This window comes from Bradyrhizobium sp. SZCCHNR1017, from assembly GCF_032381375.1.
GTDB lineage: Bacteria > Pseudomonadota > Alphaproteobacteria > Rhizobiales > Xanthobacteraceae > Bradyrhizobium.
Genome location: NZ_JAUHIR010000013.1, coordinates 1 through 217,338, shown reverse-complemented (window position 1 = coordinate 217,338; position 217,338 = coordinate 1). Strand labels below are relative to the sequence as shown.

The 217,338-nt window shown below is 65.0% G+C and carries 187 protein-coding genes, 1 tRNA gene and 2 pseudogenes; 94 read left to right on the top strand and 96 right to left on the bottom strand.

What is annotated here, in order from left to right; all coding sequences use genetic code 11:
• Nucleotides 1-552 precede the first annotated feature (552 nt).
• The 5 genes from arfB to QW863_RS27720 all read left to right on the top strand — a co-directional run bounded on the left by arfB (nucleotide 553) and on the right by QW863_RS27720 (nucleotide 4,111).
• A complete protein-coding gene (gene arfB, locus QW863_RS27740) occupies nucleotides 553-972 on the top strand; it encodes an alternative ribosome rescue aminoacyl-tRNA hydrolase ArfB (protein ID WP_315716703.1) in 420 nt (139 codons plus the stop codon).
• A gap of 221 nt (nucleotides 973-1,193) precedes the next feature.
• Entirely contained in the window at nucleotides 1,194-1,511 is a 318-nt protein-coding gene (locus QW863_RS27735; RefSeq protein WP_315716717.1) for a c-type cytochrome, read from the top strand.
• A gap of 1 nt (nucleotide 1,512) precedes the next feature.
• On the top strand, nucleotides 1,513-1,908 hold the full coding sequence (locus QW863_RS27730) for a VOC family protein (protein ID WP_315716702.1): 396 nt from the start codon (nucleotides 1,513-1,515) through the stop codon (nucleotides 1,906-1,908).
• Between the two features lie 49 nt (nucleotides 1,909-1,957).
• Nucleotides 1,958-2,506: a gluconate 2-dehydrogenase subunit 3 family protein gene (locus QW863_RS27725; RefSeq protein WP_315716701.1), complete on the top strand. Its 549-nt coding sequence runs from the start codon at nucleotides 1,958-1,960 to the stop codon at nucleotides 2,504-2,506.
• A gap of 36 nt (nucleotides 2,507-2,542) precedes the next feature.
• Nucleotides 2,543-4,111: a GMC family oxidoreductase gene (locus tag QW863_RS27720; RefSeq protein ID WP_315769343.1), complete on the top strand. Its 1,569-nt coding sequence runs from the start codon at nucleotides 2,543-2,545 to the stop codon at nucleotides 4,109-4,111.
• Nucleotides 4,112-4,302: 191 nt separating this feature from the next.
• Here QW863_RS27720 and QW863_RS27715 read toward each other — a convergent pair whose 3' ends face one another.
• Nucleotides 4,303-4,614, bottom strand: a complete 312-nt coding sequence (locus QW863_RS27715; RefSeq protein WP_315716699.1) for a ribbon-helix-helix domain-containing protein — start codon at nucleotides 4,612-4,614, stop codon at nucleotides 4,303-4,305.
• Between the two features lie 200 nt (nucleotides 4,615-4,814).
• Here QW863_RS27715 and mutL point away from each other — a divergent pair, with 200 nt between their 5' ends.
• Nucleotides 4,815-6,668: a DNA mismatch repair endonuclease MutL gene (gene mutL / locus QW863_RS27710; RefSeq protein ID WP_315716698.1), complete on the top strand. Its 1,854-nt coding sequence runs from the start codon at nucleotides 4,815-4,817 to the stop codon at nucleotides 6,666-6,668.
• Between the two features lie 35 nt (nucleotides 6,669-6,703).
• On the opposite strand, the gene rsmD is transcribed toward mutL, so the two are convergent.
• Nucleotides 6,704-7,258, bottom strand: a complete 555-nt coding sequence (gene rsmD, locus QW863_RS27705; RefSeq protein WP_315716697.1) for a 16S rRNA (guanine(966)-N(2))-methyltransferase RsmD — start codon at nucleotides 7,256-7,258, stop codon at nucleotides 6,704-6,706.
• A 9-nt stretch (nucleotides 7,259-7,267) separates the two neighbouring features.
• The gene (locus QW863_RS27700; protein ID WP_315716696.1) at nucleotides 7,268-9,343 is read right to left on the bottom strand and encodes a pseudouridine synthase; all 2,076 of its coding nucleotides are present in this window, start codon (nucleotides 9,341-9,343) and stop codon (nucleotides 7,268-7,270) included.
• A 131-nt stretch (nucleotides 9,344-9,474) separates the two neighbouring features.
• Here QW863_RS27700 and QW863_RS27695 point away from each other — a divergent pair, with 131 nt between their 5' ends.
• Nucleotides 9,475-9,921 carry a nucleoside deaminase gene (locus QW863_RS27695; protein ID WP_315716695.1) on the top strand — a complete coding sequence of 149 codons (447 nt, stop codon included), beginning with the start codon at nucleotides 9,475-9,477 and terminating at the stop codon, nucleotides 9,919-9,921.
• A gap of 21 nt (nucleotides 9,922-9,942) precedes the next feature.
• Here the strand turns inward: QW863_RS27695 and QW863_RS27690 are convergent, their stop codons facing one another.
• The 8 genes from QW863_RS27690 to QW863_RS27655 form a co-directional block, all read right to left on the bottom strand.
• Nucleotides 9,943-11,235, bottom strand: a complete 1,293-nt coding sequence (locus tag QW863_RS27690) for a cytochrome P450 (RefSeq protein ID WP_315716694.1) — start codon at nucleotides 11,233-11,235, stop codon at nucleotides 9,943-9,945.
• Nucleotides 11,235-11,951 (bottom strand): class I SAM-dependent methyltransferase, encoded by a 717-nt coding sequence (locus QW863_RS27685; RefSeq protein ID WP_315716693.1) that lies wholly within the window; start codon nucleotides 11,949-11,951, stop codon nucleotides 11,235-11,237. The genes QW863_RS27690 and QW863_RS27685 overlap by 1 nt, the downstream gene beginning before the upstream one ends.
• Entirely contained in the window at nucleotides 11,948-12,442 is a 495-nt protein-coding gene (locus QW863_RS27680; RefSeq protein WP_315716692.1) for a hypothetical protein, read from the bottom strand. Before QW863_RS27680 ends, QW863_RS27685 begins: the two co-directional genes overlap by 4 nt.
• A 50-nt stretch (nucleotides 12,443-12,492) precedes the next feature.
• The gene (locus QW863_RS27675; RefSeq protein WP_315716691.1) at nucleotides 12,493-15,723 is read right to left on the bottom strand and encodes an AAA family ATPase; all 3,231 of its coding nucleotides are present in this window, start codon (nucleotides 15,721-15,723) and stop codon (nucleotides 12,493-12,495) included.
• A 116-nt stretch (nucleotides 15,724-15,839) separates the two neighbouring features.
• Nucleotides 15,840-17,123: a phosphoribosylamine--glycine ligase gene (gene purD, locus QW863_RS27670; RefSeq protein ID WP_315716690.1), complete on the bottom strand. Its 1,284-nt coding sequence runs from the start codon at nucleotides 17,121-17,123 to the stop codon at nucleotides 15,840-15,842.
• A gap of 71 nt (nucleotides 17,124-17,194) precedes the next feature.
• Nucleotides 17,195-17,509 carry a transcriptional regulator gene (locus QW863_RS27665; RefSeq protein WP_315716689.1) on the bottom strand — a complete coding sequence of 105 codons (315 nt, stop codon included), beginning with the start codon at nucleotides 17,507-17,509 and terminating at the stop codon, nucleotides 17,195-17,197.
• Between the two features lie 4 nt (nucleotides 17,510-17,513).
• Nucleotides 17,514-18,062, bottom strand: a complete 549-nt coding sequence (locus QW863_RS27660; protein WP_315716688.1) for a hypothetical protein — start codon at nucleotides 18,060-18,062, stop codon at nucleotides 17,514-17,516.
• Between the two features lie 13 nt (nucleotides 18,063-18,075).
• Nucleotides 18,076-18,978, bottom strand: a complete 903-nt coding sequence (locus QW863_RS27655) for an alpha/beta hydrolase (protein WP_315716716.1) — start codon at nucleotides 18,976-18,978, stop codon at nucleotides 18,076-18,078.
• 218 nt (nucleotides 18,979-19,196) lie between these two features.
• Between QW863_RS27655 and xseA the strand changes: the two genes are divergently transcribed.
• A complete protein-coding gene (gene xseA / locus QW863_RS27650; protein ID WP_315716687.1) occupies nucleotides 19,197-20,813 on the top strand; it encodes an exodeoxyribonuclease VII large subunit in 1,617 nt (538 codons plus the stop codon).
• A 7-nt stretch (nucleotides 20,814-20,820) separates the two neighbouring features.
• On the opposite strand, the gene QW863_RS27645 is transcribed toward xseA, so the two are convergent.
• Nucleotides 20,821-21,651, bottom strand: coding sequence for a dienelactone hydrolase family protein (locus QW863_RS27645; protein ID WP_315716686.1), 831 nt, complete (start codon nucleotides 21,649-21,651; stop codon nucleotides 20,821-20,823).
• Between the two features lie 201 nt (nucleotides 21,652-21,852).
• Here QW863_RS27645 and QW863_RS27640 point away from each other — a divergent pair, with 201 nt between their 5' ends.
• Nucleotides 21,853-22,080, top strand: coding sequence for a DUF2093 domain-containing protein (locus QW863_RS27640; protein WP_315716685.1), 228 nt, complete (start codon nucleotides 21,853-21,855; stop codon nucleotides 22,078-22,080).
• On the opposite strand, the gene lpxK is transcribed toward QW863_RS27640, so the two are convergent.
• From lpxK to QW863_RS27610, 6 genes are read right to left on the bottom strand one after another with little or no spacing between them, the layout of a single operon-like run.
• Nucleotides 22,050-23,075 carry a tetraacyldisaccharide 4'-kinase gene (gene lpxK / locus QW863_RS27635; RefSeq protein WP_315716684.1) on the bottom strand — a complete coding sequence of 342 codons (1,026 nt, stop codon included), beginning with the start codon at nucleotides 23,073-23,075 and terminating at the stop codon, nucleotides 22,050-22,052. The genes QW863_RS27640 and lpxK overlap by 31 nt on opposite strands.
• Entirely contained in the window at nucleotides 23,068-24,375 is a 1,308-nt protein-coding gene (locus QW863_RS27630) for a 3-deoxy-D-manno-octulosonic acid transferase (RefSeq protein ID WP_315716683.1), read from the bottom strand. The genes lpxK and QW863_RS27630 overlap by 8 nt, the downstream gene beginning before the upstream one ends.
• A complete protein-coding gene (locus tag QW863_RS27625; protein WP_315716682.1) occupies nucleotides 24,368-25,108 on the bottom strand; it encodes a lysophospholipid acyltransferase family protein in 741 nt (246 codons plus the stop codon). Before QW863_RS27625 ends, QW863_RS27630 begins: the two co-directional genes overlap by 8 nt.
• Before the next feature lie 17 nt (nucleotides 25,109-25,125).
• Complete coding sequence (locus tag QW863_RS27620; protein ID WP_315769337.1) at nucleotides 25,126-25,365, bottom strand: DUF4170 domain-containing protein; 240 nt, start codon at nucleotides 25,363-25,365, stop codon at nucleotides 25,126-25,128.
• Nucleotides 25,366-25,423: 58 nt separating this feature from the next.
• Entirely contained in the window at nucleotides 25,424-26,227 is an 804-nt protein-coding gene (locus QW863_RS27615) for a 3'(2'),5'-bisphosphate nucleotidase CysQ (RefSeq protein WP_315716715.1), read from the bottom strand.
• A 1-nt stretch (nucleotide 26,228) separates the two neighbouring features.
• Nucleotides 26,229-27,617 (bottom strand): TldD/PmbA family protein, encoded by a 1,389-nt coding sequence (locus tag QW863_RS27610; protein ID WP_409977976.1) that lies wholly within the window; start codon nucleotides 27,615-27,617, stop codon nucleotides 26,229-26,231.
• A 284-nt stretch (nucleotides 27,618-27,901) separates the two neighbouring features.
• On the opposite strand from QW863_RS27610, the gene QW863_RS27605 reads away from it, so the two are divergent.
• On the top strand, nucleotides 27,902-28,426 hold the full coding sequence (locus QW863_RS27605) for a DUF6101 family protein (protein ID WP_315716679.1): 525 nt from the start codon (nucleotides 27,902-27,904) through the stop codon (nucleotides 28,424-28,426).
• Here QW863_RS27605 and ubiA read toward each other — a convergent pair whose 3' ends face one another.
• The 3 genes from ubiA to QW863_RS27590 all read right to left on the bottom strand — a co-directional run bounded on the left by ubiA (nucleotide 28,427) and on the right by QW863_RS27590 (nucleotide 30,734).
• The gene (gene ubiA, locus QW863_RS27600) at nucleotides 28,427-29,359 is read right to left on the bottom strand and encodes a 4-hydroxybenzoate octaprenyltransferase (protein WP_315716678.1); all 933 of its coding nucleotides are present in this window, start codon (nucleotides 29,357-29,359) and stop codon (nucleotides 28,427-28,429) included.
• Nucleotides 29,356-30,033 carry a hypothetical protein gene (locus QW863_RS27595; protein WP_409977977.1) on the bottom strand — a complete coding sequence of 226 codons (678 nt, stop codon included), beginning with the start codon at nucleotides 30,031-30,033 and terminating at the stop codon, nucleotides 29,356-29,358. Before QW863_RS27595 ends, ubiA begins: the two co-directional genes overlap by 4 nt.
• A 266-nt stretch (nucleotides 30,034-30,299) precedes the next feature.
• Nucleotides 30,300-30,734: a hypothetical protein gene (locus QW863_RS27590; protein WP_315716677.1), complete on the bottom strand. Its 435-nt coding sequence runs from the start codon at nucleotides 30,732-30,734 to the stop codon at nucleotides 30,300-30,302.
• Between the two features lie 208 nt (nucleotides 30,735-30,942).
• On the opposite strand from QW863_RS27590, the gene QW863_RS27585 reads away from it, so the two are divergent.
• The 6 genes from QW863_RS27585 to QW863_RS27560 all read left to right on the top strand — a co-directional run bounded on the left by QW863_RS27585 (nucleotide 30,943) and on the right by QW863_RS27560 (nucleotide 36,917).
• Nucleotides 30,943-31,695 (top strand): 16S rRNA (uracil(1498)-N(3))-methyltransferase, encoded by a 753-nt coding sequence (locus QW863_RS27585; RefSeq protein ID WP_315716676.1) that lies wholly within the window; start codon nucleotides 30,943-30,945, stop codon nucleotides 31,693-31,695.
• A 119-nt stretch (nucleotides 31,696-31,814) separates the two neighbouring features.
• Entirely contained in the window at nucleotides 31,815-32,975 is a 1,161-nt protein-coding gene (locus QW863_RS27580; protein ID WP_315716675.1) for an ATP phosphoribosyltransferase regulatory subunit, read from the top strand.
• Nucleotides 32,972-33,949, top strand: a complete 978-nt coding sequence (gene hisG / locus QW863_RS27575; RefSeq protein ID WP_315716674.1) for an ATP phosphoribosyltransferase — start codon at nucleotides 32,972-32,974, stop codon at nucleotides 33,947-33,949. The genes QW863_RS27580 and hisG overlap by 4 nt, the downstream gene beginning before the upstream one ends.
• Nucleotides 33,950-34,019: 70 nt before the next feature.
• Nucleotides 34,020-35,063 carry a glycosyltransferase family 2 protein gene (locus tag QW863_RS27570; protein ID WP_315716673.1) on the top strand — a complete coding sequence of 348 codons (1,044 nt, stop codon included), beginning with the start codon at nucleotides 34,020-34,022 and terminating at the stop codon, nucleotides 35,061-35,063.
• Nucleotides 35,060-35,902, top strand: coding sequence for a ChbG/HpnK family deacetylase (locus QW863_RS27565; RefSeq protein ID WP_315716672.1), 843 nt, complete (start codon nucleotides 35,060-35,062; stop codon nucleotides 35,900-35,902). Before QW863_RS27570 ends, QW863_RS27565 begins: the two co-directional genes overlap by 4 nt.
• 211 nt (nucleotides 35,903-36,113) lie before the next feature.
• A complete protein-coding gene (locus tag QW863_RS27560; protein WP_315716671.1) occupies nucleotides 36,114-36,917 on the top strand; it encodes a DUF2076 domain-containing protein in 804 nt (267 codons plus the stop codon).
• 89 nt (nucleotides 36,918-37,006) lie between these two features.
• On the opposite strand, the gene QW863_RS27555 is transcribed toward QW863_RS27560, so the two are convergent.
• Complete coding sequence (locus QW863_RS27555; protein WP_315716669.1) at nucleotides 37,007-37,798, bottom strand: L,D-transpeptidase; 792 nt, start codon at nucleotides 37,796-37,798, stop codon at nucleotides 37,007-37,009.
• Nucleotides 37,799-38,105: 307 nt separating this feature from the next.
• On the opposite strand from QW863_RS27555, the gene QW863_RS27550 reads away from it, so the two are divergent.
• Nucleotides 38,106-38,885 (top strand): protein phosphatase CheZ, encoded by a 780-nt coding sequence (locus tag QW863_RS27550; RefSeq protein ID WP_315716668.1) that lies wholly within the window; start codon nucleotides 38,106-38,108, stop codon nucleotides 38,883-38,885.
• A 115-nt stretch (nucleotides 38,886-39,000) separates the two neighbouring features.
• Here the strand turns inward: QW863_RS27550 and QW863_RS27545 are convergent, their stop codons facing one another.
• Nucleotides 39,001-39,510, bottom strand: a complete 510-nt coding sequence (locus QW863_RS27545; protein ID WP_315716667.1) for a hypothetical protein — start codon at nucleotides 39,508-39,510, stop codon at nucleotides 39,001-39,003.
• 330 nt (nucleotides 39,511-39,840) lie between these two features.
• On the opposite strand from QW863_RS27545, the gene groES reads away from it, so the two are divergent.
• The 3 genes from groES to QW863_RS27530 all read left to right on the top strand — a co-directional run bounded on the left by groES (nucleotide 39,841) and on the right by QW863_RS27530 (nucleotide 43,233).
• Entirely contained in the window at nucleotides 39,841-40,137 is a 297-nt protein-coding gene (gene groES / locus QW863_RS27540) for a co-chaperone GroES (protein WP_008961387.1), read from the top strand.
• Nucleotides 40,138-40,258: 121 nt separating this feature from the next.
• A complete protein-coding gene (gene groL, locus QW863_RS27535; protein WP_315716666.1) occupies nucleotides 40,259-41,902 on the top strand; it encodes a chaperonin GroEL in 1,644 nt (547 codons plus the stop codon).
• A 140-nt stretch (nucleotides 41,903-42,042) separates the two neighbouring features.
• Nucleotides 42,043-43,233 carry a hypothetical protein gene (locus QW863_RS27530; RefSeq protein WP_315716665.1) on the top strand — a complete coding sequence of 397 codons (1,191 nt, stop codon included), beginning with the start codon at nucleotides 42,043-42,045 and terminating at the stop codon, nucleotides 43,231-43,233.
• Nucleotides 43,234-43,484: 251 nt separating this feature from the next.
• Here QW863_RS27530 and QW863_RS27525 read toward each other — a convergent pair whose 3' ends face one another.
• Nucleotides 43,485-43,892: an META domain-containing protein gene (locus tag QW863_RS27525; RefSeq protein ID WP_409977975.1), complete on the bottom strand. Its 408-nt coding sequence runs from the start codon at nucleotides 43,890-43,892 to the stop codon at nucleotides 43,485-43,487.
• 150 nt (nucleotides 43,893-44,042) lie between these two features.
• Complete coding sequence (locus QW863_RS27520) at nucleotides 44,043-45,707, bottom strand: L-lactate permease (protein ID WP_315716663.1); 1,665 nt, start codon at nucleotides 45,705-45,707, stop codon at nucleotides 44,043-44,045.
• Between the two features lie 322 nt (nucleotides 45,708-46,029).
• Between QW863_RS27520 and QW863_RS27515 the strand changes: the two genes are divergently transcribed.
• On the top strand, nucleotides 46,030-47,790 hold the full coding sequence (locus QW863_RS27515) for an ABC transporter ATP-binding protein/permease (RefSeq protein ID WP_315716662.1): 1,761 nt from the start codon (nucleotides 46,030-46,032) through the stop codon (nucleotides 47,788-47,790).
• Between the two features lie 85 nt (nucleotides 47,791-47,875).
• Here QW863_RS27515 and QW863_RS27510 read toward each other — a convergent pair whose 3' ends face one another.
• From QW863_RS27510 to QW863_RS27495, 4 genes are all read right to left on the bottom strand, one after another.
• Nucleotides 47,876-48,871: a TorF family putative porin gene (locus tag QW863_RS27510; RefSeq protein ID WP_315716661.1), complete on the bottom strand. Its 996-nt coding sequence runs from the start codon at nucleotides 48,869-48,871 to the stop codon at nucleotides 47,876-47,878.
• A 487-nt stretch (nucleotides 48,872-49,358) separates the two neighbouring features.
• The gene (locus QW863_RS27505) at nucleotides 49,359-49,814 is read right to left on the bottom strand and encodes a hypothetical protein (protein WP_315716660.1); all 456 of its coding nucleotides are present in this window, start codon (nucleotides 49,812-49,814) and stop codon (nucleotides 49,359-49,361) included.
• Nucleotides 49,815-49,889: 75 nt separating this feature from the next.
• Nucleotides 49,890-51,212, bottom strand: coding sequence for a glycolate oxidase subunit GlcF (gene glcF, locus QW863_RS27500; protein ID WP_315716658.1), 1,323 nt, complete (start codon nucleotides 51,210-51,212; stop codon nucleotides 49,890-49,892).
• Complete coding sequence (locus tag QW863_RS27495; RefSeq protein ID WP_315716657.1) at nucleotides 51,209-52,447, bottom strand: FAD-binding protein; 1,239 nt, start codon at nucleotides 52,445-52,447, stop codon at nucleotides 51,209-51,211. Before QW863_RS27495 ends, glcF begins: the two co-directional genes overlap by 4 nt.
• 582 nt (nucleotides 52,448-53,029) lie before the next feature.
• Here QW863_RS27495 and QW863_RS27490 point away from each other — a divergent pair.
• From QW863_RS27490 to QW863_RS27460, 7 genes are all read left to right on the top strand, one after another.
• Complete coding sequence (locus QW863_RS27490) at nucleotides 53,030-53,368, top strand: putative quinol monooxygenase (protein ID WP_315716656.1); 339 nt, start codon at nucleotides 53,030-53,032, stop codon at nucleotides 53,366-53,368.
• Between the two features lie 308 nt (nucleotides 53,369-53,676).
• Nucleotides 53,677-53,874, top strand: coding sequence for a hypothetical protein (locus QW863_RS27485; RefSeq protein ID WP_315716655.1), 198 nt, complete (start codon nucleotides 53,677-53,679; stop codon nucleotides 53,872-53,874).
• 6 nt (nucleotides 53,875-53,880) lie between these two features.
• A complete protein-coding gene (locus tag QW863_RS27480) occupies nucleotides 53,881-54,246 on the top strand; it encodes a hypothetical protein (RefSeq protein WP_315716654.1) in 366 nt (121 codons plus the stop codon).
• Nucleotides 54,247-54,627: 381 nt separating this feature from the next.
• Complete coding sequence (locus QW863_RS27475) at nucleotides 54,628-55,470, top strand: pentapeptide repeat-containing protein (protein ID WP_315716653.1); 843 nt, start codon at nucleotides 54,628-54,630, stop codon at nucleotides 55,468-55,470.
• The gene (locus tag QW863_RS27470; protein WP_315716652.1) at nucleotides 55,386-56,105 is read left to right on the top strand and encodes a nucleotidyltransferase domain-containing protein; all 720 of its coding nucleotides are present in this window, start codon (nucleotides 55,386-55,388) and stop codon (nucleotides 56,103-56,105) included. Before QW863_RS27475 ends, QW863_RS27470 begins: the two co-directional genes overlap by 85 nt.
• 449 nt (nucleotides 56,106-56,554) lie before the next feature.
• Nucleotides 56,555-57,379: a nucleotide-binding protein gene (locus tag QW863_RS27465; RefSeq protein ID WP_315716651.1), complete on the top strand. Its 825-nt coding sequence runs from the start codon at nucleotides 56,555-56,557 to the stop codon at nucleotides 57,377-57,379.
• 41 nt (nucleotides 57,380-57,420) lie between these two features.
• Nucleotides 57,421-57,930: a hypothetical protein gene (locus QW863_RS27460; protein WP_315716650.1), complete on the top strand. Its 510-nt coding sequence runs from the start codon at nucleotides 57,421-57,423 to the stop codon at nucleotides 57,928-57,930.
• 942 nt (nucleotides 57,931-58,872) lie between these two features.
• Here the strand turns inward: QW863_RS27460 and QW863_RS27455 are convergent.
• Entirely contained in the window at nucleotides 58,873-60,366 is a 1,494-nt protein-coding gene (locus QW863_RS27455; protein WP_315716649.1) for an FAD-linked oxidase C-terminal domain-containing protein, read from the bottom strand.
• 208 nt (nucleotides 60,367-60,574) lie between these two features.
• On the opposite strand from QW863_RS27455, the gene cycA reads away from it, so the two are divergent.
• Nucleotides 60,575-60,970, top strand: a complete 396-nt coding sequence (gene cycA / locus QW863_RS27450) for a cytochrome c-550 CycA (protein WP_315716648.1) — start codon at nucleotides 60,575-60,577, stop codon at nucleotides 60,968-60,970.
• 65 nt (nucleotides 60,971-61,035) lie between these two features.
• Here the strand turns inward: cycA and QW863_RS27445 are convergent, their stop codons facing one another.
• Nucleotides 61,036-61,995 carry an alpha/beta hydrolase gene (locus tag QW863_RS27445; RefSeq protein ID WP_315716647.1) on the bottom strand — a complete coding sequence of 320 codons (960 nt, stop codon included), beginning with the start codon at nucleotides 61,993-61,995 and terminating at the stop codon, nucleotides 61,036-61,038.
• 251 nt (nucleotides 61,996-62,246) lie between these two features.
• Here QW863_RS27445 and QW863_RS27440 point away from each other — a divergent pair, with 251 nt between their 5' ends.
• Nucleotides 62,247-62,429, top strand: coding sequence for a hypothetical protein (locus QW863_RS27440; protein ID WP_315716646.1), 183 nt, complete (start codon nucleotides 62,247-62,249; stop codon nucleotides 62,427-62,429).
• A gap of 28 nt (nucleotides 62,430-62,457) precedes the next feature.
• Here QW863_RS27440 and QW863_RS27435 read toward each other — a convergent pair whose 3' ends face one another.
• The 3 genes from QW863_RS27435 to ykgO all read right to left on the bottom strand — a co-directional run bounded on the left by QW863_RS27435 (nucleotide 62,458) and on the right by ykgO (nucleotide 63,670).
• Nucleotides 62,458-62,715 carry a hypothetical protein gene (locus tag QW863_RS27435; RefSeq protein WP_315716645.1) on the bottom strand — a complete coding sequence of 86 codons (258 nt, stop codon included), beginning with the start codon at nucleotides 62,713-62,715 and terminating at the stop codon, nucleotides 62,458-62,460.
• Nucleotides 62,716-62,818: 103 nt separating this feature from the next.
• Complete coding sequence (locus QW863_RS27430) at nucleotides 62,819-63,448, bottom strand: tetratricopeptide repeat protein (RefSeq protein WP_315716644.1); 630 nt, start codon at nucleotides 63,446-63,448, stop codon at nucleotides 62,819-62,821.
• A 96-nt stretch (nucleotides 63,449-63,544) separates the two neighbouring features.
• Nucleotides 63,545-63,670: a type B 50S ribosomal protein L36 gene (gene ykgO, locus QW863_RS27425; RefSeq protein WP_006611362.1), complete on the bottom strand. Its 126-nt coding sequence runs from the start codon at nucleotides 63,668-63,670 to the stop codon at nucleotides 63,545-63,547.
• Between the two features lie 254 nt (nucleotides 63,671-63,924).
• Between ykgO and QW863_RS27420 the strand changes: the two genes are divergently transcribed.
• The 3 genes from QW863_RS27420 (at nucleotide 63,925) to QW863_RS27410 (ending at nucleotide 65,682) form a co-directional block, all read left to right on the top strand.
• Nucleotides 63,925-64,809: an amidohydrolase family protein gene (locus QW863_RS27420; RefSeq protein ID WP_315716643.1), complete on the top strand. Its 885-nt coding sequence runs from the start codon at nucleotides 63,925-63,927 to the stop codon at nucleotides 64,807-64,809.
• Between the two features lie 98 nt (nucleotides 64,810-64,907).
• The gene (locus QW863_RS27415; protein WP_315716642.1) at nucleotides 64,908-65,225 is read left to right on the top strand and encodes a hypothetical protein; all 318 of its coding nucleotides are present in this window, start codon (nucleotides 64,908-64,910) and stop codon (nucleotides 65,223-65,225) included.
• A complete protein-coding gene (locus tag QW863_RS27410) occupies nucleotides 65,215-65,682 on the top strand; it encodes a YbaK/EbsC family protein (protein ID WP_315716641.1) in 468 nt (155 codons plus the stop codon). Before QW863_RS27415 ends, QW863_RS27410 begins: the two co-directional genes overlap by 11 nt.
• A 23-nt stretch (nucleotides 65,683-65,705) precedes the next feature.
• On the opposite strand, the gene QW863_RS27405 is transcribed toward QW863_RS27410, so the two are convergent.
• Nucleotides 65,706-66,614 (bottom strand): LysR family transcriptional regulator, encoded by a 909-nt coding sequence (locus tag QW863_RS27405; protein WP_315716640.1) that lies wholly within the window; start codon nucleotides 66,612-66,614, stop codon nucleotides 65,706-65,708.
• Nucleotides 66,615-66,744: 130 nt separating this feature from the next.
• Here QW863_RS27405 and QW863_RS27400 point away from each other — a divergent pair, with 130 nt between their 5' ends.
• From QW863_RS27400 to QW863_RS27390, 3 genes are all read left to right on the top strand, one after another.
• Nucleotides 66,745-67,443: a pirin family protein gene (locus QW863_RS27400; protein ID WP_315716639.1), complete on the top strand. Its 699-nt coding sequence runs from the start codon at nucleotides 66,745-66,747 to the stop codon at nucleotides 67,441-67,443.
• 74 nt (nucleotides 67,444-67,517) lie between these two features.
• Nucleotides 67,518-68,117, top strand: coding sequence for an NAD(P)H:quinone oxidoreductase (wrbA, locus tag QW863_RS27395; RefSeq protein ID WP_315716638.1), 600 nt, complete (start codon nucleotides 67,518-67,520; stop codon nucleotides 68,115-68,117).
• 77 nt (nucleotides 68,118-68,194) lie between these two features.
• Nucleotides 68,195-68,344 carry a hypothetical protein gene (locus QW863_RS27390; protein ID WP_315716637.1) on the top strand — a complete coding sequence of 50 codons (150 nt, stop codon included), beginning with the start codon at nucleotides 68,195-68,197 and terminating at the stop codon, nucleotides 68,342-68,344.
• Here QW863_RS27390 and QW863_RS27385 read toward each other — a convergent pair.
• From QW863_RS27385 to QW863_RS27345, 9 genes are all read right to left on the bottom strand, one after another.
• A complete protein-coding gene (locus tag QW863_RS27385) occupies nucleotides 68,331-68,924 on the bottom strand; it encodes a DUF1080 domain-containing protein (protein WP_315716636.1) in 594 nt (197 codons plus the stop codon). The genes QW863_RS27390 and QW863_RS27385 overlap by 14 nt on opposite strands.
• Before the next feature lie 103 nt (nucleotides 68,925-69,027).
• Nucleotides 69,028-69,888, bottom strand: a complete 861-nt coding sequence (locus QW863_RS27380) for a D-amino-acid transaminase (RefSeq protein ID WP_315716635.1) — start codon at nucleotides 69,886-69,888, stop codon at nucleotides 69,028-69,030.
• A 151-nt stretch (nucleotides 69,889-70,039) separates the two neighbouring features.
• Complete coding sequence (locus QW863_RS27375; protein ID WP_315716634.1) at nucleotides 70,040-70,771, bottom strand: amino acid ABC transporter ATP-binding protein; 732 nt, start codon at nucleotides 70,769-70,771, stop codon at nucleotides 70,040-70,042.
• Nucleotides 70,772-70,780: 9 nt separating this feature from the next.
• A complete protein-coding gene (locus tag QW863_RS27370) occupies nucleotides 70,781-71,473 on the bottom strand; it encodes an amino acid ABC transporter permease (RefSeq protein ID WP_315716633.1) in 693 nt (230 codons plus the stop codon).
• A 1-nt stretch (nucleotide 71,474) separates the two neighbouring features.
• Nucleotides 71,475-72,206 carry an amino acid ABC transporter permease gene (locus QW863_RS27365; RefSeq protein WP_315716632.1) on the bottom strand — a complete coding sequence of 244 codons (732 nt, stop codon included), beginning with the start codon at nucleotides 72,204-72,206 and terminating at the stop codon, nucleotides 71,475-71,477.
• 204 nt (nucleotides 72,207-72,410) lie between these two features.
• Nucleotides 72,411-73,325: an amino acid ABC transporter substrate-binding protein gene (locus QW863_RS27360; RefSeq protein ID WP_315716631.1), complete on the bottom strand. Its 915-nt coding sequence runs from the start codon at nucleotides 73,323-73,325 to the stop codon at nucleotides 72,411-72,413.
• 421 nt (nucleotides 73,326-73,746) lie between these two features.
• On the bottom strand, nucleotides 73,747-75,129 hold the full coding sequence (locus QW863_RS27355; RefSeq protein ID WP_315716630.1) for a M20 family metallopeptidase: 1,383 nt from the start codon (nucleotides 75,127-75,129) through the stop codon (nucleotides 73,747-73,749).
• Nucleotides 75,130-75,462: 333 nt separating this feature from the next.
• A complete protein-coding gene (locus QW863_RS27350) occupies nucleotides 75,463-77,127 on the bottom strand; it encodes a thiamine pyrophosphate-binding protein (RefSeq protein WP_315716629.1) in 1,665 nt (554 codons plus the stop codon).
• A gap of 153 nt (nucleotides 77,128-77,280) precedes the next feature.
• Complete coding sequence (locus tag QW863_RS27345) at nucleotides 77,281-78,405, bottom strand: alkene reductase (RefSeq protein WP_315716628.1); 1,125 nt, start codon at nucleotides 78,403-78,405, stop codon at nucleotides 77,281-77,283.
• Nucleotides 78,406-78,505: 100 nt separating this feature from the next.
• Here QW863_RS27345 and QW863_RS27340 point away from each other — a divergent pair, with 100 nt between their 5' ends.
• The 3 genes from QW863_RS27340 to QW863_RS27330 all read left to right on the top strand — a co-directional run bounded on the left by QW863_RS27340 (nucleotide 78,506) and on the right by QW863_RS27330 (nucleotide 81,903).
• Nucleotides 78,506-78,895, top strand: coding sequence for a winged helix-turn-helix domain-containing protein (locus QW863_RS27340; protein ID WP_315716627.1), 390 nt, complete (start codon nucleotides 78,506-78,508; stop codon nucleotides 78,893-78,895).
• Nucleotides 78,896-79,046: 151 nt separating this feature from the next.
• A complete protein-coding gene (locus QW863_RS27335; protein WP_315716626.1) occupies nucleotides 79,047-79,898 on the top strand; it encodes an SDR family NAD(P)-dependent oxidoreductase in 852 nt (283 codons plus the stop codon).
• A gap of 409 nt (nucleotides 79,899-80,307) precedes the next feature.
• A complete protein-coding gene (locus QW863_RS27330; protein WP_315716625.1) occupies nucleotides 80,308-81,903 on the top strand; it encodes a hypothetical protein in 1,596 nt (531 codons plus the stop codon).
• Here the strand turns inward: QW863_RS27330 and QW863_RS27325 are convergent.
• The 4 genes from QW863_RS27325 to QW863_RS27310 all read right to left on the bottom strand — a co-directional run bounded on the left by QW863_RS27325 (nucleotide 81,830) and on the right by QW863_RS27310 (nucleotide 85,470).
• Complete coding sequence (locus QW863_RS27325) at nucleotides 81,830-83,104, bottom strand: hypothetical protein (RefSeq protein ID WP_315716624.1); 1,275 nt, start codon at nucleotides 83,102-83,104, stop codon at nucleotides 81,830-81,832. The genes QW863_RS27330 and QW863_RS27325 overlap by 74 nt on opposite strands.
• Nucleotides 83,101-84,105, bottom strand: coding sequence for a hypothetical protein (locus QW863_RS27320; RefSeq protein WP_315716623.1), 1,005 nt, complete (start codon nucleotides 84,103-84,105; stop codon nucleotides 83,101-83,103). The genes QW863_RS27325 and QW863_RS27320 overlap by 4 nt, the downstream gene beginning before the upstream one ends.
• Before the next feature lie 335 nt (nucleotides 84,106-84,440).
• Nucleotides 84,441-84,716 carry a YiaA/YiaB family inner membrane protein gene (locus tag QW863_RS27315; RefSeq protein ID WP_315716622.1) on the bottom strand — a complete coding sequence of 92 codons (276 nt, stop codon included), beginning with the start codon at nucleotides 84,714-84,716 and terminating at the stop codon, nucleotides 84,441-84,443.
• A gap of 55 nt (nucleotides 84,717-84,771) precedes the next feature.
• Nucleotides 84,772-85,470 carry a PspA/IM30 family protein gene (locus tag QW863_RS27310; RefSeq protein ID WP_315716621.1) on the bottom strand — a complete coding sequence of 233 codons (699 nt, stop codon included), beginning with the start codon at nucleotides 85,468-85,470 and terminating at the stop codon, nucleotides 84,772-84,774.
• 103 nt (nucleotides 85,471-85,573) lie between these two features.
• Between QW863_RS27310 and QW863_RS27305 the strand changes: the two genes are divergently transcribed.
• The 5 genes from QW863_RS27305 to QW863_RS27285 all read left to right on the top strand — a co-directional run bounded on the left by QW863_RS27305 (nucleotide 85,574) and on the right by QW863_RS27285 (nucleotide 90,460).
• Nucleotides 85,574-86,191, top strand: coding sequence for a TetR/AcrR family transcriptional regulator (locus QW863_RS27305; RefSeq protein ID WP_315716620.1), 618 nt, complete (start codon nucleotides 85,574-85,576; stop codon nucleotides 86,189-86,191).
• 388 nt (nucleotides 86,192-86,579) lie between these two features.
• Entirely contained in the window at nucleotides 86,580-88,214 is a 1,635-nt protein-coding gene (locus QW863_RS27300; protein WP_315716619.1) for an ABC transporter substrate-binding protein, read from the top strand.
• 5 nt (nucleotides 88,215-88,219) lie between these two features.
• Entirely contained in the window at nucleotides 88,220-88,354 is a 135-nt protein-coding gene (locus QW863_RS27295; RefSeq protein ID WP_315716618.1) for a hypothetical protein, read from the top strand.
• 124 nt (nucleotides 88,355-88,478) lie between these two features.
• Complete coding sequence (gene trpS, locus QW863_RS27290; RefSeq protein WP_315716617.1) at nucleotides 88,479-89,519, top strand: tryptophan--tRNA ligase; 1,041 nt, start codon at nucleotides 88,479-88,481, stop codon at nucleotides 89,517-89,519.
• A 191-nt stretch (nucleotides 89,520-89,710) separates the two neighbouring features.
• On the top strand, nucleotides 89,711-90,460 hold the full coding sequence (locus QW863_RS27285) for a Crp/Fnr family transcriptional regulator (RefSeq protein WP_315716616.1): 750 nt from the start codon (nucleotides 89,711-89,713) through the stop codon (nucleotides 90,458-90,460).
• Nucleotides 90,461-90,538: 78 nt separating this feature from the next.
• On the opposite strand, the gene QW863_RS27280 is transcribed toward QW863_RS27285, so the two are convergent.
• The gene (locus QW863_RS27280; RefSeq protein ID WP_315716615.1) at nucleotides 90,539-91,111 is read right to left on the bottom strand and encodes a Crp/Fnr family transcriptional regulator; all 573 of its coding nucleotides are present in this window, start codon (nucleotides 91,109-91,111) and stop codon (nucleotides 90,539-90,541) included.
• Nucleotides 91,112-91,132: 21 nt separating this feature from the next.
• On the opposite strand from QW863_RS27280, the gene QW863_RS27275 reads away from it, so the two are divergent.
• The 3 genes from QW863_RS27275 to QW863_RS27265 all read left to right on the top strand — a co-directional run bounded on the left by QW863_RS27275 (nucleotide 91,133) and on the right by QW863_RS27265 (nucleotide 93,919).
• Complete coding sequence (locus tag QW863_RS27275) at nucleotides 91,133-91,309, top strand: hypothetical protein (RefSeq protein ID WP_315716614.1); 177 nt, start codon at nucleotides 91,133-91,135, stop codon at nucleotides 91,307-91,309.
• An 857-nt stretch (nucleotides 91,310-92,166) separates the two neighbouring features.
• Nucleotides 92,167-93,435 (top strand): sensor histidine kinase, encoded by a 1,269-nt coding sequence (locus QW863_RS27270; protein WP_315716613.1) that lies wholly within the window; start codon nucleotides 92,167-92,169, stop codon nucleotides 93,433-93,435.
• A 211-nt stretch (nucleotides 93,436-93,646) separates the two neighbouring features.
• Complete coding sequence (locus tag QW863_RS27265) at nucleotides 93,647-93,919, top strand: hypothetical protein (protein ID WP_315716612.1); 273 nt, start codon at nucleotides 93,647-93,649, stop codon at nucleotides 93,917-93,919.
• Between the two features lie 37 nt (nucleotides 93,920-93,956).
• On the opposite strand, the gene galE is transcribed toward QW863_RS27265, so the two are convergent.
• Nucleotides 93,957-94,952: a UDP-glucose 4-epimerase GalE gene (galE, locus tag QW863_RS27260; protein WP_315716611.1), complete on the bottom strand. Its 996-nt coding sequence runs from the start codon at nucleotides 94,950-94,952 to the stop codon at nucleotides 93,957-93,959.
• A 602-nt stretch (nucleotides 94,953-95,554) separates the two neighbouring features.
• Between galE and QW863_RS27255 the strand changes: the two genes are divergently transcribed.
• Together QW863_RS27255 and QW863_RS27250 are read left to right on the top strand one after the other, a co-directional pair.
• The gene (locus tag QW863_RS27255; RefSeq protein WP_315716610.1) at nucleotides 95,555-96,679 is read left to right on the top strand and encodes an HlyD family secretion protein; all 1,125 of its coding nucleotides are present in this window, start codon (nucleotides 95,555-95,557) and stop codon (nucleotides 96,677-96,679) included.
• Complete coding sequence (locus QW863_RS27250) at nucleotides 96,666-98,291, top strand: MFS transporter (protein WP_315716609.1); 1,626 nt, start codon at nucleotides 96,666-96,668, stop codon at nucleotides 98,289-98,291. The genes QW863_RS27255 and QW863_RS27250 overlap by 14 nt, the downstream gene beginning before the upstream one ends.
• A gap of 258 nt (nucleotides 98,292-98,549) precedes the next feature.
• On the opposite strand, the gene QW863_RS27245 is transcribed toward QW863_RS27250, so the two are convergent.
• The gene (locus QW863_RS27245) at nucleotides 98,550-100,025 is read right to left on the bottom strand and encodes a M81 family metallopeptidase (protein ID WP_315716608.1); all 1,476 of its coding nucleotides are present in this window, start codon (nucleotides 100,023-100,025) and stop codon (nucleotides 98,550-98,552) included.
• Between the two features lie 118 nt (nucleotides 100,026-100,143).
• Nucleotides 100,144-100,761: a TetR/AcrR family transcriptional regulator gene (locus QW863_RS27240; RefSeq protein ID WP_315716607.1), complete on the bottom strand. Its 618-nt coding sequence runs from the start codon at nucleotides 100,759-100,761 to the stop codon at nucleotides 100,144-100,146.
• Nucleotides 100,762-100,951: 190 nt separating this feature from the next.
• On the opposite strand from QW863_RS27240, the gene QW863_RS27235 reads away from it, so the two are divergent.
• The 7 genes from QW863_RS27235 (at nucleotide 100,952) to QW863_RS27205 (ending at nucleotide 110,614) form a co-directional block, all read left to right on the top strand.
• On the top strand, nucleotides 100,952-102,190 hold the full coding sequence (locus QW863_RS27235; protein ID WP_315716606.1) for an efflux RND transporter periplasmic adaptor subunit: 1,239 nt from the start codon (nucleotides 100,952-100,954) through the stop codon (nucleotides 102,188-102,190).
• A gap of 323 nt (nucleotides 102,191-102,513) precedes the next feature.
• Nucleotides 102,514-105,696 carry a multidrug efflux RND transporter permease subunit gene (locus QW863_RS27230; protein WP_315716605.1) on the top strand — a complete coding sequence of 1,061 codons (3,183 nt, stop codon included), beginning with the start codon at nucleotides 102,514-102,516 and terminating at the stop codon, nucleotides 105,694-105,696.
• A gap of 252 nt (nucleotides 105,697-105,948) precedes the next feature.
• Entirely contained in the window at nucleotides 105,949-106,170 is a 222-nt protein-coding gene (locus QW863_RS27225) for a hypothetical protein (protein ID WP_315769322.1), read from the top strand.
• A gap of 318 nt (nucleotides 106,171-106,488) precedes the next feature.
• Complete coding sequence (locus QW863_RS27220) at nucleotides 106,489-107,490, top strand: ABC transporter substrate-binding protein (RefSeq protein WP_315716713.1); 1,002 nt, start codon at nucleotides 106,489-106,491, stop codon at nucleotides 107,488-107,490.
• 105 nt (nucleotides 107,491-107,595) lie between these two features.
• Nucleotides 107,596-108,690 (top strand): ABC transporter ATP-binding protein, encoded by a 1,095-nt coding sequence (locus tag QW863_RS27215; protein ID WP_315716603.1) that lies wholly within the window; start codon nucleotides 107,596-107,598, stop codon nucleotides 108,688-108,690.
• A gap of 35 nt (nucleotides 108,691-108,725) precedes the next feature.
• The gene (locus tag QW863_RS27210) at nucleotides 108,726-109,838 is read left to right on the top strand and encodes an ABC transporter permease (protein WP_315716712.1); all 1,113 of its coding nucleotides are present in this window, start codon (nucleotides 108,726-108,728) and stop codon (nucleotides 109,836-109,838) included.
• A complete protein-coding gene (locus QW863_RS27205) occupies nucleotides 109,835-110,614 on the top strand; it encodes an ABC transporter permease (RefSeq protein ID WP_315716602.1) in 780 nt (259 codons plus the stop codon). Before QW863_RS27210 ends, QW863_RS27205 begins: the two co-directional genes overlap by 4 nt.
• A 125-nt stretch (nucleotides 110,615-110,739) precedes the next feature.
• Here QW863_RS27205 and QW863_RS27200 read toward each other — a convergent pair whose 3' ends face one another.
• Both QW863_RS27200 and QW863_RS27195 read right to left on the bottom strand, forming a co-directional pair.
• Complete coding sequence (locus QW863_RS27200; RefSeq protein WP_315716601.1) at nucleotides 110,740-111,639, bottom strand: NAD(P)-dependent oxidoreductase; 900 nt, start codon at nucleotides 111,637-111,639, stop codon at nucleotides 110,740-110,742.
• A gap of 357 nt (nucleotides 111,640-111,996) precedes the next feature.
• Complete coding sequence (locus QW863_RS27195) at nucleotides 111,997-112,362, bottom strand: hypothetical protein (RefSeq protein ID WP_315716599.1); 366 nt, start codon at nucleotides 112,360-112,362, stop codon at nucleotides 111,997-111,999.
• Between the two features lie 31 nt (nucleotides 112,363-112,393).
• Between QW863_RS27195 and QW863_RS27190 the strand changes: the two genes are divergently transcribed.
• The 4 genes from QW863_RS27190 (at nucleotide 112,394) to QW863_RS27175 (ending at nucleotide 115,563) form a co-directional block, all read left to right on the top strand.
• Nucleotides 112,394-112,588 carry a hypothetical protein gene (locus QW863_RS27190; protein WP_315716598.1) on the top strand — a complete coding sequence of 65 codons (195 nt, stop codon included), beginning with the start codon at nucleotides 112,394-112,396 and terminating at the stop codon, nucleotides 112,586-112,588.
• A 225-nt stretch (nucleotides 112,589-112,813) separates the two neighbouring features.
• Complete coding sequence (locus tag QW863_RS27185; RefSeq protein ID WP_315716597.1) at nucleotides 112,814-113,332, top strand: GNAT family N-acetyltransferase; 519 nt, start codon at nucleotides 112,814-112,816, stop codon at nucleotides 113,330-113,332.
• A 376-nt stretch (nucleotides 113,333-113,708) separates the two neighbouring features.
• Entirely contained in the window at nucleotides 113,709-115,079 is a 1,371-nt protein-coding gene (locus QW863_RS27180) for a hypothetical protein (RefSeq protein ID WP_315716596.1), read from the top strand.
• A gap of 322 nt (nucleotides 115,080-115,401) precedes the next feature.
• Nucleotides 115,402-115,563 (top strand): hypothetical protein, encoded by a 162-nt coding sequence (locus tag QW863_RS27175; protein WP_315716595.1) that lies wholly within the window; start codon nucleotides 115,402-115,404, stop codon nucleotides 115,561-115,563.
• 86 nt (nucleotides 115,564-115,649) lie between these two features.
• Here the strand turns inward: QW863_RS27175 and QW863_RS27170 are convergent, their stop codons facing one another.
• Entirely contained in the window at nucleotides 115,650-116,111 is a 462-nt protein-coding gene (locus QW863_RS27170; RefSeq protein ID WP_315716594.1) for an SRPBCC family protein, read from the bottom strand.
• A gap of 159 nt (nucleotides 116,112-116,270) precedes the next feature.
• Here QW863_RS27170 and QW863_RS27165 point away from each other — a divergent pair, with 159 nt between their 5' ends.
• Together QW863_RS27165 and QW863_RS27160 are read left to right on the top strand one after the other, a co-directional pair.
• Nucleotides 116,271-117,464: a LanC-like protein gene (locus QW863_RS27165; RefSeq protein ID WP_315716593.1), complete on the top strand. Its 1,194-nt coding sequence runs from the start codon at nucleotides 116,271-116,273 to the stop codon at nucleotides 117,462-117,464.
• Nucleotides 117,465-117,527: 63 nt separating this feature from the next.
• Complete coding sequence (locus QW863_RS27160) at nucleotides 117,528-117,809, top strand: hypothetical protein (RefSeq protein WP_315769318.1); 282 nt, start codon at nucleotides 117,528-117,530, stop codon at nucleotides 117,807-117,809.
• A 1,713-nt stretch (nucleotides 117,810-119,522) separates the two neighbouring features.
• Here QW863_RS27160 and QW863_RS27155 read toward each other — a convergent pair.
• The 9 genes from QW863_RS27155 to QW863_RS27115 form a co-directional block, all read right to left on the bottom strand.
• Nucleotides 119,523-121,379 carry a hypothetical protein gene (locus QW863_RS27155; protein WP_315729359.1) on the bottom strand — a complete coding sequence of 619 codons (1,857 nt, stop codon included), beginning with the start codon at nucleotides 121,377-121,379 and terminating at the stop codon, nucleotides 119,523-119,525.
• Nucleotides 121,380-121,525: 146 nt separating this feature from the next.
• Nucleotides 121,526-122,524, bottom strand: a complete 999-nt coding sequence (locus QW863_RS27150) for a phosphatase PAP2 family protein (RefSeq protein WP_315769316.1) — start codon at nucleotides 122,522-122,524, stop codon at nucleotides 121,526-121,528.
• A gap of 576 nt (nucleotides 122,525-123,100) precedes the next feature.
• Complete coding sequence (locus tag QW863_RS27145; protein WP_315716589.1) at nucleotides 123,101-124,603, bottom strand: hypothetical protein; 1,503 nt, start codon at nucleotides 124,601-124,603, stop codon at nucleotides 123,101-123,103.
• A gap of 483 nt (nucleotides 124,604-125,086) precedes the next feature.
• Nucleotides 125,087-134,119 carry a calcium-binding protein gene (locus tag QW863_RS27140; protein ID WP_315716588.1) on the bottom strand — a complete coding sequence of 3,011 codons (9,033 nt, stop codon included), beginning with the start codon at nucleotides 134,117-134,119 and terminating at the stop codon, nucleotides 125,087-125,089.
• Nucleotides 134,120-134,350: 231 nt separating this feature from the next.
• Nucleotides 134,351-134,575 carry a hypothetical protein gene (locus QW863_RS27135; RefSeq protein ID WP_315716587.1) on the bottom strand — a complete coding sequence of 75 codons (225 nt, stop codon included), beginning with the start codon at nucleotides 134,573-134,575 and terminating at the stop codon, nucleotides 134,351-134,353.
• 244 nt (nucleotides 134,576-134,819) lie between these two features.
• Nucleotides 134,820-135,185, bottom strand: coding sequence for a hypothetical protein (locus tag QW863_RS27130; protein ID WP_315716586.1), 366 nt, complete (start codon nucleotides 135,183-135,185; stop codon nucleotides 134,820-134,822).
• Nucleotides 135,185-139,729, bottom strand: coding sequence for an RHS repeat-associated core domain-containing protein (locus QW863_RS27125; protein WP_315716585.1), 4,545 nt, complete (start codon nucleotides 139,727-139,729; stop codon nucleotides 135,185-135,187). Before QW863_RS27125 ends, QW863_RS27130 begins: the two co-directional genes overlap by 1 nt.
• A gap of 113 nt (nucleotides 139,730-139,842) precedes the next feature.
• Nucleotides 139,843-141,297: an HlyD family type I secretion periplasmic adaptor subunit gene (locus tag QW863_RS27120; RefSeq protein ID WP_315716584.1), complete on the bottom strand. Its 1,455-nt coding sequence runs from the start codon at nucleotides 141,295-141,297 to the stop codon at nucleotides 139,843-139,845.
• Nucleotides 141,284-143,410, bottom strand: a complete 2,127-nt coding sequence (locus tag QW863_RS27115; protein ID WP_315716583.1) for a type I secretion system permease/ATPase — start codon at nucleotides 143,408-143,410, stop codon at nucleotides 141,284-141,286. The genes QW863_RS27120 and QW863_RS27115 overlap by 14 nt, the downstream gene beginning before the upstream one ends.
• Before the next feature lie 694 nt (nucleotides 143,411-144,104).
• On the opposite strand from QW863_RS27115, the gene QW863_RS27110 reads away from it, so the two are divergent.
• The 3 genes from QW863_RS27110 to QW863_RS27100 all read left to right on the top strand — a co-directional run bounded on the left by QW863_RS27110 (nucleotide 144,105) and on the right by QW863_RS27100 (nucleotide 147,906).
• Nucleotides 144,105-145,289 carry a phosphatase PAP2 family protein gene (locus tag QW863_RS27110; RefSeq protein ID WP_315716582.1) on the top strand — a complete coding sequence of 395 codons (1,185 nt, stop codon included), beginning with the start codon at nucleotides 144,105-144,107 and terminating at the stop codon, nucleotides 145,287-145,289.
• Nucleotides 145,290-145,513: 224 nt separating this feature from the next.
• On the top strand, nucleotides 145,514-145,678 hold the full coding sequence (locus tag QW863_RS27105) for a Flp family type IVb pilin (RefSeq protein WP_315716581.1): 165 nt from the start codon (nucleotides 145,514-145,516) through the stop codon (nucleotides 145,676-145,678).
• A 1,094-nt stretch (nucleotides 145,679-146,772) separates the two neighbouring features.
• Nucleotides 146,773-147,906 carry an acyltransferase gene (locus tag QW863_RS27100; protein ID WP_315716580.1) on the top strand — a complete coding sequence of 378 codons (1,134 nt, stop codon included), beginning with the start codon at nucleotides 146,773-146,775 and terminating at the stop codon, nucleotides 147,904-147,906.
• Between the two features lie 180 nt (nucleotides 147,907-148,086).
• Here the strand turns inward: QW863_RS27100 and QW863_RS27095 are convergent.
• A pseudogene (locus QW863_RS27095) lies at nucleotides 148,087-148,360 on the bottom strand (conjugal transfer protein TraD).
• Between the two features lies 1 nt (nucleotide 148,361).
• Nucleotides 148,362-148,688: a conjugal transfer protein TraD gene (locus tag QW863_RS27090; protein ID WP_315716579.1), complete on the bottom strand. Its 327-nt coding sequence runs from the start codon at nucleotides 148,686-148,688 to the stop codon at nucleotides 148,362-148,364.
• A 171-nt stretch (nucleotides 148,689-148,859) separates the two neighbouring features.
• On the opposite strand from QW863_RS27090, the gene traA reads away from it, so the two are divergent.
• From traA to QW863_RS36030, 4 genes and pseudogenes are all read left to right on the top strand, one after another.
• Complete coding sequence (traA, locus tag QW863_RS27085) at nucleotides 148,860-151,871, top strand: Ti-type conjugative transfer relaxase TraA (protein WP_315769311.1); 3,012 nt, start codon at nucleotides 148,860-148,862, stop codon at nucleotides 151,869-151,871.
• Nucleotides 151,872-151,997: 126 nt separating this feature from the next.
• Nucleotides 151,998-152,213, top strand: a complete 216-nt coding sequence (locus QW863_RS27080) for an AlpA family transcriptional regulator (RefSeq protein ID WP_315716577.1) — start codon at nucleotides 151,998-152,000, stop codon at nucleotides 152,211-152,213.
• Between the two features lie 187 nt (nucleotides 152,214-152,400).
• Nucleotides 152,401-152,586, top strand: a complete 186-nt coding sequence (locus tag QW863_RS27075; RefSeq protein ID WP_315716576.1) for a hypothetical protein — start codon at nucleotides 152,401-152,403, stop codon at nucleotides 152,584-152,586.
• A gap of 8 nt (nucleotides 152,587-152,594) precedes the next feature.
• A pseudogene (locus tag QW863_RS36030) lies at nucleotides 152,595-153,599 on the top strand (tyrosine-type recombinase/integrase); the annotation flags it as partial.
• Nucleotides 153,600-153,808: 209 nt separating this feature from the next.
• Here the strand turns inward: QW863_RS36030 and QW863_RS27065 are convergent.
• A tRNA-Val gene (locus tag QW863_RS27065) sits at nucleotides 153,809-153,883 on the bottom strand.
• A 117-nt stretch (nucleotides 153,884-154,000) separates the two neighbouring features.
• Nucleotides 154,001-154,360 carry a cell cycle two-component system response regulator CpdR gene (cpdR, locus tag QW863_RS27060; protein WP_006610087.1) on the bottom strand — a complete coding sequence of 120 codons (360 nt, stop codon included), beginning with the start codon at nucleotides 154,358-154,360 and terminating at the stop codon, nucleotides 154,001-154,003.
• Nucleotides 154,361-154,704: 344 nt separating this feature from the next.
• Between cpdR and QW863_RS27055 the strand changes: the two genes are divergently transcribed.
• Both QW863_RS27055 and hisN read left to right on the top strand, forming a co-directional pair.
• Nucleotides 154,705-155,589: an N-formylglutamate amidohydrolase gene (locus QW863_RS27055; RefSeq protein WP_315716574.1), complete on the top strand. Its 885-nt coding sequence runs from the start codon at nucleotides 154,705-154,707 to the stop codon at nucleotides 155,587-155,589.
• Between the two features lie 483 nt (nucleotides 155,590-156,072).
• Nucleotides 156,073-156,858 (top strand): histidinol-phosphatase, encoded by a 786-nt coding sequence (gene hisN / locus QW863_RS27050; protein WP_315716573.1) that lies wholly within the window; start codon nucleotides 156,073-156,075, stop codon nucleotides 156,856-156,858.
• A gap of 70 nt (nucleotides 156,859-156,928) precedes the next feature.
• Here hisN and QW863_RS27045 read toward each other — a convergent pair whose 3' ends face one another.
• The gene (locus QW863_RS27045; RefSeq protein ID WP_315716711.1) at nucleotides 156,929-157,819 is read right to left on the bottom strand and encodes a LysR substrate-binding domain-containing protein; all 891 of its coding nucleotides are present in this window, start codon (nucleotides 157,817-157,819) and stop codon (nucleotides 156,929-156,931) included.
• A gap of 85 nt (nucleotides 157,820-157,904) precedes the next feature.
• Here QW863_RS27045 and QW863_RS27040 point away from each other — a divergent pair, with 85 nt between their 5' ends.
• Nucleotides 157,905-158,657, top strand: coding sequence for a sulfite exporter TauE/SafE family protein (locus QW863_RS27040; RefSeq protein WP_315716572.1), 753 nt, complete (start codon nucleotides 157,905-157,907; stop codon nucleotides 158,655-158,657).
• A gap of 1 nt (nucleotide 158,658) precedes the next feature.
• Here QW863_RS27040 and QW863_RS27035 read toward each other — a convergent pair whose 3' ends face one another.
• Nucleotides 158,659-159,300 carry a LysE family translocator gene (locus QW863_RS27035; protein ID WP_315716571.1) on the bottom strand — a complete coding sequence of 214 codons (642 nt, stop codon included), beginning with the start codon at nucleotides 159,298-159,300 and terminating at the stop codon, nucleotides 158,659-158,661.
• A 171-nt stretch (nucleotides 159,301-159,471) separates the two neighbouring features.
• Here QW863_RS27035 and QW863_RS27030 point away from each other — a divergent pair, with 171 nt between their 5' ends.
• The 3 genes from QW863_RS27030 to QW863_RS27020 all read left to right on the top strand — a co-directional run bounded on the left by QW863_RS27030 (nucleotide 159,472) and on the right by QW863_RS27020 (nucleotide 166,098).
• Nucleotides 159,472-161,217, top strand: a complete 1,746-nt coding sequence (locus QW863_RS27030) for an adenylate/guanylate cyclase domain-containing protein (RefSeq protein WP_315716570.1) — start codon at nucleotides 159,472-159,474, stop codon at nucleotides 161,215-161,217.
• Between the two features lie 114 nt (nucleotides 161,218-161,331).
• Entirely contained in the window at nucleotides 161,332-163,125 is a 1,794-nt protein-coding gene (locus tag QW863_RS27025) for an adenylate/guanylate cyclase domain-containing protein (protein ID WP_315716569.1), read from the top strand.
• A gap of 174 nt (nucleotides 163,126-163,299) precedes the next feature.
• Entirely contained in the window at nucleotides 163,300-166,098 is a 2,799-nt protein-coding gene (locus QW863_RS27020; protein ID WP_315769310.1) for a di-heme-cytochrome C peroxidase, read from the top strand.
• Nucleotides 166,099-166,145: 47 nt separating this feature from the next.
• Here QW863_RS27020 and QW863_RS27015 read toward each other — a convergent pair whose 3' ends face one another.
• Nucleotides 166,146-168,671 carry a DUF2309 domain-containing protein gene (locus QW863_RS27015; RefSeq protein WP_315769308.1) on the bottom strand — a complete coding sequence of 842 codons (2,526 nt, stop codon included), beginning with the start codon at nucleotides 168,669-168,671 and terminating at the stop codon, nucleotides 166,146-166,148.
• 13 nt (nucleotides 168,672-168,684) lie between these two features.
• A complete protein-coding gene (locus QW863_RS27010; RefSeq protein WP_315769306.1) occupies nucleotides 168,685-170,274 on the bottom strand; it encodes an NADH-quinone oxidoreductase subunit L in 1,590 nt (529 codons plus the stop codon).
• 116 nt (nucleotides 170,275-170,390) lie between these two features.
• Between QW863_RS27010 and QW863_RS27005 the strand changes: the two genes are divergently transcribed.
• Nucleotides 170,391-171,290, top strand: coding sequence for a LysR family transcriptional regulator (locus QW863_RS27005; RefSeq protein ID WP_315716565.1), 900 nt, complete (start codon nucleotides 170,391-170,393; stop codon nucleotides 171,288-171,290).
• 130 nt (nucleotides 171,291-171,420) lie between these two features.
• On the opposite strand, the gene QW863_RS27000 is transcribed toward QW863_RS27005, so the two are convergent.
• Nucleotides 171,421-171,570, bottom strand: coding sequence for a hypothetical protein (locus tag QW863_RS27000; protein WP_315769304.1), 150 nt, complete (start codon nucleotides 171,568-171,570; stop codon nucleotides 171,421-171,423).
• Nucleotides 171,571-172,041: 471 nt separating this feature from the next.
• Nucleotides 172,042-172,716 carry a GntR family transcriptional regulator gene (locus tag QW863_RS26995; RefSeq protein ID WP_315769302.1) on the bottom strand — a complete coding sequence of 225 codons (675 nt, stop codon included), beginning with the start codon at nucleotides 172,714-172,716 and terminating at the stop codon, nucleotides 172,042-172,044.
• Nucleotides 172,717-172,866: 150 nt separating this feature from the next.
• Here QW863_RS26995 and QW863_RS26990 point away from each other — a divergent pair, with 150 nt between their 5' ends.
• The 3 genes from QW863_RS26990 (at nucleotide 172,867) to QW863_RS26980 (ending at nucleotide 176,798) form a co-directional block, all read left to right on the top strand.
• A complete protein-coding gene (locus tag QW863_RS26990) occupies nucleotides 172,867-174,069 on the top strand; it encodes an ABC transporter substrate-binding protein (protein WP_315716563.1) in 1,203 nt (400 codons plus the stop codon).
• A 367-nt stretch (nucleotides 174,070-174,436) separates the two neighbouring features.
• The gene (locus QW863_RS26985) at nucleotides 174,437-175,999 is read left to right on the top strand and encodes a TadE/TadG family type IV pilus assembly protein (RefSeq protein ID WP_315716710.1); all 1,563 of its coding nucleotides are present in this window, start codon (nucleotides 174,437-174,439) and stop codon (nucleotides 175,997-175,999) included.
• Nucleotides 176,000-176,087: 88 nt separating this feature from the next.
• Nucleotides 176,088-176,798, top strand: coding sequence for a hypothetical protein (locus tag QW863_RS26980; RefSeq protein WP_315769300.1), 711 nt, complete (start codon nucleotides 176,088-176,090; stop codon nucleotides 176,796-176,798).
• Here QW863_RS26980 and QW863_RS26975 read toward each other — a convergent pair.
• Together QW863_RS26975 and QW863_RS26970 are read right to left on the bottom strand one after the other, a co-directional pair.
• The gene (locus QW863_RS26975) at nucleotides 176,788-177,636 is read right to left on the bottom strand and encodes a tetratricopeptide repeat protein (protein ID WP_315769298.1); all 849 of its coding nucleotides are present in this window, start codon (nucleotides 177,634-177,636) and stop codon (nucleotides 176,788-176,790) included. The genes QW863_RS26980 and QW863_RS26975 overlap by 11 nt on opposite strands.
• A 73-nt stretch (nucleotides 177,637-177,709) precedes the next feature.
• Nucleotides 177,710-178,657, bottom strand: a complete 948-nt coding sequence (locus QW863_RS26970; protein WP_315769296.1) for an alpha/beta hydrolase — start codon at nucleotides 178,655-178,657, stop codon at nucleotides 177,710-177,712.
• Between the two features lie 193 nt (nucleotides 178,658-178,850).
• Between QW863_RS26970 and QW863_RS26965 the strand changes: the two genes are divergently transcribed.
• Nucleotides 178,851-179,330, top strand: coding sequence for an Hsp20 family protein (locus QW863_RS26965; protein WP_315716558.1), 480 nt, complete (start codon nucleotides 178,851-178,853; stop codon nucleotides 179,328-179,330).
• Between the two features lie 159 nt (nucleotides 179,331-179,489).
• Nucleotides 179,490-180,254 carry an alpha/beta hydrolase gene (locus QW863_RS26960; protein WP_315769294.1) on the top strand — a complete coding sequence of 255 codons (765 nt, stop codon included), beginning with the start codon at nucleotides 179,490-179,492 and terminating at the stop codon, nucleotides 180,252-180,254.
• Nucleotides 180,255-180,440: 186 nt separating this feature from the next.
• On the opposite strand, the gene QW863_RS26955 is transcribed toward QW863_RS26960, so the two are convergent.
• The gene (locus tag QW863_RS26955) at nucleotides 180,441-181,409 is read right to left on the bottom strand and encodes a hypothetical protein (RefSeq protein ID WP_315769292.1); all 969 of its coding nucleotides are present in this window, start codon (nucleotides 181,407-181,409) and stop codon (nucleotides 180,441-180,443) included.
• 549 nt (nucleotides 181,410-181,958) lie between these two features.
• Between QW863_RS26955 and gltB the strand changes: the two genes are divergently transcribed.
• Together gltB and QW863_RS26945 are read left to right on the top strand one after the other, a co-directional pair.
• The gene (gene gltB / locus QW863_RS26950) at nucleotides 181,959-186,695 is read left to right on the top strand and encodes a glutamate synthase large subunit (protein WP_315769291.1); all 4,737 of its coding nucleotides are present in this window, start codon (nucleotides 181,959-181,961) and stop codon (nucleotides 186,693-186,695) included.
• Nucleotides 186,696-186,970: 275 nt separating this feature from the next.
• Nucleotides 186,971-188,419 carry a glutamate synthase subunit beta gene (locus QW863_RS26945; RefSeq protein ID WP_315716554.1) on the top strand — a complete coding sequence of 483 codons (1,449 nt, stop codon included), beginning with the start codon at nucleotides 186,971-186,973 and terminating at the stop codon, nucleotides 188,417-188,419.
• Between the two features lie 557 nt (nucleotides 188,420-188,976).
• On the opposite strand, the gene QW863_RS26940 is transcribed toward QW863_RS26945, so the two are convergent.
• From QW863_RS26940 to QW863_RS26930, 3 genes are all read right to left on the bottom strand, one after another.
• Nucleotides 188,977-189,792, bottom strand: coding sequence for an arylamine N-acetyltransferase (locus QW863_RS26940; RefSeq protein WP_315769289.1), 816 nt, complete (start codon nucleotides 189,790-189,792; stop codon nucleotides 188,977-188,979).
• Nucleotides 189,793-189,807: 15 nt separating this feature from the next.
• Entirely contained in the window at nucleotides 189,808-190,623 is an 816-nt protein-coding gene (locus QW863_RS26935) for an arylamine N-acetyltransferase (protein WP_315716552.1), read from the bottom strand.
• Nucleotides 190,624-190,710: 87 nt separating this feature from the next.
• On the bottom strand, nucleotides 190,711-190,980 hold the full coding sequence (locus QW863_RS26930; RefSeq protein ID WP_315716709.1) for a winged helix-turn-helix transcriptional regulator: 270 nt from the start codon (nucleotides 190,978-190,980) through the stop codon (nucleotides 190,711-190,713).
• Between the two features lie 142 nt (nucleotides 190,981-191,122).
• On the opposite strand from QW863_RS26930, the gene QW863_RS26925 reads away from it, so the two are divergent.
• Complete coding sequence (locus QW863_RS26925) at nucleotides 191,123-191,665, top strand: carboxymuconolactone decarboxylase family protein (protein WP_315769287.1); 543 nt, start codon at nucleotides 191,123-191,125, stop codon at nucleotides 191,663-191,665.
• Between the two features lie 51 nt (nucleotides 191,666-191,716).
• Here QW863_RS26925 and QW863_RS26920 read toward each other — a convergent pair whose 3' ends face one another.
• On the bottom strand, nucleotides 191,717-192,718 hold the full coding sequence (locus QW863_RS26920) for a KpsF/GutQ family sugar-phosphate isomerase (RefSeq protein ID WP_315716550.1): 1,002 nt from the start codon (nucleotides 192,716-192,718) through the stop codon (nucleotides 191,717-191,719).
• Nucleotides 192,719-192,888: 170 nt separating this feature from the next.
• Here QW863_RS26920 and QW863_RS26915 point away from each other — a divergent pair, with 170 nt between their 5' ends.
• Nucleotides 192,889-194,607: an outer membrane beta-barrel protein gene (locus QW863_RS26915; protein ID WP_315769285.1), complete on the top strand. Its 1,719-nt coding sequence runs from the start codon at nucleotides 192,889-192,891 to the stop codon at nucleotides 194,605-194,607.
• Nucleotides 194,608-194,745: 138 nt separating this feature from the next.
• Here the strand turns inward: QW863_RS26915 and QW863_RS26910 are convergent, their stop codons facing one another.
• The 3 genes from QW863_RS26910 to hemH all read right to left on the bottom strand — a co-directional run bounded on the left by QW863_RS26910 (nucleotide 194,746) and on the right by hemH (nucleotide 197,470).
• Nucleotides 194,746-195,192, bottom strand: coding sequence for an NfeD family protein (locus tag QW863_RS26910; protein WP_315716548.1), 447 nt, complete (start codon nucleotides 195,190-195,192; stop codon nucleotides 194,746-194,748).
• A 17-nt stretch (nucleotides 195,193-195,209) separates the two neighbouring features.
• Nucleotides 195,210-196,214 (bottom strand): SPFH domain-containing protein, encoded by a 1,005-nt coding sequence (locus tag QW863_RS26905; RefSeq protein ID WP_315716547.1) that lies wholly within the window; start codon nucleotides 196,212-196,214, stop codon nucleotides 195,210-195,212.
• Nucleotides 196,215-196,417: 203 nt separating this feature from the next.
• A complete protein-coding gene (hemH, locus tag QW863_RS26900; RefSeq protein ID WP_315769283.1) occupies nucleotides 196,418-197,470 on the bottom strand; it encodes a ferrochelatase in 1,053 nt (350 codons plus the stop codon).
• Nucleotides 197,471-197,565: 95 nt separating this feature from the next.
• On the opposite strand from hemH, the gene QW863_RS26895 reads away from it, so the two are divergent.
• Nucleotides 197,566-197,973 carry an MAPEG family protein gene (locus QW863_RS26895; RefSeq protein WP_315716545.1) on the top strand — a complete coding sequence of 136 codons (408 nt, stop codon included), beginning with the start codon at nucleotides 197,566-197,568 and terminating at the stop codon, nucleotides 197,971-197,973.
• Nucleotides 197,974-198,186: 213 nt separating this feature from the next.
• On the top strand, nucleotides 198,187-200,238 hold the full coding sequence (gene shc, locus QW863_RS26890) for a squalene--hopene cyclase (protein ID WP_315769281.1): 2,052 nt from the start codon (nucleotides 198,187-198,189) through the stop codon (nucleotides 200,236-200,238).
• Between the two features lie 141 nt (nucleotides 200,239-200,379).
• Here shc and QW863_RS26885 read toward each other — a convergent pair whose 3' ends face one another.
• Genes QW863_RS26885 through QW863_RS26875 form a run of 3 tightly spaced genes read right to left on the bottom strand, consistent with a single transcriptional unit; the run spans nucleotide 200,380 to nucleotide 204,309 of the window.
• Nucleotides 200,380-201,585 carry a nickel/cobalt transporter gene (locus tag QW863_RS26885; RefSeq protein WP_315769279.1) on the bottom strand — a complete coding sequence of 402 codons (1,206 nt, stop codon included), beginning with the start codon at nucleotides 201,583-201,585 and terminating at the stop codon, nucleotides 200,380-200,382.
• Nucleotides 201,582-202,217 carry a DUF1007 family protein gene (locus QW863_RS26880; RefSeq protein ID WP_315753765.1) on the bottom strand — a complete coding sequence of 212 codons (636 nt, stop codon included), beginning with the start codon at nucleotides 202,215-202,217 and terminating at the stop codon, nucleotides 201,582-201,584. The genes QW863_RS26885 and QW863_RS26880 overlap by 4 nt, the downstream gene beginning before the upstream one ends.
• Before the next feature lie 10 nt (nucleotides 202,218-202,227).
• Nucleotides 202,228-204,309, bottom strand: a complete 2,082-nt coding sequence (locus tag QW863_RS26875; RefSeq protein WP_315753680.1) for a M3 family metallopeptidase — start codon at nucleotides 204,307-204,309, stop codon at nucleotides 202,228-202,230.
• A gap of 132 nt (nucleotides 204,310-204,441) precedes the next feature.
• On the opposite strand from QW863_RS26875, the gene QW863_RS26870 reads away from it, so the two are divergent.
• From QW863_RS26870 to QW863_RS26845, 6 genes are all read left to right on the top strand, one after another.
• Nucleotides 204,442-204,702 carry a hypothetical protein gene (locus QW863_RS26870; protein ID WP_315716541.1) on the top strand — a complete coding sequence of 87 codons (261 nt, stop codon included), beginning with the start codon at nucleotides 204,442-204,444 and terminating at the stop codon, nucleotides 204,700-204,702.
• 674 nt (nucleotides 204,703-205,376) lie between these two features.
• The gene (locus tag QW863_RS26865; protein ID WP_315716540.1) at nucleotides 205,377-206,519 is read left to right on the top strand and encodes a type III PLP-dependent enzyme; all 1,143 of its coding nucleotides are present in this window, start codon (nucleotides 205,377-205,379) and stop codon (nucleotides 206,517-206,519) included.
• 178 nt (nucleotides 206,520-206,697) lie between these two features.
• Complete coding sequence (locus tag QW863_RS26860) at nucleotides 206,698-207,291, top strand: N-acetyltransferase (protein WP_315769277.1); 594 nt, start codon at nucleotides 206,698-206,700, stop codon at nucleotides 207,289-207,291.
• A complete protein-coding gene (locus QW863_RS26855; protein WP_315753684.1) occupies nucleotides 207,279-207,440 on the top strand; it encodes a hypothetical protein in 162 nt (53 codons plus the stop codon). Before QW863_RS26860 ends, QW863_RS26855 begins: the two co-directional genes overlap by 13 nt.
• A gap of 96 nt (nucleotides 207,441-207,536) precedes the next feature.
• Nucleotides 207,537-207,926 carry a RidA family protein gene (locus QW863_RS26850; protein ID WP_315716538.1) on the top strand — a complete coding sequence of 130 codons (390 nt, stop codon included), beginning with the start codon at nucleotides 207,537-207,539 and terminating at the stop codon, nucleotides 207,924-207,926.
• A 73-nt stretch (nucleotides 207,927-207,999) separates the two neighbouring features.
• Nucleotides 208,000-209,424, top strand: a complete 1,425-nt coding sequence (locus tag QW863_RS26845) for a homospermidine synthase (protein ID WP_315769275.1) — start codon at nucleotides 208,000-208,002, stop codon at nucleotides 209,422-209,424.
• 158 nt (nucleotides 209,425-209,582) lie between these two features.
• Here the strand turns inward: QW863_RS26845 and QW863_RS26840 are convergent, their stop codons facing one another.
• From QW863_RS26840 to QW863_RS26800, 9 genes are all read right to left on the bottom strand, one after another.
• Entirely contained in the window at nucleotides 209,583-209,903 is a 321-nt protein-coding gene (locus QW863_RS26840) for a hypothetical protein (RefSeq protein ID WP_315753688.1), read from the bottom strand.
• Between the two features lie 83 nt (nucleotides 209,904-209,986).
• Nucleotides 209,987-211,006, bottom strand: a complete 1,020-nt coding sequence (locus QW863_RS26835; RefSeq protein ID WP_315716535.1) for a WD40 repeat domain-containing protein — start codon at nucleotides 211,004-211,006, stop codon at nucleotides 209,987-209,989.
• Nucleotides 211,006-212,046 carry a CobW family GTP-binding protein gene (locus QW863_RS26830; RefSeq protein WP_409977974.1) on the bottom strand — a complete coding sequence of 347 codons (1,041 nt, stop codon included), beginning with the start codon at nucleotides 212,044-212,046 and terminating at the stop codon, nucleotides 211,006-211,008. The genes QW863_RS26835 and QW863_RS26830 overlap by 1 nt, the downstream gene beginning before the upstream one ends.
• 70 nt (nucleotides 212,047-212,116) lie before the next feature.
• Complete coding sequence (locus QW863_RS26825; protein WP_315716533.1) at nucleotides 212,117-212,992, bottom strand: metal ABC transporter substrate-binding protein; 876 nt, start codon at nucleotides 212,990-212,992, stop codon at nucleotides 212,117-212,119.
• An 11-nt stretch (nucleotides 212,993-213,003) separates the two neighbouring features.
• On the bottom strand, nucleotides 213,004-213,876 hold the full coding sequence (locus tag QW863_RS26820) for a metal ABC transporter permease (RefSeq protein WP_409977973.1): 873 nt from the start codon (nucleotides 213,874-213,876) through the stop codon (nucleotides 213,004-213,006).
• On the bottom strand, nucleotides 213,873-214,634 hold the full coding sequence (locus QW863_RS26815) for an ABC transporter ATP-binding protein (protein WP_315753694.1): 762 nt from the start codon (nucleotides 214,632-214,634) through the stop codon (nucleotides 213,873-213,875). Before QW863_RS26815 ends, QW863_RS26820 begins: the two co-directional genes overlap by 4 nt.
• Entirely contained in the window at nucleotides 214,634-214,840 is a 207-nt protein-coding gene (locus QW863_RS26810) for a hypothetical protein (protein ID WP_315769270.1), read from the bottom strand. The genes QW863_RS26815 and QW863_RS26810 overlap by 1 nt, the downstream gene beginning before the upstream one ends.
• Nucleotides 214,841-215,035: 195 nt before the next feature.
• Nucleotides 215,036-215,422, bottom strand: coding sequence for a fluoride efflux transporter CrcB (gene crcB / locus QW863_RS26805; protein ID WP_315769269.1), 387 nt, complete (start codon nucleotides 215,420-215,422; stop codon nucleotides 215,036-215,038).
• A 176-nt stretch (nucleotides 215,423-215,598) separates the two neighbouring features.
• Nucleotides 215,599-216,198, bottom strand: coding sequence for a superoxide dismutase (locus tag QW863_RS26800; RefSeq protein ID WP_315753699.1), 600 nt, complete (start codon nucleotides 216,196-216,198; stop codon nucleotides 215,599-215,601).
• 105 nt (nucleotides 216,199-216,303) lie between these two features.
• Between QW863_RS26800 and QW863_RS26795 the strand changes: the two genes are divergently transcribed.
• Nucleotides 216,304-216,837: a GNAT family N-acetyltransferase gene (locus QW863_RS26795; protein ID WP_315753701.1), complete on the top strand. Its 534-nt coding sequence runs from the start codon at nucleotides 216,304-216,306 to the stop codon at nucleotides 216,835-216,837.
• Nucleotides 216,838-217,338 lie beyond the last annotated feature (501 nt).

Below are 217,338 nucleotides of genomic sequence, written 5' to 3'. Positions count from 1 at the left end.
CCCGCGTTGACCGTTTCTTTCGAATGCCCATCGCAACCTCCTCATCGAGTGTTGCGACGACCAATTGAATCCGCCGGATGCCTCGGCTGAACCTGTGGTACCTGCCGCCTGCATTTTTTTCGCAGGCGGGCCATGGGTGCGGCCAGCGCCCGGCATTCCCCGCGCCCTCTGCATGCTCGCGAGGGACGAACTGATCGCAGACCTCGGGCATCAGATGCCGCGAGAACGCGCTGACATGTCGTCGCCTGCGGCCGCTGTTTGAACCGTGAATCCGCCTCGCACACCGCTGTCGTCCCGGACAAGCTGCGACGCGCGCCAGCGCGGCGCAGATCCGGCACCCATACGCCGCAGCCGACGTGAGGCGGGAGGTGTCAGCGGCCAGCCTGCCCCAAACTGCTCCCTGGGGTTATGGATCCCGGCGTTCGCCGGGATGACAGTGGAGATTCTGGCGGCGGTCTCGGGCCGCCAACCGCGCCTCGCCATGACGCCCCGCGCACACCTCCCCTAAACCCGCTATGGTGGGCGCGAAAACCTCGATTCCACTGGTGCCCCATGCTGCGGATCTCCCGCGACCTCGCCATCAACGAAGACGACATCGAGATCTCGTTCGTCCGCGCCTCCGGCCCCGGCGGCCAGAACGTCAACAAGCTGTCGACCTCGGCGCAGCTACGCTTCGACACGACCCGGATCACCCTGCCCGAGGACGCCGCCGCACGGCTGGCGCGGCTCGCTGGACAGCGCATGACCAAGAACGGCGTCATCGTCATCCAGGCCGAACGCTTCCGCACCCAGGAGCGCAACAAGGCCGATGCGATCGAGCGTCTCGTCACGCTGTTGAAGGAGGCGATGATCCGGCCGAAGGTGCGGCGCCCGACCAAGCCGACCTTCGGCTCCAAGCAGCGCCGGCTCGAAGGCAAGAAGATCCGCAGCGATGTCAAAGCGGGACGCGGCGGGCGCCGCTTCGACGATTAGTCCGCAACGCTGACATATCCTGCGACTAGACAAGTCCTGCGCACGCTTTGTTCCGGCCGAAACAGCCCGCTACTACCACGGCGCTCTCGCTGCCACCTAGTCTCATCAAAAATGATGAGAGAGGATCGATGTCGAGACGGCGTACGGCGCAAGAGCTGCTGATTGTTTTTGGACTAGGATGGTGCGGCGCAGTCCTGAGCACCACGATTGCATCGGCGCAGATGGCCTTGCCGTCGCCCAAGCCTGCCGACGGCGCGACCTTGTTCAAGCAGCAATGCGGCGTCTGCCATACGCTGAGCAGCGCCGAGCCGATGCGCCAGGGGCCGCCGCTGTCGAAGGTCGTCGGCCGCCGCGCCGGCTCCGTCGAAGGCTTCCGCTATTCGGCCGGCTTCGCGAAAGCTGATTTCACCTGGGACGAGACCAAGCTCGATGCCTGGCTGACCAACCCGCAAGAGCTGATCCCCGGCGCCGTGATGGCGTATCGCCAGGCCAAGCCCGACGTGCGCGCCGCGATCATCAACTACCTGAAGGACAATTGAGATGGCCAAACCCGTTCATTCCATGATCCGCGTGCTCGACGAGGCCAAGGCGCTCGACTTCTACAAGCGCGCCTTCGGCCTGGAGATATCAGACAATCTGCGCTTCGACGGCTTCGCGCTGATCTATCTGCGCCATCCGTCGTCGCCCTTCGAGGTCGAGCTCACCGTCAACTACGACCGCAAGGAGCCGTATACGCTCGGTGACGGCTACGGCCATCTCGCTGTCGTGGTCGACGATCTCGATGCCGAGCATGCCCGTTTCGAGCGCGAGAACCTGGCACCAGGCCCGTTGCGCGATTTCAAGCACAATGGTGCGACACTCGCGCGCTTCTTCTTCGTCACAGATCCCGACGGCTACAAGATCGAGGTCATCCAGCGCGGCGGCCGCTTCGGATGAGCCGCTGACCACGAAAATACACCAAACAAAAAACCAACGGAGGATACCCATGAGAGAAGTCGATCGCCGCAACAAATACGACCGCCGCGTCTTTCTCAAGGGCGCGGCCTCGACCGTGCCGGCCGCAGCCGTGGCTTCCGCGACCGGCCTTGGCATTGCCGATGCCTGGGCGGAGGATGCCAAGGCGCTGACGCCGGCGACGCTGAAGACGCTGGTGAAGGTCGCGCGCGACATCTATCCGCACGACTTCCTCGCCGACCGCTACTACATCACCGCGGTCAAGCCGTGGGACGGTAAGGCCGCGGAGGATGCCGCCGTGAAGGCAATGATCAATGACGGCGTCGCCCGGCTCGACCAGGACGCGCGTGACCGCCACAAGGTGCCTTACGCTCAGGTGCCGTGGGAGGCCGACCGCGTCGCGCTGCTCCAGGGCATCGAGCAGACGACCTTCTTCAAGACGCTCCGCGGCGACCTCGTGGTGTCGCTCTACAATCAGAAGGAGCTCTGGCCGAAGTTCGGCTACGAGGGCTCCTCCGCCGAGCATGGCGGCTACATCAACCGTGGCTTCTCCGACATCGACTGGCTGCCGAAAGCCTGACGCCGGCGAACAACAGAAAACACGGAGGAAACCACCATGGCAAAATTCGACCAGAACGATTCAAGCGTCGTCGTCATCATCGGCTCGGGAGCCGGCGGCGGCACGCTCGGCAACGAGCTCGCGCAGAAGGGCATCAAGGTCGTCATTCTCGAGGCGGGCAATCGCTACGAGATTCCCAACTTCATCAACGACGAATGGGAGAGCTTCACCCAGCTCGCCTGGACCGACATGCGCACGACATCCGGGACCTGGCGCGTGGCGAAGGACTTCGCCAACCTGCCGGCCTGGATCGTCAAGGCGGTCGGCGGCTCGACCGTGCACTGGGCCGGCGCCTCGCTGCGCTTCGATGAGCACGAGTTCAAGGCCCGCACCACCTATGGCGCGCTGCCCGGCGCGAGCCTGTTGGACTGGCCGGTGACGCTCGCCGAAATGGAACCGTGGTACGCCAAGGCCGAGTTCAAGATGGGCGTCACCCGCACCAACGACATTCCGGGCCTACCCGGCAACAACAATTTCAAGGTGCTCGAAGCCGGCGCCCGGAAGATCGGCTACAAGACCGTGCACACCGGCAACATGGCGATCAACTCGCAGCCGCGCGACGGCCGCGGCGCCTGCCAGCAGATCGGCTTCTGCTTCCAGGGCTGCAAGTCCGGTGCGAAATGGTCGACCCTGTACACCGAGATCCCGAAGGGCGAGGCCACCGGCAATCTCGAGGTGCGGCCCAACAGCATGGCGATCAAGATCGAGCATGACGCCTCGGGCAAGGTCACCGGCGTGGTCTATGCCGACGGTCAGGGCAAGATGCAGTTGCAGAAGGCCCGTATCGTCGCCGTCGCCGGCAACTCGATCGAGAGCCCACGGCTTCTGCTCAACAGCGCCTCGAACATGTTCCCGGATGGACTTGCCAACTCCTCCGGCCAGGTGGGGCGCAACTACATGCGGCACATGACCGGCAGCGTCTATGCGACGTTCGAGAACCCGGTGCACATGTATCGCGGGACCACCATGGCCGGCATCGTCCGCGACGAGGCGGCGTTCAATCCGAAGCGCGGCTTCGTCGGCGGCTACGAGATGGAGACGCTCTCGCTCGGCCTGCCGTTCATGGCCGCGTTCCTCAATCCCGGCGCCTGGGGCCGCAGCTTCACGGCGGCGATGGAGACCTATCCGCGCATGGCCGGCATGTGGCTGGTCGGCGAGGACATGCCGCAGGAGACCAACCGCATCACGCTCGATCCTGTCGCCAAGGACAAGTTCGGCATGCCGGTCGCCTCGGTGCATTTCGACGATCATCCCAACGACGTCGCGATGCGCGCCCACGCCTACAAGCAGGGCTCGGCGATCTACGAGGCGGTCGGCGCCACCGTGACCTACCCGACCACGCCCTACCCCTCGACGCACAATCTCGGCACCAACCGGATGAGCGAGAAGGCCAAGGACGGCGTCGTCAACAAGTTTGGCCAGACCCACGACGTCAAGAACCTGTTCGTCTCAGACGGCAGCCAGTTCACTACGGGGGCTGCGTGCAATCCGACACTCACCATCGTGGCGCTGGCGATCCGCCAGGCGGACTACATTGCTGGCGCGATGCAGAAGAAGGAGATTTGATTACCATCGGTATGGTGACGCAAAACTCTTGCGGCGATCTCGGTCAGCGCCTCCCCCGCTTGCGGGGGAGGTCGTATCGCATCGAAGATGCGATACGGGTGGGGGAACGCTCAGGAAAGACCGCCGATGTGGCGCCCCCACCCCGCCCTCCCCCGCAAGCGGGGGAGGGAGACGAGAGACCGCCCGAGTGGCTACTCGGCCGCGTCCATGATCGCCGCCGCGGTAAATTCCGGCAGCGTCGCAGTCGCCTTTGCCCGATAGATCAGACAGGAGCAGCGCAGCAGCGACGCAAAATTCTTCACCTCGCCGTGATGGTCGAGCACCTCGGCGTACAGCGTGGTCACGAACTTGGCGAGGCTCATGCCTTCCTTGGCGGCGATCTCCTCGAGCGTGTCCCAGAACGCCATTTCGAGCCGGATCGACGTGCTATGGCCGCCGATCCGCAACGAGCGGGTCTGCGACTCATAATCGCGCTGAGGCTGGTGTGCGAACAGATGGCACATGGGCTTCCTCCGGCTGATCGTTATTTTTGCGAAACGATATACTGGCCCCGCCCGCCTCACAATCCCGTTGGAGAAGGTTGCTTTTCTCTGCCGCAGCGCATGAAAAAAAAGCTATTCTCACCCCACATTTGCAACGTGACCGCCGCAGCGCCGCGCGCCTTCAATATCCAAGCCAGCCAGCTTTCAAGTTCGTTCGCACCATGCCCGTCCGCCAGCTTCCCGAACAGATCGTCAACCGCATCGCCGCCGGCGAGGTGGTCGAGCGGCCGGCGAGCGTCGTCAAGGAGCTGGTCGAGAACGCGATCGATGCCGGCGCGAGCCGCATCGACATCTTCACCGACGGTGGCGGCCGGCGAAAGATCGCGATCACCGACGACGGTGGCGGCATGACGGCGGCCGATCTTGCGCTCGCGGTCGAGCGCCACGCGACATCGAAGCTCGACGACGAGGACCTGCTGCAGATCCGCACCCTCGGGTTCCGCGGCGAGGCGCTGCCCTCGATCGGCTCGGTGGCGCGGCTGTCGATCACGACGCGGCACAGGAGCGAGCCGCATGCCTGGGCGCTCGCGGTCGATTGCGGCGACAAGTCGCCGATCGTGCCGGCCGCGCTGAACCAGGGCACCCGCGTCGAGGTCGCCGATCTCTTCCACGCCACGCCGGCCCGGCTGAAGTTCCTCAAGACCGACCGCACCGAGGCCGAGGCGATCCGCGAGGTGGTGCGGCGGCTGGCGATGGCGCGGCCCGACATCGCCTTCACGCTGGCCGGCGAGGAGCGCGCGCCGGTGACCTGGGCCGCCGCGCTGCCCGGCGCGCCGGGCCAGCTGACGCGGCTCGGCGACATCCTCGGCGCCGACTTCCGCAGCCATGCGATCGCCGTGCGCAGCGAGCGCGATCATGTCGTGGTCGAAGGCTTCGCCGCGGCACCGGCGCTGACGCGCGCCAATGCGCTTGGGCAGTATCTGTTCGTCAACGGCCGCCCGGTGCGCGACAAGCTGATCCTCGGCGCCGTGCGCGCAGCCTACGCCGACTATCTGCCGCGCGACCGCCATCCTGTCGTGGCGCTGTTCGTCACACTCGATCCGCGCGAGGTCGACGCCAACGTGCATCCGGCCAAGACCGAGGTACGCTTTCGCAATGCCGGCCTGGTCCGCGCGCTGATCATCCACGCGTTGAAGGAAGGTCTCGCCCGCGAAGGCCGCCGCACCGCGGCCAATGACGGCGGCGCGACCATCGCCGCGTTCCGCCCGGCCTTCGCGCCGCCGCGGCCCAACGTCGGTCCGATGAATTGGGACTGGCAGCGCTCGCCGTCGGCGCCGGCGATGCCGCATTTCGGCGGCTCCGTCCCTGCGGCGGCGCCCTCGCCAGATCTCGGGTCGTTCGGGCTTGCGGAATCCTCTCAAGCGGCCTTCGACGTCGGCACGCCCCGCGCCGATCTTCGGCTGCACGAGCAGCCGGCCGCGCCCGACCTGCTCGACCGTCCGCTCGGCGCTGCGCGCACCCAGATCCACGACACCTACATCGTGGCGCAGACCCGCGACGGCCTCGTCATCGTCGACCAGCACGCCGCCCATGAGCGCATCGTCTATGAGCGGCTCAAGGCCTCGCTCGCGGCGCATGGTGTGCAGCGGCAGATCCTGCTGATCCCGGACATCGTCGAGCTCGATGAAGCCACCGTCGAGACGCTGCTCGCGCGGACTGATGAGCTTGCCTCATTCGGCCTCGCGATCGAATCGTTCGGTCCCGGCGCGGTCGCGGTGCGCGAGACGCCGTCGCTGCTCGGCAAGATCGATGCGGCGGGGCTGCTGCGCGATCTCGCCGAGCACATGGAGGAATGGGGCGAGGCGCTGCCGCTGGAGCGCCGCCTGATGCACGTCGCCGCTACCATGGCCTGCCACGGTTCGGTGCGCGCCGGCCGCCGCCTCAAGCCGGAAGAGATGAATGCGCTGCTGCGCGAGATGGAGGACACGCCCAACTCCGGCCAGTGCAATCACGGCCGCCCGACCTATGTCGAGCTCAAGCTGGCGGATGTCGAGAAGCTGTTCGGGAGGAGATAGCGCCGACGCCCTCCGCAACGAGCCCTTCGCAAGGATCAAGAGCCACGCAAGAACACGAACTCGGTGTCGTCATAGGCGCGACGCTCGAGCTCTTCGAACCCCTCGGGCGCCTTGAACGCGGCGGCCTTGGACTCTTCCACCACGAGCAGCGCCGATGGCACCAGCCAGCCGCCGTCGCGCAACGAGGCCAACGCCTTCTCGGCCAGACCCTTGCCATAGGGCGGATCGAGAAACACCAGCGAGAACGGCTCGACCGGGCGCGCCGGACCGAGATTGGTGGCATCGCGGCGGTAGACCTTGGTGACACCGCCGAGGCCGAGCGCCTCGACATTGTTGCGCAGCAACGCCCTTGCCTCGGCGCCGTTGTCGACGAACAGCGTGAACGCCGCGCCGCGCGAGGCCGCCTCGATGCCGAGCGCACCGGTGCCGGCAAACAGGTCGAGGACGCGTGCGCCCTCGATCGGATCCTCGTAGGCGTGCACGAGGATGTTGAACAGCGCCTCGCGCAGCCGGTCCTGCGTCGGCCGTATGTCGCGCGAGGCGGGCGAGGCGATGTTGCGGCCCTTCAGCCGTCCACCGACGACACGCATCGCACCACCCTACTCGTCCTGCGGCGTGATATCGCGCTTGCCGTGATAGCCGCGCTTCGGCCGCCGCGGCGGCCCGGGAAAGCGCGCCTCGGCCTCGTGGCGCTCGCGTGCCTCCTCGCTGCCCGTGCGCTGAACCAGCACGCGCCGGCCCTTGCGGTCGGCGACGACCTCGCGCTTCGGCTTGGGCTTCGGATCCGGCAACGGCTCGCGATTACCCTTGCCAGCCGGACCGAGATCGGCGCCCGACTGCGCGATGACCTTCTCGCCGAGCTGCTCGCGCAGCACCCGCGTCTTGACCTCCTGCACCTCGCCCTCGGGCAGCTCCAGGAGCTGGAACGGACCGTAGGAGACGCGGATCAGGCGGTTCACCTCGAGGCCGAGATGGGCGAGCACGTTGCGCACCTCGCGGTTCTTCCCTTCGCGGATCGCAACGACCAGCCAGACATTGGCGCCCTGGTCGCGCTCCAGCGTCGCTTCGATCGGGCCGTATTTCACGCCGTCGACCTCGACGCCTGCGGCGAGCTGGTCGAGCTGCGCCTGCGTAATCTCGCCATGGGCGCGGACACGATAGCGGCGTGTCCAGCCGGTGTCCGGCAGTTCGAGCACACGCGCCAGCCCGCCGTCATTGGTGAGCAGCAGCAGCCCCTCGGTATTGAAATCGAGCCGGCCGATCGAGATCAGGCGCGGCAGCCCTTCCGGCAGATTGTCGAACACGGTCGGGCGCCCCTCGGGGTCGCTGTGCGTCGTCATCAGCCCGCGCGGCTTGTGGTACAAAAACAGCCGTGTGCGCTCACGCTCCGGCAACGGCGCGCCGTCGACCTGGATCACGTCGTTCTCGGTGACGTCGAGCGCCGGCGAGTTGATGATGCGGCCGTTCACGGTGACGCGGCCCTGCGTCACCATCTCCTCGGCATCACGGCGCGAGGCGAGGCCGGCACGCGCCAGCACCTTGGCGATGCGCTCGCCAGCCTTGCCGGGCTTCGGCGCCTCGTCGGGCACGACGCGCTTGGTGCGCTTGTCGGTCTCGGGCTTGCGCTCGCGATACGGACCGCGGCCGCCGAACGCCGGGCGCTTGGCGAAGACCCGGCTCTCGTCCTCATTGTCGCGGCGCGGCCGGTCGGCGAAATCACCACCCCGACCTTCGCCACGCGGATGCTCCTGCCACTCGCTGCGGCCTTCGGGGCGTTGACGCGGGCGATCGAACTTGCGGTCGTCGCCGCGATCGCGCGGCCGGTCGAATTTCGGACGGTCGGATGTGGGCCGGTCGAACTTGGGACGGTCGAAGCTGCGCGCACCATCGCGGGGCGGGCGGGCGCTGCGCTCCGGACGATCGCCGCCCTCACGCTTCTGCCAGGGCTTGGACTCGCCGCGGGCCGGACGGTCGCCGAATTCCTTGCGCGGACCGCGCGGGCCGGCACCGAACTTGCGCTCGCCGCGATCGCCGTCAGCTCCGCGGGAAAATGTCTTCTCGCCGCCGAACTTCCGCTCCGGCCGATCGCCACGCGGCGGCCGGTCACCGAAGCTGCGCTCGGCGCGCGGACGGTCGCCGCGATCGCGGGCGCCCCCGCTGCGCGGCGTATAGGGGCGCTTCTCACCGTCACGCTCGCGTGGCGCGTAGGGCTTGCGTTCGCCGAACTTGCGCTCGGAGGATCGCGTCGCCGGACGGGCCTCGTCGCGATCGGTGCGCGGCGTGTAGGGACGCTTGCCGCCGCCACCCGCGTCACGGTCGAATTTCGGCCGGTCGCCGCGCGGCTTGAAGGCGCGCTTCTCGCCGTCCTCGCCCCGCGGTGGACGCGCGGCAAACGGACGGTCGCCGCGCGGACGCTCATCGCGGTTGAAGCGCGGCTTGTCGCCAAAGGATTTGCGCGGCGCACCGCCGTCGTCGCGGCGGCGCGGCGCACGGCCCTCGTCGAACGAGCGCTTGCCCTTGGCCCCCGCCGCCTTGTCGCCGAAGCCGCGTTTGGCGAACTTCTTCTCCGGGCCCCGCGCGGCGCCCGAGCGTCCCTTAGTCCCTTCGGAACGCCCCCGCGGGGCGCCGCCGCGGCGGCCGCGGGAATCGTTGTCTTTGTCGGTGTCGCGGGGCATGGAAGTCTCACTTTGAGGTGCGGGACGTCGCGTGGTACGCGCGCTCTGAGCAGCGCCTGTCACGCGGGAAATCGAGGTCCGGTTTTGCTGAAGGGCGATGCAGTACCAGACTTATCCGGGCATTACGAGCCATGAACGCTCCTTCTTTCATGGATCTGGCGTTGAAAGCGGCCGAATCGGCCGCAATTTCCGGCGAAGTGCCGATCGGCTGCGTCGTGGTGCGGGACAATGTGGTCATCGCCACCGCCGCCAACCGCACTCTGACCGACCGCGACCCCACCGCCCATGCCGAGGTCCTGGCGCTGCGCCAGGCCGCGCAGGCGATCGGCAGCGAACGGCTGGTCGATTGCGACCTCTACGTCACGCTGGAACCGTGCACGATGTGCGCTGGCGCCATCTCCTTCGCCCGCATCCGCCGGCTGTATTATGGGGCCGCCGATCCCAAGGGCGGCGCCGTCGAATCCGGCGTGCGGTTCTTCTGCCAGCCCACCTGCCACCACGCGCCGGAGGTCTACTCGGCCGTCGGCGAGCAGCAGGCGTCGCAGATGCTGAAGGACTTCTTCAAGGCGCGGCGCTGACGAGGCCTCGCCCCGGCCGCATCATTCGCGAAAGCGGATGTGGATGGGAAGGCCGCTGACCCCGCTCATGAACGGCGACTCGACCCGGCGCACCCGTCCGGCGAGCGCGATATGCGACGTACGACGGAGCAGCTCCGCGAACATCGCGCGCATCTGCATCCGCGCCAGCTGCAACCCCATGCAGACATGCGGGCCGCGGCCGAAGGCGATATGCGGATTCGGACTGCGATCGATCCGGAACGTGCCGGCCTCGTCGAACATGGCTTCGTCGCGGTTGCCGGAATGGAAGAACAAGGCCAGCGCCTCGCCCTCGCGAATGACCTGGCCGGCGACCTCGGTGTCGCCGACCGCCGTCCGCATGAAATGGCGCACCGGCGTGGTCCAGCGCAGCATCTCCTCGATCGCCGGATCGAGCAGCTCAGGCTCGGCGCGCAACCGCTCGAGCTGGCCCGGGTCCGCGAGCAGCGCCTCGAGCCCGCCGGCCAAAGCGAGCGAGGTGGTGTCGTGGCCGGCCGTCACCAGCAGGATGAAATAGGAGATCAGCTCGTAATGCGGCATTGCGGCGCCATGCGGCGCGCTCTCCGCGATCAGGCTGGCGAGATCGTCGCGCGGGCTGGCGCGGCGGTCGGCGACCACGGCTTCGAAGTAGTCGCGGAGCGCCAGCATGGCCATGCGCATGGTGTCGCCGGGCGCCTCGGCAAAACGCCGCTGCGGATCCTCGGCGGCCACGAATGCCTGGGCGAGCCGGGCAAGCCGTGCGTCATCGGCTTCGGACGTGCCCAGCATGCGACCGATGACGCGGAAGGTGAAAGGCAGCGCGACGTCGCGTGCGAAATCGCAAGCATCACCACGCACGGCAACACGGTCGAGGATCTCGGCGGCCCATTGCGTCAGCCAGCTCTCCATCGCGCGCAGAGCCGGCGGCGCGAAGGCGCCCTGGATGACCGCGCGATAGGCGGCGTGATCCGGGGCATCCATCTCGGTGAGGCTGCGGACGGCCTGCGGCTTGCCGGTGACCCGCTGCAGCACGGCCTCCGAGGCTGCGCTGGCAAGATAGGTGCGGGGTCCCGCAGCGAAATCCTTGCTCCGCGTCTCGATCGCGACGATGTCGGCGTGGCGCGTGACGGCCCAGAACGGACGCACGCCCGGGCGCTCGACCCAGTGCAGCGGCGCGTGCTGGCGCAACAGTGCGCAGGCCCGTTCAAGCCGCAAGGGGCTGGCGTGACCTTTCGAGGAGATCAGCACATCCACCGCGCGCGCGATCGCGGCAGCGTGTCGACCGGGCTTGGACGAGAGCAACGGAGCTGCGGACATCAGTGCGACGGATCGCCGTCCGAGACGGCCGGCTCGGGTCTGCGGCGCACCAGCAGGGTGAACTCCTTCATGCCGTAACCGCCGATGACCTCGACCGGCGCGGCAAACTCGCGCTCACAATGGGCCGCCCAGATCTCCGGCGTGGTCCAGTACAGCCGCGCCGTCGCGGCATCGGAGGCCTCGTCGTCGTCACCGTGGGCCCGCATGAAGTTGACGCCGAAGCCGCGGCGGCTGGTGGCGAACATCTGCCGCAACAGGCACTTGATGTAACTCTCCCAGGCCTGGCGCGGATAGCCGACATTGACGTTCATGATGCCGGACGCGACCGAGTAGTCGGCGATGCGCGGGCTCTCCGCGGCAACGACGAAACGCCGCTGCGGGCCGGCAAAGCGCCGACGGGCGCGGCTGATCATGGCGCGCGACAGATCGATGCCGAGATAGTCGATCTCGCAGGTCGGATAGCGCGCGGCCAGAAACGGCACCAGCGCGCCATAGCCGCAGCCGATGTCGTTGAGGCTGAACGGCGCCGACGCATCGCACAGCTTCATCAGCTGCACGAAGCGCAGGCCCTGCGTCGCCTCGCATGACCAGTCGACGCCCCGCGGCGTCGCGCCATGACGCGCGACGCATGCGGTGTAGTAGGCATCGACGTCGGAGCAAATGGCCTGAATAGAAGGAGCCTTTTGTCCGGCGCCGTCGCCTGCGGTCAGGCTCATTTTTTGCCGCGCTTCTGAACACGCCTGGTGCGAGCAACTTCGGCCAGGTTCTGACGCGCCTCTCGTCCGGGAGTGGTCGGTATCGAAACGATCACATGCGTTTCGAGCGAGAACACGACCGGACGGCCTTGCGTAACCGTCACCCGAGGATCGTCCGCTGCCGAATGGCAGACAATCGAAACAGGAAGCGGCTTCTCGGATTCCAGGTCGTCCTTGAACGCCCGGATGACACGGTCGTGACCATTCACGCCATCAAGATCGGAGGGATAGGTCCTGAGGTGTTCCAAGAAACGGTACCACCGGCGACGCTCAGTCCAATCCTGCGGCACGATCCCCAGCAAAGCGAACGATTGCTGCAAGCCATGCTGCAGTGAAAAAACTCCAAACTCGCGCTGCAGCTCGACCATTTCCGGCAAAGCTTCAGCCTCGAAACGCCTGTTCAACTGCACAAGAATATCGAGCGTCGTACTGTCTTTAATCATCATCCCCATGTGCCCAGCCTCCTAATAATGCTTCATGGAAAGCGGGCATACTGCACGGGTCATCTAGTACCTTCAAGAGAGGATCGGCACGCTATCAACATGGGTTTGTAGACCTCGGCACCCGAGACTTCCAGCAGGCGCTCGGCGTCGAGCAGCGATCCGACAGCTTCTGCGTCGTTCCGAAAATCGGAGTCGGACGAACTGATCAAACATCGCAGCAGCACCGCGTGGAGTTCACCGATCCTATCCGTCCTGCGTCGGGCGATGACGCTGGCTTCCTCAGCAACGTCGAGTGCACTACGGAGGTCTCCTGCGCGATAAAGAACGTCAGCCAGATCGCTCATCATGCGCGCTTCGAACTCGAGACCTGCCCTGGCGCGCCTCGAGTACTCGATCGCTTCCCTGAGATCATACGCGGCGTGAGTGAAATCGCCTGCAGCCGCCCGAGCAAGACCAGCCCCTGCCAACGCCTGCACCCGAATGTACGGCATGCCCGACGCTTCAGCGATCTGAAGCAGCTCGGCAGAGTGCAGAGCTGCGGCCTCAGCACGACCTTGCCATCGAGCAAACTCAACAGCGGCAAAGTGCGGGATAAAACGGACCACCGGAGCCAACTGTTCGGGAGGGGTATTCAACAGTTCGAAAAGCTGAATTTCGAGCTCAGCGAAACAGCCGAGCTGGACCAGGATTCGCGTCCTGAGGCACTTGATCCAATATTCAACATCGAATCCCAGGATCTGATTTGGCGTCAGCCCCAGAGTCACACTACTGTCAAAACCACCTTGGTTAGCGATCGTCGCCTGCGCCGTGTTCGCCGCTGCTAGCGCGTCTCGTGCTCTCCCCGACAGCAGAAGCGCCTGCGCCAGCATGGCGTTGACGGTCGCATAGCGGCCGACATCGCCCTCCTCCGAGGTCAGCTTGACCGCATTCTGCACGAGGTTGACGTAGTCGTCGGCTGCGCCGGTCGAGGCGAGGACGCGGCCGTAAGCGCCGAGCAGGATCGGCTCGTGCATCTTGTCCGAGGAGCGCGCATAGCGCAGCGCCTCCTCGGCGAAAGGCCTCACCTCCTCGGCCGAGATGCCCTCCCGCCATCCGCAATTGAGGATCTGGCCGCTGGCAAGCGCCCTGAGGCGATCGACGTGCTCGGATGGCGGCACCGTCTGCAGCATGGAGCGGATCTTTTTCCAAAGCCGCAGTGCCTCGGCCGTATTGGTGCGGCCGATCCAGCGCGCCGCGCGCTGCAGATGCTCGACGGCCTGCATGGTCTGGCCGGCGAATTCGTAGTGCGAGGCGATCAGGGCGGCGAACTCGTCCTGCGTGCCCCAATCCAGCGCCTCGATCGCCTTGGCCACGGCCACGTGTACGCCGCTCAGGCGCGAGCGCAGCTGCATGGCATAGGCCACCTCCTGGATCAGCGGATGGCGGAAGGCGAGCACGCCCATGTCGAACGGCGGCAGATCATAGAGAAGATCGGCATGCCTCAGTTGTGCGAGCGCGTCGAACAGGTCCGCCTCGCTGAGCCCGACGACCGGCTTGAGCACGGCGAGCGCGACCGAGCGGCCGATCACAGCCGCTGTTTCCAGGACGCTCTTGGCGGTCTCGCTCAGACGGTCGATGCGGGCCGCTACCACGGCATGCACCGTCGGCGGCAGCGGAATCGGGCCGATCCCGCCCTTCAGCCGATAGGCGCCGCGCTCACCCTCGAACCCGCCGCTCTCCGAGACCGCGCTCGCCAGCTCCTCGAGGAAGAAGGGATTGCCCTGCGCGCGCTCGATGATGTCGCCGACCAGCGCCTCGAGCGATGCGTCGTCGCCGAAGACGCCGCGCAGCAGTTTGCGCGCCTCGGCGGATGCGAGCGGCACGATGTGCAGCTCGTGAAACGGAGCCCGCTGCATGAAGGACGCGGCAAAACCAGGCCTGTAGTTCACGACCAGCAGCGTCTTGGTGCCAATCGAGGCCTCCGCGAGCGCCTCGACGAACTCCTCGCTGGCCTCGTCGAGCCAATGCAGGTCCTCGATCATGATCACCACGGCGCCATCCGCCGGCGCCGAGCGGAACAACGTCTTGAACACGTTGAGGAGACGCGTCTTGAACACGCCCGGATCGAGCCGAAGCGCGGGACGAGACGGATCGGCAAGGCTCATGAAGTCCAGCAGCAGCACCAGCGCCGTATCGGGAATGCCGAGGGCCTCGAGCCTGTCGACCACCCGTTGTCGCGACACCTCGACCGGCTCCTTCGCCCGGATGCCGAAGAAGTCACGCAACAATTCGAGCACCGGCTGGAACGGGGTGGCGCGGCCATGTGCCAGCACGCGCGCCTCGTAGACGCGAATGCCCTGGCGGCGGCAGTGCTCGGCGAACTCGAAGCACAGCCGGCTCTTGCCGATGCCGGCCTCGCCGACGATGCCGACGACGGCGCCTCTGGCCGCCAGGACGTCGTCGAGCTCGCGTTCGAGCACCGCAAGCTGAGCGTTGCGACCGATTAACGGCAACAGCCGCTGCCCGCTGCGGAAGACGTCGCTCGCCGGCGCGTTCAGGCGGCCGATCAGCTTGTAGATCGACACCGGCGAGGCAATGCCGCGCAGCGTGCGGGTGCCGAGCGGCTCGGCTTCCACGAACTGCCTGGCGCCGGTGTAGGTCTCCTTGCTGATGAGGATGGTCCCTGGCTCGGCCATGTGCTCCAGACGATTGGCCAGATGCACGTTGGCGCCGGCCGCATCGTAGGTCTGGTACATGCTGTTCTCGACGACCTGGACGATCACCTCGCCGGTGTGCAGTCCGACGCGGACCTGCAGATGCGGATCCGCCAGGCGGGCGATCGAGTCCTGCATCGCGAGCGCACCGAGGCAGCCACGCACGGCGTGATCCTCGTGCGGCACCGGCGCGCCGAACAGGGCCATGACGCCGTCGCCCTGTGTCTTGTTGACGACGCCGTCATAGCGGTGAACGGCCTCTTTCATGAGGTTGAGGACCGGATCGAGCCGTTGCATCGCGAGTTCGGGATCGCCGAGACTATCGATCAGCTGGGTCGAGTCACGAATGTCGGCAAACAGGATGGTGAGTCGCTTGCGCTCACCGCCCTTGCTGCTCAGGGTCCGTAGCACCCGCTGGGCGTTCTGATCCGGCTGAGCCAGCCGGCCCGGCAACGGCGCGCCGCATTGGCCGCAGAAGCGATTCGACAGGCTGTTGGTCTGGTTGCACGCCTCACATCTAAGGCTGAGCGGCTCGCCGCACCGGTCGCACGAGGCTCTCCCGGGCTGATTCTGCCTGCCGCACCGCGCGCATTCCATGGCCCCTCCGTTCCACGGCGGAACTGATTCATCCCATCACGGCATGAGTCTATGGAACTGCCACAATTCTCGCGGGAAAAATAGCCTTGCGGGGCCGCCTGCGGCGATCACGATGCTCAGCCCCGACCGCTTTCCTGCGCCACCGCCTGCCAGGCAATGTCGCGCCGGCAGAAGCCGTCAGCCCATTTGATGCGGTCGACGGCCTGATAGGCCCGCGCCTGAGCCTCGGCGACGCTCTTTCCCGACGCGCAGACATTGAGGACGCGCCCGCCATTGGCGAGAATGGCGCCGTCTTTCGCCACCGTGCCGGCGTGGAAGATCTCCACGCCCTCGATCCTCGCGGCATCGTCGAGTCCCTCGATGACACCACCCTTCGCGTAGTCGCCGGGATAGCCCTTCGCGGCCATGACCACGGTGACGGCGGCGTCGGGAAACCAGCGCAGGTCGAAATTCTTCAACTGCCCGTCGCAGGCGGCCAGCATGGCGGGCACGAGATCCGACATCATCCGCAGCATCAGCACCTGACATTCCGGATCGCCGAAGCGCACGTTGTATTCGAACAGCTTCGGCCCCTGAGCCGTCAGCATCAGGCCGGCATAGAGAATGCCCTTGAAGGGGGTGCCCCGGGCGCTCATCCCGGCAATGGTCGGCTGAATGATCTGATTCATGATCTCGTCATGAATCTCCTGCGTCACGAACGGCGTCGGCGAATACGCTCCCATGCCGCCGGTGTTCGGTCCCTGGTCGTGATCGAACACCCGCTTGTGGTCCTGGGCAGACGCCAGCGGTATCGCGGTCTCACCGTCGCACAGCGCGAAGAACGACACCTCCCGTCCTTCGAGAAACTCCTCGATGACGACCTCGGCGCCAGCGACGCCAAAGCCGCCCTCGAACATCATCTTGATGGCGTCCTCGGCCTCGGCAACCGTCTTGGCCACGACGACACCCTTGCCGGCCGCGAGTCCGTCTGCCTTGACGACGATCGGAGCGCCGTGCTCGCGGACATAAGCGAGCGCCTCGGGGGCATTGTCGAAGCGGCAGTAGGCGCCGGTCGGGATGTCGTATTCGGCGCAGAGATCCTTGGTGTATCCCTTGGAGCCCTCGAGCTTGGCGGCGAGCCTGGATGGGCCGAACGCCTTGATGCCGGCAGCCTCGAGATCATCGACGATGCCGGCGGCGAGCGGCGTCTCGGGGCCGACCACCACCAGATCCACCTTGTTCGCCCGGCAGAAGGCGATCACCGCCGCATGATCGGCGACGTCGAGCGCGACACATTCGGCCTCCTTGGCGATCCCGGCATTGCCGGGCGCGCACCACAGCTTGGTGAGCAGCGGCGAGCCGGCAATCTTCCAGGCGAGCGCGTGCTCGCGGCCGCCGGAACCAAGGAGCAGAATGTTCATCGTCGATGCCGTCGCAGAGGGGTGGGCCAATTTGGACGCCCCAATTGCCCGGCCCTTGCAACGGAGTCAAATCATGGCTCCGGCGGCTTCGCGGCAGCGCCGGCAATGATACCCTGCAGGTTCGCGACATAGCGGGCGAAGGCCGCACGGCCGGCCGCGGTCGCCGTGACCGTGGTCTGCGGCTTCTTGCCGACGAAGGCCTTGTCCACGGCGACGTAGCCGGCCCGCGCCAGCGTGTCGATATGCGCGCCGAGATTGCCGTCGGTGGCGCCGGTCAGCTTCTTCAGCCGGACGAATTCCAGCCCGGCCACGGCAGGCAGGGCATTCAGCGCCGCCATGATCTTCAGCCGCAGCGGTTGGTGGATGATCTCGTCGAGCTCCGCCAAACCGTCAGCTCCGCCGCATCCACAAGCCGCCGAGAACCAGGCCGCCGCCATTGACGAACGCCATCCACAACGGGAAAGCCTTGCCGATGAAGAGGTAGCCGACCAGGGTCAGCGCGGTGACGCAAAGGCCGAACACCGTGAACGCCGCGCCGAACCACAAGCCGGCGAGGCCGTAGAACAGCATGAAATAGATCGGCCAGAATGCGCCCATCTCGCGCGGTCCGAAATGGCCGATCGCTTCGACGAAGAAGCCGAACGCAAAGAACATGACGAAGGCGAGCAGCGCCCGGAGATCGAAGCTGCGTACGCCGGAACGCGCCTTCTCCGTCGCGCCCAACACCAGCGACCCGGCCAGACCGAGGACATAGACCGATAGCCAGGCCTTGTCGGCGTAGTTGGGCGCGAGATAGGTCACGAGATTGCCGGCGAAGACGAGAACGCCCCAGAGGATCATCAGCAGGCTCGACAGCCGATAGATCTGCGACTGCCGCACGCGCTTCGTCACATCCTCGATGTCGCTGAGCGCCCGCGCGGCTTCCAGGCTGTCGATCATGCGGTTTGGACCTCTAGTGCGTCGCCACGTCCTCGGCGATCGCGCTCACCGCCTGCGGCGCCGACACGATCTCCATGTGATTGACGCCAGCGATCAGCTTCACGTCAACGCCCGGCACGACGGCGTGCACCGCATCTGCATATTTGTCGGCGAGCATCAGCTCGTCATCGGCGCCGGCGATGACGGTCACCGGGTGCTTCGCCGCAGTGAAATCGGCCTTGTAGCCACGGGTCGCGAAATTGCGGAACAGCCGGTAGCTGTAGGTCGGCGCCAGGAATTTCTCCGAGTTCGGCCTGACAGCAAAGGCCAGCACAGGCAGTGCCTCGCAACACGGCATGCCGATGCGCCTGAGCACGCCGAGCGCCAGGATGCGCGGAATGTCGGGACCGGCCCAGCCGCCCGAATTCTCCCGGTTGGTCGGCGCGTCGTAACCCAGATAGGGCGCGAGCAGCACGGTGCGCGTGAACAGATCCTGGATCGGGGCGCTCGCCGCGCGCAGCGCGAAGCCGCCGCCAGCCGAATGGCCGAGCAACACGATCGGTTGGGCCGGAATCGACCTCCTGACCTCGGCGACGAGGTCGGCGAGATCGTCTTCGAGCTGTCCGAGATGGCCGATGTCGCCGCGGGTGCCGGAGCCGCCATGGCCGCGAATGTCGGGCGCGAAGGTATCGATGCCGCGCGCCGCCAACGCATCGGCAAGGGCATGCACGGCGACGCTGGAGCCGGAGGAGCCGTGGACCACGATCGCGACCTTGCCGACAGCCGTTCCGCGCGCCGGGTAGTGGCGATAGGCGAGCTCGGTGCCATCGCGGGCACTGAAGCGCTGCAGGCCGGGCATGGTGCTGCGGTCGACCTGGCCGGCGGTCTCCGAGATCGACTTGAGCTCGGGCGGGCGCACCAGTGGCGTCGCGATCATCGCAGCCAGGGCCAAAGCGAGCACGCCCACGAGGCAGAGCCCCCATCCTAGGACCCGAAACAGGAACTTCACGCCGCGTCGCACGCTCTCCTCCAGCCCTTCTGCATTTTACAGAGTACTCTGTACTACAGAGCTATCGAAAAGGCAACGGCTTGATTGGCGGCGGACGCGGAAAGCCCCTACCTTGGCTGCTGCTCCCCGAACCGAATCAAACAGCGATGCCGCCTGCGGAAGCCTTGCCCAACGCGCCCGAATTCACCGTCACCGAGCTGTCCTCGGCGCTGAAGCGCACGGTCGAGGACCAGTTCGGCCACGTCCGGGTGCGCGGCGAGATCACCGGCTTTCGCGGGCCGCATTCCTCGGGGCATTGCTATTTCGCGCTCAAGGACGAGAGCGCCAAGATCGAGGCGGTGATCTGGAAGGGCGTGCATGGCCGCATGCGCTTCAAGCCCCAGGAGGGGCTCGAGGTGATCGCCACCGGCAAGCTCACCACCTATCCGAACTCGTCGAAATACCAGATCGTCATCGAGGCGCTGGAGCCGGCCGGGATCGGCGCGCTGATGGCGCTGATGGAGGAGCGCAAGCGGAAGCTCGGGGCCGAAGGACTGTTCGATCCCGCACGCAAGCAACTGCTGCCATGGCTGCCCGAGGTGATCGGCGTCGTCACCTCGCCGACCGGGGCCGTCATTCGTGACATCCTGCACCGGCTCGAGGACCGCTTTCCTCGCCGCGTGCTGGTCTGGCCCGTGAAGGTGCAGGGCGAAGGCTCGGCCGAGCAGGTTGCCGCCGCGATCCGCGGCTTCAACGATTTGCCGCAGGATGGCCCGATCCCGCGGCCCGACGTGCTGATCGTCGCGCGCGGCGGCGGCTCGCTGGAGGACCTGTGGTCGTTCAACGAGGAGATCGTGGTCCGCGCCGCGGCCGAGAGCATGATCCCGCTGATCTCGGCGGTCGGCCACGAGACCGACGTGACCTTGATCGATTTCGCCGCCGACAAACGTGCGCCAACGCCGACCGCAGCCGCGGAAATGGCGGTGCCGGTGCGCAGCGAGCTGATGCAGGAGGTCGCAAGCCTCGCGCGCCGTGTCGGCGTCTGCTGGCAGCGCAGCCAGGAGAGCCGCCGCAACGAGCTGCGCGCCGCCGCGCGCGCCCTGCCCGGCCCTAGCGATCTGCTCGCCATTCCCAGGCAGCGGCTGGATTCGGCGGCCGCCGGCCTGCCACGCGCGCTGAAGACCAACACGCATGTACACTTTCGCCAATTCGCGGCGGCGAGCGCCAAGCTCACTCTGCGCGTGCTGCACGCGCAGATCGCGCAATCACGCCATCGGCTCGTCGCGTCGTCCGAGCGGCTGTCGCTGTCGTCGCGCGGCCAGTTGCACCGGCGGCGCGAGCGATTCGAGGCGCTCGACGCCCGCTTCAAGGCCTCGCGCCAAGCCTATGCCCAGGCCAAGCGCCAGGCCATCGGCCGCGAACGCGACCGAACCGAACGTCTTGCCGAGCGGGCCCGGCGCGCGTTGCTGACCCAGCTTCAGCGCCTGTCGGCCCGCGTCGGCCAGAACGAGAAGCTCCTCACCGCGCTGTCCTATCGCAGCGTGCTGGCCCGTGGATTTGCCCTGGTGCGTGACGAGGCCGGCCACCCGCTTCACCATGCCGCGAGCATCGGTCCGGGCGCCGCGCTCTCGATCGAATTTGCGGACGGCAAGGTCGCGGCCACGGCGGGCGCGGACCGCCCGCTTCCGCCGGCAGCGCCGTCATCGCCGAAACCTGCGCGCGAGGCCAAGCCTTCGGCACCGAAGCGCACGCCCGATCCCGCCGACCAAGGCAGCCTGTTCTGAGTGGCCTTCAGCGCGCCAGCCAATCGGCCACGAGCTTCTGCGCATCGGCGCGCGCCTCGGGATCCGAGCCGACATGGCCGCGCTCGGGCGCCCCGGCGTCGGATCCCGCGACCTGATGCAGCGGCAGGTTCACACGATCGAAATCGTGATAGGCGCCGGGATAGATGACGATGCGGGTCAGCGCGCTGCGGCCGCGCGCGCCATCGATCATCTGCCGGCACGCGGGCGGCGAATAGACGTCGTCCAGGCCGCCGATCAGCACCAATGTCGGGACGCGCGTGCTCCAGCCGAGGCCGGACGAGGCGCGGCAATCCGGATAGAACGCCACCGCCGAGCGAAAATCCGGCGAGACATGCTCGGGCAATTGCGGGCGCACCGCCCACAACAGCGCGCTCGCGCCGGCCGCCCAGCCGACCAGGCTGACCCGGTCGGGCATCGCCCAGGCTTGCTCGGCCAACCATTTCTGCGCGATCACGATGTCGGCGACACGCTCGCGCCGGCCGCTGATACGACGCTCCTTGACGCGGCATTGCGGGCCCAGCCCGCGCGAGCCGTAGCTGTCCGGCAGCAGGACGGCCTTGCCGTCCCTGACGAGTTCCTCGGCCCAGTCGCGATAGCGCGGCAGCACCGGCTCCGAGCGGCCGGAAAGCCCGCCGCAGCCGTGGAGCGCGACGACGACCGGAAACGGGCCGGCCCCCTTCGGCCGGTAGAGCTGGGCGTGCAGCACATAGCTTCCCGAGGGGATCTCGACCGCGACGGGCGCTGGCAACGGCTCTGCCAAGGCTGGAAACGCCGTGGCGCAGAGCAGTGAGACGACGATGGCGACGAGGGAGCGCATCAAACCAGCCGGGCGGGACAAGCGGCGGATATCGCAATCTAGCTAGCACGGAGTTTCGAGCAGAAGCATCACAAATCAGTGGGTTTGCGCGGGGGGACAGCGTCCCCCATCTATGCTAGGAAATCATCGAAATTCGGCCTGTCGTGTGCGCGCGGCGCCCGCGTAGGGGGACTTCACGTCAAGGAATTGGAGATCGCGGACGTGCTCAACAAGTTTGGTCCCTCGGGCCAGGGCGAGGCGCAGGTGCAGTATCTGGATGGCGATTTCCGGGTGATCTCACCGGGAAGCTATGTGCGCTGCGCGGTCACCGATGTGCGGATTCCGCTGGACGAGCTGAAGTATTGGAGTGTCGATCTGCAGGAAGCCTACGCCCTGCCGAGCGCCGTGCTGCAGCGGCATTATCCTGGCGCATTGAAGGCCAACGGCTGATCTTTGCGCTTCGCTGACAGCCGTTGCACAACCAGCGCGCGCAACGCGGCGAGATCGTCGAACTGCAGTGTGACCGGGAATGCCATGACATCGGGCGCGGCCTCGTGGCCGCGGAACCGCACGAGATCTTTTTCCGTGGTCACCAGGGCAAATCCATCACGCCTGGCTTCGTTGGCGAGGGCCACGACGTCGCCCGCCGTGAACGGGTGGTGGTCCGGAAAGGCACGCTCGCGCCTGACGTCGAGACCAGCGCCGCGAAGGGTGCGGAAGAAGCGGGCGGGGTCGCCGATCCCGGCAAACGCCAGCAACGGCCTGCCCCGCAGCGCCGCAACGATCTGCGGATCTGGCCGCAACGCGGCTGAAAACACCGGCTTGCCGGCCGCCAACACATGTGAGGCGACCGCCTCGCTGGCTCCGCCGCTGCCGATCACGACCAATGCGTCGGTGCGCGCCAGTTGCGGCGGCAGCGGCGCGCGCAACGGTCCGGCGGGAAACACCTCGGCATTGCCGAGGCCGCGCGCGCCGTCGATCACGATCAGCGCGAGATCCTTCGTGATCGACGGATTCTGGAAGCCATCGTCCATCAGGATGACGGTGGCGCCTTGCGCCTTGACGAGACCGATGCCGTCGGCGCGATTGCGCGCCACGACGACCGGCACCCGCGCCGCCATCATCAGCGGCTCGTCGCCGACATCGGCAGCCTCATGGACCGCAGGATCGACGACGACGGGACCGCCCAGCCGGCCGCCATAGCCACGGCTCAGCACCACCGGCCGCTCGCCGAGGTCACGCAGAATATCGGTCAGCGCCAGCACGGTTGGCGTCTTGCCGGCTCCGCCGACGTGGAAATTGCCGACGCAGATCACCGGCAGGCCGGCATCGACGCCGCCTTGCGCCATCCGGCGTGCGGCAACGGCGCCGTAGAGTGTCGAGAGCGGAGACAGCAGACGCGATTGCCAGGAGGCCGGCCGATGCCAGAAGGCCGGCTCACGCATCGCCGGCGGCCCCCATCTCGAGCCTGACCTGCAACAGATACGGCTCGAGCGCTGACAGCGTCCGCTCCAGCGCGCCACCGAGCTGATCGACCACCCGCGTTCCTGCCGCAACCAGGCTGTTGCCGGCTGCGGGATCAGCGAGCAGTTGCCGGAGTTGGCGGATCAGCGCCTCCTGATCGTGGGCGAGCCTGGCTCCCCCGGCTTTGTCCAGCGACTCATAGACGTCGGTGAAGTTGAACACGTGCGGCCCGTGCACGATGGCCGCACCCAGCTTGACGGCCTCGATCGGATTCTGGCCGCCATGCTCGACCAGCGAGCCGCCCATGAACACGACCGGCGCCAGCCGGTAGAACAGGCCGAGCTCACCCATCGTGTCGGCGACGTAGATGTCGGTGCCGGCGAGCGGCTGTTCCTCCCGCGACCGCAAGGCGCCCCGCAGGCCGGCACTTGCGACGAGCTCGGCGACCGCCGGGCCACGATGCGGATGGCGCGGCACGATCACGGTGAGCAGCGACGGATAGGACACCGACAAGGCCTTGTGGGCCGCAATCAGGATCTCGTCCTCGCCGGGATGCGTGGAGGCGGCGACGACGACCGGACGGCCGCGCGTCATCGCCGTGAGCCGATCGAGCTTCGCCGGATCGGCGGGCGGCGCCGGCACGTCGAGCTTGAGATTGCCGGTGGTGATGACGTTGCGCGCGCCGAGCGCGGCGAACCGGTCGGCATCCGCCTGCGACTGCGTCAGGAAGAGATCAAAGCGTCCGAGCAAGGCGGAGATGGTGCCGGACATGCGGCGCCAGCGCGGGAACGAGCGCGGCGACATGCGGCCGTTGATCACCACCATCGGCACCCGCCGCGAGGCGCCGGCGAGGATGAGATTCGGCCAGAGGTCCGACTCGATGAACAGCCCGAGCGAGGGACGCCAATGATCGAGAAACCGCTCCACGAAGCGCGGCGTGTCATAGGGCACGTATTGGTGGATCACGTCGGGCGGGAAGCGCTTGGCCACGATGGCGGCCGACGTCACGGTGCCGGACGTGATGAGGATGCGGATATTGAGCTCACGCAGCCGCTCGATCAGCGCCGCCGCCGCCAGCACCTCGCCGACGCTGGCACCGTGAATCCAGACCAGCGGACCCAGCGGGCGCGTGTCATGGCTCAGGCCGCGCCGCTCGTCGGTCCGCTCGGGATCCTCCTTGCCGTGCTTGAGCCGCTGTCTGATCAGTGCCGGCGCAAGCGGCACCGCCGCCGAGGACAACCCGCGGTAGACACGCAGGGCCATCGGCAGGGGGCTAGGCACTCGATGCTCCCGACGCGACCGGCGGAGGACAGGCCTCGGGACGGCCGACGATCTCATAGGCGCGGCGCATGCATTCGTTCAGCGTCGCCTCGAGGTCGAGACGTGCCTCTTCCATCATCGCGGCGTCGGCATCGCGCGGCACGTTGATTTCCTTGATTCCCACCAATGCGCCGCGGCCGAATGGCAAATTGATGGTGGTGCTGTCCCAGTTCTTCAGGCGGATGAAGCGGCTCGTGACCATTGCGAACGGCATGATCGGACGTCCTGATTCGCGCGCGAGCATGATGATGCCGAGACCCGCAATCCGCGCCCGCTTCGGCACATCGGCGGTCGATGCAACATTATAGTTGTCTTCGAGCGCCCGCACCATCTCCTTGAACGCCCCCACCCCGCCTTTCCGGTGGAAGGAGGAGCCATGATCGCCGGAGCCGCGGATGGTTCCGATGCCGAGCCGCTCGGCGGCGATCGCGTTGAACTCGCCGTCGCGATGCCGGGAGATCAGCACCTTGGCGCGATAGCTCGGCTTGTTCTTGATGAAGGGGGTCAGCAGATGCTGGCCGTGCCAGAACGCGAAGATCGCCGGCATCTGCGGCTCGACGATGTCGTAGACCTCCGGCGGCTCATAGGTGAAGCGGTTGGTCAGCCACACCAGCCGCAGGTACTCGGCCGCGAGAAACCCGACGGCGCGCTGGAACCAGCCGCTACGCAGCGTATTACGGATCAGATGTTTCAAGTCGCGAGCTTTGCGTCTTACTTCGTATCCTGACCGGGATCGAGCAGCCGGTGCAGGTGAACGATGAAATAGCGCATGTGGGCGTTGTCGACCGTCATCTGCGCCTTGGCTCGCCAGGCGGCGTGGGCCGCCGCGTAGTTCGGATAGACGCCGACGATATCGACCTTGTCGAGATCCTTGAATTCGTTCTTGTCGAGGTTGATGAGCTCGCCGCCGATCACGAGGTGAAGGAGCTGCTGCGAGGCGCTATCTGTCATCGGTATCGTTTCCTAGTCAACGCCTTGCAGGCGACGTGGAGGGTGCGATCCAGGGCGTTCAGTCCGGCGGTAACCTGCGATACTGCGCGACGATGTCGGCATGTCGGTCGCGGCCCGCCGCCACCAGCACCCCGTGCACCACCTCCGGACGATTATAGAGGATCGCCTCGCCGGACAACGCGGTCATTTTACCCCCCGCTTCCTGCACGATCAAATGAGCCGCCGCAAGATCCCAATCGCGGCTTTGCCCGCCTGCAAAAGCGGCATCGAGCCCGCCATGCGCGACACGGCAAAGGCGCAGCGCCAATGATCCGATTCGCGGATGGAGTTCAATCCGCGCAGAATTCGGAGCCAACCGCTCAACCAACGGTTTTGGACCGGCCACGCGCGAGAATTCGAGCTCTCGTCCGGGCGCCACCCGAACCGGCTGTTCGTTCAACGTGGTGCCGCTACCGCGGGCGGCGAAGAAGAACTCCTCGCTGACCGGGACATGCACGGCGGCGAGTATCGGCGCACCGTGCTCGACCAGCGCAACGCTCACGCACCAGTCGTTGCGGCCGCCGAGATAGGACCGCGTGCCGTCGATCGGATCGACGATCCAGACCCGCGACCGGCCGAGTCTTTCCCGATCATCCGCGCTTTCCTCGGACAGCCAGCCGTAGTCCGGCGTTGCGGATCGCAGCCTGCGTTCGAGCAGTGCATTGACCGCCATGTCGGCTTCGGAGACGGGCGACGACGCCCCCTTGGTCCATTTGCGCAGCTCCGTTCCGAACATCGAACGTGCGAGCTCGCCGGCTTCGCGGACCGCCTCCTTCAGGAGCCTGGCGTCTGCCGCGAGGCTGGTCTCGTTCGGTTTCTCGATCTCATCGTCCGCCAAGCGTCAATCCTTCGATGCGCACCGTCGGCGCATTGACGCCATAGCGGAATTCCAGATCGCTGGCGGGCGTCATCGACTTGAAGATCTCGAACAGATGCCCGGCGATCGTCACCTCGCTCACGGCATAGCCGATCTCGCCATTCTCGATCCAGAAGCCGGACGCGCCGCGGCTGTAGTCCCCGGTGACGCCGTTGACGCCCGAGCCGATCAGGTCGGTGACGTAGAAGCCCTGCTTGATGTCCGAGATCAGCTCCTTGGCTGTCACGACACCGGCTTCGAGATGCAGATTGAACGGACCGGGCGAAGGCGACGACGACACGCCGCGATGGGCGTGGCCGGTCGTCACCATGCCGAGCTCGCGCGCGGTGCCCGAATCCAAGAGCCACGTCGTCAGCACGCCATCGTCGACCAGCGCGGTCTGCTTCACCTTCACGCCCTCGGCGTCGAACGGCTGCGACCGCAGTCCGCGCTTGCGCAGCGGGTCATCGATGATGCGGATGCCCTTGGCGAAGAGCTGCGCGCCGAGCTTGTCCTTGAGGAAGCTGGTCTTGCGCGCGATCGAGGCGCCGTTGATGGCGCCGACCAGATGTCCGACCAGCGAGCCGGACACGCGGGGATCGAACACCACCGGCACCTGGCACGTCGCAACCTTGCGCGGATTGGCGCGCGCCACCGCGCGTTCGCCAGCGCTGCGCCCGACGGCCGCGGGCGCCAGCAGGTCGGCGCCGTGCGGAGCCGCCGTGTAGTCGTAGTCGCGCTCCATCCCGGTGCCTTCGCCGGAAATGGCGGTCGTCGAGATGCTCTGGCTCGAGCGCAGATAGGCGCCGTGAAAACCGTCGCTCGTGACCAGCACCATGCCGCCGATGCCGGTCGAGGCCGACGCACCACCGGACTTCGTCACGCCCTTCACGCCGAGCGCGGCGGCCTCCGCCTCCTGGGCACGGCGCTCCAGCTCTGCGGTCGAGGGAATCTGCGGATCGAGCAGGTCGAGCTCGGGAATATCGCGCGCCAGCAGCGCCGGATCGGCGAGGCCGACATATTGGTCGTCAGGCGCCACCCGCGCCATCGCCACGGCCCGCTCGGCCAGCCGCGCCACGCCGTCCCCGCCGACGTCGTTGGTCGACACCACGGCCTGGCGCTTGCCGACGAGAACGCGCAGGCCGACATCGTCGCCTTCCGAGCGCTCGGATTCCTCGACGCGCCCGTCACGGACCTCGACGCCTTGCGAGATGCCGCGCACCGCGATGGCATCGGCGGCATCGGCGCCGGCCTTCCTCGCGGCTTCCACCAGCCGCTCGGCGAGCGTTCGCAGGGCGGACTGGTCGAGCAGATCTGATTGGGCTGATGTCGACGATGAGGCTGGGGAAGAGGTCACGAACACGATCCGATCGATGTCAGGTGGGCGGCGAAGACGGCTCAATCCAAACGAAATGTGGCCTGTTCACGCCGACTTCAAGCAGGACGGCAGACGGCACATCGGATTGTCGGCAAATCGGCAAGGTCTCGTCAATCATGCGGGGCAAGCGCTTGTCAATCATGACGGTAGGAGGATCATGCGTGAGATCTGATTAACCAGGCTTGTTAAGCCGATACGGGCGATCCGCGTGGCAAGGTCACACGCATCGACCGGGAGCATAATCCCGGCGGGGAGACCAAGCCGTGAGGCGTCAAACAGCAACAGGCGGAAGCAATTCCGCTGGGTCGGGCCGCGTCCTGCGGCTCGACCCTCTTTCCCTGCCCGTCTCGTACAGCGCGCACGATACCCGTGCCGATGGCGGGATCCGGCAGATCGAATTGCACCGGGAGCGCGTGGTCCTGCGGCGTGCCGTCAGCGGCATGCGCATGGCCCTGAACCTCCGCGTCAGCGACTTCCTCGGCATCGGCGTGCGCGAAATCGACGCCACGCAGGTGATGCTGGTGCTCGTCCACCGCGACCCCTCCCTGACCATCCCGCTCTGCGTCAGCGACGACCAGAACGAGATCGTTGCTGCGTGGGCGATGTGGAGCGAGACGTTCGCGCTGCCGCAGTTGCAGGACGCGCGCCGCGAGGCGACGCCGCGCCGCCGCCGCCGCAACGCGATCCGCTCGCGCCGCCCGCGCTTCCTGATGCACCGCCGTGTCGGCTACCAGCTCAATCCGGCCTCGGTCCATCGCGGCGAGCGCGAGATCATCGCGCGCAACTGATCAGGTTGCGCGCAGCACGGCATCGACCAGCAGCGCTGCGAACAGCAGCAGCCCAGCATCGCGGTTCGACTTGAACACCCGCAGGCACAGCGCCGGATCGGCGATATCCAGACGCCAGATCTGCCAGCCGAGATGCGCGGCAAAACCCGCGAGCCCGAGCCACGCCGCGACATGCACATGGGCAGTCGCGAAGGCGGCCCCTATCAGCATCACGGCCAAACTGTAGAAGACGACCAGCGCCAGATGTGTCCGCTCGGCAAACAGGCGCGCGGTCGACTTGATGCCGATCAGCGCGTCATCCTCGGCGTCCTGATGCGCGTAGATCGTGTCATAGGCGATCACCCACGAGATCGACCCGGCGTAGAGCAGCAGCGCGGTTGCATCGATGCGGCCGAACGCAACCGCAAATCCCATCAGCGCGCCCCACGAGAAGGCGAGACCCAGCACGATCTGCGGCCACCAGGTGACACGCTTCATGAACGGATAGATCGCGACGATCAGCAACGAGGCGATGCCGGTGGCGATTGCGAACCGGTTGAACTGTAGCAGTACCGCCAAGCCGATCAGGGCCTGCGCCACCAGGAAGGCGAGCGCCTGCTTCACGCCGACCTGCCCGGCCGGAATCGGTCGCGAACGGGTGCGCTCCACCTTGGCGTCGAGATCGCGGTCGGTGATGTCGTTCCAGGTGCAGCCGGCGCCACGCATGACGAACGCGCCGACGAAATAGAGCCCGATCCACGCCGGCAGCATGGACAGATTCCCGCCGATCCCGGCCGCCAGAGCGGCCGACCACCAGCACGGCATCAGCAGCAGCCAGGATCCGATCGGGCGATCGAAGCGGGCGAGCCGCAGGTAAGGCCGGCTCCACACCGGCGCCAGCGTGTCGACCCAGTTGCCGGTCGCGTCAGCAACGCGGACGGCGGTCGTGCTCATCGGGTGAGAACGTTGCCAGTCATGGTGTCGAAGGCGGAACCGCCCTTCTTCGTCGTGTTGGCCTCAGGCAGCGCAGCCGACGAGCCCAGCACGTCGCTCAGGCTCGGAGCCGCGGGCCTTCCGGCCCCCGACTGCATCTGCGCCGCCACGGCACAGACCTTCTTTTCCAGCGCGTCGGTGTTCTTGTGACCGGCCTTCAGCTGATCGGAGATCTGCTGGGGAATGCCGCAGCTCGCCGCATGCGCCTCGACATATTTGATCATCTTCACTTCGGCCTTGCCGAAATTGGCGATCAGCTTGCAGGCCTCGTCAGGCGAGGCCTTGCGGTCGCTCGCGGCCTTGATCAGCTTGCCGCGACGCTCGGCTTCCTCGCGCAGCGGCATGAACTCCTTCATGCAGCTCTCCGGCGGGCCACCCTGCGGCGCGGCTCCCATCGGGGCCGGCTGGAAGCCGCCACCGCCACCGCCGCCGAACGCCGAGGCGCCTGGACTGGGGAACGGACTTGCCGGGGCTGCAGCCCGGGTCGGCGCCGCACCGTTGATGGGTGGAAACGGCGAATTGCTGGTCTGGGCCTGGCCAGGCATCGGCGCGGGAAACGAGCTCTGCGCGAAGACCTGCCCCGTGGAGAGCACCAGGGCGGCAACGGCGAGCGGCATGAAAGACTGGCGGACGATCAAGGCTGGTTCTCCGGCAAGACCAAGAATCCTCAACACTTCCGGATGAAAGCACGATCCGATCCGGGGCTTTTACGATTCTCGCCCGTCCAGCACAACCGCGGATTTGATCACATCCGCGGCGCAGAGACGCAGCCGGGTTCCAACCGGCGCGGAGGCCCAAAACGAGGCCCTTCCCGAACGTCGGAGCCCAAAAATCCGTTCACTCCGCGCCCTCGCCCACCTGGTCAAGCCGGAGTCGCCAGTTCGGCGGCCGGCGGGACGGTTCACGTCGCCGTGCACACCTTGCGCATCACGGCCAGGGTGTTTTCGTGATTCGCCTTCAGCTGATCGGTGATCTTGGCGGGGATTCCACATAGCGAGGCATGCGCGACCGCGTAGTCGATCATCTTGGTCTGGGCGAGCTCGTAGTCATGCACCAGCTGACAGGCCTCGCCGGGCGCAAAGCGCCGCTCGGTCGCCGCCTTGAGCAGCTTGGCCCGGCGGGCGGTCTCGTCCCGCAGCGGGGTGAACTCCTTCAGGCAGGTCTCGGGCGGGCGAAAGCCAGCCACGCCGGCACCGCCCGGAACCGCGGGGGCCGCCCGTTGCGGCGGCGCGGCGACCGCCTTGTCATCGGCCCGGGACGGCGCGGCGACCATCACCGCGATGATCGCGACCAGCGCCCAGATCGCAAGCGCCGAAGTCGAATGTCTCAAGATCAAGGCCGTTCTCCGCATCGAGGCTTACGGAATCGTCGGATGTCCGTCCCGGGGGACGACCGGCGCGATCGAAACGGTAAAATCTGTCGACAGCACGGCCGAAAGGCGCCATCGCCGATGTCCGATACAACACCACGTGACGGCCCTTCCGGCTTTGCGGCTGGCGCGTGGGTCCGGTAAGCAACGTCCATCATCGGCTCCGCTTCGCTCCATGCCCGCATACGACTTCAACGCCCCGCGCCTGTTCGTCGACGCGCCCCTGCAGGAGGGAGGCTCGGTCGCGCTCGACCGCAACCAGGGAAATTATCTCGGCAACGTCCTGCGCCTTGGCGCCGGCGATCACGTGCTGGCCTTCAACGGCCGCGACGGCGAATGGCGGGCCGTGATCGAGGGCCGCAAGCGGCCAGATGGCCTGACGATCCAGCAGCAGAGCCGGCCGCAGGATCACCTGCCGGACATCGCCTACGTCTTCGCACCGCTCAAGCACGCGCGGCTGGACTACATGGTGCAGAAGGCGGTCGAGATGGGCGCCGCGCGGCTGGAGCCGGTGATCACCCGTCGCACCCAGGTGTCGCGCGTGAATAGCGAGCGCATGCGCGCCAACGTGGTCGAGGCCGCCGAACAATGCGGCATCCTCAGCCTCGCCGACGTCAAGGACCCGGTGCCGCTGGAGCGCTTCCTCGCGCAGCGGCAACCCGAGCGGCTGCTGGTGTTCTGCGACGAGGCGGCCGAACTGGCCGATCCGCTGCAGGCCCTGCGCGGCGGCCAGAATGCGGCCGGCATCGACCTGCTGATCGGACCGGAGGGCGGTTTCGCCGACGATGAACGGACGCTGCTGCTGCGCCAGCCGCATGTGATCAGGTTGCCCCTGGGCCCACGCATCCTGCGCGCGGATACGGCCGGCGTTGCCGCCCTCGCCGTAATTCAGGCGACGCTCGGAGACTGGGCCGGAGCCCGCGGTTAAGGCATCCGACCAATTGTGGCGCGCCGCGGCCATTCCCAGTCGAAACCGTCAAACGGCCATGCTAAGGGGCAGCCGCCGCTTCCAGCGGGCGCCCAAGCCACTTTGGAACTCGAATCGACATGACCGGACCCGCTCCGACCGGACCCGCCGCGTGGGCGGACACGCTGCTGCAATCCTTCGCCCAGGCCGGCTATGAGCGAGCCGAGCCGGCGATCCTGCAGCCGGCCGAGCCGTTCCTCGACCTCTCCGGGGAGGACATCCGCAAGAGCCTCTATCTGACCAGCGACGCCGCTGGCGAAGAGCTGTGCCTGCGCCCCGACCTGACCATTCCCGTCGCCCGTGACTACCTCGCCTCGGCCCGCGCCGGGCAGCCGGCCGGCTTCAGCTACCTTGGTCCAGTATTTCGCTACCGTGAGGGCCGCCCGAGCGAGTTCCTGCAGGCCGGGATCGAATCGTTCGGCCGCCAGGACCGGCCCGCTGCCGATGCCGAGATGCTGGCGCTGGCGATCGAGGCGACCGCCGCCGCCGGCCTTGCCGCGGTGGATATCCGCACCGGCGACGTCGCGCTGTTCACGGCCTTGATCGACGCCCTCGATCTCTATCCGGTCTGGCGGCGGCGGCTGATCAAGGACTTCAACCGCAAGCGCACCCTGGCGCAGGACCTCGAGCGGCTGGCAATCGCTTCGGTGGCACCGCGCAACGAGTATGAGGGCGTGCTCGCCGCTCTGGCCGGCTCCGACCGCAAGGCGGCGCTCGCTCTGGTCACCGACCTGATGTCGATTGCCGGCGCAACCGCCGTCGGCGGCCGCACGGTGGCGGAGATCGCCGACCGCTTCCTCGAGCAGTCCACCCTCAAGAGCGGGGCGCTGCCGCGTGACGCGCTGGACCGCATCAAGCGCTTCCTCGCCATCAGCGGCAGCCCGACCGAAGCCGTCCAGCAGCTTCGCGCCCTCGCCGCCGATGCCAAGCTCGACATCTCGGCCGCGATCGACGCGCTGGAGGCCCGCGCCGGCTTCATGGCCCAGCGCGGCATCGACATCGCCAAGGTGCGCTTCGCCACGTCGTTCGGCCGCGGCCTCGACTACTACACCGGTTTCGAGTTCGAGCTGCATCATCCTGACAATGGCGACGAGCCGCTGGTCGCCGGCGGCCGTTATGACGGCCTGCTGAGCCAGCTCGGCGCCGCCGAGTCGATTCCGGCCGTCGGCTTCTCGATCTGGATCGAGCGCCTGGCCCAGAGCAGCGCCGTGGGCAAGTCCCCGGTCGGGAGAGCATCATGAGCGGCCCCCTCGTCCTCGCCGTTCCCTCCAAGGGACGTCTGCAGGAGAATGCCGAAGCCTTCTTCGGCCGCGCCGGGCTGAACCTGTCCAAGCCCGGCGGCGCGCGCGACTATCGCGGCACCATCGCAGGTCTCGACAATGTCGAGATCGCCTATCTCTCTGCGAGTGAGATCGCCTCGCAACTGGCGCGCGGCAGCGTGCATCTCGGCGTCACCGGCGAGGACCTCGTGCGCGAGAGCATCACCGATGCCGACAAGCGCGTGCTGCTGATCGATACGCTCGGCTTCGGCGGCGCCAACGTGGTCGTCGCGGTGCCGCAGGCCTGGATCGACGTTCGGACCATGGCCGATCTCGACGACGTCACCACCGGTTTTCGCGCCCAGCACAATCGCCGGATGCGCGTCGCCACCAAGTACATCAACCTGACGCGCAGCTTCTTCGCCGCCCACGGCATCGTCGATTACCGCATCGTCGAGAGCGCCGGCGCCACCGAGGGCGCGCCCGCGGTCGGCACGGCCGAGCTGATCGTCGACATCACCAGCACCGGCTCGACGCTCGCCGCCAACGGGCTGAAGGTGCTGGACGACGGCGTGATCCTGCGCAGCCAGGCCAACCTGGTCGCCTCGCGCGACGCCGAGTGGTCGGAGGGTCCGCGCGAGAGCGCCCGGATCATTCTCGACCACATCCATGCCCGCGCCCGCGCCAGCAAATACCGCGAGGTCCGCACCCGCTTCAAAGGGTGCGACGCAGCAATGCTGACCGAGGCGCACAACCGTTTCGGCGTCGTGGCGCCGTTCGGCGGCCCGACCTCGTCCGGCATGCTCACCCTGCACTGCCCGCCGGCGCAGATCTACGCGCTCGGCAGCTTTCTGCGCACGCATGGTGCCGAGACCGTCTCGGTCGCCTCGCTCGACTACGTGCTCGACCGCGAGAATCCGCTGTTTGCCCGCCTCGAGGCCTTCCTGCGATCATAAATCGCCGTTCATCGTAGCGACAGGTGAGCGCGACTACCATATGTTGGTAGGAGAACGAGGACTCTGAGCGATGCTGGGAACTGACGTGTCCGACCTGACCACGACCGCGGCCGACGCCGCGTCGCAGGGGCTGTCGATCGTTATCCCCGTCTATAACGAGGGCGCGGGACTGACGGCGCTGCACGAGCGGCTGAACAATCTCGCACGCACCCTGCGTCAGCGCTTCGGTCTCGCCTGTGAGCTCGTTTATGTCGACGATGGCAGCCGCGACAACACGCTCGCGATTGCCCGCACCCTGCAGGCCGATGCGCTCGATGTGCAGGTCGTGTCGCTGTCGCGCAATTTCGGCAAGGAGGCCGCGCTGATGGCCGGCCTCGATCATGCCCGGCGCGGCGCGGTGCTGTTCATGGACGGCGACGGCCAGCATCCGCCGGCCCTGGTCGAGCAACTCGTCACGCACTGGATCAAGGACGGCTACGACGTCGTCTATACCGCCAAGGCGCATCGCGACAACGAGCCGTTCCTGCGCCGGGTCGCCGTTCACGGCTTCTACGCGCTCATCAACTGGGGGGCGCGGCAGAAGATTCCGGAGGATGCCGGCGACTTCCGCCTGCTCTCGCCGCGCGCGGTGGCCGCGCTACGGCAGCTGCCCGAGCGCAACCGCTTCTTCAAGGGCCTGGCGAGCTGGATCGGCTTCCGTCAGATCCGCGTCGACTACGAGCCAGCGGCCCGCGCCCATGGCGTCACGACCTTCAACCTGACCGGCCTGCTAGGCCTGTCGATCGAAGGTCTCACCTCGTTCTCGGTCGCGCCCTTGCGCTTCGCCAGTCTGCTCGGAATCCTGCTGGCCTCGGCCGCGTTCCTGTTCGGCCTCTCGATCCTCTGGGAGACTTTCACAACCGGCAAATCGGTGCCTGGCTATCCCTCGCTGATGGTCGGCCTGATGACGATCGGCGGCGTGCAGCTGATCATGATCGGCATCATGGGCGAGTATATCGGCAAGATCCTGTCCGAGCTGAAGGCGCGTCCGATCTACTTCGTCGCCGAGCACAGCGAGAAGCGTGCAGCGCTCGATGCACGGAGCGACGGCGCCGAGAGGAACGCCGCCGAATGAGCGCCACGCCGCACCGGCGCATCTGGCTGTGCGCCGATGACTATGGCATCAGCCCCGGGGTCAACAGCGCCATCCGCGACCTGATCGCGCGCGGTCGGCTGAACGCTACTTCGGTGATGACCGTGGGCGCCGCGATCGGGCGCGACGAGGTGACGGAGCTGACCAAGGTCGCGTCCGACAGCCCGCGCTGCGCCATCGGCCTGCATGTCACGCTGACCGCGCCATTCCGGCCCCTCACCATGCACTTCCGCCCGTCGGAGGGCGGCATGTTCCTGCCCTTTCCCAAGCTGCTGCGCGCCGGAATGTCCCGCCGGCTCGATCCCGAGCTGATCCGCGCCGAGGTGCTGGTGCAGCTTGCGGCGTTCGGCGAGCTGTTCGGCCGCGCCCCGGATTTCGTCGACGGCCATCAGCATGCCCAGCTCTACCCGCAGGTGCGCGAGGGCTTCCTCGCCGCGGTCAAGGAAGCCGCGCCGGCGGCCTGGGTGCGTCAGGGGGGGCGGAACGTGCCGCTGATGCAGCGGCTGACGGCACCGAAGGCGCTGCTGCTGGACGTCCTGAGCGCCCAATTCCGCCGTCATGCCAAGCGGGCCGAGATCGCCTTCAATCCTGCCTTCGCCGGCGCCTACGACTTCAGCAAGACCTCGGATTTCGCCACGTTGATGGACGGCTTCCTGGAGGAGCTGCCCGAGGACGGGCTGGTGATGTGCCACCCCGGCTTCGTCGACGACGTCCTGATCGAGCTCGATCCCTTGACCGTCCAGCGCGAGCATGAGCACGCCTATCTCGCCGGCGAGCATTTTCCAGCGCTGCTCGACCGCCGGCGGATGACGCTGGCCTGAACGGATCTTGCGGGTCTGCGACGAACAAAAGGCCGCCCGGCTGCGTTCCTCCTGTAGTGCGGGCAACATCGAGGTCCAAAGCGCTGCGCAAGCCCGAGAGACGCTGTGTCGCATACGGAAATTTAATCCGCGCCCCGGCTGGCCGGGCCACAAAGTCCCCCTAAATCTTGGCCGCGCTTGGCCGGAACAAGGCAAGCGGCAGGAGAACGACATGACACCGCAAGAACGCCAACTCATCGACGATCTGTTCGACCGGCTTGCCAAGTTGGAGAGTGCACCGCGTGATCCGGAGGCCGCCGCCGCCATCGCCCAGGCGCTGCAGCGTGCTCCCAATGCCGTCTACGCGCTGGTGCAGACGGTGCTGGTGCAGGACGAAGCCTTGAAGCGCGCCAATGCCCGCATCGAGGAGCTGCAGCACGCCCAGGCCCCGCAGCAGGCCCAGTCCGGCGGCTTCCTCGATTCGATGCGCGACAGCATCTTCGGCTCGGGCAGCCGCGGTTCGGTCCCCAACGTGCCGCCGCCGTCGCAGAGCCGACCGGTCTGGAACAGCGGTCAGGCGATGCCCCCGGGCTACCAGGGCCAGCCCGGCTATCCCGGTCAGCCCGGCCCTTACGATCAGGGCGGCTTCGGCCAGCCGCGTGGCGGCATGTTCGGCGGTGGAGGCGGCTCGTTCCTCGGCACGGCGGCGGCCGCTGCGGCGGGCATGGTCGGCGGCTCGCTGCTGCTCGGCGGCATCCGCTCGATGATGGGCGGCGGGTCGCATCAGGCGTTCGGTGACACCACGATCATCGAGGAGCGCGGCGGTGGTGCCGGCCCGTGGAGCGGCGACCAGTCCAGCGGCTCGCTGGCGCGCGACGCCGGTCTCGACGACATCGGCCGTTCGGGCGGCGACGGCGGCCGTGCCGGCCTGTTCGACCAGGCGAACTATGACGACAGCGGCAATGACAACGACGCGGCCGACTTCGATGCCGATGACGGCTATGGCGACGACGACGGTGGCAGCGACTACGCTTGATGCTTCCGGGTCGCAGCGAACTGAAGAATGCGAAAGGCCGCCCCCACGGGCGGCCTTTTTCAGTTGCGGATGTCGTGCAGCGGCGGTCGTCAGAGGACGATGACCCGAGCACCGACGTTCACGCGGCCATAGAGGTCGATGACATCCTCGTTGCGCATCCGGATACAGCCTGACGAAACGTTGGTGCCGATCGTCCATGGCTCGTTCGAACCGTGGATCCGATACAGCGACGAGCCGAGATACATCGCGCGTGCGCCGAGCGGGTTCTGCGGTCCGCCCTCCATGTGCCGCGGCAGGTCGGGCCGGCGCGCGAGCATTTCCGGCGGCGGCGTCCAGTCCGGCCATTCGCGCTTGGCCGAGATCGTCTTCACGCCCGACCAGGTGAAGCCGGGGCGGCCGACGCCGATGCCATAGCGGAGCGCCCTGCCCTCGCCCTGAACCAGATAGAGGAACTTGTTCGGCGTATCGATGACGATCGTGCCCGGCCGTTCTTTGCCGTCGTAGTCAACGATCTGTTTCTCGTATTTCGGATCGAGCGGCCGCTGCGTCTGCTCATAGGCCTCCTCATCCGGTACGCCCTGCTGCGGGACCATGCCCGGCGCCAGCCGCTGCGGCTCGTAGTAGGACGGCTGCTGCTGGTACATCGGCTGTCCCGGCGGAGGCGCGCCGCGGCCGCCTTGCGGATCCCCGAACAGGAATTCGATGAAGCCGCCACCCATGCGCGAGCGTTCGACATAGGCGGTGCGCACCGGCGCGGACTGCTGCGGCGGCCCGCTGTAAATCACGGTCGGCTGCTGAAATCCCTGAGCCGCAGCCCGATCCAGACCTGAATGGAATGCGCATGCGCCGGCCAGCAGCGCTATGGAGAATGATTTGAACATCGACGTACTCTGTACTGTTTCGTCTGGAGACTGTTCGTCGCGCGAGGCGGCAACGCCGCCGCGTATCGTCAATAAAGAGCAAAACCCGATCGCTTTGGTAAACGCGGGAGGCGCCGGGATTCACCATCGCTGCATACGTCGGCGGTTTTGATCGCTAGCGTTTATTTTGCGTGAAGGCCGGCGGAGCATGGTTAATAGTTGACGCACGATGCACGCCAGCGTTGCCCAACGGCGGTTCCTGGCGTGAACGCGATGTTAAATAGCCTCTGCGTAGAACTGATCCGAGCAAAAGGTCAGGGATACTATCATGGCTGTTCGCAAGCGTTTCCGTATCGAAGAAGCAATCGTCGGCCATATGCCGGAGCCTGAATTCGTGGGCGGCGAGATCGGCCCCAACCACAAGGAAATCATGGACGAGCTGCGCGCGATCCGCTCCCAGATGGCCAATGCAATCCGCAGCGGCGGCAGCAACACGGCGAACGCCGCCATCGAAGAGTCCGCCGCACGCGAGGTCGCCGAAGCGCGCGCGCTGCTCGAGACCTATCGCGCCCAGATCGAGCAGTGCGAAAAGCTCAAGGTCGAGCTCGACCTGATCCACGACGCGATCAACCGCACCAAGGGCGAGATCGCGACCCTCCATGCCAAGAGCTTCAACGGCGAGGAGATGGCCAAGGTCAACGGCGAGCTCGGCGCGGTCGTCGGCGGCACCGAGCAGGCGACGCAGCAGATCCTCGAAGCCGCGGAGGCGATCGACCAGGCCGCCAGCGCGCTCTCCAAGGTGGACTCGGCCGACCAGCAGAAGATCCTGAGCGAAGAGATCCAGGAGCGCGTGGTCTCGATCTTCGAGGCCTGCAACTTCCAGGACCTGACCGGTCAGCGCATCAACAAGGTCATGACCACGATGAAGTTCATCGAGCACCACATCGTGGTGATGATGGACATCTGGGGCGGCGTCGACGCCATCAAGGCGCATACGCCGCCGATCGTCGACCACCGCGAGGGCGACGCCCGGCTGCTGAACGGCCCGAAGGCGGAAGGCGACGTCGGCCACGCTTCGCAGGACGACATCGACGCGATGTTCAACTGACCTCGTCGGCCAGTCCCAGCGACCGCTCCAGGCAACGTCACCATACAGGAACGCCGGCGCTATCGCCGGCGTTTTTCGTTCGACTCTCGACCTTTGCGGGATGTTCGCCCGGATCTCAGGCGCGCGGTCCGCAGCGGACGTAGACCATCGTCTGGTAACGGGTCGCCGCATCCTTGTCGACGAAGCGGGTGATCAGCACACGGCCGTCGAAGGAGACGACCTCGCGGTCCTGCTCGCCGCCGGGCGGTCCGGCCGGGCCGATGTAGTTCTTGCCGCTGGCCGATCCCTTCAAGCGCAGTTCCTGGGGAGTCGCCTGGTCGGCCAGGTGCATCACGACACCACCGGACGTGCCTGCCCCGATGACGTAGGGCTGTTTGCACTGCGCCAAAGCCATCTTTTCGGTGCGCGGGCGGTCATTCGGGTTGTTGTAGGCGGCAAGCCCCCATTTGCCCACGAGATCCTCGGCGCGAATCGTGGCCGGCACCTCGGGCTCGACCGGCGCCTCGGTCTGCTGCATGGGGGTCGATGGCGACAGGCTGAAGCCCGTGCACGCTCCCAGAAGCATCGTGAGCGCTGACGCGATCGCGAGATTGGCAACCGGCCGCGCGCACCGTGAACTCGTCATGGCATCCCCTTAGGAACAAGATCATGGCTGCCCCGTCCGGCAACCAAGCGCAAAACGCTCGTCAGAGCAATGACGTCGGATGACGACGCCGCTCCACTAACATGTCTGGCCCGGGACAACATCCCCTAACAGCCTCAAGAACGGCTTAACGGCTGGCCGTTGCTTGACAGGAACAGCCGCAAGCCATATTTCCCCGGGCGGTCTTTAGCACTCGGAGGGCGGGATTGCTAAGGCTGCGAGCCAGTTGGCGCCAAGTGGGCGTTCAATGTGGCCGCATTCAGATTTCCTCCGACAGCAACACTTATCCAAGCACCCCAAAAGGGATCCGTCATGGCCAAATCGAAGTTTCGTCCCCTGCACGACCGCGTCGTGGTTAAGCGCATCGACGCCGAAGAGAAGACCAAGGGCGGCATCATCATTCCCGACAGCGCCAAGGAAAAGCCCTCGCAGGGCGAAGTCGTCGCCGTCGGCCCGGGCGGCCGCGACGAGAGCGGCAAGCTGATCCCGATCGACGTCAAGGTCGGCGACCGCGTGCTGTTCGGCAAGTGGTCCGGCACCGAGGTCAAGCTGGACGGCGAGGAACTCCTGATCATGAAGGAGTCCGACATCATGGGCGTCGTCGCCTGATCCCGACCTGTCGGGGGCGGCGATCAGCCGCCCCGGGCGAAAATGCTCTGCAACCTCGTTCCGGCGACAGACGGGCGATCACGCCCCTCGCCGTCGAGGTCTACTCCAGGAGAATTTTGAAATGGCAGCCAAGGACGTCAAATTCGCCGGCGACGCACGCGACCGCATGCTGCGCGGCGTCGACATTCTCGCCAACGCCGTCAAGGTGACGCTCGGCCCGAAGGGCCGCAATGTCGTCATCGAGAAGAGCTTCGGCGCTCCGCGCATCACCAAGGACGGCGTCACCGTCGCCAAGGAGATCGAGCTGGAGGACAAGTTCGAGAACATGGGCGCGCAGATGCTGCGCGAGGTCGCCTCCAAGACCAACGACACCGCCGGTGACGGCACCACCACCGCGACCGTGCTGGCCCAGGCCATCGTGCGCGAGGGCGCCAAGGCGGTTGCCGCCGGCATGAACCCGATGGACCTCAAGCGCGGCATCGACATCGCGGTGGCCGCCGTGATCAAGGACATCGAGAAGCGCGCCAAGCCGGTCGCCTCGTCCTCCGAGGTCGCCCAGGTCGGCACCATCTCCGCCAACGGCGACGCCGCGATCGGCAAGATGATCGCCCAGGCGATGCAGAAGGTCGGCAACGAGGGCGTCATCACGGTCGAGGAGAACAAGTCGCTCGATACCGAGGTCGACATCGTCGAAGGCATGAAGTTCGACCGGGGCTATCTCTCGCCCTACTTCGTCACCAATGCCGAGAAGATGACCGCCGAGCTGGACGACGTCTACGTGCTCCTGCACGAGAAGAAGCTGTCGGGCCTGCAGGCCATGCTGCCGGTGCTCGAAGCCGTGGTGCAGTCGGGCCGCCCGCTGCTGATCATCGCCGAGGACGTCGAGGGCGAAGCGCTGGCGACGCTGGTCGTCAACCGCCTGCGCGGCGGCCTCAAGGTCGCCGCCGTCAAGGCGCCGGGCTTCGGTGATCGCCGCAAGGCCATGCTCGAGGACATCGCGATCCTGACCGGCGGTCAGCTGATCTCGGAAGATCTCGGCATGAAGCTCGAGAACGTCACGATCAAGATGCTCGGCCGCGCCAAGAAGGTCGTGATTGACAAGGAGAACACCACGATCGTCAACGGCGCCGGCAAGAAGGCCGACATCGAGTCGCGCGTCGGCCAGATCAAGGCGCAGATCGAGGAGACCACCTCGGACTACGACCGTGAGAAGCTGCAGGAGCGTCTGGCCAAGCTCGCGGGCGGCGTCGCGGTGATCCGCGTCGGCGGCGCGACCGAGATCGAGGTCAAGGAGAAGAAGGACCGCGTCGAGGACGCCCTCAACGCGACCCGCGCTGCGGTGCAGGAAGGCATCGTCCCCGGCGGCGGCGTGGCGCTGCTGCGCGCCAAGAAGGCGGTCGGCCGCATCACCAACGCCAATTCGGACGTCCAGGCCGGCATCAACATCGTGCTGAAGGCGCTCGAGGCTCCGATTCGCCAGATCTCCGAGAACGCCGGCGTCGAAGGCTCGATCGTGGTCGGCAAGATCCTGGACGAGAAGTCCGAGACCTTCGGCTTCGACGCGCAGACCGAGGATTATGTCGATATGGTCGCCAAGGGCATCATCGACCCGGCCAAGGTGGTCCGCACCGCGCTGCAGGACGCCTCGTCGGTCGCAGGCCTCCTGGTCACCACCGAGGCCATGGTCGCCGAGCTGCCGAAGGATGCTGCTCCGGCGATGCCGGCCGGCGGCGGCATGGGTGGCATGGGCGGCATGGGCTTCTGAGCCCTGCTTTCGACATCTCACATTCAGGAAGGCCGCCTCCGGGCGGCCTTCTTTTTGGCCGAGTGTCCGCACCGGGGGTGCAGCGACCGCAAATCGGCGCTACAGCTTAAAGCCGATTCTGCCCCCACAAGGATTTTCAGATGCGCGCGATTTTGCTTGCGCTGGCCGTGATTGCAGCGGCCGCGCCGGAACTCGGTTGGGCCCAGAGCAAGAGCGGGACCAAGGCCCCCGCCAACGAGACTCGGTATTTCACCGCGATCGACGGCCTGATGGACGGCAATGCCGACGTGATCCTGAAGGAGACGCGCCAGGGCAAGACCGTCACCGCCGCCACGCTCGACGTCTGCTATCCCGTCGCAAAGAATTCGGATCGCAAGGACCGCTTCGTGGTCAGCCTCACCGTCAATGGCCAGACCTTGACCGGCGCGACCCAGAGCAACGGCGCCAAGGAGCCGGTCACGGTGAAGCTGAATCGCAAGCCGACCGGCGACACGTTCGAGTTCCGCGGCCAGATCACGATCGGCAAGAGCGTCACCGAGGTGGCGTCGACCGACAATTCCGACGTCAGCGAGAAGGAGTTCCAGGAGAGCCAGTCGAGCGACGACGGCATCAGCGCCCAGCCGAAGGACTTCACTGACGTCTCGCCCGAGGCGATCTCGGTCCGGCTCAAGCTCGACGCGGTGACCGACTTCCTCAAGAGCTTGAAGGGCGAGAACGTCGAAGTCTCGCTGTCGAGCCTGATCGTGAGCTGCGATGCCTTGCGCGCGGGCGAGCAGACCATCAGCATGACGGTCGACCCTGACCGCGCCGGCGCGCTGATCGCGAAAGCGCGGAGCATGAACGGCGTCGTGACGGCCGGCTGGACCGCAGGCACCATCGAGATGGACCGCACCATCCGCTTTGCGGCGGCCGACTGGCGCGACGGTGACAAGATCAACCGCGACAAGCTGGCGGGCGCCATCTCCGACGTCCTGGCCAGGACCTACAATGCCAAGCCGACGAGCGCGGCGTGGAATCCGGTCAGCGGCAAGCTGAAATTGACGTTGAAGCGGCCGAGCCAGCTGATGCCGGCCCTGGAGCTCACCGACGTCATCGAGGTCACCGGCCTCGTCTCGGCGGACAAGCCGGGCGGCGCGGACGCGCTGATGCTCTGGATCAGCAGCCCGACGACGACCACCATCGATGAGGCCTCGAGCGCCAAGCTGATCCTGTCGGACGAATCCTCGGGCGACGAGGAAGGCGACACGCGGGATGATGGCGGCGCCATCGACGAGCTGGCGAAGGCCTTCAAGGCCAAGCGCTGGGATGCGGACAACTCGGTCTGGAAGTAAGGCGAGCCATGACGGCATGGCGCCGCGATCTCAGATGCCACCCTCCCCTGGAGGGGGAGGGTCGATCGCGCGCGAAGCGGGCGAGCGGGGTAGGGTGACGCCGCGGGCACCGGTGCACGTGGAGAGATCACCCCACCCCGCCTCCCATTCGCTGCGCTCATGAGAGGCGACCCTCCCCCTCCAGGGGAGGGTGAAAGACGGGGCTCCACTTGGATCAGTGTGGCTGGGAATTTAGAAACGACCGTCCCGACTCAATTCGTGTTCAGCCGGAAGCGCAGCGTCTTCGGTCCGATGAAGATGATCAGGTCGCCCTGACGCTTCCAGTTCGTCACCGCGCTCAGCGCCGCGATCAGTTCGTCGTCGGCCTGCGCGCGCGCCGCCGGGCAGTTGCGGTCCTCGATCTTGCCGGCGATGAACACGATGGTGTTGCCGGCGACCGAGAACTGCCCCTTGCCGCCCTTGCACCACAGCTCGAGCACAGCATCACCGTTGTCGCCGATGTCGAGATCCGGCACCCGCTTCGAGCCCGGCTGCGGCAGCGCATCCAGCGTCATCTCCATGCCGAAGGGAAATTCCTCCGCCGAGGCGGCGGCAAGGGGCACGGCCGACATCAACAGGGCCGCAGCCAGTTTGGCGCAAGCTCGCTTCACTACTCGCATCGTTCCTCTCGACACATCATCACGTGCAGGGCTCGCCTCTTAAGCGATCGGCCCGGCGACCGCCAGCCCGGCTCCCGCACAAATGTGTTCCAAACATAGCAAGCCCCGCGCCGCAGCTACGGCGCGGGGCTTTTGTCGCTGCCGGTGTTGCTACTTCAGCACCATCGCCGTGAACGGATAGACATAGGCCTGCAAGGTGACGAACAGGCCGACCAGACAGGCCAGCACGATCGAATGCAGGAAGACGTAGCGCAGGATCGAGCTCTCGTGGCCGTACCAGTTGGTGGCGGTCGAGGCGACGACGATCGACTGCGCATCGATCATCTTGCCCATGACACCGCCGGAGGAGTTGGCGGCCGCCATCAGGACAGGGGACAGGCCGAGCTGCTCGGAGGTGATCTTCTGCAGGTTTCCGAACAGCACGTTCGAGGCCGTATCCGATCCCGTCAGCGCCACGCCCAACCAGCCGAGCAAGGTGCCGAAGAACGGATAGAGCACGCCTGTCGCAGCGAAGGCCAAGCCGAGCGTGGCATCGACGCCGGACAGCCGGGTCAGCGTGCCGATCGCGAGCATCGCCGAGATCGTGATCAGCGAGATCGCGCAGAGACGGATGGTGCGGCCGTATTCCGCGATCAGTCTGCCCGGTCCGACACCCATCAGGAAGCCGGAGATGATCGCGGCGATCAGCATGCCGGTGCCGGTGAAGGTCAGGTAGGTGAACGAGAACACCGCGCCTTCCGGCGTCGGCTTCGCAGCCACCGGCGGCATCTTGTTGATCAGCTTGTCGAGCTCGGGCACCGGATAGTTCCAGGTGAAGATCGAGTTCGCCCAGGCCTTGAAGGCGCCGTTGCCCCAGATCAGCATGATGACGCAGACGATGATCCAGGGCAGCAGCGCGCCCCAGAGCTCGGCTTGCGTCAGCGGCGTGCGGTCCAGCGGCTTCGCCGCCGTCATCGTGGCGGCCGATTCGTCACGCCCGCGCAACGCTGGCGACAGCCACAGCTGCCTTGGCTGCCAGACCTTGAGGAACAGGATCAGCGCGCCCATCGAGATCAGCGAGGCGCCGATGTCGACGATCCACGGATTGATGTAGTTCGAGATCAGGAATTGCGGCACCGCGAAGGAGACGCCGGTGACCAGGATCGCCGGCCAGATGTCCTTCATGCCCTTCCAGCCCGCGAACGCCCAGATCACCCAGAACGGCACGATCAGCGAGAACACCGGCAGCTGCCGGCCGACCATCGCGCCGAGGATGTAAGGGTCGAGACCGGTGACCGAGGCGAGGCCCTGGATCGGCGTGCCAAGCGCGCCATAGGCGACCGGGGCGGTGTTGGCGATCAGCGACAGGCCGGAGGCCGCGAGCGGCGAGAAGCCGAGACCGATCAGCACGGCACCGGTGATCGCCACCGGGGTGCCGAAGCCGGACGCGCCCTCGAAGAACGCGCCGAAGGAGAAGGCGACCAGCAACAGTTGCAGCCGCCGGTCCTCCGTGACGCCACCGATGGCGCGCTTCAGAAGCTCGAACCGTCCGGTGGAAACCGTGACCTGGTAGAGGAAGATGACGTTCAGGACGATCCAGCCGATCGGAAAGAACCCGGTGATGACGCCCAGAAACGTCGCGCGCAGCGACATGTTGGCCGGCATCGTGAAGACGAAGATCGTGATCAGGTTGGTCAGGATCACGGCGATGATCGCCGCGATGTGTGCCTTGACCTTGCCACTGGCGATCAGCACCAGCAGCGTCACCACCGGGACGGCCGCGGCCAGCGTCGACAGCGCCGGGCTCCCCAACGGGTCGTAGATTTGATTCCACATCGTGACTTCTCCCCCCACGTTCTTGTTGTTGGACCTGAGGCCGGCGGGACGGATCAGGTCTGCTCGCCCAGGCCCCCAAGCCTGGCACAGGTCGGAAAAGCAGATCACAAAACCGGCAACGCCCAACTCTGCTCAAATTCTCGCGAAATCTGGCGGCGGTCGCAGTCCCTCTCCCCTGCCCCATGCTACGGTTTGTCACACGCGACCGACAAGCCGGCGGCCACCCGCCAGATTACGACTTTAGTCTAGGCAGGCGGTGCCAACCGCGATTTTCTCGTTTTTCGCCAGCCTGTTAAGACCTTTTCTCAGGAGCAGCCCCTCTGTGAACAATCTGCGCTCGACCGTCGCCACCGTCTGGCGGATCGCCATTCCCTACTTCCGCTCCGAGGACAAGGTCGCCGGGCGCGTCCTGCTCGCCGCCGTCATTGCGATCGAACTGTCGCTCGTTGCGATCCAGGTGCTGGTGAACCAGTGGCAGAACAGGTTCTTCAACGCGCTGCAGCAGTATGATTGGAACAGCTTCATCTGGGAAATCGGCGTATTCGCCGTACTGGCGACCATCTTCATCATCCTGGCCGTGTACCAGCTCTATCTCAATCAATGGCTGCAGATCCGCTGGCGGCGGTGGATGACCGACCTCTACCTGCGCCGCTGGCTGGACAACGCCACGCACTATCGCATGCAGCTCAAGGGCGACATCGCCGACAACCCGGACCAGCGCATTGCCGACGACGTGCAGCTGTTCGTCGACAAGACGCTGAACATCACCATCGGCCTGCTCAGCTCGATCGTCTCGCTCGCATCGTTCATGGTGGTGCTCTGGGGGCTGTCGACCGATGCCCCGCTGCAGCTGTTCGGCACCGACATCGCGATCCCCGGCTACCTGGTCTGGATCGCGCTGATCTATGCGATCTTCGGGACCATCCTGACGCATTGGATCGGCTCGCCGCTCGTCAATCTCAACTTCGAGCAGCAGCGCTACGAGGCCGACTTCCGCTTCAACCTGGTGCGGGTGCGCGAAAGCTCCGAGCAGATCGCGCTGCTGCGCGGCGAAGGCGCCGAGCAAGGTCAGCTCGGAACCCGCTTCGGCCGGGTCGTGCAGAACTGGTACCAGATCATGAGCCGGACCAAGCGGCTGACGGCCTTCACGGCGGGCTATTCGCAGGCGGCCGTGATCTTTCCCTATGTGCTCGTTGCGCCTGCCTACTTCGCCAAGTCGATCCAGATGGGCGGCATCATGCAGACGGCGTCCGCGTTCTCGACGGTGCAGGGCGCGCTGTCGTTCTTCGTGACGACTTACCGGACGCTTGCCGACTGGCGCTCGACCGTCGCCCGCCTCGACGGCTTCGACATGTCCATCGAGAGCGCGCACAAGCTCTCGGGCGAGCCGCAGACGATCGATGTCGTCGACCATGCCGGCGACAGCATCGATCTCGCCCAGCTGCTGCTGAAGCTGCCCAATGGCCTGCCGCTGGTCGCGGCCGACGGGTTCAGCATCGGCAACAACGAGCGCACGCTGCTGACCGGGCCCTCCGGCGCCGGCAAATCGACGCTGTTCCGCGCCATCGCCGGCGTCTGGCCGTTCGGCAGCGGCGCCATCAGCGTGCCCTCGCATGCCAAGCTGATGATGCTGCCGCAACGGCCCTACTTCCCGATCGGCGCGCTCAAGGCGGCGATCGTCTATCCGGCGGCGGCGGACGCTTTCAGCGTCGAGCAGGTCAGGGAGGCGCTGGTGGCCGTCGGTCTGCCGCAACTGGCGGACCGCCTGGACGAGGACTCGCACTGGAACCGGATGCTGTCGCTCGGCGAGCAGCAGCGGCTCGGAATTGCCCGCGCGCTGCTGCACGCGCCCCAATATCTCTTCCTCGATGAGGCCACGGCCTCGCTCGACGAGCCGAGCGAAGCCAGGCTCTATCGGGTCATCGCCGAACGGCTGCCGCAGACCACCGTCGTCTCGATCGGCCACCGCTCGACCCTGCACGAGTTTCACGATCGGAAGGTCGAGCTGATTCGGGATGGCGACCGGTTCTCGCTGCGGCCGGCCGGACAGGCGGCCGACGCGACCGCGGATGGAGGCAGCTGACGCGAGCGCCGCTGCGCTAGCAAAGCAGAAGGGCGGCAGATTGCTCTGCCGCCCTTCGTGATGAGTTCGATCCGCCTTGCGGTGATTACTTCAGGTTGGTCATCGCCGTCAGGTCGACCGAGAGCTTGGCGATGCCGGTCGCGCCGCACCACTTCGAGCCGACGCCGGTCGGGTTGATCGCGGTCACGTTGGTCGTGCCGCTGCCGGTGAAGTCGCTGGTGAAGGCGTTGCAATCACCCTTGGAGAGGTTGGTGTCGGAGTAGCGCAGGTCCAGCGTGAACACCTTGTAGGTGAAGCCGACACCGATGTTCCAGGTGTTGTAGTCGGCATACTTGATACCATTCGGGAAGGCGGCCGTGCCGTAGAACGAGTCGGAGGTGCCGAACCACTGGCGGCCGAACTCACCCGACACATACATGCCGACGCCGCTGGAGCCGAAGGTGGTGCTGGGCGCGGTCCACTTGCCGGTGACCGATGCGTAGTTGCCCCAGGCGCCGGTGTTCAGGAAGCTCGGCGAGTAGAACTCGGTGATGCCGAACGTCCAGTTATCGTTCACCGTGTAGTTCATCTTGCCGTAGACTTCGAAGAACGAGACGTCCTTCTTCATCACGTTGAGGTTGGTCAGGGTGTTGGCCTGGCACTCGGCGCTCAGGGCGCGGCCGGCGAAGTCCGTCGTGGCGCCACCGCCGTAATAGCAGGTCCCGCCCGGATACAGATAGCCCCAGACGCCGATGTCGAAGGCGAAGGCGCCGAAGGTCGGGCGGACACCGCCGTAGATGTCGATCTCGGCAGCAGCGCGGTTCGGGAAGGAAATGCTCTCGCCGGCGACGCCGACGTAGAACTGCAGGTCCTTGTTGACGTTGAAGCGCGGCTCGAAATAGGCGGCCACCGACGGCTTGTGGTTCGACTGGGTGACGCCACGGAACACGTAGTCGTTCATGATCGCCGCGCCGAACGCGATATCCCAGGGATCGAACGCGACCGGAGGCGGAGCCTTGTAGGCCTTGACCGCCATGTCCGCCGCCGAAGCCGATCCCGAAACCATTGCCAGCGCCGTTGCCAGCAAAGCCCACTTCTTCATGACGATCCCCATTACCTATTTCGAAAAGCCTGCCCCACCTTGGCCCCCCAGGGCGCAAACAAGACCGGCTGCGTCATCCAGACGCAATTTGTGCCAGGGTCTCGCCGCACGTGAAGCAAAAAAGCGCGGCATCTGCCGCCTTTTTGGGCGTTTTGACAATTCTACGGCAGGTAGTCAGCGCGTGTTGCATTTGAACAACAAATCTCCGTGTCCGAACGCACGCCAGGACGCACATTCGGTTGTGCCGACGCGCTGGAATCGTGGTGTCCCAAGCAAAACGACACGGCGTAGCGAGGTCGGATTCGCCCGGCCGTAGATCTGCGGGGGCGACGGCTCCGACGAACAGATCCATCGGCAATTAGGAGCCGACGCAGACGCCAGAAGCCAGACGACAGGCGCCGGCAACAAACGAGAAGGCCGCAGCGTTGCCGCCGCGGCCTCCCGATGTGAATTCGTCTGGTGGTGAGAACGATCCGGACCGGAAAGATCAGTTTCCGGGGGCGGTCCCCTCGCCGTCTTCGTGCTCCTCGGGTGCCGCGCTCGGCATCGCCCAGCTGGTCTCGGCAGCCGATTCGGTCTCGTTCACCGCCGGGATCTCGACCAGCGGAGCCATCTTGGGAGCCCGCTTCTTGGCGGCCTTCTTCTTCGGCGCGGCAGGAGCCTTTGCGGCCGACGTCTTGGCCTTCTTGGCGGGAGCCTTCTTCGCAGCAGCCTTCTTGGCAGGCGCCTTGGCCGCCTTCTTCGCCGCGGCCTTCACGGTCTTCTTCGCCTTCTTGGCGGGCGCCTTGGCAGCCTTCTTGGCGGCCTTTTTCGCGGACTTCGGTGCAGACTTCTTCGCAGCCTTCTTGGCGGACTTCTTCGTCGCCTTCTTCGCTGACTTGGCCTGCGCCATCAGCTTCTTCTTTTCTTTCTTGTCCTTCTTCGCCTTCTTGTCCTTCGCCATCAGAAACCCTCCAGTTGCCGCCGTTCGATCAGCTCGTCCGGCGGGACGGGCCGGCAGTCAGCACGCGCCCATCCGTCAAATCATTCCTGGCCGCGGACCGCCCGTCGCCCAGTCGAGAAGCTCAACGGTGTGCACGACGGGGACAGAGGTGCCGCTGGCAATCTGCATCATGCAGCCGATATTGCCCGCCGCGATCACATTCGGCTTGACGGTCGCGATGTTGGCGACCTTGCGATCGCGCAGCTTCATCGCGATGTCAGGCTGGAGAATGTTGTAGGTCCCCGCCGAACCGCAACACAAATGACTCTCCGGTATATCTTTCACCACGAATCCGGACTTGGAAAGCAATTCTTTCGGAATGCTCGTGATTTTCTGCCCATGTTGCAGTGAGCAGGCCGAGTGATAGGCCACGACGATGTCGTCGCGCCGAGAGGCGGAGGCCAGTTCGAGACCGGCGAGATACTCGGTGATGTCCTTCGCCATCGCCGACACGGCGGCCGCGGCCGCCGCATATTGCGGGTCTTCGCGCAGCATGTGTCCGTAGTCCTTGACGACGGTGCCGCAGCCCGAGGTCGTCACCAGGATGGCGTCGAGACCGCCGCGTTTCATCTCCGCGGTCCACGCGTCGACATTGGCGCGCGCCCGCGCCAGCGCGTCGGCATCCTGCCCCATGTGGTGGGTCAGCGCACCGCAGCATTGCTCGTCCCTGACCAGCACGACCTCGACGCCGTGCCGTGTCAGGACGCTGATCGCAGCCTGGTTGATGCGTGGCGCCAGCGCCGCTTGCGCGCAGCCCTGCAGCAGCGCCACGCGGCCGCGCCGCGCGCCCTGCGCGGCAAACACGCTGCCGCCCGCCGGCCCCGGCGGCGGCAGCGCCGCGGCAGGCGCCAGGTCGAGCATCGCCCTGACGCGCCGCAGCAGGCCCGGCGCAGGTGTTCGCGACGCGGAGGACGCCGGCAGCAGCGCCTTCAACGGCCGGCCGAGCCGCGCCAGGGTCATCGCCAGCCGAAACTCGCGCGGCCGCGGCAGCACATAGGCGAGCACGGCGCGCAGCCACCGGTCGGTCAGCGGGCGCTGGTAGCGCTGCTCGATTCGCACCCGCGCCTGATCGACCAGATGCATGTAGTGGACGCCCGACGGGCAGGTCGTCATGCAGGACAGGCACGACAGGCAGCGGTCGATGTGCTTGACCACGTCGGCGGTCGGTGCCTGATCCTTCTCGAGCATCTGCTTGATCAGGTAGATGCGCCCGCGCGGGCTGTCGAGCTCGTCGCCGAGCAGCACGTAGGTCGGGCAGGTCGCGGTGCAGAAGCCGCAATGCACGCAGGCGCGCAGGATCTTGTCGGCGACCGCGATGTCGGGATCGGCGAGCTGCGCCAAGGTGAACTCGGTCTTCATGGCGCAACGCTCCGCCTGATACGGCCGCGGTTGAGAATGGTCTTGGGATCGAAGGAGACGCGCACCCGCTCCTCCAGCGCGGCGACACCCGGCGGCTGCGGGTGGAAGACGTCGACCGCGAGACGCATCTCGTCCCACGCCCGCAGCAGGGTGGCGTGGCCGCCGACGGCCTCGGCCTGCTTGCGCACCAGCCCCGCGGACGCATCGGGCTGCGGCGGCAGCGCGGCCCAGATCAGCCCCCCGCCCCAGTCATAGATCACCTCGCCGCCGGTCTGGCGCGTCAAGGCCTGCCCGATGGCCCCGCCCGACACCGGCGGGCAGACGATCCGCCACACCGTCCAGGCCCCGAGCGGGCCGTTGGCGGCGAACGGCAGCACGTCGCGCACGGCGCTCCAGACATCGGCGGAGGCGTCGTCCGCGATGATCTCGGCCGCACCGTAGGTCGCGAGCTGCCTGGCGAGCGACGCCGCCCGATGCGCGGCGGAGGCCGTGATGCCCTCCAGCCTGATCACCGTGACCGCCTCGCGCGGCGAGCCGATCGGGCTTAGGCCTTCGACCTCCGGCCGCAAGGTCGAGGCCGGCAGATGCGCGGCTCCGGATACATCGAACGGCGAACCGAGCGCCGCCGTCATGGCCCGGTTGGCCTTGAGGTCGTCGAGCCCGCGCAGCACCAGGCTGCGCTCCGACTCCGGCCGCGGCATCACCTTCAGGGTCGCCTCGGTCATGACCGCCAGCGTGCCCCAGGAGCCCGCCAGCAGCTTGCAGAGATCGTAGCCGGTGACGTTCTTGACCACCTTGCCGCCGGTCTTGAAGCTCTCGCCGAAGCCGGAGACGGCATGCGCCCCGAGCAGATGGTCGCGCACCCCGCCGGCCCTGATACGCCGCGGGCCGGCCAGCCCCGCCGCGATCATCCCGCCCAGCGTGCCCCGGCCCGTCGTGCCGAGCAGCGGCCCCGTGTCCATCGGCTCGAACGCGAATTGCTGGCTCTTCGAATCGATCAGCGACAAGAGGTCGGCGAGCGGCGCCCCGGCCTGCGCGGTGATGATGAGCTCGTTCGGCTCGTAGGCGACGACCGCGCTCAGCGCCGACAGGTCGAGCACGGCATTGGTCGCGGTGACCTGGCCGATCCCACGCTTCGAGCCATGGCCGATCACGTCGAGCGGCTGCTCATTGGCGATGGCCGAGCGGACCACCTCCTCCACGTCGGCTGCGTTGCGTACTTTCAGGGCGTCCACCACTGCTCGCCTTGCTCGTTGATGATGACCGGCGGCCCAGCGCAACGCGCGGCCACCAGCGTTGCAGCCCTTCTAAAGCGTTGCGGGCCGGACACAAGGGCGGCCACGACGGAACGTTCACGCGCGATCTGCATGGTCCCGCCGTCGTGCTCTGCGGCATCGACCTCGCTGCCTGCAGGACTGTCGCATATGACGCCGTCAGAGTCCGGCCGAGCTGTTTCAACGTCGTCATGGCCGGGCTTGTCCCGGCCTGCGCGGCCGAAGCCGCTTCGGCGCGGCGAAGGCCCGGCCATCCACGTCGTCGAACCCGGAGAAGGAAAGACGTCGATGCCGGGCCTTCGCCCCGCGAGGCGCCGGGCCGCGCAGGTGGAACAAGCCCGGGCATCGCGTGCTCCCCAGCCCGTAGGGCGGGTAAGCGAAGCGTAACCCGCCGCCTTCCGAGACACATGGCGGATGACGCCTTCGGCTAATCCGCCCTACGCCCTCATGTGCACATCCATCCTTCGTCCGCCATCGAAGGATCGGATGCAGGAACTGCGGTATCGTTGCCCTTGCAGCACTTCAACGAAAGGACCGATCACGATGACCGGATATGCCATCGAGACGAAAACCGTGAACGAGGCCGTCAGCGGCGGCGGCCTGCTGGTGGTGGCGCAATGGGAGGCCAGGGCCGGCGAGGCCGACCGCGTCGCGGAGATCCTGTCGCGCTTCCTGCCCGAGGCGCAGCGCGAGCCCGGCGCAAAACTGTTCCTGATCTCCCGCGCCAAGGACAACCCGGCGCAGTTCCTGTTCTACGAGCTGTTCCGCGACGAAGCCGCGTTCAAGGCCCACCAGGAGAGCGACCACTTCAAGACCTATATCGCCAGCCAGGCCCTGCCGCTGCTGGCACGACGCGAGCGGATGCAGTACGGGCTGATTTAGACAACTCTGTCTTGAAATCGGCTCTCGTGGATGGGTTGAACTCTCGCCATCCCCAAGCTGTCATGCTCCGCCCTCGGGTCTCGCCTTCGCCGCGCCAGGGGGCAGGCTCCGGCGGAGCATCCGGTCCTCCACGCGAGACGAGATCGAACACAGACCTCATGGCGCATTGCAGGTCGTATGGCCTCCGTCGTATGGCCGGACGCAGCTCACCTACGGCATTCCTTTCGGCTTCCAAGTCACCCTTGCCTGCCCTCGATATCCTATTTTCTCGTCGTGCGAGATCGCCCCACTTATGCTAATGTTCTGTCATGGCCCCGAAGAAACCTTCTTCGAAAAAGACCAAAGCCGGTGGCTTCGTGATCGGCAGCGCCCGGTTTCGCAAGATCAGCGCCGTCGAGGGGATCGAGTATTCTCCCAAGATGAAGGGCGCTTCGTCGTCGACGGGTAAGGCCCTTTCCCCCGTGGAACGCCGGAAGTCGATCATCGACGCTTACCGCAAGGCTTAGGCCGCCATGTACGACGCGGTCGCCAACGAGTATTGCTATCTCCGCACGACCGTCCTGAAGAACAAGCTCGACATCCGAGACGCTGAGCACCTGAATGCCTTCGAGGCTGAGGTCAGCGATGCCAGGGCCGACGAGGAAATCCCGGCCGGCGATCTCGATTTCGAGCATTTGAACCGCCCGAGAACTTTGCCGAAGCGCACTGTCACCCTAATACAGAATCAGATGCTCGTTGGGTTACAGTCGCCTGACATCAGGGGGCGCAAGTACGCCTTGCCCGATTCGCTAGCTGCCATCACGGGGAGGGGTAAGCGCACAGAATTGATGCCAGTCAAGCTCTGCACACTGGACGAGGCGCGGGGATCTTCCGCGTGACAAACGGGTTTTCGCCGAATTTATCACCGACGAGCCATTTTACCGGGTGATCGAACGCGCAAAACTGTTTACAGATCAAGACATTCTACAACTTTAGGCGGTAATTTCATGCTCCTCCAACCCGAAAGGCGAACAGACCCGCCAGTATGATATTTGCGCGGGACGCTCCGAGGCGTCCGAGTTCGCGAGAGTACAGGCACCAACACTATCAGGAAAACCGTGACCTCAACATGCTCATGCACCTGAGCGGACGGCCCAGCCTTTCGATGGTCTTGCGCTATGCACACGTGAACGTCGCGCACGCCGTCCCCTCAATTAACAAAATGCCCTTGATCGGGGCCAGCAAAACGCAAGCGCGCGCCGCAAGAAGGTGCAGGCAAGATGACCGGAAACCGCGATAGGTTAGAAGAATATCTGACAAACAGCCATCGTGTCGAATACAAAGACAAGGCTGTCCGCATCAACGTAGAAGACTCAGATTGGTCCAACCTTCAATTAGTACGGTTGGTAGCCATAAGAAAGCGATTCAAAAAGGTCGATTTTTCCAACTCGACATTCGATTCCTGCTATCTCCCGAGCTGCTCGTTCGATAGCTGCAACTTTACGGGGGTAAAGTTCGCCTCGACCAACCTGCATGGGGCAACCTTTACGGGCTGCATTTTCGATTACGCAACGTTCGAGCGCACCATCATCGACGATGCAATATTGACGGACAACTGCCCTTCTTATGAGAATCAGAAGATGCGGTTTGCACGCAGCTTGCGCACTAATTACCAACAACTCGGAGATGCAGCGGCCGCGAATCACGCAATCCGCGTCGAACTTGACGCGACCGAAATCCATCTGCACAAGGCATGGTACTCAAACGATCGCTATTATCGGGCCAAATATCCAGGCCCATTCAACCGTATCCTACGATTCCTACTTTGGGTTAAATTCAAATTATTGGACTACGTGTGGGGAAACGGCGAGAACATTCTCGCGCTCTTGAGAACGGTCTTTTTTCTTATCGGGGCTATAGTGATCCTCGATACATCGACAGATCCAAGTTCAATCACCGCTGCAAGTTTGGTGGAAGCCATCTGGCGCGCACCACAGATTTTCTTTGGGGTTTCGCCTCCTGCACATATCAGCCCCACATGGCTCACCTTGATTACAGTAGCGCGACTCATTGCGCTTGGTTTTTTCATGTCAATTCTTATCAAGCGCTTCAATCGCCGATGACCCACCTACTCCACATCTATGTCTTTGGTTCGCTCTGCAGAGGCGAGATATCTCCGGGATCGGATGTTGATCTATTGGCGATCACTACCGGCGGCACGAATGAGCTGTCGCGCTCGATGTTTTCAATTTATTCCCACTCTAAAGTTAAGCGCATATGGAATGAAGGCAATCCGTTTGCGTGGCACCTTCACCTAGAAGCCAAGATGGTTTATAGTAGGGATGGAAGCGATTTCGTCCAGGCCCTTGGGACGCCAGCTAGCTACACCAAAGCAATCGATGACTGCGAACGCTTCCTCGCTATCTTTCGACAATCACGATCTTCGGTAGCGAGCGATCGCAGCAGCATCGTTTTTGACCTATCGGCCGCATTCCTCGGTCTACGCAATTTCTGCAGCTGCTACATGCTTGGACTTGGTGTTCCAGATTTTTCGCGTGGAGTAGCGCTCCGTCTTATGGGCGACATGCCCCCGGTGGACTTGGCGCATTATCGGATTCTCGAAAGGGCTCGCCTGCTCAGCACCCGCGGACATGGAGCACCACTTGCCGCCACAGAAGAGGATCGAGCACTTGAGGCACTCCCCCTTCTCGAAAATTGGATGGCGGAACTACTTCAAAGGAAGAAAGATGGACGATAGTTTCTCAAATCGGATGAATGCTCAACGAGCGATTCTGAAAGAGATCAACCAAATCGCATGGCCGGCGGAGGAACTCTTTGCCCTTTCCGAAGCAGCTATCGGACGTTGGGCCTCCGTAAACCGACTCGGACCCGACGACGCGGTTGTCCGGCTTGCCAGGGAGGCCGGCGATGCCTTGCTGTTCTTGGCAAACGCTAGCCAAGAGCAGATCTCGCCCGAATACGCTTCGCGTTCCGCTAACGTTGCGGCGATCCTTCCGCTTCTGAAGAGAGCGCTAGCTCGCAGGGCGGATAGCCCCCCATCGTTATGAGGCGCCAAGATTAAATCGCCCGCTTTTGATGTAGCCTTTCTACTGGTTAATTTATCAGGATGATCTAATGGCTCGCGCTACACAACCACCCCCGCCTCCTCCCCGGCCTTCTCTATCGATCGAGCAGAAGCGACGGTGCATGGATCGATTGCGCCAGCGTATTGCCGATCTTGAAGCCTTCGATCCACAGCAAGTTCAAGGCCGCCGTGACCCTAGTGCGCTGGCACTTCAAACCGCTATCGACGAAACGCTGTCCTCGACATTTGGGCACGACACAATCGAATACAGGCGCTACAGCAATGCCGGCCGACTGGATGGAGGCCCAATGGGTGCGATGTTTGTCAGCGGCCGGCGCCCGCCGAGTTACGACGCGTCGCTACTGAACGATGTGCGACAGTATCTAACCCGTGAAAAGGCAAAATCTGTCGCACTTCTCGGTCAGGCCATCCGCTTCCTCGAAGAAGAAATTGCAGATCAGCAAGAACTCCCGCCGCCGAATGTCAAAGAATTGCAGCCGTCTCAGAAAAATGAAGTCTTTGTCGTGCACGGCCATGACGAGGCTGCTCTGCAGGCAGTTGCTCGCTTCCTCGAACGGCTAGAATTGCCGACGATCGTCCTGCGTGAGCAGCCCGACCAGGGACGCACGATTATCGAGAAATTCGAAGATTGCGCGAGCCGCGTCGGTTTCACGGTTGTGCTCCTGACCCCCGACGATGTCGCCGGTACTTCATCGGCCCCAGCGGCGCGCGCCCGTCAGAATGTAATCTTCGAGTTGGGCTATTTTGCCGGCAAGCTCGGTCGCGGACGCACGTGTCTTTTGCGTAGAGGCGAGGTCGAGATCCCATCGGACCTTTACGGGGTCATCTATACAGAACTCGACCCAGCGGAGGGCTGGAAAATAAAACTCGTGAAGGAGCTGAAGGCGGCCGGCATGGATTTCGATGCAAACAAGGCATGGGGATAAGACACGGCAGAGCATCGCCTTATGGGAGTCAGGACGATCAGATGACGAGTCCTAACGAGCATCTCCGCTTTCTCGAATTGGCGGAAGAATTCTATCAGGCATTCCGAGACCTCCCGGAAAAGGCGCCCTCCGGGCTTCCCATCTCGTGGCCACGTTACTTTATGCTCTGCCATGCGGTCGAACTGGCCCTAAAGGCTTTTCTCCTCGCTCAAGGCGTGCCGCTCAAGGACCTCGAAAACAATCGGATATTCGGGCACAGAATCGACGCGCTGCTAAAAGAGGCGCATGAGCACGGATTGGCGATTGGACCGCTAGAGCGATCCGAGTTGGAACAACTGCACGCAGCCCATGCAGGCTACTGGCCACGGTATCCTATGAAGAAAGCCGGCCCGGTCTTTCGGATCGAGCCGTTCGAGCCATACGTCGTCAAGCTGCTCGAAGCCGTCCGGGCGGCGGTACGCGGCGGCTTTGCCCTGCACGTCCAATATGGCACCGCTTCGGCGCCCAAATCCGCCAGACGCCGCAGCGCCAGAAAAAAGCAAAGTAGTTAGAAAGAGATAGGACAGGTCATCCCCCACCTTCACACGGAAAGTTCAAGGTCGATTCTTTGGGGCGTCCACAATTTCGAACCCGACAGATACAGAGCCTGTTCGGGTCGTCGGGCAAATCAGCTTTGCTGATCTCACAGCGAAAGAACGGCCGGCCGCAGCAAATCGCTCGCGGGGAAAAACTCATTTCGCGAGCGATTGCAACGCCGAACGGCCAGCCGGCCTCAAGCACCGAAATTTTCCGCTTTCGCTTTTACAGAAACCGTGCCATCCTCCGCCCATCCCGCCTCACCGAGAGGGGCGTACGCGCGGTCGTCACGATATGCGAGGTGGGATGCGGTGGCCGTGTCGGGTCGCAGCGTGGCTTCGGTCATGCCGACGAACGACTGTGATGCGGACGTGAAATCGTGTGGGCCTGGCCTCCCGGTGCTGAGGCCAAGCGGGTCGTGCCCTTTGCGGGGCGGGCCAGCGACGGGGACAAGAACGCCGATCCCCGGGGCGAGCACGTATAAGCGTTAAGACCGCCGCGCAGGGAATGCCGGTTGATCGGCTGAACCTGTGGTACCTGCCGCCTGCATTTTTTTCGCAGGCGGGCCATGGGTGAGGCCTTCACCCGGCATTCCCTGCGCCCTCTCGACCGTTTCGAAGGGCGATGTCGATGGCATCACTCGGGCGGAGAACGCCGCGGGAGCGCGGACGTGCGCCTGCGAGCAAAGGTGGATGCGATGAGGACGACTCTCTCCACGTCATTCCGGGGCATCGCGCAGCGATGAACCCGGAATCCATAACCACAGGCGGATGTTGGTCGAGCGGGATGGAGCTGCCCGCGTGCCTCACGTATCGGCCCGTGGCTATGGATTCCGGGCTCGCCCTGCGGGCGCCCCGGAATGACGCGGGGAGAGAGCGGGGCGCCACATGACGGTGCCCTGCCCTGCGGCGCCGGTCTCAGAACCTCGGCAGATCCGGAAACGCCAGCTTGCCGCCATGCACGTGCATGCGCCCAAGCTCGGCGCAGCGGTGCAGGGTCGGGAACACCTTGCCGGGATTGAGCAGGCCCAAATGATCGAAGGCGCACTTCACCCGCTGCTGCTGGTTGAGGTCGATCTCGGTGAACATCTCCGGCATCAGGTCGCGCTTCTCGATGCCGACGCCGTGCTCGCCGGTCAGGACGCCGCCGAGCTCGACGCAGCAGCGCAGGATGTCGGCGCCGAACGCCTCGGCGCGCTCCATCTCGCCCGGCTTGTTGGCATCGTAGAGGATCAGCGGATGCAGATTGCCGTCGCCGGCATGGAACACGTTGGCGCAGCCGAGCTGGTACTTCTCCGAGAGCTCGCGGATGCGCGCCAGCGCCTTCGGCAGCGCGCCGCGCGGGATGGTGCCGTCCATGCAGAGATAGTCCGGCGAGATGCGCCCGACGGCCGGAAACGCCGCCTTGCGGCCGGCCCAGAACAGGTTGCGCTCGGCCTCCGAGGTGGAGATGCGGCAGGTGGTCGAGCCGCAGGCGTTTGCAATCGCCTCGACGCGGCCGATCAGCTCGTCGACCTCGACGCCGGGGCCGTCGAGCTCGATGATCAGGAGCGCCTCGACGTCGAGCGGATAGCCGGCATGGACGAAGGCCTCGGCGGCGTGGATCGCCGGCTTGTCCATCATCTCCATGCCGCCGGGGATGATGCCGGCGCCGATGATGCGGGCGACGCATTCCCCGGCCGCCTCCACTTCGGCGAAACCGACCATCAGGGCGCGGGCCGTCTCCGGCTTCTGCAGGATGCGCACCGTCACCTCGGTGACCACGCCGAGCAGCCCTTCCGAGCCGGTGATCAGGCCCATCAGGTCATAGCCGGCGTTCTCGGTGCACTTGCCGCCGATGCGCAGGACCTCGCCGGTCATCAGCACGAACTCGCAGCCGAGCACGTTGTTGGTGGTCATGCCGTATTTCAGGCAGTGCACGCCGCCGGAATTCTCGGCGACATTGCCGCCGATCGAGCAGGCGATCTGCGACGACGGATCCGGCGCATAGTAGAAGCCGGCATGCGCCACCGCCTGGCTGATGGCGAGGTTGGTGACCCCTGGCTCGGTGACGACGACGCGGTTGTCGAAGTCGATGTCGCGGATGCGCTTGAACTTGCCGAGCCCGAGCAGCACGCCGTCGGCGAGCGGCAGCGCGCCGCCGGACAGCGAGGTGCCCGAGCCGCGCGGAACCACCTTGATGCCCTGCCCGTGGCAATATTTCAGGACCTGCGAGACCTGCGCGGTGGTCTCCGGCAGCACCACGACCATCGGCGGCTGGCGGTAGGCCATCAACCCGTCGGACTCGTAGGGCAGCATCTCGGCGGCGCTGTCGATGACGCCTTCGCCCGGCACGATCGCGCGCAGTGCAGCAACGATCTCGTCGCGGCGCGCCAGCACCGCCCGATCAGCTTCCGGCATCATGATCGCCATCGCGTTCCTCCGGCCCTCGATTTGTGCTGGCATATCAATCACAACGGAAACGGTTTGGATAGGCAGCGGATCCGCATCGAAGTTTGCGGCAGAGCAACAAGCTCCGCCATTATGCTGATTTGCCTCAGTGCTTCCCCGCTTGTGCGTCGCCTGAGGCCATGCCACAACCTGCGCGCAAACTCGTCTCGTAACCCACAGAGCCTGATCCATGAAGAAAATGACTTTGAGCGCGCTCGTCGTCCTCGCCTCGTCGTCGCTGGCATCTGCCGCGCTGGCGCAGGATGCCGCCGCCGGCAAGACGTCCTTCAACAAGTGCCTGCCCTGCCACGCGATCGGCGAGGGCGCGAAGAACAAGGTCGGCCCGGAACTCAACGGCCTCGACGGCCGCAAGTCGGGCAGCGCGCCGGACTACAACTATTCGGAAGCCAACAAGAACTCGGGCATCACCTGGAACGAGGCGGTCTTCAAGGAATACATCAAGGACCCGAAGGCCAAGATCCCCGGCACCAAGATGACCTTCGCCGGCATCAAGAACGAGACCGAGATCAACAACCTCTGGGCCTATGTCTCGTCGTTCGACAAGGACGGCAAGCAGAAGCAGTAAGCGGCCGCCGGCCGACACGTCACCTCGACTGCAAAGCCCCGGCGGACCGCCGGGGCTTTTTCACATCACGGCGCCACGGCGTCGGCCAGGGTCACCGCGGCGACGATCCGGTCGACCTCGCCGGCCACCAGCTCCGGCACCGCGTTCTGGACCATGTGCCCGAGGTCGGGCAGCACGATCAGGCGGCTCTGTGGCACGACCCGCGCGAGCGGGCGGGAATGGATGTCGGTATAGACCGTCCGGTCGGCCCCGCCCGCCACGATCGTGACCGGGACCTTGATCTCGCCATAGCGCGGCGCCTGCTCGATCACCGCCTGCTTCAGGGTGACGAGATCGCGGGCATTGGCCATGAACTCGCGCGGGCGCAGCAGCAGCGGCGTCGCGGTCCGGTCGACGAAATCGTCCGGCATCGCCTGCGGCGCGAACACGCCGCGGGCGCCGGGCGCCATCAGCGCCAGGCCGAGCGGCAGCGTGATCGTATGCGCCAGCAACGGCCCGACCACCGGCGTCGTGACGGCCTCGTTGTAGCGCCCGACCCCGCCCCGCCAGGGATAGGCGACCGGCGCCAGCATCACGAGCCCCGCAACCCGGTCGGGGAAGTCGAGCGCCATGCGCAGGCCGAGCGCGCCGCTCCAGGAATGCACCACCAGGACGACCTGGCCGACGCCGAGCCGCGCCAGCACCTCGTCCAGCATCCGGGCCTGAGCCGCGGGCGTGGAATCCTCAGGCCGCGCGCGCGGGCTCCAGCCGTGGCCGGGACGGTCGACCAGGAGCACCCGGTGGCGCTGCGCCAGGAGATCACCCAGCGGACGGCGCATGGCTTCGAGGTTCGAGCTCGCCCCATGGAGCAGCAGGAGCGGCGGTCCGGACGCGTTGCGCGGCCCGATATCCACAAGATTGATGGTCGCACCGGCCACCGGGATCGCCTGCCCCTGCTGCGGATAGCGCTTTTCGACGATCGCAATACCGGCCCGCGTGGCCAGTGCGAGCCCACCGAGAACGACCGCAATAGTGATTGAAATCATTGATATTTTTCTACGTGTCACGCTGACAGATACGGAGCAGAACGAAGGCGGTTGCGCGGGAAAGCGCGCAATTCCACGTCCCGTCAAGCCAATCCTGTCATCATGGCGTCGTCGGCCATTTTATAACCATGGTCGGGACATTTCCTCGCAATCGGCTGATGGCCGTGAATTACTTGCGGTCAGATCATTGCGTCGTTTGAACACGATGACCGGCCCTGCGTTTTGTTTGGTGTTTTGGGAGGGGGTTACCGATGAGTTTTCGTTCGAGCGAGGCTGCGATCGACGAGATCGTCGCAAGTTGCAATGGCGATCTCCGCGGCGCGCTGAAGGCCCTGCTGCTGGTCAACGAGCATCTCGAGGCCGAGATCGCGCAGCTGTATGCCGCAGCCGCGCAGTACGGCATGCCGGACCGCCGCAGCACCGCATTTCACTGAGTCGGCTGACCGGGCCGGATTGCGCCGATCAGTCCTCGGACGTGATGTCCTTGTTCGGACACGCGTTGATCGTCGATCGCGCCAGCTTGGCGTCGTCTTTCGACTTGAACGGCCCGGACGCGAACCAGATGTCGCCCATGGTGGGGGTGACGATCGGATTGCTGGTCACGATCTCGCAGCGATTGGTGGCGCGGTTGCCGACCACCCAGAACAGATCCGGATCCTCGGCCCAGGCGGCCGTCGCCGTCATTCCGATGAGCGCTGCCGTCAGCACTGCACGCCTCATTGCGCCACCTCCTCGCCGGATGTCCTCCGATCAACGGCAGGTGGGATGGCGCAGATCGGCCGGCAAGGACGGCCGTCCTGACATGGTTAATCGATCGCCAAGGCTAGATGTCGCGGCCTTCGACCTTCTCGGTCAGCGTCTTGACCAGCTCCGGCACCTTGTCCAGGTGCGGATTGACCTCGAGCGCCTTGCGGAACGCGTCCAGGGCCCGCTTCTCCTCGCCGAGATCCTGCATGATCATGCCGAGACCCGCGAGCGCGCCGAAGTGCCGCGGCTCACGCAGCAGGACCTGCTGGATGTCGGCAAGCGAGCGACCGTAATCGTTCTGGAGGTAATAGATCGTCGCGCGACGGTTCCAGGCCTCGACGTAGTCGGGCCGGAGCTTGATGACCGAATCGAGCAGCTTGAGCGCAACCTCGTTCTGCTTCGCGTCCATCGCCGCCTTGGACCGCGCCATCAGCAGGGCGACGGTGTCACTGGGGGTCTGCAGCCAGATCGCCCAGATCCGCGCCTCGACGTGCTTGGCGCTGATCTCGTCGGGCGCCGCCTTCAGGGCGCCGAACAGGAAATCGAGGCCCTTGGTCTTGTCGGCTCCGACCTTGGGCAGCTTGGCCGGAGCCTCGGGCGGCTTTGGCTTGACGCCGGCCCGCGGCTCCCCCTGCGCAAAGGCAAGATGCGGTACCGAAATGACGACAACGGCGAGAAGAATCGCCCGCAAGGATCGCTTGGCCATGCCCCAAGTCTAAACGCAGTCGGCGCGTCCTGCAAAGCAGCACGCGCCTCAAAGACCTGTGAGAAGGCCCCTCTTCTCGAGGGGAGATCTACGGGATCAACCCTGGCGGGCCTTGAAGCGGCGCTGGACCTTGTTGATCACGTAGACGCGGCCCTTGCGGCGGACCAGACGGTTGGCGCGATGGCGGCCACGCAGCGACTTCAGCGAGTTACGGACCTTCATGGGACATCCTGATACGTTGAAAGGCCGTGTTGGACAGGCCGGAAGTGGCAAATACAAAGGGAGTTCCGCAAGCGACCAAGTCGCCCGGATTGGCGGGTTTCTAACCACCAGCCCGCCGGATGTCAATCATGGCGGGCCCCGGCTTCAACAGGACCGGCCGGCGACGGGCCCCTCGATCCAACTTGGCGATTGCCAAATTTGTTATATCCTATAATCAATTTTCCAAAGCCAAGAACCAACCGCCGGGAACGCCCATGCCCAAGCTCGCTCTGCCCAAGATCGACGATGTCGTCGCCATCGACATCCACACCCATGCCGAGGAGCCCTGCGGCATGCATGCGGATGACGGCTACGACGATTTCCAGGCCCAGATGGCCGACTACTTCAAGTCGCCGCACAAGCACCCGCCGACGGTGCCGGAGACGGCGGCCTATTACCGCTCCAAGAACATCGCCGCCGTGATCTTCCCGGTCGACGCCGAGCGCGAGACCGGCTTCCGCCGCTACAACAATTACGAGATGCTCGAGGTCGCCTCCGACCATCTCGATGTGCTGATCCCCTTCGTCAGCATCGATCCGCACAAGGGCAAGCTCGGCGTCCGCGAGGCGCGCAAGCTGATCGAGGAGTATGGCGTCCGCGGCTTCAAGTTCCACCCGACCATGCAGGGCTTCTACGCCAACGACCGGCTGGCCTATCCGCTGTATGAGGCGATCAACGACGGCGGCGCGATCGCGCTGTTCCACACCGGCCAGACCGGCGTCGGCTCGGGCATGCCGGGCGGCATGGGGATGCGGCTGAAGTACTCGAACCCGATGTACATGGACGACGTCGCGGCCGACTTCCCCGACCTCAAGATCATTCTCGCCCACCCCTCCTTCCCCTGGCAGGAGGAGGCGCTGTCGGTCGCGACCCACAAGCCGAACGTGTACATCGACCTCTCCGGCTGGTCGCCAAAGTACTTCCCGCCGATCCTGGTGCGCTACATCAACTCGATCCTGCAGGACAAGATGCTGTTCGGCTCCGACTGGCCGGTGATCACGCCCGACCGCTGGCTCGCCGATTTCGCCAAGCTCGACATCCGCGAGGAGATCCGGCCGAAAGTGTTGAAGGCCAACGCGCGCAGGCTGCTCGGGATCTGAGGCCGTCCGACGGCTCGTATCGTCGAGGATCGTGCTATCATCCGCGGGCGCGGCGGCCATCGGCCATCGCGCCTGCCTCTCTCGATGAGGTGAGCGCCGTGCCCTTCAAAGCCGTGGTCTTCGATGCCTATGGCACGCTGTACGACATCCAGTCAGTAGCGGCGGTCACCGAGCAGGCCTTTCCCGGCCACGGCGACATCATCACCCAGATCTGGCGCATCAAGCAGCTCGAATACACCTGGCTGCGCTCGCTGATGCAGCGTATGGCGGCCGCCTGCATCGAGACCGATCTCGTGTCCCCGCTCACGATGTTCAAGGCGCTGCGGACCCAGATGGACGAGTTGGGTTTTGCGCCCGATCATCGTATTGCTGCGCTCTCCGAATTGCCTGAGATCGTCAACACGCATGAGCCTTGAATCCGTCCGCGCCTTCTTCGCTGAAAAAGCCCCCGACATCGACGTTCTCGTCTCCAGCCAGAGCTCCGCAACCGTGGCGCTCGCGGCGGAAGCCTATGGCGTGGAGCCGGCCCGCATCGCCAAGACGCTGTCGTTGCGCGTCGGCGAGCGCGTCATCCTGATCGTCGCCGCAGGCCACGCGCGCATGGACAACAAGAAGGTGAAGGCGCTGTTCGGCGGCAAGCCGAAGATGCTCGGCCTCGACGAGGTCGCCGACATCACCGGACACGAGGTCGGCGGCGTCTGCCCGTTCGGCTTGAAGTCGCCGCTACCGGTGTATTGCGACGTCTCGCTGAAGGCCTTCGACATCGTGGTGCCCGCCGCGGGCTCGACCCACAGCGCGGTGAAGATCACGCCGGATCGCTTGGCCGAGCTGACGGGAGCCGCATGGGTCGATGTATGCGAGGTGCAGTCCTGATCGGCTGGGATCGGCGGCCGCGATCATCGCTTCTTCCCCTTCGCGAGTTCCTTCACTAGAAACTCCGTCAGCACCTCGACCCGCGCGGGGCGCGGGCCGCCGGGCGGCATCACCAGATGCATTGCGCCTTCGGGCTGGCTCCAGCCCTTCAGCACCACCTCGACCTCGCCAGACGCGATCGCGTCGCCAACGATGAAATCCGGCAGGTCCGCGATGCCGAGCCCCGCGAGCACCGCCGGCAACAGCGCCTCGCCATTGTTGACGCGCAGCTGTCCCGCCGGCCGTACGCTGGCCTGCTCGCCGGCCGCATTGGTGTAGTGCCAGACGCCGGCGGTGGAGAGATAGGCGTAGCCGAAGCATTTGTGCTCGGCGAGATGCATCGGATGCGTCGGCCGTCCGTGGCGCTTCAGATAGGACGGCGCCGCCACCGTGTAGCGCGGCATGGGGCAAAGGCGGCGCGCGACCAGCGACGAGTCCGGAAGCCGCGCGATCCGCAGCGCGAGGTCGAACCCTTCGCCGATCAGATCGACGGTGGCGTCGCTCATGTGGAGGTCGATCGAGACCTCCGGATATTGCTCTAGGAACGCCGGCAGCAGCGGCGCGATCTTCTTGACGCCGAACGTCATCGGCACCGCGAAGCGCACCAGGCCGCGCGGCGTCAGCGACTGCGCGAGCGCCTCGGTCTCGGCAGCCTCGCCATCGGCGAGCAGCTGCGCGGCACGCTCGGACAGGCGCTGGCCGGCGTCTGTCAGCGCCAAGCGCCGCGAGGTGCGGTTGAACAGCCGCGTACCCAGACGCTCCTCCAGCCGGCTCACCGCCTTGGAGACGGAGGCCTTGGAGAGGCCCAGCTCCTGCGCGGCGCCCGCGAAGGAGCGCAGCTCGACGACCTTGGCGAAGATCGCCATCGCCTCGAAATCCGGAAGTCGCGCCATCGCCTCAAATCTCGTTTTTGGAAACAATAGGTTTCAATAGTTTCTATTTCTATACTCCGGTCGCTTCCTTATTCCAATGCCCAACAGCACGGCGGCCCCGGCCGGCCGTTGCAACCACAGGAGCAGACCCATGATCGAATTGAAGCCCTTTGCGGCGCTGGGCGGCGCCGACCACGGCTGGCTGAAGGCCAAGCACCATTTCTCGTTCGCGAGCTACTACGACCCCAGCAACATGGGCCACGGCGCCCTGCGCGTCTGGAACGACGACGAGATCGCGCCGAACACCGGCTTCCCGGCGCATCCGCACCGGAACATGGAGATCATCACCTATGTCCGCGAGGGTGCGATCACCCATCAGGACAGCCTCGGCAACAAGGGCCGCACCGAGGCCGGCGACGTCCAGGTGATGAGTGCGGGCAGCGGCATCCGCCACTCCGAGTACAATCTGCAGCCGACCACGACGCGGATCTTCCAGATCTGGATCGAGCCGACCACCGATGGCGGCCAACCGACCTGGGGTGCCAAGCCGTTCCCGAAGTCCGACCGCTCCGGCAAGCTGGTCACACTGGCGAGCGGCTTCGCAGATGACGACGACGCGTTGCCGATCCGTGCCAAGGCGCGCGTACTCGGCACCACGCTGAAGGCCGGCGAGACCGCCGAGTACAGCGCCGACAAGGCCCGCCACATCTATCTGGTGCCCGCAGCCGGCAGCGTCGAAGTGAACGGCGTCCGAGTCAACGCCCGTGACGGCGCCGCCATCCGCGACGAGGCCACGCTCAAGATCACCGCGCTCGAAGATTCCGAGCTGGTGCTCGTCGACGCCGCCTGACCTCTCACGCGATCCCGGCCGGGCATCCGGCCGGGACGCTCTCCCCGATCATCCTCGTCCCCACGGAGACTGCCATGACCAAGGTTCTCGTTCTCTACTACTCCGCATACGGCCACATCGAAGCGATGGCCAACGCGGTGGCCGAAGGCGCCCGCGAGACCGGCGCCACCGTCGACGTCAAGCGCGTGCCCGAACTGGTGCCGGCCGACGTCGCCAAGGCCTCCTACTACAAGCTCGACCAGACTGCCCCGATCGCCAAGGTCGAGGAGCTCGCCGATTACGACGCGATCATCGTCGGCACCGGCACCCGCTTCGGCCGCATGGCCTCGCAGATGGCCAACTTCCTCGACCAGGCCGGCGGCCTGTGGGCCAAGGGCGCGCTCCACGGCAAGGTCGGCGGCGCCTTCACCTCGACCGCGACCCAGCACGGCGGCCAGGAGGTCACGCTGTTCTCGATCATCACCAACCTCTTGCATTTCGGCATGACCATCGTCGGCCTCAACTACGGCTTCGCCGGCCAGATGAAGCTCGACGAGGTGACCGGCGGCTCGCCCTATGGCGCCACCACCATCACCGGCGGTGACGGCAGCCGGCAGCCGAGCGCGAACGAGCTGGCGGGGGCGCGCTATCAGGGCCGCGTCATCGCCGAGACCGCAAAGAAGCTGCATGGCTGATGCGACTGGGGCGGCACTTCCGCAAACGAAGTGCCGCCCCATCTCGCAAAAGTCGGAAGGATGCCAAGGAGTCTGCAATGCCCGCCATGCTCGAACTGGTGACGCTGGCCCGGCTGGCCCGCCATCCCCTGCAGATCATGGCGCGCCGCTGGTACTGCAAGAGCCTGTATCGCGCGAGCCGCGGCCAGCGCCGCTGCCCGGAATGCGCGGCCGCTACAGCGGCTTGATCTGCACCTTCCTGAACTTCACGACGCCCGAGCCGTACTGCAGGGCGATCGGTCCCGCCGCGTGCTTGCTGTCGTCGACATCGGCGGTCTTCTCGCCGTTGAGGATCACGGTCAGCCGCGTGCCCTTGGCGGTGATCTCATAGGTATTCCACTTGCCGCCGGCCTTCGGCATCGGATCGACCTTGGACACGTCGACGATCGCGCCGGTGCCGTATTTCGGATCGGGCCGCTTGTCGAAGATGTTGACCTCGTAGCAGATGTTGGAGTCGATCTTCGCAGATTGGTCGCAGCGGATGAAGATGCCACTGTTGGCGGCGTCATCGACCCAGAACTCGGCCTTGATCTGGAAATCCTTGTAGCTGGTCTTGGTCACCAGATACGATGGATCCTTGCCGTCGAGCTTGTCGGCCGACAGCGCGCCGTCCCTCACCTCCCAATTGGCCTTGCCGACCTCGGCGAATTCGACCTTTTTGTCGCCGTCGACCAGGGTCACCCAGCCGTCATCGGCCAATGCCGCTCCCGTCATGCCTGCGCCCGCAATCAACAGTCCGGCCGCGAGCCCTCTCAAGCGATACCGCATCGAAACTCCTCCCTGATTTCTGTTTCGTTCGTCGCCACGATAGCAAAGCGCCGGACAATGCAAACGGGTTTCGATGCTGCACCTGCTCTATCGTCTCCTCCAACTACACCGCCGTGGCGCGCGCAAAATCGACATAGATCTCGCGCAGCCGCGCCGCCACCGGTCCCGGCTTGCCGTCGCCGACCGGCTTGCCGTCGATCGTGACCACCGGCTGCACGAACGAGCTCGCGCTGGTGATGAAGGCTTCCTTCGCCCCGAGCGCCTCCTCCACCGTGAACAGCCGCTCCTCGACCTTGAGCTGGCGCTCCTCGGCGAGCTTCACCACGGCCTTGCGGGTGCAGCCCGGCAGGATCGCGTTCGAGTTCGGCCGCGTCACGATGACGTCGTCCTTGGTCAGGATGAAGGCCGAGGACGAGCCGCCCTCGGTGACATGACCGTCCTCGACCATCCACGCCTCGCCGGCCCCGGCCGCGGCGGCCGCCTGCTTCGCGAGCACCTGCGCGAGCAGCGCCACGCTCTTGATGTCGCGGCGCGCCCAGCGGATGTCGGGCACGGTGATGACGCCAATTCCCGTCTTCGCCGAGGGCGCATTGATGATGTCCTTGGCGGTGACGAACATCACCAAGGTCGGCTTGACGTCGCCCTTGGGAAACGGGAAGTCGCGGCCCTTGTCGGCACCGCGCGTCACCTGCAGATAGACCATGCCCTGATCGAGCCGGTTGCGTGCGACCAGCTCCTTCTGCAGCTCCTCGATCCGCGCCAGGCTCTCCGGCAGCGCCAGCCCGATCTCGCCGACCGAGCGCTCCAGGCGGGCAAGATGCGGGGCACTGTCGACCAGCTTGCCATCGAGCACCGCCGCCACTTCGTAGATGCCGTCGGCAAACAGGAAGCCGCGATCGAGGACCGAGACCTTGGCCTCGGACAGGGGCACGAAGGCGCCGTTGACGTAAGCGATCGGGTCCAAGGACGTGTCTCCATTCTCATCTGCGCACGCAAAGCCATCTGCGTACACCAATTGTTACTCTCGCCGTCATTCCGGGGCGATGCGCAGCATCGAACCCGGAATCTCGAGATTCCGGGTTCGCCCTGCGGGCGCCTCGGAATGACGGACGCAACTAATGCGACAGGATCTTCGACAGGAACTGCTGCGCCCGCTCGCTGCGCGGCTGGCCGAAGAAATCCTCCTTCTTGGCGTCCTCGACGATCTCGCCGCGGTCCATGAAGATGACGCGGTGCGCGACCTTCCGGGCGAAGCCCATCTCGTGGGTCACGACCATCATGGTCATGCCCTCGCGGGCGAGATCGACCATGACGTCGAGCACCTCGCTGATCATCTCCGGATCGAGCGCCGAGGTCGGCTCGTCGAACAGCATCGCGATCGGGTCCATGGCTAGCGCACGTGCGATCGCCACGCGCTGCTGCTGGCCGCCGGAGAGCTGCGCCGGAAACTTCTGCGCCTGCTCCTTCAGCCCGACGCGCTCCAAAAGCTTCATGCCCTTGGCGGTCGCCTCCTCCTGGCCGCGTCCCAGCACCTTCTGCTGGGCGAGGCAGAGATTTTCGATGATCTTCAGATGCGGAAACAGCTCGAAATGCTGGAATACCATGCCGACGCGCGAGCGCAGCTTCGGCAGGTTGGTCTTCGGATCATTGACCTTGAGCCCGTCGATCGTGATCGTGCCGTCCTGGAACGGCTCCAGCGCGTTGACGCATTTGATGAGGGTCGACTTGCCGGAGCCGGACGGACCGCAGACCACCACCACCTCGCCCTTGGCGACCGAGGTCGTGCAGTCCTTCAGCACCTGGAAGCTCGGGCTGTACCATTTGTTGACGTGGCTGATTTCGATCATGGGAGCCGACTATCTGATGATGGAGATGCGCGACTGCAGGCGGCGGACGCCGTAGGACGCGACACAGGAGATGGTGAAGTAGACCAGGGCCGCGAACAGGTACATCTCGACCAGACGGCCGTCGCGCTGGGCGACCTTGGAGGCGGCACCGAGGAAGTCCGGGATCGAGAGCACGTAGACCAGCGACGTGTCCTGGAACAGCACGATGGTCTGCGTCAGCAGCACCGGCAGCATGTTGCGGAACGCCTGCGGCAGCACGACGTAGCGCATGGTCTGCGCGTAGGTCAGGCCGAGCGCCGAGGCCGCGGCCGGCTGGCCGCGCGAGATCGACTGGATGCCGGCGCGCATGATCTCCGAGAAATACGCCGCCTCGAACAGGATGAAGGTGATCAGCGACGAGGCGAACGCGCCGACCTTGATCGGCCGGGACGAGCCGGTGATCCACTGCCCGATATAGGGCACCAGGAAGTAGAACCAGAAGATCACCAGCACCAGCGGCAGCGAGCGCATGAAGTCGACATAGAGCCCGGCGATCCAGCCCATCACGCGATAGCCGGAGAGCCGCATCAGCGCGATCAGGGTGCCGAACACCAGACCGCCCGTCGCCGACAGTGCCGTCAGCATCAAGGTGAAGGTCATGCCGTCGATGAACAGGTAGCTCAGCGAACGGCGGATGACATCGAAATCGAAATTGGCCAGCATCTCATTTGCCCGTGATGTAGCCAGGGATCGCCACCGCGCGCTCCAGGAGGCGCATGCCGATCACGACGATGACGTTGATGACGAGATACATCAGGGTGGCGGCGCTGAACGCCTCGAACACCTGGAAGGAGAATTCCTGCATGGCGCGCGCAGCGCCCGTCAGCTCGATCAGGCCGATCGTGATCGCGACCGCGCTGTTCTTGACGGTGTTGAGAAATTCGGACGTCAGGGGCGGCAGGATGATGCGGAAGGCCATCGGCAGCAGCACGTAGCGATAGGCCTGCAAGGTGGTGAGGCCGAGCGCGGTCGCCGCCATCATCTGGCCGCGCGGCAGCGAGCCGATGCCGGCCGCGAGCTGCACCGCGACGCGCGCCGACATGAACAGCCCGATGCCGACCGCAGCCGTATAGAACGGCGCATTCGGCATCTGTTTCAGCCACAGGCCGGCGGTTCGCGGCAGCAGTTCCGGCAGCACGAAGAACCACAGGAACAGCTGCACCAGCAGCGGCATGTTGCGGAAGAACTCGACATAGGCGAAGCCGATCCAGGTCGCCAATTTCGAGGGCAGACTGCGCAGGATGCCGACGATCGTGCCGCAGATCAGCGCGATCACCCAGGCCGACAGCGAGGTCACGATGGTGACCTTCAGCCCCGACAGCAGCATGTCGAAATAGGTGCCGGCCCCGGTCGGGTTCGGCTCCAGGAAGATGTGCCAGTTCCAGGTGTAGTTCACGGGGACATCCTGAGAGGGAATTAGCTCGCAAGTCGCATTAAACAGTCTTTGACAAGAACTCGCTGCGCTCCCTCCCCCCTTGCGGGGGAGGGTCGGGGTGGGGGGTCCACACGGGCAGTCTTTCCTGAGACCCCCACCCCCGACCCCTCCCCGCAAGGGGGAGGGGGGGCGCATCGAATTCGGCGCGAGAGCTGCGACCTCACCTTACGGCTTGTACGAATCCGGATCCGGCGAGTCCGACGGCTTGGCGAACTCGGCCTTCAGTTCGGCCGACATCGGGGTGTTCAGGTTCAGGCCCTTCGGCGGGACCTTCTGCATGAACCACTTGTCATACAGCTTGGCGCCCTCGCCGCTGGTGTAGATCTTGGCGGTCGCGGCATCGACGACCTTCTTGAACTGCGGGTCGTCCTTGCGCAGCATGATGCCGTAGGGCTCAGGCTTCGAGAACGCGTCCTTGGAAACGACGTAGGCGGCCGGATCCTTGGAGCCGGCGACGAGGCTCGCAAGAAGAATGTCGTCCATCACGAAGGCGACGGCGCGATCGGTCTCCACCATCAGGAAGGCCTCGGCATGATCCTTGGCCGGGATGATGTTGATGCCGAGGTTGCGCGCCGCGTTGGCTTCGGTGAGCTGCTTGATGTTGGTGGTGCCGGCGGTCGACACGACCGATTTACCCTTCAGATCGTCGATCGCGTTGATCTTGCTCGACTTCTTCGAGACGTAGCGGCTCGCCGTCAGGAAGTGGGTGTTGGTGAAGGAGATCTGCTTCTGGCGCTCGGCATTGTTGGTGGTCGAGCCGCATTCCAGATCGATGGTGCCGTTGGCGAGCAGCGGGATGCGGGTCGATGACGTCACCGGGTTGAGCTTCACGTCGAGCTTGTCGAGCTTGAGCTCCTTCTTCACGGCATCGACGATGCCCATGCAGATGTCGATGGCAAAGCCGATCGGCTTCTGATTGTCGTCGAGATAGGAGAACGGGATCGAGGAGTCGCGGACGCCGAGCGTAATGGTGCCGGTCTCCTTGATGTTCTTCAGGGTCCCCGTCAGGTCCTCGGCCTGCACCTGGCCGGCGCAGAGCGCGGCGGCGACGGCAAGACCGAATAGGCGAAGCTGCTTCATAACTGATCTCCTCAATCCGGCTGATCGCCGGATGCTTGCATAAACCACAGCGAACTCAAAATGGCCCCCGCCCCCGGACGATCTCCGGCCGGACGAGCGCGGGCACCATAGACCGCCCCGCGGCGGGACGTCCTCGGACGATTGCGACAAATTGCCTGTCCCGCGTCCCCTTCGACAAGACGTCCGGGCTGAAACGGCAGCGCCGAACGTCGGGATGGTAAACTACGAGGGGCTCGCAGGCCCCGCGACCAGACGAAAGTTGCAGGCGGGCGGTTCCCGCGCGCGGCAATGCAACCGCACGGCACACGGGCCTCATGGTTCGAGACGCGCCGCGCGCAGCAACCCCGCCTTCCGTCTTCCTGGCCGGCGCGGCGCTCCTCACCAGACGCCAGGCGATGTGTGCTCATGCCTCCTTCTCGGCTCACAGCGGCTTCCGCAATTCACCAAGATCCCAGAACAGCCCGGCCATCAGGCCGAGCGCCTCGTCCGTGACATCCAGCAGGATGTGCTCATCCGGCGCGTGCTGCGAGCAGCCCGGATAGGAATGCGGCACCCACATGGTCGGCATCTTCAACACGTCGGCAAACACGTCATTGGGCAGCGAGCCGCCGAAGTTCGGCAGCACGGCGGGCGCTTTGCCGGTGCTCATCTTGATGGACTCCGCGGCCCATTTGATCCAGGGGCTGTCGATGTCGGCGCGCGAGGCCATGAAGCTCTGCGCCATGCTGACCTCGATCATCGGGAAGCCATGCGCGGCGAGATGGTTCTTCACGTCGGCCACGATGCTGTCGACCTTGGTGCCGACGACGAAACGCAGCTGCAGCACGGCGCGGGCGCGGCCGGGGATCGCATTCGCCGGCTTGTCGATATTGCCGGAGGAGATCGCGAGCACCTCGAGCGTATTCCAGGCATAGAGCCGCTCCGCCGGCGTCAGCCCCTCCTCGCCCCAATGGTCCGACAGCGCCGGCTCGTCGGCGGTCGGCTCCACCTTCACGTCGGCGAGGATGGCGCGGATCGCATTGGTGAGGCGCGGCGGCTTCAAGGTATCGAGCTTGATACGGCCATGGCCGTCGACCAGCGTGGAAATGGCATTGGCAAGGATGGTCGCGGGATTGGCGAGCACGCCGCCCCAATTGCCGGAATGATTGCCGCCCTCGCGCAGGTTGACGTCGAGATGCAACCGGATGCCGCCACGGCAGCCGAGAAAGATGGTGGGGCGCGCCGTCGACAGCCGGGGGCCGTCCGAGCCGATGAAGACGTCGGCCTTCAGCGCCTCACGATGCAGATCGGCCACCACTGCGAGATCGGGCGAGCCGATCTCCTCGCCCATCTCCATGATGAACTTGGCATTGAAGCCGAGCTTGCCGCCGCGGGCCTCGCGCACCGCGCGCAGCGCCGCCATGTTGATGCTGTGCTGGCCCTTGTTGTCGGCGGTGCCGCGGCCATAGAGACGATTGCCCGCTGGCGTCACCGCCCAGGGATCGCGGCTGTCGCGCCATTCGCCGGCCATGCCGTCGACGGTGTCGCCGTGGCCATAGCTGAGCATCGTCGGGGCGCTGTCGCTCTCGTGGTAGGTCGCGATCAAGAACGGCGACTTGCCGCTCGGCGAGGGCACGATCTCGGAGGAAAAGCCGAGCGCGGCAAAGGACGGCGTCAGCTCGTTGGTCAGATACGCCGCGAGGTCGTCCTTGCGCTCGGGATTGAGGCTCTCGGTGCGATAGGCGACCCGGCGGCCGAGCTCGGCCAAGAAGTCACCGCTCGTCAGGCTCTGACGGGCACGGGCGATTGCATCAATCCTGGTCATGGCGCTTTTCCAGTCACAACGAAGGCGGCGTCATATCGGGATCGCGCGACGAGCGGAAGGGGCTGGGTTTGAATTCAATGCTGACATCAAGCAAGTCTCGGATTTCGGAACTTGTCGCAGAGATCGATGATGGGCGTGTGTCGGGATGCGCGCTTCCGTTCTCGCGGCGCCAGGAGCGTCCGAGGTTTGCCGGTGCGGTGCCCTCGCAAGGCGGAGGGCGCGGGGATGCCCGGCGCAGGCCTCACCCATGGCTCGCCCGCAGAAGAAAAGCAGGCGGCAGTCACCACAGGTTCGGCCGGACGTCCGGCATCCTCCGCGCGACGGGAGTAACGCTCAGTTCACCGCATTGCTGACCATCACCTCGATCAGCTTGGCGCCGGGGCGGCGGAACGCCGCCGAGAGCGTCGGCTGCAATTCACGGGGATCGCTGATGCGCATTGCCTCGCAGCCGAGCGAGCGGGCGAGCCCGGCAAAATCCACCTGCGGATCGACAAAATCCATGCCGATATAGTTGTCGTCACCGTGGAACGACAGCAGCCGCTGCTTGATGATGCGGTAGCCGCCATTGTTGACGATGACCACCGACAGCGGCAGCTTGTGATGCGCTGCGGTCCACAGCGCCTGGATCGAATACATCGCGCTGCCGTCGCCGGAGTAGCAGACCACGGGGCGATCGGGATTGGCGAGGCTGACGCCGACCGAGGCCGGCAGGCCCCAGCCGATGCCCCCCGAGGCGAGCGCGTGATAGTTGTAGCGGTCGCGATACGGCCACAGCGCCGTCATGTAGCGCGCCGAGGTCAGGCCTTCGTCGACCAGGATGCCGTGCTCCGGCATGGCCTCGGCGACCTGCAGCGCCAGGTAGTCCGGATCGATCGGCGTCCGCTCGCGCGCCGCTTCGATCTGCGCGGCCAGCTTGCGCCGCCGCGCGCTCCAGTTCTTCGAGGACAATTCGGCCAGGCGTTCCTGCGCACGCGCCTGCAGGGCCGCGCCGCCGAGCTCGCGCAAGAGCGGCGTGAGCTGAAGCAGCGTCTCGCGAACGTCGGCCTTCAGCGCGATCTCGGCACCGAAATTCTTTCCCAGCTCCCAATCGACGAGGCCGATCTGCACGATCGGCAAGCCCTCGGGCAGGGGCTCGATGTCGCTATGCACGGACATCCGCAAGGGATCGGCGCCGAGCACGATGAGAAGATCGTGTGGCGCGAGCAGGTCGCGGACCTGCTGCTGCGCGCGCGACAATGAGCCGATGTAGCAGGGATGCTCGGACAGGAAATGCGCGCCATAGGGCGCGGACTGCTGATGCACGGGAGCGCCGATCGCCGACGCGAACTCGGCCGCCTGCCGCAGCGCATCGCTCTTGACGATCTCGTCGCCGGTGATGATCACCGGCCGCTGCGCCCTGAGAATGCGCTGCGCCAGCGCCTGCAACGCGTCCGCGGCCGGCAACACGCGCGCATCGACCCGGGTGGAACGGCCGAGCTCGATGCCGGCTTCGGCATTGAGGATATCGCCGGGCAGCGAGATGAAGACGGGACCGGTCGGCGGCGTGGTCGCCACCTTGGCGGCGCGCCTGATGATGCGCGGCAGGTCCTCCAGCCTCGTCACCTCGACCGCCCATTTCACCAGCGGCTCGGCCATCCGCACCAGCGGGCCGTAGAGCAGCGGCTCCATCAGGCCGTGGCCCTGCTCCTGCTGGCCGGCGGTGAGGATCATCGGCGTTCCGGTGAACTGCGCATTGTAGAGCGCGCCCATGGCGTTGCCGAGACCCGGCGCGACGTGGACGTTGCAGGCGACGAGGCGTCCCGAGGCGCGGCTGAAGCCGTCGGCGATCGCCACCACCAGACTCTCCTGCATCGCCATGACGTAGCTGAGATCGGGATGATCCTTCAGGGCATGCATGATCGGCAATTCGGTGGTGCCGGGATTGCCGAACAGATGGGTGATGCCCTCGTCCTTGAGCAGCGCGAGGAAGGCCGAGCGTCCGGTCGTGCGGTTCTTCATGGGGCGGTGTCCTCCCGGGCTCAGGCTTATTGGTTGACGCGAACTCTCGCTCCACCGTCGTTGCGAGCGAAGCGAAGCAATCCAGGGTGGCGCACGCGAGTCTGGATTGCTTCGTCGCTACGCTCCTCGCAATGACGGCGGAGAGAGCGCGGACTACACCTTCGCCATCTCCTGATACACCGGATAGTCCGTGTAGCCCTTCTCCTCGCCGCCATAGAAGGTCGGGCGGTGATAGGGCGTCAGCGGCCAGCCGTGCTGCAGCCGGGCGGGCAGGTCCGGGTTGGAGATGAAGGTGCGGCCGAAGGCGATGGCGTCGGCGAGGCCGGCCCGGATCGCGGCGTCGGCCGGCTCGCCCGTGAAGCCGCCGGCGCCGATCAGGACGCCCTTCCACACCGGCCGGAACAGAGCGATGGCCGACGGCACGTTCTGCCAGTTGACGTCGGCGCGGCCGGCGCCGGAGGAGCGCGGCTCGATCAGGTGCAGATAGGCGATGCCGAGCTTGTTGAGCGCCTCGATCGCGTAGGTATAGAGCGGCATCGGCTCGGCCTCGCCGGAGCCGTTGGCGATGCCATAGGGCGACAGCCGCACGCCCACCTTGTCGGCGCCGCAGGCGTCGATTACCGCCTGCGTGACCTCGAGCAGGAAGCGGCAGCGGTTCGCGATTCCGCCGCCATAGCGGTCGGTGCGCTGGTTGCTGCGGGTCTGCAGGAACTGCTCGATGAGATAGCCGTTCGCGCCATGCACCTCGACGCCGTCGAAGCCCGCCGCGATCGCGTTGCGCGCGGCCTGGCCATAGGCCGCGACGAGCGCGGGGATCTCGTCCGTCTCCAGCGCGCGCGGCGTCTCGTAGGCCGCCGGCTTGCCGTCCGCCGTCATCGCCTTGAGATCGTCGCCGATCGCGATCGCCGACGGCGCCACCGGCAGCGCGCCGCCCGGCTGGAACGAGGAATGCGAGACGCGGCCGACGTGCCAGAGCTGCAGGAAGATGACTCCGCCCTTGGCATGCACCGCATCGACGACCTGCTTCCAGCCGGCGATCTGCGCCGCGCTGTAGATGCCCGGCACGTTCGGGCTGCCGGTGCCGGTCGGCAGCACCGGCGAGGCCTCGGCGATGATCAGCCCGCCCGGCGTCGCGCGCTGCGCATAATACTCGACGTTGAGCGGCCGCGGCGCGAGCGTCTCCCTTGCGGCGCGCATGCGGGTCAACGGCGCCATCACGACGCGGTGCTTGAGGCGATAAGGACCGATCGTGAGCGGTGAAAACAGCGCAGGCAGCATTTCGTCCCCAGATGTCGTTGCGATTGTCGATTGGGATCATCTTGTTCGCAAAACATGATGGTGGCAATGTCCGCCCCACGTCAGTACGAGCAGACCCTCCATGCCGAAAGCGAACGCCCTGCCCTCGCTCAGCCTGCGCATCGATCTCGATGACGGCGGCCGGATCGGACCGGGCAAGATCGCGCTTCTGGAGAACATCGCGCGGCACGGCTCGATCTCTGCGGCCGGGCGCGCGATGGACATGTCCTACAAGCGGGCCTGGGACCTCGTCGACGAGATCAACCGGGTATGCCGGCAGCCCGCGGTCGCGCGGCAGACCGGCGGCCGCAATGGCGGTGGCGCGGTGCTGACGACGTTCGGCGCGCAGTTGGTCGAACGTTACCGGCGCATCGAGCGTGACGCAGCTGACGCCGTGAAGAAGGATCTCGCCGCGCTGCGCAGCGACATCGAGAAGCCAAGGAAGACCCGCGGGCCCAGGGCCGCGTCGTAAGTCGTTTCCAGCCGACGCGATGCATCCGCGACCGGACTGATGCGCCTCGCGTTGCCGCCGCAAAAAACCGTCTTGCCGTCAGCCGGATGATCTTGCGGCCGCGCCAAGACGTCATACACCAGCATCTCGTCGTCATGCCGGAGAACCTGCCGTGTCTCACCCTGCCTTGTCCGCCGACCACACCGCCGTCGTCACCGGAGGCGCCTCCGGCATCGGGCTCGCCGCCGCCATGCGCTTCGCAGAGCGCGGCATGAACGTCTGCATCGCCGATGTCGACGAAGCCCGGCTGCGCGACGCCGCCGCCAGGCTCGCGGCTGCGGCCAAGCGTGGCGAGGCTGCGGTCATGACCGCCACGGTCGATGTGAGCAACCGGGACAGCGTGGTCGCGCTCGAAACGGCGGTGCGGCAGCGCTTCGGCGCGATCGACGTGCTGATGAACAATGCCGGCATCCAGCCGGGCAGCAAGCTGCTCACCGAGGCCAATTGGCAGCGCATCCTCGGCGTCAATCTGTGGGGCATCATCCACGGCGCGCAGGTGTTCGCAGCCAACATGATCGCGCAGAGCAAGCCGGCATTGATCATCAATACCGGCTCCAAGCAGGGCATCACCACGCCGCCCGGCGATCCCGCCTACAACGTCTCGAAGGCCGGCGTGAAGGCGTTCACCGAGGCGCTGCAGCACGAGCTGCGCAACACGCCCGGCTGCCAGGTGACGGCGCATCTGTTCATTCCGGGCTTCGTGTTCACGCCGCTGACGGCGAATGGCCGCGTCGAGAAGCCGGCCGCCGCCTGGACGCCGGAGCAGACGGTCGACTTCATGCTGGAGCGCGTCGCGGCCGGCGACTTCTACGTGCTGTGCCCAGACAACGACGTGCCGCGCGCGCTGGACGAGCGGCGCATCCTGTGGGCGGCCGGCGACATCGTCGAGAACCGGCCGCCACTGTCGCGCTGGCATGCCGACTACGCCGACGCATTCGCCGCGTTCGTAAAGAAATCGCCATGATCCGGCCACATCGGAGCGGCGGCGCGTAGCTGCTCCCGGTCTCATCACAAGTTACCGGACGCGTCGGATCGTCGCAAGGCGGTCCGCGTGCGCTCGGAACGTCTACCATCGACCGAATCGCTACGGTCGAACGCTCTTGCAACTCACTGATTTGCCGCGGGCGCGACATCGTCGCTGAGAGCCGGCTCCCGAAGCGCGCCTCGACCGTCAAGCGGTGAGATGTCGCAGCTCTGCGGGAGCGCCACCCGTACGCCGCACGACAATCTGACGCAGACGCATTCCACAATCCCTGCGCGAAGCAGCCACGAAGCAGGCAGCAGATGGCCCTCATCATCCGCACCCGCGTCAGCCGCGCCGCATTGCTTCGGCTCATCCGCAGTGGTGCGCAGCTTTGGGGAGTACGTCGGACATGTCGCGCCATCACCGTCACCATCACGACAGTCACCACGGTCACCATCATCACAGCGACCACCACCACCACCACCATCATCATCACGATCATCACTGCCAGCCGGCGCCTGCGCCGATGCCTCCGACGCCGCCCGCACCCACGCCGCCGACGCCCGCGCTCGGCTTTGCCGACCTCGGCGTCGTCTTCAACGACGCGACGCGCTTTCTCGAAGGCGGGCTGTGGCGCAACGTGGTCGAGGAAGGCGGCCAGGGCCTTGGCAGCGTCTACAACTACACCGGCGATCTCACCGTGATTCAGGATGGTCTGAAGGCGATGGTTGCCGCCGGCCAGTTCACCGGGCAGACGCTCACCAACATCAACAAGATCCTCGCCGACATCACGGTCGCGCAGGATGCCGCGATGGCTTCGGTGACCGGCGGCGGCGCGTTCGGCAGCATCGCCGCCGCGGAGACCGCGCTGCGCAACGCGCACCTCGACATCCTCAACGTCGTCAACAACGATCCGAACCTTGCGGGCAATGCGACCAACGCCGACGGCGTCACCGGCTTCCTGCAGGCGCCGGCGCTGCTGCCCGAAGGCGTGACGGCCGCAACCGCCGCCAAGGGCACGCTGGCCGAGCTCGGCCTGATCTTCAACGACGCCGCCAACCGGCTGATCGGCGGTGTCAACGAGAGCAACGTCGACGTCATCCAGGACGATGTCGACGCGCTGATCGCCGGCCTCAATGCGCTGGTCGCCGCCAATCCGCTGCAGTTCGGCGGCCTGACCGGCGTGCACGCGCTCGCCATCATCGACCAGCTCGCGCTCGTCAACACCCACATCAACGGCGCGGCCGGCAATGTCGACATCGGCCGCGCGCTGAACGACGACTTCCTCGACATCATCGACATCGTCGCCGGCGACACCAATCTCGCCAACATGGCGCAGCAGAACGGCCTGAACGGCTGGAGCGGCTTCGGCGACTTCCTCAACCCGACGCCGGCCTATCAGGACAACCAGGCACAGACCGATTTCTGGGCCATGTTCATCGCCCAGTCGAACGCGCTCGGCAAGGCTGCGATCGCGGCCGTCAATTCCGGCGACGCCGCCGCGATGGCGCAGGTCACCGCCGACCTGATGACCTTCAAGAAGGACGTCACCGATTTCGACGCGGCGCAGGGCGGCATCTTCCAGGCCCGCTTCGACAACGAGCTGCTCGGCGACCAGAGCACGCTCGGCGCCGAGATCGCCAAGATCCTCGAGGGCTTCCAGGCCGGCAACAAGGCGCTGGTCGCCGCGGCCGCCGACCAGATGCACCAGAACGCAGCCGATGTCGGCGGCAACAACATCCCGGTCAATGGCGGCGCCTACAATGTCGACGGCACCACGATCGGCCAGGTGCTGGCGACCACCGGCGGCGGCAACAGTGCCGACACCGCCGCGCTGCTGGCCGCGGTCACCAGCGCGCCGGCCTCGAACGTGATCATGCTTCCCAGCGCCGCGCCGGCAGCACACGCCAGCGCCGCTCCGCCAACCCTGGTCATGGACGGTCCGATGATGGAGGGGCCGATGATGGAGATGTCACAGCATCAGCATCATCACATGTGGGCGTGATCACCTGTCGCTCAGGCGCCTGCACCAGCAGGCGCCTGACGAGCGCGAGCGCGGTTTCCGTGGCCGGATCGGCCGAGATCACGGAGACCGCGAGCACGATGAGGTCGACCGGCTGGTGCGACAGCACGATCACATGCGTCGCATGCCGCGCATCCATCAGCGCCACCATGCGCTCGACGGCGGGGTCGGTGACCGCCCGCCGCCACGGCGCATCGGCCCGGCGCAGCACGCGGCTTGACGCGAGAAAGTCGCGCAGCAGCGGCGGATCATAGGCGGTCAGCTCAGCCTCGCGACAGCGGCGTGCGCTTTCGAAGACCGGCTGGCGCGTGAGCTCGGCGATCAGTTCGTCGGGCGTCGCCGCGATCGACGCCCCGATCGAGTCGAGTACGCCCGGCTCGCGCGCTTGCAGCATCGCGCGCAAGGCATCGCCGATCAGCCCGATCGTGAGCACGCCGGCCACCGCGACCGCGCAGAAGCGCATCAGTTGCGCCGCATCGACGTCCGGCGACAGCGCGGCCGCGGCAGCGCCGAGCAGGGCGGCGCCGAGGATCCGCAACAATGTCAGCAGCCCGCCCTGACGCTGCGTCTCCGCGCTGGCGCCGGCGATCAGGATCGCGGTCACCGCCAGCAGCGCGCCCAATGCGCCGAGCCGCACCGGCATGCTCGGCGCCAGTACGCGAAAATCGGTGATGATGAAGGGGATGACGATGATGGCGCCGAACGCGACGCGATCGATGGCGCGGTTCTCCCAGGCCAGCAGGCGCGCGCGGTCGCGGCGAAGCAGCAGCCAGGCGCAGGTCGCAAAGCCCGCGAGCTGAAAGGCCGACAGCATGACCGTGTGGTGGCTTTCGAACTCGGCCGGACCGAGCGCGCCGGCGAGCGCGAGCACCACGCCGCCGGCCAGCGCGATCGCCTTGAGCGCGCGATGCGCGTGTCGGCGCAGCAGACCTTCCGTCACCACCAGCGCGCCGAGCGGGATCAGCGCCGCCGGAACCAGCGAGATGCGGTCGAGAAAAGCATTGTCCGTCCACCAGGCGACGCCGCGCAGCAGGAACAGCGAGGCGACGGTCCCGAGCAGAACGACGAGCCGCGCCGTCAGCGGTCCCCTCGGGTCGCGCCGGTGCAGCATGGCGGCGGCCACCGCGAGGCCGATCGCGCCGCAGAGGTTGACGACGGAGTCCGCAACGATGCCGGCCGTCATGGCGCGGGCTCGCCGGGCGGCAGGCGCGGACGCAGCGTGCCGAACGTCCTGGTGTCGTCGAGCCAATGTACCAGCGGCAGGATCATCCGCTGCAGCGCCAGCACGCCCGAGGTCGCCAGCAGCGCCGGCAGCGAGCCCGAGGGGATTTCGCGCAGCAGATAGCGCCGGGCGGCGGCGAGATCGATCCGGCCGAGCTGCAGCAGGTCGTCGCCCCTGGTGTAGTCCAGCTCGCGCGCGCAGAAGCCGTTGTAGACGGCGTCGCGATGCTTCGGCGCATCGTCATACGTCTTCTTGAGCGCGTCGGAGCCGCCGGTATAGGCGTTGGTGATGACAAAGCGCTGTTCGTCGAACCCGGCCTCGTCGCCGACACCGAACACCGCGCGATGCGCCCGCATGATGCCGCGCGCGAGCTGAAGATGCGCAAAGCTCTGTCGGGCCTGCGGCAGCGGCGACGGATAGACGTCGGAGAAGGTCTCGCAGACCATGCCGGCCACCGCCGGCACCTGCGTGACGTTGGAGATCCATTTCGGCCGCAGCCCGTCGCGGACGAACAGCAGCAGCGTCGTGAGGCCGTAGAGCACGCCGGACAGGCCTTTGCCGCGCGCTTCCGGATCGACCATGACCAATCCGAGATGGATCACCTGCTGGCTGTCGCCATCGCGCTCGACCTGCATCACCGCGAGCGCATTGAAGGCGATCGGCCGGCCGCCCGCCTCCTCCGACACCACCGTGATGATGGCGCGCGCGAGCGGCTCGCGCGCTCCGGAGAAGATGCCGTAGGTGAGCTCGCCGGCGGGCAGCGTCTTGCCGGCAATGGTGCGGAGATCGGCCACGAGCGCCGCCAGCGCCGCATCGTCCAGGGTCGTGCCCGGGCTCTCGACGATGCGCGTGCGCAACTCCGCATGGGTGCGTAGCGACAGGTCCATCGCCTCCTGGCCGAGCGCGGTCAGCCAGAAGCCGATGCTGCGTCGGATACGCCCCACTGCTGCGACGATGTTCATGCCTCAACCTAGCACGGCGTGATCAGGAAGCGGCGCAGCCGAGATCACGGCCGCCCTGGCCGCCTTATGCCCTGGTGCTGTTAATTCACGATAACGACGCGGGACGGAGCGTGAGCGAGGGTAAACGCAGGTTGAACGACGTGAGCGGCGGACGCCTTCGCGCCCACCGCCTGCCGGCGCTGTCTCGCCGAAGTCGGAGCTTGCCCCGCAAACTTCCCCTCACCCGGATTGCATCTTCGATGCAATCCGGCCTCTCCCCGCATCCGCCTTCGCTCGTCGAGCTACGGTGGACAAGAGCGGGGAGAGGCCAAGAGAGCGAGACGACTGCGGCCGCCCTAAGCTGCCTTCGACACCTCCATCAGCAGGCGCTCGGCGCGAGCGTCTTCGATGCGATTGACGAGCTTGCCGCTCTCGTGGCGGTCGCGCAGCGTCTTGGTCAGGGTGACGCAGGTCTGCACCAGCATGACAATGCCCATCGTCAGATAGCCCTTCATCCAGAGATCGATCGGCATGAAGAAGACGCCGAGAGCGACGAGGAAGGCGGAGGCGGCGAACGAGGCGTAGGAGAAGGTGATGAAGGCGCTGCTGTGCGGCTGGGTGTTCTGGTTCATGGTCGGCTCCTATGATGACGTGGTTGTTGATGCGTTCGATCGGTCGTGACGAAAATCAGTTGGCCGGTGCGGCGCGGCCGGCCTTCAGCCGCGCCAGCACGTCGTCGGCAGTGGTCTTGATGCGTGGGCCAAAGCCCTGCTCGGCGAGCTTCTCGGCCGTGGTGATCGGCCCCGTCGCGGCATCGAGCTCCATGAGCGCCTCGTCGGCGGCCTGCGCCTCGATCTGCCGCTCCCGCAGCCGTTTCAGCGTCGCTTCGGCCTCGGGCAGCGTGCACTCGTAAGGACGCGCCGCCTCGATGCCGCCGCGGCGCAGATTGCGCACGGCCTCGGAGGCGCGCGCAATCCGCCGGCCGCGATCGAGCTCGGCAATGCGCGCCTCGGCGTTGGCGACATGTTTCTTCAGCCTGGTGATCTCGGTCGCGAACAGCGCCCGCGCCGTCCGCGCCGCGTCACACTCGGCCTCGAGGCCGGCGATCGCCTGCGCCGCCTCGCGGGCCAGATCCTCGCGGCCGCCGTCGAGCGCTGCGGTGGCGCGCACCTCGAGATCGGTGATCCGTGCCAAGGTCGCCTCGAGCCGCTTGCCCTCCTGCTGGTCCTGCGCAATGGCCAGCGCCAGCGCGCGCTTGCTGCGATCGACGGCGGCGGCGGCGTCACGCAGCTGCTGATCCAGGATCACCAGCGCGGTCCGGTCCTGCAGCTCCTCCTCCGCGACGGCCACGGTGCCCCGAAACAGCGTGAGAACGGTCTTGAACATTGTGAACTCCCTGTTATGAGCATCGCTCATGACGTTTCTTCTAGCGCAACCATGAGCGACGCTCAAGAATTATTTTGAGCGCCGCTCAATATTTTGGTTAACAATGTCCAAGACACTGGAAAGACGTGCGAAACAGCGCGAAGCCTTGATCGAGGCCGCCGAGCGGATGATCCGGACGCGGGGTCTCGCGGGTCTGAAGACGCGCGATCTCGCCCAGGAGATCGGCGTCGCCAATGGCGCGGTCTACAATCTCGTCGCCGACGTCGACGAACTGGTGCTGATGGTCGGATCACGCACCTTGGCGCGGCTCGACGCCGACCTGTCCGCAGCCGAGAGCGCGGGCCCTCCCGGCCCCGAGGCTGCGCTGGTGCGCATCGCGATCGCCTATTGCGACTTCGCCGCCCACAATCTCGAGCTCTGGCGCGCGCTGTTCGAGCACCGCATGCCGCCCGAGAAGCCGCTGCCCGACTGGGCGATCGCCGACCAGATGCACCTGTTCCGTCACATCCACCAGCCACTGGCGGCGTTGTTTCCACGGCGCTCTTTCGACGACATCAGCGTCACCGCGCGCAGCCTGTTCTCGGCCGTCCACGGCATGGTCGCGCTCGGCTTGGAGCAGAAGCTGATCGCTGTGCCGCTCGCGGCCTTGCGCGCGCAGATCGCGACCATGGTGAAGGCGATGGTGACGGGACTGGTGGCGGAGGAGACGACCGGCCGGTGACGAGGAGCTCGGCGTCGGGGGCGCAGCGTCATCGGATGCTGATGCCAACAACAAGTCCGACTGCTTCACGGCACTTCTCTCCTGCTTGCTGTCAGAGCCAATTTGCTGCCATGGCGGCGCGGCTCCCTCCTTGTTCAGCTGGAATTGACGGCGAGAACAAACAACCGCCCCATTGCTTCGCAGTATCATGCCGACGTTCGGACTTGTTCCAGACAACATGTCTGGAACTGCCGTTCCACCGACGCTCGACGACGAGTGTTAGTTCGTGTGACATGTGCAGATCTCGGCGCATGGCCACGCTCATCCGGCCGGCAGAACCTGCAGCGTATGCCGCGCGATCCAGAAAAAACTCCAACGAGTCCATGACGCGCGAGCCAAGGGGAAAATCGTGAGACATCTGCGTGCGCCCAATGACGACCGCGATCCGCCATTCCCGTCCGGCTACGACGACGGCCGGCGTCCGCTGTATGAACAACCGTGGCGCGACGAGCACGATCGGCCTACCCCTGCTGAATTCGCGTCCCGTTACGGCGTGCAGGAGGTTCCTCCGCCGCCACGGGAACGGCGTCTCCTCGGCGCGTTGAGCGTGATGGGGCTCGTGGCTGTTGCCGCGGGCGTGGCCGGCTTTGCAGCGACGAGACTTCCGACGCGGTGGACCGCTGCGCTCTCCGCCAAGAGCAGCGCGGCGGCGACAACGACGGCAACAGTCCCATCGCCGCCGGTCCAAGCCGCGCAGACCGTTGCGCCAGTCCAGGATACTCTCCGGACCGGAGCGCTCGCGAGCGCCGCTCCGGCGGTCGCGCCGGACCAGAACATGCCGCTGAGGGAGGACGACCGTGTGCCGAAGTTCGACACGCGAGTGGCCAATGCCGCGTCGGCGCAGCCGACCAGCACGCGCGCCCCGGTCCAGGGCGTGACCGATACCGAAATCAGCTTCGGAATGGCGGCGCCGTTTTCCGGGCCGGCCAGGGAGATGGGCCATCAGCTCAAGCTCGGCATCGACCTCGCATTCACTCAGGTCAACGAGGAAGGCGGTGTGCATGGCCGGCAGCTCAAGCTCTACACGGCCGATGATGCCTATGAGCCGACGCGGACGCTGAACGCGATGAAGGACCTTTACGAGCAGCACAAGGTGTTCGGATTCGTCGAGAACTACGGCAGTCCGACGGCCCTGATCTCGGTGCCGTACGCGCTCGAGCATCATGCGCTGTATTTCGGCGCCTTCACCGGGGCTCCTTCGCTTCGCCGCGATCCGCCGGACCGCTACGTCTTCAACTACCGCGCCGGCTACGCCGAGGAAGCCCATGCGCTCGTGAACTATCTCGTCAAGAGCCGCAAGCTGCGTCCGCAGGAGATCGGAGTTCTCACCCAGCAGGATGCCTATGGCGACGCGGGGTGGGAGGGCGTCAGCAGGGCGATGCACGGGCTGCGCGGCGGCGCGGGCGACGCCTTCCGCATGAGCTACAGCCGCAACACCGTCAATGTCGACGAGGCCGTCGCGCAACTGCGCCGGCAGAAGCATGCGATCAAGGCGGTGGTGCTGGTCGCCACCTTTCGCGCCGCGGCCAAGTTCATCGAGAAGACTCGCGATCTCTATCCGGACATGACCTACGCGACGATCTCCGGCGTCGGCAGCACCGGCCTCGCCAGTGAGCTGATGGTGCTCGGCCCGCGCTATGCGGACGGCGTCATCTGCACCCAGGTCACGCCGGCGGTCGACGGCTACGCCTCCGTCACCCTGAACTACAAGAAGGCGCTCGACAGATATTTTCCGGGAGAGCCGGCGGATTACTCGTCCCTGGAAGCCTATCTCACCGCCAACATCCTGATCGAAGGGCTGCGCCGCGCCGGTCCCGCGGTGGACACGGAAACGCTGGTCGATGTCCTCGAATCGATGCAGAACTACGAGCTGGGCGTCGGATCGAAGGTGAGCTTCGGCCCCTCCGACCACCAGGCGCTGCACAAGGTCTGGGGCACGCAGCTCGACAAGTCCGGCCAGTATCACGCGATTGATCTCGAATAGGCGGAATGGCTGAACTGGCCTGGGGCCGCGCTCTGCGCAGCGTGCCTGAGCGGGTTGCATTCATCGGCGGTTTCGGCCATATCGGTCGCATGATCAAGACTGAGACCTTGCACGCGAACACGTGGTGGCGCTCCATCTAGGAGCGGCACGGCCTCGTCATTCATTCGCCCGTCGCCGCCGTTCATCGGCCTGCGACGCGGTTCTTGTCATCAACAGCATCGAAGAGCTCGATCGAGCGGCGGTTCTCACTCCTGGAGAACCACGATGCCTCTCTCAATGCCAGAACGTCCCGTCATCCTGACCGGCGACAGAACCACCGGCCCCCTGCACCTCGGCCACTATGTCGGCTCGCTGCAAAACCGCATCGCGCTGCAATCGACGCATCGGCAATTCCTGCTGCTGGCCGATGCCCAGGCGCTCACGGACCACGCCCACGATCCGGCCAAGGTGAGCCGGAACGTCCTGGAGATCGCGACCGACTATCTCGCCGTCGGCATCGATCCGGAGATGACGACCATCTGCCTGCAATCGCACCTGCCGGCGCTGGCCGATCTCACGCTGCTCTACATGAACTTCGTCACGGTGGCGCGGCTCGAGCGCAACCCGACCATCAAGGACGAGATCCAGGCGCGCGGCTTCGGCCGCGATATTCCGGCCGGCTTCCTGTGCTATCCCGTTGCGCAGGCCGCCGACATCACCGCCTTCAAGGCGACCATCGTGCCGGTCGGAGACGACCAGGCGCCGCTGATCGAGCAGACCAACGAGATCGTCCGCCGCATCAACCGCCAGGCGGGCACGGAAGTGCTCCCCGAGGCACGCGCACTGATCCCGAGCGTCGGACGCCTGCCTGGCGTGGACGGCAAGGCCAAGATGAGCAAATCACAGGGCAACACGATTCCGCTCTCCGCCACCGCGGACCAGATTCGCGATGCCGTCCGCCGCATGTTCACCGATCCCGGCCACGTCAGGGCCGCCGATCCGGGCCGCGTCGAAGGCAATGTCGTCTTCACCTATCTCGACGCGTTCGACGACGATCCTGCGGCGGTCGCGGACCTGAAGGCGCGCTACGTCCGCGGCGGCCTCGGCGACAGCGTCGTGAAGCAGCGACTTGATGACGTGCTGCAGGCCGTGGTCGCGCCGATCCGCGACCGGCGGGCGGCGTTTGCGCGTGATCCCGGCCACGTTCTCGAGATCGTCAGGCGCGGCACCCAACTGGCGCGCACCGTCACCGATGCGACCTTGCGTGACGTCCGCGAGGCCCTGGGCCTGTTCGCGCTGCATGAGCGGTGCGATGCTAATGCTTGATAACATGAATTAACTAATTCTCGCTCCGCTGCGTTACTGGAACACGAAGCGGCTGTGCGTGTCCCGTTGAAATAGACGCCGCGCTGTCAAGCGTCCGCGAAAGGCGCTATGCTGTGTTAGCGCCTGCCCAACCGTGATGCCGAGATCCGGCTTCGAAGTATCCAGCACTCGCGTTTCACCCGGGAGAACACATGGCGAAGCGACCCATCGTAAAGCCGCAGACGGCCGCAAAGCCGCCGCCAAGGAAGCAGGCTTTCGATCCGGCGGTGTTCCTCAAGACCGAAGGCCCAGGCCGGACGATCGGGAAATACCGAAAGGACCAGCAGATCTTTTCTCAGGGCGGCCCCGCCGATGTGCTGTTCTATATCATCACCGGCACGGTCAAGATCGTCGTCCATTCCGAGCAGGGCAAGGAGGCGGTCATCGCGCTGCTCGGGCAGGACGACTTTTTCGGCGAAGGCTGCCTGGCCGGCCAGTCTCATCGGCTGTCGGCGGCGTCGGCCATCACGGACAGCGAAATCCTGCGGATCACCAAATCGGCCGCGCTGAGCGCCCTGCGTGAGCAGCCGGCGTTCTCCGAGATCTTCGTTTCGCACATTCTCGCCCGCACGATCCGCGTCGAGGCCGATCTCATCGATCAGCTGTTCAATTCGAGCGAGAAGCGCCCTGCGCGGGCGCTACTGCTGCTGGCCAATTTCGGCAATGACGGCAAGCCGCAGCGGGTCATCGCGAAGGTCAGCCAGGAGATGCTGGCCGACATGATCGGCACCACCCGCTCGCGCGTCAGTCACTTCATGAACAAGTTCCGCAAGCTGGGCTTCATCGACTACAACGGTCACCTCGAGATCAACAGCTCCCTGCTGAACGTCGTCCTGCACGATCAGCCGCATATCGCAGGCGACAAGTCGGTCGGAGGCAAAGGTCCGCTGAAGAGCTTGTGACCGGGCATCGCGAGATCGAGCTGGGGCCGCCCTGCTCGGCTCGATCCACGCCACCATCACATCATTGCCACCATCATATCACTGCAGCTGACTGCGCACCGCCGTCGTAGGCGGCTGGAGAAACGCATCGAACCGCTGCTTGACGATGGCGTAGCATTCGCACGAGGCTTTCTCGAGGCCGGGCCGGTCGAGTACCTGGATGGTGCCGCGACGATAGCTGATCAGGCCGGCCGCCTGCATGGATTGCGCGGCAAGCGTCACCGACTTGCGATTGGCCCCGAGAATCTGCGACAGGAACTCGTGCGTATACGGAAGCACCGCCCCTTCGGCCCGGTCGTGCATCATCAGCAGCCATCGGCAGATGCGCTCTTCCGTCGAATGCATCGCATTGCAGGCCACCGTCTGCTGAACCTGGGACAGCAGCGTCTCGGAGTAGCTGACGAGAAGATTGCGCACATGTTCGCTGGAATCGAACTCGTGCTGCAGCAGCTCGATCGGACACCGGACGGTATGCCCTTCGAGTTGAACGATGCAACGGTTGAAGGAGGCCCGGCTGTACATGGCGGCGAAGAGGCCGAAGGCGCCCTCGCGACCGATATTGGCCGTCTCGATGGCGTCGCCGTTCTCCAGCACGGTCAACAGCGACAACACCGATCCTCTCGGGAAATAGGCATGCCGGAGATGGCCGCCCGCCTCGCAGACCACGGCGCCGAGCTTGAAATCAACGGGCTCGAGGTGCGGCTCGATCCGGCCGCGGCTGTCCGGCGCCAGGGCATCGAGCAGCTGATTGCTCCGCAGATCGCGATCGGTTTGCGCCTTGATCATTCCAAAACTGACAAGCCACGATGAGGGACGGAGGCCACGGCGCAGAGGCGGCTGTCCGCGCCGTCGCCCCCGTTTCTTGGGCGCTCTCGACCGGCAAGTCCGAGCAAAATTGCTCACGAGCTCCCGCACGCAAGGCTCCCCCGCCGCGCCGCAACAACGGCCCTGCTCGCTCATCGCGCATCCGGCGATTTCACTGACTCGGATCGTCCGATTCCGCGCCGGGATTTCCGGCGGCCCGATCGGTCCAGAAGGCGGCCATCCGCAGACAATGCGCCTGCAGGTCCGGATCGACGGCATCGCGCGCAAGTTGCGTGAAATCCGCCGCCAGACGCAGGCATTCACGGATGAAATTGAGGTCGTTGACGGATTCGGACAGGACACACCCCTTCGACGGGATCCATCTGTCACACGCCCCACGGCTCGCTGTCGGTGGGCCACACCACCGAGCGGCCCAAAAGAATGGCCGCCGAATGAGCGGATCTGGCCGGCGCGCCAACCCGGCCTGCCGCCCGGCTCAAGGCTGGCCGATCGCGCATATGGCGGTTTCCGTGAGGATGGTGCCGCCCACCCTCTGACGGGCTGCAAGAGCGCGCGTCGCGCCGCGGCGCCGGTGCCCGCTCTCCGTGGAAGGTCCTCTGGATGAGCGCGCGGGCACGGCAAGCGTCAGGTGCAACTGCCAAGCGCCCCCTCGACGCGAGCCGGGGCGCCTTTCGCCTCGATCCGGCTCGCGACGAATTGCGCTGCGGCAAACTGGACCATGTCCGCTTTTGCTCAGACTCCGGCCGGTGAACGGCAACACAATAGCCCTACAATATCAAATCGTAAGGAAGAGAGCCGCGGGGAATTTGTAGTCGGGGTGCGTTCTGTTTTGGAGAATCCGCGTGTTGGGACATCAGAGCCAAGATACCGCTTTTCCGATCCTTCTCGAGCGCGCGGGCGTCCGGAATGACATGCGCAGCTACAGGCTCATCCAACAATCTGCGCTCGCCGAATTCAGTCGTGCTGCATTGCAGACCCGCGACATCCACGTCGCTCTTCAGCGCGCCGCCGCGCTCGGTGCCAAGGGCCTCAATGCACCGTTCGCGATGGTGATGGAATTCGTGGCGGACGGAAAGAGACAGCTGGTCCGCGCGGGGTACGGATGGCCGAGCTCGGTCGAACAATCATCGTTCGTCGTGGACAGTACCTCGCCTGCCGGACGCGCCTTCCAGACGGGTCAAGCCATCATCACCGGTCGCGCTCCCCCGGATGATCGCTTCGAGATACCGGGGCTTCCGGTAGACCGCGGCATCAAGACGTCGATCAGCGTCCGGATCGATCGCGGCGGACGAGGCGGCGGCTATTTCGGCGTGCTCCAGGTCGACAGTCCGGCCCCCCGCCGCTTCGACGAGGCGGACGCTGCCTTCCTCACCGAATTCGCCGACATCGTCGGGATTGCAATCGAGCGCCTGCATGAGGAGACGCGGCTCCGGGACGCCTTGGACCATCAAGCCATGCTGACGCGCGAAATGGGTCACCGCGTCAAGAACAGCCTGTCTTCCGTCGTGGCCATGCTCCGGGTGCAGGCATTCGGGACGGATTCCGTTGAGGCCAAGCTTGCCCTCGGCGAGGCCGGATCGCGCGTGGCAGCCATTGCCCAGGTTCATGATCATCTCTCGCGGGCATCACAGATCGGCTTCATCGACGTCGACGTCTTCCTCATAGACTTCTGCAAGAGGCTGCAACGCGTCGCGGGAGCGCATATCCTGAACTGTGATGCCCACCCGATACGGCTGTCGGCCGATCACGCCGTGCCTCTCGGTCTCCTGCTCAATGAGTTGGTCAGCAACGCCGTGAAACATGCCTATCCTGGCCAGGACGGACCGATCGACATCTCCGCCCGCGACATCGACGGTTGCCTGCAGCTCAGCGTGTCCGATCAGGGCGTCGGTCTGCCCGATGGTTTCGACATCGATCAACCGCGCACAAGCCTGGGGTTCCGGATGATCAAGGGGATGGTCCAGCAGCTTCGCGGCCGTCTCACCCTGAGCGCCAACCAGCCGACTGGCACGCGTGTCCTGTTCGAACTGCCGATCCTCCCCCGCAATGAAGCGGTTGTCCCGGCAGCCCTCGTCACCGCAGAGCGCCCGGTGCTGGAGAAGGCCCGGTGATCCCTTGCGCGATCATCCCACCGGCCACCGCGGCCGATGCGATCCGCTGCTGACAAGGCTGGCCGCTTGCTCGAACGGCGCCTCTTGTCAGAGCACCTCGTCCACGCTTCGCTGATGGCGATCAGCGCGCTACGCGCTCCATGGTGAGATCACCTGCGCCGGCGCGGCGGCATTTACCGGGCGGAAACCGTTGCTGTCGTTGAATGCGAGCATGGCACAGTTGCGCATGGAAGTTCGCGATTCGGCCGGCACCATCCTGCCGGGCTATGGCGACGCATTCTTCGACCTCAGGCTCCCCGGCGATCACCGCCGCGTGGCGCAGACCCTGCTCCAGATCATTCGCGGCGACGACTTCCGCTCACCGGTCCACAGCGTCCACTTCTTCCGGGGCGCTTCCGAGATCGGCTGCTGGTCGGTCGACGACGAGCGCGCGGAGATGAGCTTCGTGGACGAGTTCGCCCACACGCCGCCGGCCGCGGCGTAACAGCTTCCCCGACGAGCCTCCGGACGCGGCATCGGCCTCATGCGATCCGGGGGTGCGCGGTCTGGTGCCAGGTCCAGGCCGAGCGGATGATCGTGCCGAGATCGGACCGATGCGCCGCGAAGCCGAGCTCCTGCCGGGCAAGATGGGGATCTGCGACCAGGACCGGTGGATCGCCGGCGCGGCGCGCGCGCACCACCAGCGGGACCCGTTCGCCGGTCTCCCTGCCGATTGCATCGACGATCTCGCGCACCGAATGGCCGCGGCCGGTCCCGAGATTGTAGGTGCCACCCGAACCGGTCTGCAGCAGACGCTCCATCGCCGCGATGTGGGCTGCCGCGAGATCGTCGACGTGAACGTAATCGCGCACGGCGGTCCCGTCGGGTGTGTCATAGTCGGTGCCGAAGATCGCAAAGTCCGGCACGTGGCCGAGGATCGCCATCAGCGCGCGCGGGATCAGGTGCGTCTCAGGATCGCGCAACTCACCGATCAGGCCTGACGCGTCGGCGCCGCCGGCGTTGAAGTAGCGCAGCACGATGGCCGACAGGCCGTAGGCTGCCTGATAGTCCGCCAGGATCTGCTCGATCATGTATTTCGAGCGGCCGTATGGATTCAGGGCCGATCCCGCGGCGCTCTCGGGAATCGGATCCCGCCCGGCGTCGCCATAGACCGCGCCGGTCGAGGAGAACACCAGCCGCGCGCAGCCGGCCTCGCGCATGCCCTGCAGCAGGCCCAAGGTGCCGACGACGTTGTTCAGATAATATTTGTGCGGATCGGCGACGGATTCGCCGATCGTGCTCGGCCCGGCCAAGTGCATCACCGCGTCGACCGCGTGGGCGCGGATGGTGTCAGCCACCCTGGCGCTGTCGGCAATGTCGCCGACCACCAGCGGTCCCCATCGCACGAAGCGGCGATGGCCGGTGGACAGATTGTCGTAGCAGATCGGCACGTAGCCGGCCCCGGCGACAGCCTTGCAGCAATGAGCCCCGATGTAGCCGGCGCCGCCGGCAACCAGGATCGCTCCCTTGTGACCCATGCATGAAAGCCTTCTGATCAGCAAACGGCTGGACCCAAGTCGCGGATGAGAAATGTGACCCAGCGAGGCGACCGCTGCAACCGGGCAGCGCGCGCCGGCCGGCGTCACCGACAACCGCTGGGCGGCAGGCCGCTCCGTGCTCTTAACGCTCTCGCACCCAGCCGGTCGTCCAAATTGCGGTCAAGTGACGCCGAATAGCTGCTGTCACGCGATGACGGCACGACATCTAGCCGTGAACAGACCTCGTACCGGGCTGCGCCGCTGATTCGGACGCGGTTCGTTCAAGTCGCGTTCTGAACGTTAACGTGAGCGCGCGCGACGTCGCATTCTGGGACATCAGGCGCGGGCTGGTCGCGGCAGCGAATCCGGCGCCGATGTCGTCGGCGCGATCCCGGCGCGGCGATCGCGGGCTGTGACTGTGCTCAACCTGCTGGCCTGTTAGCTGGTTCATCACGGTCCGATCGCCCGCGGGTTCCGTTCGGCGCGCAGATGTCCATGCGCCGCGACGCATGGCTCACGATCCAGAGTCCAGGTGGCACGCGGCGCAGAATGGGGTACGAGTCGTCGGACTGATCAGCGTCGGCCGATGCAGGAGGCGTCCCTTGAGTGAAACACCGAGCAACGTCGACGCGGCGGCGCGCGCTGCATCGACGCCGCCCGCCGCGGCGCCCGGGCTCTGGGCGCGTCTCGGCATTCCACTGCTTGCGGTGATCGCAGCGCTCGCCTTCGTGGCTCTCGCGACCACGCGCTGGAACGCCTGGACCGGCAACGCAACGACCCAGTCGACCAACGATGCCTATGTGCGCGCCGACCTGACGCAGCTCTCGAGCCGCGTGGCCGGCGAGGTGACGAAGGTTGCGGTCAGCGATTTCCAGCAGGTCAAGGCCGGCGACCTGCTGGTCCAGATCGATCCGGCCGACTACGAGGCACAGGTGTCGCAGGCCGAGGCCAATGTCGAAGCGGCGCAGGCGGCGCTCGACAACCTCAGCAACCAGGTCGAGCTGCAATACGCGACCATCGCCCAGGCCGAGGCGCAGCAGGTCTCGGCCGGCGCGGCCGAGGTGCAGGCCAGGCAGGAGGAAGAGCGCCAGCAGTCGCTGTCGCAGAGCGAGGCAGGTACCAAGCAGCGGCTGGAACAGGCAACGGCCGCCTATGCCAAGGCACAGGCGGACGTGCGCGCGAGCCGCGCGGTGATCGCCGCGCAGCGTCATCAGCTCGAGGTGCTCACCGGCACCAAGAAGCAGCGCGGCGCCGATCTCGCCGGCGCCAAGGCCGCGCTCGCCGCCGCGCGGCTCAAGCTCGGCTACACCAGGATCACCGCGCCATTCGACGGCGTCGTCGGACAGCGCCAGGTGCAGGTCGGCGACTACGTCAATATCGGCAGCAGCCTGATCGCGGTGGTGCCGCTGCCGCATGTCTTCGTCATCGCCAACTACAAGGAAACGCAGCTCACCCATGTCGCGCCCGGCCAGCCGGTCGAGGTCACCGTGGACTCGTTCCCGGGCCAGAGGCTGCATGGCCGCGTCGAGCGGATCGCGCCGGCCTCCGGCTCGCAATTCGCGCTGCTGCCGCCCGACAATGCCACCGGCAACTTCACCAAGGTCGTGCAGCGCATTCCGGTCCGCATCGCCCTCGACGGCGACCAGCCGCTGCTCGCGCGGCTGCTGCCGGGCATGTCGGTCGTGACCCACATCCGCACCACCGGCCAGGCCGATGGCGCCAAGTGAGACCGATCGCGGACCGCTGTCGCGCGGCGGCCAGGCGGCGCATCCGCTGTTTGCCGTCGGCGCCGTCCTGCTCGGCTCGTTCCTGGCGAATTTCGACAGCCGGCTGACCTCAGTCGGCCTGCCCGATCTGCGCGGCGCGTTCTCGCTCGGTTTTGACGAGGGCGCCTGGCTGTCCACCGCGGCGATCGGCTCGCAGATCGTCATCGCGCCAGCCGTGGCGTGGCTCGCGACCGTGTTCGGTCTGCGCCGTGTGCTGGGTATTCCCAGCCTGATCTATGCGGTGCTGTCCCTGATCATTCCGTTCGTGCGCGACTATCCGACCTTGATCGCGCTCGCGATCCTGCACGGCATGCTGCTCGGCACCTTCGTGCCGGCCACGCTCATGATCATCTTCCGCAACCTGCCGATCCGCTGGTGGCTGCCGGCGATCTCGATCTATGCGATCCGGGTCGGCTTCGCGCTGGATACCTCGACCTCGCTGGTCGGCTTCTATGTCGAGCATCTCGGCTGGCAGTGGCTGTACTGGCAGGGCGTCGTGCTGGCGCCGCTGATGGCGCTGATGGTCTATCTCGGCACCCCGGCCGAGCCCGTCAACCGCGCGCTGCTCGAGAACGCCGACTGGGGCGGGATGCTGCTGCTCGGCAGCGCCGTGGCGATGATCTATGCCGGTCTCGACCAGGGCAACCGACTCGACTGGCTGCAATCGGGCACGGTGATGGCGCTGCTGTGCGGCGGCGCCGCGCTGTTCGTCCTGTTCCTCGTCAACGAGGCGCTCGCCCCGCAGCCATGGGCGCATTTCAACGTGCTGTTCTCGCGCAACATCGGGCTGTCGCTGGTCGTGATCCTGCTCTACACGCTGACCAGCCTCTCGAATGCGTCGCTGGTGCCGAACTTCCTCGTCACCATCACGCAGTTGCGGCCGGAGCAGAGCGGCTCGCTGCTGTTGTTCTACGGCGCGCTGCCGATGGTCGTGCTGGTGCCGCTGTCGATCGTCCTGCTTCGCCATCTCGATCCCCGCATCGTCGTCGTGCTCGGTCTCAGTGCCTTCGCGGCGGCCAATCTGCTCGGCACCCAGATCACCCATGCCTGGGCGCGCGAGGATTTCATCGTCATCGTCGTGCTGCAGTCGATCGGACAGGCCCTGACCTTGCTTCCGATCATCATCCTCGCGCTGTCGAATTCCGATCCGGCGCGGGCGACGTCCTTTGCGGCCTATATCCAGGTGATGCGGCTCGGCGGCGCCGAAATCGGCGTCGCCCTGATGGGAACGTGGCTGCGGGTGCGCGAGCAGGTGCATTCGGCCTATCTCGGCCTCAACATCCAGAGCGGCGATCTCGACGTCGCGCGCGCGCTGCAACGACTGACCGGCTATTTCGCCGCGCATGGCGGCGGCCAGGCCAAGGCCCGCGCCGTCGGGACCTTGGCCGCGCAGGTGCAGCGCGAGGCCAACGTGCTCGCTTATCTCGATGCGTTCTGGCTGTGCTTCTGGCTCGCGATCGCCGCGCTCCTGCTGGTCGCCCTGATCACGCGCGCACCGCCGGGCCCGTTCTCGCCAACACCGATCGGTCTGAGGGCGGCGTGGATGCGACGGTTCGGAACGTCGACGATGTGAGCGGGCCCGCCCCCGCATGTGGGGGCGTCGCGTTCTCTCCAACAACGCCGGCGCGCCTCTGCGCCTTTAACCTTCTGACGAAAGCCGAGCCGCACGATCAGAATCGCCGGCGCTGCATGTTGCGCGCCATCTCCGAGAGCTACGACATCTAGCCGTGAACAGATCTCAAACCGTGATTCGCAAGCGATTCGGACGCGGTTCGTTCCAGCCGCGTTCCGAACGTTAACGGCGATGCGATGATCGTCGCATTCTGGGACATCATGCTCGCGATGATTGCGGCAACTCATCGAGCGGCCATTTCGGACGCTTGATCTTCTTGTAGGGCAACGTCGTGACGTCGCGCGCGACCACGCCGGGCGCATCGACCATGATGATGTCGGCCGCGATCGGCGCAAATGCCGCGCGGAAATGCTGGGCGGATTTCACCACGACGAGCTTGCGCGTGGCAGGATCGCAGCCGAGCTGCGTGAAGAAGTCGGTGCCGAACGCCTGGCAGCGGAACGTGGTGATCACGACCTCGACGCCATTGCTCCCGATCAACGCGCAATCGCCGAGCTTGGCGGGCGTGCCGGCAAGGCCCGTCATCACCATATTCTCCTTCAGCGCCTTGATCTCCCAGGTCGCATCGACGGGATCACCCGACAGCGGCCCGATCTTGCCGCCGATCCGCAGCGGCAGCTTGGCGCCGACGCCGGCATCGAAGGCGATGCGCACCGCGATCGGATCCCAGAGCGGACCGAGGCAGGCATTGCCGATGTTGCGGTCGAGCAGCCGGCGCAGGATGAACGTGGAATCGCCGGGCGCACCGCCGCCGGGATTGTCGCTGGCATCGCCGAGCACGATGGTGCCGTCCTTCGCCAAGGCCTGGTCGAGCGCAGCATCGACGCCGGGCATGCGTTCGGTCACCGCCTCGCGCATGCCGATCAGCTCGTCCGCCAGCTTGCGCGCCAGCGCCTGCGCCTTGGCGCCATCGGGATCGACGGCGGCATCGCTATAGACCAGCACCTTGGTGCCCATGGACGGCGTGTCGCCCCAGCCGAAGCCGTGAACGATCGAGGCCGAGACGACGCCGTCCTTGCCTTCCAGCGCGGTGATGCGGTCGACGAAGCTGCGCACCGGCTCGCGCGTGGTGTGCAGGGTGACGATCATGTCGGTGTCGACCAGGGCCTTCTGCAGCTTCAGCCGCTTCTCGGCGAGCTCGGTGCAATGTTTCACCAGATCCTGGGCCCGCTCGAGAATGTCGGTGTGCGGATATTCCTTCCAGCAGATCAGAAGATCGGCGCTTCTGACCATCAGCTCGCTCATGTGAACGTGGGGGTCGAGCGTCGCACCGATGACCACATCGGGTCCGACGATCTCGCGGATGCGCGCGAGCAGCTCGCCCTCGCAATCATCATAGCCGTCGGCGATCATCGCGCCGTGCAGGCCGATCAACGCCATGTCGACCGGCAGCGCGGCTTCGAGGTCGGCGAGGATCTGGTCGCGCAGGGTTTCGAACGCGGCGCGGGTGACGAGCCCGTTCGGCACCGCTGCGGCGACCAGCCCCTCGATCAAGGTCCACCCTTTCGATGGCCCGACCTGCCGCGCCGCCCATAGTGGCCCGCCATGCATCTGCATCTTGTCCGGATGCGTTCCGGCCGGGAAGTAGGCACGCTCGTGGAAGGTCGCGAGCCCCGTCGGCATCGGCGCAAAAGTGTTGGTCTCGGTGGCAAGGGCGGCGGAGAAGACACGCATGGAGGAATTGCTCTTGGTTCGCGCGATGACAATGAGGCGGCCGCAGGGGATCGCATTGCGCCCACGAGCACAAGACTTTGCGACGGCAGAGCACCCGCCGCTCAGCGCATGATGTCGATCAGTTCGCCGCCGCCGGCGCCCTCACCGACTGATCCTCGATCGCCTTGATCGCGACGACGGCGACCTGGGATAATGCCTCGCGGTCGGCGCCTGACGACGCCATCACGCTCATGCCGGTGATCACGGCGGAAACATAGCGCGCGAGCGCAGCGGGGTCGGCGGCTTCAGCCAGATCGCCTTCGCGCTTGGCGCGCTCGAAACGGTGCCGGAGCTGCTCCTCGGTCTGTGCGCGGCGGGCCGCGAGCTCGAACGGCACGTTGGAAGAGCCGGAGCCGCAGGCGAGACCGCCCTGCACCAGCAGGCAGCCGGGCGGATTGGAGGGATCGGTCTGTTTCTCGGCGACGCCCATCAGCATCCGCGCGGTGACCTCGTGGGCGGTCGGCGCGCTCAGCACCTCGTCCATCCAGGCCTCCCGTCGCGCCGTGTAGCGGTCGAGCGCGGCCCTGAGCAGGGCCTCCTTGCTGCCGAACGCGGCATAGAGGCTGGGCGGGTTGATGCCCATGGCATCGGTGAGCTGGGCGATGGTGGCGCCCTCATAGCCATGGCGCCAAAACACCTCCATCGCCTGGTCCAGCGCGGTGTCGCGATCGAAAGTCCGGGGCCGTCCGATGCCCATCTGCAAAACTCCTGTTCCGTCTCCGCCCCGTCTGATTCTTATCTAGTTGTTCTTGAACGCGATTTCTTTGATCTGGCGCAGTCCGCCGAAAGTCGGGCTACTATTTTCGTAGCATCCGTTACATAAGTCTCTTGCGAACGGGTTGCCAGCGCCACATTTGTAGCGAGCACTACAAATCTGGAGCGCGCCAATGCCTTCGTCCGAAATTCGTTCTTCCGGCCGCCTGAAGCGGTGGCTGAGCACCGTCGCCGCCGCCGGCTTGGTGATTGCCGCCGGCTCCTATGCCGGCTCCCAATATTTCCACTTCAGTTCCGCGCCGAATGCGGCCCGCGCCGCGGCCCCCGAACAGGCCGTCCCCGTGACGGTTGCCGTCGTCGAGCCGCGCCAGGCGAGCCTGTGGGACGAGTTCTCCGGCCGGCTTGAAGCCGTCGAGCGGGTCGAGATCCGGCCGCGGGTGGCCGGTGCCATTCTCGGCACCAATTTCACCGAGGGCTCGCTGGTCAAGGCTGGCGACGTCCTGTTCAAGATCGACCCGGCGCCCTACGCCGCCGAGGTCGACCGGGCGCAGGCGCAACTGGAAGCGGCGCGCGCCCGCGCCGCCTTCGCCGCCAACGAACTGGAGCGCGGCGCGCAGCTGGTTGGCAATTCCATCGTGACCAAGCGCGATTACGACCAGCGCGACAACGGCAATCGCGAAGCGATCGCCAACGTCAAGGCCGCCGAAGCGACCTTGCAGACAGCCAAGCTCAATCTCGACTACACGCAGGTGCGCGCGCCGGTCGACGGCCGGGTCGGCCGGATCGAGGTCACGGTCGGCAACCTCGTCGCCGCCGGGTCGGCCTCGCCGGTGCTGACCTCGCTGGTGTCCGTCAACCCGATCTATGCGAGCTTCGACGCCACCGAAGAGCTGGTGTTGCGCGCATTGTCGGCGATTGCCGACGGCTCGGGCAAACGCGGCAATCTCGACCGCATCCCGGTCGAGATGACGACCTCGGGCGGCATCACGGCATCCGGCCATATCCAGTTGATCGACAATCAGGTCAACGGGCAGAGCGGCACGATCCGCGTCCGCGCCGTGTTCAAGAACGAGGACGGCCGGCTGATCCCCGGCCAGTTCGCGCGCGTGCGCATGGGCCAGCCGCAGCAGCAATCGCTGGTGCTGCTCGACGAGCGCGCCATCGGCACCGACCAGGACAAGAAATTCGTGATGGTGGTCGGCGACGACGAGCGCGCTGTCTATCGCCCGGTCAGCCTCGGCGGCAGCGTCGATGGCCTGCGCATCATCTCCGCCGGCCTCAAGCCCGGCGAGCGCGTGGTGGTCAATGGCCTCCAGCGGGTGCGGCCAGGTGCGTTGTTGAAGACGCAGGTGGCCGCGATGGGCGCACGCGATGGAGCGGCGTCTGACAACAAGCGACTAGCGCAGCGCTGATCATGATCGACAATGGCGGTCACCTACACACGCGATGCCCACCCTCCCCCGGAGGGGGAGGGTCGACGCGCGCACAGCGCGCGGCGGGGTGGGGTGACGGTCTCAGTTGGTGAAAACCTGCTCGCACCTCCTCAGCATCCGTGCGTCGCGGGTTCGTCTCAATTGAGCACCGCACGCGCGGAGGGGCCGCCACCCCACCCCGTCTCGCATGTCGCTGCGCTCATGCGAGCCGACCCTCCCCCTCCAGGGGAGGGTGAACATCGCGCCCCTCGACGACCGAAGCCAATCAGAGCCACTGACATCTCCCGACCACGGGGCCTCCCATGAACCTCTCCAAATTCTTCATCGATCGGCCGATCTTCGCAGGCGTGCTGTCGACGCTGATCTTCCTCGGCGGCTTGATCGCGCTGTTCTCCATGCCGATCTCCGAATACCCCGACGTCGTGCCGCCCTCCGTGGTGGTGCGCGCGACCTATCCCGGCGCCAATCCGAAGGTGATCGCCGAGACGGTGGCGACGCCGATCGAGGAGCAGATCAACGGCGTCGAGAACATGCTCTATATGAGCAGCCAGGCGACCACCGACGGCGCGATGACGCTCACGGTCACCTTCAAGCTCGGCACCGATCCGGACAAGGCCACGCAGCTGGTGCAGAACCGCGTACAGCAGGCCGAGCCGCGGCTGCCCAATGTCGTGCGCCAGCTCGGCGTCATCACCAAGAAGAGCTCGCCCGACCTCACCATGGTCGTGCATTTGATCTCGCCGAACGGCCGCTACGACACGACGTACCTGCGCAACTACGCGGTGCTCAACGTCAAGGACCGGCTGGCGCGCATCGACGGCGTCGGCGACGTGCAGCTGTTCGGCGCCGGCGACTATTCGATGCGGGTCTGGGTCGATCCGCAGAAGGCGGCCGAGCACGGCCTCTCCGCCAGCGACATCGTCAAGGCGATCCAGGCGCAGAACGTCGAGGCCGCCGCCGGCGTGGTCGGGGCATCACCGAGCGTCAAGGGCCTCGACCTGCAGCTCTCGGTCAATGCCGAGGGCCGGCTGTCGAACGAGGACCAGTTCGCCGACATCGTCGTCAAGACCGGCACGCATGGCGAGATCACGCGGCTGCGCGACGTCGCCCGCATCGAGCTCGGCGCCTCCGAATATGGCCTGCGCTCGCTGCTCGACAACAAGCAGGCCGTGGCGATCCCGATCTTCCAGGCGCCCGGCTCCAACGCGCTGCAGATCTCGGACAACGTCCGCGCCACCATGGCCGAGATCAAGAAGACGATGCCGGAGGGCGTCGAGTACCACATCGTCTACGACCCGACCCAGTTCGTGCGCTCCTCGATCGAGGCCGTCGTGCACACGCTGTTCGAGGCCATCGTGCTGGTCGTGATCGTCGTGATCCTCTTCCTGCAGACCTGGCGCGCCTCGATCATCCCGCTGCTGGCGGTGCCCGTCTCGATTGTCGGCACCTTTGCCGTGATGCATCTGTTCGGCTTCTCGATCAACGCGCTCAGCCTGTTCGGCCTGGTGCTCGCGATCGGCATCGTCGTCGACGACGCCATCGTCGTGGTCGAGAACGTCGAGCGCAACATCGAGAGCGGCCTGTCGCCGCGCGACGCCACCTACCAGGCGATGCGCGAGGTGTCGGGGCCGATCATCGCGATCGCGCTGGTGCTGGTCGCGGTGTTCGTGCCGCTCGCCTTCATCTCCGGCCTGACCGGGCAGTTCTACAAGCAGTTCGCCCTGACGATCGCGATCTCCACCGTGATCTCGGCGGTGAACTCGCTGACCTTGTCGCCGGCGCTGTCGGCACTGCTGCTCAAGGGCCACCACGAGCCGAAGGATCGTCTCACCCGCATCCTCGACAAGAGTCTCGGCTGGTTCTTCCGCGGCTTCAACCGCGCCTTCGTCCGCGCCTCCAACAATTACAGCGGTAGCGTGTCCAAGGTGATCACCGGCAAGGCCGCGGTGATGATCCTCTATGTCCTGCTGGTCGGCGCTACCGCCGTGCTGTTCAAGCAGGTGCCGGGCGGCTTCGTGCCGGGCCAGGACAAGCAGTATCTGGTCGGCTTCGCGCGGCTGCCGGACGGCGCCACGCTGGACCGCTCCGAGGAGGTGATCCGCAAGATGAGCGACATCGCGCTGACGCAGCCCGGGATCGAGAGCTCGGTCGCCTTCCCCGGCCTGTCGATCTCCGGCTTCACCAACTCCTCCAATGCCGGCATCGTGTTCTCGACCTTGAAGCCGTTCGACGAGCGCAAGGATCCGTCGCTGTCCGGCGGCGCGCTGGCGATGGAGCTCAACAAGAAATATGCGGGCATCCAGGACGCCTTCATCGCGATGTTCCCGCCGCCACCGGTCAACGGCTTGGGCACCATCGGCGGCTTCAAGCTGCAGATCGAGGACCGCGCCGGCCTCGGCTACGAAGCTCTGAACGACGTCACCAAGGCGTTCATGGCCGGCCTGCAGAAGTCGCCGGAGATCGCCGGCGTGTTCTCGAGCTTCCAGGTCAACGTCCCGCAACTGTTCGCCGACATCGACCGCACCAAGGCGTTGCAGCTCGGCGTCCCCGTGACGGAGGTGTTCAACACCCTGCAGATCTACCTCGGCTCCTACTACGTGAACGACTTCAACAAGTTCGGCCGCACCTATTCGGTGCGCGTGCAGGCCGACGCGCCGTTCCGCGCCCGTGCCGACGATATCCGCCAGCTCAAGGTGCGCTCCGCCTCCGGCGACATGGTGCCGCTGTCGGCGCTGCTCAACGTGCGACAGAGCGCAGGTCCCGAACGCGCCATCCGCTACAACGGCTTCCTGTCGTCGGATATCAACGCGGCAGCGGCGCCCGGCTTCTCCTCCGGCCAGGCGCAGGCGGCCGCCGAGCGGGTCGCGGCCGAGGTGCTGCCGCCCGGCTTCGCCTTCGAATGGACCGACCTGACCTACCAGGAGTTCATCGCCGGCAACTCCGGCCTGTGGGTGTTTCCGCTCGCGATTCTGCTGGTGTTCCTGGTGCTGGCCGCGCTCTATGAGAGCCTGACCCTGCCGCTGGCGATCCTGATGATCGTGCCGATGGCGCTGCTGGCGGCGATGTTCGGTGTCTACCTCTCGAAGGGCGACAACAACATCTTCACCCAGATCGGCCTGATCGTGCTCGTCGGCCTCTCCGCCAAGAACGCGATCCTGATCGTCGAATTCGCGCGCGAGCTCGAATTCGCCGGGCGCACGCCGTTGCGCGCGGCGATCGAGGCCAGCCGCCTGCGGCTGCGGCCGATCCTGATGACGTCGATGGCGTTCATCATGGGCGTGCTGCCGCTGGTGCTCTCGACCGGCGCCGGCTCGGAGATGCGGCGCGCGATGGGCGTCGCGGTGTTCTCCGGCATGATCGGCGTCACCGTGTTCGGCCTGTTCCTGACGCCCGTGTTCTACGTGCTGCTGCGGACGCTGACCGGCATGAAGCCGCTCACCCAGCACGGCGGCCACGGCACGGTGGCGGCTCAACCCGCGGAGTAAACAAGAATGTGAACGCGCGTGATGTCGAGCGCCCGGAAACGCGATCGTCTCTTGATTCGTAGAGACAAATGGCAGTCGGCGTCCCGATCACGCTCCCCGGATGATCCGTTTCACGATCAATTCTACAGGACTGTGAAACGGATCACAGACCAGCGCAGCGAGATGGAGGACGCCAACTCCAGCACGTTGCGCCGACCCGGCGGCCTGTCCCGCACCAGGCCGCCGGGTCATTTGACCACACGGAGTTGCAACATGGATTTTTTGAATCATCTTGTCGCCGCCAGACTGATGAAGACAGCAGAGGGTTTTGAACGCATCGGCGCCCACGGTGCATCGCGGCGGCTGCCGGCTCCGACCCGTGCGCGGGCGACGAGCACACCGGCGCTCGGTCTCGTCGTCGACAATTCGGCGGGGAGCGAACCGGTGCCGGCGCTTGCCTGCCCGGACGATCAAGGTTGCAGCGCCGGATTGTAGGACCGCAACGCTCCAAACACGTCCCCGGGGGCGTGACCCCCGCCGGACCAGACCATGCGCCGGCAGCGGACGATCTCAACACGCCCTGCCGCAACGCGGCCGGCGCGGCGCCTAGCGCCAAAATGGCATCATCTCACGATCAAAACTCGCGCTTGCCACGGCTGGGAACAGCCGATAGCTTTTTTGAACCTTTCAAAGCGCGACGGATCATCGAGCATGTTTTCACGGCGGACCAGCCCCACGGGTGTGAAGGTGTCGAACGGGACGCCACGCGCGGCCCTCCCCGTCTCGAAGACGGTGCTGGTGGCGGCGGCAGCCATGCTGAGCGTCGCCGCGGCGGCGCAGGCGCGCGATCTCACGGTGGTGTCTTGGGGCGGCAACTATCAGGACGCGCAGCGCAAGATCTACTTCCAGCCGTTCGCCGCCAAGCTCGGCGCCACCGTGCTCGACGAGAGCTGGGACGGCGGCTATGGCGTGCTGCAGGCCAAGGTGAAGGCCGGGGTGCCGAACTGGGATGCGGTGCAGGTCGAGGCCGAGGAGCTCGAGCTCGGCTGCAGCGACGGCATCTATGAGAAGATCGACTGGAGCAAGATCGGCGACAAGAAAGGCTTCATCCCGGCCGGCGTGAGCGATTGCGGCGTCGGCGCCATCGTGTGGTCGACGGGCATGTCCTATGACGGCGACAAGATCAAGGATGGGCCGAAGACCTGGGCGGACTTCTGGGACACGGCGAAGTTTCCGGGCAAGCGCGGCCTGCGCAAGGGCGCCAAATACACGCTCGAATTCGCGCTGATGGCCGACGGCGTGCCGGCGACCGACGTCTACAAGGTGCTGAAGACCAAGGAGGGCGTCGAGCGCGCTTTCAAGAAGCTCGACGCGCTCAAGGCCGACATCGTCTGGTGGGAGGCCGGCGCGCAGCCGCTGCAGCTCCTGTCATCCGGCCAGGTCGCGATGACCTCGGTCTATAACGGCCGCATCAGCGCCATCAACCGCACCGAGGGCAAGCATTTCGGTTTCGTGTTTCCGGGCAGCATCTACGCTGTCGACAGCTGGGTGGTGCTGAAGGGCTCGCCGAACAAGGATGCCGCGATGAACTTCATCGCGTTTGCGAGCCAGGCCGAGAACCAGGCCAAGCTGCCGGAATACATCGCCTACGGCCTGCCGAACATCGCCGCCGCCAAGCTGGTGCCGGAAAAGTTCGCCGCCGAGCTGCCGACCACGCCTGACAACCTGAAGCAGGCGATCGCGCTCGACGTCGGCTTCTGGACCGACAATTCTGAAGAGCTGTCGAAGCGCTTCAACGCCTGGCTCGCGCGCTGAGGCTCGCCGCTTCAGCAAACCGGGCGCGCGATGATCGTCGTCGCGACGCGCGCCTGCCCTCCTCGTGCATGAGTCCCGGCGAGGTCCGCGCCGAAAGCCTCCGTCATGGATACCCCCTTCATCTCGTTCCGGCATGTGGTCAAGCGCTTCGCTGCGCTGACCGTGGTCGACGATCTCGATCTCGATATCGCGCGCGGTGAGTTTGTCGCCCTGCTCGGTCCCTCCGGCTCCGGCAAGACCACGCTCTTGATGATGCTCGCCGGCTTCGAGCAGCCGACCAGCGGCACGATCGAGGTCGGCGGCGCCAGGGTCGATGGGCTGCCGCCGCACAAGCGCAACATGGGCGTGGTGTTCCAGAACTACGCGCTGTTCCCGCATATGAGCGTGCGCGACAACATCGCCTTTCCGCTCAAGATGCGCGGCACGTCCAAGCCCGAGATCGCGCAGCGCGTCGCCCGCGTGCTCGACATGGTCAAGCTGTCGGCCATGGCCGAGCGCAAACCGGCGCAGCTCTCCGGCGGCCAGCAGCAGCGCGTCGCACTCGCCCGCGCCCTGGTGTTCGAGCCGCAGGTGGTGCTGATGGACGAGCCGCTCGGTGCGCTCGACAAGAAGCTGCGCGAGCAGATGCAACTCGACATCCGCGACCTGCACCGCCGGCTCGGCCTCACCATCGTCTTCGTCACCCACGACCAGGACGAGGCGCTGACGATGTCCGACCGCATCGCCGTGTTCAACCACGGCAGGATCGAGCAGATCGGCACACCGCGCGAGATCTACGAGCTGCCGCGCACGCCATTCGTCGCCGAGTTCATCGGCGAGACCAACCTGCTGGCGTGCAAGCTCGACGAGCACGCGGGCGAGGTGATGCGGCTGACGACGGACTCGGGCCTCACGCTGTCGGCGCATGCCGGCTCCGCCCGCATCGATGGCGGCAAGGTGCAGGTTTCGATCCGTCCCGAGGCCATCCGGACCAACGATCATGCAGCGGCGACCGCGAACCGCCTGACCGCGCGCATCCTGGATGCGGTGTATTTCGGCGATCACGTGCGTCTGGTCGCCACGGTCGGCGCGCAGCGGCTGATCATCAAGGGCGATCGTGCCGGTCAGGCTGCGGAGGTCGGCAGCGAGGTCGCGCTGTCGTTCGCGGCGTCGGACGTCTGGGTGGTGGGATCATGCGACCAGTCTTCCGCCAACGGTTGACGGCATTTCTGCTGCTGGCGCCGCTTCTGGCGTTCATGCTGTCGTTCTTCGTCGTGCCGCTGGTGACGATGATGAAGTCGGCTGTATCCGATCCAGTCGCGACCGAGTCCCTGCCCCGCACCCACAAGGCGCTGGCGCGCTGGGACCGCACGAGCGTGCCTCCTGCAACCGCACAGGCCGCGTTCATTGACGACATCCGCAAGCTGACCAATGACGAGCAGTTCGGCGATCTCGTTCGCCGCCTCAACAGCGCGCAGTCCGGATTCCGCAGCCTGCTCGGCAAGACCCGCCGCGCGCTCGACGGCACCGACGCGGTCGACCTCGCAGCAATCGACTCGCGCTGGAGCGAGACCTCCTATTGGACGACCATCGCCGAGGCCGTCGCCTCGCCCTGGACCGACAAGAACCTGCTCGCTGCTGTCGACCTCGAGCGCAACGCCGCCGGCAATATCGCTGCGATGCCGGAGGGCGCCTCGGCCAACCGCCTGATCATGATCCGGACCTTCGTGACCTCGGCGCTGGTGACGCTGGCCTGCATCCTCATCGGCCTGCCGTTCGCGATGGTGGCCGCCTCGGTCGACGGCTGGCGCCGGCAGATCCTGCTCGGCGCGGTGCTGCTGCCGCTGTGGACCTCCCTCCTGGTACGCACCGCGGCCTGGTATGTCGTGCTGCAGGACAACGGCCTGATCAACGCCACCTTGAAGGGGCTCGGCCTGACGTCAGCGCCGGTGCCGCTGATGTTCAACCGGCTCGGCGTCGTCATCGCCATGACGCATGTGCTGCTGCCGTTCATGGTGCTGCCGATCTTCAGCGTGCTGATCGCGATCCCGCGCAATCTGATGCCGGCGGCGGCCTCGCTCGGCGCGCATCCGCTGCGCGCCTTCGTCCACGTCCTGCTGCCGCTGTCGATGCGCGGCGTCGTCTCCGGCGCCCTGCTCGTGTTCATGGCCGCGCTCGGCTACTACATCACGCCGGCGCTGATCGGCGGCGCCAACGATCAGATGATCAGCTCGGTGATCGCCTACTACGCCACGGGAGCCGCGAACTGGGGCATGGCCGGCGCGCTCGGCCTCGTCCTGCTCGCGATGACGATCCTGCTCTACGCCGCCTACATCCGGCTGACCTCGACCGAGGAGCAGCGCGCATGAAATGGCTGCCGCTCGTCAAGCTGCTGTTCGCGATCGCCGTCATCGTGTTCCTGCTCGGGCCGTTGATCGCGGTGCTGCCGCTATCGCTGACCGACAGCGTGTTCCTGAACTATCCCATTCCCGGCTATTCGACGCGCTGGTTTCGCGAGCTGGTCACCGCCGACTCCTGGCGGCTGTCGATCGTCAACAGCCTGCTGATCGGCGCGGGGACCACAGCCCTTGCAACGTTGCTCGGCACGCTCGCCGCGCTCGGCCTGCGCGGCAAGCCCGCCTCGCTGCTGTTCGCGACGCTTCGCACCGTGTTCCTGCTGCCGATGGTCGTGCCGGCGGTGGTGCTCGGCGTCGGCATGCAGCTGATGTTCTCGCGCTACGGGCTCACCAACACCTATCTCGGCGTCATCATCGCGCACACCGTCGTCGCCGTGCCGTTCGTGCTGGTCAACGTCTCCTCGGCCTTGCAGGGCGTCGATATCCAGCTCGAGCGGGCCGCCGCGAGTCTCGGCGCCTCGCCCGCCGTGGTGCTACGCTCGGTGACGTTTCCCATCGCGCTGCCCGGCATCATCTCCGGCGCATTGTTCGCTTTCGCGACGTCGCTGGACGAGGTGGTGCTGACGCTGTTCGTCGCCGGTCCCAATCAGCGCACCCTGGCGCGGCAGATGTTCGCCACCATCCGCGAGAACATCAGCCCGGCGATCGTCTCGGCGGCGGCCGTGTTCATCGTCGGGACGATCGTGCTGTCGCTGGCGATGCTCGCGCTCCGGCGGCGGATGGCGTGAGGGAAGGCACCGGTCCGTAGGGCGGATGAGCGCAGCGTAATCGGCCGCCCCGTGCGCGAACAGCCGCTATGCGCACAACAGCCGGAATGGCGGATTACGCTGCGCTCATCCGCCCTACGGCTGCCCTACCCCGCCTTCACGTATTTGCGCCAATTGTGCGCTTCCTTGAACCCGAGCACCTCGCGCGTCTTGCGGTTCGACAGCGGCGCCTCGTCGTCACCCATCTCGCGGGTCACCGGCACATTCGGACAATAGCGGCGCAGCAGCTCGCGCGTCGGCATCGTTGCGGTGACGGTGTCGTTGACCGCGTTGAAGACCTGGAAGCCGAGCCCGTCCTTCTGGATCGCCAGATGCACGATCTCGCCGAGGTCGCGAGCGTCGATATAGGACCAGGCATTGCGCTTGCGCGACGGCGGGTCGGCGAGGAAACGCGGGAACATGTCGTATTCATGCGGCTCGATGACGTTGCCGATGCGCAAGCAGTAGATGTCGATGCCATAGCGCATCGCAAAGGCGCGCGCGGTCTTCTCGTTCACGACCTTGGACAACCCGTAGGAATCCATCGGGTCGGTGTCGTAGTCCTCCTCGAGCGGAAAGCTCCTGAAGTCCTTGTCGCCCTCCGCGAAGCATACGCCATAGGTGGTCTCGCTGGAGGCGATGATGATCTTGCGCACGCCGAGCTTCGCCGCGGCCTCGATGACGTTGTAGGTGCTGATCGTATTCACGCGAAAGGTCTCATTGTCGGGCTCGATCAGCACCCGCGGGATCGCGGCGAAATGCACCACCGCATCCGGCGCCCGTGGCGGCCGGCCGGCGTTGAAGCCGCCGAAGCCATGATGCGTGGTCAGCGCGTTGAAGGCCTGGCCGCTGTCCGTCAGATCCGCGATCAGGGTGTTGATCCCGGGGTGATCGAACGGCTTGAGATCGACGTTGAGGAGCGCGTAGCCCTTGTTCTGCAGATGCGGCAGTACATGCCTGCCCGCCTTGCCTGTTCCCCCGGTGAACACCACGCGCTTGGCTGTCATTGAGCTCGTCATCCCCTGTGAGTGCGTGATCGCTTCTAGCAGTTTCCAGCGAAGCTGCTCCACAAGGAACTTGCAGCCTGCCGCGCGGGACGCGGCCTGCTTTCAATGCCGCGTGGAAGCCTATTGCCGCACTGCGTTGATAGCTCCGCCTCCCGACGGGTGACGTCAGGCCAACCGCCCGCGGTCCAGCCTGCGCGTCATTCTGCCGATCCGAAATCGCCTCCCATCGCGACACGGCAATCTCTGGATGCGTCGCCGGCACATCACCCGATCGCGATGCAAACGACGATCATTCGCAGAATTTTTTCGGCGCTGAGTAGCCAAGTTTCCCATTTTCGGATAGGTAATATAGTGCGGTCACAATGTATTGGGACGGCAGGTTCGTCCCTGAAGGGATATTGTCATGAGATTGTCGTCGAGTGTCGTCGTGTCCTCGGCTGCCGCCGTGCTGGCAACCGTCCTGCTGTGCGGTCCTGCCGCATCGCAAATCACACCAGGCTCCGCCCCCTCGCTTCCGGGCGTAACGGTCGACGCACCGAAGCAGGCGACAAAGCTCCAGAGGTCGAAGACCACGGCCGACACCGGGATCTCGCGCCGCACGCGGTCGACGGCGTCGTCGACGGCGCGCGCGCCGTCAGTTGCGTCGGACTCCGTGGAAGCCAGGATCGCCAAGCTGGAGAGAGCCGCCAGCAGCTGCAACGGCGGCTGCGAGACCAGCTTCAAGTCGGGCAATGCGCCTTGGGTCGGATGCAGCTTGTCCGGTCAGGAATTTTCGCATTTCGATACGACCTGCTCCGACACCCTCAGGTACAAGCACTACGCGGACTGTGCGGAGACCAAGGCGTTCCTGGGCTGGGATCGCAACAAGGTCTGGCTGCATTGCAGCAGCCTGCTGGCCGGCGGCAAGTTTCAGGTCGCCGAGATCAAGCGGTTGAAGCGCGCCCAGTAGTTTGATGGCTTCACCTCTCGGCCTCATCTGAGGTCAGCTCCTGTGAGGTGACGTCTGGCGGCCTGCGCTTGCGGCAGGCCGCATTGTTTGCAGGCCGGCTGGCATGTCGGCCTGTGAAGGCCCGTAGGCCGAGGAGTCGAGCACGCGCATGCGGCGAAGCGCTCGCCCAAGGGCGCCGCTTTCACGCGAAGATTTTTTCACGCGAGGACGATGGAAAGCCGGTCCATGAGCCCTGCTGCAACGATCCGGCGCCTGCGGGCCGACGATGCGGCATGCTTCAAGGCCCTTCGTCTGGAGGCGCTGACGATCAGCCCGGAATCGATGGGCAGCACCTTCGAGCTGGAGAACGGGCTTGGCGTCGAATGGTTCGCCAGGCGGCTTGAGGACACCCACACCCTCGGCGCCTTTCGAGACGGCGAGCTTGTCGGCACGCTGGGCTTCGTCGTCCAGCAGGGGCCGAAGCACGCCCATAAGGGCCGGCTGTTCGGCATGTACGTTAAGCCAGCCTTTCGACGGAGCGGGCTCGCGCGCCTGTTGGCGAATGCCATCCTGGATGTCGCGCGCGAGCAGGTCGAGATCGTTCAGCTGATCGTCGTCCAGGACAATGTGCCGGCGCGACGGCTCTACGAAAGCATCGGCTTCGTGGAATTTGGCCTGGAGCTGAAAGCCGCGAAGGACGGCGGCCGATACTACGACGAGGCGCACATGGCGCTCGACTTCAGTCGTGCGGCTGACAGCACCTGACAACCGAGCTGCTGGGATCGGTCGGTTCTCCCATTCAAGGCGATGGCGGCATGGGCCGCAGTCACGAGCTGATGAGATGCGCGCAGCACAGGGGAGCCCGACATCACGATCACCTTCGGACGCCACCGGCCGCTGATCCAGACCCCCTGGGACGAAGCGGCCGTTCGGGTCGCGATCGACGACATTGCAGCCGACACGATCGCCCAGTTCGATCCCGACAATTTCTGGCCGGCCCATCCCAGCGACGACGGGACGGCAGACGGTGACCCCAGCTTCTACAAGGGCGCGGCGGGGGTGATCTGGGGGGCTGGACTACTTGCTCCGTATCGGTGCGACAGACCGTGCGAAGGACTTCCGCCCCGTGCTGTCGAGGCTAATGGAGCGGACGGTCATCGATCACGCAGCCAACTCGCCTGCCGACTACGAGAAACACGGCTCGCTGCTCCGTGGCGAGGTGGGGGCCGCCCTTCTCGCCATGCGGCTCACGCCACTGTCGAGCCTCGCCGACCTCATTCATTGGCACGCCGAGAAGAACGACGAACTGCCGATCCGGGCAGCTGATGATTTCGTTCCTTTGCACTTGCTCGCTTCGAGACGCCTGACGGCGGGGCTGCCGGCAGAGATTGCGACGCGTTTTGATATTGCTTTGGCTCTTGGCAAGGCGCAATCTGATGACACTGGATGGCCGACTTTTCGTTGGCCTCACGATTTCACCAAAACATTCTTTTCTGGCCCCTTCAATCTCATTCGAAAAGGGAGAATTGTCGTGAGACTTGCGATTTTTGTTGTCGTGGCCCTGTTGGGATCTTCGGGCGCGGCTTTCAGTGAGGCGAGCGATTGCAATATCGAAGCTTTCAAGGCGATGCGCATCGAGGATTCTTCCCTTGCAGTCATGCTCGCCCAGCTCAAGTTGATCAATGAGGCGAACTATGAAGAGGCAAAGAAGTCTGCCTCCGCAATCATCCCCGAATATTTCGCTGGAGATTTCAAGAGCTTCGCGGCAAAGCGCGCCAGCATGTACCAAGAGACGCGGTTCAACTATAGCGTTGACGAAGCGAAGCATCTGGTGACGTCGGGCGTCGATGAAAATGGCCTTGCCGCCTACACGGCCTGCCTTCAGTCGAGATCGCCCCTGACCGCTGTGGTGACCAAGAGCCCCAGCCAGCAGATCGTCAGCTTACGAATCCGCTTCGAGCCTAAGAGCGCGATCCCGAACCCCAATCCCCTCATCATTCAGGTCATTGGCGGAGAGTCGTTTGGCGTTGTCGGCGACCAGAAAGACAAGATCGTCGAGGCTAGCGTCGGTCCCGGAGAGCGGATCTACGTCTTCAAGCGAGTACCAAACTCGGAATTTGTCGCCGTCGTACAGATGCCGTCGCTCAGTCTCGCTGCAAATGACGTTTTGTTACCTCCACCACCGATCTTGAAGGAGATCGTGCAGACAAAAAGCATATCGGTCAATGGCGGACCTATGCATCTCGATCATCCTACAGGCGCGCCGGTCGGCAAATCAGCAGGCCCGGTGCAAACATGCGCTGCGGCGGACGCAGGTTGGGAGCTGATACCCGATACCGCTGCTCTTTCCTTTTCCGAAACACGTCCGGGGTGCTTTACCGGAAAGAGCGCGGTCGCCGACGAAAGCAAGGTCTGCTTCAACGTGACGCTCAGCATCAACGCGGGTGACTCCTGCGACGTCAATTGGACCGTCTCCACCAAACAGCGTCGCACCGTGAAGGTGTTTCAATAAGCGTGCGGCTCCGGATCTCGCAAGAAGGCGGTTGGATGGCGATCAAGCACTGAGCGACCGTCCCACCGTCGGCCTGGCGCTTGGCACGGCGCTCATTGCCGCGGCAGGAGCGACCGTCCTACGCCACTGCGATGTCCAGCATTTGCCGCCGATCGGCGGTTTCGTCGTCCTGCTCGGGCTTGCCGCCGCCGCGCCTGAGGAGACCGGGCGGCCTTCGTCCAGCCGGGACTTTCGCGTCCAATGCCGGTCAGCATCTGTGCCGAGATGAACCTTCTGCCTGCTGCCTTGACCTACTCAAGGGCGGGAGGAGATCGAGGTCGCAATGACGGCTCTGACCAAGGCATTTCATAAGGCATTTTCCGAAGCATCCGACAGTACGAAACACGAACTGCTCAAACAGTTCCTTCTGCTCTGTGCCGCCATATTGCTGGTGTCGGCGATGGCGCTGACCTACGGGACGGATCTGAGCCACGGCTTTTTCTGATCGGTCTTTTCTTGCTCCGCGTCGGTGAACGGCGGCCGGTGATCGGCATACCCATGTTTGCCGCGGGCATGAGCGGAACGCCCGGCCTATCGCGCCTCGACGAGCGCCGCGAGCTTCGCGAGCGCCATCCGCCAGCCGGCCTCGTTGTCGGCGGGCGATACGCCACGGGGCAGTCCATCATGCGTGGCAAGGAGTTTGGTCCCGCCATCCGCATCGGCGAGCGTGATCGTGATGGTCATCTCGCCGCGTAGCGCAGGATCCGTGGTCTCGAACTCGTCCACTTCGACAACCTGCTCATTCGGGACGAGCTTCACAAAGCGACCGCGATACGTATCCGTGTGCGCCGTCGTCTTGCCGGTCCCGGTCGGCACGTCATAGGTAAGCGAAATCCGCAACGCGCCGCCTTCACGGGCGTCGAACGCATGCACGTCGCAGGTCATCCCGTCCGGCACCTTCCATTTTGCGATCGCGCGCGGATCGAGCAGCGCTCGATAGACCGCCGGCCGAGGCGCGGCGATGTAGCACCGTATCGAAAGGGTCTCGCGCATGTTCATTCCCCGCGGACCTTGGGCATCGTCTCGAGCCATCATCCGATAGGACCGATGGTGTACCGACGGCAGGCTTTTGGATAGGCTGGTTGCCAATCATGCGCCCCGCGGCCTGCCTGCTTGACGCGACCGACGGACAGCACCCGAGAGCCCGACACGATGATCACCCTGGGACGACATCGGCCGCTGGTCCAGACTCCCTGGGACGAAGCGATTGCCCTGGCCGCGATCGAAGACATCGCGGCCGATGCGATCGCCCAATTCGATCCCGATCATTTCTGGCCGGCCCACCCCAGCGACGACGGGACCGCCGACGGCGATCCCAGCTTCTACAAGGGCGCCGCGGGTGTGATCTGGGCCCTCGACTACCTGCATCGTGTCGGCGCAACCCGAGCGACCAAGGATTTCCGCCCCGTGCTGTCCAGGCTGATGGAGCGGACGGTCATCGACCACGCAGCCAATTCGCCTGCCGACTACGAGAAACATGGCTCGCTGCTCCGTGGCGAGATGGGGGCCGCCCTGCTCGCCATGCGGCTCACGCCACTGTCGAGCCTCGCCGACCTCATTCATTGGCACGCCGAGAACAACAACGAACTGCCGATCCGGGAGCTGATGTGGGGTCTGCCGGGGTCGATGGTCGCGGCGGTCCACATGGCGGGGATGACCGGGGAAGCGCGCTGGCGCCGCCTGTTCGAGGTGCAGGCGGCACGGCTGTTGGCCGAGCTGGAGGACACACCGCAGGGCCCGCTCTGGACCCAGGATCTATATGGCGCCAAGGACCGCTTCCTCGGACCCGTTCATGGTTTCGCCGGCAACGTCATCCCGTTGTTGCTCGGATGGGACTGGCTGACGGCGGCACAGCAGGCTCACGTGGCCGCCTTCGTCCCGAAGGCGCTCGCGGCCAACGCATGGCGCTATGACATCGGAACCACATGGGGACCGCGAAGCAAGCGTGAGAAGCGGCTGTTCCTCTGTCAGCACTGTCATGGTGCCCCGGGCATGGTGACGACCTTTGCCGACGCGCCGTTCGCGACGCCGGACTTCGACGCGCTGCTGCTGGACGGCGGACGCTTCACCTGGGCCGCCGGACCACTGACCAAGGGCTCGAACCTCTGCCACGGCACCGGCGGAAACGGCTACGCCTTCCTCAAGCTCTATCGCCGCACCCACGACCCGGTTTGGCTCGACCGCGCGCGCCAGTTCGCGATGACCGCCATCGTGCAGGTTCGCGGCGGCCAGATGGTCGCCGGCCGCGGACGCTATTCGTTATGGACCGGCGACGTCGGCCTCGCCGTCTACCTCTGGGATTGCATCACCGGAGAGCCACGGTTTCCGACGATCGACGTGTTCTGAAGCAAGTTGGGGACTGCTATCAATGTCTGTTTCGAGCAAGGAAGAGACAAGCACGATATCATGATGCAGGTCTTCCTGATGTTCAGCTTTCGTGTGAACGAGACCTTCGCCCTTGAAAGTCGCCGGTTGTTTGTTCTGGCTGGCGAGATGGCAGGTGGGCAGATTCAGGCCGGCATGATCGTCAGCGTGCCGCTAAACTCTTCGCTATCTATCTCTGCCCCCATTCACAGCATCGAATTTGCCCGTAGAACCGGTGGGCGAGACGATGTCTGCCTCTGCATTGCCTATGAAGACTCTGATGAACTCGAAATATGGAAGGGACTTGATCTCAAAACGAGATCGTAAAAGGCGTACCCACGGCACACTCCGTCTAACCCTCTTGCTGGAGGTCTCTTGAGTGACAACGGCGACCTTCCAATAGAGCGCGCCAAGTGCTTTCGTCCGGTTCAGATCGGGGAGCCGGTCTTGTCGGCATTGGTGCGCGGTCGTCTCTTTGCCCCTCATCCGCATCCAGATCGCCTACGCCAGAAAAACTCGTTTTGACTGCGGCCTCAAACACATGTCTCTGTCCAGTCTCCCGAGCATGAAGATTCTTGTTTCTTTTTTCCAGAATTTATGCTTCTATCTGCCCGTCCCGTCTCACAAGAGGGGCGCTTCGCGGTCGTCACGAACGTCGAGGCGGGATGCGGTGGGCGTGTCGATGTTGCAGCGTGGCTGAGCCGCGCCGACGAACGACGTCGATGCGCACGGTCAAGTCGCGTGGTCCTGGCATCCCGACGCTGATGCCCAGCGCAAGGTGCGCAAGCGCGTTGTGCGATACGGTGGCCAGAAAGCCCGGCGCACCGGGGAGATCGCGAAGCAGCCGTCAAAACCATCGCGCGGGGAATGCCGGGTGTTCTCGGCTGAACCTGTGGTGACTGCCGCCTGCTTTTTTTCTGCAGGCGGGCCATGGGTGCGGCCAGCGCCCGGCATTCCCCGTGCCCTCTTCGACGAAGAGGGTGGTCGATCAGAACAGCTCGGACGCAAAGCGCGCCGCGAGACAGCGAAGCCATGTCTGAAATCCAGACCGCAGCATCCACCCGACACACCCGTCCGACGATCAGCAGGCCGCCGATGAAGCGAAAGAGCGGCACCGCGAAGCGCCCGGGCATCCCACTCTTGTCTGGGCAAGCCCCGCGATGTGGATGGCCGGGCCTTTGCCGCGCCGAAGCGACCGCGGCCGCGCAAGCGGGACGAGCCCGGCCGGGACGACGCGGCGACAGAAGGACAGATGCATGAATTCACGACTATGGTCGCCCTGCCCTGGGGCTGGCGGACCCGCGACGCGAGCCACGGCTGATGTTTGGCTTCGACGTCAGAGGATCTTCAATGATCGTGAGATCGAACGAGGCTAGGTCACCGGCCTGATCGGCCGATGGTGGGCACGACAGGGGCGAAAACACGGATCAAGATCAATGATTTAGGCACCCGCACCAGCGTTCCAGGGCTCTTGGTTTCAAAAGGGAATTTCTGGCGATGCCCGCACCATCCAAGGGGTAGGCTGGAAGCCAGAATCGCCTGAAAGTTGCCAAGACTTCAGAAAAGTTGACTGCCTGCCCTTTGGGCTCGGCGCCCAAAGGTGAAGTTCGGATCCCTCGTTCGCCCAACCTCTCCTGTGTTTCGATGGTTGCGGGGAGGCGCAAGACTCGCGCACGCGCGAGATCCACCCATGCGTCGTGCCGACACCCCGCTGCCAGCTGGCATTGCAATGTCCCGCGATCGCGTTCTCTTCATATACCCAGGGCCGCTCAAGGTCCTTGGTCCGCGCCCCAGTACCGCGCGCAGGCGCGCGGACCGAAGCTTCATTGTGCGAGTTGGTGCTCAACCTTCCTGAGTCCTCTCGCTTCAAGAGGATACCCAATTGCTACCGAGTTCGCGCCGATGCGGCCGCGAGATCGAGAGCGCGCACCCACGGACCGGGTAGTGGACGCAGTATTGACGGGACGGATCAGAATACGGGCAGTTGCGTGAGCAACTTGACTTCATCTGCGCCAAACCTAAGCTACCGGAGTTGGGCCATCACCCCCGAACACGCCAAACCGCGATTTTGGACGAGGATGCGAGTCCCAATGGCTCGAGAAATTCAGGAACTTCGCCTCGAGCCAACAATGATTCTAAGCCATCCGGAGCGCGCTCAATAACGTTACGATTTGGAGATGTCCGACACGTGACCACATAATCGACGTGGTAATCTCGTAGCATCTGATGCGCAACCGGCGCTGGCGCAAGCATGAGCTTGAGCATCGCGAGATTGCCATCGTTATTCCGGTGGTATGGGGCCGCAAACACGGCGTGTTTCGTCGCAGCCAATATGGCCGGGCCGAGATCGATCGGCGCCATGACGCGTCCTCTCGCCAATAGCCCCATAGGCTCGGCATCCGAAACACTTTGGCATCGGGACTCGTCAGGTTCAAATACCATTTCAGTCGGCTCTACCATCGAATCGATCAGTGGTTTCGCGCAATTTCCAAGTACCGCGAACATGACCGGAGACAAGACGAACGCCACCAAAACGAGGCTGCTTGTCTGGGCAAGCGATGGCCAGATGAAGACGGCGGCTGCGGCGAATATTGGCGCTGCCGCCATGGCAGCCCCGCCTGTTCCGCGCATTTCCCACACGCTGATCGCAATCAACGTCGCGAGGGCAGCGACACCAACACCCCACCGAAATCGATCAACCGGGTTGGCTCGCAAAAATGCCGCTGCCGCGATTGCCATTGTTATAAGAGGAAACGCGTAAAAGCCGAGTACTTCCTCTGGACCGATCCGGATCATCTCCGCCAGGGATACGGTCTCCTGAACATGATCGAGCCATAGAGAAACGACCAGCGGATCAAGCTGCGAATACGGCAACACCAGCGATCGCGCAAAAAGCAGGACGAACGCACCGAGCAAGGCGATCACGGTTCCGGTCGCAGTGCCAACACGCAGCCATAGCGAGGATCGGTAACGCTCAATTCCAACCATTAGCACCAGGCCAACGCTCCCGCCCACGGTCAACAAAAGCAGCGGGCCCCCGAACGCGTCAAGCACGGGCAACGTTAGTTCCTCTGCCGGAACCAACGCAAATCCGAGAGCCGCCGATGATGCGGCTAGCGCGAGAGCAAAGGCCGAGACTTCGCGCGCAACCTCTCCACCACGCCAGACGAAAAGACCCGCCATGGCACCGCATATCGTGACGATCACCGGCAGGATCTCAACTCCGATTGCGAGCGACACAGATCCGGTCAACGCTGCGAGCGCCGCCCTGGTCGCGCTTCGATCGGCCTGGATCGCAAAGAGAAGCATCAGGAGCAAGAGATCGATTTGCACGTTGTGATGATCGATCGCGCCCGGCTTGAAGTGAATCAATGCTGGCGCTGCCAGCATAGCCAGCACAGCTGCGCCCAGCGATGAGGCCGCGACGCCTTCGCTCATACGGTAGGCAATCGTCCCGACGAGCACGAGAGCCACGAGAAGCAGAAGTATTGGCCAGACGAACAGCGTTACCGCTTCCGCATGGAGCGGACCGATCAAAGGTTTCAAGGTCAGGATCGATATAGCTAGTGGCAGATCGACAATCCGCGACCAATGCATAAGCACGCCGGATGGACCCAGGCGGTATTGCCGGAGATCCCACCAGGCCTGGCCGTCGAGAAAATCCCGGATTTCGACAAGACGCATCGCATCATCGGTCGACATGGCGTCGAAAACGCCGCCCCTGATCGAGAGCAGCTTGAACGCCATCGCCGCAGTAAGCCCCAGCACCAGGATCAGAACGCCGACGGCTCTTGCTCTGCCCTGGCTTGCAACCGAGTTTGAACCCGAAACGGCGTCTGACATGGTGAGCCCACTGGTTTCCGCAGCATCAACAACCGAGTTTAACTGGAGCAGCACGCACCGCGTCGAACTGCACAACGTCTGCACAGCACTGAGCCCATCGGGTTCAAGTGGTCCGCGAGCTGCAGATATCGAGCCGATTCGTCGCTCCCGCCGGCCCCAACGCGGCCCATCTGGCAGCGCCACCAAGATGTGACCCGGATTTACTCCGACGAAGATCCTGCGTTTGGCATAGCGGACGGCCAATAAGCGGGCCATTGCGTGCGGCGCTGTGACCTGACAAATACAGATCTCAAGAAGTGCTTGACCATCACGATAGACCCGCCAGCCACAGCGGCGCCTCCGATGAGGTCGATGATGTAGTGCGCACCGATCAGGGGCGTCGCGGCAACCATCCAGGTATTGAGCGCGATCGACGCCGGCCGCAAAACTCGGATCGGCCACAAAGCCCAGATATAAAGAACTGCCGACGCCGTGTGGAAGCTTGGGAATGATACGATGCCCGCTAGCCTGAGCACGTCGAGCTGTCGTAACGACCCATCTCGTAACGCGAAAATATCCCGAAGCTGCGCCGCGTAATTTGTCGAGTCAACCTTCGGGAATTGCTCGCCCGGCGACAATCCCAGACCATAGTAGGTCCCTATGGCCGGAATGAAGGCGGACACGACAATCGTTACAGCGAGTGCAACGCTCAACGTCAGCACGAATTGCTGAAGTCGCAAGAACCGCGATCCCATCGCCAAAACGATCGGGATCGCGAGCAGGGGCCACTTGATGAAGCCGTATCCAACTTTCAAGTAGTGCACGATCCAGCTGTGGGCATTGAAAAACGCTGCAATCCCCTGGGGATCAAACCCAATTGCGCGGTCGATCCACAATAGGCTCTGATCCTGTAGGGGCCAATTCATCGCGTTTGCGACATAACTAAGAGGGCCAGCGATCGCCGTGAGCAATATGATCTGAGCTGTGACACCAAACCAGAAGACAAGTTTAGGATCCGCAGAAGCCTGCCTGATGTGGGCATAACCATACGCAATACTCGCAAGCGAAATCGCAATAGCAACGAGAACTCCGAAACCCATTGGCTCCAAGGAAATGTCGGAGTACGTCAAGGCACTCAACAGCGCCGCGCCAAACAGAGCGATTGGCAGCCAATTGAGATTGAGTGTTTGCCACGCGAGGCTTTCTTCGTCGGCTTTCATGCCTGCAGGCCATCGTTTCCTTCAACGAAGCTCTTTTGACGATCGCGAGCGCAACATCTGACGAAAGCACGGAACATTGGATCGCATTCCCAGGGAGCTGATCGCGGCACATCTCTCAAGCAGGGCTCTTTAACCCGGCGGCCAGTGGCCCGCAGATCACCCGATCTCTCACCCCGCAAAATTACGGGACAAAACTTAAGGTAGTGTGAAAGGGGAGATCCTGAGATTCACGAGTCACAAACGAGGCGCGTTCTGAAGCCATTTGCAGAGCGGCCGGATTCATGAGAGGGCATTTTGGTAGATCTGGCTGGACACAATTCTCTCACCGGTTGCGTACCATTGTGGAACCTGTGCCGCGGCTTTTGCGCGGGGATATAACGCCGCGCGATCTCTAGGCTACGGCAGCAACGAAACCACGCTTTACAATCGTTTGGCCGGTGAGCGAGAGCCCTGGAGTAGATCGGTGAAGCAGAGCGGGCGTTGGTGGAAACCTCGCCGTCAACTTTCTACGCAAATGCGCATGAGCTTCTGCCGCTCCGGGGGATGCAGTACCTGGCGATATCCCTCGGCGCCACGTCAGCGCGCGACAGCGGGCCTGACATAGACACTTTCGTACTTCCCGATATGGTCCTCAGTCCAGCCTCGCTTTCCTACGAGGAACTGCCTCAATTCATCATGCCCCTTAAGCCACACGACAGCATCGATATGGTACTTCTCGAGCACCTCATCCCAGGCGGCTTCATCGACCTCCCAATGCACGAGCTTGAAGTAGTCGCGGAGCAACTCATCAGGATAAGCCGTGGCCGCTCGGCCGTCGACAAAGAGCCGGACTGATCCATGGGTAAGGAAGATCAGATATCCTCCAACATTCCAATGGTTAAGCACCCGCGCATGCGCAAAATGCTTCTCCAGGTATTCGGCGTCCTGCTCCGACAACATGTTTGGCAATGCCAAAGCCGGCTGTACTCGGATAAAAGTAACCGGAAGGACACATGCGCCAACGAGCGCTGCAGTCAGAAGCGCGCGCTGAATTTGCGGCTTGGGCAGCCGAGTGGGAAGAAGCCGATCGAGATGAAGAGCCACCGGCACCGTCGAAAAGATGAAAAAGAATGACATGTATCGAAACTGGGAAAGTCCGAGCGCGAGAAATGCCCAACACAGAATGCGGTGCTCAGCGCGGATTTTCGCCGTTACGCCGTACCGCAGTTCCAGCGCGATGAACACAATAATGTAGGCCATTCCGGGAAGGCTGCCCGGAATTTCGACATTGTGAGAATAGGGAAGCCACTCTCCAATATGTCCCTGAACAAAGTGTCCCAAGGTAGCGGCCACGCCTTTGTAGATTTTCCAGCCGAGCGGATTGACGAAGGTAGCGGCTAGGCAGCCGCAACCAGCCACTACGATGGCCCTTAAGTTGTTCCAGTCACCTCGGAGAATGGCCCCGCCACCGAAGACAGCGAGGATCATGAAGCCAAGCACGAATCCACCGTGCAAATTCACCCAGAGCACCATCAGCAAGGGTAGCAACAACAGTTTGGTCGGCCGCAAACACTCCCGGTAGAAGACCACGCTGAATACCATGGTCGCGATGTTGGGAGATGCTGCGAGATAGCTGTTAGGCGCCGTATCGTAGGAGGGATACAGCAGGCAAACCGCAAATGTCCCGATGCAGGCGGCGAACGCGGAAGCGCCACTTCGCAAGCAAGCCGACGTGAGATATCCAGCGATCAGGATTCCGCACACCAAGACGAGGACAACAAGACCTGCGTATCCGCTGAACTTGAAGATTGTGCTGGCAACCACGTCCCATAGCCACGAGAGGTTGAACCACTGTTGGGTCCCGAGGGTGAACGACCAGGGATCCTGGAAGGGGATGCGCTCTTCGGTTCGAATCAAGTCGCCAGCGGCAAGATGCCAGCCAAGGTCGTAATGACTTAGGACGAGTGATGCGTTGGAAAGATAGAAAACGCTCAAAAGAGAGATCAGGAACGCGTAAGTTCCCAAGTGGTGCGACGGCGGCTGATCGGTCGCAGCCGACGTGGCCAGCACCTCACGCCCGGGTAACGTCTGCTCGCACATGTTGTACTTCTGCCTTCCGAGCAGCGCGCGCAACCCACTTCGATACCGATACTTTTGCGCTACCTGTACCTGAATACGGGAGGGCGTCTAAGGCGGAGTAAAAAACACGTTCGCATCGATCTCCTCGCACGGACAAATGGACGCTGGTTAACAAGTTATAAATGACAGATGTGCCCGGGCCGGCTGATGGAAACGGCGTTTTGGACGGGCGTCCCCAGAGGCGAGGAAGTGCCGCCGTCATCGCGATGAAGGTGAGTCTTGTCAACGATCGTAGCTGGCTTGCCGCGACAGTCGACGAGGGACTTACTTCCCCCTCGTTTGGCGCCGAGATTGAGGTGTTCGCCATCCTGCAGAATCACTAGTTGCTGGCATGGCCGGCAGCAGAGGATCCGGAGGCACGTCGGCAAGCAGGCCGAGTTGAGATTGAACTGGTGCGCCCGACGAGTCGAGCGAGCCAGCTTTCGTCTCCGTGTACCTCACTCTCTACGCGTGCCAAGCGGCCGCAATCGATGCCTGCAAGCTCGGGTCGCTGGACGCTGCCTGGCTCCCTGCGCTGGTCGGATCGAAGCCCGCATGGCTAGACGAATAGCTCGCCATGGCCTGGACCAGCTGCGAGATCTGGCTGTCAATCTTGAGACCCCTGGCGGTGATCTCCTGCAGCTGGTTCGATGGCGCCGAAAACCAGTTCTTGATCGTGACGTTCTGAGTCGTGCCGAGCAGGTCGATCTGCAGATCGTTGCCGGACTGCAGGAACCAGAGATCGTTGTCCGTCACGCCCGTTCCGAAAGCTAGCTGTCCGCTGGCGGTAGAGCTGCTCGCAGTTCCGTTCACGATCGTCTCCTGGCCCGCGCCGAACAGATACCGATCGTTTCCTCCGCCACCGATAAACGTGTCATTGCCGGCGCCGCCAACAAAAACTTCAGAGCTAGCTGTTCCTGCCAGCGTAGCCGAACCTGCTGTGCCGGTAGAGCCGGTCCCGACCACGAGCTGCACCTGCTGGTCGGCAAATCCGAGCGAAGCAATGCCGGACAGCGTGTCGGTTCCGTCCGGACTGCCGCTGCGCAGGTCGCTGACCACGACCTGATTAGCCGAATTCAAAGATACCGTGTAGTTCGCAAAGTTGCCGGAGAATGCGGCCGTATCAACCCCGCCCCCACCGACGATCACATCGTTGCCTCCGGATCCGACGAATATCTCGTTGGCCGCGGAGCCGCTCAGCGCATCGACGCCCGCCGTTCCCGAGACGACCCCGATCGCTGCGTCAGCAAAGATCAGCTGCGTCAGGCCGACCGCGGAATTGGCTCCCGATGCGCCTGCACGAGTGTCCAGGATCAAGACATCGCCGAAGGCATCGGCGGCAAATCGATAGCTGCCGTAGCTTCCGGCAAAGATCAGGCTGCCGGTCGCAGTTGCAAAACTGTTTGCTCCTGCCGGCGCCGTCAGCGTCACGACCTCGCCGCCTCCATTCTGGAAGTAGCGAACCTCGACCGCATGCGACCCGATCCCCAGTGTCACCTGGCCGGAGACCGTGTTATTGCCGTGCAGCCCGTCATTGTTCACGACCCGCACGCCATCGATGTAGAGTGCGGAGCCGTCGTCGGAAGCGAGGCTGAACGTATAGGTTCCAGCCGTCGTGATGGTGAGGTTGGCCTGGTAGGCCGTCGCGAAATTGACGTGCGACGAGGCTGGCCAGGCTGCGTCTGCGGTACCCGAGATCTGGGACACTGTCGTCACGAAGCTCGGCGCAGCCCCCCAGTTGATGTCCGATAGTTGCGACGGTCCGGAGGACAGAGCAAAAAACTTGGCGACGAATCCTTGTTGACCGTGCCACGCTCCCGCTATTGCGCTCTGCACCGCCAAATCGCCCGGGACCTGCGAGGCCGACGCCGGATCAAAGCCCGGATGAGCCACCGCATAGGCCGACATCGCTTGAACCAGAGTCCCGATCGCGCTGCCATCGAGGACCGTCGTTCCTGCAGTGATGGTCTGCAATTGACTGGCGGAGCCGGTAAACCAATTCGCGACCGTCACCCGTGTCGTAGTCCCGAGCACGGCGATCACGAGATTATTGCCCGATTGTGTGAACCACAGCTTCTGCGCCGTAATCCCGCTGCCGAAATCGACCTGGTTCTTCGCACCAAGTGTGGCCGAAAGATTGATGGTGGCCTGCCCCGTTGTCGACGATGTCCGGAACAGGTTGGTGCGGGTGCCGCCGAATGCCGTCTCGGCTCCGTCACCAAGCACGAAGATGTTCGATCCCGTGGCGTTTCCGACCAGCGTTGGATTGCTGCTGCTTCCATTCCAGGTAAAGGTCTGAGATGCGTCCCTGACCGCCGCTCGGTCCCAGACGGTGCCGTCGGCAAACCGGACTTGCTGGACGCCGCTGGTGCTCGACTGCACCATGTTGTCGATCCTGATCAGATCGCCATTGCTGCCGATCGTGAGGATCCAGTCGTTGCCGTTCGAGGATGTAGCGACCGACACGTCGGACGGCCGGATTCCGGTCCCGAGGGACAGCACATTGGCCGCCGTGCTCGAGCTGTCGGTCTCGTCGATCTCAAGCTGGCCATATCCGGTGTTGAACACGAAGATGTCGTTGCCGCCGCGCCCGTGCGCGACATCATTACCTCCCTTGCCGTCGAATATGTCGGCTCCCAGCGAACCCCAGAGAACGTCGTTGGCGGCAGTACCTGTCGTCTCCAGCGCGAGCAGCTGTTGCCTCGACCACACTGTTCCGTCGGCGAACCGCAGCGTCTGGATGCCTCCCGTGCTCGTCAGATCGCCGTGAATATCAATCTTGTCGGTGTCGTCGTTCCGGATACGAAGAATCAGGTCGGCGCCATTCTCGACCTGGACGTAAACATCCTGCGCAGAGATGCCTGCCCCCAAATTGATCGTGCCCGTCGCGCCGTTCAGATTGATGTCGGTCCGTCCGACGCCGCGGCTGTACAGCAACGTGTTGGCGCCTCCCACCGACGCCGCATTTGCAAAATTGACCGAGACATTACTAGCGCTGATTTCATAGACGTTCGAACCGTAGGCCGAGCCGGACAGCGTGGTCGACGAGGTGTTGCCGAGCCAGGTAAACGTGATCGGCACGGACGCTGTACCACCCAGGGCGATCGAGCTGCCGTCGCTGAAAACCAGTTTGTCGATGGAGCTGGTGGCGGCGCCGCCGCTGACCGTCAAGTCCGAGTGAACGAGAATGTTGTCAGTCGCATTGTTGCGGAACTTGACGATCAGATCGCTGCCGTTAGCCTGCAGCAGCACGTCCTGCGCCGTGACGCCAGTGCCGAATTGCAACGTGCCCTTGCTTGCCCCAGGCCACACCGACAGGGCGCCTGAGCCCGTCGCATATTTGATCGTATTCGTGCCGGCCACCCCGTTACTATAGTTGCCAAATCCAAGATTGCCGGATGCGGAGACCTCGAACACGTTCGAGCCGAAGTTGGTATTGCCGAGATCGAAGCCGTTGGTTTTTCCCACCCAGGTGAACGTGATCGGCACGGACGCCGAACCGCCCAGGGCGATCGAGGTACCGTCGCTGAATACCAGGCTGTTGATCGAGCTGGAGGCCACGCCGCCACTGACCGTCAGGTCCGAGTGAACAAGAATGTTGTCGCTTGCATTGTTGCGGAACTTGACGATCAGATCGCTGCCGTTGGCCTGCAACAGCACGTCCTGCGCTGTGACGCCGGTGCCGAACTGCAGCGTACCCTTGCTCGCGCCGGGCCACACCGACAGCGCGCCTGAGCCCGCCGCAAACTTGATTGTATTGGTGCCGGCAACGCCGTTGCTGTAGTTGCCGAAGCCAAGATTGCCGGACGCGGAGACCTCGAAGACGTTCGAGCCGAAATTGGTGTTTCCTAGATCGAAGCCATTGCTGTTGCCGATCCACGTGAAGGTCAGCGGCGCCCCCACCCCCGCGCCCGGCTGCCCGACTGGCAGAACCGTGCCGTCGCTGAAGGCGATGCGGATGATGGCGCTGGAAACGCCCCAGGGCTGCACGGTGAGATCCCGCGGCACGGTGATGACGTCGCTGCTGTTCCTGAACCGGATCGTCAGGTCGCCATTGCCGTTCGCCTGGAAGTAGAGATCGGATGACGAGATCCCGGTTCCCATCCGGATGGTCGTGATCGTATTCGCAACGGTTACTTGGCCGCTTCCAGCGTTGAACAGATAGGCGTTTGCGTCGCTGCCTCCCGACACGAGGTCAAGGACCTGGGCCTGACTCCAACTCGCACCGTCGGCGAAGCTGATTGTAGAGAGGGTCCCGTTGCTGAATTGGCCTTTCACAGTGATCGTCTTGCCCGTGGAGATGTTCTGAATGACCAGATCCGCGCCGTTGCCCGGCCGACTCAAGGCTACCGCGCTGGAGGCAATGCCTTGCATCACCAGCGCGTTGCCGCTGGTACTGTCGTCAATGACATCATTACCACCCACCGAACTGTAGATGTAAGTATCCGTTCCGCTGCCGCCGTTCAGGTAATCATCTCCGGCGCCCCCACTCAGCGTGTCATTGCCGCCGAGGCCATACAGCGTGTCGTTGCCGCTGGTCCCGACAATCACGTCGTCGTTCTGGTCAAAGCCAGTAATGTTCGTTGCTCCAGCCGCGATCTGCTGCGCGATATAGGCACTCTCCAGCTGCTGCTTGCTCCATACCGTGCCGTCGCCGAGCACCACCTGCTCGAGGCCGACACTGGCGCCGCTGTCAAACGCCACCATGCGGACCGAGCCCGCCTGGTCGGTGAAGCTCAACGTCACGTCGCTGCCGCTGCGGGTGATCACGAGGTTCGAGGCCGTCAGCCCCGCCCCCAGAACCAGCCTGTCGTTCGATCCATCGAACGCGGTGCCATCCGTGATCGTGTCGTTGCCATCGCCGGCGTTGTAGACGTAGGTGTCCGAGCCACTGCCGCCATCCAGCATGTCGTCGCCGCGTCCGCCGGTCAGTGTGTCGTTGCCACCGAGGCCATACAGCGTATCGTTGCCGCTGGTTCCACCGATCACGTCGTTGTTCTGGTCGAAGCCGGTGATCGTGGTCGCACCCGCCGCCATCTGCTGCGCGATGTAGGCGCTCTCCAGCTGCTGCTTGCTCCACACTGTGCCGTCGCCGAGCACCACCTGCTCGAGGCCGACACTGGCGCCACTGTCAAACGCCACCATGCGGACCGAGCCCGCCTGGTCGGTGAAGCTCAACGTCACGTCGCTACCGTTGCGGCTGATCACAAGGTTCGAGGCCGTCAGCCCTGCCCCCAGACCCAGCCGATCGTCGGAGCCGTCGAACGCGGTCCCGTCAATGATCGTATCGTTGCCATCGCCGGCGTTGTAAACGTAGGTGTCGGAGCCACTGCCACCATCCAGCGTGTCGTCGCCGCGTCCGCCGGACAGTGTGTCGTTGCCACCGAGGCCGTACAGCGTGTCGTTGCCGCTGGTCCCGCCAATCACGTCGTTATTCTGATCGAAGCCGGTGATCGTGGTCGCGCCCGCAGCCATCTGCTGCGCGATGTAGGCACTCTCCAGCTGCTGCTTGCTCCATACCGTGCCATCGCCGAGCACCACCTGCTCGAGGCCGACACTGGCGCCGCTGTCGAAGGCCACCATGCGGACCGAGCCTGCCTGGTCGGTGAAGCTCAATGTCACGTCGCTACCATTGCGGCTGATCACGAGATTCGAGGCCGTCAGCCCCGCTCCCAGAACCAGCCTGTCGTTGGAGCCGTCGAACGCGGTCCCGTCCATGATAGTATCGTTGCCGTCGCCGGCATTGTAGACGTAGGTGTCGGAGCCGTTGCCGCCATCCAGCGTGTCGTCGCCGCGCCCGCCGGTTAGCGTGTCGTTGCCGCCGAGGCCATACAGGGTGTCGCTACCGCTGGTGCCGACGATTACGTCGTTGTTCTGATCGAAACCGGTGATCGTGGTCGCGCCGGCCGCGATCTGCTGCGCGATGTAGGCGCTCTCAACCTGCTGCTTGCTCCACACCGTGCCGTCGCCGAGCACCACCTGCTCCAGGCCGACACTGGCGCCGCTGTCAAACGCCACCATACGGACGGAGCCTGCCTGGTCGGTGAAGCTCAACGTCACGTCGCTGCCGTTGCGGCTGATCACGAGATTGGAGGCCGTCAGCCCCGCCCCCAGAACCAGCCTGTCGTTGGAGCCGTCGAACGCGGTACCGTCAATGATCGTATCATTGCCGTCACCGACATTGTAGAGATAGCTGTCCGATCCAGCGCCGCCATCAAGCTGATCATCGCCCAGCCCACCTGCCAGGATATCTGATCCATTCGTCCCGACGAGCGTGTCATTGCCCGAAGTCCCCCCGACCGAGACCAGCATTTGGAACAGGGTCAACGGCGACCAGACAGTCCCGTCAGCAAAGACGATCTGCTCAATATTCTGCCAGTCGAGTTCGGCCTTCAGCAATACTGAGCCGCCGTCATTGCCGCCCGCCGTGCTCGGCGCGATCACCAGGGCCACGTCGCTTCCGTTGCGCGTCAGCGAGACCCGCGACGGCGAGATGTCGACCAGCATGAGTTTGTCGATGCTGCCGTCCGACGTACCACCATCGATGATCGTATCGTTGCCGTCACCGCCCTTATACACATACGTGTCGGAGCCGGCGCCGCCACTGAGCTGATCGTCGCCTTGGCCGCCATTGAGAAAGTCGACTCCAGACCCGCCGTTCAAAGTGTCGTTGCCGGACGTGCCGTAGATCAGGCGCCAGTTCGTTCCATCGCTGAACCCGATCGTATTCAGGCCTTTGGCGGACGCCCCGTTAAAGGTGACACTGTCATTGCTGCCCGCGAGCGCGACTGTCACATCACCGTTGGAGGCAGTCTGGACGCTCACATCGGATTGGGCGATTCCGGCTGCCAGTTTGAGCGCGGCTCCGGTTCCGGTCAGTGTCACCGTGGCGTGGCCAATACCTCGCTTGAAGATGATGACATCGTTGGCCGAACCTGCTGTGACCGTGTCACCGCCGGGTCCGAGTTCGAAAATGTTGGTTCCATACGAACTGCCCGTCAGCACCGTGTTCGTATCGGTGCCGATATAGGTGAACGTCAACGGCTTCGTGAGATTCCAAGTCGTACCGTCTGCGAAATGGACGTTCTCGACCACGGACGACGAGTTGGCGAAGGCCGATTGGACCAGAACAGAGTCTGTCGAGTTCCGGAATCGCACGTAAAGATCGTTGCCGACCGCCTGCAAGATCGCATCGCTCGCGGCAAGGCCGCGGCCGAAAGACAGAGTGTCGGTCCCCCCGGCCTCGATGATCGTGTCTTGCCCATCGCCAGCATTGAAGATGTAGGTGTCGTCACCAGCGCCGCCCTGCAGCACGTCGTTGCCACGCAGCCCTTCGATCGTGTCATTGACGCCGGAGCCCACGATCGTCTCGGCGGCATTCATGCCGAGCGTGACATTGTCGGTTCCGCCGATCGCCGCAGCGAGGATGTCGGCGCTCGACCACACCGTACCATCGTCGAAGACGATCTGCTCGATCGTTCCCGTGCCGGCAAACTGGCCCGCCAATGTCAGCCGGCTGTTGTGATCCGCCTCGAACAGCAGCAGGGCATTGTCGCCGCTGCGCACGATATGAACCTGGCTGGGCACGATGCCATGCAGCAGAACCGTATCGCCGTCGCTGCTAGCCTGATCGTCGACGATGTCGACGCCATCCCCAAGCGTATAGACGTAGGTGTCGGCGCCGCCCCGCCCGATCAGCCGGTCATTGCCGGCGCCACCGGTCAGGATGTTCGCCCCGTCGTCGCCACCCAGGACGTCGTCGCCGCTGGTCGGCACCAGCGACTTCGAGAGAAGCGCGGCACGGTCCCAGACCGTGCCGTCGGCGAACTGCACGAAATCGACGCCGCCGGTGGTGCCGATCAGCTGATTGCTCAGCAGCACGCTGTCGCTGCTCCCGGCAATGCTCAGGACGATATCCTGCCCGCCATTGGCTTGCGTCACCACGATGTCGGCCGGCGCAATATCCGCGGCGAATTGCAGCCGGTCCACATCGGCCGCCGCGCCATTGTCGTTGATGCGGTCGTTGCCGCCGCCGCGACCGAACAGATAGATATCGTTGCCGACGCCTCCCTCGAGATAGTCGTTGCCACCGGCGCCGGCGAGCGTGTCGTTGCCGGCCGCGCCATAGATTGTATCATTCCCAGTTCCGCCGGTCAGGACATTGTCGGCGTAGTCGCCATAAAGGGTGGCGTTCGCCGCGGTCGGCAGTGTCGCATGTGCCAGCAGGTCCGCCCGGCTCCAGACGGAGCCGTCCGCGAATACGACCTGGTCGACGCCGCCGGTCTTGGCGACCAGCTGGTTCTGCAGCAGAATGCTGTCCGTCGTTCCGCCGATCGAGAGCAGCAGGTCGCGCCCGCCATTGGCCTCGGTCACTGTCACAGAGCCGACGGCAATGCCAGTTCCCAGCCGCAGGGTATTGACCTCACTGCTGTTCGAGCTGCCGTTGTCGAAGATCGTGTCCTGTCCGTCGCCGAGATTAAACAGATAGGTATCATTGCCAGTGCCACCGACCAACACATCATTGCCGGTGCCACCAGCCAGAACGTCGTCGCCTCCCGCGCCATACAGCGTGTCGTTCCCAGCGCCGCCGTTCAGCGTGTTGCCGAGATAATCGCCATAGAACGTGTCGTTTCCGCTCGTCGGCGCCGTCGCCTGCGCCAGCAGCGCCGCGCGCGTCCACACCGTTCCGTCGGCGAACACGACCTGATCGACGCCGCCGGTGGCCGAGACCAGCTGGTTCTTCAACGTAACCTTGTCAGTGGTGCCGCTGATGGTAAGCACGAGATCGCCGCCGCCATTCGCCTCGGTCACCACCACGTTCGCAGGCAGGATCCCGCTGCCGAGCTGCAGCGTGTTGGTCTCTCCGCTCGCCGCCCCATTGTCCGTGATCGTGTCCTGGCCATCACCCACGTTGAACACATAGGTGTCGTTGCCGGCTCCGCCCGACAGCGTGTCATTGCCGGTCCCACCGATCAGGGTATCGTCGCCGGCACCGCCCGACAGTGTGTCATTGCCCGCACCGCCGCTCAGCGTATTGGCGTTGTAGTCGCCATAGAACGTATCGTTGCCGCTCGTCGGCGCCGTCGCGAGCGCCAGCAGCGCGGCCCGATTCCAGATCGTGCCATCGGCAAACACGACCTGATCGACGCCCCCAGCCGCCGAGAGCAGCTGACTGCGCAAGGTGATCTTGTCGGTCGTTCCGGTGATGCTCAGCACCAGATCCCCGGTACCGGACTCCTTGACGGTGACCTGGCCCGCCGTGATCCCGGACCCGAACTGCAGCGTGTTGACCTCACCGCTACCGGCGCCATTGTCGAAGATCGTATCCTGGCTGTCACCGCGGTTGAAGATGTAGGTGTCGTTGCCCAGTCCGCCCTGCAGCGTGTCGTTGCCCTGCCCACCAATCAGCGTGTCGTCGCCGGTCTGGCCGTAGATGGAGTCTGCCGACGAGGTGCCGATGAGCGTGTCGTTACCTGATGTGCCGAATATCGTGGTCATGAATGCCCCCAAGTCGCCCGTACGTCAAACTCACTTTAGCTCAGGCTTTAGCCGTTGTTCACAGACGCCCGAAGTACTAACTCCAACCCCAATTGTACCCGCCAACTCATGCATTCGCCGGCAGCGACGGTCAACATCACCAAATCCAACTAAATTAGTGCGGCGCAACCAACGACTTCTGGCTTGTCTCGATGCCCAGGACCAGATCCCCGGTCCCAGATTCCTTGACGGTTACTTGCGATTCCGAAACTCCTGACCGAACTGCAGCGTATTGACTTCGCCACTGCCACCGTCATTATCGAAGATCGTATCCTGACCATCACCGCGGTCGAAGATGTAGGTCTCGTTGCCCTGCCAACCAATCGAGATGTCGTCGCCGGCAAGGCCGTAGATCGTGTCAGCGCCCGATGTTCCGGTGAGCGTGTCGTCGCCGGATTCACCGAAGATTGTAGCCACTGATACCTGTGTCTCTTCAGGTCTCAAGGCTCACATTCAGCCGAAGCTTGTGTAGTCCACAACCATCGGCACGCTCGTAGCACGATCAACCTCCGCGATTCCTACCTCAAGCCAAGTCGCAACCAGTGTCCAACAAGCGGTTTATTCCGAACAATCGCGGGAACCTTAGCAGACCGACGATCGAGCGTTAGCCACAGTGATCGGCTGTAAGAAAATATTTCTCGCTCCAGACGCATAGACACTTTTATCGGGCGAAACCGATGACATCGATAAGCTCTCTTAGCGACATCAGCTTTGGATCAATACCCGTGACGCTTTCCCGATTGCTTGCTCTAATGACGTGCTCAGCAGTCGCTTCAAGAAGTTTCCTAACATGCGCGGAAAGATTAACTCCGTCGTTAGCCTTTGTAACCTTCACTCGGTCGCTTTCAACGTTGAGGTTGAGGCGATCTCCTGCCAACGAATACGCAAAGTACTCGTTATTCTCAACATCGATCGGCTCCGTCCATGCAGCTAAGCTCTCAAAATTCCGGAACAGCGTTACATCACCAACTACTTCGCTGCTGCTAGACTCGTTTATGATAGCAACACTCGATAGGTCCACATTCATCAGAATCTGCTCCAAAATGATCGATCGGTAGACTTAGTTTCCCACGGCCGGTGACGTCCGATACCGCCTCCCGGCATAGTCTCCCCCGTCACAGGATCGACAGCTCGCCTGTGATAATGCGGCCAACGTCCGAGGGGGTGGCCCGTGCGGTTTCCATAGGGAGCAAAACGGAAATTGCGGCCGAACGAATACTCCCATCCTAGCACTGCATACTCACAGATCGCGCCAGCGTAAGGCATAGCGACCACCGCCAACATCATACCGCCGGTTTGATATGGGTGCTCAAGAGGATTGTAATCGAAACCAGGTTCTTCGTCCGTTCCCGGATACCAGATTCCCATTGCGTCGACATAACGACCGGTATGATCCCGCTTCAGCGCAGGCGCAGACCCTGCGTAGGCGTAGACATTTGGTCCATCCAGCAATTCCGGCAGCTCTAGACCGAAGGACCAATTTACAGTGAGTGACGACGGGACAAACGCGGACGCCTGCGCCGACATGCCCCGGCCGTCAATTATAGAGCTAATGGGCGACTCGCCAGAAGTGACAGACCAGAACGCCGGCACTTCGCCATTAGGATCCGGCTGCGTGTATCGTCCCAGGGTGGGATCGTAATGTCTATACCAATTGTAGTGAAGCCCGGCTTCCAACAAAAAATACTGCCCCGGAAACCGCAGATTATTCGTGGCAGACCCTAGGATCACGTCGACGGCGCCAAACGGCAAGAAGTATGCATTCCACACCACGTTCTTCGTGCTGTCCGTCATCCGAATCGGGCGGTCGAGATGGTCGGCGTGGACGAACCAGAGGTTTGGCGCGGACGTGTCGAGATCAGCTGCCACGGCGAGCGGCATGTCGTCCAGCCAGACATACTCCCGGGTCACGACGCCGGAGGCCGTCGCTTCGGCGATAAGACGACCGGTGAGATCGTACACGTAATGCATGGTAGCGGGCGGCGAGGCCGTCCGTAGCGTGCGGACGGCCATCCGCTCCAAACCGTCATAGCCGTAGTCCGCCGTGACGGACGAGTTGAGACTCAGCTGATCGAGCCGATCGCGGTTGTTGTAGCGATAGCCATAGATCGTGCCGGACCGATTGTCGGTCACGAGATTACCTGCCGCGTCGTGAGTAAATGTCCGAACGTTGGTTCCGTTGCTGCTGACATCGACCAACCGGTTCGACGTGGCCTCGTACTGGGTGATCTGCTCTGTGACGGTTCCACGGCTGGCATAGGATTCGAACATCCGATTGCCGACAGCGTCGTAGGCATAACCAAGCACGCCCCAGGGGCCGCTGGCATTCTCGAGCCGACCGGTCGGCGTATACGAGTAATTCTCGCTGCGCAGCGTATCGACCGTGTCGGTGATATCGGTGATGTTGACGCCGTCGTTGCGGCTGTATTGGCGATTGACAACATCGGTTCCGGATGAAGTGCCCGTGACGACGAGCTGACTCAGTAGGTAGTCCTGATCATACGTCTTGATCAGGGTCAGGCCATTGCCATAGGTCAGCGACTGCAACGGCCCCGCAGCGCCATACGTCACGTTGGACGCCAGAGGCACGGTCGCGTTCGTGGTCCGCGAAGTCACATCCGTAATGCGGCCGACCGTGTCCCGAGTGTAATCGACCACCCGTCCCGACGGGTAGGTCATGCGGATGATGTTTCCGGCGAGGTCATAGCCATAGCCGACGACATAGATGGCCGAGCCCGTGGCCTTGCGCTCCTGCATCACCTGGCCGAGCGCGTTGAAGGTCCAATCGATCGAGCCGGTGGCGTCCTGGATCCGGGTGAGCCTGCCTTTGCCCTTGTTGCCGTTGGTCGCGTCGTCCCAGGTATAGGTGATGTTCTCACTGGGCGCTGCCGGATACTGCTTGGCCAGCAGCCGCCCAGCATTGTCATAGGTCAGGTTCGTGCCGACGCCGCGGGCATCGACGATCTGCATCGGCTTGCCCAGGACGTTATAGGTGTAGGTGGTCGTGCCGCTGTCCGGGCTGACGCGCTGGATCACCTCACCGAAACCGTTGCGGACGTAGCTGGTGGTGAGCGAGCGCGGGTCGCTGTAGGCGGTGATGTCGTCGGCACCGTTGCGAGCCACCGCGACCGAGTTGCCCTCCTCGTCCGTCGTCCCAATCAGCCGGTTGAGGCCGTCAAAGCTCGATCCGAACACGTTGGCTCGCGGATCTGTGACCGACACCTCGTTGTGGGTGCGGTCATAGCCGTGGGTCCAGGTCTGCCCGAACGCGCCGACGAACGTCAGCAACCGGCCGAGTTCGTCATAGGTCGCCGTCTGCGACGCTTGCAGGATGCCGCTCGGATCCTTGATCCGCCGCGCGGTGACGTTGCCGAGATTGTCGCGGTCGTACTCGACCGTCGCCCCGGTATTGTCCTGCACCCGGATGAGCCGGCGGCCGTCATCGTAGGTATATTGCAGGAACGCGCCGTTCGGCCTGACGATCCGGCTGACATCGCCCGTCGGGGTGTAGTCGATCGACGTCGTCGCGACCAGCCCGCTGGGATCCACGATTGTGCTCTTCAACCGGCCCAGGGGATCGTAGGTCAGGTTGGTATAGACGCCATTGGGGTCGAGGATCGTGGTCGGCTGGCCCCGCCCGTTATGCGACATCACCTTGGTGAGGTGGCCGACCTCGTTGGTGATCGTCGCCACGAATCCCGTCTGGTCATAAGTGTAAAGGACTGTGTCACCGGCTCCGGGCAGCGGCCCATCGACGGAGGCAAGCAACCCTCCCGTCGTGTAACCGTAAGTCCAGGTCCGGGTCTGGCCGTTGGTCGCATACGGCACCGTCTGGCTGGTCGTATCGGCCTTCGTGAGCTGGGTGAGAAGACCGCCGGTCCAGGTGAAGTCGGTAGTCACGCCGGGCTCGACCGCACGCGTCGGCACGTTGAGCGTCGGATGCCAAGTGTAGCTGTTCGACTGCGCGAGCGGCGTTCCGTAGCCGCGGGTGACGAGCGTCGGATTGCCGCGGCTGTCGCGGACGTAATGCGTGACCCGCCCCTCCTCGTCGGTCTCGTCCGTAACATAATTGTTGACGTCATAGCCGATGACGGAATTCGAACCAACGCAATTGGCGGACGGCTGCCCCTCGATGCTGGCGAGGATGTTGTTGCCCCGCGCATCCTTGCTGTAGTGATACACTGCGACCTTAGACAGCGGATTGGTCACCGTCACCGTGTTGGCCACATCATTGTAGGCGATCGAATATCGCTCGACGCCGCCGGCATGCTCCGATGTCAGCACCCTCCCCTTGGCATCGTAGGTCCAGGTCGCGTAGCGCACGCCGGCCTCGTTGGTGACGCCGGTCAGCGCGTAGGGAAAGCTTGCATTCTCGTAATGATAGCGGATGCGCGGATTGTCCGCCGTGTCTGCGGTCGTATCCGGCTGAATGACGTATTCGAGCGCGAACAGGTCCGCCGCCATCTGCAGCGGATCCGGACCGCTCCTGCCGACGATGGCGTAGCGCGGAATGAACTTGTAGCGATAGACTTGTCCGCCGGGCACCGTCATCGTATCGAGCAGCCCCTGCGGCGTATAGGTGAACTGCAGGGTCCGACCGAAACTGTCGGTTACCAGCGTGTTGTTGCCGGCGCTGTCATAGGTCAGTGCCTGGGTGTAGCCGCTCTGGAATATGATCGACTGCAGCACGCCGCCGGCGTCGTAGACCCGGCTGATATTGTCATCCGTCGTCAGGGTATAGAGCTGTGTGGTCGCATTCTTCACGAGCGTCGCAGCCCGACCGCGGTTGCCAATGACGAGGCTCTTCAGGCTCCAGTCGTAATAGCTCTGCGCGTAGAGGCCGGTCGAGCTGACATAGCTGAAGAGGACGACCTCTCCGTTGGGGAGCGTAATCGTCACGCTATTGGAAGCGACGATCGCGCCGGAATCGAAGTTCGACCGCCATCCGTTACCGAGCCGCGACGGACGCAGACGTCCGCTCAGCGTCGCCTGATCGCTCGTATAGAAGCGCTCGAATTTGAGCGACGCACCGCCGTCGCTCGTACTCTGGGTCGAGAAATCGGTATAGGCCTCGATCTTCATGCCACTGCGAAGATCGACGGGATTGGCGACCTGGTCTCGACAGGACGGGCAGTGATCCGCCGGGGGAGCAGCGAGACACCCCGATCCGGTTAGAACTTCACCACTATCGCAGTTGAGAAACGCTACACCACCCCGGTAAGCTCCATTCGAATTCCCGTCACAAATCGCACCGGCGAAAATGCCGCTGCTCCCCGCCCCGTTAAGATAGCACTTCGTCAGGATGACGCTTGGGTCGCTGCTCCAGTAAGCCCAAAAGTCTTCCTGCGCACAGGCAATACCATCCGAACCGCAGTTGCCGTTGTGATAGCTGGCCCAGTGGCCCGCATGCACCGGCTGAGGCGCAAGACAGACGATGAACGAGGCACAGAACAAGATGACTGCGACGATAGAACCGCGCAGCCAAGCCAGCTGCGCAAACCTATTTCCAACCCGGATCATGTGCCCCCAACTTCCGATTGCAACAACACGAATCAAATACATATCAATCATAGATCAACTGCACGGTATTTTATCACCTTAGGATGTCAATTCGACAACAACCCTTTCCACGTCGGCATCCCAACAAAATCGGTGATGAGTCGCGGCATCTTCGCGGAGTAGTTTCATCGTTCGCGAAGACTCTCGGATTTGTATCTGAGCAGCGGCGACATCACATACTCGATGATCCGTCTCGTCCCCGTCTTGATCTCCACCGTCACCGCCATCCCCGGCGCGAGCGCGACCATCTTGTCCTCGATCTGCATTTGCTTCTCATCCAGCGACACCCGCGCCGAATAGATGAACTCCTGGCCTGCCGGCTCGCTGGTCTCGGCCAGTGCACCAGCCGCCTTGCCGCCATTCTGCTTATCGGCGGGCTTCTCGCGGACGATCGAATCTTGGGAGACGCTCAGCACCTTGCCATGGACGAGGCCGTAGCGGGTGAAGTTGAAGGTGTCGATCTTGATCTCGGCTGATTGCCCGACATTGACGAAGCCGATGTCGCGGTTGGAGATCATGGCTTCCGCCTCGAGCTGGCTGTCGGCGGGCACGATGAGCATCAGCTGTTGCGCCGGTGTGACGACGCCGCCGACAGTGTGCAGCGCGAGCTGCTGCACGGTGCCGTCGATCGGGGCGCGCAGCACCTGCTCGGCGATCTTGCGCTCGGCCTTGACGAGGTCCTGCGTCAGCTCGTCGGCCTTCTTCTCGGCATCGGCGAGGTCCGACAGCACCTGGCGCTCGAAGCCGGAGCGGGTCTGCGCCAGCTGCTGCTCCAGCGCCAGCCGCGCCGCCTCGATCTCGACCAGGCGCCGCGTCTGCACGATGCGCTCGCTCTGCTGGTCGATCAGCCGCGACTGCGCGTCGATATAGGCGATCTGGTTGCCGTATTGGATCTCCTTGGCGTTGCGGCGGATGTCAGCGGTCTCCTGCAGGAATGGGAGCGTGGCATCGATCTTGGCGATCGCGGCCTCGATCGACTGCGCCTCGGCACGCTTCTGTGCGATCTGCTGCAAATTGGAGGCGAGCTTCGACAGCTGCTCGGCGGCCTGCGCCTGCAGGGCGGCGCGGGTACGTGCGACGTCGGCGGGTGCGGCGCCTTCGGGCACGTTGAGCGGTCGCAGCTCGGCGAGATCGCCGAAGCTGTCGCGGAGCACACCGAGCCTTGCAACATCGAGCCTTGCCTGCATCAGGCCCTGCGCGACGCGGCGGCGCTCGGCCTCGGTGACGGTGCGATCGAGCTCGACCAGCACGTCGCCGGCATGCACCTTGTCGCCGTCCTGGACGTGGATCGCGGCGACGACGCCCGCTTCCAGCGGCTGGATGGTCTTGGTGCGGCCGGTCGGCACGATCTTGCCTTGCGCCGAGGCGATGATGTCGACATGGCCCACGATCGACCAGCCGATCGCGATGACGAAGAACAGCATGATGGTCCCGGCCACGGCTCGGCCCACGGGCGAGGCCGGCGTCTCCACGATCTCCAGCGCCGCGGGGAGGAACTCGCGGGCATCTTTGCGGCGGCCCCGTCGCGCGTCGAGCGAGATCGGCGCGTTGTCCTGCTTCTGCGCTTCAGCCGACGACATGGAGCCCCGCCTGGATCTGGTCCAGCGTCGCGTAGCGCCCAGCGCGCTTGATCAGCTCGTCATGGGTGCCGTCCTCGACCAGGCGGCCATTCTCGATGGTGAGGATGCGGTCGGCGTTGCGCACCGCCGACAGCCGGTGCGCGATGATGAACACGGTGCGCCCGGCGCAGATCTTGCGCATGTTGCTCTGGATGATGTTCTCGCTCTCATAGTCGAGCGCCGAGGTCGCCTCGTCAAAAATGAGAATGCGCGGATTGGTGACCAGCGCACGCGCAATCGCGATGCGCTGGCGCTGGCCGCCGGAGAGGCTGGCACCGCGCTCGCCAACCACCGTGTCATAGCCGTCGGGCAGGCCGAGAATGAACTCATGGGCGCCGGCGAGCTCGGCCGCCTGGATCACCCGCTCCATCGCCATGCCGGGATCGGCCAGCGCGATGTTGTCGCGGATCGAGCGGTTGAACAGCACGTTCTCCTGCAGCACCGCGCCGATCTGCCGCCGCAGCCAGGTGACGTCGGCGACCGTGAGATCGACGCCGTCGATCAGGATGCGGCCGGCCTCGGGGACGTACAGCCGCTGGATCAGCTTGGTCAGTGTCGACTTGCCAGAGCCGGAGGGGCCGACGATGCCGACCACTTGGCCGACCGGCACCTTCAGGCTGACGTCGTGCAGCGCCAGCGGTCCATCGACGCGGTAGCGGAAATGGACGTGGTCGAACACGACCTCGCCGCGCACTGGCGGCAGCGCCGCGCGGCCGGGATTGAACGCCGGCTCCGGCGTGGTGTTGAGGATGTCGCCGAGCCGCGCCACCGACAGCCGCGCCTGGTGGAAATCCTGCCACAGCTGCGCCAGCCGCAGCACCGGCTGCGCCACCCGCCCGGCCAGCATGTTGAAGGCGATGAGCTCACCGACGCTCAAGCTGCCCTCGATCACCAGATGCGCCCCGAAATACAAGGTCAGCGCGGTGACGATCTTGCTGATGAACTGCACCGACTGGCTCGCCCAGTTGCCGAGCGACAGCACGTCGAAGCTGGCGCCGACATAGCCGGCGAGCTGCTCCTCCCAGCGCCGCTGCATCTGCGGCTCGATTGCCATGGCCTTCAGGGTCTGGATCGCGGTGACGGTCTCGACCAGGAAGGCCTGGTTCTCGGCGCCGCGGTCGAACTTGACGTCGAGCCGCTTGCGGAAGATCGGCGTCACCCCGGCCGACAGCGCGATGTAGAACGGGAACGAGCCGATCACGATCCAGGACAGGAACGGCGAGTAGTAGAACATCACGCCCAGGAAGACGAAGGTGAAGGCGAGATCGATCACCAGGGTCAGCGCCGAGCTGGTAATGAAATTCCTGATGTTCTCCAGCTCGCGCACCCGCGCCACGGAATCGCCGGCGCGCCGCGCCTCGAAATAGGCGATCGGCAGCGCGACCAGATGGCGGAACAGCCGCGCGCCGAGCTCGACGTCGATGCGGTTGGTGGTGTGGGAGAAGACGTAGGTGCGCAAGCCCCCCAGCACGGTCTCGAAGATGGTGACTGTAACGAGCCCGAACACCAGCACGTCGAGCGTGGTGTAGCCGCGATGGGTCAGCACCTTGTCGGTGACGACCTGGAAGAACAGCGGCGTCACCAGTCCGAACAGCTGCAGGAAGAACGAGGCCAGCAGCACCTCGCCGAGCAGCCGGCGATATTTGTGCATCGCCTGCAGGAACCAGGTGATGTCGAAACGGCGCGCAAGATCGGTCAGCGAGGCGCGGCGCGCCATCAGCACGACCGTGCCGGTCCAGTTGGCCTCGAACTCGGCGCGCTTGAGACTCTGCGGCCGGTTGACCTGCGGATCTTGGATCAGCGCCGCATCCACGGTGACCTGGCCGAGAATGACGAACGAGCCATCAGCCCGCGCTGCGATGGCCGGCAGCGGCAGCTTGGCAAGGCCGTCCCAATTCTGGCTGACAGCGCGAGCCTTGAGCTTCAACTGCTTGGCGCAGCGGAGCATCTCCGTCACGCCGACCGGCTCTCCCGCCAACTGATGTGCAATCTGCGCCGGATCGATAGCGACCTGATGAAACCGCAGCAGCAATGTCAGGCAGTCGAGCCCCGTATCCCTCTGCCCCGCGTCCATTGCCCCTGCACTACCCTAAGTCGTGCAGGAATGATGTACCACAAGAAACGATTGGACAAGATCTGCCACGTTCCCGCCGAGGATATTTTTACCTGCGAGGGATCGCACGTTACATGCATTGCGTGCATTGGGTGCAGGCTTCGCGCGTCTGCTGGACTAACCCGACAGCACCTCGCAACGCCCCGGACGGCTGAGGAACGAAGATTCTTGACTTACTCAGCTAGCTCCCTCACGGCAAACGCCTGAACTCCCGCGCGCCTGATGTTCCCCACTACAAACAAAGAACGACACAATCCCCACGAATCATATGCATCTGCGTGATGTTCGAGAGCTGGTGAATTCCGAATTGTCGAGGCGATAAACATCCGGCCGCCCGAACAACTGACAATTTTGACAGCAAGGTGAAATCCGCACTCAAAACATCGCCGCGCAACGAGCAAGCCTACATAAGGACCCCCGTTGACACCGAAGCTGCGATGTCAGGCGATCATAGGCTCATGGCCAGTAGCTTTTGGACAGCGCAATCCCAGACCGATTCCAAAGGCACATCTCGCGATGCGCTAGAGATCTGTTAAGCATCTCAGCACGGTATCATGTTAAAATACACGTTGAGATTGCTCAGGCTCACGGTTTTTGCGTATGTAGGTAACCGACCGAAATAATCTGAAACAGACTGACACGGGAGCGGACATCCATGTTGGAGCCCGCCACAGACACCCTATTGCCCGCATTCTTTCGTCGCCTCCGCTTCCTGATATCCGCAAGGACACAGATCGGGGAGATACACAGACCTAACGGCACGCAATCGCAGGATGGTAATTCGATCACTCCTGCTTCCCAGTCTTCGGGTCGCACGGCTTTCGCTTGGTCTTCGCAGGGAACGCATACGACCGGATATGTGGAAGCGAGCGTATGGGCCATTTGCTTTGTCGCGACCACGTTCGCGGCCTTCCTGACCCAGCGGTCGGCTATCATTGTTGATCTCGGCAGCCTCTTGGTTGCATTGACGATACTGGGCTTCCTCCTCACTGTTCACGTTGTCTATCGACGTTGGCGACCATCGCCGGTGCTCAGCAACTTGTGCGGAGCGCTCCTAGCAATGTTACTATCGGGCGCAGTGGCTGGAATCATCAGCCTTGTTGGGCTTCGGAATAACGCCCCATTCATCGATGCAGATCTTGCAAGATGGGATCGAGCGGCGGGTTTCGACTTGCCTGCTGTCATCGCTTGGGCAGCCGACAACCCCGCCTGGTCCCAGCTCCTGTCGGTCACGTACGACAGCTCATTCCCCCTGCTCTTCGGCCTTTCAGTGCTGCTCGCAATCGTTCGCCGTTTCGATCATTTATGGATACTGACGTTCGTATTCGCCACCACGATTGTCGCATGCGCGAGCATTTCCGTGATCTGGCCAGCGAAAGGTGCCTTCGCGTTCTTTGGGTACCCAGCCAGCTTGCTTGAGCATCTCCCGACAGGCGCGGGAACGTATCACTTGTCGAAGTTGGAATACTTCCGCAATTCGGCCTCGCCGTTGCTGTCATTCGCCAATCTGCAGGGAGTTGTGACATTTCCGTCGTTCCATTGCTGCCTGGCGCTGATGATCATATCCGCGTCCCGGCACCTCAGGTGGCTATTCCCGATTTCATTGATCTGGAATTCCCTCGTGATCGCATCGACCGTGCCGATCGGTGGACATTATGCGATCGATCTTCCATGCGGCGCGGTCGTGTGGCTGGTCGCAACCGGAACTGCTGTCGCCTTGATGTCATTGTCCTCGCGACGGGCGCAGGGATCATCTGGATTGCAAGCCGACGCTTCACACGACCGTCTCACGCACGGAATGTGCCAAATCATGACCAGAGCGCAAGTCAGCGAATCCTGACACCGGCCCTGTATGCCCGGTTCTGCGATTTCTCTTGATGGCGTATAGGCGTTCGTTCTGACACTAAAACGTACGGCCATTTGCGCCCCCACTAGATCACATGCGCTAAAGATATTTACTCTATCTAAAATTGTCTTATTCAGACTCATCTATTATAAGATGCCATAAGGTATCCTTTTGTGGCTTGAAGGTGCGCCGATCTGGCCAACAGCAAAGAGGGTGTAATGCGGGTCAAGATGATGAGGTTCCTGCGTGACGAATCGGGAGCCACTGCAATCGAGTACGGATTGATTGCCGCAGGAATTTCAATTGCGATCATCGCAGCAGTCAACGGTTTGGGCAGCAAGATCAACACCTCGTTCGTAGACATCAATTCCTCCATCAACTAGCTCTGCACAGTCTACACGTTGGCGTTCTCAGGAAGCCCGAACCAATGCGTTCGGGTTTCTTGCTTCAAAAACCGCAGCGCCGCGGAATACTGGCCTTTTAATGTCGTACAGTCTCATGGTGGACATCACCAATTTTCAAGTACCGGTCAGCCTGCTCGAGCATTTCACAAGTCGCGTGAGTTTAATATTTGTGGAGATAGAAGTATTTCCGCAGCCTAAGCGTCTGACGGAAGAGTTCCCTAGCCATTGGTGTTAGGATTGTGGCTGTCGAGTTCTACGTCTCCGATCATTCCCGTTGTGCCGCCCGCGCCCTGGAACGTTCCAGGCGCCGTATTCGCATCGCCGCTGCCGGCCATGCTCGATGGAGTCGATGCAACCGAAAGTGACAGACGGCGACTAACCGAACCGCAATTTCACCAAGCAGCTGTAGCCGAAAGCGCGTGCGGTTCGCGCAGACTTGGGCTCTATCAAAGCTCCCGCTGCTCCCCATCGTAACGCGAGCCGACAGCTCTTTTATCCTCGGGCAGCTCACGTTGTCGAGCGACGGGAGCGCCTCGCCAGATCTGGATTTAGGTGACTGTCAAATATACCCAGTTGTTTCGGGGCGCAGAACTGCACTGGCCGAGGGACTGCATCCTCGATCTCGCGAGCGACCCCTCTGGCGATCAGAGCGTCAGATTGAGCAGCTCGGCAGCCCCAGTTCTCGGTGCGGCGACTCTTGTTCTTGTCATCATTGGCGATCTGGCACCGCACTATCTCGTTCGGCGTTGGCTCCTCTTTTCGTCGGTCCCACGGCCGATTTGAGTCCCCACCACCTCACCGTCGTCGCGCCTCTCACTAAGAGCAAGGTCGAGGCACTGGAGAGAAAACTGCGCGCAATGGTCACCGGGGTCGGGCTCGTAGCCTATGATCCGCAAGATCTTAAGGCAGACCGCGACGATCAGCGTATCGCTCCTTGGAGAAGGCAATCTAGCGCGGCGCCGAGATCGCCTGCGGCGAACGCCTGGGATGCCTCCGGGCGGGGCTCGGCCGAGCGAAAAGAATCCTTCACTTTGCTCCGGCTAGAATTGGCCAGCGCCCTCGTCAGGAGGTCAATGACCCCGATGATCATTCCGAAAGCGTCGACATGGCCTAAGACCCAGAAACTCCTTGGATTGGAAGGGCTGCGCTTCCTCGCTACCGTCGCGGTGCTGCTGTGGCACTATCAGCACTTTGCCTTCGTCGGCGACGAGCCGGTCGGTCTCGTGAGGAGCGAGCTGCCGTTCTACCGCGTTCTGTTCCCGTTTTATGAGAAGGGCAAGAATGGGGTCGAGATATTCTGGTGCATCTCCGGTTTCATCTTCTTCTGGAAGTATAGCGCGGTCATCGCCGACCGCACGATCAGCGGATGGACCTTCTTCGTCTATCGGCTGGCGCGACTTTACCCGCTCCATCTCGCGACGTTGCCGTTGGTCATGATGCTCCAGCTGATGTATTTCGTTCAGCACAACTACTTCTTCGTCTTTCAGCAAAACGACATCCCTCAATTCGTCAAGCAGCTGTTCATGGCCAGCGACTGGCTTCCGCCGCACGGCGTCAGCTTCAACGCACCAATCTGGTCAGTCTCAATCGAGATCGTGGTCTATGCGGCGTTTTTCCTGTCGCTGCGCGTCGTGCGTCCGTCCCCGCTCTTCAATCTAGCGGTGATCGTGATCTCGATCGCGACCGGTACGCTGATGTCAAAATGCTTCGCTTTCTTCTACGCTGGCGGCCTTGCCGCGATGGCAAGACAGGCTGTCGCCGGGGCTCGGCATCGGCCGAAGTTGGAAGCCTTGGCTGCGTGTGCGAGCATCGCGATGCCCGCGGCATTTTGGATGTCCGGCATGGACCTTGAGGCGCTCACTGCACCGCTTCTGCTGATCTATACGCCGATCCTGTTGTTCTGCTGCTCGAAGCCCATAGTCTTGCCGCGGCGCCTGGAGACCCTGGTGGAGACAGCCGGCAATACAACCTATTCCTGCTATCTGCTGCACTTTCCAATTCAACTTGCGATCGCGCTTGCTTTTTCGTCGATGCAGCGGCCCATCCCCTACCTCGATCCTCTGTTCTCGGCGGCTTTCGTGCTGTCCACGCTCGTCACCGCGCGCCTCACCTATTGCTGGTTTGAAGCGCCTGCTCAGCGGCTAGTCCGGACCCTTCTGCTGCGAAGGCAAGAGACTCGGCAGGCGAGTCCGGTCCTGCTTCAATGAAGGCAATCATCATGAAAGCGGAGATCTCGATCTAGTGTGCCTTACCCAACGCCAGTGGCCAATTTGGAAAGTCACAGTGACCGCTTTATCAAGAGCGAACGGCTCGGAGCTGGAGTAAGGCGGCAACCAAATCGCAATTTGTATGCCGATTGATCAATAGGGCTGCTGTCGAAGCGGCAGCTATTGGCCAACGTGCGATTGTCGGACATAAACGACTATGCGTGTTGGCATCCTAGGGTTCATCTCGAACGCTTGTTTTCCCTTTGCGGCCCAAAGCTCACGTGCCCGTTTCGCCCTCACCGCTCTTAAGCTTGTCAACCATCCAAAGTAGCGCACCCAAGATCGCGGAACGGTCATCACCGGTCAGGTCCACGATACCGGATTTGACCACGAGGCCGCCGAGTTCGATGAGGTACCGGGTGCGCTTGCGGTGTTCGACCCGCCACGCGCGCATGTCACGTCGCGCTTTTGCGGCTTGATGCCGGTTGCGCGCCGCTCGGTTGCGTAGGAGCAACGTCAGCGTCGCGGTCAGTTGCTGGCGCAACTCGCCGCGACCGTCCTTGAAAGAACGCGACGCCGCGCTTGGACCATGCCTCCCTCTTTCCGGCCTCTTTCGTCTCGGCCAGCACGATCAGCGCGCCCGCGAGCTCGTCGGCGCTGAGCGCGTCAGCTCCCGTAGCGATAACGAGCTCGCCGAGCTGGCGTACCTTGCGGGTTTTCAGCTCGCGCGCCTTGTCGTCGAGTGCCTTCAGGTCAGCATCAAAGTTCCTGGGTTTGCGCATCGTCGTCTCCATGAGTGACAATGGAGAAATGATAGCTTGGCCACTGGCGCATTGCTGTAAGGTCATCAGGACGAGCTGAGACGGGATAGTCCCTCCCGAGATTTTTTCGAGGGAGGGCGCGCTTATACGTCGTGCCGACGTACGCTTCGCTGTGTAGATGCTCTGCTCGCGATGGCGATCTATCATCTTCACGTCAAGGTCATTGGCCGGAAGGCCGGAAGCAGTGCGGTGGCATCGGCGGCCTACCGTTCGGCCTCGCGGCTGCGTGACGAGCGGTTGGGCCGTGAGCAGGATTTTTCTGGCAAGCGCGGCGTCGTCCATTCCGAGGTGATACTGCCGGAGAATGCGCCGGAGGCGTGGGGAGACCGCGAACGGCTTTGGAATAATGTCGAAGCACACGAAATCCGCAAGGACGCGCAGCTGGCCCGAGAGGTCGAGGTCGCCCTTCCGCGAGAACTGACTGAGGCGCAGGGCATCGAACTGGCTCGGGACTTCGTTCGCGGCGAGTTCGTGGGTCTCGGCATGATCGCCGATCTCAATGTGCATTGGGACAGGGCCGAAGACGGCATGCCCAAACCTCATGCCCATGTGATGCTGACAATGCGCGCGGTCGACGAGAACGGGTTCGGCCAAAAGGTGCGGGACTGGAATCGTACCGAGATGGTCGAGCGCTGGCGGAGGCGCTGGGCCGAGCTTGCCAACGAGCGCTTGGCCGAGCTCGACATCGACGCGCGGATCGACCATCGCAGCCTGGAGGCCCAGGGCATTGCTCTGGAGCCGCAAAGCCAGATCGGCGCGCCGGCAAAGCGAATCGAGGTCCGAGACATTGCGGGCGAAGGGTTTGAGGCCGACCGGGCCGAGATGCACCGGGAGATCGCGCGAAATAATGGCGTGCGGATCATCACGGATCCCTCACTTGGGCTGGATGCCATCACCCAGCAGCAATCGACCTTCACGCGGCGCGACATGGCAAAGTTCGCGCACCGGCATAGCGACGGACTCGACCAGTTCAACGAGGTCATGGGCGCGATGCAGGGAGCGCCGAATCTGGTCGAACTCGGCAAGGACGCCCGCGGCGAGGATCGGTTCACCACCCGCGGAATGATCGAAGCGGAACAGCGGCTGCACCGGGCTGCTAAACGGATGGCGGAACAGGCGCGCCATCAGGTACCCGACGCGGATCGCCAGGCCGCTTTGGCGGGAGCGGAAGCGCGCGGTCTGGTCCTCTCGTCCGAGCAGGCCGACGCGGTTGCGCATGCTACGGACGGACGCGATCTCAGCGTCGTGGTCGGCCATGCCGGGACGGGAAAGAGCGCAATGTTGGGGGTGGCGCGCGAGGCCTGGGAAGCGGCGGGCTTCGAGGTCCGGGGTGTTGCGCTGTCCGGTATTGCCGCCGAAAACCTCGAAGGCGGATCGGGCATTGCGTCGCGCACGATCGCCAGCCTGGAGCATGGCTGGAAACAAGGCCGTGATCTGCTCAGATCCAGTGATGTGCTGGTGATCGACGAGGCGGGGATGGTCGGCACGCGCCAGCTCGAGCGCGTGCTGTCGCATGCGGCCGAGGCTGGCGCAAAGGTGGTGCTGGTCGGCGATCCGCAGCAGCTGCAGGCCATCGAAGCGGGCGCGGCGTTCCGCTCCATCCATGAGCGTTACGGCGGCGCGGAGATCGGTGAAGTGCGCCGTCAGCAGGAAGACTGGCAGCGGGACGCCACACGCGATCTGGCAGCCGGCAAAGTGGGCCATGCGCTCGAAGCCTACCGCGCTCACGGCATGGTGCATGAGGCGCTGACCCGCGAGCAGGCGCGCAGCGATCTGATCGAGCGCTGGGACCGCGACCGGCAGGCGTCACGGGACCGGAGCCGGATTATCCTCACCCACACCAATGACGAGGTCCGCATCCTGAACGAGGAAGCGCGCGAACGGATGCGAGCCGCGGGCGATCTGGGCAATGAGGTGGGGGTGACGGTCGAGCGAGGTGCGAGAACCTTCGCCAGCGGGGATCGCGTCATGTTTCTGCAGAACGAGCGCGGCCTTGGCGTCAAGAACGGCACGCTCGGGACCGTTGAACAGGTCAGCGCGCAGGGCATGACGGTACAGGTCGACGATGGCCGATCTGTGCGCTTTGACCTCAAGGATTACAACCGCATCGACCATGGATATGCCGCGACGATCCACAAGGCGCAGGGCATGACGGTTGACCGCGTCCATGTGCTGGCGACGCCGGGCATGGACGCCCACAGCAGCTATGTCGCGCTGTCTCGGCACCGCGACGGGGTAGGCCTGCACTATGGCCGCGATGATTTTGCGGGTCAGGACCGGCTCACCCGTGCCCTGTCACGCGTTCGCGCCAAGGATATGGCCTCGGACTACGAGGCTGCCGATCCAGTACAGAATTACGCCGAACGGCGCGGGATCACCTTCCGCAAGCGCGTGGTCGAGATCGTGCGCAAGATTGTGCCCGAGAAGCTGCGCGACATGTTGGACGGCCTGCGGTCTCCGGCTGATGTGCCCAGACTGGATGGCGGACAGAGGCCGGAACGGGCGACGCCGGAAAGGGAAAGCAACGATCCCGCAGCCGACCGGCGTGGAGCCGAAGTGCCGGCCAGGAACGTGACGCAAGATCCCGAAGTGGAAGCGCGTCGCGTCCGGACCCGTGCTCTCGTGCGCCACGCCCGCGCGGTGGACGCGATCTTCGAGGCGCAGAAGACGGACGACAGGACCAGTCCCGAGCAGGTGAAAGAGCTGCAGAAGGCCCGCCAAGCCTTCAATGCGGTGCGCCCGTTTGGCTCGCACGATGCCGAAGCCGCCTACAAGAAGAACCCGGAGCTCGCCCGCGAAGCGGCGGACGGCCGGGTCAATCGCGCCATCCGCGCGCTCCAGCTCGAAACCGAACTCCGCAGCGATCCGGGCCGCCGCGCCGATCACTTCGTTGAGCGATGGCGGGAGCTCGACCAGACCAGCAGGCGCCTATATCAGGCGGGCGACTTGTCCGGCTACAAGGCCACGCGCTCGGCGATGGGCGACATGGCGAAGAGCCTCCAGCGCGACCCGCAACTGGAATCCATCCTTGCCGGCCGCAAGAACGATCTCGGCATTGCATTCGAATCGGGCCGCCGACTCGGCCAGGATCTGGCCTTCGTCCATGGCATCGATCTCGGCAGAGGCCGAGGCCTTGGAATTTGACCCATCCCGTTTGCCGCCGGCTCTACGCCACAGCTGGCAACGCGCGAACTCCTATTGTCCGCCTGCACCTGTTTGGCCTCTGGTCTCGCCGGACGTCAGGAGCAACCAGCGAGGGGCATCACGGCCATGCGCGAGCCAGACCGTATCATCAGGTTGAAAACCGTCCTTGCCAGGACCGGGCTGTCCCGATCCACCATCTACCGCAAGATCGCCGAAGGTACGTTCCCTACCCCACTCAAGATCAGCAGCAACGGAACTGGTTGGCATGAATCCGACATCAACCGGTGGATCGCAGATCCCGTAAGATGGCGTCCGCGGCGCGACCTCGATGAAATCTTGTAAGCTCTATGGCACAACGATCAGGGACGACGTTTCTGGAGGCGCTCTCCTGAACTATCCGACCCCATCCTTTTCTACGCCACGGCATCCCGCTTCAGGGACGGTCCCGCGAGATGCAGACGACGAGTTCGGACCAAGCTACATTGCAAATGCGCTTACGGCAGAGCGCGATGTCAACCGAAGGCGTTCCATGAGCCGGCGCTCCGCTCGATTTACCCAAGGCGAAGTGGCACGAGCGATCCGCGCTGCAAAAGCGGCCGGTGCTTCATCCATACGAATTAAGCCGGACGGCACGATCATCGTCGACCTGGTCAAATACAAGGAAGAGCGGGGCATCGATGAGACGGTTGAGCCCGAAGAGCATTTCGTGCTTTGATTCGCTTCATGCCCCGTCCTCGCAGGCCCTACCTTCACAAGGAAATCAACCGTCATGGCAGGACGGTCTGGTACGTTCGCAACAAGGACGTAGGCGGCAAACGCACTCGCATTCGCGGCGAGTACGGGTCCATAGAATTCAACCGCAACTACGACATCGCTGTAGCCGACATGTTCAATCGGCCACGCCTCGCAATCGATCCAAGCGAAGCCAGGGCGAAGGTCTTTGATGGTAGCCTCAAATGGCTATGGGAAGAATACAAGGCAAAAGCGCCTGATTGGCGCGAGATGAAGGCGAGCACTCACAAGCAGCGCAACAGCCTCATGATTCATGTTCTGGAGGCCAACGGCAACAAACGAGCCGCCGCCATCCAGAAGCAGCACATCCTGGACGGGCTTGGACGTCGCGCTCAGAACCCCTCCGCGGCCCGGCACTTTCTCACCACCATGAGGCGGATGTTCACCTGGGCGGTCGCGCAAAAGATCCTTGCGGCAGATCCAACCGAAGGGATCAAGACACCCAAGCCAGCGAAAACCGAAGGCTTTGTCACCTGGTCTGATGCCGACGTTCGGCGTTACTACAAGCGCTGGCCGCTCGGCACGCGAGAGCGCGTCATGATAGACGTCTACCTCTTCACCGGCTTTCGGCGGGGTGACGCAGCATCGTTCGGCCCTGCCGATGTGACCGAACAGGTGCAAGAGCGGATTGGGCCTGACGGAAAAATCGAGCAGATCTTCGTGCCGATCATCACGAAGCGCCTGGAAAAGGGGAGCGAGACCATTGAGGTCACCTTCCCGATGCTCGATGTCCTGCGCCGGACGTTGGAGGCAGGTCCGATCGGAACCGAGACCTACATCGCGACCCGGCAGGGCAAGCCGATGACCAAGGAGAGCTTAGGCAACGTGTTCAAGGAGAAGTGCGTCGCAGCTGGGTTGGCGAACCGATCAGCGCACGGCCTTCGCAAGGCGGCTGCAACCGTCGCCGCCGAAAACGGAGCAACGGAAGCCGAGCTGGATGCGATCTTCGGTTGGACCGATCGTCGGATGGCAAGCCATTACACGCGGAACGCCAATCGCAAGAAATTGGCGTATGGCGGCGTCGCCAAGCTCGAGCGAATGATCGGCTCCGTGGATCATAGAGCGAACGTCTATTCCCTCACCGACAAGCTAGGTGCGGGAAATCGAACAAAAAGCTCAATGAATTCAGCCGACGTCCGGAGGGGTGGTGGGCACGACAGGGATCGAACCTGTGACCCCTACCATGTCAAGGTAGTGCTCTCCCGCTGAGCTACGTGCCCTAATCCAATATCCGTTCGGGTGGGCGTCCCTATATCGGCTCCCACGCAGGCAGGCAAGGACGCAAAATGCCGAAATTGGGAATAATCCGCCAGTTCCGGAGTTGTGTCCCTGGCGGCTCAGGCCGCCAGCATCTTGTTGACCTCGCTGACGAGTTCGCGCAGGTGCACCGGCTTGGACAGCACCTTGGCATTCTTGGGCGCCTCCGAATCGGAGTTCAAGGCGACCGCGGCGAAGCCGGTGATGAACATGATCTTGATGTCCGGGTCGAGCTCGGAGGCGCGGCGCGCCAGCTCGATGCCGTCCATCTCCGGCATCACGATGTCGGTCAAGAGCATCTCGAACGGCTCCTCGCGCAGCCGCTGGTAAGCCGACATGCCGTTGTCGTGGGGCGAGACCTGGAACCCGGCATTTTCCAATGCCTTGACCAGGAAGCGGCGCATGTCGTTGTCGTCTTCGGCGAGCAGGATTTTGTGCATGGCGAGGGGTTGTCTGGTCCGGGTGAGAGGCGGAGCGTTGCCGCCACTAAGCCTGACGGGCGGTAAATTTCGGGTGAAAGATTGCGCCTTTTGATCCGACATCGGCAAGGCATTTTGAGGGCTGAAGGTGCGGTCTTCGACCGAAGCAGCACGCCAGCTCAGAGTTGTTCCAAACGCGAGATGAACTTTTTCATTGCTTTTCGCTTGGCAGACCGGCTCGGATTATCGAAGATGCGCGTTGGCAAGAGCAGTGCCTGCGTTGTCCAGAACGAATCGGCCGGAGGATACCGGCGCATCAACGGACGTGACATCGACGCACGTGACCAAGGGGACGGCGCCCAGAGATGACGGACTTTGATGGCGAATTGCCGCCGTTCGAGATCATGGAGCCGACCGAATGGCGCGCGCCCATCATCTTCAATTCCCCTCACTCCGGATCGGCCTACCCCGACGATTTCCTGAGGGCGTCGCGAATCGATCTGCCGGCGCTGCGGCGCTCCGAAGATTCGTTCATGGACGAATTGATCGCCGATCTCCTGTTGCGCGGCTTTCCGGTCGTTCGCGTGCATTTCCCGCGCTGCTATGTCGACGTCAATCGCGAGCCCTATGAGCTCGATCCGCGGATGTTCACCGGGCGGCTGCCGAGCTTTGCCAACACCCGCTCGATGCGGGTGGCCGGCGGCCTCGGCACGATCCCGCGCGTGGTCGGCGACGGCCAGGAGATCTATCGCGACCGGCTGAGCGTCGACGAGGCGCTGCACCGGATCGAGACGCTGTACAAGCCGTATCACCGCGCGCTGCGCCGGCTGATCAACCGCGTGCACCAGCAGTTCGGCACCGTGGTGCTGGTCGACTGCCATTCGATGCCGTCGGTCGGCGTCTCGCGCGACGAGCCGCGCCGGCCCGACATGGTGATCGGCGACCGCTACGGCACGAGCTGCGCGTCGCTGCTGCCGGACCTGGTCGAGGACGTGCTCGGCCGGCTCGGCTATTCGGTCGGCCGCAACAAGCCCTATGCCGGCGGCTTCATCACCGAGCATTACGGCAATCCGGCCACGGGCTTGCATGCGATCCAGATCGAGCTCAACCGCGCGATCTACATGGACGAGCGCCGCAGGGAGCGCGGACCGCGCTTCGCCCAGGTCGCCTCCGATCTCGCCGTGCTCGCCGAGGTGCTGGCGACGGTGCCGCTCGGCGACCTCGGGCCGTTCCAGGCGGCGGCGGAATAGAGGGCTGCGCGTTCGGTCCGGGCGGTTTCGGCCGGTGGCGTCGGCGCAAAAAAAAGGGCCGCTTGAATGACAAGCGGCCCAAGTCTAGGGAGGAAACGCCCAAGGAGGGCAGCGATAACGCGAAGCGCTACCGCACCGCAACAATATGCAATCGCGCTGCACAAAGCGCAAGAGTTTTTCCGCCTTTCTCCATGCAAAAAAACATAGGCCGGGTTGCGTTCAGCGCGAAACAGCCCTTCTTTTCATCATAGAAGTCAATGGCTTGATTGGAGAATCCAAACGATCGGAGAGGGACGCCGGTTTCGCTTTCACTTTCACATCAGGGGCCCGCGACGGCTCAACCGCGCCCGGCCAGCGCGGCCGGACACCAAACGGTATCCATGATGCCACGCTGGTGTGCCATATCCGGATGCGCCCCCGACCGCTTTGAGCTAGGCATAACCGGGCTTAGTGCCACCCGATTCCCTCACCCAAGGACGCGTTGTGACGGTCATTGATTTCTCCGCCTTCATCGGTCGTCTGGCGACCGCGTCGGGCGAAACCATCCTGCCGTTCTTCCGGACCTCGCTGCTGGTCGACAACAAGAGCAGCCGGCACGATTTCGATCCGGTGACCGAGGCCGACCGCGCCGCCGAGGCGGTGATGCGTCGCCTGATCAAGGCGAACTTTCCTCAGCACGGCATCGTCGGCGAGGAGTTCGGCAATGAGCGCGAGGACGCCGACTACGTCTGGGTGCTCGATCCGATCGACGGCACCAAGTCCTTCATTGCCGGTTTCCCGACCTGGGGCACGCTGATCGCGTTGCTGCACAAGGGCACGCCGGTGTTCGGCATGATGCACCAGCCTTTCATCGGCGAGCGCTTTGCCGGCGACAACGGCTCCGCCAATTACAAGAACGGCGGCGGCGAGCGCCGGCTCTCGGTCCGGCGCTGCGAGCGTCTCGGGGATGCGGTGTGCTATACGACGAGCCCGCTGCTGATGAACGAGGCTGATCGCGCCACCTTTGGCCGGGTCGAGGCCGAGACGCGGCTGTCGCGCTATGGCGGTGACTGCTACTCCTATTGCATGCTGGCCGCCGGCCATCTCGATCTCGTCATCGAGACCGAGCTCAAGCCCTATGACATCGCCGCCCTGATCCCGATCATCAACGGCGCCGGTGGCATCGTCACCGACTGGGAAGGCGGCCCGGCGCAGAACGGCGGCCGGATCGTCGCCGCCGGCGACAAGCGCGTCCACGAAGCGGCGCTGAAGCGGCTGGCAGCGGGCTGAGCCCGCCTCCACCGGCTTGGCTCCCCGCCTCTCGCGCGGAACGGAGACATCCGGCCGGTCGTCGGGCGCCTCACGCGGCGGCCTGGCGCAAATGCTCGACGAGCAGTTTCGCCGGACGCGGCAGCGCCTTGAAGCTGCGGGCGCAGATCACGAGCCGCCGATCGGCCCAGGCATCGCGCAGCGCGACGAGGCCGATCGGCATCGACCGCGCGCAACGTCGCGCCGCCGCTTCCGGCACGACGGCAATGCCGATCCCGGCCGCCACCATCTGGCAGATCGCGTCGAAATCGCGCAGCCTGGCCCGCACGTGCTGGCGGATGCCGAGCCGCGCGGCGTGCCGGCCGATATGGACGTTGAGCGCCGTCCCCTGCGTGAGGCCGATGAAATCCTCCCCCGCGGTCTCGCTGAAGTCGATCTGTCGGCGCGCTGCGAACGGGCTGCGCCGTCCGGCCACCAGAATCAGCCGGTCCTTGCCGAAAGCGAAGCGCTCGATCGTCTCGGGCAGCGCGTGCTCCGCCGCAAAACCGAGATCCGCTCTGCCGGACACGATCGCCTCGGCGATCTCGGTGCTCTCGCGCTCCTCGACATCGACGTTGATGTCGGGATGCTCGCGCAGGAAGGCCGCCAGCGCCTTCGGCAGATGCTCGGCGAGGCCGACCGTGTTGGCGAGCAGCTGCACGTTGGCGCGACGGCCGGATGCGAAGCCCGAGAGCTCGCCCTGCATGGCCTCGACATTGGCCATGATGATGCGGGCGTGATCGAGCAGGCTCTCGCCCGCCGCGGTCAGCTCCACGCCGCGCCGGCCGCGCTTGAACAGCTCGACGCCAAACGCGTCCTCCAGGCCCTTGATCCGCGCGCTCGCCGAGGCCAGCGCCAGATGCGCCCGGTCGGCGCCGCCAGTGATGCTGCGGGCCTCGGCCACGGCAATGAACAGCCTGAGATCAACCAGATCGAAACGCATGGTCATCCTGCCTCAGCCTTGGACGAAGGCTTACTCCGTAACCTCCACATTGTGTCGTCGGCGCAGTCTGGTCAATGTGCCGACCATGATCGACCCCATCCTCATCTTCATCGCCTTCGCGCTCACTTTGGCCGGCTTCGTCAAGGGCGCGCTCGGCCTCGGCCTGCCGACCATCTCGGTCGGACTGCTCGCGGTCGCCATGCCGCCGGGCCGGGCGCTCGCCATCGTCATCGTACCGGCCGTGATCACCAACATCTGGCAGACCTTCGCCGGCCCCTATCTGCGCGATATCGCCAGGCGCCTATGGCCGCTGATGCTGGGGACCGCGATCGGCATCTGCCTCAACGCCGGCGCGCTCAGCCATGCCTCGACCCGCTGGGGCAACGTCGCGCTCGGCGTCTTGCTGATGCTCTATGCCCTGCTCGGTCTCACCAAGCTCGCCTTCAAGGTCGCGCCCCCGCACGAGAAATGGGTCGGCGGCATCGTCGGCCTCGTCACCGGGCTGATCTCGGCCGCCACCGGCGTGCAGGTCGTACCTTCTGTGCCGTACATGCAGGCGATCGGGCTCGAGAAGGACGAGCTGGTCCAGGCCCTCGGCGTGTTCTTCACGGTCGCCACCGTCACGCTGGCCTTCAACTTGACGAGCTCCGGTCTGCTCAGCCCGGCCACCGCCCTGCCCGGCGCGGTCGCGATGGCCTGCGCCTTTCTCGGCATGTTCGCGGGCCAAGCGGCGCGATCCCGACTGCCGGCCGAGGCGTTCCGCCGTGTGTTCCTGATCGCCATGATCCTGCTCGGCCTGTATCTCGCCGGCACGGCGGTCATCGAGCTGCTCTGGTAAGTCAGCGCGCCTCGAGCATCGCGATCCGGACGCCGAGATAGATCAGCAGCCCGCCGATCGTGCGGTTGAGCCAGAGCAGCGCGGCGGACGAGCCGCGCACACGGCGCGCTGCACGGGCCGCGACGACGGCGACGCCGAGACACCAGATCGTGCTGTTGACGATGAAGATCGTGCCGAGCAGCAGGAAGGCGATCGCCTTGTGCGGCGCCTCGGCTGCGACGAATTGTGGCAGGAAGGCGAGGAAGAACATCGCGACCTTCGGATTGAGGATGTTGGTGAGCGCGCCCTGCCAGAACGCTTGGCGCAGCGTCACCACCGGCATCGACGTCGCATCACTCGCCCTGGCGGCGTCCGGCCGCCGCGCCAGAAGCTGCGTGATGCCGAGATAGACCAAATAGGCCGCACCGGCCCATTTCACCGTCGCGAAGGCCGTCGCGGAGGCCGTGAGCAGCGCCGACAGCCCGATCGCACTTCCGAACACGTGAACCAGGCAGCCCGTGCTGATGCCGAAGGCGGCAGCGGCCCCGCCGCGCCAGCCCATCTGCGCGCTGCGGCCAACGATGTAGGCGGTGTCGGGACCCGGCGTGATGTTGAGCAGCAGCCCGGAGACGAGAAACAAAGGCAGATCGTGAATGCCGAGCATGATTGAACATTTCCTAACAATAACGGTCTAACCATACCTGGCCTCGGCATTGCCGTCTCGCGCCGCAGAGGCCGGCGCGGGGCCGCATGGCGAGGTGCCGCGATGGGTTCTGGAAAAGCGTTGGATTTGGCCGCCTCGGCCGTGGTATGCGCGAGGCGGGAGCACGATGTGATGGAAAGACGCCTCGCTGCCATCCTTTGCGCCGACGTCGCCGGCTATTCACGCATGATGGGGATTGACGAGGACGGCACGCACGCCGCCTTCAAGGCTCATCGCGGCGCCATCCATCCGATCATCCTCAACCACGCCGGCCGCATCGTCAAACACACCGGCGACGGCTTTCTGCTGGAATTCGCCAACGCCGCCAGCGCCATCCAGTTCGGGATCGAGATGCAGTCCCTGATGGCGGAGCGCAACGCCGATCTGCCGTCCGACCGCAACATGCGCTTCCGGCTGGGAATCCATCAGGGTGAGTTTACGGTCGATGACGGCGAGGCCTTCGGCGACGGCATCAATGTCGCCGTCAATCTGGAATCGATCGCCGTCCCGGGCGGTGTTGCCGTCTCGGCCAAGGCTTATGAGGAGGCCGGCCTGCAACTCCCCGTCAAGCTGACCAGCGCCGGAAGCTTTCAGTTCAAGAACCTGCGGGAGCCGGTGCAGGCGTGGACATGGGAGCCGGGTAGCGAGGCGGCGATCCGGGCCGGGACGAGCGTCACCGGCCTGCCGCCGCAATATCGCACCGCGATCGTCGGCGTGCTGCCATTCGTCAACCTCTCCGACGACGCCGACGCCTATCTCGCCGACGGGCTCGCGGACGACCTGATCCATGCGCTGTCGCTGCAATCGTTCTTTCGTGTCCTGAGCCGCACCTCGACGTTTCGCTTCAGGGACCGCGGCCTCAATCCCCGCCTGGTCGCACGCGAGATCGATGCGACCTACCTGATTCAGGGAACGGTGCGGCGCTCTCGTCACAAGCTCCGCGTGACGGCGGAGCTGATCGCGCCCGAGACCGGCGCTCAATTGTGGACCGGTCGCTATGACGGCGATGTCGGTGATCTCTTCGCGATGCAGGACGAGATCACCACCAGCCTATGCGCGGCGCTGATGCCGGAGATCTATCGTGTCGAAGCCTCGATTCCAGTCCGCGCGCCGGCGACCGACCCGACCGGATGGGACCGCTTCCTGCGCGGTCTGTCGCACTACTACCGACCGACCAAGGCCGACTACGAGATCTCCATCTCGCTGTTTCGGCAAGCCATTGCGCTCGATCCCACGCTCGGCCTCGCGCACGCTTATCTCGCGACCATTCTGATGCAGGGCATCAATTTCGGCTGGATCAAGGGCTCGCGCGAGCTCTGGCAGGAGGCGAAGAATCTGGCCTTGGACAGCGTGCGGCTCGACGGGCGCTCCTCGTTCGCCTATGCGATCCTGGCCTTCGTGCAGGCCATGCAGGGCGACCATGACGACGGCATGAAGGCGGCGCGCAAGGCGACCGAGCTCAATGCCTACGACATGGGCGCACGCGGCGTGCTCGGGCTCTGCCATATGGTCAACGGCGAGCACCAGCAGGCGATCGATCTGTTCTCGATCGCGGCCCAGCGCGGCAACAGCGATCCGCGCTACCAATGGCCGGCGCTGAATGCCTACAGCCACTACCTGCTCGGCCGCTATGAGGCGGCGTTGTCCTGGGCCCGCGAGGAGCTGTTTCTCTACCCGAACCATCTGCAGGCGCTGACGATCCGCGCGGCGACCCTGGCGCAGCTTGGTGCGACCGACCAGGCGGGCGACGCCGTCGACGTGCTGCACGCGCAATACCCCTGGCTCACGCTCGACCGCCACATCAAGAACATCCGATGGAAACGCCGGGACGACATCGACCACTACCGCGACGGACTGATCAAGGCCGGGCTGACCTGAGCCAATCGGGTCCAATGTCGCCGGCCCGCCACATGGCCTACACATTGCTTCCGCAAATTGATTGGATTCGACCGCTGTTGCCGTGGTATCGCCCTGAGTAGGAGCAAAGACGGAATGGAGAGACGGCTGGCCGCGATTGTCTGTGCCGATGTGGTCGGTTACTCGCGGATGATGGGCGCCGACGAGGCGGGAACCCATGCCGCGTTCAAGGCCCATCGCGGCGCCATCCACCCGATCATCCTCAATCACGGCGGCCGCATCGTGAAATACACAGGGGACGGGTTTCTCCTGGAATTTCCGAGCGTCGTCGGCGCCATCGCGGCCTCGGTCGAGGTGCAGAAGCTGATGGCCGAGCGCAATGCTCATTTGCCGGCCGACCGGGTGATGCAGTTTCGCCTCGGCCTCAACATGGGCGACGTCATCTTCGATGAGGACGAGGTGTTCGGCGACGGCGTCAACACCGCGGTGCGGCTTGAAGCCGCAGCACCGCCCGGCGGAATTGCCGTCTCCCACAAGGCCTACCAGGAAGCCAGCAAGCACCTCACGGTCACCTTCGTCGACCGCGGGCCGTTCCGCTTCAAGAACATCGAAGACACCATCAACGTCTGGACCTGGGATCCGTCCTCGCCGGAGAAGAGCCGCGAGCAGCGGTCCGCCACGACCCTGCCGGCGCAATACCGCACCGCCATCGTCGGCGTGCTGCCATTCGCCAATCTCAGCGGCGAGACCGACGAATACTTCTCGGACGGCCTGGCCGAAGACCTCATCCATGCGCTGTCGCTGCAGTCGTTCTTCCGGGTGCTCAGCCGCAACTCCACCTTCGCCTTCAAGCATGCCGGCATGAGCGCCCGCCTGATCGCGCGCGAGATCGATGCGACCTATCTCATCCAGGGCTCGGTGCGGCGCTCCGGCGACAAGATCAGGGTCACCGCCGAGCTGGTCGCGCCGGAGAACGGCGAGCAGCTCTGGGCCGGCCGCTACGACCGCGACATCGGCGACCTGTTCGCCGTGCAGGACGACATTACCGCCAACCTCTGCACCGCGCTGATCCCCGAGATCTACCGTGCCGAGGCGGCGGTGCCGGTGCGGTCCAAGACCACGGACCTCACGGCGTGGGATCGCTTCCTGCGCGGGCTGTCGCACTACTACCAGCCGACCAAGGCCGACTACGAGAGCTCGATCGCGCTGTTCCGCGAGGCGATCAGGATCGACCCAGGTCTTGCGATCGCCCACACCTATCTCGGCACCATCCTGCTGCAGGGCATCCATTTCGGCTGGATCAGGAACTCACGGGAGCTGTGGGACGAGGCAATGGCGCTGGCCGAGGCCGGCGTCCGGCTCGATTCCCGCTCGTCCTTCTCCTATTCGCTGCTGGCCTATGTCCATGCCATGCAGGGCCGGGTCGAGGCCGGGATGGAGGCGGCGCGCAAGTCGCTGCAGCTCAATCCCTATGACATGGGCGCGCGCGGCGTGCTCGGCGTCTGCCATCTCGTCGCCGGCGAGCACCGCCAGGCGATCGAGCTGTTCTCGGTGGCGGCCCAGCGCGGCAACAGCGATCCGCGCTATCAATGGTCGGTGCTGAGCGCGTTCAGCCATTACATGCTCGGCCAGTACGACGCCTCGCTGTCCTGGGCGCGAGAGTCGCACTATCAGAACCCGAACCATCTGCAGTGCCTCGCCATCCGCGCCGCCGCGCTGGCGCAGCTCGGACGCTCGGTCGAAGCGGGCGAGGCCGTCGCGGCACTTTTGAGCCAGCATCCGTGGATGACGATCGAGCGCCTCCTGAGCAACATCCGCTGGCGCAATCCCGCCGACATCGCGCATTATCGCGACGGCCTCACCAAGGCCGGCATCCCGTTGACCAAGCTCACTCTGGTGGACACCAAGGCCAAGTTCGCGGGCGAATAGCGCGATCGCGACTTGAGGTTGACACTTGGGCGGGTTGCGCCAATCATTCACGATTGCATTGTAGCGTTCAGACGGCGGCCGATCCGCCCGTTCCTCGGCGCAATTCGGCGTCGTCCTCGTTTGTTTGCGTGATTTCGTTTTCATCACTCAGGTGCTTTCCAAGGATGTTCTTCGATGCAAGAAGACAGCGCCCGTGACGCCCTGCCCGGACAGCTTCCGGTCTCGTCCGACAACCCGTGTCCCTTCCTGCGCGCGCTCGTCGCCGGCGGCTTCGTCGACGGCCACAGCGTCCCCTTGAAGACCATCGGAGACCGGGTCGAGGCGGCGAGCGGCGAGACCGGCTTCAAGAAGCGGCTCGTCGGCATCGAGACCTTTGGCGTTGCGCTGATCGCGAACGGCCTGTCGCCGCTGCGGCTGCTGAAGAGCCTGTGGTCCGGCGCCGATCTCGACCAGTTGCGCAACGGCCCGCTCGACAAACATGGCGGCGGATCGCGCATTCTCGACGCCGAGGCCAAGGTTCATCCCGAGGAGATCGACCGGTTCGCGAGCTTCGGCAGCGACTATCCCGATCCCAACGGGGGCACCGAGCGCGGCCTCAACGAGGCGCAGATCCAGACTTTCATGAAGGCCAATCTGACGCGCGACGGCGACCGAGCGCGCTGGTACTTCCCCATTCTGATGCAGGGCGAATGGCCGGTGCTGCTCAACATCCTCGGCAAGGGCGAGGGCGACGGCCGCTATCTCTCCGTTGCCGAGGTCCGCACGCTGTTCGTCGACCGCCGCCTGCCGCAGCGTATCGCCGCGCGGCTGATGGCCAAGCCCAAGCCCGCGAACATCGTCTGGCGTATCGGCAAGGCGCTCGTGGGCACGGCAGTGCTGGCCGGCGCCGCCGTGTTACTCGCCTGGGTGGCCGCGCCCGACGCCGTCAGCGACAAGCTCGGCAAGGTTCTGCCGAAGAAGGTCGCGGCGTTGATCCCGCCCGCTTTGCCCGAGACCGAGCCGACCAGGGCGGCCTATTGGCTCGATCAGGGCTGGACCACGCAGGACCGGCACTGGTTTCACCACGTGACGCAGGGCACCGCGACCTTCCCGATTCCCTACGCCTGGTTCATGGCGATGGAGCAGCCTTATCTGGCGCCGTTCGGCACGCCCGGCCTGATCTCCGACAGCGCCTATCTCGAACGTTTCGGCTTCATCCCGAGCCCGAAGAGCGTCGACGGCGACCCAAGCGTCCTCCGGCCGTTCGGCTACGCCGCGACGGCTGCCAAGACCGAGCCCGCAGCGCCACTGCCCGCCGGCCTCAAGCCGACCCCGGCCGGCAACGAAGGCGGCCTGCCGGTCGGCTTTGCCCGGCTCACCGGCGCGACCGATCCCGCCACCGGCGCCGCGCAGTCCGACAAGATCGGCCTGACCTGCGCGGCCTGTCACTCCGGCAGCATCCACTACAAGGGTGTGAGCGTACGCTTCGACGGCGGCCCCGGCATGGTCGACCTGCGCAAGCTTGAAGAGGCCATGGGCTTTGCGATGATCTTCACGCAATACGTGCCCGGCCGCTTCACGCGCTTTGCCGATCGCGTGCTCGGACCGAATGCGTCCGACGCCGATCGCGCGAGCCTGAAGAAGGGCCTGAAGGCCGCGATCGATTTCGCGCTCAACATGCAGGCCAACAACTACAAGACCACGATCGAAGCCAAGGGCCAGACCGAGACGGAGGAAGGCTTCGGCCGGCTCGACGCGCTGAACCGCATCGGCAACCAGGTATTCTACCTCGACATGGCCTCGAGCGGTCTGCCCAACATGCTCGACAACCAGGAGGCCATCGACGCGCCGGTGTCCTATCCGCCGATCTGGACCGTGCCGTGGTTCTCCTGGGCGCAATATGACGGATCGATCGCGCAGCCCCTGATCCGCAATGCCGGCGAGGCGCTCGGCGTCTCCGCACAGATCAACTTCTCACCGAAGACCGCGAGCGACAGACTGTGGCGCTCGTCGATGGCGATCGATAACCTGCTCTACATCGAGAACATGCTGCGCGGTCCCGATCCGTTCGCGACCACGACGCCCGCGTTCGGCGGGCTGACCTCGCCGAAATGGCCGGAGAAGCTGTTCGCCGGCGACGACGCCTGGAAGATCGATCCGGCCCGCGTCGAACGCGGCCGTAAGCTCTATGCGGCTGTCTGTGTCGAGTGCCATCTCGGCCCGGTCGCCGACACCGTGTTCGACAAGACCTATCCGGACAAGAGCTTCTGGAAGATCAAGCCGGCCGATGACTGGGAGAGCAAGGGCTGGAACGCCAAGGGCCCGATCCTCGACCTCGTGCAGAAGCCCGTCGAGGCGATGCAGACCGACCCCGGACAGGCGAGCATTCTCGCCAACCGCAAGGTCAACGTGGCAGGCTTCCTCGAGGTCGATCCGGCCAAGGACCTGAAGGGCTGCAACCTGCCGCAGGGCTCTACCACGGAGATGCCCTATGCGCTGGCGCTGATGGCCGTCGTGCAGAAGGCCAGCGACAAATGGATGGAGGACCGCAAGATCTCCGAGGCGGAGCGGGCCGCATTGTGGGGCGATCGCAGGAACTGCCCCAACCCGGCCGGCAAGAGCTATCGCGCCCGCCCGCTCAACGGCGTGTGGGCGACCGCACCCTATCTGCACAACGGCTCGGTGCCGTCGCTGTACTGGCTGCTGACGCCGGCTGCCGAGCGGCCGACATCGTTCTGCCAGGGCGCGCGCGACTATGACCCGAAGTCGGTCGGCTTCGCCGTGCCGAAGGGCGGCGAGAGCACGTGCAAGGTCGGACAGACGCTGTTCGTGACCAGCGATTCCAGCGGCAAGCCGATCAAGGGCAACAGCACGCTCGGTCATTCCTTCGAAGGGCCGACGAAGCCCAACAAGGACTATCCGAACGGCATCATCGGCGGTGGCTTCTCGGAGGACGAGCGCTGGGACCTGATCGAGTACCTGAAGACGCTGTGAGGTCACGCGACGGTGCGGCCTGCTGATCATGGGGCGCACCGCAGGCTTCACGCCGCGGTCCAGCCGCCCGGACGCACGCAACGCTGGATCGCTCCCTGCTCTCCGAGGGAATGCAAGATCACCCAGCCGTTGACGACGAGATCGCGCACGCCCTGGTGACGCTGCAGGACCTCGTCCATGGCGCTCTCCGGCGCGGCGATGAAGACGTTGAGCCTGATGGGTTCGTGGATGAAGCGCGTGCCGTCATACACCGACTGCCAGGGCAGCCCGACACGCAAGTCGCCGGCGTTGCCCTCGAGCACGCCGAGCTGGCCGACGATGTTGTGCAACACCTTGTTGCCGCTGCCGAAGGCAGCGTTGTTCACGGTCGAGCCGTAATATTGCAGATTGATCCAGCTCGCGACCACCATCGGCGCCGTCATGATCAGCTCGAGGGTGCGATAGCCGTCGTCACGGGCGGCCTCGTAGGAGTGCAGGAAGGCGCGGCCGCCGAGGTCGAGGCCGCGGGTGAAGGCGCGCGGCGCGGCGATGAAGGCGGCGTTGCCGGCGAGCCCCCATTCGGGCCGCACCTGCGACCAGTCGCGGCTCCGGGCGATCACCGCGCCATCGACGTCGGATACGTCCTTGATGCCGAGCAGCGCGCTGCGCTCCTGCCGCGCCAGCCGTGCAGCGTCCGCGAGCCGTGCCTTCAGCTGGGACAGATCCGGCGCGAGCACGGCCGGAACGTCGTCCTCGTCGAACAGAGTCACGGCATCGGTCGTGGTGTCGTGCAGCGCTCCGATGAACCAGCAATCGGTGGGGATGTCGATGCCCTTGGCGCGCAGACCTTCTCGCACACGCCAATCGTTGAGAACGGCGGCGGCGACCCGCGCATTGGCCTCGCCGGTATGGCCCCCGCAGGCGCCGCAATCCAACCCCGACGCGTGCGGATTGTTGACGGTGGTGCTGCCGTGACCGGCCAGCAGCACGAGCCGCGCGAACGGCCCGGTCAGCGACATCGCCTTGAGCACCGCCTCGGCCATCGCGACGCGCTGCGGATCGGTGAAGCCGGTGACCCGCCCGCCGAGCTCGCCCGGTGTCAGCCGCGGCTGGACGCGGGCCGCGATCTCGGGATCGAGACCATCAACGACGGGTGACGGCACGGGACGCGTGACACCTGCGCTGTCGGTTGCGATCTTGGCGGCGAAGCCGAGGCCGGCGGTCTCGACGAAGGAGAACGACGAGACGGCCGAGACCTTGAACGACTTCCACGCCTTGGCCGCTCGCCGCCGCAGCAGCCGCAGACCCAGCACCTCGGCCGCCTCGACGTCATCGGCATGCTTGACGGCCTCGCAAACGATAAAGGCGGGCTTGAGCAGCACCGGGCATTGCGCGCCGCCCCTGGTATGGCCGATCGGGACGTATTCGATCGGGAAGCCGAAGAATCCGGCGAAGCCGATCGTCTCGGCTTCCGGATAAGCGGTCTCCAGCGCGCGCCGGAAGATCTCCGAGCGCACGTCGATGCAGAACGCCGCCTGCACCGGCGGCCGCGCCGGCAGCCGCGGGATCGCCGCCTGGGTGCCGTGCTTGGCGAGCTGTGCGACGAGCTTGCCGCGGAACGCGATCTCATAAGCCTCGTGCAGGACGAGATCGATCGCAAGCTCCGGCGTCTCGTCGAGCCGCTGATCGGCCGGCAGCTTCGCCGCTTCCGCCATGGCCTCCGCCCAGGCCGCCTTGAAGGCGTCGTCGGTGCGCGCCTGATAGAGCGCATAACCCCAGGCGAGCCGGATCGCCAGCAGCTCCAGCAGCGTCTCGTCGCGCCGACCGTCGAGCTGCGCGTTCCAACCGATGTAGCGGGCATAGGCCGACCAGCCGCCGAGATCGAACAGCGCCCGCACCAGATAGTCCTCGACCGCGCGCGCGGGGATGCCGAGCCGGTCGACGATCAGACCGATCGCCTGCACCGGATCGGCCGGCAGCTCCGCGATCGCCTTGCGGAAGCCGGTGAGCCCCATCACCTCGGGATTGCGGTCATAGGCCGCGATCGTCCGCCACGCGGCATAGGGCTTCAGTTTGCGCACCGGGCTGGGCCAGCTCGCCTGGCCTTCGTCGAAATAGGTGGCGCAGAACGCCGAGATCTCGTCGATCATGAAGGCGACCAGCGAGACGTACCGATCGCCTTGGGCGAGCCGATCCAGCACTTCCGCGACCGTCGCCACCACGGCGGGCGGCGACGACAGCCCGGCCTCGGCGCGCGCCTTCTGCTTGAGCGCGTCGACATCGAGCCCGGTCGAGGGATGCAGCGCGAGCGCCTGCGCCAGCGCTTCATCGTCGATCCGGCCGTCGTCGAGCGCCTGCCGGTAGTGGCCGCGCGGCATCAGCATCCGCGTCCGCACCACGCGCTCGAACGTCGCGGCGGTCGCGGCGAAGCTCTGCGAGGTGAAGCCGAGGAACGGATTGACGGCGACGAAGTGCTTCAGCGGCCACAACGGCGCGACCCGCTGGCAGGCGCTGTCGATGCGGGCCATCAGCCCGGCATCGGCGGTGGTGTCGATCGGGTCGGTCATGGACATGGCAAGGGCAGCCTGGGTCATCTTCATCTCCGGCTTACGGCTTGGACGGAAGGTGCGAGGTCGCGCTTCGCGGCCAAACCGTCAGCACGAGGCGGTTGGCGAGCGTGTTGAGATAGAGGCCGTTGCGCAGGTGGACGTAGGCCGCGATCCAGAACGGCGCGTCGGCGCGGCGCATCATCTGGTTCTGGAACACGGTCACCGCCGCGAACGAGACCACCACGGCCGCCGCGATCAGCATCGGCACGACACCATCGACCGGCCGCGATGCGGGAATGCTGCCGCCGACCAGCCAGGCCGTGCCGGCCTGCAGCGCGAAGTAGACGATCGCGACGCCCGCTGCGGTCACCGCGGCGCGGGCGATGACAAAGGCGTTCGGCCGCTCGTCGATCGCGTTGGCCATCAGGTGCACCAGCCCCATCAGCAGCACCGAGCCGAGCGCGATCTGCGCCGGGTTGCTGCGGAGCGTCATGCCGAAGGCGAGCCCCGTCAGCAGCGCGAGGCCGATCACCGCGACCAAGGCCAGGATCAGTCGTGCCGCATGCGGCTGGCCGCCGGGGCTCGGCGTCCATGACGCGCGGGCGAGATCGATGATGCTGCCCGACGACAGGAAGGCGTGCGCCTTGTAGAGCGAATGCGCCACGATGTGCAGCAGCGCGGCGGAGAAGGCGCCGAGCCCGCATTGCAGCAGCATGAAGCCCATCTGCGCCACCGTCGAATAAGCGAGCTGAACCTTGACCGAGGTCTGCGTCAGCATCACCAGCGAACCGAACAGCGCGGTGGCGCCACCGACGACCGCGAGGACGTCGAGCGCGGGCGTGGCCAGCAGCAGCACGTCGCTGAGCCTGAGCACCAGGAAGCCACCGGCATTGATGATGCCGGCATGCAGCAGGGCCGACACCGGGGTCGGCGTCTCCATCACCTCGATCAGCCAGCCATGCAGCGGCAGCTGCGCGGATTTCAGCATCGCGGTCGCGACGATCAGCAGCGCGGCGATCGTGACAATCGCCGATCCCGCCCCTTCTCCGCCGCGGGCCTGCGCAGCGAGGCTGGCGAGCTCCAGCGTGCCGAAGCGGAGGTAGAGAAGCAGCGCCGCGACCGCGAGGAAGGCATCGCCGAGCCGGCTCGCCACGAACTTCTTGCGCGAGGCGCGGACCGCGGCCGGACGGGTGTCGTAGAACAGCAGCAGCTTGCCGAGCGCCAGGCTGGTGCCGATCCAGGCCGCCAGCAGCAGCACCAGGTTTCCGGAGATCAGCAAGATCAGCACCGCGGCCAGGGTGAGCAGCAGCCAGCGCGTGAACCTGACCTGGCCGGGATCGCCGTCGAGATAGTTGCGGCTGTAGCGCACGACGACGAAGCCGATGAAGCTGACCAGCATGATGAGGATGGCGCCGAGCGTATCGAGCTGCAGCGACAGCCCTAGGCCGTAGCCGCCGAGCAGTGGCGTCCGCCCTGCCCCCATGACCGCTGCGCCGAGGCTCGCGAGAGTGGCAAGGGCGAATGCGAGCGCGGCGGTCGCGATCGCGTTACGTGCGACGGTTCTGGCGCTGCCGCCGGTGCCGGCGAGTGCGACGACCGCGAGCGTGAGCGGCGCAAGCGCCGCAAGACAGGGAAGGAGCTGGTTCATGGCGGCCCGGTCGTTTGATCACAGGGGACGATCTCTCCCTCTTGCTTTACGGGCTGCAGTTCATTCCTAAAATTTCAATCATTGAACCTGATCGTTATAAAATATAGAATGATTGCGTGCCGCATCTGAATTACCACCACCTGCGCTACTTCTGGATCATCGCCAGCGAAGGCAGCATGAGCCGCGCCGCGCAGCGCCTCAACGTCTCGCCCTCCTCGCTGTCGGTGCAGGTCAAGGCGCTGGAGGAGCAGCTCGGGCAGAAGCTGTTCGAGCGCATTGGACGCACCCTGCAGCTCACCGAGGCCGGGCGCATCGCGCTCGACTATGCCGGCAGCGTGTTCAAGTCTGGCCATGAGCTGATCGAGACCTTGTCGGGCCTGCGGCCGGGACGGCAGCTGCTGCGGGTCGGCGCCGCGGCGAACCTGTCGCGCAACTTCCAGATCGCGTTCCTGAAGCCCTTGATCGGGCGCGGCGACGTCGAGCTGATCATCCACACCGGTCAGTTCAGCGACCTGTTGGAACAGCTCGACGCCCACAAGCTCGATCTCGTGCTCGCCAACCATCCGGCGGCGCCAGACATGCGCAGCAATTTCGACAACACGCTGATCGATGAGCAGCGCGTCAGCCTCGTTAGCCGCAAGCCGGCCAAGCCCGCGCGATTCCGATTCCCGCAGGATCTGGCAACGACGCCGGTGATCCTGCCCGGCCGAGGCAGCGCGCTGCGCTCGGCTTTCGATGCGCTGGTCGGATCCAGCGGGATCCGTCCGGTCATCGCCGCCGAGGTCGACGACATGGCGATGCTGCGCCTGATGGCCCGCGAGAGCGGCACCGTCACGTTGGTGCCGTCGATCGTCGTGATCGACGAGCTGCGTACCGGCGTGCTGGTTGAACGCGCCCGCCTGAGCGCGCTGAAGGAGCAGTTCTTCGCCGTGAGCCAGCAGCGCCGCTATCCCAATCCGCTCGTCGCCGAGCTGATCGGATCACGCGACAGGAAGAGCGGTTCACGGCCTGAATGACCTGTCCGTGGCACTTTGTCTTGAAATAGGTTGCAGGCAGCCCGCAAGACATCGGGACGGACCGGTCTTGCGGACCAACTCCCAGTTCGTTCCGAACTGGGGGCAAGGTCAGCAGTCGTGAGCCGTCCGATCAGAACATCGCGGGCGGACTGACATTCACCCCGTGCTGGACCAGCACGAGAGAAGCGACCACGCCCGTCAATGAGAACATGGTCACCAGACCAAATCCGGAATTGAGCGCATGGGGACCAACCAGCTTCCGCACAATCATCATCATCATCAATGTCTCCTCCTGAATGTCGTTAGTGGACTTAACTAGAGGGACGGTGCGTTACCGGGGCGTTTCCAAATTTGGAGAGATCGGCGCGTGGTGAATGCATCCTTGAATGCACAGCATGCCCGGCATGAAGGCCGCTTAACAATGACGGCGGATTTGCAGTTGCATCGAGACGAGGGAAGCGCCGACGCTCGAAGAAGTTGAATCTTCGTATTAGCTCGCCCTGAACGGAGCACGATGTCGACGACAAGGATGGACGACGGCCGCACGCGAGGCGCGGTGGTTCGCGTCGCGCTGAGCGATCGCATCTATACGCGGCGTGAGCAATTCGACGCTTCCCGTTTCCCAGCGGAAGTACATCGTCACCCCGAATGAAGTGGCCGCAGCCGTCAGGCGACCCTCGGTCATTCGGCTGGCGACATCCGGCGCGGAACGGATCGCGAAGACGTTCGCGGTCTGCGTCCTGATATGATCCTACTTCGCCTCATTCATCGCCGTCGCGGCGAGCAGCGCCGCCTCGATCGTGTCCCGGGTCTTGTCGAGATGCGCCATCATGAGCGTCACCGCGCGCTCGGTGTCGCGCGCCAGCGCCGCCTCCATCAGTTCGCGATGCTCACGCGCGGCATCGCGGTTGCCGCGATCGGTCTTGCGGGCGAGATCAAGATAGCGCTCGTTGTGCGCAAACAGGAGATCGCGCACCCGCATCATCCAGGCGCTGCCACAGGCCTGGGCCAACGCGGCATGGAAATCGGCATGCGCCAGCATCCAGGCCGGCGAGAAGCTGCCGTCATGGGCCGCGATCGGCGTCGCGGCCAGACGGTGATGCGCGGCAACGACCGTGGTCTCCCAGGCGAGATCACCGTTGGCGATGGCGCGGCGCAGGCACTTGGTCTCGATCTCGACGCGCATGTCGGTCAGATCGCGCAGATCGGCCACCGAGACCGGCGCCACGCGGAAGCCGCGCTGCGGCGTCGCCGTCACCAGCCCTTCCGCCGTGAGCCGCGCCAGCGCCTCGCGGATCGCCCCGGTGCTGACGGAGAAGGCTGATCCGAGCTCGCTGATCTTCAGCTTCTCCTCCGGACGATAGAGGCCGGCGAGCAGGCTGGCACGCAACTGCTCGTAGACGGTCTGGGTGGCGCTGCCGGACATCGACTCACTCTCGCGGGACAATCGATTCACACTAGCAAAGCCTAAAAGTATATTTTCATCAAAAAATATATTTTAATTGCACGGCCTCCGCCATGCCCCTATGCTCAGCGCCAAAACGCCGCCGGCAGCGCGGCCATCAGGGAGGTATCCATGCGAAGCGCCATCGCAGCGGCAGGATTGTTGGTCGCCGCGTCCGTCCTCGCCGTACCCGCTCGGGCGGAGGATCAGCCGGGCATCACCGCCAGCGAGATCCGCATTGGACAGACCATGCCCTACAGCGGGCCGGTGTCCGCCTTCGGCATCCTCGGCAAGGGCGAGGTGGCCTATTTCAAGATGATCAACGACCGCGGCGGCATCAACGGCCGCAAGGTCAACCTGATCTCGCTGGACGACAGCTACGTGCCGCCCAAGACCGTGGAGCAGACGCGACGTCTGGTCGAGAGCGACGAGGTGTTGTTCATCTTCTCGACCATGGGCACCGCGCACAACACCGCGATCGCCAAGTATCTCCAGGGCAAGAAGGTGCCGCAGCTGTTCGTGGCCTCGGGCGCCTCGAAGTTCGGCGACCCTGCGCAATTTCCGCTGGCCTTGATGGGTGTGATGGCGCCGTTCCGCAACGAAGCGCGGATGTATGCGCGCTACGCGCTGCAGAAGAAGCCGGATTCGACCTTTGCCATTCTCGCGCAGAACGACGATTTCGGGCGCGACTATCTCGCCGGGCTGAAGGACGTGCTCGGCGAGCGCTTCGACAGCACGGTGACCGTCGCAAGCTACGAGTCGACCGAGCCGACCATCGACTCGCAGATCGTGAAGCTGAAATCGACGGGCGCCGATGCGCTGATCATCGCCGCGACGCCGAAATTCGCCGCGCAGGCGATCCGCAAGACCCATGAGATCAACTGGCGCCCGCTGACGTTCCTGACCAACGTCTCGGTGTGGATGTCATCGGTCATGGAGCCGGCGGGCCTCGAGGCAGGCACCGGCATCATCTCGACGGCCTACGTCAAGGATCCGTTGGATCCCGCCTGGGCCAACGATGCCGGCGTCAAGGGCTGGCGCGACTATATGGCGAAATACGTGCCCGACGGCGACATCCGCGATTCCAACTACGTCAACGGCTACAACAACGGCATGGTGCTGGAGCACGTGCTGAAGGCGGCCGGCAACGATCTGTCGCGCGAGAACATTTTGCGGCAGGCGCTGTCGATCAAGGATCTCGAACTGCCGATGCTGCTGCCGGGCATCAAGGTCAACACGTCAGAGACCGACCACCTCCCGGTCGAGCAGGTGCAGTTCATGCGTTTCACCGGCAAGCAGTGGGAGCGGTTCGGCGAGGTGCTGTCGACCAAGTAGCGGCGGCTGCTCCGTGGATCGTCGGCGCGGCTCCGCGCTGACGACAGGCGCATGCATGGGCTGGCACGGTATTGGAGGACGGCGCCTCTCTCTCGCCACGTAAACAAAATCGCAACAGTCGCCTGCGATGTTTCGTCGCAGGTCAACCGAATTCGCAATCGGCGTCCGCATACATCCACATGTGGTCGCGCGTGCGACGGCGTGCCCCTCTGCTCACGGCCGGGGAAGCGGGCGGAGGGCGGGCTCGTGCCCGGTTCTCACCGCAGGTCTCCTTGAAGCAGTCGCGGAGATGATCGCCGCGGGGAACCGCCAACAAGGAAAAGAATACAGGTCCTCACCGCCCCAACGGGATCTTTTGAGGAAGAGCATGACGGACATCAGCCGACCAGCGAGCCGGGCGATCGCCGCCATCGCGCGCTTCTCCCGCGACAGCAAGGCCAATATCGCGGTCACATTCGCGCTGGCGCTGTTGCCGATTCTCACGGCGATCGGATGCGCGACCGACTACTCCATGGCCATGCGCATGAAGATCAGGCTCCAGTCTGCGGCCGATGCCGCGAGCATCGCCTCGATCTCGGTCAACTCGGCAGGCTATACAGCGGCGATGGCGATGACGTCGGACGGAACCGTTACCGCCGGGGTCTCGGAGGCGGACAACATCTTCAAGGGCAACGCCTCTACCTTTCAAGGCTACACATTGACGTCCGAGACCAGCACCGTCACCAAGAGCGGGTCCACACTGACGTCGCAGGTGCAATTCACCGCCAACGTGCCGGCCACGTTCCTGACGGTGATCGGCTATCAGAATCTGACGGTCAGCGGCCAATCGTCCTCTTCCGTCACGTTGCCACTCTATCTCGACTTCTATTTGACGCTGGACGTCTCGGGCTCGATGGGCCTCCCGTCGACATCGTCCGAAGCACAGCGCATGCAGGCCATCAGCCCGGACAACTACAGGCAATACCCCACGGGATGCACGCTGGCGTGCCATTTTTCGCCGCAGAATAGCGCTTGCACCGATTCAGGGACCCAGGGATATCCCACGAACAATTATTGCCTGGGCTATGCGATCTCGCGCGTCAGCCAGAGCGGTTACAAGAACCTGCTGACCACCAACAAGAACTACCCCATGGGCGTTCAACTGCCGTCGTCGATCGTGTCCGGCCTGCCGAACTCACTGTACAAGAACCTGGCGACCGTTGCGAACTGCCCGACCGATGGGACGGATGCATGCATCCAGCTGCGGCTGGATGCCGTGGGCTATGCCGTGAACCAGCTGTTTGTCACGGCGAACAACACCAAGAAGGTCAACAACCAGTTCCGGATCGGCCTCTACCCCTTCATCCGATATCTCTATTCCTACTTTCCGCTCACCAGCAGCATCAACGGCTCGACGACGGATTCGACCACCATCAACTATGCGGCGGCCAACCTTGCGACGCTGCTCGACACCAACACCAACGCATCTCTCGGCTCGGGCGGAACGCATATCGACACGGCCCTGTCCAGCGTCAACAACCTGATCGTCAATGTCGGGAACGGCAGCGCCTCGACCAATACCCTGCCCTACGTGTTCCTGGTCACCGACGGCGCGCAAGACCCGCAAGTGAAGGGCGTGCCCAATGGCTCATGGTCCGGCAGCAATCATGCCACCGTGATCGATCCGAACACCTCCTGCACACCGCTGAAGAACCGCGGCATCATCATCTCAGTTCTCTACATTCCCTATCAGGTGATCAATCCGGTGAACGCATCCTTCGCCGGTGACGAAGACGACTATGCCAACAGCAACATTCCTTCGATTCCGCCGAGCCTGAAGGCCTGCGCCTCGCCGGGATTCTTCTATACGGCGAACACGCCCGCCGACATCACGTCGGCGCTGAACGCGATGTTCAATCATGCGGTGTCCGAGGCGCATCTGACGAGATAGAGCAGAGACAAGCCCAGGCTCGGCCGTTGGACTTTCGGCGCCGAAGGCGTAGACCTCTACCGTCGACCACGAAAGAGCCGCGGCGCCCATGTCCGAGACTGATCCGCTCACGCTGAAATTTCGCTGTCCGAAGGAGCTGGAAGGCCTCATTCCGCAGCCGGTGCCGGCGCCGATGGGCGTTCCCGACTGGGTCAAGACGATGCCGGCCACCGCGTTCAGCGCGCTCAACCAGGCCGAGGAGCAGACCGTCAAGCGCTGCCCGCCCTTCATCGACGCGATGACGACGGGCTTCCTCATTCCGCTGGTCTGCGATCTCACGGTCGAGGATGGCGGGATCAGTTGGGACAACGAGCTGCCGCCGGGCGGCGCGATCGATTTTCCGCGCTCGCCGATCAGCTTCCACGACGTCGCGCAGGTCACGGGCTCGCCGCTGTTCGAGGCCGACCGCTTCCTGCTCAAGTTTCACAATCTCTGGACGATCGAGGCGCCGGAGGGCTGGGCATTGCTGTTCACGCATCCCGTCAACCGCTTCGACCTGCCCTTCACCACCGTGACCGGCCTCGTCGACAGCGACCGCTTTCACGATAGCTTCGTGCATTTTCCGGCGCATTGGCACGACACGTCGTTCCGCGGCGTGCTGCCAAAGGGCACGCCGGTCGCGCAATGCATTCCGGTGAAGCGGCAGGCCTGGACGATGCAGATCTCGGCCTTCACCGGAGAGGAAATCGCGGAGATTCACGAGGTGCGCGAGGCGCTGAAGCGCGAGACCGGCGTCTATCGCAAGCGGTTCAGGGCTTGAGGGCGGCCGCGCCGTCGACCTGAAGGAACTTCGCCGCATCGCTCGGCCGGAAAAAGAAGCGCCCATGCGAGCTAACGACCATCGTATAGGCCGCGCGGCTCAACAGATGCGGCCGGCCGCGCACCACCGTGCGCAGCGCCGCCTCGGCCCCGGCGCGGTCGCCCATCTCCATCAGGCACATCGCGAGGTTGGCGCGGGTCTGCGTGTCCTCGGGCCGCAGGCCGAGCGCATGGCGGTAGGTGCCTGCGGCCTCGGCATAGTCGCCGTCGAGGAACTGCACCCAGGCGAGCTCGATCAGGATGTCGGGCCGTCCCGGCGCGGCCTCGCGCGCCGCCAACAGGTGCGTGCGGGCACGAACGCGGTCATTGGCCTGGAGAGAGAGGCGTCCGAGATCGAGCTGGAGGTCGACGCTGTCGGGTGACAGCGTCAGCGCCTCCTCGATCACGGCGATGGCGTCACCGAGCTGTCCCGACTTGGCAAGCCGCCCCGCCAGCTCCTGGAACGCCGGCAGAAAAGGCGGCCGCCGCGCCGCGGTCTTGCGCAGCTGCGCGATGCCGTCGGCGGCGCGTCTGGATTCGCACAAGGCAGCGCCGAGCAGCGTCTCGAGTTCCGGATCGCTGCCGCGCAACGCCGCCTTCTCGAGCGGCGCGATCGCTTCGTTCGCGCGCTGCTGGCCGAGCAGCGCATGGGCCTGGACGAGCAGCGCGGCGCGGTCGGTCCTGGCCGTGCGCAGAATCGAGGCGGCGATCTGCTCGGCGCGCGCGAACTGCCGCGCGCGCAGCGCGTGGATCGCTTCCTGCAGCGCCTGCGCCTGCTGATTTTTCCGCCGTTCACTCACGTCTGCAGCCAAGCTCCGAGGAAGAGGTCGAGTCTAGCTAGCTCGCCGTCCCCAGGAGTGTCCAGCAGCACGCTCACCCGAACAGCGGCGTGCCCGGCACGAAGGCGTCGAACGCGGCCCAGAACTGCGAGCGGTAGCGGTCCTGCTCCTGCAGGATCTCGTGCTTGGCACCGGCGATGACGAGATGCGAGCCGGCGCGCAGATGATAGGCGAACTCCTCGATCGCAGCCGTCGACACCACGGTGTCGCTGGAGGCCGCCAGCATCAGGATCGGCTGGCGGATCTGGGAGGGATAGGTCATGCCGCGGAAGGTCATCATCGCCGAGAACGCCGCGTCGGCCCAGGCGACCGTGGGCGAGGCGATGCCGAGCGTCGGATCTTCTTCGAGGATCGCGGCGTTGCGGGCATAGCGGACCGGATCGGACGTCAGAGGATTGTTGACGAACGGCGCCAGCCCGCTGATCTCGTCGTTGCCGCCCGGCACGTAGCGGCCGCCCTGTCCGGCGATGCGCATCGCCCGCAGCAACAGCCGCGCCGGCAGCGCGGTGCGGCTGTCCGGAAGGTCGATCATCGGCGCCGACAGCACGACGCGATCGAACCAGCGCTTGCCGGCATGCGCGAGCCGCAGCAGCACCGTGCCGCCCATCGAATGCGCCAGCGCGAAATAAGGCGGCGGACAATCCGGCAGCACGACTTGCGTGACGAAGGTCTCCACGTCGGTCTCGTAGTCGGAGAACGAGCGCACATAGCCCTTGCGGGAATCGCGCAGGCGCCGCGACGAATGGCCCTGGCCGCGCCAGTCGATGATGGCGACCGCAAAGCCGCGATCGCGCAGATCGCGCACCGTCTCGAAATACTTCTCGATCATCTCGCTGCGGCCGGTGAATACGCACACCGTGCCCTTGCGCCCGGCCGGCGGCGCCCAGCGCGCAAAGCGCAGCTCGGCGCCATCAGGGGTCTTGATGGTGCCGGCAGTGACGTTTTCGGGAACGGGATTGGCGGGAATCGAGACGAGCGTCATGAGGCGCCCATCGAATAGGTGAAAGGCAGCGGGAATCAAGGGGTGGAACGGCAAAAAGAGCAGGTCTTGGGCGCCCTTGAAGGTCGAAACGTCCGGCCCATATCGAGATCGTGCAGGCCGCGTCAGGCTGCACGACAGCCCGGCCCGATGGCGGGCGGGTTAGCCAACAGTCGCTCAATGGAGGACTTTGACCATGCGTACCTACGACCTCACCCCCTTCTATCGTTCCACCGTCGGTTTCGACCGTCTGTTCTCGCTGCTCGACCAGGCCACCGCCGAGCCCACCCCCGGCTATCCGCCCTACAACATCGAGCGCACCGGTGAGAACGCTTACCGCATCACCGTCGCCGTCTCCGGCTTTGGCAAGGATGAGCTCTCCCTCGTCGCGAAGGAAAACACGCTGACGATCAAGGGCGAGAAGGCCGCCAACGAGAACGGCAAAAAGGCCGAGGTGCTGTATCGCGGCATCGCCGCCCGGGCCTTCGAGCGCTCGTTCCAGCTCGCCGACCACGTGGTGGTGAAGAACGCCAGCCTCGAAAACGGCCTGCTCCACGTCGACCTCGTACGCGAGATTCCGGAAGCGAAGAAGCCCCGCTCGATTCCGATCTCGACCGGCGCGCAGGCCGCCGAGCAGCCGGTGATCGAAGGCTCGGCCGAGAAGGCCGCCGCCTAACAGCACATCCTCATTCTGGAATAGGAGCGCCCCGGGCAACCGGGGCGTTTTTTCATGCCTTGCTGCAGTGCAGTCAAACGATCGTGACCACTGGTAACGGCCTGCTCTCAGCTCGCGAAGACGCCAATGATCGTCGTCAACCGGGCTTGGAGCCGTGACATGAACCTTCTTCGGACCCTCACCTGCGCCGCCGCGCTGCTGATCTCCGCAGGCGCCGCCCTCGCCGAGCCCGCGCAGCCGCCCAAGGTCCACAACGTCGTGCTGGTGCACGGCGCCTGGGCCGATGGCTCGAGCTGGGCCAAGGTCATCCCCTATCTGCAGGCGGCCGGCCTCAAGGTCACGGCCGTGCAGAATCCGCTGACCTCGCTGGCGGACTCCGCGGCCGCCACCCGCCGCGCCCTGGCCGAGCAGGATGGGCCGGCCGTGCTGGTCGGCCATTCCTGGGGCGGCACGGTCGTGAGCGATGTCGGCACCGATCCAAAGGTCAGCGCGCTGGTCTATGTCGCGGCCCGGGCCCCCGATGCGGGCGAGGATTTCGTCAAGCTTGCCGGGCAATATCCGACACCGCCGGCACGCGCCGGCATCGTCGACCACGACGGCGAGACCAAGCTCAACGAGGACGCCTTCCTGAAGGACTTCGCCAATGGTGTCGATGCGACGACGGCGAAGGAGCTCTATGCGGTGCAATGGCCGACCGCAGCGACGATCTTCGGCAACCGCACCACCCAGGCGGCGTGGCACGACAAGCCGTCATTCTATGCGGTGTCGAAGCAGGACAAGACGATCGATCCGGATTTCGAGCGCTTCCTGGCCCACCGCATGAAGGCGACCACGATCGAGCTCGACGCCGGGCACCTGTCGCTGGTGTCGCATCCGAAGGAGATCGCTGATCTGATCCTGAAGGCCGCCGGTCAGCACGAGTAGTGCGACCGATCGCGCTGGGATCTCATCGGCTGCTCCAAACGACCTGTCATGCCCGCGAAAGCGGGCATCCAGGTCGCCGTGGCAGTCGTGACTGACCGAGATGCCGGGGTTACGTTATCGCCCGGTCGAGCCCGGCGATGACAGCTTTGGTGGTGGCAAGCGGCCGGGCAGACCGTCTGACTGCCTCTATTCCAAACCCTGTACAGCCGGCATCTTTGCCGTCGGCAGGATCTGGGGCACCGGCTTCGCCGTGGGCGCTGCGACGGAGCCCGTCGTCTGCGGCGCGGCCGCGGCCGATTGCACCGGCTTCGGCTCAGAGGGTTTTGCGTCTGAAGCCTTAGCTTCTGAAGCCTTAGCTTCTGAAGGCTTGGCTTCTGAAGGCTTGGCCTCTGAAGGCTTGGCCTCTGAAGGCTTGGCCTCGGCCGGCTTGATGTCCGCGGGGCTGGGCGCGACCGGCTTGACCGCCTCGGCCGGCTTCGGATTGAGCGCGGCGGTCTGCGGTGCCGGAGCACTCGGCCGGGCTGCCGGCGTCGGCACCTTCGGCTGGACCGGCACCGCGGTGGCAACGCGCGGCGCAGCCGGCATCGGCGGCACCAGGCGCGGATCGGCCCGGATCACGCTCGGCGGCGACAGGCGGTCGAGGCCGCCGCGCGGGCTCGGCTCATAGCGCATCCGCTCGTACTCCTCGCCCCATTGGAACGCCGGCACGAAGCGGAGGATGCGGCCGGAGCGCGCATCGACCACGAGCTTGCCGTCCTCGCCCTGCCGATCGAGCACCGCCACGACCCAGACATTGCCGCGCTGGCGCGGTGCGCCGAGCGGCGAGAAACCGTTGTCGCGCAGAATCGCATAGACCTCATGCACCGGCAGGAACGCCGGTGCATAGCCATACTCCTGCTGGTAACCGTCCTGACGGTAGACCGGCGCCGGCGGCACATAGCGCTCGTCGCGGTAGCCGTAGTCAGGGCCCGGCCGATAGCCGTAACGCGGCGGCGGTGCGGGCACGACGGCCGGCGGCGGCAGGTCCGAATAAGGCGTATCGAAATCGGAGACCACCGTGTAGGGCGCACGGACGCCCTGCGGCGGCAACGGCTCGGCCTGCGCGGCAAACGGCGCGATCAACGCGGCCGAGACGACTCCAACAAGCAACTTCATGGCTCAAAGCTCCTGCATGCCCCCGCACGTGAAGCTGTTCGCTTCTTCTCAAGTGCCGCGGAAGTTCTGCCGTGATTCCGGCGGTCCTGGGTCGGCGAGAGGGCGGGATCGGGGCGTTAGGTTTCAAAATCGAGCGCGGCGCGTGATCGCCGGCCCGACCGGATCGATCGGTCAGTGGCAGAAGCGGAAGATTTGCCGGGGAATGAGCGTGTGCGGCGCCCGGACCTCAGGACTCCGCAGTGCTTGTGTGATAGGTTAAAGTTTGGCATCTTGCGGTTTAGGACAGAAATGCTGTCTAAAATTTCGTTGCAAAGGTGACCGAGACTTTGCAATGATGTTACGGCGCCTGAGGGCGCTGCGACATGAACAGGCCGCGGTCGTCCAGCGGGGACATGGTCCCCCGGACACTGGCCTGAATTCTGCAAATGCGGCTCGCTGAGAAGGACGAGCGTTGGCTCCGGAGAGGGGCCCGCGCAGCGCCCGGGGTGCGCCGGACGGACTGTACCGGACTGTGGTGAAGGCCCTGACCAATAATTTATGGGGACGGATATGAGCGGATCGAAGGTCGAGCACGGAATTTTGGGCGGCGCGGTGCTGGCTGTGGATTCGCATGAGAAACCGGCCGAAATCACCCGCGAGCTGCATACGTGGCGTCCTGAAGCCGAAGGTCTGTACGACCCGAGCCAGGAGAAGGATTCCTGCGGCGTCGGCTTCATCGCCAACATCAAGGGCCAGAAGTCGCATCAGATCGTCGCGGACGCGCTCAGCATCCTCTGCAATCTGGAGCACCGCGGCGCCGTCGGCGCCGACCCGCGCTTCGGCGACGGCGCCGGCATCCTGGTGCAGATCCCGCACGCCTTCTTCTCGCGCAAGGCGAAGGAGCTCGGCTTCACGCTGCCGGCTCCGGGCGAATACGCCATCGGCGCGCTGTTCATGCCGCGCGACGAAGCGTGGCGGAACGTCATCAAGAGCATCATCGCCGACCAGATCGAGGACGAAGGCCTGGTGCTGCTCGGCTGGCGCGACGTGCCGACCGACAACTCCTCGCTGGGGGTGACCGTCAAGCCGACCGAGCCGCGCAGCATGCAGGTGTTCATCGGCCGCAACGGCGCCGCCAAGACCGAGGACGAGTTCGAGCGCAAGCTCTACATCCTCCGCAAGTCGATCTCGCAGGCGATCTATCAGCGCCGCGACCGCGGCATGTCGGGCTATTACCCCTGCTCGATGTCGTGCCGGACCGTGATCTACAAGGGCATGTTCCTGGCCGACCAGCTCGGCAAGTACTACGCCGACCTGCACGAGCCGGACTTCGAGAGCGCGCTGGCGCTGGTGCATCAGCGCTTCTCGACCAACACCTTCCCGACCTGGTCGCTGGCTCACCCGTACCGGATGATCGCGCATAATGGCGAGATCAACACGCTGCGCGGCAACGTCAACTGGATGGCGGCGCGCCAGGCGTCCGTGTCTTCGGAGCTGTTCGGCAAGGACATCAGCCGGCTCTGGCCGATCTCCTATGAAGGCCAGTCCGACACCGCCTGCTTCGACAACGCGCTCGAATTCCTGGTGCAGGGCGGCTACTCGCTGCCGCACGCAGTCATGATGATGATCCCGGAAGCCTGGGCCGGCAATCCACTGATGAGCGAGGAGCGCCGCTCGTTCTACGAATATCACGCCGCGCTGATGGAGCCGTGGGACGGCCCGGCCGCGATCGCCTTCACCGACGGCCGCCAGATCGGCGCCACGCTCGACCGCAACGGCCTGCGGCCGGCGCGCTATCTCGTCACCAAGGACGACCGCATCGTGATGGCGTCCGAAATGGGCGTCTTGAAGATTCCGGAGGAGCAGATCGTCACCAAATGGCGGCTGCAGCCGGGCAAGATGCTGCTCGTCGATCTCGAGGAGGGTCGCCTGATCCCGGACGACGAGATCAAGGCGCAGCTCGCCGCCAGCCATCCCTACACCGAGTGGCTCGCGCGCACACAGATCCAGGTCGAGAAGCTGCCGGATGCGCCGACCACGGGCGCGCGCACCAACCTGCCGCTCTTGGACCGGCAGCAGGCGTTCGGCTACAGCCAGGAAGACATCGCGATCCTGATGACGCCGATGGCGGCGACCGGCGAGGAGGCCACGGGCTCGATGGGCAACGACACGCCGATCTCGGCGCTGTCGGACAAGCCGAAGCTGCTTTTCACCTACTTCAAGCAGAACTTCGCCCAGGTCACCAACCCGCCGATCGACCCGATCCGCGAGGAGCTGGTGATGAGCCTGGTCTCGATCATCGGTCCGCGGCCGAACCTGTTCGACCTCGAAGGCGTCGCTTCGACCAAGCGGCTCGAGGTGCATCAGCCGATCCTGACCGATGCGGACCTCGAGAAGATCCGCTCGATCTCGCAAGTGTCCGACAGCCACTTCGTCTCGCGCACGCTCGACACCACCTTCGATGCGAGCCTGGGCGCGGCCGGCTTCGAGCAGGTGCTCGACGATCTCTGCGGCCGCGCCGAAGCCGCGGTGCGCGAGGGCGTCAACATCATCATCCTGTCCGACCGCATGGTCTCGGCCGACCGGATTCCGATCCCGTCGCTGCTCGCCTGCGCCGCCGTGCATCATCACCTGATCCGCACCGGCCTGCGCACGTCGGTCGGTCTCGTGGTGGAGTCGGGCGAGCCGCGCGAGGTGCATCACTTCGCCTGTCTGGCCGGCTACGGCGCAGAGGCGATCAATCCTTATCTCGCCTTCGAGACCATCATCGCGCTCAAGGACAAGCTGCCGGGCGCGCTGAGCGACTACGAGGTCGTCAAGCGCTACATCAAGTCGATCGGCAAGGGCCTGCTCAAGGTCATGTCCAAGATGGGCATCTCGACCTACCAATCCTATTGCGGCGCGCAGATCTTCGATGCGGTCGGCCTGAAGGCCGAGTTCGTGCAGAAGTTCTTCTACGGCACCCACACCCGCATCGAAGGCGTCGGCCTCGCCGAGATCGCCGAGGAGACGACGCGCCGCCACCGCGACGCGTTCGGCGACGCGCTGGTCTACAAGACCGCGCTCGACGTCGGCGGCGAATATGCCTTCCGCACCCGCGGCGAGGACCATGCGTGGACCGCGGAATCGGTCGCGACGCTCCAGCACGCGGTGCGCGGCAATTCCAGGGAGCGCTACCAGGCGTTCGCCAGGCTGCTCAACGAGCAGTCCGAGCGGCTTCTGACCCTGCGCGGTCTGTTCCGGATCAAGTCGGCCGAGGACGACAAGCGCAAGCCGGTCCCGCTCGACGAGGTCGAGCCGGCGAAGGAGATCGTCAAGCGCTTCGCCACGGGTGCGATGTCGTTCGGCTCGATCTCGCGCGAGGCGCACACCACGCTCGCGATCGCCATGAACCGGATCGGCGGCAAGTCGAACACCGGCGAGGGCGGCGAGGAAGCCGACCGCTTCAAGCCGCTGCCCAACGGCGATTCCATGCGCTCGGCGATCAAGCAGGTCGCCTCGGGCCGGTTCGGCGTGACGACGGAATATCTCGTCAACTCCGACATGATGCAGATCAAGATGGCGCAGGGTGCCAAGCCCGGCGAAGGCGGCCAGCTGCCCGGCCACAAGGTCGACGCCACCATCGCCAAGGTGCGCCACTCGACGCCGGGTGTCGGCCTGATCTCGCCGCCGCCGCATCACGACATCTACTCGATCGAGGATCTCGCGCAGCTGATCTACGACCTGAAGAACGTCAATCCCGACGGCCAGGTCTCGGTGAAGCTCGTCTCCGAGGTCGGCGTCGGCACGGTTGCCGCCGGCGTTGCCAAGGCGCGCGCCGACCATGTGACGATCGCGGGCTTCGAGGGCGGCACCGGTGCCTCTCCCCTCACCTCGATCAAGCATGCGGGCTCGCCGTGGGAGATCGGCCTTGCCGAAACGCACCAGACTTTGGTGCGCGAGCGGCTGCGCAGCCGCATCGTGGTCCAGGTCGATGGCGGCTTCCGCACCGGACGTGACGTCGTCATCGGCGCCCTGCTCGGCGCCGACGAATTCGGCTTCGCCACCGCCCCCTTGATCGCCGCCGGCTGCATCATGATGCGCAAGTGCCATCTCAACACCTGTCCGGTCGGCGTCGCCACCCAGGACCCGGTGCTGCGCAAGCGCTTCACCGGCCAGCCCGAGCACGTGATCAACTTCTTCTTCTTCGTCGCCGAGGAAGTCCGCGAGATCATGGCGAGCCTCGGCTACCGTTCGTTCAACGAGATGGTCGGCCAGACCCAGATGCTCGACCAGTCCCGCCTGGTGGCGCATTGGAAAGCCAAGGGCCTCGACTTCTCCAAGCTGTTCGTCAAGCAGAAGGAGGCGCCGGGCCAGAAGATCCATCACGCCGAGGCGCAGGACCATCACCTCGAGGCCGTGCTCGACCGCAAGCTGATCGAGCAGGCCAAGCCCGCGCTCGACCGCGGCGCGCCTGTCAAGATCGAGGCCGAGATCAACAACACCGACCGTTCGGCGGGCGCGATGCTGTCCGGCGCGGTGGCCAAGATCTACGGCCATGCCGGCCTGCCGCAGGACACCATCCATGTCAGCCTGAAGGGCACCGCCGGCCAGGCCTTCGGCGCCTGGCTCGCCCAAGGCGTCACCTTCGAGCTCGAAGGCGAAGGCAACGACTATGTCGGCAAGGGCCTGTCTGGCGGCCGCATCATCGTCAAGCCGCCGCGCAACTCCGGCATCGTGCCGGAGGAATCGATCATCGTCGGCAACACCGTGATGTACGGCGCGATCTCCGGCGAGTGCTTCTTCCGCGGCATCGCCGGCGAGCGCTTCGCGGTCCGCAACTCCGGCGCGGTCGCCGTGGTCGAGGGCGCGGGCGATCATTGCTGCGAATACATGACCGGCGGCATCGTCGTCGTGCTCGGCAAGACCGGGCGCAACTTCGCGGCCGGCATGTCGGGCGGCGTCGCCTATGTGCTCGATGAGGCCGGTGACTTCGACAAGCACTGCAACATGGCGATGGTCGAGCTCGAGCCGGTACTGTCCGAGGAGATGATCGCAGAGGACACCTATCACCAGATGGGCGATCTCGAGGCGCATGGCCGGGTCGACGTGTTCAAGAACCTGCTGGCGTCCGACGTCGAGCGGCTGCACGTGCTGATCTCGCGCCACGCCAAGGCGACCGGCTCCAAGCGCGCCGCCGACATCCTGGCGAACTGGAAGGACTTCGCGCCGAAGTTCCGCAAGGTGATGCCGGTCGAATACCGCCGTGCCCTGAAGGAGCTCGCCGCCAACGCCGACGCCGAGCCCAAGATCGCGATCGGGGCTTGAGGCGCGGCAGCAGACAAGGGCGTCATTGCGAGCGTAGCGACTTGTCCGCCGAAGCCCCTTGGGGCGTAGGCGGAAGCAATCCAGGGCCCAGGAGAAAGTCTGGATTGCTTCGTCGCTGACACTCCTCGCAATGACGGAGCGAATGAGAGACGGCGTCATTCCGGGGCGCGCGAAGCGCGAACCCGGAATCTCGCCCCACAACTTCGAGATTCCGGGTCCGGCGCTAACGCGCCGTCCCGGAATGACGGAAACGATGACAAGGGACGTCGTAGGTCATGGGCAAGGTCACAGGTTTTCTCGAAATCGAGCGTCACGATCGCAAGTACGCGCCGGTTGCCGAGCGTCTGAAGAACTTCAACGAGTTCGTGGTACCGCTCTCCGAGAAGGAGCTGCGCGACCAGGCGGCGCGCTGCATGAATTGCGGCATTCCCTATTGCCACGGCACCGGCTCGGCCGCGCCGGGCACCACCGGCTGCCCGGTCAACAACCAGATCCCGGACTGGAACGACCTCGTCTACAACGGCAATTGGGAAGAGGCGTCGCGAAATCTGCACTCGACCAACAACTTCCCCGAGTTCACGGGCCGCATCTGCCCGGCCCCGTGCGAGGCGTCGTGCACGCTGAACATCGACGACAATCCGGTGACCATCAAGACGATCGAATGCGCCATCGTCGACAAGGCCTGGGAGAACGGCTGGCTGAAGCCGGAGCCCGCCGCTGTGAAAACCGGCAAGAAGATTGCGGTCGTCGGCGCCGGCCCCGCGGGCATGGCCTGCGCCCAGCAACTGGCGCGCGCCGGTCACGACGTCCATGTCTTTGAGAAGCACGCCAAGGCCGGCGGCCTGCTGCGCTATGGCATTCCCGACTTCAAGATGGAGAAGGGCATCATCGACCGCCGCATCACCCAGATGGAAGGCGAAGGCGTTACCTTCCACTATGGCGTCAATGTCGGCGGCAAGGACGGCCTCGATGCGACGTCGCTGCTGAAGGATTACGACGCGGTGGCGCTGACCGGCGGTGCGGAAGCCCCGCGCGACCTGCCGATTCCCGGCCGCGATCTCACCGGTATCCATTACGCGATGGACTTCCTGCCGCAGCAGAACCGCCGAGTCGGCAACGAGCCCGTGAACGCGACCGACATCCTGGCCGGCGGCAAGCATGTCGTCGTGATCGGCGGCGGCGACACCGGCAGCGACTGCATCGGCACCTCGCTGCGCCAGGGCGCGCTGTCGGTGACCCAGCTCGAGATCATGCCGGCGCCGCCGGAGCGTGAGAACAAGGCGCTGACCTGGCCGAACTGGCCGCTGAAGATGCGGACGTCGTCGAGCCAGGCCGAAGGCGCGGCGCGCGAGTTCGCGGTGCTGACCCAGAAGTTCGAAGGCGAGAACGGCGCGGTCAAGAAGCTGCATTGCGTCCGCGTCGACGCGCAGTTCAAGCCGATTCCCGGCACCGAGTTCGTGCTCGCGGCCGATCTGGTGCTGCTGGCGATGGGCTTCGTCCATCCGGTGCATGAGGGCCTGCTCAAGAGCCTCGGCGTCGATCTCGACCCGCGCGGCAACGTCAAGGCCAACCTGACGGACTACCAGACCTCGCTGCCGAAGGTCTTCTCCGCCGGCGACATGCGCCGCGGCCAGTCCCTGGTGGTATGGGCGATCCGCGAGGGCCGCCTGTGCGCCCAGGCCGTCGACAAGTTCCTGATGGGCAAGACCGAGCTGCCGCGCTGAGCCGTGGCGTGAACACCCTGTTTCGCTAACTGGACGGGCTTGCACCGACTGTTGGGTCAAGATCGCATCCAGTCAGCAGAACGTGAAACAAAAAAGGGGTGGGGGCTTCCTCGGCATGAATCTCCGCACGGCCTGAAGTGGCAGGTCAGGTCGACGGTCCATGATCGATCGGATGAGCGTCGAAGCGTCAGGGTCGACGTGTCACCGTGAAGCCCCCACCCGTTCTGGCCATCGGGCCAGCTCGGATGAGCCGCGCCTCGCGCGGCTCCGATGTCAGGCGGGATGAGGCCGCGTGCAGCGACAGCGGCCCGGCTCGGCAGCGGGCGTGCCTTCGAGGATTGCGCGCACCGCGAGCATCACGATGTCAGCCATGTGGACGGTCCCCACTGTTCGACGGCAGGACGCCGCGAGCCCCCTTGGTTCCCGCAACCTAAAGCTGCGACTCTTAAGATAAGCACAATGGCCGCGCCGGCATTCCATTCAAATGCAGTTCGCGCGTGATCATGTCCGCGCTGATCACGCGAATACGCGTTTTGACTCGCGTCATCGGAGAGTGATCAGGCCTTGGTCCTTGCCCAGATGTCTTCGACCGGCACCGGCGGCGTCACCCGGAATATCTCGTCGATGACGCGGCCGAGTTCGGCAGCGCTCTCGATCAAACGCTCCTCGACGACTTCGCCATCGCGCGCCTGCCGCTGATAGCGGCGGGTGACCAGCTTGTGACGTATGCCGGGCTCGACACGCTCCATCATCAGCGTATGCGTGGCCGGCACGTTCGGGCTGGTCGAGGTGTACCAGCTGCCGAGCACATAATCGGCATGGATCTGCGGCGCGAGGTCGAACGCATACATCATGCGCCAGCCCGTCGGCTGCTTCGCGCTGACCGTATAGAGCCCGTCCCACGTGCCGACGCGGAACGTTCCCATCGGCGTCTGCTGCTCGGGTCCGAGCTCGAGACGAATGGGCGCATCCATCATGCAGATGCCGAAGCCGACATCGACGAGATGCGGGCGGCCATCGACCTCGACCAGCAGCATCATGTGCTGGCGCGGCCCGAGCGGATCGGTCGGCGCCGAGCGCCAGCGCACCCGGCCGGCCAGGCCGGTGGTCTTGAATCCGATCGCCTCAAGCACCGCCTGGAACAGCACGTTCTGCTCGAAGCAGTAGCCGCCGCGGCGGCCGAGCACGAGCTTCTGTTGCACGGACCGCAGGTCGACATGGACGGGACGGCCCATCAGCGGATCGAGCGCCTCGAACGGCAGCGCGTCGACATGCGCGGCCTGCAGCGCTGCGAGCGTCGACAGGTCGGGCGCGAGCGGCCCGCGATAGTCGATGCGGGCGAGATAGGAATCCAGCTGAAGCTCACCGGCCATCGCAACGCTTTCCCGTCAGCTCTCGATGCGCTTCCAGATCACATCGACGGGCACCGGCAGCGTGAGCCCGAACACCTCCTCGATGACGCTGCGCAGCGTCTCGGGCGTCTCGATGATCTGTTCGCTCCTCACCTCGCCATCGCGCGCTTCGATGACCAGGCGGCGATTGACCAGCTTGTAGCGCGCCTCACGCGTCAACCGCTCCAGGATCAGCATCGAGGTGAACGGCGTCAACGGGCTGGTCGAGGTGAACCAGTTGCCGAGCACATAGTCGGCATGAATCTGCGGCACCAGATCAAACACATACATCGTGCGCCAGCCGGCCGGCTGCTTCGCCGCGAGCCAATACAGCCCATCAGACAGCGTCAGACGGAACGTACCCATCGCGGTCGGCTGCTCGATGTCGGCAACCATCTGCAGCGGCGTATCGAGCAGGCAGGAGCCGAAACCGACATCGGCGAGATGAGGCCCCTCCGGCAGGTCCACCTTCAGCATCATGTGCGTGCGCGGCGTCAGCGGCGCATCGGCATCGAGCCGCCACCGCACCCGCGCCGAGAGCGGCGTCACCGCAAAGCCGATCGCCTCCAGCGCCGCTTTCAGCAGCGCATTCTGTTCGAAGCAATAGCCGCCGCGGCGGCCGTCGACGATCTTGGCCTGGACCGAGGCGAGATCGATGTTCACGGGCCGGCCGAGCAGCGGATCGATGCCTTCGAAGGCGATCGCATCGACATGGGCGGCCTGCAATCCGGCCAGCGTCTCGAGCGTCGGCGCCAGCGGCCCGCGATAGCCGATGCGCACGAGATATTTATCCAGATCGAATGCGCCCGGCATCGGCTCTGCTCCCTGTCTCGGACGAGCCCATAGCACGACGCCGCCGTGCCCGGCCAGAACGGGACCGCGCACGTGCCCAAGCTCGGCTCATCCCGTCTGCCGGCTCCAGCGCTCGGCAAAGCGATGCAGCGGCAGGAAGGTCTCCAACAGCTCGCGCCCCAATGGCGTCAGCTCGTAGCCGCTGTCGCCCAGCACGATGAAGCCCGCCTCGCGCAGCTCGTCCAGCCGCGCCTGCAACACGGTCGGCGAGGCCTCGTCGCAGGCCGCGCGCAGCGCCCGGGAGGTCAGGGCGTCGTCGCGCAGCTCCCAGACGATGCGCAGGCACCAGCGCCGGCCCAACAGATCGAGCAGCGCCATGACCGGCCGGCCCGAGCGCGAGCCGCGCACCCGGCGCGGTTGAACGTCTTTCGGCACGAAAACTCTCCAACAGCTTGCCAAGCGCTACGGAAAGCGTAGCATACTGCTACAGTAAATGTAGCACCGCACAGGAGGAACCGCCATGCCCCGGATCGCCCCGCTGCAGCCGCCCTACCCGGCCGACATCCAGGCGCAATTCGACCAGATCATGCGCGGGGCGCCGCCCTTGATGCTGTTCCGGGTGATGGCCGGCCATGCGCGCGCCTGGACCAAATTTCGCGGCGGCAGCCTGCTCGACCGCGGCCCGCTGTCCCTGCGTCAGCGCGAGATCGTCATCGATCGGACCTGCGCGCTGAATGCGTGCGAGTACGAATGGGGCGTGCACGTCCGCATCTTTGGCTCAGACGCCGGCCTGACGGCGCAACAGATCGACGCCACCGTGAATGCACCGGCCGACGCGGCGTGCTGGTCGGCCCCCGAACAGGCCCTGATCGCTGCGGTCGATGCCTTGCACCAACGGTCGACCTTGAGCGACGACGAATTCGCCCGCCTCCGCCTGCATCATGATGAGGATCAGGTGCTGGAAATCATCCTGCTGTGCGGCTTCTATCGCACCGTGTCGTATGTCGCGAACGCACTGCAGCTGCCGCTGGAGGCCGATGCGGCACGATTCAACGCAGGCTGACCGGTCTTCCCAAGCGCGCGGCAGCCGGGCGCCCGCAAACGACGCTTCGAGCTAGGCCACCCCGGCCCGCAACAGATCGTGCATGTGCAGGATGCCGACTGGCTTCAAGCCATCCGTCACGATGAGCGTCGTGATCTTGGCGGAGTTCAGGATCTCCAGCGCCTCGGAGGCCAGCGCCTCGCGGCGCACGGTGCGCGGGTTCGCCGTCATGATCTCCTCGACCGATGCGGACAACAGATCGGCGCGCATCTTCCGGCGGAGGTCGCCGTCGGTGATGATGCCGGCGACGTGACCACGAGCATCGACGATGACCACGCAGCCGAGCCCCTTGGCCGACATCTCGGCCAGCGCATCCGGCATGCCGGTGCCGAGCGGCTTCAGCGGCACCGCGTCGCCCGAGCGCATCAGGTCCGAGATGTGCTTGAGCATGGCGCCGAGCTTGCCGCCCGGATGGAAATTGGCGAACTCCAGCGCGGTGAAGCCGCGGCCTTCGAGCAGCGCGATCGCGAGCGCATCGCCGATCGCGGCCTGCATCAGGGTCGAGGTGGTCGGCGCCAGATTGTGCGGGCAGGCCTCGCGCGCCTTCGGCAGCTCCAGCACGATGCGCGCCGCCTGCCCCAGCGACGATTGCGCATTCGAGGTGACCGCGATCAGCGGGATGGCGAAGCGCTTGGTATAGTTGACCAGCGTCTTCATCTCCGGCTGCTCGCCGGACCACGACAGCGCGATGACGACGTCGTCGGAGGTGATCATGCCGAGATCGCCATGGCCGGCCTCGGCGGAATGCACGAAGAACGCGGGCGTGCCGGTCGAGGCGAGCGTGGCGGCCATCTTGCGGGCGACGTGGCCGGACTTGCCGAGACCGGTGAGGATCGCCCGGCCCTTCGCCTGGCGGATCAGTTCGACGGCGGCGGCGAAGGCCGCTCCCAGAGGTCCCGACAGCGCCGCGGAGATCGCGGCAATGCCGTTGCTGCCGGCATCGAGCGTGCGCAGTGCCGACTGGATATCTGCGTTGGCGGGAGCGGTGTCGGGCAACGGCTTCGATCTCGGCATGCGGACTTCCAAGGCTGAACAGTCAGGCGCCGCTCTTTAGCATGGGTAAGGCAGCAAGACGCCATCAACAGCCCATTAACCATATTTGTTTTTACTCCCTTAACGACGCGGTTTGCCGGGCGGCGCGGGTGTCCCGACGACGCAATTGATTTTGTTGGAGTATTTTCATCGTGGGGTGGAGGCCTGACAGCGGCCGCGCGAGGCGCGCGCGAAGGCGCGCGGTGTGGCGCGGCGCCTCCGCCGCATGCCTGCTGCTCGGCGGGCTCGGCCCCGATGCGGCGCACTCGCAGACCATCGACGTGTTCCGGCCGGTGCGCGACGGCTTCCTGGCTCCGCAGGACTCCCCGTTGCGGCGGACCGTGGTCAGCGGCCTGACCGATGCCGTCCCGACGCCAGGGCTGCCCGCGACGCCTGCGCCGACCAGCTCGGCCGCACGACGAAATCTGGTCCCCCTGCCCGGTGTACCCGCGGCCAGCGGCGCATCCGATGTCGGCTATGATTCGCTGAATCGCACCCGCAAGAAGCCGAGATACTATCCCGCCCAGGCGCGGCCCAAGCCGGCGCCGGGTCCCGGCACGCGGCCGTCCGGCGAGCTCACCGGCCAGTTGCGCCCGACCCTGCCGCCCTCGGCCTCCGCCAACCGGCAGCCGCTCCCGCCTGCCATGGCCGGCACCGTGCCCGGCCAGCCGCCGCGCAAGCGCCTCAGAATCGACGACGACCCGTTCGGCGCGGTCGGCGACTACGCCGGGCCGTTCCTGATCAAGGGCGCGGTGGAGCTCTCGGCCGGCTATGACAGCAACCCGGCCCGCCTCGCCAAGCCGCGCGGCATGCCGGCCTGGGTGATCGCGCCGGAATTCCTGGCGGTGTCGAACTGGGAGCGTCACGCCCTCGTCGCCGACCTGCGGGGCTCCTTCACCGGCTATGGCAGCACCCTGCCGGCTATCATGGATGGCGGCATCAATTCGGCGCCGACCACGCTCGACCGCCCCGACTTCACCGGCCATGTCGACGGCCGCCTCGACGTCAGCCGCGACACCTCGGTCGGCGCCCAGCTCCGGCTGCGTGCCGCGACCGACAATCCCGGCAGTCCCAGCGTGCAAGCTGGATTGGCGCGCTATCCGGTCTACACCACGCTCGGCACCACCGTCGGCATCGACCAGCGCTTCAACCGGCTGCAGGTCTCGGCCGGCGCCACCGCCGATCGCACCAGCTATCAGCAGAGCAAGCTGACCGACGGCACGATGACGTCGAACGACGACCGCAACTACAACCAGTTCGGCGGCATCGGCCGGGTGTCCTACGAGGTCATGCCCGGCCTGAAGCCGTTCGCCGAGATCCTGGGCGACAGCCGCGTGCACGACCAGCGGGTCGATCGTTCGGGCTATCAGCGCGACTCCTCGGGCGGCTATGCCAAGGCCGGCACCTCGTTCGAGTTCACCCGGCTCCTGACCGGCGAGGTCTCGATGGGCTATGCCACGCGCAGCTATGTCGACCCGCGGCTCAACCGGCTGCAGGGCTTCCTCACCACGGCCTCGCTGGTGTGGTCGGCGACGCCGCTGACCACCGCGCGGTTTCTCTCCGACACGCAGCTCGCAGAAACGACGGTGGCCGGCGCCTCCGGCGTGCTGGTGCGCACCTACACGGTGCAGGTCGACCACGATTTCCGCCGCTGGCTGACCGGCATCGGCAAGTTCAGCTTCGGCACGCTCGACTATCAGGGCTACGGCCGCAGCGACCGCACCTATTCGGCCGAAGGCAACCTCGTCTACAAGATGTCGCGCAACGTCTGGGTCAAGGGCACGCTGCGCTACGACAAGCTGGATTCGAACATCACCGGCGCCGGTTCTTCCGGCACGGTGGTGATGCTCGGCGTGAGGCTGCAGAATTGAACCCAGCTCTCGCCCCGTCATTGCGAGGAGCGCAGCGACGAAGCAATCCAGGGGCTCCAAAACGACTCTGGATTGCTTCGCTGCGCTCGCAAGGACGCGGTGGGGCTGTCGCTCAAAGCGGTCAACTCGCCCGCAGGACTACGCGGCGGCCACCGTGAGCTGCGCGCCGTCCGCCTGCACGATGCGGACGCGGCTGCCGGCCGGCGTGTCCGGGCCCGCCACGCGCCACACCGTGTCGTCGATACGCACGGTGCCGTTGCCACCGACGATCGGCTTCTCCAGGGTGAACTCGCGACCGACCAGGGCCGCCGAGCGGCGGTTGAGGAACGGATTGTCCTGCGACGGCGCCGCGCTCGCCCGCGCGAGGCGCCGCCACAGCGGCACGGCGGCGAGCGCGAACAGCGCGAACAGCAGGATCTGCAGTTGCCATCCCGGCGCAAACGCAAACGACAGCAGCCCGACCAGCAGCGCCGCGAGGCCCAGCCAGAACAGGAAGATGCCCGGCGCGAGCAGCTCCAGCGCCATCAGGATGATGCCGAAGATCAGCCAGTTCCAGGTGCCGAGCGTCACGAACATGTCGCTCATCAGTGTCCTCCCCTGCGTCAAGCCTGCGGCGGCGTCGGCGGTTTCGGCGCCGTCCCCGCTGACGGCACCGAGCCGCCGCGGCGCGCGGCTGCCACGGCCGAAGCCGCGCTCTCGCCGAACGTCGCCTTGGCGATCTCGCCGATGCCGGCGAGCGAGGCCAGCATGCCCGTCGCCTCCAGCGGCAGCATGATCACCTTCTGGTTCGGCGAGTCGGCGAGCTGGCCGAACGCCTTGATGTATTTGTCGGCGATGAAGTAGTTGAGCGCGGCGACGTCGCCCTTGGAGATCGCGTCCGACACCATCTGCGTCGCCTTGGCCTCGGCCTCCGCGGCGCGCTCGCGCGCCTGGGCATCGAGAAAGGCCGATTCGCGGCGGCCCTCGGCCTGCAGGATCTGGCTCTGCTTGGCGCCTTCCGCGCGCAGGATCTCCGACTGCCGCTGGCCCTCGGCCTGCAGGATGTCGGCGCGCTTGACGCGCTCGGCCTTCATCTGCCGGCCCATCGCCTCGACCAGATCGGCCGGCGGCACGATGTCCTTGATCTCGATGCGGTTGACCTTGAGGCCCCATGGCGACACCGCGGCGTCCACGACGCGCAGCAGCCGCTCGTTGATCTCGTCGCGATGCGACAGCACCTGGTCGAGATCCATCGCGCCCATCACCGAGCGGATGTTGGTCATGGTCAGCGTGACGATCGCCTGGTTGAGGTTCGACACCTCGTAGCTCGCCTTGGCGGCGTCGAACACCTGGTAGAAGGCGACGCCGTCGACCGTCACGGTGGCGTTGTCCTTGGTGATGACCTCCTGCTCGGGGATGTCGATCACCTGCTCCATCATGTTGATCTTGCGCCCGATGCGATCGAAGAAGGGCACGATGATGTTGAGGCCCGGCGACAAGGTGCGGGTGTATTTGCCGAACCGTTCGACGGTCCAGTCGAACCCCTGTGGCACGGTCTTCACGCCGGAATACAGCGTGAAGATGACCAGCAGCACCAGCGCTATGGCGAAAATGTCGAAACCGCTCATGGATCCTCCAAGGGAGGAGACGATCGTCCCCTCACCAGCCTCTGCAGCCATCACAATCTAGGGATTACTGCATGATTTGGTCGGGGGTCCGCTAGGCGCGGTTCAGGAAAGTATTTTCGACGGGCGGACGGTCGTCCGCCTTGCGCCGGCGGGCGGCTCACCTAGCGGGCCGGCAATACCGCCGGCGGCTCAGAGCCAGCCTTTTACAACCAGCCCTGCAGCTCGCGCAGCACGAGCTGCCGCAGCACCTCCATGCCGGGCGCGCTATCGTTCAGGCACGGCACGGCGGAGAATTCCTCGCCGCCATTGTGCTTGAAGATCTCGCAATTCTCGCCGGAGATCTCCTCCAGCGTCTCCAGGCAGTCGGCGGCAAAGCCCGGCATCACCACGGCGATGCGCTTGACGCCGTCCTTGGCGAGCTTCTCGATGGTCTTGTCGGTATAGGGCTGCAGCCACTCCGAGAAGCCGAAGCGCGACTGGAAGGTCAGCAGCAGCTTGGTGTCGTCCATCCCGAGCCGCTTGCGCAGCAGCTCGGTGGTGGCGATGCACTGCTCGCGATAGGGATCGCCCTTGTCGACATATTCCTTTGGCATGCCGTGGAACGAGGCCACGATCAGCTCGGGCTTGTACGCCAGCGTCTTCAGATGATCCTCGATCGAGACGGCCAGCGCCTCGATGTAGAAGTCGTCGTCGTAATAAGGCGGCGTCACCCGCAGCGTCGGCTGCGCGCGCAGCTCGGTCAGCACGCGGAACGCCTCGTCGCACACGGTCGCCGAGGTCGCGGCTGAATATTGCGGATAGAGCGGCACCACCAGGATGCGGTCGCAGCCCTGGGCCATGAGACCATCGACGCCAGCCTTGATCGACGGATTGCCGTAGCGCATCGCCCAGTCGACGATGACGTGGCTGCGGTCGACCAGGCTCGCTGCCAGCTTCTCGCTCTGCGCGCGGGTGATCGTCTTCAGCGGCGATTCGTTCTTCTCGGTGTTCCAGATCGACTGGTAGTCTTTCGCCTTCTTGCGCGGCCGGACATTGAGGATGATCCCGTTGAGGATGATCTTCCACAACAGGCCCTGGTCCTCGATGACGCGGCGGTCGGACAGGAACTCCTTCAGATACACCCGCACGCCGGCGGCGTCGGCCGTATCCGGCGTCCCGAGATTGACCAGCAGCACGCCGACGCGGGACGTGCTCGCGGCCGGCAACGGCCTGACGTCGACAGGCCTGGCATTGTCCAGAGAGATGGCGGCGGTCATGATGCCCGTGACTGCTGAAGGGCGTGGCTTGGCGGCTTGTTTCGACATTGTCAAGATAAGGGCCATTTCACTGATGTCATCGGGCTGGAGGAGCCATGACGATTGCCGAATTGTGCATTTTCGCCAGCGTAATGCTCTATCTCTTAACGATCGTGCCGGCGAAATGGATCAGCGTCGACGGTGGCGGGCGCTATGACAACGCCCGGCCGCGAGATCCCGCCTTCTACGCCGGCGGCATCCGCGAGCGGGCGCTGGGCGCCCATCAGAACGGCATCGAGGCGTTCCCGTTCTTTGCCGCGGCGGTGCTGCTGGCCGAGTTCCGCGGCGCGCCGCAGAACCTGATCAACGAGCTGTCGGTGCTGTTCGTGATCGTGCGCACCGCCTATGTGCTGACCTACGTCGGCAACCGGCCGTCGCTGCGCTCGATCCTGTGGGCGATCGGGTTCCTGATCACCGTCGCGATCTTCTTCCTGCCCCTGCTGCGCCAATACCTGCCGGTTTGAGTGGGCCCAGTTTCCGGGCGTGAGAAGCGTCACATCTCCATGCCCATCCGGATGCTAACCAAAACGGCCATGCGGCCTCCGTCTGTACGCCATTCGTTTCTCCTTTGATCCGGTCTGCTGCGGCCAGTTGATTGGATTTGACGGCGAAATTCCCTATAGGCGGAGTGAATTGGACTGCCGCAGCGGCACTGTGAGGCCGCCAGAGGGATCGTGATGACTTTGACCAGCTCGGCCCCCGCGCGCGCGCCGCGCGACCCGGGAAATTACCAGACCGCCCTGCAATCGACGGTGCGGGCGGCCGCGGACTGGCTGATCGCCAACCAGAAGCCCGACGGTCATTGGGTCGGCCGCGCCGAATCCAACGCCTGCATGGAGGCGCAATGGTGCCTGGCGCTGTGGTTCATGGGGCTCGAGGAGCATCCGCTGCGCAAGCGCCTGGGCCAGTCGCTGCTCGACAGCCAGCGCCCGGACGGCGCCTGGCAGGTCTATTTCGGCGCCCCCAATGGCGACATCAACGCGACCGTCGAGGCCTATGCCGCGCTGCGCTCGCTCGGCTTCCGCGACGACGAGCCGCCGGTGCGCCGCGCCCGCGAATGGATCGAAGCCAAGGGGGGCCTGCGCAACATTCGCGTATTCACGCGCTATTGGCTGGCGCTGATCGGCGAATGGCCGTGGGAGAAGACCCCCAACATCCCGCCCGAGGTGATCTGGTTTCCGCTCTGGTTTCCGTTCTCGATCTATAATTTTGCGCAATGGGCACGCGCAACCCTGATGCCGATCGCGGTGCTGTCGGCGCGGCGGCCGAGCCGGCCGCTGCCGCCCGAGAACCGGCTGGACGCGCTGTTTCCACATGGGCGCAACGCGTTCGATTATGACCTGCCGGTCAAGGCCAATGCCGGCGGCTGGGACAGGTTCTTCCGCGGCGCCGACAAGGTGCTGCATGCCCTGCAGAACCTCGGCAACAAGCTCAATCTCGGCCTGTTCCGCCCGGCGGCGACCAGCCGCGTGCTGGAATGGATGATCCGCCACCAGGATTTCGACGGCGCCTGGGGCGGCATCCAGCCGCCCTGGATCTACGGCCTGATGGCGCTCTACGCCGAGGGCTATCCGCTCAATCATCCCGTTCTCGCCAAGGGCCTCGATGCCCTGAACGATCCCGGCTGGCGCGTCGATGTCGGCGACGCCACCTACATCCAGGCGACCAACAGTCCAGTGTGGGACACGATCCTGACGCTGCTCGCCTTCGACGATGCCGGCGTGCTCGGCGATTACCCCGAGGCCGTCGACAAGGCGGTCGACTGGGTGCTCGACCGCCAGGTCCGCGTGCCCGGCGACTGGTCGATGAAGCTACCGCACGTCAAGCCGGGCGGCTGGGCATTCGAATACGCCAACAACTATTATCCCGACACGGACGACACCGCCGTGGCGTTGATCGCGCTGGCGCCGCTGCGGCATGATCCGAAGTGGCAAGCCAAGGGCATCGACGAGGCGATTCAGCTCGGCGTCGACTGGCTGATCGGCATGCAGAGCCAGGGCGGCGGCTGGGGCGCGTTCGACAAGGACAACAACCAGCAGATCCTGACCAAGATTCCGTTCTGCGACTACGGCGAGGCGCTCGATCCGCCGTCGGTCGACGTCACCGCCCACATCGTCGAGGCGTTCGGCAAGCTCGGCATCTCGCGCAATCATCCGGCCATGGTGCGCGCGCTCGACTACATCCGACGGGAGCAGGAGCCGAGCGGCCCGTGGTTCGGCCGCTGGGGTGTCAACTACGTCTACGGCACCGGCGCGGTGCTGCCGGCGCTGGCCGCGATCGGCGAGGACATGACGCAACCCTATATCGGCCGCGCCTGCGACTGGCTCGTCGCGCATCAGCAGCCGGACGGCGGCTGGGGCGAGAGCTGCGCCTCCTACATGGATGTCAGCGCGGTCGGCCGCGGCACCACCACGGCGTCACAGACGGCGTGGGCGCTGATGGCCCTGCTCGCCGCCAACCGTCCGCAGGACAAGGAGGCGATCGAGCGCGGCTGCATGTGGCTGGTCGAGCGCCAGTCGGCCGGCACCTGGGACGAGCCGGAATTCACCGGCACCGGCTTCCCCGGCTACGGCGTCGGCCAGACCATCAAGCTGACCGATCCCTCTTTGCAGGAGCGGCTGATGCAGGGCCCGGAGCTGTCCCGCGCCTTCATGCTCCGCTACGGCATGTACCGCCACTACTTCCCGCTGATGGCCTTGGGCCGCGCGCTGCGGCCACAGGGGCACTAACAACTCATCGCCTCCGCGCGTGCCCGTGAATGCGCCCTCCCCCCTTGTGGGAGAGGGCATGTAGGACAGCGCGCTGCAGGGACTGGCCGCGGCATCGGGGTAAACATAGGGGACGGAAGCGAACAGCTCAGCCGCGCCCGCTCAGAAGCAGGTCGTGCGTTCCGCCGCGATGTAGCCCAGCAACAAGCCCGCGCCGAACAGCAGCACCAGACCGGCGGCGCCGAATTCCAGGCCGCGCATGATCAGGGCGCCGCCGCCCTCGCGGCCGGCGCTGAGCCGGCGTGCGACGTCCTTGGCGGCGACGGCGAGCACCGCGATGGTCGCGACGGTCACCGCCGTGCCCATGCCCATCACGAAGGTCGCGGCGACGCCGGCCCAGAACATGCCCTGGGCCAAGGCGAACACCAGCACGAGGATCGCGCCCGAGCACGGGCGGATGCCGGCGGCGAAGATCGCCTGAAAGCCGCGCTGCCAGCCGCCGGGACCGGCGAGCTCGCTCGGCGCGGGCCCGTGGGAATGGCCGCAACCGCAGTCATCGCCGTGAACGTGATCGTGGTGGACGTGATCGTGAGCGGCGGAACCATGCGCCGCCGCAGCATGGGCGTGCGCATGATCGTGGTGATGATGATCGTGGCCGTGGTGGTCGTGACCATGATGGTCATGACCGTGATGATCATGATGAGGCACGCGATGCTGGTGATCATGCGCATGGCTATGATCATGGGTCGACGGCGCCACCGCGGCCGCGGGCGCACCGGCCAGCGCCAATGCCGGCGCCGCCGGCTGCCAGGTGCGCAGGAACGCCGCGCCCTTGACCCAGACCAGGCGCGCGCCGAGCAGCGCGATCAGCCCGTAGCTCGCGATCTCCACCACCTTCTCGGCGCTGCACATCGTGGCCGCGGTGGCATTGAGCACCACGGCGCCGATGCCGACGATGACGACCGCGACCAGCGCCTGCATCAGGCCCGAGGCGAACGACAGCACGATGCCGCGCTTCGCCGTCTCCTGGTTGGCGACGAGATAGGACGCGATCACCGCCTTGCCGTGGCCGGGGCCCGCAGCATGAAAGATGCCGTAGGCGAACGAGATCGCCAGCAGCCACCACACCGCCGAGCCATCTTGCTTGGCCGAGCGGATCGCCCCCGACATCTGCCGGTAGAACTCCGACTGCTTGGCGAGCAGCCAGCCGACGATGCCGCCGACCTGCGGCTCGGCCGGCGCGCCGAACGGCGATTTGGCGAGCAGCACATGCGAGGCGGCGTCGGCGGCCAAGAGCGCGGAAATGAGCACAGCGACGATCGCGGCGCAGGTAAGGAGCGGTCGGGCAGAGCTGGGGCGAGGCGTCATGGACATTCCACTGAGATCTTGTTGGCGAAATTCATTCCGAAATTGGCGTTCGCCCCGCCGCTCAGGAATGTCTGTTCGTTCATGGTCTGCGCGACGGAGCCGCCGTCGCTCGGTCTCACCAGGCCGAACTTGCAGCCCGAGGGAGCGCTGACCAGCGTGACGGGATCCTTCTCCGCCATCTGGAAATCGATGAAATAGCTGGGATCGTAGACCTCGACCTGGAGCTGCTTCGTCTTCACCGGCGCCTTCAGCGGCAGGGTGAAGTGCAGGGTCAGCTTGGTGTCCTTGTATTCGAGGTAATAGTCGACGGGGTCCTCGAGCTTCTGCTTGCGCCCGTCGGCCTTGAGGAAGGTGAAGTAGGCATATTCCTTCAGCGACTCGGCGTTGGTCTGCGCCAACGGCGCCAGCTCCTCGCGGGTGTAGACGCCCTTCTGCTTGGTCTCGAGGCCCTGCAGCGCATAGGTCGCGAACATGTCGTCGAAGGTCCAGGCGTGCCGCACGCCGGTCACCGAGCCATCGGCCGCATAGAGCAGCTGGCTGGTCGCGGTGACCCAGACATGCGGATGGGCGCTCGCCACGCTCGCGCCGAGCACGAGCGTCAGCGCAGCGAGGACGAACCGGACCAGCGCCATCCCCTTCATCTCAAGCCGCCTTGGCAACGTCGAGCAGGCCGCGCCGGCGCAGCAGCGCGTCGGGCTCGGGCTCGCGGCCGCGGAAGGCGATGTAGGCCGCTTCCGGATCGAGCGAGCCGCCGGAGGCGTAGACATTGTCGTGGAGCCGCTTGGCGACCGCCGGATCGAAGATGTTGCCGGCTTCCTCGAAGGCACCGAAGGCATCCGCATCCATCACCTCCGACCACATGTAGCTGTAATAGCCCGCCGCATAATGGTCTCCCGAGAAGATGTGGCCGAATTGGGTCGGCCGGTGACGCAGCGCGATTTCCGGCGGCATGCCGATCTTCTCCATCTCCGCCCGCTCGAACGCACGCACGTCCTTCGACGCCGCTGCCGGCTGGGTGTGGAATTCGAGATCGATCAGCGCCGAGGAGACGAACTCGACGGTGGCAAAGCCCTGGTTGAAGCGGCGCGCGGCCAGGAAGCGCTCGAGCAGGTCCTGCGGCAGCGGCTCGCCCGTCTGGTAGTGGCGCGCGAAGGTTTGCAGCACCTCGGGACGCTCCTGCCAGTGCTCGTAGAGCTGCGACGGCAGCTCGACGAAGTCGGTGAACACCGCAGTGCCCGACAGCGACGGATAGGTCACGTTGGACAGGATGCCGTGCAGGCCGTGGCCGAACTCGTGGAACAGCGTGCGGGCATCGTCCGGCGACAGCAGCGACGGCTGTCCGTCGGCCCCCTTGGCGAAGTTGCAGACGTTGATGATCAAGGGCGCGGTATCGCCGTCGAGCTTCTGCTGGTCGCGCAGCGAGGTCATCCAGGCGCCGGAGCGCTTCGACGAGCGGGCAAAGTAGTCGCCATAGAACAGCGCCTTGTGGCGGCCTTGCGCGTCCTTGATCTCCCAGACCCGGACGTCCGGATGCCAGACCGGGATGTCCTTGCGTTCGGCGAAGGTGATGCCGAACAGCCGGGTCGCGCAATCGAAGGCGGCCGCGATCATGTTGTCGAGCGAGAGATACGGCTTGATCGCGGCGTCGTCGAAGTTGGCCTTCGCCTGGCGCAGCTTCTCGGCGTAATAGCGCCAGTCCCAGGCCGCGAGCTTGAAGTTGCCGCCCTCCGCCGTGATCATCTCCTGCAGCTGGTCGCGGTCGGCCAGCGCCTTGGCGCGCGCCGGCTTCCAGACGCGCTCCAGCAGCCCGCGCACGGCCTCCGGCGTCTTCGCCATGGAATCCTCGAGGCGATAGGCGGCGAAGTTGGGAAAGCCCATGATCCTGGCGGCCTGCTCGCGCAGGGACAGGATCTCGCCGATGACGGCATTGTTGTCGTTGGAATTGCCATTGTCGCCACGCGCGGTGAAGGCCTTGAACACCTTCTCGCGCAGGTCGCGCCTGCCTGAGCTCTGCAGGAACGGCTCGACCGACGAGCGCGACAGGGTCACGATCGCCTTACCGGGCATGCCGCGCTCATCCGCCGCAGCCTTGGCGGCAGCCACGAAGCTCTCGGACAGGCCGGCGCGGTCGTCCTCGCCGAGCTCGAGGTACCAGTCCTGCTCGTCGCCGAGCACGTGGTGGCTGAAGGTGGTGCCGAGCTGGGCGAGCTTCTCGTTGATCTCGGCCATCCGCACCTTGTCGTCGTCGGACAGGCCGGCGCCGGCACGGCGGAAGCGGGTGTAGGTGCGCTCCAGCAGCCGCTGCTCCTCACCGGTGAGCTTGAGGTCCTTGCGGTTGTCGTAGAGCAGCGCGATGCGGCCAAACAGCACGGCATTCATCATGATCGGGTTCCAGTGCCGCGCCATCCGCAGCGACACGTCCTTGTCGATCTCCAGAATCGCCGGGTTCGAATGCGCCGACACCAGATCGTAGAAGACAGCCGCGACCTTCGACAGCAGCTTGCCCGAGCGCTCCAGCGCCGTGATGGTGTTGGCGAAGTCCGGCTCGGCCGGATCATGGGTAATCGCGGTGATTTCGGCGGCGTGGTCGGCGAAAGCGCGCTCGAAGGCCGGCAGGAAGTGCTCGGGTTTGATCGCGTCGAAGGGCGGTGTCTGGTGCGGGGTCTCCCAGGCCACGAGCAGCGGATTGGTCTGGGCGTCGATCACAGCGGTGGTGTCTGACATCGGCTGGGGTCCGTCCTCTCCCGGAAGTTCGATGCGCCCCTCATATCATGGAGCTGGCTCTTTTTGGGTCATTTCCCCTTGAAGGGCCGGGCCTTTTCGGAGAGATTGCGGCCCGCAACAGGACCCTGGACCATGAACGCAGAGACCACCTCCAAAGCCGGCCGCCAGATCGCCTGGCCGACCGTGATCACCGTCATCTCGGCGGCGATTCTGATCGGTGCCGAAGTGTTCGGTGCGGCCTTCGCCGGCGGCTGGGCGCTCGCGATTCTGTTCGGGCTCGGCGACGGCGGCGCGCACATCGTTCAGGCCGTGCTGTTCGCGATCGGCGTGTTCGTGATGATCGGCTTCATCCGCGGCGCGCAGCGCATCGAGCCGTTCACCAGGCGCGCGTGAACAGCGTAAAAACACTGTCCTGCAAGCGTGAGCGCGTTACGAAAGTTTAAGCTCGCTTAACGTTCGTTCAGAGATCAGCGCAGCATGTGTGTCGCGTAAGCACAGATTAGGGAAATCTTTCCCGGCGCCCAAAAATTCCTTGCGAACGAAATTCAAAACGCTTATTTCCGCTTCTGCCCAATTTCGCACGTGCCTGTGGTCGTGTGTCAGTCGGTAGGTATCCGGACAAGAGGCCGGACAGCCGCCAAGGGATGAGGAACCGAGGGGCCCTCGGATCGTTGCGATCAAGATCACCATGATCGAGATCGTCATGCTCCAGAGCCCAGCATCTCTCTCAAGAGATGCCGCTGAAGGTCACCTCGTCTTTTGCAACCGTGACTGGCAGCCGGAGGCGAACCGGCGCACCCCGCTCTCAACGGGGGACGCGACTTAAAGCAACGACGGATCGGGCTTTTTTGGTCTCTACCGGCAGTCCAAAGCCGGCGCGGGCTACTGAAAAGGCTTGTCCTTCATTGCCAGGTGTGCGGGCGGGAAATTCCCAACCAATCCACGGCAGCACAATTCGGCTACGGGTTCGAGGTTTTGTCGCCTTTCCATCGGGCGGCAACGCCAAGGCACCCGTGTCGGGATCATTTTGAACGGGTCTCCGTCGCTGGGGCCGTTTGGAGGGTGCTATGACCGAACGTATCCGGGAATTCCTGCGCAACCGCCGCGAGGAAGGTCTGGACCACGAGCCCTGTCTCGTCGTCGACCTCGAGATCGTGCGCGACAACTACATGAGCTTCGCTCGCGCGCTGCCGGACAGCCGCGTGTTCTATGCGGTCAAGGCCAACCCGGCGCCGGAAGTGCTGTCGCTGCTCGCCTCGCTCGGCTCGTCCTTCGACACGGCGACGGTCGCCGAGATCGAGATGGCGCTGGCCGCCGGCGCGACGCCTGACCGCATCTCCTATGGCAACACGATCAAGAAGGAGCGGGACATCGCGCGCGCCTATGCGCTCGGCATCCGCCTGTTCGCGGTCGACTGCGCCGCCGAGGTCGAGAAGATCGCGCGCGCAGCGCCCGGCGCCAAGGTGTTCTGCCGCATCCTGTACGATTGCGCCGGCGCCGAATGGCCCCTGTCGCGCAAGTTCGGCTGCGATCCGGAGATGGCTGTGGAAGTGCTGGACCTGGCCAAGCGGCTGGGCCTGGAGCCGTGCGGCATCTCGTTCCATGTCGGCTCGCAGCAGCGCAAGGTGAAGGCGTGGGACCGCGCGCTGGCGATGGCCTCGACGGTGTTCCGCGACTGCGCCGAGCGCGGCATCAACCTGACCATGGTCAACATGGGCGGGGGCTTCCCGACCAAGTACCTGAAGGACGTGCCGCCGGTCGTGCAGTACGGCCGCTCGATCTTCCGCGCGCTGCGCAAGCATTTCGGCAACCAGATCCCGGAGACGATCATCGAGCCGGGCCGTGGCATGGTCGGCAACGCGGGGATCATCGAGTCGGAAGTGGTGCTGATCTCGAAGAAGAGCGACGAGGACGAGCTGCGCTGGGTCTATCTCGACATCGGCAAGTTCGGCGGCCTCGCCGAGACGATGGACGAGTCGATCCGCTACGCGATCCGCACCCCGCATGAGGGCGCGGAGATGACCCCGTGCGTGCTCGCCGGCCCGACCTGCGATTCGGCCGACGTGATGTACGAGAAGCTGCCGTATCCGCTGCCGGTGACGCTCTCGATCGGCGACAAGGTGCTGATCGAGGGGACCGGGGCCTATACGTCGACCTATGCGTCGGTGGCCTTCAACGGCATCCCCCCGCTGAAGACCTATCACATCTGATCCGGCGGCCCTCGCCCGCGCGCGGGTGAGATAGGCTAAGAGCCTCGGGTGGGGCGTTCCCCCACCCCGACCCTCCCCCGCAAGCGGGGGAGGGAGCGATAGACCGTCACCTTCAACCTGACATCACGTGTTTGCGCGCGGGCGAAGGCTTGCCGCGCAGGCCGAGGACTGACGTGCCATGACCGCTTTTCGCATCCCCTCGACTGCGCCCTCTCGGACTGCCGCTCCGTTCGTGATCCGCAGCGAACGGGCCTCCGACGTCGCGGCGCGCGAGACGCTGCTCGACCTGTGCTTTGGCGAGAATCGCCATGAGCGCACCTGCCAGCGCCTGCGCGACGGACGCGCGCCCGCCGCGGGCCTCGCTTTGTCGGCGGTGCGCGGCGGCGCGCTGGTGGGAACGCTGCGGTTGTGGCACGTCAGCGCCGGCGGACGCGACGCGCTGATGCTGGGGCCGCTGGCGGTCGCGGCCGAGGCGCGCAGCCTCGGCGTTGGCGCTGCGCTGATGAATGCCGCGCTGATGATCGCGGCGTCGCGCGGCCATGGCGCGGTGATCCTGCTCGGCGATGCGCCCTATTACGCCCGCTTCGGCTTCTCGGTCGCGCAGACCGCCGCGCTGGAGCTGCCCGGCGCGTTCGCGCGCGAGCGCCTGCTCGGGCTCGAACTGGTCGAAGGCGCGCTGGACGGCGCGTCGGGCATGATCGTCGCGACCGGCGCTGCCGAACGCAAGGCCCGCCGCTCGCGTCGCGAGCGGCCGATGCGATGCGCAGCGTGAAGGCCAGGGCGGCGACTGCGCCGCAGCGGCGGACACTGCTACCGACGCTCCTGCTGATCCTGCTCGGGATCATGATCGTCCGCGACATCGTGGTCAGGCGCTGGTCCAGCACGCCGCCCGCCGGACCTGACGTCACCCGCCCGCGTTAGGCATGCCGGCAGGCCGCGTCCTGCCCGCCCCGCCAGGGGTTGCGCAGGTGCAGCAAAAGCTCTTTAACCCCCGAAAATCCCCCCACGAGGTCCGCCATGTCCCGCCGCCTGATCTCTACCGGATCACCGTTCGAGAAGACCGCCGGCTACAGCCGCGCCGTCATCGATGGCGACTTCGCCTTCGTCGCCGGCACCACCGGCTATGACTACACCACCATGACGATGCCGGCCGATGTCACGAGCCAGTCACGCAACTGCTTCAAGACCATCGCCGCTGCCCTGCAGGAGGGCGGCTTCGAGATGGCCGATATCGTCCGCGCGACCTACTACCTCACCGACGTCAACGACGCCGATGCCCATTTTGCGGTCTGCGGCGAAGTCCTCGGCGACATCCGCCCCGCCGCAACGCTGCTGGTCGTCGCGGCGCTGCTCAAGCCGGAGATGAAGGTGGAAATCGAAGTCACCGCCAAGCGCCGCAGCCGCTAACGCGGCGCGGCATCCGAGGGCGGCGCGCCGCCTGAATCCATCCATCCCACGCACCTTTCGCGGAGAACCATTCATGAGCTCGCAGATCCACGCGAAGATCACCGGCCCCATCGTGATGATCGGCTTCGGCTCGATCGGCAAGGGCACCCTGCCCCTGATCGAACGCCATTTCGACTACGACAAGAGCCGCTTCGTCATCATCGATCCGCATGACGACGGCGCGCTGGCGAAGAAGCACGGCGTCCGCTTCGTCCAGCAGGGCGTGACCCGCGACAATTACCGCGAGCTGCTGGTGCCGTTGCTGACCGCGAGCGGCGGCCAGGGCTTCTGCGTGAACCTGTCGGTCGACACCTCCTCGGTCGACCTCATGACGATGTGCCGCGAGATCGGCGCGCTCTACATCGACACCGTCGTCGAGCCGTGGGCCGGCTTCTATTTCGACAAGCAGATGGGGGTCGAGCAGCGCTCCAACTACGCGCTGCGCGAGACGCTGCTCGCCGCCCGCCGCAAGACCCCCGGCGGCACCACCGCCGTCTCGACCTGCGGCGCCAATCCCGGCATGGTGTCCTGGTTCGTCAAGCAGGCGCTGCTCGACATCGCCAAGGACACCAAGACCGAGATCGTCGAGCCGAAGAGCCGCGAGGGCTGGGCGCAGCTGATGCAGAAGCTCGGCGTCAAGGGCGTCCACATCGCGGAGCGTGACACGCAGCGCTCCAGGAATCCGAAGCCGATGGACGTGTTCGTCAACACCTGGTCGGTCGAGGGCTTCGTCTCGGAGGGCATGCAGCCGGCCGAGCTCGGCTGGGGCACGCACGAGACATGGATGCCGGAGAACGGCCGCCGCCACAGCGAAGGCTGCGGTGCCGCGATCTATCTGCTGCAGCCGGGCGCCAATACCCGCGTGCGCTCGTGGTGTCCGACGCCGGGCGCGCAATACGGCTTCCTGGTGACCCACAATGAGTCGATCTCGATCGCCGACTACTACACCGTGCGCGACGGCGACAAGGTGGTGTACCGCCCGACCTGCCACTACGCCTATCACCCGGCCAATGACGCGGTGCTGTCGCTACACGAGATCTTCGGCGCCACCGGCAAGATGCAGGGGAAGTGGCACATCCTCGACGAGAACGAGATCGTCGACGGCATCGACGAACTCGGCGTGCTGCTCTACGGCCACGGCAAGAACGCCTATTGGTACGGCTCGCAGCTCTCGATCGAGGAGACCCGCCGCATCGCGCCGTACCAGAACGCGACCGGCATGCAGGTGTCATCCGCCGTGCTCGCCGGCATGGTGTGGGCGCTGGAAAACCCGACCGCCGGCATCGTCGAGGCCGACGAGATGGACTTCCGCCGCTGCCTCGAGATCCAGTCGCCCTATCTCGGCCCGGTGAAGGGCTACTACACGGATTGGACCCCGCTGAACGACCGCCCGGGGCTTTTCCCGGAGGATATCGACACGTCCGATCCGTGGCAGTTCCGGAACATCCTGGTGCGATGACTGGCTGGGCCGCACTCTCTCCTCCGTCATGGCCGGGCTTGACCCGGCCATCCACGAAGCCGCGCAGTTGAACGACGTGGATGCCCGGGACAAGCCCGGGCATGACGACGTGGAAGCAGCACGCGAACTCTCTCGCGCTCTGCCGTTGCTACAGCGAGCTACTTCCGCTCCATCGTCGGCGCGATCTTCTCGGCCGGGGCCGGCGGCAGCGCCGGCTTGGCGCCTTCCTTTTGAGCTTCCACGTCAGGGCGCGCGGGCTCTGGCGCCGGCGTCGTCGGGCGCGTGCCGCCGGGCTTGGACTCGGCCGGGGTCGCTGACGGTTCAGGCGAGGCCGAGGGCGTCGCCTGCGCAATCTGGTCGAGGTGATTGGCCTTGATCTCGGTCAGCGAGACCACGGCCACGAGCACGCCGAGGACGAACAGGCCCGCCGCCAGCAGCATGTCCCGGCGCAACGTCTGTTTGCTGTTGATCGAGGCCATGGCTTGTCATCCGCATCCTATGTGTGCGGAACAACGGTCACGCGCCTGCGAGGTTCCATCGGGGTCTGCGCCCCAGTGCCTCATCAGAGCCGCAGCAGCCCGGCCTCGCCGCTTTCATCGGAGAAAGCGAGCCACGTTCCCGCGGCATTCCAGCCCAGCGCCACGATCGGCGGCGTCTCGTTCCGCCGCACCAGGATCTCGGCGCCGTCCTGCATCCGCACCATCAGCACGGTGCCGTCCTCGTAGCCGCAGGCCAGGATGTCCTGCTTGGGATGGCAGGCGACCGCGGTGACCTTGGCCTTCATCGGCGCCAGCATCGCCGGCTCCTTGCCCATCGGGCCGTCCTTGCCGACGAACGGCCAGAGGATGACCATGTCGGCACCCGAGGTCGCCAGGAAACGGCCGCCGCTGCCCCAGGACATCGACTTCACCCGCGAGGGGTAGCCGGTCATCCGCATGTGCCTGCTATCAGCGAGCCGCCAGCCATGCAGCGCCGGCTCGTGCATCGCGGTGACCAGGAACTTGTTGTCCGGGCTGAAGGTGACGGCGTGATGCGAGCCGGCCCAGCCTAAAAATTCCGGCTCGCCCGCCATGTTGGGAAACCACAAGGTGGCGCCGTTGTAGTGCGCGATCGCAAGCCGCAGGCCCTTCGGCGCGAACGCAAGTCCGCCCGCAGTCGACGGCACCTCGAGCGACTTCTCCTCGCCCTTGGGCTGACGCACGAACGCGGTCTTGCCGACCGACCAGGCGATCGCACCATCCGGATGAAGCGCGACGTTGTCGATCCAGCGCCGCTTCGGATCGGTCACGAGCACGCTGACGCTGCCCGCCTTGTCGAGCGACGAGACCTTGCCGTCATCGCCGCCGATCAGGATGCGCGATCCGTCCGACACCGCCGACAGGATGCCGCCGCCGGTGACATCCACCTTGCTGATCTCGCCGTCGCCGTCGACGACAGCGACACTCTCCTCGGTGCCGACGAAGGCGGCGCGATCGCCGAGATAGTGCACGGCCGTGACGGCCATGCCGAGCGAGACCGGCTTCACCTTGTCGGTGACGGAGACGATCGATGCGGCCTCGCCGCCCTGGTCGAACGACGTCATCAGGTCACGATGCAGCGTTCGAAGCCTTCGCGGATGGCGTCTTCCGGCAGCTCGCGGCCGATGAAGACGACGCGGCTCTGGCGCGCCTCGTCGGGCTTCCACTTCCGCTGATGATCGCCTTCGAGCATCATGTGCACGCCCTGGAAGACGTAGCGGTCGTCATCGTCCTGGAACGACAGGATGCCCTTGGAGCGCAGGATCTTGCCGCCCTCGGTCTGCACCAGGTTCTGCAGCCACGGCATGAATTTCGACGGATCGAGCGGCTTGTCGGAGCGCAGCGACAGCGACTGCATCTCCTCGTCGTGATAGTGCTTCAGGCCGTGATCGTGATGATGATGGTGATCATGGCCGTGGTCGTGATCATGGTGGTGATGATCGTGATCGTCGCCCGCTTCGAGGAATTGCGGCTCGATCTCGAGAATGCGGTCGAGATCGAACGCGCCGCGCTCCAGCACATCCGCGATCGCGATCTGGCAGCGCTCGGTGCGATGCAGCTTTGCGTAGGGGTTGATGGCGCGGATGCGCGCCTCGACCTCGGCGAGCTCCGGCTTGGTGACGAGGTCTGTCTTGTTGAGCACGATGACGTCGGCAAACGCGATCTGGTTCTTCGCCTCCGGCGCATCCTTGAGCCGGTCCGAGAGCCACTTCGCGTCGGCCACCGTCACGACCGCGTCGAGCCGCGCGTTCTTCTGCACGTCCTCGTCGACGAAGAAGGTCTGCGCCACCGGCGCCGGATCGGCGAGCCCCGTGGTCTCGACGATGATCGCGTCGAACTTGCCCTTGCGGCGCATCAGGCCGGAGATGATGCGCACGAGATCGCCGCGCACGGTGCAGCAGATGCAGCCATTGTTCATCTCGAACACTTCCTCGTCGGCGCCGACGATGAGGTCGTTGTCGATGCCGATCTCGCCGAATTCGTTGACGATGACGGCGTACTTCTTGCCGTGGTCTTCCGAGAGGATGCGGTTCAGAAGCGTGGTCTTGCCGGCCCCGAGATAGCCGGTCAGGACCGTCACTGGTGTCTTGCTCGCGTCGGACATGCTCACTCCGAAAACCTCAGATCGCGTCGAAAATGGCTCAAAAGCGCACTACCGCGAGGGCTCGAGAACCCTAACGGACCAGCGCGCTCGTCAGAGCCCTTATATTGTGCCGGACCATGGCAATGTAAGTGGGAACGGGGCCCTTTTCCTCGCTCAGGGCATCGGAATACAGCGTGCCGCCGATCTTCGCGCCGGTCTCGGCGGCGATCCGGCCGACCAGCCGGTCGTCGTTGAAATTCTCCAGGAAGACGGCCGGAATCCCCGCTTTTTTCACTTGGCGGATGATCTCGGCGACGTCGCGGGCCGACGGCTCGGTCTCGGTGGAGACGCCGAGCGGGGCGATGAAGGCGACGCCATAGGCATCGGCGAAATAACCGAAGGCGTCATGGGTCGAGATCACCTTGCGCCGCTCGACCGGGATCTTGTCGATCTCGGCGCGGACCTCGCGGTCGAGTGCATCGAGCTCGCCGAGATAGCGCTCCGCATTGGCCTTGAAGACCTCCGCGTCTGCGGGGGCGGCCGCGACCAGCGCATCGCGGATGTTCTTCACATAGACCTTGGCATTGCCGACCGACTGCCAGGCATGCGGATCGGCATCCGAGCCGCGCTTGCGTGGGGTAATGCCCTGAGTGGCGACGACGATCGGCGCCTTGCTGCCGGAGGCCTGCTGCAGCCGCGGCAGCCAGCCCTCCAGCCCGAGGCCGTTGACGATCAGGAGCTGCGCGGCGCCGACATCCTTCGCATCGTGCGGCGTCGGCGTGTAGACGTGCACGTCGCTGTCCGGCCCGACCAGCGAGGCGACATTGACCTTGTCGCCGCCGACCTGGCGGACGAAGTCAGCGAGGATCGAGAAGCTGGTGACGACGTTCAGCCGGGTCTCGGCCGATGCGGGGACAATCAGAACAAGGCCAAACAACAGGCTCAGCGCGGACAACAGGCGTTTCATGGGCATCGACTTCAGGCTTCGAGGTGGCGTCCCGGAAACAGTTGCGGAAGCACGCCGCCCACGCGTCCGAACAGCACCGAGGCGAGATAGAGCAAGGACGCGACCAGGATGATCGCAGGCCCCGAGGGAATGCGGGTCTGGAACGACAGCACCAGCCCGACATAGCCGGAGACGATCGCAGAGGCGACCGCGATGCAGATCATCGGCGTGACGTCGCGCGACCAGAACCGGGCGATCCCCGCCGGCAGGATCATCAGGCCGACCGCAAGCAAGGTGCCGAGCGCCTGGAAGCCGTTGACGAGGTTGACGACGATCAGGGCGAGGAAGATCAGATGCGCCGGCGCACCGGCGCGGCTCACGGTGCGCAGGAACAAGGGATCGACGCTCTCGACGACCAGCGGGCGGTAGATCACGGCGAGCACGACGAGCGTGATGGTGGCGTTGGTCGCGACCATCAGCAAGGTCGGGTCGTCCATCGCCAGGATGTTGCCGAACAGCACGTGCAAGAGATCGACGTTGGTGCCCTTGACCGAGACGATGGTGACGCCGATCGCCAGTGACGCCAGATAGAAGGTCGCGAGCGACGCGTCCTCCTTCAACCCGGTCGAGCGCGAGACGAGGCCCGATAGCAGCGCCACGGCAAAGCCGGCGATCAGGCCGCCGGTCGTCATCGCAAACAAATTGAGACCCGACAGCAGGAAACCGATCGCCGCGCCGGGAAGAATCGCATGTGCCATGGCGTCGCCGACCAGGCTCATGCGCCTGAGCATCAGGAAGACGCCGATCGGTCCGGAGCCGAGCGACAGCGCGATGACCGCGGCGAGCGCGCGGCGCATGAACTCGAAATCCGAGAATGGAGCGAACAGCACCTCGCGCAGCATCATGCCGCCTTGGAGGCTTGCGCCGGCACGCAGGGCGCGGCGGCATCGTCGAACGCCTCGCACATCCGACGCGCCTGCGACAGATTGTCGGCGGTCAGCACCTCCGCCGTCGGTCCCCAGGCCACGGCCTCGCGCGCCAGCAGCAGGGTCTGCGGGAAATGCGCGCGCACCATGTCCATGTCGTGCAGCGCCGCCAGCACGGTGCGCCGCTCGCCATGCCAGTGCTCGATCAGTTGCAGAAGGTCGGCCGAGGTCTTCGTGTCCATCGCATTGAACGGCTCGTCGAGCACGATCACGCGGGCATCCTGCAGCAGCACGCGCGCGAACAGCATGCGCTGCATCTGGCCGCCCGAGAGCGTGCCAATGCCGCGACCCTCGAAGCCGGTGAGGCCGACGGCCGCGATCGCCTGCGCGATCTTCTCGCGCGCGGCCGCGCCGATGCCGCCGAACATGCCGGTGCTGCGCCACAGTCCGGTGCTGACGAAATCGAACACCGAGATCGGGAAGGAGCGGTCGATATCGGCGATCTGCGGCAGATAGGCGATTTCGCGCGGCTTCAGGCCGGCCGCGGCGATGGTGCCGGCGAGCGGCTTCAACAGCCCGACGATGCCGCGAAACAGCGTCGACTTGCCGGCGCCGTTGGGGCCGACCACGGCGAGCAGCGCCCCTGTCGCGACCTCACCGGTAAGGTGATGCACGGCGGGGTGGCGGTCGTAGCCCAGGGTCACGTCGCGGAATTGCAGCTGGACCATGGCCGTCATCATCGCATCGCCAGCCAGACGATCAGCCAGAGCACCGCGCTCGCCGCCAGCGCCGCGCCGAGCCGCGTCGTCACCGGCATGCGCAGGATCGACCACGGCGCGGGCTGCGCCGGATGCGGCGCCGCGGGACCGTGGCTGTGGGCATGGCCGTGACCAGGCCCGTGCGCGTGGGAATGGCCGTGGCTATGGAGGGCTGGTTGGGTCATTTCGTCACAATGTTACATTATAACATCACTGCTGTCCACCGCAGGCGGGGCGTTTGTGGCATCGGAGGTCGTGGTCTCACCCCGTCATTGCGAGCGCAGCGAAGCAATCCAGGCTGCCCAAGCGGAGGGATTCTGGATTGCTTCGCTGCGCTCGCAATGACGGCGGAGAGAGACCGCCTCCCGTCAACCAGCGCGTCAGCTGAAATACCGCACCAGGGCCAGGCCGGCGAACAGGCCGGCGATGGAGATCCCCACTGAGCCCAGCACATAGACCGCGGCCAGTCCCAACGCGCCCCGCTCATACAGCAGCGCGGTGTCGAGCGAGAACGCCGAGAACGTGGTGTAGCCGCCAAGAATGCCGGTCATCAGGAACAGCCGCCAATGCTGGGTCGCGCCGCCCTTGAAGGCGAGATACCCGGCGATCAGACCCATCACGGTCGAGCCGGTGATGTTGATGATGAAGGTGCCGTACGGAAAGTCCGTCCCGAATGCCTTGGCGCTGACCATGTTGATCGCGTGCCGTAGCGAGGCGCCGCAGCCGCCGCCGAAGAAGACGAGAAAGAATCCGACCAGTTGATTCACGGGACCTTACCTGCAGACCGCATCGAGAGACGGAATGCCCTGCCCTCGTCGCGAATGGAGCAAAACTCTTGCCGCAAGGGCGCCGCTCTTGCAAGGATCGCCCTCGTCAAAAGCCTTGCCATGAAAAAGGGCGGCGAGCCGAAGCCGCCGCCCTGGTCACTTGCTTGCGTCAGCGATCAGATCGCCTTGCCGTAGAGCTCGTCGACGTAATCCCAGTTGATCAGGTTCTCGACGAACGCCTTCAGATAGTCGGGACGGCGGTTGCGATAGTCGATGTAGTAGGAGTGCTCCCAGACGTCGCAGCCGAGGATCGGGGTCGCGCCGTGCACCAGCGGGTTCTCGCCGTTCGGGGTCTTGGAGATTTCGAGCTTGCCGTTCTTGACCGAGAGCCAGCACCAGCCCGAGCCGAACTGGCCGACGCCGGCGGCCGCGAAGTCGGCCTTGAACTTCTCGAAGCCGCCGAGATCCTCGTCGATCTTCTTCTCGAGCCGGCCGGGCAGCTTGGAGCCGCCGCCGTTCGGCTTCATCCAGGACCAGAAATGGATGTGGTTGAAATGCTGGCCGGCATTGTTGAACACGGCGGGGTTCTTGCCGAACGAGCCCTTGACGATCTCCTCGAGGGACTTGCCTTCGAATTCGGTCCCCTTGATCGCATTGTTGCCGTTGGTCACATAGGCCTGGTGATGCTTGTCGTGGTGGTACTCGAGCGTCTCCTTGGACATGTAGGGGCCGAGGGCTTCGTAGGCGTAAGGCAGAGGGGGGAGCGTAAAGGTCATGGGGTCGGTTCCGCAACTTGTGGGAAGACGGGATTTAACGGGACCTCCTTATAGAAGGTTCCGCAGTCCTAAACACTGTGATTCTGGAAAAAGCGAGCCGTTTTGATGAGCATCGAGATCGAGGTCCTGAATGGAGACACGTCCTGGCCGCTGGCGAAGCCGCTGTATGACGCGATCTGGCCGCCCGAGGTGGTCGCGAGCCTACCCTGGGCAGGTATCACTTTTGCGCATGCCGATCTGCGCGTGCTGGTGCAAGACGAGAGCGGCGACCTGCTCTGCCACGTCGGCATCTATCGCCGCCTGGTGAAATGGAACGGGCAGAACGTCAACATCGGCGGCATCGGCGGCGTTTTGACGCGCGCGGACGTGCGCAATCGTGGCCTGGCCACCGTGGGACTCAACGCCGCGATCCAGACCCTGCGGCACGAAGACTCGATCAACTACGCCGTGCTGTTCTGCGCGCCGGATCGCATCGCCTTCTACGGCGCAAGGGGCTTCATCCCGTTCGACGGCGACGTCTACGCCGAGCAGCCCGACCAGGGCCGCATCCGCTTCGACACGCTGTCTGCGCTCGTGCACGACGTCAAGCGCACTGCGCCGACCCGCGGCACCATCGACCTCTGCGGATTGCCGTGGTGAGGCCGCTCTCCCCTGTCGTCCCGGACAAGCGCGCGGTACGCGCGCGCAAATCCGGGACGACCTACCCCCAGGCAGACGTTTGAGGCACGCTGGTCACGGCACTTTGCCCATGATGTCCGCTGCGGAGGATGGGTCCCCGCTCGAGGCCGGGACGACAGCGGAGCACATGGCCCGTATTCCGAAAAAAATAATTCGCTTGCGTTTTTCAAGAAATCATGCTTGTATCCCGGCATCCCGCCTCACCGCAGAGGGGCGTAGCGCGCGATCGTCACGACACGCGAGGTGGGGATGCGATGGCCGCGTTGCTGCCGCAGCATGCTTATCGGCGTGCGGACGAACGGTAGCACGCGGACGTGAAGTCGCAGCGTCCTGGCACCCCGAAGCTGGTGTCAACCTGGCGCAATGCTCACGCATGGCGCTGGGGATGGTGGCCAACAAGCCCGGCGCACCAGGGAGACTGCGTATAAGCGTGAAGACCGTCGCGCAGGGAATGCCGGTGGC

Bases quoted from the DNA above. Each gene is read 5' to 3' on its own strand.
- QW863_RS27045 (WP_315716711.1), bottom strand. From the start codon at position 157,819: ATGCGTTTCGATCTGGTTGATCTCAGGCTGTTCATTGCCGTGGCCGAG.
- QW863_RS27700 (WP_315716696.1), bottom strand. From the start codon at position 9,343: ATGCCCCGCGACACCGACAAAGACAACGATTCCCGCGGCCGCCGCGGC.
- QW863_RS26870 (WP_315716541.1), top strand. From the start codon at position 204,442: ATGAACGCAGAGACCACCTCCAAAGCCGGCCGCCAGATCGCCTGGCCG.
- QW863_RS27235 (WP_315716606.1), top strand. From the start codon at position 100,952: ATGCCTTCGTCCGAAATTCGTTCTTCCGGCCGCCTGAAGCGGTGGCTG.
- QW863_RS26955 (WP_315769292.1), bottom strand. From the start codon at position 181,409: ATGAAGTTGCTTGTTGGAGTCGTCTCGGCCGCGTTGATCGCGCCGTTT.
- hemH (WP_315769283.1), bottom strand. From the start codon at position 197,470: ATGACCGCCGCCATCTCTCTGGACAATGCCAGGCCTGTCGACGTCAGG.
- groES (WP_008961387.1), top strand. From the start codon at position 39,841: ATGGCCAAATCGAAGTTTCGTCCCCTGCACGACCGCGTCGTGGTTAAG.
- QW863_RS26945 (WP_315716554.1), top strand. From the start codon at position 186,971: ATGGGCAAGGTCACAGGTTTTCTCGAAATCGAGCGTCACGATCGCAAG.
- QW863_RS26820 (WP_409977973.1), bottom strand. From the start codon at position 213,876: ATGATGCTGCGCGAGGTGCTGTTCGCTCCATTCTCGGATTTCGAGTTC.
- QW863_RS27520 (WP_315716663.1), bottom strand. From the start codon at position 45,707: ATGTGGAATCAAATCTACGACCCGTTGGGGAGCCCGGCGCTGTCGACG.
- QW863_RS27330 (WP_315716625.1), top strand. From the start codon at position 80,308: ATGTCGCGCCATCACCGTCACCATCACGACAGTCACCACGGTCACCAT.
- rsmD (WP_315716697.1), bottom strand. From the start codon at position 7,258: ATGCGTGTCGTCGGTGGACGGCTGAAGGGCCGCAACATCGCCTCGCCC.
- cpdR (WP_006610087.1), bottom strand. From the start codon at position 154,360: ATGCACAAAATCCTGCTCGCCGAAGACGACAACGACATGCGCCGCTTC.
- QW863_RS27145 (WP_315716589.1), bottom strand. From the start codon at position 124,603: ATGTGCGAGCAGACGTTACCCGGGCGTGAGGTGCTGGCCACGTCGGCT.
- QW863_RS26860 (WP_315769277.1), top strand. From the start codon at position 206,698: ATGACCGCTTTTCGCATCCCCTCGACTGCGCCCTCTCGGACTGCCGCT.
- QW863_RS27400 (WP_315716639.1), top strand. From the start codon at position 66,745: ATGATCGAATTGAAGCCCTTTGCGGCGCTGGGCGGCGCCGACCACGGC.
- QW863_RS26855 (WP_315753684.1), top strand. From the start codon at position 207,279: ATGCGCAGCGTGAAGGCCAGGGCGGCGACTGCGCCGCAGCGGCGGACA.
- QW863_RS27225 (WP_315769322.1), top strand. From the start codon at position 105,949: ATGGATTTTTTGAATCATCTTGTCGCCGCCAGACTGATGAAGACAGCA.
- QW863_RS27580 (WP_315716675.1), top strand. From the start codon at position 31,815: ATGACCGGACCCGCTCCGACCGGACCCGCCGCGTGGGCGGACACGCTG.
- QW863_RS27165 (WP_315716593.1), top strand. From the start codon at position 116,271: ATGATCACCCTGGGACGACATCGGCCGCTGGTCCAGACTCCCTGGGAC.
- QW863_RS27560 (WP_315716671.1), top strand. From the start codon at position 36,114: ATGACACCGCAAGAACGCCAACTCATCGACGATCTGTTCGACCGGCTT.
- QW863_RS27660 (WP_315716688.1), bottom strand. From the start codon at position 18,062: ATGATCGACAGCCTGGAAGCCGCGCGGGCGCTCAGCGACATCGAGGAT.
- trpS (WP_315716617.1), top strand. From the start codon at position 88,479: ATGCCTCTCTCAATGCCAGAACGTCCCGTCATCCTGACCGGCGACAGA.
- QW863_RS26815 (WP_315753694.1), bottom strand. From the start codon at position 214,634: ATGACGGCCATGGTCCAGCTGCAATTCCGCGACGTGACCCTGGGCTAC.
- QW863_RS26930 (WP_315716709.1), bottom strand. From the start codon at position 190,980: ATGGCGCTGCTCGATCTGTTGGGCCGGCGCTGGTGCCTGCGCATCGTC.
- QW863_RS27075 (WP_315716576.1), top strand. From the start codon at position 152,401: ATGAGCCGGCGCTCCGCTCGATTTACCCAAGGCGAAGTGGCACGAGCG.
- QW863_RS26920 (WP_315716550.1), bottom strand. From the start codon at position 192,718: ATGCCGAGATCGAAGCCGTTGCCCGACACCGCTCCCGCCAACGCAGAT.
- QW863_RS27150 (WP_315769316.1), bottom strand. From the start codon at position 122,524: ATGAAAGCCGACGAAGAAAGCCTCGCGTGGCAAACACTCAATCTCAAT.
- QW863_RS26795 (WP_315753701.1), top strand. From the start codon at position 216,304: ATGAGCATCGAGATCGAGGTCCTGAATGGAGACACGTCCTGGCCGCTG.
- QW863_RS27685 (WP_315716693.1), bottom strand. From the start codon at position 11,951: ATGAGCCTGACCGCAGGCGACGGCGCCGGACAAAAGGCTCCTTCTATT.
- QW863_RS27245 (WP_315716608.1), bottom strand. From the start codon at position 100,025: ATGCGTGTCTTCTCCGCCGCCCTTGCCACCGAGACCAACACTTTTGCG.
- QW863_RS27715 (WP_315716699.1), bottom strand. From the start codon at position 4,614: ATGTGCCATCTGTTCGCACACCAGCCTCAGCGCGATTATGAGTCGCAG.
- QW863_RS27570 (WP_315716673.1), top strand. From the start codon at position 34,020: ATGCTGGGAACTGACGTGTCCGACCTGACCACGACCGCGGCCGACGCC.
- QW863_RS27105 (WP_315716581.1), top strand. From the start codon at position 145,514: ATGCGGGTCAAGATGATGAGGTTCCTGCGTGACGAATCGGGAGCCACT.
- QW863_RS27690 (WP_315716694.1), bottom strand. From the start codon at position 11,235: ATGTCCGCAGCTCCGTTGCTCTCGTCCAAGCCCGGTCGACACGCTGCC.
- QW863_RS27480 (WP_315716654.1), top strand. From the start codon at position 53,881: ATGTACGACGCGGTCGCCAACGAGTATTGCTATCTCCGCACGACCGTC.
- QW863_RS27470 (WP_315716652.1), top strand. From the start codon at position 55,386: ATGGCTCACCTTGATTACAGTAGCGCGACTCATTGCGCTTGGTTTTTT.
- QW863_RS27545 (WP_315716667.1), bottom strand. From the start codon at position 39,510: ATGACGAGTTCACGGTGCGCGCGGCCGGTTGCCAATCTCGCGATCGCG.
- QW863_RS26970 (WP_315769296.1), bottom strand. From the start codon at position 178,657: ATGACGCTCGTCTCGATTCCCGCCAATCCCGTTCCCGAAAACGTCACT.
- QW863_RS27460 (WP_315716650.1), top strand. From the start codon at position 57,421: ATGACGAGTCCTAACGAGCATCTCCGCTTTCTCGAATTGGCGGAAGAA.
- QW863_RS26905 (WP_315716547.1), bottom strand. From the start codon at position 196,214: ATGAGCGGTTTCGACATTTTCGCCATAGCGCTGGTGCTGCTGGTCATC.
- QW863_RS27645 (WP_315716686.1), bottom strand. From the start codon at position 21,651: ATGCGCTCCCTCGTCGCCATCGTCGTCTCACTGCTCTGCGCCACGGCG.
- QW863_RS27285 (WP_315716616.1), top strand. From the start codon at position 89,711: ATGGCGAAGCGACCCATCGTAAAGCCGCAGACGGCCGCAAAGCCGCCG.
- QW863_RS26960 (WP_315769294.1), top strand. From the start codon at position 179,490: ATGAACCTTCTTCGGACCCTCACCTGCGCCGCCGCGCTGCTGATCTCC.
- QW863_RS26910 (WP_315716548.1), bottom strand. From the start codon at position 195,192: ATGAGCGACATGTTCGTGACGCTCGGCACCTGGAACTGGCTGATCTTC.
- QW863_RS27525 (WP_409977975.1), bottom strand. From the start codon at position 43,892: ATGCGAGTAGTGAAGCGAGCTTGCGCCAAACTGGCTGCGGCCCTGTTG.
- QW863_RS27305 (WP_315716620.1), top strand. From the start codon at position 85,574: ATGTCCAAGACACTGGAAAGACGTGCGAAACAGCGCGAAGCCTTGATC.
- QW863_RS27360 (WP_315716631.1), bottom strand. From the start codon at position 73,325: ATGAAGCAGCTTCGCCTATTCGGTCTTGCCGTCGCCGCCGCGCTCTGC.
- traA (WP_315769311.1), top strand. From the start codon at position 148,860: ATGGCGATCTATCATCTTCACGTCAAGGTCATTGGCCGGAAGGCCGGA.
- QW863_RS27455 (WP_315716649.1), bottom strand. From the start codon at position 60,366: ATGGCGATCATGATGCCGGAAGCTGATCGGGCGGTGCTGGCGCGCCGC.
- QW863_RS26810 (WP_315769270.1), bottom strand. From the start codon at position 214,840: ATGACCCAACCAGCCCTCCATAGCCACGGCCATTCCCACGCGCACGGG.
- QW863_RS27435 (WP_315716645.1), bottom strand. From the start codon at position 62,715: ATGAGGCGTGCAGTGCTGACGGCAGCGCTCATCGGAATGACGGCGACG.
- mutL (WP_315716698.1), top strand. From the start codon at position 4,815: ATGCCCGTCCGCCAGCTTCCCGAACAGATCGTCAACCGCATCGCCGCC.
- QW863_RS27130 (WP_315716586.1), bottom strand. From the start codon at position 135,185: ATGAATGTGGACCTATCGAGTGTTGCTATCATAAACGAGTCTAGCAGC.
- QW863_RS27410 (WP_315716641.1), top strand. From the start codon at position 65,215: ATGAGCCTTGAATCCGTCCGCGCCTTCTTCGCTGAAAAAGCCCCCGAC.
- cycA (WP_315716648.1), top strand. From the start codon at position 60,575: ATGAAGAAAATGACTTTGAGCGCGCTCGTCGTCCTCGCCTCGTCGTCG.
- QW863_RS27505 (WP_315716660.1), bottom strand. From the start codon at position 49,814: ATGGCGAAGGACAAGAAGGCGAAGAAGGACAAGAAAGAAAAGAAGAAG.
- QW863_RS27340 (WP_315716627.1), top strand. From the start codon at position 78,506: ATGCCGAAAGCGAACGCCCTGCCCTCGCTCAGCCTGCGCATCGATCTC.
- QW863_RS26875 (WP_315753680.1), bottom strand. From the start codon at position 204,309: ATGTCAGACACCACCGCTGTGATCGACGCCCAGACCAATCCGCTGCTC.
- QW863_RS27320 (WP_315716623.1), bottom strand. From the start codon at position 84,105: ATGAACATCGTCGCAGCAGTGGGGCGTATCCGACGCAGCATCGGCTTC.
- QW863_RS27080 (WP_315716577.1), top strand. From the start codon at position 151,998: ATGCGCGAGCCAGACCGTATCATCAGGTTGAAAACCGTCCTTGCCAGG.
- shc (WP_315769281.1), top strand. From the start codon at position 198,187: ATGACTTTGACCAGCTCGGCCCCCGCGCGCGCGCCGCGCGACCCGGGA.
- QW863_RS27220 (WP_315716713.1), top strand. From the start codon at position 106,489: ATGCTGAGCGTCGCCGCGGCGGCGCAGGCGCGCGATCTCACGGTGGTG.
- wrbA (WP_315716638.1), top strand. From the start codon at position 67,518: ATGACCAAGGTTCTCGTTCTCTACTACTCCGCATACGGCCACATCGAA.
- QW863_RS27170 (WP_315716594.1), bottom strand. From the start codon at position 116,111: ATGCGCGAGACCCTTTCGATACGGTGCTACATCGCCGCGCCTCGGCCG.
- arfB (WP_315716703.1), top strand. From the start codon at position 553: ATGCTGCGGATCTCCCGCGACCTCGCCATCAACGAAGACGACATCGAG.
- QW863_RS27210 (WP_315716712.1), top strand. From the start codon at position 108,726: ATGCTGTCGTTCTTCGTCGTGCCGCTGGTGACGATGATGAAGTCGGCT.
- QW863_RS27440 (WP_315716646.1), top strand. From the start codon at position 62,247: ATGAGTTTTCGTTCGAGCGAGGCTGCGATCGACGAGATCGTCGCAAGT.
- QW863_RS27555 (WP_315716669.1), bottom strand. From the start codon at position 37,798: ATGTTCAAATCATTCTCCATAGCGCTGCTGGCCGGCGCATGCGCATTC.
- QW863_RS27180 (WP_315716596.1), top strand. From the start codon at position 113,709: ATGGAGCGGACGGTCATCGATCACGCAGCCAACTCGCCTGCCGACTAC.
- QW863_RS27055 (WP_315716574.1), top strand. From the start codon at position 154,705: ATGACGGACTTTGATGGCGAATTGCCGCCGTTCGAGATCATGGAGCCG.
- QW863_RS27620 (WP_315769337.1), bottom strand. From the start codon at position 25,365: ATGACAGATAGCGCCTCGCAGCAGCTCCTTCACCTCGTGATCGGCGGC.
- QW863_RS27655 (WP_315716716.1), bottom strand. From the start codon at position 18,978: ATGATCGCGACGCCACTGGTGCGCCCGCCCGAGCTCAAGTCGATCTCG.
- QW863_RS27205 (WP_315716602.1), top strand. From the start codon at position 109,835: ATGAAATGGCTGCCGCTCGTCAAGCTGCTGTTCGCGATCGCCGTCATC.
- QW863_RS27090 (WP_315716579.1), bottom strand. From the start codon at position 148,688: ATGCGCAAACCCAGGAACTTTGATGCTGACCTGAAGGCACTCGACGAC.
- QW863_RS27485 (WP_315716655.1), top strand. From the start codon at position 53,677: ATGGCCCCGAAGAAACCTTCTTCGAAAAAGACCAAAGCCGGTGGCTTC.
- QW863_RS27720 (WP_315769343.1), top strand. From the start codon at position 2,543: ATGGCAAAATTCGACCAGAACGATTCAAGCGTCGTCGTCATCATCGGC.
- QW863_RS27550 (WP_315716668.1), top strand. From the start codon at position 38,106: ATGGCTGTTCGCAAGCGTTTCCGTATCGAAGAAGCAATCGTCGGCCAT.
- QW863_RS26935 (WP_315716552.1), bottom strand. From the start codon at position 190,623: ATGCCGGGCGCATTCGATCTGGATAAATATCTCGTGCGCATCGGCTAT.
- QW863_RS27490 (WP_315716656.1), top strand. From the start codon at position 53,030: ATGACCGGATATGCCATCGAGACGAAAACCGTGAACGAGGCCGTCAGC.
- QW863_RS26835 (WP_315716535.1), bottom strand. From the start codon at position 211,006: ATGACGTCGTTCGACCAGGGCGGCGAGGCCGCATCGATCGTCTCCGTC.
- lpxK (WP_315716684.1), bottom strand. From the start codon at position 23,075: ATGCGTGAGCCGGCCTTCTGGCATCGGCCGGCCTCCTGGCAATCGCGT.
- QW863_RS27680 (WP_315716692.1), bottom strand. From the start codon at position 12,442: ATGGGGATGATGATTAAAGACAGTACGACGCTCGATATTCTTGTGCAG.
- QW863_RS27035 (WP_315716571.1), bottom strand. From the start codon at position 159,300: ATGCTCGGCATTCACGATCTGCCTTTGTTTCTCGTCTCCGGGCTGCTG.
- QW863_RS27215 (WP_315716603.1), top strand. From the start codon at position 107,596: ATGGATACCCCCTTCATCTCGTTCCGGCATGTGGTCAAGCGCTTCGCT.
- QW863_RS26845 (WP_315769275.1), top strand. From the start codon at position 208,000: ATGAGCTCGCAGATCCACGCGAAGATCACCGGCCCCATCGTGATGATC.
- QW863_RS27465 (WP_315716651.1), top strand. From the start codon at position 56,555: ATGGATCGATTGCGCCAGCGTATTGCCGATCTTGAAGCCTTCGATCCA.
- QW863_RS27275 (WP_315716614.1), top strand. From the start codon at position 91,133: ATGCCGGAGATGGCCGCCCGCCTCGCAGACCACGGCGCCGAGCTTGAA.
- QW863_RS26800 (WP_315753699.1), bottom strand. From the start codon at position 216,198: ATGACCTTTACGCTCCCCCCTCTGCCTTACGCCTACGAAGCCCTCGGC.
- QW863_RS27185 (WP_315716597.1), top strand. From the start codon at position 112,814: ATGAGCCCTGCTGCAACGATCCGGCGCCTGCGGGCCGACGATGCGGCA.
- QW863_RS27310 (WP_315716621.1), bottom strand. From the start codon at position 85,470: ATGTTCAAGACCGTTCTCACGCTGTTTCGGGGCACCGTGGCCGTCGCG.
- QW863_RS27250 (WP_315716609.1), top strand. From the start codon at position 96,666: ATGGCGCCAAGTGAGACCGATCGCGGACCGCTGTCGCGCGGCGGCCAG.
- QW863_RS27385 (WP_315716636.1), bottom strand. From the start codon at position 68,924: ATGCGGTATCGCTTGAGAGGGCTCGCGGCCGGACTGTTGATTGCGGGC.
- QW863_RS26980 (WP_315769300.1), top strand. From the start codon at position 176,088: ATGTCCGAGACTGATCCGCTCACGCTGAAATTTCGCTGTCCGAAGGAG.
- QW863_RS27230 (WP_315716605.1), top strand. From the start codon at position 102,514: ATGAACCTCTCCAAATTCTTCATCGATCGGCCGATCTTCGCAGGCGTG.
- QW863_RS27355 (WP_315716630.1), bottom strand. From the start codon at position 75,129: ATGACCAGGATTGATGCAATCGCCCGTGCCCGTCAGAGCCTGACGAGC.
- QW863_RS27430 (WP_315716644.1), bottom strand. From the start codon at position 63,448: ATGGCCAAGCGATCCTTGCGGGCGATTCTTCTCGCCGTTGTCGTCATT.
- QW863_RS26885 (WP_315769279.1), bottom strand. From the start codon at position 201,585: ATGACGCCTCGCCCCAGCTCTGCCCGACCGCTCCTTACCTGCGCCGCG.
- QW863_RS26840 (WP_315753688.1), bottom strand. From the start codon at position 209,903: ATGGCCTCGATCAACAGCAAACAGACGTTGCGCCGGGACATGCTGCTG.
- glcF (WP_315716658.1), bottom strand. From the start codon at position 51,212: ATGAAGACCGAGTTCACCTTGGCGCAGCTCGCCGATCCCGACATCGCG.
- groL (WP_315716666.1), top strand. From the start codon at position 40,259: ATGGCAGCCAAGGACGTCAAATTCGCCGGCGACGCACGCGACCGCATG.
- QW863_RS27200 (WP_315716601.1), bottom strand. From the start codon at position 111,639: ATGACAGCCAAGCGCGTGGTGTTCACCGGGGGAACAGGCAAGGCGGGC.
- QW863_RS26865 (WP_315716540.1), top strand. From the start codon at position 205,377: ATGACCGAACGTATCCGGGAATTCCTGCGCAACCGCCGCGAGGAAGGT.
- gltB (WP_315769291.1), top strand. From the start codon at position 181,959: ATGAGCGGATCGAAGGTCGAGCACGGAATTTTGGGCGGCGCGGTGCTG.
- QW863_RS27175 (WP_315716595.1), top strand. From the start codon at position 115,402: ATGACGGCTCTGACCAAGGCATTTCATAAGGCATTTTCCGAAGCATCC.
- QW863_RS27370 (WP_315716633.1), bottom strand. From the start codon at position 71,473: ATGCTGGCCAATTTCGATTTCGATGTCATCCGCCGTTCGCTGAGCTAC.
- QW863_RS27390 (WP_315716637.1), top strand. From the start codon at position 68,195: ATGCCCGCCATGCTCGAACTGGTGACGCTGGCCCGGCTGGCCCGCCAT.
- QW863_RS27445 (WP_315716647.1), bottom strand. From the start codon at position 61,995: ATGATTTCAATCACTATTGCGGTCGTTCTCGGTGGGCTCGCACTGGCC.
- QW863_RS27030 (WP_315716570.1), top strand. From the start codon at position 159,472: ATGGAAAGACGCCTCGCTGCCATCCTTTGCGCCGACGTCGCCGGCTAT.
- QW863_RS27375 (WP_315716634.1), bottom strand. From the start codon at position 70,771: ATGATCGAAATCAGCCACGTCAACAAATGGTACAGCCCGAGCTTCCAG.
- QW863_RS27510 (WP_315716661.1), bottom strand. From the start codon at position 48,871: ATGAAGAAGTGGGCTTTGCTGGCAACGGCGCTGGCAATGGTTTCGGGA.
- QW863_RS27420 (WP_315716643.1), top strand. From the start codon at position 63,925: ATGCCCAAGCTCGCTCTGCCCAAGATCGACGATGTCGTCGCCATCGAC.
- QW863_RS27015 (WP_315769308.1), bottom strand. From the start codon at position 168,671: ATGACCCAGGCTGCCCTTGCCATGTCCATGACCGACCCGATCGACACC.
- QW863_RS27120 (WP_315716584.1), bottom strand. From the start codon at position 141,297: ATGTCGTCGGCTGAAGCGCAGAAGCAGGACAACGCGCCGATCTCGCTC.
- QW863_RS27115 (WP_315716583.1), bottom strand. From the start codon at position 143,410: ATGGACGCGGGGCAGAGGGATACGGGGCTCGACTGCCTGACATTGCTG.
- QW863_RS26825 (WP_315716533.1), bottom strand. From the start codon at position 212,992: ATGAAACGCCTGTTGTCCGCGCTGAGCCTGTTGTTTGGCCTTGTTCTG.
- QW863_RS27530 (WP_315716665.1), top strand. From the start codon at position 42,043: ATGCGCGCGATTTTGCTTGCGCTGGCCGTGATTGCAGCGGCCGCGCCG.
- QW863_RS27025 (WP_315716569.1), top strand. From the start codon at position 161,332: ATGGAGAGACGGCTGGCCGCGATTGTCTGTGCCGATGTGGTCGGTTAC.
- QW863_RS27725 (WP_315716701.1), top strand. From the start codon at position 1,958: ATGAGAGAAGTCGATCGCCGCAACAAATACGACCGCCGCGTCTTTCTC.
- QW863_RS27240 (WP_315716607.1), bottom strand. From the start codon at position 100,761: ATGGGCATCGGACGGCCCCGGACTTTCGATCGCGACACCGCGCTGGAC.
- QW863_RS27730 (WP_315716702.1), top strand. From the start codon at position 1,513: ATGGCCAAACCCGTTCATTCCATGATCCGCGTGCTCGACGAGGCCAAG.
- QW863_RS27735 (WP_315716717.1), top strand. From the start codon at position 1,194: ATGGCCTTGCCGTCGCCCAAGCCTGCCGACGGCGCGACCTTGTTCAAG.
- QW863_RS27405 (WP_315716640.1), bottom strand. From the start codon at position 66,614: ATGGCGCGACTTCCGGATTTCGAGGCGATGGCGATCTTCGCCAAGGTC.
- QW863_RS27160 (WP_315769318.1), top strand. From the start codon at position 117,528: ATGCAGGTCTTCCTGATGTTCAGCTTTCGTGTGAACGAGACCTTCGCC.
- ubiA (WP_315716678.1), bottom strand. From the start codon at position 29,359: ATGAGCACGACCGCCGTCCGCGTTGCTGACGCGACCGGCAACTGGGTC.
- QW863_RS26995 (WP_315769302.1), bottom strand. From the start codon at position 172,716: ATGTCCGGCAGCGCCACCCAGACCGTCTACGAGCAGTTGCGTGCCAGC.
- QW863_RS27350 (WP_315716629.1), bottom strand. From the start codon at position 77,127: ATGAAGAACCGCACGACCGGACGCTCGGCCTTCCTCGCGCTGCTCAAG.
- QW863_RS26880 (WP_315753765.1), bottom strand. From the start codon at position 202,217: ATGGCGCTGGTCCGGTTCGTCCTCGCTGCGCTGACGCTCGTGCTCGGC.
- QW863_RS27100 (WP_315716580.1), top strand. From the start codon at position 146,773: ATGACCCCGATGATCATTCCGAAAGCGTCGACATGGCCTAAGACCCAG.
- QW863_RS27000 (WP_315769304.1), bottom strand. From the start codon at position 171,570: ATGATGATGATGATTGTGCGGAAGCTGGTTGGTCCCCATGCGCTCAAT.
- QW863_RS27110 (WP_315716582.1), top strand. From the start codon at position 144,105: ATGTTGGAGCCCGCCACAGACACCCTATTGCCCGCATTCTTTCGTCGC.
- QW863_RS26990 (WP_315716563.1), top strand. From the start codon at position 172,867: ATGCGAAGCGCCATCGCAGCGGCAGGATTGTTGGTCGCCGCGTCCGTC.
- QW863_RS27565 (WP_315716672.1), top strand. From the start codon at position 35,060: ATGAGCGCCACGCCGCACCGGCGCATCTGGCTGTGCGCCGATGACTAT.
- ykgO (WP_006611362.1), bottom strand. From the start codon at position 63,670: ATGAAGGTCCGTAACTCGCTGAAGTCGCTGCGTGGCCGCCATCGCGCC.
- QW863_RS27325 (WP_315716624.1), bottom strand. From the start codon at position 83,104: ATGACGGCCGGCATCGTTGCGGACTCCGTCGTCAACCTCTGCGGCGCG.
- QW863_RS26965 (WP_315716558.1), top strand. From the start codon at position 178,851: ATGCGTACCTACGACCTCACCCCCTTCTATCGTTCCACCGTCGGTTTC.
- QW863_RS27295 (WP_315716618.1), top strand. From the start codon at position 88,220: ATGGCTGAACTGGCCTGGGGCCGCGCTCTGCGCAGCGTGCCTGAGCGG.
- QW863_RS27020 (WP_315769310.1), top strand. From the start codon at position 163,300: ATGCAAGAAGACAGCGCCCGTGACGCCCTGCCCGGACAGCTTCCGGTC.
- QW863_RS27040 (WP_315716572.1), top strand. From the start codon at position 157,905: ATGATCGACCCCATCCTCATCTTCATCGCCTTCGCGCTCACTTTGGCC.
- QW863_RS27585 (WP_315716676.1), top strand. From the start codon at position 30,943: ATGCCCGCATACGACTTCAACGCCCCGCGCCTGTTCGTCGACGCGCCC.
- QW863_RS27345 (WP_315716628.1), bottom strand. From the start codon at position 78,405: ATGCTGCCTGCGCTGTTTTCACCGCTCACGATCGGTCCTTATCGCCTC.
- galE (WP_315716611.1), bottom strand. From the start codon at position 94,952: ATGGGTCACAAGGGAGCGATCCTGGTTGCCGGCGGCGCCGGCTACATC.
- QW863_RS26895 (WP_315716545.1), top strand. From the start codon at position 197,566: ATGACGATTGCCGAATTGTGCATTTTCGCCAGCGTAATGCTCTATCTC.
- QW863_RS27675 (WP_315716691.1), bottom strand. From the start codon at position 15,723: ATGGAATGCGCGCGGTGCGGCAGGCAGAATCAGCCCGGGAGAGCCTCG.
- QW863_RS26830 (WP_409977974.1), bottom strand. From the start codon at position 212,046: ATGTCCGACGCGAGCAAGACACCAGTGACGGTCCTGACCGGCTATCTC.
- QW863_RS26925 (WP_315769287.1), top strand. From the start codon at position 191,123: ATGCCCCGGATCGCCCCGCTGCAGCCGCCCTACCCGGCCGACATCCAG.
- purD (WP_315716690.1), bottom strand. From the start codon at position 17,123: ATGAACATTCTGCTCCTTGGTTCCGGCGGCCGCGAGCACGCGCTCGCC.
- QW863_RS27265 (WP_315716612.1), top strand. From the start codon at position 93,647: ATGGCACAGTTGCGCATGGAAGTTCGCGATTCGGCCGGCACCATCCTG.
- QW863_RS26985 (WP_315716710.1), top strand. From the start codon at position 174,437: ATGACGGACATCAGCCGACCAGCGAGCCGGGCGATCGCCGCCATCGCG.
- QW863_RS27315 (WP_315716622.1), bottom strand. From the start codon at position 84,716: ATGAACCAGAACACCCAGCCGCACAGCAGCGCCTTCATCACCTTCTCC.
- QW863_RS27475 (WP_315716653.1), top strand. From the start codon at position 54,628: ATGACCGGAAACCGCGATAGGTTAGAAGAATATCTGACAAACAGCCAT.
- QW863_RS27140 (WP_315716588.1), bottom strand. From the start codon at position 134,119: ATGACCACGATATTCGGCACATCAGGTAACGACACGCTCATCGGCACC.
- QW863_RS27010 (WP_315769306.1), bottom strand. From the start codon at position 170,274: ATGAACCAGCTCCTTCCCTGTCTTGCGGCGCTTGCGCCGCTCACGCTC.
- QW863_RS27695 (WP_315716695.1), top strand. From the start codon at position 9,475: ATGAACGCTCCTTCTTTCATGGATCTGGCGTTGAAAGCGGCCGAATCG.
- xseA (WP_315716687.1), top strand. From the start codon at position 19,197: ATGCCGCCTGCGGAAGCCTTGCCCAACGCGCCCGAATTCACCGTCACC.
- hisG (WP_315716674.1), top strand. From the start codon at position 32,972: ATGAGCGGCCCCCTCGTCCTCGCCGTTCCCTCCAAGGGACGTCTGCAG.
- QW863_RS27125 (WP_315716585.1), bottom strand. From the start codon at position 139,729: ATGATTGATATGTATTTGATTCGTGTTGTTGCAATCGGAAGTTGGGGG.
- QW863_RS26940 (WP_315769289.1), bottom strand. From the start codon at position 189,792: ATGGCCGGTGAGCTTCAGCTGGATTCCTATCTCGCCCGCATCGACTAT.
- QW863_RS26850 (WP_315716538.1), top strand. From the start codon at position 207,537: ATGTCCCGCCGCCTGATCTCTACCGGATCACCGTTCGAGAAGACCGCC.